This is a genomic window from Calothrix sp. PCC 6303, from assembly GCF_000317435.1.
Classification (GTDB): domain Bacteria; phylum Cyanobacteriota; class Cyanobacteriia; order Cyanobacteriales; family Nostocaceae; genus PCC-6303.
This window is the reverse complement of sequence record NC_019751.1, coordinates 3,056,589-3,287,274: the sequence shown is the minus strand read 5'-3', so window position 1 is coordinate 3,287,274 and position 230,686 is coordinate 3,056,589. Positions and strand designations below refer to the sequence as shown.

190 protein-coding genes and 4 pseudogenes (2 of these 194 only partly in view) are annotated in these 230,686 nt (G+C 39.2%); 83 read left to right on the top strand and 111 right to left on the bottom strand.

Annotation, left to right across the window (positions count from 1 at the left end; translation table 11 throughout):
• The 4 genes from CAL6303_RS13585 to CAL6303_RS28520 all read right to left on the bottom strand — a co-directional run.
• Window positions 1-159, bottom strand: partial view of an HdeD family acid-resistance protein gene (locus tag CAL6303_RS13585; RefSeq protein ID WP_203225951.1) — the 5' portion only. It extends 264 nt beyond the left edge of the window; 159 of the gene's 423 nt are visible here — the first part of the coding sequence; it begins with the start codon at window positions 157-159; its stop codon lies off the left edge, out of view.
• A gap of 142 nt (window positions 160-301) precedes the next feature.
• A complete protein-coding gene (locus tag CAL6303_RS13580) occupies window positions 302-718 on the bottom strand; it encodes a YggT family protein (RefSeq protein WP_015198380.1) in 417 nt (138 codons plus the stop codon).
• A 218-nt stretch (window positions 719-936) separates the two neighbouring features.
• Window positions 937-2,970: a pentapeptide repeat-containing protein gene (locus CAL6303_RS28525; RefSeq protein ID WP_015198379.1), complete on the bottom strand. Its 2,034-nt coding sequence runs from the start codon at window positions 2,968-2,970 to the stop codon at window positions 937-939.
• Window positions 2,971-3,092: 122 nt separating this feature from the next.
• Window positions 3,093-3,629 (bottom strand): hypothetical protein, encoded by a 537-nt coding sequence (locus tag CAL6303_RS28520; RefSeq protein WP_051036672.1) that lies wholly within the window; start codon window positions 3,627-3,629, stop codon window positions 3,093-3,095.
• A 90-nt stretch (window positions 3,630-3,719) separates the two neighbouring features.
• Between CAL6303_RS28520 and CAL6303_RS29280 the strand changes: the two are divergent.
• The 6 genes and pseudogenes from CAL6303_RS29280 (at window position 3,720) to CAL6303_RS29270 (ending at window position 10,930) form a co-directional block, all read left to right on the top strand.
• Window positions 3,720-4,774 (top strand): annotated as a pseudogene (locus CAL6303_RS29280) (IS630 family transposase).
• A 41-nt stretch (window positions 4,775-4,815) separates the two neighbouring features.
• Entirely contained in the window at window positions 4,816-5,034 is a 219-nt protein-coding gene (locus CAL6303_RS13555) for a hypothetical protein (protein ID WP_238993816.1), read from the top strand.
• On the top strand, window positions 5,027-6,133 hold the full coding sequence (locus CAL6303_RS13550; RefSeq protein ID WP_015198378.1) for a HigA family addiction module antitoxin: 1,107 nt from the start codon (window positions 5,027-5,029) through the stop codon (window positions 6,131-6,133). The genes CAL6303_RS13555 and CAL6303_RS13550 overlap by 8 nt, the downstream gene beginning before the upstream one ends.
• Before the next feature lie 7 nt (window positions 6,134-6,140).
• On the top strand, window positions 6,141-7,358 hold the full coding sequence (locus CAL6303_RS29275; protein WP_015198377.1) for a restriction endonuclease subunit S: 1,218 nt from the start codon (window positions 6,141-6,143) through the stop codon (window positions 7,356-7,358).
• Window positions 7,351-10,314 carry a type I restriction endonuclease subunit R gene (locus CAL6303_RS13535; protein WP_015198376.1) on the top strand — a complete coding sequence of 988 codons (2,964 nt, stop codon included), beginning with the start codon at window positions 7,351-7,353 and terminating at the stop codon, window positions 10,312-10,314. The genes CAL6303_RS29275 and CAL6303_RS13535 overlap by 8 nt, the downstream gene beginning before the upstream one ends.
• Before the next feature lie 385 nt (window positions 10,315-10,699).
• On the top strand, window positions 10,700-10,930 hold the full coding sequence (locus CAL6303_RS29270) for a hypothetical protein (RefSeq protein WP_203225950.1): 231 nt from the start codon (window positions 10,700-10,702) through the stop codon (window positions 10,928-10,930).
• Between the two features lie 283 nt (window positions 10,931-11,213).
• Here the strand turns inward: CAL6303_RS29270 and CAL6303_RS13530 are convergent, their stop codons facing one another.
• The 17 genes from CAL6303_RS13530 to CAL6303_RS13455 form a co-directional block, all read right to left on the bottom strand.
• On the bottom strand, window positions 11,214-12,590 hold the full coding sequence (locus CAL6303_RS13530; protein WP_015198375.1) for a DNA cytosine methyltransferase: 1,377 nt from the start codon (window positions 12,588-12,590) through the stop codon (window positions 11,214-11,216).
• 95 nt (window positions 12,591-12,685) lie between these two features.
• Window positions 12,686-13,459, bottom strand: a complete 774-nt coding sequence (locus CAL6303_RS13525) for a hypothetical protein (RefSeq protein WP_015198374.1) — start codon at window positions 13,457-13,459, stop codon at window positions 12,686-12,688.
• 6 nt (window positions 13,460-13,465) lie between these two features.
• A complete protein-coding gene (locus CAL6303_RS13520) occupies window positions 13,466-13,648 on the bottom strand; it encodes a hypothetical protein (RefSeq protein WP_015198373.1) in 183 nt (60 codons plus the stop codon).
• A gap of 74 nt (window positions 13,649-13,722) precedes the next feature.
• Window positions 13,723-14,088: a four helix bundle protein gene (locus CAL6303_RS13515; RefSeq protein ID WP_015198372.1), complete on the bottom strand. Its 366-nt coding sequence runs from the start codon at window positions 14,086-14,088 to the stop codon at window positions 13,723-13,725.
• A 39-nt stretch (window positions 14,089-14,127) separates the two neighbouring features.
• Window positions 14,128-14,985 carry a hypothetical protein gene (locus CAL6303_RS13510; protein ID WP_015198371.1) on the bottom strand — a complete coding sequence of 286 codons (858 nt, stop codon included), beginning with the start codon at window positions 14,983-14,985 and terminating at the stop codon, window positions 14,128-14,130.
• Window positions 14,943-15,359, bottom strand: a complete 417-nt coding sequence (locus tag CAL6303_RS29265; protein ID WP_015198370.1) for a hypothetical protein — start codon at window positions 15,357-15,359, stop codon at window positions 14,943-14,945. Before CAL6303_RS29265 ends, CAL6303_RS13510 begins: the two co-directional genes overlap by 43 nt.
• A 30-nt stretch (window positions 15,360-15,389) precedes the next feature.
• Complete coding sequence (locus tag CAL6303_RS13505; protein ID WP_015198369.1) at window positions 15,390-16,058, bottom strand: hypothetical protein; 669 nt, start codon at window positions 16,056-16,058, stop codon at window positions 15,390-15,392.
• Window positions 16,059-16,084: 26 nt separating this feature from the next.
• Window positions 16,085-17,470, bottom strand: a complete 1,386-nt coding sequence (locus tag CAL6303_RS13500) for a hypothetical protein (protein ID WP_015198368.1) — start codon at window positions 17,468-17,470, stop codon at window positions 16,085-16,087.
• A complete protein-coding gene (locus CAL6303_RS13495; protein ID WP_015198367.1) occupies window positions 17,460-18,422 on the bottom strand; it encodes a hypothetical protein in 963 nt (320 codons plus the stop codon). Before CAL6303_RS13495 ends, CAL6303_RS13500 begins: the two co-directional genes overlap by 11 nt.
• 166 nt (window positions 18,423-18,588) lie before the next feature.
• On the bottom strand, window positions 18,589-18,885 hold the full coding sequence (locus CAL6303_RS13490; protein WP_041739569.1) for a hypothetical protein: 297 nt from the start codon (window positions 18,883-18,885) through the stop codon (window positions 18,589-18,591).
• Between the two features lie 17 nt (window positions 18,886-18,902).
• A complete protein-coding gene (locus CAL6303_RS13485) occupies window positions 18,903-19,529 on the bottom strand; it encodes a hypothetical protein (protein ID WP_015198366.1) in 627 nt (208 codons plus the stop codon).
• On the bottom strand, window positions 19,498-19,887 hold the full coding sequence (locus tag CAL6303_RS13480) for a hypothetical protein (RefSeq protein ID WP_015198365.1): 390 nt from the start codon (window positions 19,885-19,887) through the stop codon (window positions 19,498-19,500). Before CAL6303_RS13480 ends, CAL6303_RS13485 begins: the two co-directional genes overlap by 32 nt.
• 363 nt (window positions 19,888-20,250) lie before the next feature.
• Window positions 20,251-21,000, bottom strand: coding sequence for a Uma2 family endonuclease (locus CAL6303_RS13475; protein WP_041739566.1), 750 nt, complete (start codon window positions 20,998-21,000; stop codon window positions 20,251-20,253).
• Window positions 21,001-21,381: 381 nt separating this feature from the next.
• Window positions 21,382-24,801 carry an AAA-like domain-containing protein gene (locus tag CAL6303_RS13470; protein WP_015198363.1) on the bottom strand — a complete coding sequence of 1,140 codons (3,420 nt, stop codon included), beginning with the start codon at window positions 24,799-24,801 and terminating at the stop codon, window positions 21,382-21,384.
• 216 nt (window positions 24,802-25,017) lie between these two features.
• A complete protein-coding gene (locus CAL6303_RS13465) occupies window positions 25,018-30,381 on the bottom strand; it encodes a serine protease (RefSeq protein WP_015198362.1) in 5,364 nt (1,787 codons plus the stop codon).
• A 173-nt stretch (window positions 30,382-30,554) separates the two neighbouring features.
• Window positions 30,555-31,088: a COP23 domain-containing protein gene (locus CAL6303_RS13460; protein WP_041740538.1), complete on the bottom strand. Its 534-nt coding sequence runs from the start codon at window positions 31,086-31,088 to the stop codon at window positions 30,555-30,557.
• A gap of 173 nt (window positions 31,089-31,261) precedes the next feature.
• Complete coding sequence (locus CAL6303_RS13455) at window positions 31,262-32,383, bottom strand: trypsin-like peptidase domain-containing protein (RefSeq protein ID WP_015198360.1); 1,122 nt, start codon at window positions 32,381-32,383, stop codon at window positions 31,262-31,264.
• Window positions 32,384-32,570: 187 nt separating this feature from the next.
• On the opposite strand from CAL6303_RS13455, the gene CAL6303_RS13450 reads away from it, so the two are divergent.
• Window positions 32,571-33,860, top strand: a complete 1,290-nt coding sequence (locus CAL6303_RS13450; protein ID WP_015198359.1) for an AAA-like domain-containing protein — start codon at window positions 32,571-32,573, stop codon at window positions 33,858-33,860.
• A 698-nt stretch (window positions 33,861-34,558) separates the two neighbouring features.
• Here the strand turns inward: CAL6303_RS13450 and CAL6303_RS13445 are convergent.
• The 3 genes from CAL6303_RS13445 to CAL6303_RS13435 form a co-directional block, all read right to left on the bottom strand.
• Window positions 34,559-34,930: a hypothetical protein gene (locus CAL6303_RS13445; protein WP_041740537.1), complete on the bottom strand. Its 372-nt coding sequence runs from the start codon at window positions 34,928-34,930 to the stop codon at window positions 34,559-34,561.
• Between the two features lie 96 nt (window positions 34,931-35,026).
• Entirely contained in the window at window positions 35,027-36,430 is a 1,404-nt protein-coding gene (locus CAL6303_RS13440; protein ID WP_015198357.1) for a hypothetical protein, read from the bottom strand.
• A gap of 114 nt (window positions 36,431-36,544) precedes the next feature.
• A complete protein-coding gene (locus CAL6303_RS13435; RefSeq protein WP_144051051.1) occupies window positions 36,545-36,796 on the bottom strand; it encodes a hypothetical protein in 252 nt (83 codons plus the stop codon).
• Window positions 36,797-37,128: 332 nt separating this feature from the next.
• Here CAL6303_RS13435 and CAL6303_RS13430 point away from each other — a divergent pair, with 332 nt between their 5' ends.
• The 8 genes from CAL6303_RS13430 (at window position 37,129) to CAL6303_RS13390 (ending at window position 40,779) form a co-directional block, all read left to right on the top strand.
• Window positions 37,129-37,479, top strand: coding sequence for a helix-turn-helix domain-containing protein (locus CAL6303_RS13430; protein WP_015198355.1), 351 nt, complete (start codon window positions 37,129-37,131; stop codon window positions 37,477-37,479).
• 120 nt (window positions 37,480-37,599) lie between these two features.
• Complete coding sequence (locus CAL6303_RS13425) at window positions 37,600-37,872, top strand: hypothetical protein (protein ID WP_041739563.1); 273 nt, start codon at window positions 37,600-37,602, stop codon at window positions 37,870-37,872.
• Window positions 37,873-38,007: 135 nt separating this feature from the next.
• Window positions 38,008-38,352, top strand: coding sequence for a DUF6876 family protein (locus tag CAL6303_RS13420; RefSeq protein ID WP_238993828.1), 345 nt, complete (start codon window positions 38,008-38,010; stop codon window positions 38,350-38,352).
• A gap of 27 nt (window positions 38,353-38,379) precedes the next feature.
• The gene (locus tag CAL6303_RS13415; RefSeq protein ID WP_015198354.1) at window positions 38,380-38,625 is read left to right on the top strand and encodes a hypothetical protein; all 246 of its coding nucleotides are present in this window, start codon (window positions 38,380-38,382) and stop codon (window positions 38,623-38,625) included.
• Between the two features lie 49 nt (window positions 38,626-38,674).
• Complete coding sequence (locus CAL6303_RS13410) at window positions 38,675-39,064, top strand: hypothetical protein (RefSeq protein ID WP_041739560.1); 390 nt, start codon at window positions 38,675-38,677, stop codon at window positions 39,062-39,064.
• A 163-nt stretch (window positions 39,065-39,227) separates the two neighbouring features.
• Window positions 39,228-39,953 (top strand): hypothetical protein, encoded by a 726-nt coding sequence (locus tag CAL6303_RS13405; RefSeq protein ID WP_015198352.1) that lies wholly within the window; start codon window positions 39,228-39,230, stop codon window positions 39,951-39,953.
• Between the two features lie 254 nt (window positions 39,954-40,207).
• Window positions 40,208-40,507 carry a hypothetical protein gene (locus CAL6303_RS13395; RefSeq protein WP_015198350.1) on the top strand — a complete coding sequence of 100 codons (300 nt, stop codon included), beginning with the start codon at window positions 40,208-40,210 and terminating at the stop codon, window positions 40,505-40,507.
• A complete protein-coding gene (locus CAL6303_RS13390) occupies window positions 40,507-40,779 on the top strand; it encodes a hypothetical protein (protein WP_015198349.1) in 273 nt (90 codons plus the stop codon). The genes CAL6303_RS13395 and CAL6303_RS13390 overlap by 1 nt, the downstream gene beginning before the upstream one ends.
• A 55-nt stretch (window positions 40,780-40,834) precedes the next feature.
• On the opposite strand, the gene CAL6303_RS13385 is transcribed toward CAL6303_RS13390, so the two are convergent.
• From CAL6303_RS13385 to CAL6303_RS13350, 10 genes are all read right to left on the bottom strand, one after another.
• Entirely contained in the window at window positions 40,835-41,785 is a 951-nt protein-coding gene (locus tag CAL6303_RS13385) for a M48 family metallopeptidase (RefSeq protein ID WP_015198348.1), read from the bottom strand.
• A gap of 147 nt (window positions 41,786-41,932) precedes the next feature.
• Complete coding sequence (locus tag CAL6303_RS13380) at window positions 41,933-42,496, bottom strand: hypothetical protein (protein ID WP_015198347.1); 564 nt, start codon at window positions 42,494-42,496, stop codon at window positions 41,933-41,935.
• 388 nt (window positions 42,497-42,884) lie between these two features.
• A complete protein-coding gene (locus tag CAL6303_RS13375) occupies window positions 42,885-43,337 on the bottom strand; it encodes an RDD family protein (RefSeq protein WP_015198346.1) in 453 nt (150 codons plus the stop codon).
• Between the two features lie 246 nt (window positions 43,338-43,583).
• The gene (locus CAL6303_RS31150) at window positions 43,584-43,748 is read right to left on the bottom strand and encodes a hypothetical protein (protein WP_015198345.1); all 165 of its coding nucleotides are present in this window, start codon (window positions 43,746-43,748) and stop codon (window positions 43,584-43,586) included.
• Between the two features lie 673 nt (window positions 43,749-44,421).
• Entirely contained in the window at window positions 44,422-49,209 is a 4,788-nt protein-coding gene (locus tag CAL6303_RS13370) for a CHAT domain-containing protein (protein ID WP_015198344.1), read from the bottom strand.
• A gap of 176 nt (window positions 49,210-49,385) precedes the next feature.
• Window positions 49,386-50,324 (bottom strand): DUF1822 family protein, encoded by a 939-nt coding sequence (locus tag CAL6303_RS13365; RefSeq protein ID WP_015198343.1) that lies wholly within the window; start codon window positions 50,322-50,324, stop codon window positions 49,386-49,388.
• 66 nt (window positions 50,325-50,390) lie between these two features.
• Window positions 50,391-51,122, bottom strand: a complete 732-nt coding sequence (locus CAL6303_RS13360; protein ID WP_238993815.1) for a hypothetical protein — start codon at window positions 51,120-51,122, stop codon at window positions 50,391-50,393.
• Between the two features lie 295 nt (window positions 51,123-51,417).
• Window positions 51,418-51,546, bottom strand: a complete 129-nt coding sequence (locus tag CAL6303_RS31470; protein WP_255348459.1) for a hypothetical protein — start codon at window positions 51,544-51,546, stop codon at window positions 51,418-51,420.
• A gap of 519 nt (window positions 51,547-52,065) precedes the next feature.
• Window positions 52,066-56,358 carry a CHAT domain-containing protein gene (locus tag CAL6303_RS13355; protein ID WP_015198341.1) on the bottom strand — a complete coding sequence of 1,431 codons (4,293 nt, stop codon included), beginning with the start codon at window positions 56,356-56,358 and terminating at the stop codon, window positions 52,066-52,068.
• Window positions 56,359-56,647: 289 nt separating this feature from the next.
• Window positions 56,648-57,505, bottom strand: a complete 858-nt coding sequence (locus tag CAL6303_RS13350; RefSeq protein ID WP_015198340.1) for a GNAT family N-acetyltransferase — start codon at window positions 57,503-57,505, stop codon at window positions 56,648-56,650.
• 472 nt (window positions 57,506-57,977) lie between these two features.
• Here CAL6303_RS13350 and CAL6303_RS29255 point away from each other — a divergent pair, with 472 nt between their 5' ends.
• Both CAL6303_RS29255 and CAL6303_RS13335 read left to right on the top strand, forming a co-directional pair.
• Window positions 57,978-58,958 carry a winged helix-turn-helix domain-containing protein gene (locus tag CAL6303_RS29255; RefSeq protein ID WP_015198339.1) on the top strand — a complete coding sequence of 327 codons (981 nt, stop codon included), beginning with the start codon at window positions 57,978-57,980 and terminating at the stop codon, window positions 58,956-58,958.
• Window positions 58,959-59,049: 91 nt separating this feature from the next.
• Window positions 59,050-59,490 carry a hypothetical protein gene (locus CAL6303_RS13335; protein ID WP_015198338.1) on the top strand — a complete coding sequence of 147 codons (441 nt, stop codon included), beginning with the start codon at window positions 59,050-59,052 and terminating at the stop codon, window positions 59,488-59,490.
• 147 nt (window positions 59,491-59,637) lie between these two features.
• Here CAL6303_RS13335 and CAL6303_RS13330 read toward each other — a convergent pair whose 3' ends face one another.
• Complete coding sequence (locus CAL6303_RS13330; RefSeq protein WP_015198337.1) at window positions 59,638-60,405, bottom strand: pentapeptide repeat-containing protein; 768 nt, start codon at window positions 60,403-60,405, stop codon at window positions 59,638-59,640.
• Between the two features lie 403 nt (window positions 60,406-60,808).
• On the bottom strand, window positions 60,809-64,564 hold the full coding sequence (locus CAL6303_RS13325; protein WP_015198336.1) for a hypothetical protein: 3,756 nt from the start codon (window positions 64,562-64,564) through the stop codon (window positions 60,809-60,811).
• A 169-nt stretch (window positions 64,565-64,733) separates the two neighbouring features.
• Between CAL6303_RS13325 and CAL6303_RS13320 the strand changes: the two genes are divergently transcribed.
• Complete coding sequence (locus CAL6303_RS13320; protein ID WP_015198335.1) at window positions 64,734-64,946, top strand: hypothetical protein; 213 nt, start codon at window positions 64,734-64,736, stop codon at window positions 64,944-64,946.
• A gap of 46 nt (window positions 64,947-64,992) precedes the next feature.
• On the opposite strand, the gene CAL6303_RS28515 is transcribed toward CAL6303_RS13320, so the two are convergent.
• Genes CAL6303_RS28515 through CAL6303_RS13295 form a run of 5 tightly spaced genes read right to left on the bottom strand, consistent with a single transcriptional unit; the run spans window position 64,993 to window position 69,453 of the window.
• Window positions 64,993-66,159 carry a hypothetical protein gene (locus CAL6303_RS28515; RefSeq protein ID WP_015198334.1) on the bottom strand — a complete coding sequence of 389 codons (1,167 nt, stop codon included), beginning with the start codon at window positions 66,157-66,159 and terminating at the stop codon, window positions 64,993-64,995.
• 21 nt (window positions 66,160-66,180) lie between these two features.
• Complete coding sequence (locus tag CAL6303_RS13310) at window positions 66,181-66,858, bottom strand: DUF6753 family protein (protein ID WP_015198333.1); 678 nt, start codon at window positions 66,856-66,858, stop codon at window positions 66,181-66,183.
• A complete protein-coding gene (locus CAL6303_RS29250; RefSeq protein WP_015198332.1) occupies window positions 66,855-67,910 on the bottom strand; it encodes a hypothetical protein in 1,056 nt (351 codons plus the stop codon). Before CAL6303_RS29250 ends, CAL6303_RS13310 begins: the two co-directional genes overlap by 4 nt.
• Before the next feature lie 42 nt (window positions 67,911-67,952).
• On the bottom strand, window positions 67,953-68,348 hold the full coding sequence (locus tag CAL6303_RS13300) for a hypothetical protein (protein ID WP_015198331.1): 396 nt from the start codon (window positions 68,346-68,348) through the stop codon (window positions 67,953-67,955).
• Window positions 68,332-69,453 (bottom strand): ParM/StbA family protein, encoded by a 1,122-nt coding sequence (locus CAL6303_RS13295; RefSeq protein ID WP_015198330.1) that lies wholly within the window; start codon window positions 69,451-69,453, stop codon window positions 68,332-68,334. Before CAL6303_RS13295 ends, CAL6303_RS13300 begins: the two co-directional genes overlap by 17 nt.
• Window positions 69,454-70,512: 1,059 nt before the next feature.
• On the opposite strand from CAL6303_RS13295, the gene mobV reads away from it, so the two are divergent.
• Window positions 70,513-72,120, top strand: a complete 1,608-nt coding sequence (mobV, locus tag CAL6303_RS13290) for a MobV family relaxase (RefSeq protein WP_015198329.1) — start codon at window positions 70,513-70,515, stop codon at window positions 72,118-72,120.
• Between the two features lie 736 nt (window positions 72,121-72,856).
• Window positions 72,857-73,666, top strand: coding sequence for a hypothetical protein (locus tag CAL6303_RS13285; protein ID WP_015198328.1), 810 nt, complete (start codon window positions 72,857-72,859; stop codon window positions 73,664-73,666).
• A 231-nt stretch (window positions 73,667-73,897) separates the two neighbouring features.
• Here CAL6303_RS13285 and CAL6303_RS31145 read toward each other — a convergent pair whose 3' ends face one another.
• From CAL6303_RS31145 to CAL6303_RS31465, 3 genes are all read right to left on the bottom strand, one after another.
• Entirely contained in the window at window positions 73,898-74,104 is a 207-nt protein-coding gene (locus tag CAL6303_RS31145) for a hypothetical protein (protein ID WP_015198327.1), read from the bottom strand.
• Window positions 74,104-74,568, bottom strand: coding sequence for a DUF4365 domain-containing protein (locus CAL6303_RS13275; protein ID WP_203225974.1), 465 nt, complete (start codon window positions 74,566-74,568; stop codon window positions 74,104-74,106). Before CAL6303_RS13275 ends, CAL6303_RS31145 begins: the two co-directional genes overlap by 1 nt.
• A gap of 448 nt (window positions 74,569-75,016) precedes the next feature.
• Window positions 75,017-75,145: a hypothetical protein gene (locus tag CAL6303_RS31465; protein ID WP_255348458.1), complete on the bottom strand. Its 129-nt coding sequence runs from the start codon at window positions 75,143-75,145 to the stop codon at window positions 75,017-75,019.
• Window positions 75,146-75,404: 259 nt separating this feature from the next.
• Here CAL6303_RS31465 and CAL6303_RS13270 point away from each other — a divergent pair, with 259 nt between their 5' ends.
• The 5 genes from CAL6303_RS13270 to CAL6303_RS13245 all read left to right on the top strand — a co-directional run bounded on the left by CAL6303_RS13270 (window position 75,405) and on the right by CAL6303_RS13245 (window position 79,193).
• Entirely contained in the window at window positions 75,405-75,818 is a 414-nt protein-coding gene (locus CAL6303_RS13270) for a hypothetical protein (protein WP_015198326.1), read from the top strand.
• A complete protein-coding gene (locus CAL6303_RS31640; protein ID WP_015198325.1) occupies window positions 75,805-77,919 on the top strand; it encodes a GTP-binding protein in 2,115 nt (704 codons plus the stop codon). The genes CAL6303_RS13270 and CAL6303_RS31640 overlap by 14 nt, the downstream gene beginning before the upstream one ends.
• A 248-nt stretch (window positions 77,920-78,167) precedes the next feature.
• Window positions 78,168-78,440 (top strand): hypothetical protein, encoded by a 273-nt coding sequence (locus CAL6303_RS13255; protein ID WP_015198324.1) that lies wholly within the window; start codon window positions 78,168-78,170, stop codon window positions 78,438-78,440.
• A gap of 70 nt (window positions 78,441-78,510) precedes the next feature.
• Window positions 78,511-78,744, top strand: a complete 234-nt coding sequence (locus CAL6303_RS13250) for a hypothetical protein (RefSeq protein ID WP_041740528.1) — start codon at window positions 78,511-78,513, stop codon at window positions 78,742-78,744.
• Window positions 78,741-79,193 carry an HNH endonuclease gene (locus CAL6303_RS13245; protein WP_015198322.1) on the top strand — a complete coding sequence of 151 codons (453 nt, stop codon included), beginning with the start codon at window positions 78,741-78,743 and terminating at the stop codon, window positions 79,191-79,193. Before CAL6303_RS13250 ends, CAL6303_RS13245 begins: the two co-directional genes overlap by 4 nt.
• Before the next feature lie 43 nt (window positions 79,194-79,236).
• Here the strand turns inward: CAL6303_RS13245 and CAL6303_RS13240 are convergent, their stop codons facing one another.
• From CAL6303_RS13240 to CAL6303_RS13175, 14 genes are all read right to left on the bottom strand, one after another.
• Window positions 79,237-80,808: an AAA family ATPase gene (locus CAL6303_RS13240; RefSeq protein ID WP_015198321.1), complete on the bottom strand. Its 1,572-nt coding sequence runs from the start codon at window positions 80,806-80,808 to the stop codon at window positions 79,237-79,239.
• A gap of 8 nt (window positions 80,809-80,816) precedes the next feature.
• Window positions 80,817-82,193: a hypothetical protein gene (locus CAL6303_RS13235; RefSeq protein WP_015198320.1), complete on the bottom strand. Its 1,377-nt coding sequence runs from the start codon at window positions 82,191-82,193 to the stop codon at window positions 80,817-80,819.
• On the bottom strand, window positions 82,193-82,522 hold the full coding sequence (locus tag CAL6303_RS13230) for a hypothetical protein (RefSeq protein ID WP_015198319.1): 330 nt from the start codon (window positions 82,520-82,522) through the stop codon (window positions 82,193-82,195). The genes CAL6303_RS13235 and CAL6303_RS13230 overlap by 1 nt, the downstream gene beginning before the upstream one ends.
• Window positions 82,523-82,532: 10 nt before the next feature.
• A complete protein-coding gene (locus CAL6303_RS13225; protein WP_015198318.1) occupies window positions 82,533-84,347 on the bottom strand; it encodes a type IV secretory system conjugative DNA transfer family protein in 1,815 nt (604 codons plus the stop codon).
• A 4-nt stretch (window positions 84,348-84,351) separates the two neighbouring features.
• Window positions 84,352-84,921: a hypothetical protein gene (locus CAL6303_RS13220; protein ID WP_015198317.1), complete on the bottom strand. Its 570-nt coding sequence runs from the start codon at window positions 84,919-84,921 to the stop codon at window positions 84,352-84,354.
• A gap of 19 nt (window positions 84,922-84,940) precedes the next feature.
• The gene (locus CAL6303_RS13215; protein WP_015198316.1) at window positions 84,941-86,785 is read right to left on the bottom strand and encodes a hypothetical protein; all 1,845 of its coding nucleotides are present in this window, start codon (window positions 86,783-86,785) and stop codon (window positions 84,941-84,943) included.
• 27 nt (window positions 86,786-86,812) lie between these two features.
• On the bottom strand, window positions 86,813-87,613 hold the full coding sequence (locus CAL6303_RS13210; protein WP_015198315.1) for a hypothetical protein: 801 nt from the start codon (window positions 87,611-87,613) through the stop codon (window positions 86,813-86,815).
• Between the two features lie 16 nt (window positions 87,614-87,629).
• Window positions 87,630-89,276 carry a TrbI/VirB10 family protein gene (locus CAL6303_RS13205; RefSeq protein ID WP_015198314.1) on the bottom strand — a complete coding sequence of 549 codons (1,647 nt, stop codon included), beginning with the start codon at window positions 89,274-89,276 and terminating at the stop codon, window positions 87,630-87,632.
• Window positions 89,276-90,064: a hypothetical protein gene (locus CAL6303_RS13200; protein WP_015198313.1), complete on the bottom strand. Its 789-nt coding sequence runs from the start codon at window positions 90,062-90,064 to the stop codon at window positions 89,276-89,278. Before CAL6303_RS13200 ends, CAL6303_RS13205 begins: the two co-directional genes overlap by 1 nt.
• A 124-nt stretch (window positions 90,065-90,188) precedes the next feature.
• On the bottom strand, window positions 90,189-91,211 hold the full coding sequence (locus tag CAL6303_RS13195) for a hypothetical protein (protein WP_015198312.1): 1,023 nt from the start codon (window positions 91,209-91,211) through the stop codon (window positions 90,189-90,191).
• Between the two features lie 16 nt (window positions 91,212-91,227).
• Window positions 91,228-91,941 carry a hypothetical protein gene (locus CAL6303_RS13190; protein WP_015198311.1) on the bottom strand — a complete coding sequence of 238 codons (714 nt, stop codon included), beginning with the start codon at window positions 91,939-91,941 and terminating at the stop codon, window positions 91,228-91,230.
• 7 nt (window positions 91,942-91,948) lie between these two features.
• Window positions 91,949-94,666, bottom strand: coding sequence for a hypothetical protein (locus tag CAL6303_RS13185; RefSeq protein ID WP_015198310.1), 2,718 nt, complete (start codon window positions 94,664-94,666; stop codon window positions 91,949-91,951).
• Between the two features lie 15 nt (window positions 94,667-94,681).
• Window positions 94,682-95,017 (bottom strand): hypothetical protein, encoded by a 336-nt coding sequence (locus tag CAL6303_RS13180; protein WP_015198309.1) that lies wholly within the window; start codon window positions 95,015-95,017, stop codon window positions 94,682-94,684.
• A 109-nt stretch (window positions 95,018-95,126) separates the two neighbouring features.
• Window positions 95,127-95,687 carry a hypothetical protein gene (locus CAL6303_RS13175; RefSeq protein ID WP_041740526.1) on the bottom strand — a complete coding sequence of 187 codons (561 nt, stop codon included), beginning with the start codon at window positions 95,685-95,687 and terminating at the stop codon, window positions 95,127-95,129.
• Window positions 95,688-96,506: 819 nt separating this feature from the next.
• Between CAL6303_RS13175 and CAL6303_RS13170 the strand changes: the two genes are divergently transcribed.
• Genes CAL6303_RS13170 through CAL6303_RS13160 form a run of 3 tightly spaced genes read left to right on the top strand, consistent with a single transcriptional unit; the run spans window position 96,507 to window position 98,862 of the window.
• Window positions 96,507-96,827, top strand: coding sequence for a hypothetical protein (locus CAL6303_RS13170; protein ID WP_015198307.1), 321 nt, complete (start codon window positions 96,507-96,509; stop codon window positions 96,825-96,827).
• 41 nt (window positions 96,828-96,868) lie between these two features.
• Window positions 96,869-97,045 carry a hypothetical protein gene (locus tag CAL6303_RS13165; RefSeq protein WP_158333151.1) on the top strand — a complete coding sequence of 59 codons (177 nt, stop codon included), beginning with the start codon at window positions 96,869-96,871 and terminating at the stop codon, window positions 97,043-97,045.
• Between the two features lie 41 nt (window positions 97,046-97,086).
• Window positions 97,087-98,862 (top strand): SWIM zinc finger family protein, encoded by a 1,776-nt coding sequence (locus CAL6303_RS13160; protein WP_015198305.1) that lies wholly within the window; start codon window positions 97,087-97,089, stop codon window positions 98,860-98,862.
• Between the two features lie 307 nt (window positions 98,863-99,169).
• Here CAL6303_RS13160 and CAL6303_RS13155 read toward each other — a convergent pair whose 3' ends face one another.
• The 3 genes from CAL6303_RS13155 to CAL6303_RS13145 form a co-directional block, all read right to left on the bottom strand.
• Window positions 99,170-99,709: a hypothetical protein gene (locus tag CAL6303_RS13155; RefSeq protein ID WP_015198304.1), complete on the bottom strand. Its 540-nt coding sequence runs from the start codon at window positions 99,707-99,709 to the stop codon at window positions 99,170-99,172.
• An 82-nt stretch (window positions 99,710-99,791) separates the two neighbouring features.
• On the bottom strand, window positions 99,792-100,424 hold the full coding sequence (locus CAL6303_RS13150) for a toxin-antitoxin system YwqK family antitoxin (RefSeq protein WP_015198303.1): 633 nt from the start codon (window positions 100,422-100,424) through the stop codon (window positions 99,792-99,794).
• 87 nt (window positions 100,425-100,511) lie between these two features.
• Window positions 100,512-101,204, bottom strand: a complete 693-nt coding sequence (locus CAL6303_RS13145; RefSeq protein WP_015198302.1) for a hypothetical protein — start codon at window positions 101,202-101,204, stop codon at window positions 100,512-100,514.
• 292 nt (window positions 101,205-101,496) lie between these two features.
• On the opposite strand from CAL6303_RS13145, the gene CAL6303_RS13140 reads away from it, so the two are divergent.
• Complete coding sequence (locus tag CAL6303_RS13140) at window positions 101,497-102,714, top strand: ISL3 family transposase (RefSeq protein ID WP_015196011.1); 1,218 nt, start codon at window positions 101,497-101,499, stop codon at window positions 102,712-102,714.
• Window positions 102,715-103,092: 378 nt separating this feature from the next.
• Here the strand turns inward: CAL6303_RS13140 and CAL6303_RS13135 are convergent, their stop codons facing one another.
• Genes CAL6303_RS13135 through CAL6303_RS13120 form a run of 4 tightly spaced genes read right to left on the bottom strand, consistent with a single transcriptional unit; the run spans window position 103,093 to window position 105,910 of the window.
• Entirely contained in the window at window positions 103,093-103,590 is a 498-nt protein-coding gene (locus CAL6303_RS13135) for a hypothetical protein (RefSeq protein ID WP_015198301.1), read from the bottom strand.
• A 36-nt stretch (window positions 103,591-103,626) separates the two neighbouring features.
• A complete protein-coding gene (locus CAL6303_RS30755; RefSeq protein WP_015198300.1) occupies window positions 103,627-104,685 on the bottom strand; it encodes a hypothetical protein in 1,059 nt (352 codons plus the stop codon).
• 5 nt (window positions 104,686-104,690) lie between these two features.
• A complete protein-coding gene (locus CAL6303_RS13125) occupies window positions 104,691-105,155 on the bottom strand; it encodes a hypothetical protein (RefSeq protein ID WP_015198299.1) in 465 nt (154 codons plus the stop codon).
• Window positions 105,156-105,160: 5 nt separating this feature from the next.
• Entirely contained in the window at window positions 105,161-105,910 is a 750-nt protein-coding gene (locus tag CAL6303_RS13120) for a hypothetical protein (protein ID WP_015198298.1), read from the bottom strand.
• Between the two features lie 388 nt (window positions 105,911-106,298).
• On the opposite strand from CAL6303_RS13120, the gene CAL6303_RS13115 reads away from it, so the two are divergent.
• Window positions 106,299-107,501, top strand: a complete 1,203-nt coding sequence (locus CAL6303_RS13115) for a lysozyme inhibitor LprI family protein (RefSeq protein ID WP_015198297.1) — start codon at window positions 106,299-106,301, stop codon at window positions 107,499-107,501.
• Window positions 107,502-107,520: 19 nt separating this feature from the next.
• Here CAL6303_RS13115 and CAL6303_RS13110 read toward each other — a convergent pair whose 3' ends face one another.
• The gene (locus CAL6303_RS13110; RefSeq protein ID WP_238993814.1) at window positions 107,521-107,916 is read right to left on the bottom strand and encodes a DUF2809 domain-containing protein; all 396 of its coding nucleotides are present in this window, start codon (window positions 107,914-107,916) and stop codon (window positions 107,521-107,523) included.
• 54 nt (window positions 107,917-107,970) lie between these two features.
• On the opposite strand from CAL6303_RS13110, the gene CAL6303_RS13105 reads away from it, so the two are divergent.
• Window positions 107,971-108,885, top strand: a complete 915-nt coding sequence (locus CAL6303_RS13105; RefSeq protein WP_015198295.1) for a hypothetical protein — start codon at window positions 107,971-107,973, stop codon at window positions 108,883-108,885.
• A gap of 29 nt (window positions 108,886-108,914) precedes the next feature.
• Here the strand turns inward: CAL6303_RS13105 and CAL6303_RS13100 are convergent, their stop codons facing one another.
• On the bottom strand, window positions 108,915-109,334 hold the full coding sequence (locus tag CAL6303_RS13100) for a hypothetical protein (RefSeq protein WP_015198294.1): 420 nt from the start codon (window positions 109,332-109,334) through the stop codon (window positions 108,915-108,917).
• 70 nt (window positions 109,335-109,404) lie between these two features.
• Between CAL6303_RS13100 and CAL6303_RS13095 the strand changes: the two genes are divergently transcribed.
• From CAL6303_RS13095 to CAL6303_RS13070, 6 genes are all read left to right on the top strand, one after another.
• Window positions 109,405-109,944, top strand: coding sequence for a hypothetical protein (locus tag CAL6303_RS13095; protein ID WP_015198293.1), 540 nt, complete (start codon window positions 109,405-109,407; stop codon window positions 109,942-109,944).
• A 97-nt stretch (window positions 109,945-110,041) separates the two neighbouring features.
• A complete protein-coding gene (locus CAL6303_RS13090; RefSeq protein WP_238993813.1) occupies window positions 110,042-111,040 on the top strand; it encodes a hypothetical protein in 999 nt (332 codons plus the stop codon).
• A 167-nt stretch (window positions 111,041-111,207) separates the two neighbouring features.
• The gene (locus CAL6303_RS13085) at window positions 111,208-111,927 is read left to right on the top strand and encodes a hypothetical protein (protein ID WP_015198291.1); all 720 of its coding nucleotides are present in this window, start codon (window positions 111,208-111,210) and stop codon (window positions 111,925-111,927) included.
• Between the two features lie 150 nt (window positions 111,928-112,077).
• On the top strand, window positions 112,078-112,827 hold the full coding sequence (locus CAL6303_RS13080; protein ID WP_041739542.1) for a hypothetical protein: 750 nt from the start codon (window positions 112,078-112,080) through the stop codon (window positions 112,825-112,827).
• Between the two features lie 284 nt (window positions 112,828-113,111).
• Complete coding sequence (locus CAL6303_RS13075) at window positions 113,112-114,557, top strand: hypothetical protein (RefSeq protein WP_015198290.1); 1,446 nt, start codon at window positions 113,112-113,114, stop codon at window positions 114,555-114,557.
• An 11-nt stretch (window positions 114,558-114,568) separates the two neighbouring features.
• Complete coding sequence (locus CAL6303_RS13070; RefSeq protein WP_015198289.1) at window positions 114,569-115,783, top strand: SMI1/KNR4 family protein; 1,215 nt, start codon at window positions 114,569-114,571, stop codon at window positions 115,781-115,783.
• A gap of 240 nt (window positions 115,784-116,023) precedes the next feature.
• Here the strand turns inward: CAL6303_RS13070 and CAL6303_RS13065 are convergent, their stop codons facing one another.
• The 8 genes from CAL6303_RS13065 to CAL6303_RS13030 all read right to left on the bottom strand — a co-directional run bounded on the left by CAL6303_RS13065 (window position 116,024) and on the right by CAL6303_RS13030 (window position 121,395).
• Window positions 116,024-116,440, bottom strand: a complete 417-nt coding sequence (locus tag CAL6303_RS13065; RefSeq protein ID WP_238993812.1) for a hypothetical protein — start codon at window positions 116,438-116,440, stop codon at window positions 116,024-116,026.
• Window positions 116,391-117,533, bottom strand: coding sequence for a WG repeat-containing protein (locus CAL6303_RS13060; RefSeq protein WP_015198287.1), 1,143 nt, complete (start codon window positions 117,531-117,533; stop codon window positions 116,391-116,393). The genes CAL6303_RS13065 and CAL6303_RS13060 overlap by 50 nt, the downstream gene beginning before the upstream one ends.
• Window positions 117,534-117,597: 64 nt before the next feature.
• Entirely contained in the window at window positions 117,598-118,224 is a 627-nt protein-coding gene (locus tag CAL6303_RS13055) for a hypothetical protein (protein WP_041739539.1), read from the bottom strand.
• On the bottom strand, window positions 118,211-118,690 hold the full coding sequence (locus CAL6303_RS13050; protein WP_015198285.1) for a hypothetical protein: 480 nt from the start codon (window positions 118,688-118,690) through the stop codon (window positions 118,211-118,213). The genes CAL6303_RS13055 and CAL6303_RS13050 overlap by 14 nt, the downstream gene beginning before the upstream one ends.
• A 375-nt stretch (window positions 118,691-119,065) precedes the next feature.
• Window positions 119,066-119,815 (bottom strand): hypothetical protein, encoded by a 750-nt coding sequence (locus CAL6303_RS13045; RefSeq protein WP_015198284.1) that lies wholly within the window; start codon window positions 119,813-119,815, stop codon window positions 119,066-119,068.
• Window positions 119,812-120,123, bottom strand: coding sequence for a hypothetical protein (locus CAL6303_RS31130; protein ID WP_238993811.1), 312 nt, complete (start codon window positions 120,121-120,123; stop codon window positions 119,812-119,814). Before CAL6303_RS31130 ends, CAL6303_RS13045 begins: the two co-directional genes overlap by 4 nt.
• Window positions 120,124-120,542: 419 nt before the next feature.
• The gene (locus tag CAL6303_RS13035; RefSeq protein WP_238993810.1) at window positions 120,543-120,863 is read right to left on the bottom strand and encodes a hypothetical protein; all 321 of its coding nucleotides are present in this window, start codon (window positions 120,861-120,863) and stop codon (window positions 120,543-120,545) included.
• A gap of 307 nt (window positions 120,864-121,170) precedes the next feature.
• Window positions 121,171-121,395: a hypothetical protein gene (locus CAL6303_RS13030; RefSeq protein ID WP_015198281.1), complete on the bottom strand. Its 225-nt coding sequence runs from the start codon at window positions 121,393-121,395 to the stop codon at window positions 121,171-121,173.
• A 174-nt stretch (window positions 121,396-121,569) separates the two neighbouring features.
• Between CAL6303_RS13030 and CAL6303_RS13025 the strand changes: the two genes are divergently transcribed.
• Complete coding sequence (locus CAL6303_RS13025) at window positions 121,570-121,938, top strand: hypothetical protein (RefSeq protein WP_238993809.1); 369 nt, start codon at window positions 121,570-121,572, stop codon at window positions 121,936-121,938.
• Window positions 121,939-122,054: 116 nt separating this feature from the next.
• On the opposite strand, the gene CAL6303_RS13020 is transcribed toward CAL6303_RS13025, so the two are convergent.
• Entirely contained in the window at window positions 122,055-122,456 is a 402-nt protein-coding gene (locus CAL6303_RS13020) for a hypothetical protein (protein WP_015198279.1), read from the bottom strand.
• Window positions 122,457-122,550: 94 nt separating this feature from the next.
• Here CAL6303_RS13020 and CAL6303_RS13015 point away from each other — a divergent pair, with 94 nt between their 5' ends.
• The gene (locus CAL6303_RS13015) at window positions 122,551-123,555 is read left to right on the top strand and encodes a metallophosphoesterase (RefSeq protein WP_015198278.1); all 1,005 of its coding nucleotides are present in this window, start codon (window positions 122,551-122,553) and stop codon (window positions 123,553-123,555) included.
• A gap of 265 nt (window positions 123,556-123,820) precedes the next feature.
• Window positions 123,821-124,681, top strand: a complete 861-nt coding sequence (locus CAL6303_RS13010; RefSeq protein WP_015198277.1) for a GNAT family N-acetyltransferase — start codon at window positions 123,821-123,823, stop codon at window positions 124,679-124,681.
• A gap of 260 nt (window positions 124,682-124,941) precedes the next feature.
• Here CAL6303_RS13010 and CAL6303_RS13005 read toward each other — a convergent pair whose 3' ends face one another.
• The 5 genes from CAL6303_RS13005 to CAL6303_RS12990 form a co-directional block, all read right to left on the bottom strand.
• Window positions 124,942-125,817, bottom strand: coding sequence for a hypothetical protein (locus tag CAL6303_RS13005; RefSeq protein WP_015198276.1), 876 nt, complete (start codon window positions 125,815-125,817; stop codon window positions 124,942-124,944).
• Window positions 125,818-125,819: 2 nt separating this feature from the next.
• The gene (locus CAL6303_RS13000) at window positions 125,820-126,230 is read right to left on the bottom strand and encodes a hypothetical protein (RefSeq protein ID WP_015198275.1); all 411 of its coding nucleotides are present in this window, start codon (window positions 126,228-126,230) and stop codon (window positions 125,820-125,822) included.
• Between the two features lie 763 nt (window positions 126,231-126,993).
• Entirely contained in the window at window positions 126,994-127,161 is a 168-nt protein-coding gene (locus CAL6303_RS30335; RefSeq protein WP_015198274.1) for a hypothetical protein, read from the bottom strand.
• Window positions 127,162-127,211: 50 nt separating this feature from the next.
• Window positions 127,212-127,970, bottom strand: a complete 759-nt coding sequence (locus CAL6303_RS31125; protein ID WP_015198273.1) for a hypothetical protein — start codon at window positions 127,968-127,970, stop codon at window positions 127,212-127,214.
• A 40-nt stretch (window positions 127,971-128,010) separates the two neighbouring features.
• On the bottom strand, window positions 128,011-128,514 hold the full coding sequence (locus CAL6303_RS12990; RefSeq protein WP_015198272.1) for a hypothetical protein: 504 nt from the start codon (window positions 128,512-128,514) through the stop codon (window positions 128,011-128,013).
• 68 nt (window positions 128,515-128,582) lie between these two features.
• Here CAL6303_RS12990 and CAL6303_RS12985 point away from each other — a divergent pair, with 68 nt between their 5' ends.
• Window positions 128,583-129,308 (top strand): hypothetical protein, encoded by a 726-nt coding sequence (locus CAL6303_RS12985; protein ID WP_015198271.1) that lies wholly within the window; start codon window positions 128,583-128,585, stop codon window positions 129,306-129,308.
• On the opposite strand, the gene CAL6303_RS12980 is transcribed toward CAL6303_RS12985, so the two are convergent.
• The 4 genes from CAL6303_RS12980 to CAL6303_RS30330 are packed head-to-tail and all read right to left on the bottom strand — an operon-like array spanning window position 129,305 to window position 132,762.
• On the bottom strand, window positions 129,305-130,363 hold the full coding sequence (locus tag CAL6303_RS12980; protein ID WP_015198270.1) for a hypothetical protein: 1,059 nt from the start codon (window positions 130,361-130,363) through the stop codon (window positions 129,305-129,307). The genes CAL6303_RS12985 and CAL6303_RS12980 overlap by 4 nt on opposite strands.
• 1 nt (window position 130,364) lies before the next feature.
• Window positions 130,365-130,691: a hypothetical protein gene (locus tag CAL6303_RS12975; RefSeq protein ID WP_015198269.1), complete on the bottom strand. Its 327-nt coding sequence runs from the start codon at window positions 130,689-130,691 to the stop codon at window positions 130,365-130,367.
• Entirely contained in the window at window positions 130,691-132,595 is a 1,905-nt protein-coding gene (locus CAL6303_RS12970; protein WP_015198268.1) for a hypothetical protein, read from the bottom strand. The genes CAL6303_RS12975 and CAL6303_RS12970 overlap by 1 nt, the downstream gene beginning before the upstream one ends.
• Window positions 132,589-132,762, bottom strand: a complete 174-nt coding sequence (locus tag CAL6303_RS30330; RefSeq protein WP_015198267.1) for a hypothetical protein — start codon at window positions 132,760-132,762, stop codon at window positions 132,589-132,591. Before CAL6303_RS30330 ends, CAL6303_RS12970 begins: the two co-directional genes overlap by 7 nt.
• A gap of 233 nt (window positions 132,763-132,995) precedes the next feature.
• Here CAL6303_RS30330 and CAL6303_RS12965 point away from each other — a divergent pair, with 233 nt between their 5' ends.
• The 8 genes from CAL6303_RS12965 to CAL6303_RS12930 all read left to right on the top strand — a co-directional run bounded on the left by CAL6303_RS12965 (window position 132,996) and on the right by CAL6303_RS12930 (window position 138,642).
• Complete coding sequence (locus CAL6303_RS12965) at window positions 132,996-133,679, top strand: hypothetical protein (protein ID WP_015198266.1); 684 nt, start codon at window positions 132,996-132,998, stop codon at window positions 133,677-133,679.
• Entirely contained in the window at window positions 133,680-133,934 is a 255-nt protein-coding gene (locus CAL6303_RS12960; RefSeq protein WP_015198265.1) for a hypothetical protein, read from the top strand.
• Between the two features lie 119 nt (window positions 133,935-134,053).
• Complete coding sequence (locus CAL6303_RS12955) at window positions 134,054-134,458, top strand: hypothetical protein (RefSeq protein ID WP_015198264.1); 405 nt, start codon at window positions 134,054-134,056, stop codon at window positions 134,456-134,458.
• A gap of 2 nt (window positions 134,459-134,460) precedes the next feature.
• Window positions 134,461-134,919 carry a hypothetical protein gene (locus tag CAL6303_RS12950; RefSeq protein WP_015198263.1) on the top strand — a complete coding sequence of 153 codons (459 nt, stop codon included), beginning with the start codon at window positions 134,461-134,463 and terminating at the stop codon, window positions 134,917-134,919.
• Window positions 134,919-136,421 (top strand): hypothetical protein, encoded by a 1,503-nt coding sequence (locus CAL6303_RS12945; RefSeq protein WP_015198262.1) that lies wholly within the window; start codon window positions 134,919-134,921, stop codon window positions 136,419-136,421. Before CAL6303_RS12950 ends, CAL6303_RS12945 begins: the two co-directional genes overlap by 1 nt.
• A gap of 2 nt (window positions 136,422-136,423) precedes the next feature.
• Window positions 136,424-137,548 (top strand): hypothetical protein, encoded by a 1,125-nt coding sequence (locus tag CAL6303_RS12940; RefSeq protein ID WP_015198261.1) that lies wholly within the window; start codon window positions 136,424-136,426, stop codon window positions 137,546-137,548.
• Window positions 137,545-138,078 carry an N-acetylmuramoyl-L-alanine amidase gene (locus CAL6303_RS12935; protein ID WP_015198260.1) on the top strand — a complete coding sequence of 178 codons (534 nt, stop codon included), beginning with the start codon at window positions 137,545-137,547 and terminating at the stop codon, window positions 138,076-138,078. The genes CAL6303_RS12940 and CAL6303_RS12935 overlap by 4 nt, the downstream gene beginning before the upstream one ends.
• A 243-nt stretch (window positions 138,079-138,321) precedes the next feature.
• Window positions 138,322-138,642 carry a hypothetical protein gene (locus tag CAL6303_RS12930; protein WP_158333150.1) on the top strand — a complete coding sequence of 107 codons (321 nt, stop codon included), beginning with the start codon at window positions 138,322-138,324 and terminating at the stop codon, window positions 138,640-138,642.
• 80 nt (window positions 138,643-138,722) lie between these two features.
• Here the strand turns inward: CAL6303_RS12930 and CAL6303_RS12925 are convergent, their stop codons facing one another.
• The 3 genes from CAL6303_RS12925 to CAL6303_RS12910 all read right to left on the bottom strand — a co-directional run bounded on the left by CAL6303_RS12925 (window position 138,723) and on the right by CAL6303_RS12910 (window position 142,129).
• The gene (locus CAL6303_RS12925; protein WP_158333149.1) at window positions 138,723-138,890 is read right to left on the bottom strand and encodes a hypothetical protein; all 168 of its coding nucleotides are present in this window, start codon (window positions 138,888-138,890) and stop codon (window positions 138,723-138,725) included.
• Between the two features lie 50 nt (window positions 138,891-138,940).
• On the bottom strand, window positions 138,941-141,424 hold the full coding sequence (locus CAL6303_RS28505) for a DnaB-like helicase N-terminal domain-containing protein (RefSeq protein WP_015198257.1): 2,484 nt from the start codon (window positions 141,422-141,424) through the stop codon (window positions 138,941-138,943).
• A 468-nt stretch (window positions 141,425-141,892) separates the two neighbouring features.
• A complete protein-coding gene (locus tag CAL6303_RS12910) occupies window positions 141,893-142,129 on the bottom strand; it encodes a hypothetical protein (protein WP_015198255.1) in 237 nt (78 codons plus the stop codon).
• Window positions 142,130-142,196: 67 nt separating this feature from the next.
• On the opposite strand from CAL6303_RS12910, the gene CAL6303_RS12905 reads away from it, so the two are divergent.
• Window positions 142,197-142,508 carry a hypothetical protein gene (locus tag CAL6303_RS12905; RefSeq protein ID WP_158333148.1) on the top strand — a complete coding sequence of 104 codons (312 nt, stop codon included), beginning with the start codon at window positions 142,197-142,199 and terminating at the stop codon, window positions 142,506-142,508.
• Window positions 142,509-142,565: 57 nt separating this feature from the next.
• Here the strand turns inward: CAL6303_RS12905 and CAL6303_RS28500 are convergent, their stop codons facing one another.
• Both CAL6303_RS28500 and CAL6303_RS31460 read right to left on the bottom strand, forming a co-directional pair.
• Window positions 142,566-142,916: a hypothetical protein gene (locus CAL6303_RS28500; protein ID WP_015198253.1), complete on the bottom strand. Its 351-nt coding sequence runs from the start codon at window positions 142,914-142,916 to the stop codon at window positions 142,566-142,568.
• A gap of 11 nt (window positions 142,917-142,927) precedes the next feature.
• A complete protein-coding gene (locus tag CAL6303_RS31460) occupies window positions 142,928-143,059 on the bottom strand; it encodes a hypothetical protein (protein ID WP_255348457.1) in 132 nt (43 codons plus the stop codon).
• A 157-nt stretch (window positions 143,060-143,216) separates the two neighbouring features.
• On the opposite strand from CAL6303_RS31460, the gene CAL6303_RS12895 reads away from it, so the two are divergent.
• From CAL6303_RS12895 to CAL6303_RS12850, 9 genes are all read left to right on the top strand, one after another.
• Window positions 143,217-143,555, top strand: coding sequence for a hypothetical protein (locus CAL6303_RS12895; protein WP_015198252.1), 339 nt, complete (start codon window positions 143,217-143,219; stop codon window positions 143,553-143,555).
• Window positions 143,556-143,645: 90 nt separating this feature from the next.
• Window positions 143,646-144,104, top strand: a complete 459-nt coding sequence (locus CAL6303_RS12890) for a helix-turn-helix domain-containing protein (protein ID WP_015198251.1) — start codon at window positions 143,646-143,648, stop codon at window positions 144,102-144,104.
• Complete coding sequence (locus CAL6303_RS12885; RefSeq protein WP_015198250.1) at window positions 144,101-144,364, top strand: hypothetical protein; 264 nt, start codon at window positions 144,101-144,103, stop codon at window positions 144,362-144,364. The genes CAL6303_RS12890 and CAL6303_RS12885 overlap by 4 nt, the downstream gene beginning before the upstream one ends.
• 4 nt (window positions 144,365-144,368) lie before the next feature.
• A complete protein-coding gene (locus CAL6303_RS12880) occupies window positions 144,369-144,887 on the top strand; it encodes a hypothetical protein (RefSeq protein ID WP_015198249.1) in 519 nt (172 codons plus the stop codon).
• Window positions 144,888-144,979: 92 nt separating this feature from the next.
• Entirely contained in the window at window positions 144,980-145,162 is a 183-nt protein-coding gene (locus CAL6303_RS12875) for a hypothetical protein (protein WP_158333147.1), read from the top strand.
• Window positions 145,144-145,713 carry a hypothetical protein gene (locus tag CAL6303_RS12870; RefSeq protein WP_015198247.1) on the top strand — a complete coding sequence of 190 codons (570 nt, stop codon included), beginning with the start codon at window positions 145,144-145,146 and terminating at the stop codon, window positions 145,711-145,713. The genes CAL6303_RS12875 and CAL6303_RS12870 overlap by 19 nt, the downstream gene beginning before the upstream one ends.
• Window positions 145,703-145,957: a hypothetical protein gene (locus CAL6303_RS12865; protein ID WP_015198246.1), complete on the top strand. Its 255-nt coding sequence runs from the start codon at window positions 145,703-145,705 to the stop codon at window positions 145,955-145,957. Before CAL6303_RS12870 ends, CAL6303_RS12865 begins: the two co-directional genes overlap by 11 nt.
• Window positions 145,935-147,053: a site-specific integrase gene (locus tag CAL6303_RS12860; RefSeq protein ID WP_238993808.1), complete on the top strand. Its 1,119-nt coding sequence runs from the start codon at window positions 145,935-145,937 to the stop codon at window positions 147,051-147,053. Before CAL6303_RS12865 ends, CAL6303_RS12860 begins: the two co-directional genes overlap by 23 nt.
• A 343-nt stretch (window positions 147,054-147,396) precedes the next feature.
• Window positions 147,397-148,557: a site-specific integrase gene (locus CAL6303_RS12850; RefSeq protein WP_041739522.1), complete on the top strand. Its 1,161-nt coding sequence runs from the start codon at window positions 147,397-147,399 to the stop codon at window positions 148,555-148,557.
• Between the two features lie 19 nt (window positions 148,558-148,576).
• Here the strand turns inward: CAL6303_RS12850 and CAL6303_RS12845 are convergent, their stop codons facing one another.
• The 3 genes from CAL6303_RS12845 to CAL6303_RS29230 all read right to left on the bottom strand — a co-directional run bounded on the left by CAL6303_RS12845 (window position 148,577) and on the right by CAL6303_RS29230 (window position 150,025).
• Window positions 148,577-148,948 carry a hypothetical protein gene (locus tag CAL6303_RS12845; protein WP_015198243.1) on the bottom strand — a complete coding sequence of 124 codons (372 nt, stop codon included), beginning with the start codon at window positions 148,946-148,948 and terminating at the stop codon, window positions 148,577-148,579.
• Window positions 148,949-149,014: 66 nt separating this feature from the next.
• Window positions 149,015-149,482, bottom strand: coding sequence for a GNAT family N-acetyltransferase (locus tag CAL6303_RS12840; protein ID WP_015198242.1), 468 nt, complete (start codon window positions 149,480-149,482; stop codon window positions 149,015-149,017).
• A 279-nt stretch (window positions 149,483-149,761) separates the two neighbouring features.
• A complete protein-coding gene (locus tag CAL6303_RS29230) occupies window positions 149,762-150,025 on the bottom strand; it encodes a hypothetical protein (protein ID WP_015198241.1) in 264 nt (87 codons plus the stop codon).
• Between the two features lie 1,509 nt (window positions 150,026-151,534).
• On the opposite strand from CAL6303_RS29230, the gene CAL6303_RS12830 reads away from it, so the two are divergent.
• The 10 genes from CAL6303_RS12830 to CAL6303_RS12785 all read left to right on the top strand — a co-directional run bounded on the left by CAL6303_RS12830 (window position 151,535) and on the right by CAL6303_RS12785 (window position 163,817).
• Complete coding sequence (locus CAL6303_RS12830; protein WP_015198240.1) at window positions 151,535-152,068, top strand: MarR family transcriptional regulator; 534 nt, start codon at window positions 151,535-151,537, stop codon at window positions 152,066-152,068.
• 416 nt (window positions 152,069-152,484) lie between these two features.
• Window positions 152,485-153,831 (top strand): replicative DNA helicase, encoded by a 1,347-nt coding sequence (gene dnaB, locus CAL6303_RS12825; RefSeq protein ID WP_015198239.1) that lies wholly within the window; start codon window positions 152,485-152,487, stop codon window positions 153,829-153,831.
• 539 nt (window positions 153,832-154,370) lie between these two features.
• Window positions 154,371-154,871 carry a hypothetical protein gene (locus tag CAL6303_RS12820; protein WP_321572303.1) on the top strand — a complete coding sequence of 167 codons (501 nt, stop codon included), beginning with the start codon at window positions 154,371-154,373 and terminating at the stop codon, window positions 154,869-154,871.
• A 116-nt stretch (window positions 154,872-154,987) separates the two neighbouring features.
• The gene (locus tag CAL6303_RS12815) at window positions 154,988-155,311 is read left to right on the top strand and encodes a hypothetical protein (protein WP_015198237.1); all 324 of its coding nucleotides are present in this window, start codon (window positions 154,988-154,990) and stop codon (window positions 155,309-155,311) included.
• Window positions 155,312-155,323: 12 nt separating this feature from the next.
• The gene (locus CAL6303_RS12810) at window positions 155,324-158,035 is read left to right on the top strand and encodes a hypothetical protein (protein WP_015198236.1); all 2,712 of its coding nucleotides are present in this window, start codon (window positions 155,324-155,326) and stop codon (window positions 158,033-158,035) included.
• A gap of 7 nt (window positions 158,036-158,042) precedes the next feature.
• Complete coding sequence (locus CAL6303_RS12805; RefSeq protein WP_015198235.1) at window positions 158,043-158,756, top strand: hypothetical protein; 714 nt, start codon at window positions 158,043-158,045, stop codon at window positions 158,754-158,756.
• Window positions 158,757-158,772: 16 nt separating this feature from the next.
• Window positions 158,773-159,795 carry a hypothetical protein gene (locus CAL6303_RS12800; protein WP_015198234.1) on the top strand — a complete coding sequence of 341 codons (1,023 nt, stop codon included), beginning with the start codon at window positions 158,773-158,775 and terminating at the stop codon, window positions 159,793-159,795.
• Window positions 159,796-159,941: 146 nt separating this feature from the next.
• Entirely contained in the window at window positions 159,942-160,730 is a 789-nt protein-coding gene (locus CAL6303_RS12795; protein ID WP_015198233.1) for a hypothetical protein, read from the top strand.
• Window positions 160,730-162,376, top strand: a complete 1,647-nt coding sequence (locus CAL6303_RS12790; protein ID WP_015198232.1) for a TrbI/VirB10 family protein — start codon at window positions 160,730-160,732, stop codon at window positions 162,374-162,376. Before CAL6303_RS12795 ends, CAL6303_RS12790 begins: the two co-directional genes overlap by 1 nt.
• 223 nt (window positions 162,377-162,599) lie before the next feature.
• Entirely contained in the window at window positions 162,600-163,817 is a 1,218-nt protein-coding gene (locus CAL6303_RS12785; protein ID WP_015196011.1) for an ISL3 family transposase, read from the top strand.
• 158 nt (window positions 163,818-163,975) lie between these two features.
• Here CAL6303_RS12785 and CAL6303_RS12780 read toward each other — a convergent pair whose 3' ends face one another.
• The 5 genes and pseudogenes from CAL6303_RS12780 to CAL6303_RS12760 form a co-directional block, all read right to left on the bottom strand.
• On the bottom strand, window positions 163,976-164,221 hold the full coding sequence (locus CAL6303_RS12780) for a hypothetical protein (RefSeq protein WP_015198231.1): 246 nt from the start codon (window positions 164,219-164,221) through the stop codon (window positions 163,976-163,978).
• A gap of 23 nt (window positions 164,222-164,244) precedes the next feature.
• A pseudogene (locus tag CAL6303_RS12775) lies at window positions 164,245-164,451 on the bottom strand (DUF6876 family protein); the annotation flags it as partial.
• Window positions 164,452-164,469: 18 nt separating this feature from the next.
• On the bottom strand, window positions 164,470-165,810 hold the full coding sequence (locus tag CAL6303_RS12770; protein ID WP_015198005.1) for an IS4 family transposase: 1,341 nt from the start codon (window positions 165,808-165,810) through the stop codon (window positions 164,470-164,472).
• A gap of 62 nt (window positions 165,811-165,872) precedes the next feature.
• Window positions 165,873-166,073 carry a DUF6876 family protein gene (locus tag CAL6303_RS12765; protein ID WP_015198230.1) on the bottom strand — a complete coding sequence of 67 codons (201 nt, stop codon included), beginning with the start codon at window positions 166,071-166,073 and terminating at the stop codon, window positions 165,873-165,875.
• Between the two features lie 123 nt (window positions 166,074-166,196).
• On the bottom strand, window positions 166,197-166,463 hold the full coding sequence (locus CAL6303_RS12760; protein WP_041739516.1) for a hypothetical protein: 267 nt from the start codon (window positions 166,461-166,463) through the stop codon (window positions 166,197-166,199).
• 123 nt (window positions 166,464-166,586) lie between these two features.
• Here CAL6303_RS12760 and CAL6303_RS30325 point away from each other — a divergent pair, with 123 nt between their 5' ends.
• From CAL6303_RS30325 to CAL6303_RS12725, 8 genes are all read left to right on the top strand, one after another.
• The gene (locus CAL6303_RS30325; protein WP_158333146.1) at window positions 166,587-166,730 is read left to right on the top strand and encodes a hypothetical protein; all 144 of its coding nucleotides are present in this window, start codon (window positions 166,587-166,589) and stop codon (window positions 166,728-166,730) included.
• 308 nt (window positions 166,731-167,038) lie between these two features.
• Window positions 167,039-168,067: a FecCD family ABC transporter permease gene (locus tag CAL6303_RS12755; protein ID WP_015198228.1), complete on the top strand. Its 1,029-nt coding sequence runs from the start codon at window positions 167,039-167,041 to the stop codon at window positions 168,065-168,067.
• 246 nt (window positions 168,068-168,313) lie between these two features.
• A complete protein-coding gene (locus CAL6303_RS12750) occupies window positions 168,314-169,360 on the top strand; it encodes a FecCD family ABC transporter permease (protein WP_015198227.1) in 1,047 nt (348 codons plus the stop codon).
• Window positions 169,361-169,472: 112 nt separating this feature from the next.
• Window positions 169,473-170,285, top strand: a complete 813-nt coding sequence (locus CAL6303_RS12745; protein ID WP_015198226.1) for an ABC transporter ATP-binding protein — start codon at window positions 169,473-169,475, stop codon at window positions 170,283-170,285.
• A 351-nt stretch (window positions 170,286-170,636) separates the two neighbouring features.
• The gene (locus CAL6303_RS12740) at window positions 170,637-171,068 is read left to right on the top strand and encodes an EamA family transporter (protein WP_015198225.1); all 432 of its coding nucleotides are present in this window, start codon (window positions 170,637-170,639) and stop codon (window positions 171,066-171,068) included.
• Window positions 171,069-171,143: 75 nt separating this feature from the next.
• Entirely contained in the window at window positions 171,144-171,572 is a 429-nt protein-coding gene (locus tag CAL6303_RS31120; protein ID WP_238993807.1) for a hypothetical protein, read from the top strand.
• 220 nt (window positions 171,573-171,792) lie between these two features.
• Window positions 171,793-172,416: a transposase gene (locus tag CAL6303_RS30750; protein ID WP_203225949.1), complete on the top strand. Its 624-nt coding sequence runs from the start codon at window positions 171,793-171,795 to the stop codon at window positions 172,414-172,416.
• Between the two features lie 479 nt (window positions 172,417-172,895).
• Window positions 172,896-175,055 (top strand): acylase, encoded by a 2,160-nt coding sequence (locus tag CAL6303_RS12725; protein ID WP_015198224.1) that lies wholly within the window; start codon window positions 172,896-172,898, stop codon window positions 175,053-175,055.
• 108 nt (window positions 175,056-175,163) lie between these two features.
• On the opposite strand, the gene CAL6303_RS12720 is transcribed toward CAL6303_RS12725, so the two are convergent.
• The 12 genes from CAL6303_RS12720 to CAL6303_RS12665 all read right to left on the bottom strand — a co-directional run bounded on the left by CAL6303_RS12720 (window position 175,164) and on the right by CAL6303_RS12665 (window position 221,364).
• Window positions 175,164-175,907, bottom strand: a complete 744-nt coding sequence (locus CAL6303_RS12720) for a thioesterase II family protein (RefSeq protein WP_015198223.1) — start codon at window positions 175,905-175,907, stop codon at window positions 175,164-175,166.
• Window positions 175,897-180,324, bottom strand: coding sequence for a non-ribosomal peptide synthetase (locus CAL6303_RS12715; RefSeq protein ID WP_015198222.1), 4,428 nt, complete (start codon window positions 180,322-180,324; stop codon window positions 175,897-175,899). The genes CAL6303_RS12720 and CAL6303_RS12715 overlap by 11 nt, the downstream gene beginning before the upstream one ends.
• A 13-nt stretch (window positions 180,325-180,337) precedes the next feature.
• Window positions 180,338-186,076, bottom strand: a complete 5,739-nt coding sequence (locus CAL6303_RS12710; RefSeq protein ID WP_015198221.1) for a non-ribosomal peptide synthetase — start codon at window positions 186,074-186,076, stop codon at window positions 180,338-180,340.
• A gap of 40 nt (window positions 186,077-186,116) precedes the next feature.
• Entirely contained in the window at window positions 186,117-189,314 is a 3,198-nt protein-coding gene (locus CAL6303_RS12705) for a non-ribosomal peptide synthetase (RefSeq protein ID WP_015198220.1), read from the bottom strand.
• Between the two features lie 19 nt (window positions 189,315-189,333).
• Window positions 189,334-190,386: a TauD/TfdA family dioxygenase gene (locus tag CAL6303_RS12700; RefSeq protein WP_015198219.1), complete on the bottom strand. Its 1,053-nt coding sequence runs from the start codon at window positions 190,384-190,386 to the stop codon at window positions 189,334-189,336.
• A complete protein-coding gene (locus CAL6303_RS12695; protein ID WP_015198218.1) occupies window positions 190,383-196,286 on the bottom strand; it encodes a non-ribosomal peptide synthetase in 5,904 nt (1,967 codons plus the stop codon). The genes CAL6303_RS12700 and CAL6303_RS12695 overlap by 4 nt, the downstream gene beginning before the upstream one ends.
• A gap of 5 nt (window positions 196,287-196,291) precedes the next feature.
• Window positions 196,292-202,174 (bottom strand): non-ribosomal peptide synthetase, encoded by a 5,883-nt coding sequence (locus CAL6303_RS12690; protein ID WP_015198217.1) that lies wholly within the window; start codon window positions 202,172-202,174, stop codon window positions 196,292-196,294.
• A 5-nt stretch (window positions 202,175-202,179) separates the two neighbouring features.
• Window positions 202,180-205,671 carry a non-ribosomal peptide synthetase gene (locus CAL6303_RS12685; RefSeq protein WP_015198216.1) on the bottom strand — a complete coding sequence of 1,164 codons (3,492 nt, stop codon included), beginning with the start codon at window positions 205,669-205,671 and terminating at the stop codon, window positions 202,180-202,182.
• A complete protein-coding gene (locus tag CAL6303_RS12680) occupies window positions 205,668-208,433 on the bottom strand; it encodes a non-ribosomal peptide synthetase (protein WP_015198215.1) in 2,766 nt (921 codons plus the stop codon). The genes CAL6303_RS12685 and CAL6303_RS12680 overlap by 4 nt, the downstream gene beginning before the upstream one ends.
• Window positions 208,434-208,480: 47 nt before the next feature.
• Window positions 208,481-209,731: a diaminobutyrate--2-oxoglutarate transaminase gene (gene ectB, locus CAL6303_RS12675; protein WP_015198214.1), complete on the bottom strand. Its 1,251-nt coding sequence runs from the start codon at window positions 209,729-209,731 to the stop codon at window positions 208,481-208,483.
• 16 nt (window positions 209,732-209,747) lie between these two features.
• Complete coding sequence (locus tag CAL6303_RS12670) at window positions 209,748-215,876, bottom strand: type I polyketide synthase (protein ID WP_015198213.1); 6,129 nt, start codon at window positions 215,874-215,876, stop codon at window positions 209,748-209,750.
• Between the two features lie 76 nt (window positions 215,877-215,952).
• Window positions 215,953-221,364, bottom strand: a complete 5,412-nt coding sequence (locus tag CAL6303_RS12665) for a non-ribosomal peptide synthetase (RefSeq protein WP_015198212.1) — start codon at window positions 221,362-221,364, stop codon at window positions 215,953-215,955.
• A gap of 960 nt (window positions 221,365-222,324) precedes the next feature.
• Between CAL6303_RS12665 and CAL6303_RS12655 the strand changes: the two genes are divergently transcribed.
• From CAL6303_RS12655 to CAL6303_RS29215, 6 genes and pseudogenes are all read left to right on the top strand, one after another.
• Window positions 222,325-225,171, top strand: coding sequence for a TonB-dependent receptor domain-containing protein (locus CAL6303_RS12655; protein ID WP_015198211.1), 2,847 nt, complete (start codon window positions 222,325-222,327; stop codon window positions 225,169-225,171).
• A gap of 38 nt (window positions 225,172-225,209) precedes the next feature.
• Window positions 225,210-226,505, top strand: a complete 1,296-nt coding sequence (locus tag CAL6303_RS12650) for an MFS transporter (protein WP_015198210.1) — start codon at window positions 225,210-225,212, stop codon at window positions 226,503-226,505.
• 35 nt (window positions 226,506-226,540) lie between these two features.
• A complete protein-coding gene (locus CAL6303_RS12645; RefSeq protein WP_041740509.1) occupies window positions 226,541-227,509 on the top strand; it encodes a sucrase ferredoxin in 969 nt (322 codons plus the stop codon).
• Between the two features lie 53 nt (window positions 227,510-227,562).
• Window positions 227,563-228,570: an iron-siderophore ABC transporter substrate-binding protein gene (locus tag CAL6303_RS12640; protein WP_015198208.1), complete on the top strand. Its 1,008-nt coding sequence runs from the start codon at window positions 227,563-227,565 to the stop codon at window positions 228,568-228,570.
• A 574-nt stretch (window positions 228,571-229,144) separates the two neighbouring features.
• Window positions 229,145-229,964: pseudogene (locus CAL6303_RS29220) on the top strand (IS5 family transposase).
• Between the two features lie 68 nt (window positions 229,965-230,032).
• Window positions 230,033-230,233 (top strand): annotated as a pseudogene (locus CAL6303_RS29215) (TolC family protein); the annotation flags it as partial.
• A gap of 97 nt (window positions 230,234-230,330) precedes the next feature.
• On the opposite strand, the gene CAL6303_RS31110 reads toward CAL6303_RS29215, so the two are convergent.
• Window positions 230,331-230,686 carry the 3' portion of a DNA cytosine methyltransferase gene (locus tag CAL6303_RS31110; RefSeq protein ID WP_238993805.1) on the bottom strand. The gene runs 100 nt beyond the window's last position, so 356 of the gene's 456 nt are visible here — the last part of the coding sequence; its start codon lies beyond the right edge, outside the window — the gene reads right to left on this strand; its stop codon occupies window positions 230,331-230,333.

The window sequence follows — 230,686 nt, the reverse complement described above, 5'->3', positions numbered from 1 at the left end:
CAGTAAGGTTGAAGCAACGCCAGCAAAGAAAGGAAATACAATTGCAATGATGCCCAACACGATCATGAGAATAGCGATGCCTACGGCTACCAAGGGTATCGCGGTTGTCCACCCAGAACTAACAACTTGCTCATCAATTTCAGGCTCAATAACTCTCATGCTGATCTCCTGTTAAATTAACCTTCTAGGCAAAACTCATTTAGACGCTTTAATTAAAGCCTCAAGCTGGGCTCGCATAAAATCATCTTTAAATCTAAAAAAGTATTTGATTGATAAACATTGTGAAAGTTGTGATATAAATTTACGTTCTGTGATAGAAAATAAATCTGACTAGCGAAACAACAAGATAGCTTAAAAGAGCATAAACTACGATTGCAATCACAATATTGACATCAAATATCTTTGCCCCACTATCTAAAGTAGGACTAATGAATAAGGTAGAAAATGGAGCAATAAAAGGTTCAGATAGATTATTAATTAATCTCGCAAATTCATTTTGGGTGTTAGCCCCAAACAAACGTAGCAAGAACCTGATCCCCAGTAGCATTTCTAGCATTCCTGCCAGCCAGAAAATGCTATTAACTATCCAACTAAAGGTACTACTTCGTCTGGCAGTTCCCAGGCGTTTCTCCTCTTGATGAAGTCGAAAAGCCTCTTCATCATGTTGCAAATCTTGTTGCCGCTCAAGATTGGTTTCATCATGCTGATTGTGATTCATTCTTAGACCATTGATTTTTTGAATCTGGGAACTATTTAACTGAGTCGAGTTAGGAACTCTGCTTCTAGGATTAGTGTGATAGACAGTTGTTTGATTTCCTGAATGAATTGATTGAATATGTTATGAAACGTAGTCAAAATACATGAGTCCAGCATTTACGCATAAACCAATCAACGCAGCGGTGTAGTGATACTGGCTGCATCGCTTGAGATTAATGACTAATTATTTATTAATACCCCTTGGTTTTCGAGTTCTTTCTGTATTTCCATAGAAAGACCAGAAACGTTCGTAAACTTCGCGTTCTCTACTTTTACGTCAACAAAGTTAGCATCCTCAAGCTTAACTTCGTCTAGAGTTGCTCTACTCAAATCAGCACCAAAAAGATCAGCACCGCGCATTGTGACATTTGTGAAAATAGCTCGGTGTAAATTAGCATTGTATAGATTCGACTCATCTAAATTGGTGTCGTTTTTCATCTTTGTAGCAATCAAAATAGCTCCATGAAAATCTGCACCCACCAATTTGGCACCGCTAAATTGAGCCTCTGTTAAGTTGGCATGTGTAAAGTTGGCGTTACACAAATCTGGCTCATCTCTAAAAAGGGCTAGGGTTAAATTTGCACCATTCAGGTTAGCATTGCACAAATCGACTCTATTCAATATAGCCTCAATGAGGATAGCACCAACTAAATTCACATTACTGAGATTGGCACCACTTAAATCTGCATGACTCAGGTTTGCACCCTCTAAATTCGCATTGCTCAAGTCCGCATTGATTAGGCTCGCTTTGTTAAGGTTTGCCTTACTCAAGTTAGCATTGCTAAAATTCCTCCCATTTAAGTTATTTCCACTAAAATCTTGACCGATGAGATTTTGTCCACTGAAATTGATCTCATTCCAATTGGTTTTACTAACATCTTGACCGATGGGATTAAGAGTAGCACGGTTAATAGGGACAGGATTCAGCCTAAGTGAGGGTGAATCCTTTACAGGCTGGATTCTTCTCCCTGTAAGTTGTCCCTCCGTAAGAAGTTGATACCCATTCGTAATACACCTGTTAAATAATTGGTCGGCATCTTTTGCTGGTTCGATGTGTGTCAGTTCTGTTTTGCCAGAACTGGGTTCGATGTCGAGGGGTTTGAAGGCTCTCACTACAAAGACCGAACAGGGAGCATGACGAGTAACGTAGTTGCAAACGCTGCCCAACACCAGCTTTTTCAGTTCCCATTCACGGCGGTAGCCCAACACAATCAGGTCTGCTCCCGACTCCGTAGCTATTTCACAGATTACCTGACCTGGCAGAGCATCAGGTTGCAGCATGGATTCGGTGAAGTGTTCCTGCATTTTTGGGGCGGGCTTTTGTACAGGTTGGACAAGGATATTACGCTGTTTTGCTAAAGTAGTAAAAGCTGTTAACATCTGGGGATAGCCATGCTCAAATGGCGATGTAACATGGAGTAGGAACAGGGTCGGTGTTGCATCTTTGTCGGTAATATTGGGGCTGAGAGACTGCTTTGCCGCACGAATTCGTTCAGCCAGGTTCATAGCTTGGAGGAAGATATCTAGACTAGTGGGGGAGTCGTCGAGGGCAACCAGGATTTTGCGAATTTTCTGCACTTCTTTCAAATGCCAATCCACCAAAGCAACTGAACAGGGCGTATGGTGTAACACATAGGTGCTGACGCTATCAAAGTAGAGGCTACGCCATTCAGATGCTTTACCACGTCCCATCACAATCAGATCCGCATCCCATTCCTGAGCAGATTCGCAAATGATCAGACTCTGACTATCCAGCATACTCATGGCGCGAGTCTGGATGCCTTCATCCCTAGCTCTGGCAAGCAGATCTTGAATCGGTTTTTGCAGTTGGTATGTCAGTGGCATAGCCCAGGCACGCAAAGCATACAAGGTATTCTTCGCCTCATCATGAAGTTCAAATTCATGTAAACGCCCCTCTTCCCAATCTTTGAGTTCAGCCCCCGTACCAGCACTAAGATCAAGTCTAGCTATATGCCCGATCTCTCTCAAGTCCTCTGGGCTATAGAAGCGATCGCTTCCCGCTTCATGGCTGGGACGAATAGACATCCCATCCTCAGAACTTGCGATGTGCAACAGCACAACTTCAGCATTGAGTGCCTCTGCCAGATTCATGCTTTCTTCAAAAACCAGTCTATAGTCGGGTGCGTCTTTATGGGCAGCATCGGGGATATCAGAAGCACCTAATGGGACTAAAATTTTAATTTTCTTTAACATGGTTTTGCCTTCCATATAGGAGGATTCATACAAAATTTGTCTGTAACGTATCAAAAAAGGTGAGATCGATCTAGAAACAACACTCCATGAGGAGAGGACTTTATCGCACTGCTAGTTCTTATTCAATTCACCGTACTCTGTTGACCGCTTGTCATGCCTACCGCAACTACCTCTCCGGCACCATTTTTAGAAGCTTCTTCTGGCGAATGACCATTGTGAGTGGAGTTATCAGACTCTTCAGGTGAAGGAAATAGATCTGCTAAGTTGCAGATGCTCTTCCCTGGCCATCGAATAGGGACATCTTGCTCAATAAGAAATCTTTCTAAAGCTTGCTCTAACTCCGTTGGTCGAGTAACAGTAACACCACTGTCGCCAAATAGACTTTTTGCCTCTTCATAGTCGATCGCAAAGCTATGAGAAGGATAGCCAGTAATAAGGTGTTCCAAACTTCTCAATTCGTACATCTGCGGGTTTAAGAGCGTGCCATAATATCTAGCAACTTGTATTAATCTTTCCATTTCTCCCATCCGCATAGGCTCCATCTTTGCGGCAATTGGCTCGAATAATTTAGTGACAATCGAAGAAGTAAGTTCCTCTGCCGTTTGTAGGGAAATATTAGCCCCCGCTGCATCCCGGCTTGCTTTAATAACTCCACTCAAACAACTCTTGTAAGTAGGTAGGCAAGAAAAAACCAAACTATGTAAAGATAAGTAAATACGGAGAATGCATCTACCGAGGTGACTTAATATATGGGCGCTCGTTTAAGGATATTCTTGACTCGTGAGCAAGACAAAACCCTGTTACAGCTAAGAACTGCGGAAGTACCACAGAAAGTAAAAGATCGAGCAGAAATAATTAGGCTAAATGCACATGGCTGGTATGTAGAAAAAATAGCTGCTCACTTTAATTTGACTCAACAAACGGTAAGAGAGGTTTTACACAGCTGGAAAAACAAAGGTCTAGAAGGACTTTGGGAACTACCTGGTTGAGGGGGAAAGTCAAAATGGCAAGAAGAAGACATCATATTTTTGGAAGAATGCCTGAAAAACGAACCGCGTACATACAATAGCCTTCAACTCGCACAAAAATTAGAACGCGATCGCTCAATTAAACTGAGTCCCGACAGATTAAGGCGGGTGCTCAAAAAAAGGGGGTCAATTGGAAGCGAGCAAGGAAGAGTCACAAAGGCAAGCAAAACCCGATAGCACGAGCAAACAAACAAGCAGACCTAGATATGTTGGAATTATCTGCTGCGTCTGGAGAAATAGACCTAAAGTATCTAGATGAATCAGGATTTTGTGTATGGAGCGAACCAGGTTACACTTATTACTTCAAAGGTGAGCAAAAACGTTTAGAGCAAACCCAGCGTCGTGGACGGAGATTAAGTATTATCGGCTTTCTTCAACCTTTAATCAGCTTTGTTTACGGTCTGGTGATTGGTGCTGTTAGTCGTAAATCTTACATCGAGATGATGGAAATAGAAGCAACTGAAGCTCAAAGAACGGGGCGCATTAGGGTAATTGTGCAGGATAACGGATCGATACACCGATGTAAAGAAGTGCAAAAGCTATGGTCCAAGTGGGAAAACATGGGTTTGTACATCTTTTTTCTGCCCGCATACTGCTCCGAGATGAACCCAATTGAATTAGAGTGGCAGCACCTAAAAAAAGACGAACTACGTGGGCAAACATTTGATGACGAGTTAGACCTCGCTTACGCCGTGATTGATGGCGTTAAAGCTAGAGGGGAAAAAAGTAACTACAGTACAAGACGTATTAAATTTGACTCTAGTCGCTCTGGTTAAATTTTCGTTACATAGTTATAAATTTTCTCGCCCACCTACTTATGATCGGTGTTGCTAGTTGTGTCACAGAATTAGTTATAGGTCATCCCCATCCTTTAAAAGGAGACAGAGCAGGTGAATTTGCAGTAAACCTAGAAGGTGGTAAACGACTTGTATTTAAGCCAGATAACGATCCCATTCCTCTTAGTGAGGATGGAAGCATTGATTGGTCAAAGGTTACTGCTGTTTGTATTGTTTTCATTGGAGATTACCATGACTAAGACCAGCCGTCCTTTTGCTCCCGATTGGGTATCTTCCCCTGGTGATGCGATCGCTGAGTTTTTGGAAGAGCGTGATTGGACACAAGCACAGTTAGCAGAGCGTTTAGGTTACAGCACCAAATATATTAGCCAGTTAATTAATGGCAAAGCACCTCTTAATGAAGAAACTGCCCTGAAGTTAGAACGGGTTTTAGGGAGTACAGCAGCATTTTGGCTCAGGTATGAAGCCCAATATCGTGCTGCTTTAGCCAGGAAAGAAGAAGAAAGCCGCTTACAGGGATGGACATCTTGGTTAGATAAGTTGCCAGTTAAGGATTTGATGAACCAAGGTGTCATTCCCAAGTGCCGTTTAATCGCCAAGAATAAAGCTGATTTGGTAAAAAAGTTACTGCAATTTTTCGGTGTTGCTTCCCCGGAAGATTGGGAGAAATGCTACGCAAGTATGGAAGTTGCCTTTCGTCGCACCCGCGAAGAACAAAGTGATGTTGGTGCTATTTCTGCATGGTTGCGGTTGGGTGAAATAGAAGCAGAAAAACTGGACTGTCCTAAGTACAGTAAATCAAAGTTTGAAAGAGCGGTGCGGGAAATTCGCACGTTGACGGTGTTACCACCAGAGGAATTTGAATCAAAAATCCAAAAGTTGTGCTGGGAAGCGGGGGTTGTGCTGGTGTTAGTACCATCAATTCCCAAAGCACACGTCAGTGGTGTAGCACGGTGGTTAAATCCCCATAAGGCACTGATTCAGCTTTCGCTTTATGGTAAAACTAATGACCGCTTCTGGTTTAATTTCTTCCATGAAGCCGCACATATTTTGCTACATGATAAAGAGAATATTTTTCTGGATGAATGGAATAGTGGAGAAAGTTTAGAATCTGAGCCAGAACGGGAAGCTGATGAATGGTCGCGGGATTTTTTAATACCACCTGAGTACGCAGAAGGGTTAACACAACTGAAATCTAAAAATGATGTTGCTGATTTTGCAGAACGTATTGGTATTCACCCTGGTATCGTTGTCGGAAGACTGCAACACGATCATATAATTGATCCCTCTTGGATGAATGGGTTTAAGGAGAGTTTTTGTTTGCAAGGGGTAGAATAAGTACAAGATGATACAAGCTGATACGTTAAAACCAGGGTGGAAATTGGTAAAGTTTGGGGATGTGGTGCGCCTCAGCAAAGAACGTGCTGCGAATCCAGAAGCGGAAGGTATTGAGCGATACGTGGGGCTTGAGCATATTGACCCTGATGATTTACGGATTCGGCGTTGGGGACTTGTAGCTGAGGGAATAACTTTTACTAGCAAATTTAAGCCAGGACAGGTTTTATTTGGTAAGCGTCGAGCATATCAGCGAAAGGTTGCTGTAGCTGATTTTGAGGGGGTTTGCTCTGGTGATATTTACGTATTTGAAAGTGCTAATCCGAAAGCTCTAATTCCTGAATTTTTACCGTTTATTTGTCAAACAGATCGTTTTTTTGAATACGCTGTAGGGACTTCAGCAGGGTCACTTTCACCGAGAACAAATTGGACAAGTCTTGCTAAATTTGAGTTTACTTTACCACCTCCAGAAGAACAGGAACAGTTAGCAAATGTATTAATAAATGCATCAAATACTTTGGAAAAATTATATCAACTGCATCATGATATCAAGATTCTTTTGCAATCATACATTGATTTTCAAACTAATGAGCAGTTAGCAAATATTGTAAAAATACAACAATTAATTGATGAAAAGATTATTGCTCCTCCGCAGGATGGTAATCATGGTGAAAAGCATCCCAAAGGTAAAGATTATGTGGAAATTGGCATTCCCTTTCTGATGGCTTCTGATGTTGTGGATGGAAAGATTAATTTTAATGAGTGTAAATATATATCAAAAGAGCTTGCTTTATCACTAAGAATTGGTTTTGCAAAAGAAGGAGATGTTTTACTGACGCATAAAGGAACAGTAGGAGAAACTGCGATTTTACATGGGATAAAAACTGAGTTTGTAATGCTCACACCGCAAGTTACTTACTACCGTATTCAAAAAGAGGAGCGGCTTTTAGCAAAGTATCTTTATCTTGTTTTTCGTTCTTCTTTCTTCCAAAGGCAGCTTGTATCATATAGCCGACAATCCACAAGATCATATATTGGAATCCAACGACAGCGAGAGCTTCAAATACCACTAACTCCATTTTCCATACAAGAAGTAGCTGTTGAGAAATTAGAACAATTAGAAAATACTTTATCTTCTGTGTCCCAAAGGATAGATGAAGCACAAGCTACTTTAAAGTATTTGCGAGAACTAATAACAAAAAGCAAGGGGATAGGTGTGAATGTTTAACGAAGCCAACACCGTCGAAGCCTTTATCCGTGATATCCTCTGCGGTAAAGTAACCCAAACTACACCACCTCAACCCGGTTTATCCCGCACAAACCGCAAAATCAACGGTGTCGGTTGGCACTACCTCCCCTCACAAAATATTCCCCGCCAACCTCAAGAAGTCTTCGTTGAAACCTTTGTCCGCGATGCCTTAATTCGCCTCAATCCCGAAATCGCCGCTAACCCCAACCGAGCCGAAGAAGTTCTCTACCGCTTACGGGCAATATTGCTGTCAGTCCGCAGTGATGGACTGATCCGCGCTAACGAAGAATTTACCACATGGTTACGGGGCGATCGCACTATGCCCTTTGGCACTAACTACGAACACACAACAGTCCGCCTCATCGACTTTGATAACCTAGAAAATAACCAATATATCCTCACCAGCCAATATACCTACCGCGCTGGTGCAGAATCACGCCGTGCAGATTTAGTTCTGTTGGTTAACGGCTTTCCCCTGGTGCTGATAGAAGCCAAAACCCCCGTGCGAAAAGCAGTAAGTTGGGTAGATGGAGCATTGCAGGTACATGACGATTATGAAAAATACGTCCCCGAATTATTTGCCTGTAACGTCTTCAGCGTCGCCACCGAAGGCAAAGAAATTCGCTACGGTTCCATCCGAATGCCGATGGAATTGTGGGGAACTTGGCGACTAGATGATGACACACCACCCAACAGCCTTGCTGGACTCAAACAAGCGATCGCATCCCTACATAACCCCTCTGTTGTTCTCGATATCCTCAATCACTTCACATTATTTGCCACCGACAAGAAAAAGCGCCGCATCAAAATCATCTGCCGCTATCAACAATACGAAGCTGTCAATAAGATTGTTGACCGTGTGTTGGCTGGTAGACCCAGAAAAGGGTTAATTTGGCATTTCCAAGGTTCGGGTAAATCGCTGTTAATGGTGTTTGCGGCTCAAAAAATGCGGTTACAAGCACGACTGCGTAACCCCACAGTCATCATTGTTGTCGATCGCCTGGATTTAGATGCCCAAATTAGTGCCACTTTCCACGCTTCCGATATACCCAACCTAGTTAAAGCCGAAACCCGCGCAGAATTAGAAAAGCTACTCAAACAGGACACCCGCAAAATTATCATTACCACCATCTTTAGATTTGGGGAAGCTGATGGTGTCCTCAACCCCCGTGAGAATATCATCGTGCTTGTAGATGAAGCCCACCGTACCCAAGAAGGTGACCTTGGTATTAAAATGCGGGCAGCATTACCAAATGCTTTTCTGTTTGGCTTTACAGGTACACCCATTAACCAAAGGGACAGAAACACCTTTTATGCTTTTGGTGCAGAAGAAGACGAACGCGGTTATATGAGTCGCTATGGTTTTGAAGAATCGCTCCGCGACAGGGCAACTTTACCCCTACACTTTGAACCACGTTTGCTGGAAATGCACATCGATCATGATGCGATCGACCAAGCGTATGCCGAGTTAACCGGGGGATTATCCGACCTCGATCGGGAAAACCTCGCCAAAGCAGCATCAAGAATGGCGGTACTGGTCAAAGCACCTGAGCGAATAGCAAATATTTGTGCCGACATTGCCCAACATTATCAAGAAAAAGTCGCTCCCAACGGCTTTAAAGCAATGGTTGTCACCTACGACCAAGAATGTTGCTTGTTGTACCAAGCCGAACTAGAAAAACACTTACCCAAGGAAGCGCTCGAAGTCATAATTTCCGCCACAGGTAAGGACGAACGCTTTAAACCCTATCAACGCACCCGCGATCAAGAAGAAAAACTCTTGGATCGATTCCGCGATCGCAGTGACCAGATGAAGATTTTGGTAGTCACAGCCAAGTTGCTGACGGGATTTGATGCACCCATCCTACAAGCGATGTATTTAGATAAACCCCTGAAAGCACACACCTTACTCCAAGCCATCTGTCGCACCAACCGCACCTACGGCAGCCAAAAAACCCACGGTTTAGTCGTAGATTATTTGGGTGTATTTGATGATGTTGCCCAAGCGCTAGAATTTGACGAGGAAGGTTTTCAACAAGTGGTATCTGGAATTGCCACCTTGAAAAACCAGCTACCAGGAGCAATACAAAAATGCCTTGTTTACTTTCTGGGAGTAGACCGTAGCTTAACAGGTTACGAAGGACTAATTGCAGCACAGGAATGTTTACCCAACAACGATACCCGCGATGCTTTTGCGGCAGATTACAGCCACCTCTCTAACCTGTGGGAAGCAATATCACCCGACCCGATTTTGCAACAGTACGAAGTTGATTACAAATGGCTGTCCCAAATATACGTCTCCGTACAACCGACAACAGGTATGGGTAGACTGATTTGGCACGCATTAGGAGCAAAAACCATCGAACTCATCCACGAAAATATTACCGTCGAAGCGGTACGCGATGATCTCGATGAAATAGTCCTCGATGCTGAACTATTAGAAGTAGTCCTCAATTCTCCCGATCCCCGCAAAAAATCCCAGGAAATCGAGATCAAAATTGCCAATCGTCTTCGCAAACATATCGGAAACCCCCGTTTTTTGGCATTATCCCAACGTTTAGAAGCAATCAAAGAACGTCACGAACAGGGGCAAATCTACAGCGTCACCTTTCTCAAAGAATTACTCGACCTTGCAAGAGATTTGCTGATAGCAGAGAAAGATACACCCGTCGAAAAAGACGAAGACAGAGGAAAAGCAGCACTAACCGAATTATTTACAGAAGTTCGCAACGACCAAACCCCGAAAATGGTGGAACGAATTGTCAATGATATCGATGAAATCGTGCGTTTGGTAAGGTTTCCTGGTTGGCAGCAAACTAGCGCAGGAGAAAGGGAAGTCAAACAAGCATTGCGGAAAACCCTGTTGAAATATGCCCTGCATCAGGATAAGGAGTTGTTTGGCAAGGCTTACGAGTATATAAGGCAGTATTACTAAATTGGCAGGGAGGGAAATAAGCGCGATCGCTTACCAGTAACCATGCTATATAATTAATAACTAGTTTTGTCGTTTAATCCGTATACTCACAGTTTGTAAAATTTGAACAAACTCTTCTTTTACAAAGATTCATGTAATTACTATACAGAAGTTCACAGTAATACTTTTTGCTTACAACCGACATTCCGCACCCTCAACTGTCACAATCGGTTTTTACCGATTTTCATAAGGGAATAAAGCCATGTAATATACCTAAGCTCCTTATATTAACGGATAAAGCGAACTTAAAAGGCATAATTTATAGCTTACAAAATAGAATAATCTAAGTGATTATGCTATGTGACACCCTAGGGTGCGGAATGTGGGTTACAAAAAATTAGCTGATATGGATAAAGCCGATAGAGTTCGAGCTTGTTACCAACATGCTTGCTTACGCCATGTCTCAAATGACCACATGACAAACTCATCATTACGAGAGCGTTTCTCGATAAAAGATGAAAATTATTCTATGGCTTCCCGTATTATTGCTGACACAATTAATGAAGACTTGATAAAACCTTACGATCCAGACAACACATCCAGAAAACACGCCAAGTATGTACCATTTTGGGCATGAGTACCTCCATCACCTGTGTATAATTCTTATGTGACTGTCATGTGACTGAGAAGGCGAAAATAGCAGTAGATTTCAAAATGTAAATATCTTAAAACCCTTACTAGAAAGGAGTTTATGCAGCTACTTCCCTTACGATTCTTATGTGACTGTTATGTTTACAGAGAAGCAGTACAGAAAAGTTAGATTGCCCAATTTAAAGTGTATTTGTACTAATACGCCGTGAAAAATACTGACGCAAGATTCATTGAGACATCTTTTTTCTTGGTTTAGTAGTTTGGTTGATTCAACCGAAATAAAACAAGCAGGATTCAGTAAAACAGTGAGCTAGGAAATCGCAGATTGATAAGCCGATATGAGATAACGGAGGCGATCGCTCGTTACCAACTTTGATATTTTCCCCATCAACCAAACCAAAAGCAAGGCAATTTAGTTTTCCTGGCTGTTGTCCCATTGAGTGAAAAATTGGCAAACCAACCGACGCTTCAAAGGTTTGTAAACCCAGCACATGGGTAAGCACAAAAGAATTTGTCCCCGTCGAACTTTGTTGCTGTTCTTCCAAATGCATCAACAGTTGAGATGCAATGGCATAAGCAAGCAAAGGAGGAACGCTATTCCCTATTGCCTTGTGAGCAGCCAGCTTACTTGCCCCGAAATCGAACCAATCAGGAAAACTATGTAATCTCGCGGCTTCACGAACCGTTATCACCCTCGCATGTTCATAGTGAATAGGACGCGCTGCCGTTCGATTACCACTCCCAGCACGCAATGTTGGGGAAAAACCATCGGACACTAATCGATAAGCCCAAGTAGTCGGTTCTTTCTCTCCGGGAACAGTATCACCATACTTCTTTTGAGTCGCTGCTGTGTGTGCTGTTGCTAGACATCCACTAATCAAATTTGAGGATTTTGAAAGTTCGGGGAAGATTTTGTCCAAATATTGGGCGTATTCACCCTTTTGGTTTAATTCCCAGGTGTCGGTTTGGGAATCGATAGGAAGGTGGGATAGGTCTGCGATAGCGTCAAAGACGCTGACCTTGCGGTTCGCATCCCCAATACTAAACCTCACTTCATTTTCAGTAGGTGCAGCAACCTCACCAAACCTCGACCCCACCCAGATAGCTCGTTGCCGTTTTTGGGGCACACCGAAATCGGATGCTGTGAGCAACCATTTGGATAGGATGTAGTGTTCTTCGATGAGAGCGATCGCATTCCCGGTAATCCCAGCAAACTTCTTCCACTCAATAGCTGGAACATTCTCCATCACGAACATTGACGGATTTAGTTCTATCACCAGATTGATAAATTTGAGGACTAATTGACTGCGATCGTCATCAAGTTTTTGCTTACCAGCAACCGAAAAGCCTTGACAGGGTGGACCGCCTATTACTGCGGCAATTTCTCCGTCCCAATCTTGATATTTATGTTGAATAATGTCCCTTATCTCAGTTGCTGTAATCTCCCCGATATCTTTACATAAAACTGTCGTATCAGGAAAATTATTTTGATATAATTCTAAAACTTTGGGGTTATTATCGATGGCGATCGCTATCTCAAAACCAGCACTTCGAGAAGCCTCAGTGACCACAGATTGGAACCCTAAATCAAGACCACCAATCCCACAAAATAAACTAACCACTAATTTCTTATTTTTTGACAACATAATTCAGTCAAATAAGTAAGATTTTCTTAACTTCCCTATATTATATAATCATTTCACTGCTGTGTTACTATTATTAGTTATTTTGATGAATAAATTCATTTAATATTTCTTGCCAAAACTTGATTAATAGCCTCTAATCTTCGTTTTTGATCTAAAGCAATACAATTCCATCGCCAACGTTCCGAGAACATCGAATATTGTTGTAATCTCGTCGCGTAGTAGGTATTTTTGGGATTAGCACAAATCGAAAATAAACCGACTCGTGAATTACCAGCTTCTAATTCTCCATCTCTTCGACGAAATGCTTCAACTCTAGCCCATAAAATAGCTTCTTTCCCTTTTAATCCTTTATTTTGAGCATCAGCATATTTCTTTGGAAAAGAATCAGAAACACGAGGAGATGCTTGATTCCACTGGTCTAAATTATTGATGAATGCTTCAGTATTCTGTTCTGGATTTATGCCAGAATTTTGAAGTTTTCTCACTAATCTAGGAATACGGCTTCTAGTTCTTGTTAAGCATCCAGCATCTGCATTTACTAAGTTTGTGCCACCCCGACCTTGGTCGCTACAGAATCCGCGATTGACCTTGCGATTTCCAGGGTCAACATGATAGTAATACAACGAAGTTTTTCGTCCGTCAATTTGACAATTCCCCTCTGCCGCACATATTGCTAGCACACCGACAGAGGAATTATTAGCGAACAAACTATTGAGATTTCCTGAATATGAAGTGCTGAATTCTGAGATATTGTCGATGCTATCTGTCACTAAACTAATCGCTGGTCTACTAATAGCGAAGGCAGAAATACTTATTAATAATAAAAAGTTAGATATATCCCAGTTTTTCCCCAATTTATTGAAATACATCACGACCTAATAGAATAATAAATAAAAAATTATTGCACCCATAATTAATGTTATATATATTGGGAAAGCAGAAGCGATCGCTAATCCCAATACAAGCAAAATTAACCGTTTAACTAAAAGAGGTAGGCTACACCACAAATGAAGAAATTTCTGGATTAAATTAGGTTGCCAAGGAGCTTTAGCTTTCATATTTCCACCATGAATTAGCCAATGAGCAAACGGGCATAATGGAAGTACATCTTTCCGTAAAAAGAATTCAGGAATCAGGAGTCAGAATTCAGAATAGAATTTACATAACTTGTTAACAATCTACTAACTTCTTCTATTTGAGGCATTAATTCAGATGTATCGCCATACCCAAGGTCGTGTGAAAGAATCAAATAATATCGGCACTCTTCCAGAGAGCCTTGTGCAATGTTCATAAATCTAGCTTTATCTAAAGTTCCTTTCTTCTTAAATCCTTCTGCGATATTTGCTGGTATTGAAACTGCTGCTCGCCTAAATTGAGAAGAAAGTCCGTATGTTTCTGATTTAGGAAAATTACTTGTAAATTGATAAACTGATAGTACAAACTGATGGGCTTTTTGCCAAACAATTAAATCTTGAAATGTTCTTGCAGGTTGCCTCATTTATTCTGACTCCTGAATTCTGGCTTCTGGATTCTTATCTTACAATTCCTTGGCTGGGATAAAACTTGTTGAAAATGTGAAACTTTTATTATTTTTGTAATCCACATCTTTTTGTAGAAAACTCATAAACTCTTGATGTCCTTTGGATGTGCGTCCCACGGGACATCCTGCGCTTGCACTATCAACTAACTTTTGGTCGCTGGCACTGTGCTGATTTGCTCCGATTTGGGAATGTTCTTTTTGATCCCCCTCATCCAGCTTGCCATTACGATTTTTGTCCCGAATAATATCGACTGGTGCAACTTGAACTAATGCCAATTCACGGTTTTTATGTTTGCCAATTCGCCACGCTTTGTAATGTCCCGGTACTTGTATTTGTGCGGTTCCCTGAGAATTCATCGGCTGCTTGGTGTAATGGCTTCCCGGTTCTATAGATGCTTCCCACGCTCCAACTAAACGCGGAGTGGGGTTAACTTCAACCAAAAACCTGGAATCGTTGAATCGGTTGGGTGCATTGTCGTTTTGTATACCATTTGGAAACATGCCTTGGACGTAGAAAATGTTGTACTTTCCTTGTCCTGTGCGAATTTCCCAGTTTTGCTTTTTGGCGTAATCTACGAGTACAGCAGCAATATTTGAACTGGATTGTGGTTTATTGGAATTTGCGAAGAAATTAATACCAGCAATGCGATTGAGTTGGAGCTTAGTTTCAACCCATTGGTTGATTCCAGGGTGTGCGATCGCAGCAGCCATCACAAAAGACAACCCAAAACACAACGCACGTCCCCTTGCTTGAGCGATAAGGTGAGAGTTTGCGCTTTCCTCCAATGCTTTCAATTCTTGGTATTGAACTTCTATCGAGAGGTGTTTGAGTAATTCGTCGGCTCGAAACGGCATTTTGCATCAGGGTTGTAACTATCTAACAAGGTTTGACATTTGTTGGATTCGTCTGCTTTTGAGCTTTTCTTAGTTGGTGTAGGCGAGGATTTAGAACGAGTCAAATTTTCCAAATCAGAGCGAATATCGGTAGTTATGGTTGAAATTTGAGGTCGTAAATCTGGGATAAACGCAAATGAACCGTATCCAGATCTGACCATATCTAGAACAAAAATAAGAAAAACAGCACTCGTTATTAAGAAACTGGGAACGGGAATACTTACCCAACTTGAGCGAGGTCGGGAAAAATGGAGAGAGTGAGGTAATGTATATCCATTTGATTTATCCTGCATTTGTGGTTTACCCGTTTGATGTCCTTGTTTTCTCCATCTCACTCCCTTCCTCTCTAGTTAATTGTGCATACTCTACTTTCTCCGCACAGATTGATACCCACCATCGCCCGTCCAATTAGTTAAAGGCAAAGTTGTCGTGGGTTGCTGAGGTTGGCGAACACTGGCAGGTGGTTGTTGCCAATTATCGGAATCAACGGTTTGCAAACGCACTGCCCTATCCAAACTATCCCCTGCACCGTTAGCAACTTGTCCAAATCCATTCCAAACTCCAGTTGTTACAGGTTTACCAGCATTTACAACCCCATGTCCAAATCTGACTGCGGTTGGTGCATTCTGGGGTAATTGTCGGGGATTGCGAGTGGCAATCACTCCACCCAGGAAAAATTGAGCTACCCATCCACCAACTACTAAAGTCCCAATGCCCATGCTCCAAAAAGCAAACGATCGCCAAGGACGGAATGGATTGGAGTGATTTGCGACTGTTCCCAGGGTTGCGATCGCAGCACTTGCACCATTCTCCATCGCCGGAGTAACCCCACGACTGTAATTTTTCCCCCAATCATAGGCATTTTGAGCATTTCGACCAACACGGTAAGCGCGATTGTGCCAACGATTGTTGTGCGAATGGTGATTGGTGTAGTCATCATCAACTTCTTCATAATTAGTATCGACAAAGTTTGTATCTAGATAATTCCTTGAGCTTACCTGTGGTAAATTTGTCCTTCTGATTTGTCTGCTCACAATAATTACTCCTTACTTTGATTTTGTTACTCTCCATCTAATCCCCAGATATCCTCTTGTTCAATCAATTTTTGGCGAAATTGCTCGGTATCAATTGGGGTATCCTCGGTCATATTTTGTTTAGATGGTGGTTGGTATAAAAATTGGGGACAATATTTTTGAACAAGTTCGATGTAGTTGTATTTGTCCTTCCCATCTAACCGAGTTGCGGGTGGTCCTTGCATCCAAGTCGGGATTTCGATTCGTAACTTTTGGCGATCGCCTCCATCTGGTCTAATCAAATATCCCCACCCTGCACAGCGTTTATTACCTTCCACATTTCTATCCGTTACTGCTTGGGCATACAACCAAACTATTGCATCTTTAATGGTTTCCGATTTCCCAGCCAAAGCCTTTGCACCACCGAGCATTGCTTGGGTATCACCGTGACTAGCGAAGGATACGGACATATTCGCTTGTCTTAAAAATTGCACAACGGCTTCCCAGAATTTGGGCATCACCGAGGAATCAATAGCATCAATTTCGCTGGAATAATTGGACATTTCATCCAGGGCAAGGTTCAAATGGTAGTCATCAAACGGTTCGTATTCTTTCGTTTCGTCACCAGCTTCAGCAATTCTCCAAAACGCAATACGAGTAAATTCGCGGATAGCGTTGGTTGCTTCGAGGAAATTGTAACCCCGTCCAAAAACCTTAATTCCCTTCCAATGCTGACCCTTTGCAAAGGGATTAACCATCCATACCAAATGCCCCAACTTGATATGCTCGGCAATTAAATAACCAAGTTTGGAGGTTTTACCGCTTCCCTTTTCCTTGCCAACAATACCCACTGTGTTCTCGTAAACCAAGGATTTGACTGGAGCATATTTATCTTCAGAATTGGCTTGTGGTTGAAATTGGCTGACAGAATCTATCCTCTCGTTAGGTAAATCCAAGGGGAATCCACCTGTTTGGTAGAAATTTGGAATTTGTTTTGGAGAAGAAGAATTATTTGGTGGTTTGCTTTCCTCATTGCTTTGGTTATATGGGATGCCATGATTGCGATCGCCTGAAGGTGAACGTTTCAAACCATCGCTCTGTATATCAGAGATGGGTTGAGAATTATTTGGGTAATAAGCTGGATTTGGTATTAAACTTTGACCAGAAGACAGCAAAAGCTGTGGTTTTTGACCAAGGTGTTTTTTACTGGCTAATTCCCAAAAGACTAAACTTGAGGTTCCGAATATAGCGATCGCACTCCCACCAAATCGTAAAAAAGACTTAGCAGGTTCTGGCATCTCAATCTCTACAGTTTGCTGTTGAGTAGAGTACGGCGTTACCGATTGCTGAATAGTGCTACTACTAAAGCTACTGGTAAACATCCAACCACCTAAAAACAAAGGAATAGGAGAAAATATCAATTTACTTATCATCTTGACCCCCTGTTGGTTTTGGCGAGGGTTTATCTTGAGTCTGTTTTGAAGTATTTGGATTAGCTGGTATTGGTTCGGGTTTATATTGTTGATAATCCGAAATTTCCGCCTCCGAAGGACTTGCTTTATTTCCAAACCAATCGGTTTTTTCTAATTCCGATGCAACTGGACTTAATCCCTTAACCCTCAGTGCTTCTAGTCTCGCAGCTTTGACTTCAGATAGAATTTTGCGGATATTTTGAGCCACTGTGACCAAATCAAATCTTTGTGTGGTTTCCCTTCTGCTGTTAGAGATGATATTCAATTTAGTCAAACCACTCGCAGCCAACTCGGCAGAATCAATGGGAATTGTCACCCACAAACCTGTGCTGGGGTCAACATATTTTAATTGAGCTTCTTTACCAGATGCACCAAGATTAATTCGTTTTAAAGCCTCAATTTCTGAGTTGTAATTAATTAGTTCTTCATGCTGGTTGTATGCGGGATTTTGAGGGTTATTAAGACTTGCGATAATACGATTGCGATATCTCGCACCCGCTTCTAAGGTAGCTGCTTGTAATAATCCGGGATTGCTAACCATGCCTGAGTTATTATCATCACGAGTCAAATACTCTCGGAAGTTGTTGTCAGTTTGCTCCAGATTTTGGGATTTTTGCAATAACGCTTGCTGTGCTTCCTGTTCAGGAGTAAGTTCTGTTGAACGTTGACCAGCTAATATTGTTGCGATCGCACCAATTAAAACCGATATTATCGTCGCCACAAATATCGATACCAACCAAGGATTAGTTAGCAAAGAATCCAAACTACCCGATTTGATGATGTCGATTAGTCCTGATGTTGCAGCAGGTCCTTGTGTTTGCCCAAGCGGATTCGGCACCCAGACTTCATCAAAATCATCGAGGTTTTGTTGATTGTTTTGATAGTTTGACGGTGGATGTTGGGATTGCATCATTCCTCAAAATCTCATAAAAAAGAATTCAGAAGGCAGAATCCAGAAATCAGAATCAATCAGGTGCGGATACTTAATGGAATTTTGCTAAAACCTAATCACAAAAGGTAGATTTTTCAAGCCATCTATTTACCCACTGATTGCACAGAATACCCAAGCTGTATTCTGACTACTGACTCCTGAGTTCTTTGGAGAGAATCTCCTTTCTGTAGTGCCGAAGAATTACTGCTGCGAAAATACTTCCTAAAATAACCCCACCAATCCCAGCAGCCATAATCTTGAGAAAAACAGGTTTGGGAGGGGATGCGATCGCAACTGTAATCGTCGCAACAGTACTTGTCGTTGTTATTGCCGCAATAATTGCAACTGCTCCCCCTTCGGTCATAAAGTTAGTGATGGTTTGGCGATCAGTGATTACAACTTGATTAATTGTTGGTGCTAATATTTGTACAGTCTGGGTTGCCAATTTTGGAGCAGCATCAACTATTTCTTCGATGACGGGGACTGTGATGTATTCGTTTTTTCCACCGATGGTAGGGATGCTTGCTTGGATGCTGCTAACATCGGGTGTTCCCCTTTTCCCCAATTCACCGAAGTTCCCAAAAAATTGCGTTCAAACTCCGCTTCAATATCTCCAAAAACATTATCAAAACCACCAACTGTTTGATTTTGATGAATTTCAGATTCTCCCACCCCATGCATGATTAAGTCCTGAGTCTGACGTAGAAAGGCTTCTCTAAATAGTGCATAGCCAACTTGAGAAATTGACTCCGATTTCAGAAGTAATTGGTACAAATCGAAATGGTAGCTACCAGGATTTAGTTGTCGTGGGTCAACACCAATCCGTTGTTGGAAAAACTCATTCAAATTGAACCTATCACCCATTACTTGCTGTTGGGTTTGGGCTTCACTTTTCACATTCAACAATTCTTGAATACCCTCGGCAATACTCATACTCTTTTCTTTACAAGCTGCAATGAATGCCTTTACCTTGAGGAAGCTTTCATTGCTAATTGAGTTATCGGCGATGGCAATATCTAAAACTTGACAAATCGCTTTGCAATCGGAAATTGAAATTTCAAGCTGCTGCACTGCTGTTGACAGATTCATTGCTTTGTTCCTCTTTTAATTTTTCAATTAGAATTTTGACGAAAAAATAGTCTTGCTCCTCTAGCGTTAAAAACTCAGTCAGAAATTTAGACAACTCAGTGCGCCTAACTTCTCGCACGTATAATTTCAAGCCTCCCCTACAGACTACTTCTTCTAGATAGTCTTCTTGGCTGACTCTCAAAAATTGATTTGCTACATAAAAATAAGCCAATAATTCTAAATCTAGGCAACTAAAAAAACTTCTTCGTTTGGGGATTGTAATATCAGCAAAACGACACCAGTTCCGAATTGTCGTGGTACTGACAGAAACTTCTTGAGCTAAGGATGATTGGGTATAAAGCCTTTGTACATATCTCATGAATGAAACTACAAGTTCTTTTAAATATGACCTTCTGTTGAAATGAACAGACTGTTCTATTGAGTTACAATCTGTGCTGGATTCACAACACTTTTATTAAACAATCAATTGTCATATTGAATGCAAATATTCTCGTAAATTTTCGGTAATCGGTAAGCAAAATAAAAGCACCAAAGCTAAAAACTTTGATGCTCTCCTTGCTTTTATGAAAAAGAACTCAGGAATCAGAAGGAATGATTATTACAACGACCTCCTAGAAGGATGTAAAACCCGCTCCTTCTAGAAGATATTTAATTGGGAGAGGTCAGAATACTCTTCCAATTTCTTATTCTGACTTCTGAATTCTTCTTTATTTATGAATTGCTAATTATTAGGTAAATTATCAGGGTCAACTCCGATAGAGCGTAAATATTGTGCTAACTGTTCAGCTCGTTGTTTTTCTTGCTCGGCTCGTTGTTGTTCGTTCTCTGCCCTTTGACTTTCTTGTTGGGCAATTTCATCTGCCATTAAATAGCGATCGCCTTGTCCGTTATACCAAGATAAAAATTCCTGTTGAATTCCACCAATAACACCTTGATGTCGTCCAATTCCTAAACCTACTTCTGGCATCCATAATGGTTCACCAATTTGTAGTCGATAATTCTCATCTATCAATTTGTAAATTTCAAATGGTTGATGTCTATCGCGCAACCAAAATTCTGGATTATAAATAATGTAGTAAAGTACGCCGAGTTTCCGATATATTTCTAATTTTTCGTCGTATTCGTCCCCTGGAGTGTGGGATACCATTTCTAAGGCTAATATCGGTACTACCTCGTTTTCTTCCCAAACAGCATAGCTTCTGCGGGATTTTCCACCTTTTTTGCGTTCCACTCCCAAACTCAAAAATCCATCTGGAACCACGGGTACTCTTGGATTAACCCCTGTCGTGTGGTAGATTGCCATGTCTACACCAAAGTACCAATCTGTGCGGTCAGCCCAAATCGAAGTTAGTAAGAATAGTAAAATGTTGGGTAGAAAATTTTGGTCCTCGTTATCCACTGGAATATCGTCCGAACAGGCTAATTCTTCGGTGCTTGGTAGTATTACCGTTTTTGATTTATCTGACAGCATAGCTGACACAGGTGGGTACTTTATCCTTACATTATAGATGACTGGTGATTCTGGCATATTAATTAATAAGTAAAAATCCAAATATACTTAACTTGATATTTAGAGCGATCGCTTGAGTTTAAATATTTTTCATATCGTGATTAACCAATAAAAAAGAAGAACTCAGAAAATCCCAACGTCTATACGTTGAAAGTTTTAAGTTGGAGTTTCAATCTCCATCTTAAAACTAAACTTCTTCCATCTTCCCTCTTCCTCCTTCCTTAATTGAATCTGGCTCCTGACTCCTGAATTCTATTGTGATAAATTGGGATTTAGTTGAACTGAAGTGACGAAGGAGATTATTGAAATGTGCCAAATAGCACGATAATAGACTAGTTTTATTTACATGATGCGATCGCCCTGGATCAAGGATGATTTGCAATTGAGGTCTACGACATTAACCTTGCTTCGGGTTAATGCTAAGTAATCTTTCAGCCAAGTGCAGCTTTTGGCTAGTAAATCATCTAAATTCAAACTCCATAAAATTAAGCTACCCTTGCTAGTAGCAGTTACTAAGGTTTGACCATCTGGACTGAAACTAATACTTGTTACTTCATCACCAGCATTAAGAGTAAACATGAGAGTGCCATCGTTTTTCCAGAGGTTAACTGTTCCGTTCCTACTACTAGAAGCAAGGGTTTTGCCATCTAGACTAAAAATAACGTTGGTAACATCGCTGTTATGTTCCGATAAAGATTTAATGAGAGTCCCATCATTTTTCCAAAGTTTGACTGTGCGATCGTCACTGCTAGAAGCAAATATTTTTCCATCTGGACTATAACTAATCTGCGTTACTGCCTTTGTATGTCCTGTGAAACTTTTGACCAGAATGCCATCAGTTTTCCCAAGTTTAATTTTGTAATCATCGCTACTGCCGAAGGCAAAACTTTTACCATCGGGGCTGAAACTAACGCTGGTAATTCCACTGTTATTTCTAGTGAGATTTTTCAGCAGTTTTCCATCAGTTCTCCAAAGTTTTAATGTGTAGTCACTACTACTAGAAATCAAAGTTTTACTATCAGGACTAAAACTGATGCTAGTTATCTCGCTTTTTGGATCTTTTATAATTTTAATAATTTTACCATTTTGCCACAGCTTAAGAGTGCCACTGTCATCAATAAAAGCAAGTATTTTTCCATCTGGACTAAAACTAACATTTGTAACTGGCTTATCGCCATTAATAATAATCTTGATAGGTGTGCCATCTGGTTGCCAAAGTTTAATTTTCCCGTCACCACTTCCAGAAGCAATTATTTTTCCATTTGGGCTAAAACTAACACTTTCTATCCAACTGTTATGTCCATTCACGCGAATGATGGGTTTAGGTTCTAGTTGCCATAGCTTGATAGTTTTATCTTCACTTCCAGAAGCGATCGCTTTCCCATCTCTGCTAAAACTTAAACTCAAAATTGAATCAGTATGACCATTAAGGGTGGTGATTAAATCACCATCACCATTTAACTTCCACAGTTTAATTGTTTTGTCGCCACTAGCAGAAGCAATTATTTTATCATTTGGGCTGAAAGCTATACTATTAACTGTCTCGCTATGTCCAGTCATAGTTTGAATCAGCGTTCCATTCAGTTCCCACAATTTTACATTATTTCCACTACCAGAAGCAATGTAATTACCATTGGGGCTAAAACTGACAGTATAAACTCGACTTTTATCCCCATTTATGGTTTTAATTAGTGTACCATCTAGGTTCCATAATTTTATTGTAGTGTCATCACTGCCAGAAGCAATTATTTTGCCATTTGGACTGAAATTAACTGTACGAACTGAAGCTTTATGCCCTATTAATGTTTTAATTAGTGTGCCATTTAGATTCCATAGTTTAATTGTATTGTCGTTACTGCCAGAAGCAATTATTTTACCATCTGGGCTAAAACTAATGCTAGAAACCGAACCATTATTAGTATGTTTGATAATTTTAACGAGTGTGCCATTAAGTCGCCAAAGTTTTATATTTCCGCCTTCATCTCCAGAAGCAATTATTTGTCCATCTGGACTAAAAGTTATGGTATTAACTGAACTGCCATGATTAATAGTTTTAATGAGTCTGCCATCTCGTTGCCATAGTTTTATAGTTCTGTCATCACTTCCAGAAGCAATTAACCTTCCATCTGGGCTAAAGCTAACTGTTCTAACTGGCTTTTGATGTCCTTCTAACTGATTTTTTTCACTAATATTACTCAAAATATTAACTAAAGCAGAAACTGGGCTAGTTGTAGGATAAGCAGCTAAAGAACTGTTATTTTTTATCAATGATTTTAAATTTACACTAGCTTGCATAGCTGAACGCAAGCCATCTATCTGATTAGAATTGAACTTTTTTAAAGCATTTTCACTAGCTTTATCTATGCGAATAGTTTCTTGGGTTGTTTCAAGTTGGTTTTGGGTGTAGATACTGACAACAATTGCTATGGTAATACTTATACTAAATACTATACCTCCTAACAAAGATATTCGTTTAGCTTTTTGGTAGGCTTGAGCTAAAATTTGATTAGTTTTTCGATCTTGTTCAGTTTGACTTGCACCTAAAAATTGATAATCTTCATCACTTAATCGTTTGCCATCTGCCCAAGCTAAAGCATCTGTTAATGTATTGCCTTGTAGTAAATAAGTAGAATGACGTTGAGATTTTAACCATTGGTTAAGGGCTGCGCTATAAGGGCGCAGATAATCTAATTTATACTTAACCCAATTGGGATTAAATATGGCTTTGTAAATCGGGTTATATACTTGTAAAAAGCCATTTTTTTTGACTACTAAACCAGAGAGTCTTAATTCGGTTTGTTCGTCACTTTCATCGGCGGTCAGGTCTACGGAGAGAAAAATTTGCTGATATAATCCTAAAAGGCGAATTGCTCTACTTTCATCAGCTAGAATGCGATCGCGTATTGTCCTGAGATGTTCTGGTTCGTCCTGAGATTCCCAGTTATTGATAATATACTGTTTGATTAATTGTTGAATATCGGGGTTATTTTCTGGGCATTGTACAATTAAGCTGCACACTTTTTGAGTTAAAAAAGGCTGTCCTTCTGTCCAATATAAAACTTGTTGTAAAATCTTTTCGGGATGGTTGACTTTTTCCTGTAAACCTCGGATTAAAGCATCTTTGGCTTCAGCAAAGGTAAATCCGGTTAATTCAATTGAACGTCCGATATTAAAGGGGGTGCGCCCTTTATCTTGAATTAAATCTGTAGGGCTAGCTACTCCTAATAAGCAAAAGCTTAAACGCTGATATTCTGGATTTTCAGAACGGAGATTATAACAAGCGCGAATAAAAGCAAAAATATCATCTTTAAAAGGAATTTTTATTAAGCTGTCAATTTCATCAATAAAAATAACAATATTTTGGGATATATTGACAAATAGTACAGATTCAATTATTTTCTTGAGGCGCTGGACTTCAGTTAAGTGTTCGTGCTGTTTCCACCAAGCATTAAAATCTAATTCTGAATCTAGTTCTAAACTATTTAATATCTCGTATGCTATGCCTTTATACCACTGTTCTAAGCTGATATGAGTGCCTAGTATAGTCATATCAATAAAGGCACATTTGATACCTTCTGAACGGAGTTTTTTTCCAGTTCTGATTCGCAGGCTAGATTTTCCCATTTGACGGGAGTTAAAGACGAAACAATATTCACCTGCTTTTAAGAATTCAAAAAGTTGGTTATCTGCTTGGCGAGTAACATAGGTGCGATCGCTATAATTTAAGCTCCCACCTACTTGATAATAATTTGCTGCTGGCATAGGTTGAGGTTATTGTTAAGTGTAGCAATCTTAATAGATTGCTATATCTAAGGCTGTAAGTGTGTAATCAATGATATTCCTACTACTCTGATTCTCTCCTAAGAAATAGTACCAAATTTTTCCATTAAAAAGGCTTTATCGACTGTAAAAACTGGAGAAATATTAACTACATACACTTAAAGGCATTTCAGGACAAGGAAATAGGGATTCGAGTAATCATAACTTTTGTAAGTTACTTAACACATTTTGAGCCTCTTGATACCCTTCTTGATTGTCTTGCTGCAAGTAGATTTGAACTGCTTTTTGAATATCTGTGATAGCTTTTTGATAGTCTTTAAGTTCTTTATAAGCTAAACCACGATTGTAGTAGGAATCAGCATAATCAGGCTGTAATTCCAAAGCTTTGTTGTAATCTAAAATTGATTGCTGATAATTTTGTGAGCGGAAATAAGCTAATCCTCGGCTATTATAGAAAATCGGATTATTAGGTTGAAGATTAATAACTTTAGTGTGATTATCAATAGCATTTTGATAATCTTTTATCCCTAAGTAAGCTTCAGCTTGTTTGATGTAAGCTGTAATCTTTATGAAGTAGGGAAAATGATTTCCCTCAAGGTTAGCTTTATTATAATCAGCAAAAGCTTTTTCATAATTCTTTATTTCTAAGTAAGCTTCGGCTCTAGCAAGATAATTGTAAAGTTCAAGCTGTATTGCATAGGGTTCAGGCTGTATCGCAATAGCTTTGTTGTCATCAGCAATAGCTTTATTATAATCAGCAAAAGCTTTTTCATAATCTTTTATTTCTAAGTAAGCTTTAGCTCTGGCAATATAATTATTGTCATCATCAGGCTCTAGCGCAATAGCTTTGTTATAATCAGCAAAAGCTTTTTCATAATTTTTCACTTTTAAGTAAGCTTTAGCTCTATCTATGTAATAAAAAGAAGATATAGAGCTAAATTTAGCAATATTTTTGGTATAAATTTCAATGGCTTTATTATAGTCAACAAAAGCTTTTTCATTGTCTTTCACTTTTAAGTAAGCTTCTGCTCTCTCTATGTAATACCAAGATTTTTCAGAATCAAATGCAATAGCTTTGTTATAGTCAACAAAAGCTTTTCGGTAGTTTTTTAGCAAAAAATAAACATTCGCCCGACCCATATAAAACTCAGACTCTTGAGGAGCAATTTCAATGGCTTTTGTATAATTAGCAAGCATATTTTTATAATCTCCACTTCTCTGAGAAGCTTCAACTTTTGTAAGATAAGGTTCAGGGTTTTTTGACGCTAATTCAATTAAGTATTTCTGGACACGCTTGTATTCTTCCTGATTGCTCCTATTATATTTTAAAATCTCGGCAGCTTTATTAAAATCTTTAATAGCTTTTAAGTAATCTTGTTGATTTTTGTAAGCTAACCCTCGATTTACATATAATGACCATTCCTTCACACATAGTAAGTCACTAAAGGTACATTTTACTGCAAATGATGATATATTCTTTTCCTTTTCCATAATTTCAATCGCCTTAGTTAAATCAGCGATCGCATTTTTGTTATCCTTCAACTCTAAAGAAGCAGATCCTCGGTGAAAGTAAAGGTCAAAAACATTGGGATTTTGTTGAATGATTTTTGTCAAATTGACAATTGCTTTTTGGTAGTCCTTATAATTTAAGGAAGTTTTAACTATTTTCAAGCGAGTTTCTTCGTATTTATACTTTTTTGTAGAATGCATGAGCCAAGCTTGTTGTGAATTAGGTAAAGCTGGCAAATTATCATAAATTTCAATAGCTTTGATATAATCAGCAAGTGCATTTTGGTAGTCTTTCAATTCCGAGTAAACATCACCTCTCTCTATGTAATAGGTAGGACTATCAGAAATATTGTTAAGAACTTTTAAATCAGTATAATAGGTAGGATTATCAGAAATAATGTTAATAGCTTTAGTGTAATCAGTGATGACTTTGTTGTAATCTTTTACTTCTAAGTAAGCTTTAGCTCTTTTGCGATAACGCTCAGGATTTTTGGGATCAACTTCGATAGCTTTTGTATAGTCAGCAAAAGCATTTTGATAATCTTTTAATGTCCAGTAAGCCTCTGCTCTTTTGAGATGAAGCTCAGGATTTTTGGGATCAACTTCGATAGCTTTTGTATAGTCAGCAAAAGCATTTTGATAATCTTTTAATGTCCAGTAAGCCTCTGCTCTTTTGAGGTAACGCTCAGGATTTTTGGAGTCAACTTCGATAGCTTTTGTATAATCAGCAAAAGCATTTTGATAATCTTTTAATGTCCAGTAAACCTCTGCTCTTTTAAGATAACGCTCAGGATTTTTGGAGTCAACTTCGATAGCTTTTGTATAATCAGCAAAAGCATTTTGATAATCTTTTAATGTCCAGTAAGCCTCTGCTCTTTCGAGGTAGTTTTCAGAATTATTCGGCTCTAATTCAATCATTTTTTGATAGTCAGCAAAAGCTTTTTTGTAGTCTTTTAATTCTAAGAAAAATTCAGCCCTAACATTGTAGCTATAAGGATCTATTGGCTCTATCTCAATAATTTTGTTATAATCAACAAGGGCTTTTTCATACTCTTTCATTTGTCGGTAACTAAAAGCTCTCCAAAAATAACAATCAAAACAGCTAGGAATAATATCAATAGCTTTAGTAGCATCATTTATCGCGTTTGGATAATCGAAAAAATTCATATAAACCCGACTCCTTATCATATATAGATTAGGATTTTTGGGATCTACTTCAATAGCTTTGTTAAGATCGGCGAAACCTTTAGATTTCAATTGATAATTTTTAGACTTGAAATAAACTTCAGCCCGGTTCAGGTAACGTTTAGGATTGTCAGAGTCAAGTTCAATTGCTTTAGTACAATCAGAAATTGCTTTTTGCTCATCATCTTCTTGATAAGCACTACATCTAGTGTTATATAAATCGGGATTTTTAGGGTCAATTTCAATAGCTTTGTTAAAATCATCAAGTGCATCTTGATATCTGAACATTCCTTGATAAGCATAACCTCTCCAAATGTAATTCCAAGGATCATGAGGTTCTATTTGAATAGCTTTCTTGTAGTCAGCCATTGCTTTTTCATTCTCTTCCAAATCTTGATAAGCTCTAGCCCGTGTGATATAACGCTCCGGGTTGTTTGGATCTAATTCAATGGCTTTCTTGTAGTCAGCCATTGCTCTTTCGGTATCTTTCAATTCTTGATAAGCTTCAGCCCGTGTGATATAACGTTCTGGATTTTTTGGCTCTAATTCAATAGCTTTCTTGTAGTCAGCCATTGCTCTTTCTGTATCTTTGACTTCTTGGTATGCTATGGCTCTGTTGATATAAAGTTCAGCATTGCTAGGCTGTAATGTAATCGCTTTTTTGAAATCAGCAAACGCTTTTTGATTCTCTTTTCTTTCTAAATAGGACGAACCTCTGATGAAATAATAATTAGGATTATTAGGCTTGAGTTCAATTGCTTTCTTGATATCATCAAAGGCTTTTTCATAATCTTTAAGTTTCCAATAAATTGCACCTCGAAGAATATATCCAATAGCATAAGAACTGGTATCAATAAATTTCTTACTTTCATCAAGAGCTTCCTGATAGCGTTCTAATTCTATAAGGATTGCAATCCGTAATGGATAAAATGTAAAACTTGACTTTATTTTACCTACCGGATCAGATTTAGACTTTGACTGTATTTCAATTGCTTTATCAATAGCTTTTAGTGCCTCTGGGTATTTTTTCAAATTAAATAGTAATGAACTTTTGATCCGCCAAGCTTGAGTAAAATTAGGCTTGAGTTCTGTAGCTTTGTTAAATTCAGCCAGAGCTTCTTTTGATTTTCCTTGAAATGATAAAATCGAGCCTCTAAGGTAATAAGCTTGATAAAGCTTAGGGTTAAGATTTATCGCTTGGTTAAGTGGAGTAAGTGAATCCTCAATTTTCCCTGAACGTAATAGTTGATTGCCATAATTGAGCCAATCTGCCTCACTTGCATCTTTTAGAGGATGTTTTAAAGTCAATAACTGATTGAAAATAGCCTTGACTTCTGTTTCAGAAATCTCATTGGGAACAAAGGTTTTTATATCTTCAGGCTTAATTTTAATTCTTACTTCTTTGACTCGACCTAAAAAGGTACTGATAGGAATTCCAAAACTGAAAATACCAACAGAAACCTCTTGATCTTGTATATACTCATTATCAGATGCAGCATTAATGCCGACTACACGACCTAGACGATCAAGAATGGGTCCGCCACTCATTCCCCGGTGAGATAGATTGGTGTAAAGCAGTTCATAGCCCCCAGTTAAAGTAGTAGGATCTTTCGTGAGTACAGATGTAAGTTCTTGACTGAATACTGCCCCAGCCGTCAATATTCGCTTAGGTGTTCCTGTGTTTACACCTGGAAAACCAGAGACAAAAATTAATTGTCCTTTATTTAAAATAATGTCATAGTCTCCCAATGTGGCGACTATGTAGTTTTTTTCCTGAGATTGAAACTTCACTACTGCTAAATCCACCCCTTCCAGAGGGGTAATCGCAGTAGGTTGTACCGGATATTGTTGCCCATCATGAGTGACAATAGTATATTGATCTGAATCTTTAAACACATGAGCCGCAGTTAAAACATAATAAGTCTGTCCTTCATTCGCAATAATTACCCCAGAACCATTACCATTTTCCTTCTTGCTAGCATCAATCCGCACGGTAATTTGTTGGGCAATCTTATTTACCTTATCTACATCTGCAACTTTCCCAGTGTAGGTTGTAAGATTGGCGGTAGTTTCCTGATTATCTGGTTTTGGTTTGGGTATAATCGCTATTAATTGCGGTGCAACTTTAGCTAAAGTGGCAATCGGTACAGCAAAACTTGACTCTCTCAATTCTGCTAATGCAGTTTCATTTGGTTTTGTGCCATCTTGATAAACATAAGCATCATTTAAAATTGCTGCCGCACCCATTCCAATCACACCAATTAATTTACCTTCTCGATTTAATACTGCACCTCCACTCATCCCTTGTACTGTTTCATTGGTGTAACCAATTTGATAGCCACCAACTAAAGGTTTATCTGCAATCAACGAAATTTTACCAGCCGTAAAACTTAAATTTTTTTGCTCAAACGGAAACCCAGCCGTATAAACTTCTTGATTTTCAGCTAATGCTGATGAGTCGCCTAAACTAGCAATCCTATAATTAACTGTTGCTTGAATTTGCAACACAGCTAAATCGTTACCTTTTAAAGAATCGCCCTGATTAATTAAACGTGCTTGATAAACTTTGCCATCAGGGGTTTGAATCCGAGAAGATTCACCACGATTGACAACATGAGCATTAGTTAAAACGGTGTAAGCTTGTCCATTTTTAGCGATTAAAATGCCCGAACCGCGACTATCTCCGGCATAGACTTTGACAGTAATTGCTTGTGCTATTTGACGTAAATTTTCTGAACTAACTTGGTCTGTAACTAAAGCAGAAGTTTGGCTTTTTGATTTAGAATTTGATAATTGAGCAGTAGCGATTGGGAGGAATAATAGAGTGCCGATGGTTGCAATTAGAGAGAGAATAAAAGGCTTTTTCATGTTTGTTTAACTGGTATGGTAAATGAATACAGGACTTACGCAACTGGCATATTATTTTTATCTCGTAATGAGGACTAAAGTACTCAAAATAAGGGATAGAGCCGCTTACTACAGATAAAAAACTTTCACTTTTTGTAACACTTGCGTAAGTCCTAGAATATTTTTTCGCAAGACTATTTTTCTACTGGAGCATTGCGTAAAAACTCCTCAATATCAATTTGATAGTAAACTTGAGGAATCCCAGAACTATGCTTGATCGGTCCTACTTGACGAGCGTCCAAAATATCCTTTAATTCGTTGAGTATTCTCAATGAATTTTCTTCTGGGCGCAAGGTCATCAGAACAGTTTCACAGGCACCGCCGTATTCTTTAGCGGTGCAAATCACTGGTTTACCCTTGACTTTACCATTGGTGATCAGGTTGAGAGTTTTATTATCAAAAGCTTGTTGAAAACGGGATGATACGTCTTGGCATCGGTCTTGAGGAGAGTAACCACCTAAGTTTTTTACCCATCGGATTACAGCCGTTTTCCCTCTTGATGTCCAAGCAAAGGTAGTGGGAAAACGGCGATCGCTCTGTAGTTCATAACTTTGATTGCAGATAAACTTAACTTGGCTTTGGGCTGTGCTTGGAGGAATAGCAGATATCAATCCAATAACAGTAATAGTTGCGACAACTAAAAGACCAGTGGGTGATTTCTTATTCATTACTTTATCTCCGTTAGGTTTAATCATTTTTGGTGCTGTTTTTATACTAATACCTGACATTAGAATCTCTGAAAATGTGCAGATAATTTCACCGATTTACTATTAAGTTAGTCTGGGTATGAAAATTCTTTCACAAGGTAGGATGCTTAGGAAGTACACCCTAAAAAATATATTTATTTAAGAGTTGCTCGGATGCTATATTTCCCTGATTCTCCGCGTTCAAAAGCATTAGCAACTACCAAATAAATTCCATCTTCCGGCAAAGTAGCTACCAATCGAGCATTAAAATTATTAGGTGAGATATCATCGTTTTGTTCAATGACCTTTTCTTGATTAGCTGATACCAAAAATAAAGACGGATCTATTTGGTTGCTATTCATTTCAATCGTCACCTGTTGACCTGCTCGACCTGCAAAGGTGTAAACCTGATAATAAGTATTATTCGGTAGCACACTATCACCACGTTTTAAAGTTGCTGTCACAGTTTCACCATCAACAGGTAAATTTCTATCGCTTGTCTTGTCACTGCTGCGAGGTTGTGGTTGTTGTGCGACTAAAGAACTGTCACTCTGCTGTAGTGCGACTAAAAAAGTTTGCACCTGATCGACTGCGATCGCTATGCCAATACCTGCGTTACTCTTACCACTAGGATTGATTAATAAAGTATTGATTCCCATTACTTCTGCTTTAGAATTAAGCAGTGGTCCCCCAGAATTACCAGGATTAATCGCTGCATCGTGTTGAATCCAGCCTCGTTTGCGATCAATCCGACTGACTATCCCACTGGTAAAACTATTCTCTAAACCAAAAGGCGACCCGATCGCATACACCGACTGTCCCACTTTCGCTATTCCAGGTGCAGCTAAACGTAGGGTGGGTAAACGGCGGCGATCACGAATTTTTAAAGCGGCTAAATCTAAACCTTCTCCCTGAAAACCAATCACATCAGCTACAACTTCTGTTTCATCTTTCAAAATCACCGTCACAGTAGCGGGAGCATTTTCGAGAACGTGAGCATTAGTTAAGACTAAACCATCAGGAGAAGCGATAAAGCCACTACCAACAACATCACCATGCTTGATAGTTACTACGGCGGGACTGGCTTTTTCATATACTGCTATGCGAGTTTGTTCTTCAGACCTTTGTGCGACAACAGAGGTCGATCTTTTCCCTTGTGCCATGACAGGTTTTAATTCTGCAATTCCTAAAGTGTGAGTAATAATCTGTGTTCCTCCACCAACTAGGAAACCCGTCAAACTTGCCGATGTGATAACCTGTAACAATTTTCTGTTCATGTTTTGATATTATTAAAATGACTTATGAGCGTTGAAATTATGTTAATTTATTACACACGCCTAACTAAAAAAATGAAGAAAATTTCACATGTCCGCCTAAATTGTTCTCTAATGTGAATAAAAATTCACGTTTATGTAAATTCAGATTTTTTGATATTATAAAGTATAATTGCTAAGTCATATAATTATGAATAAAAAAGATTTTGACAGGATTTATGCTAAAGTTTTAACTCCTACTCAAAAACAGGTACTAGAGCTATTTATACAAGGTCTAACAGATCAAGAAATAGTCAATAGCATCGGTGCTAATGATCGAACCCTTGCCATTAAGCATATTAAAAATATCTGTGAAAAATTCCAAATAAATAATCCTGGTAATTGGAAAGATAGTTTAGTAGAGTTATTTATTAAATATCAACCTGAATTAGTGCATCCAAAACTTTTAGAAAAGTACGGCTATAGTTCAAATCCTGATTTACCTCAAGGTTCAGAGCCGCTCAAATCACCGTATTATATAAAGCGGGATGATTGTGAATCTGTCTGTTATCAACAAATTCAGAAACCAGGAGCGATGATTCGGATTAAAGCTCCAAATAAAATGGGAAAAACGTCTCTGATTAAAAGAATAATTGAGCAAGCTAAAAATGAAAATTATTATGTTGTAGAATTAAATTTGAGCCAGATTGACAGATACCAATTAACTGATACATATACTTTATTGCGGGGATTTTATGCTTATTTTAGGTCAGAGTTTCCTGCTGCACCTAGCTTAGATGAATGGGATAAGGATCTACCCAGTAAAATACACTGTACTCGTCTGTTTCAAAATTTATTAAGAAAGTTAGAGCAAAATTTAGTTTTAGTTCTTGATGAAGTAGATATATTATTTGAATATCCAGAAATATATCGAGACTTTTTTCCCATGTTGCGATACTGGCATGAAAGAGGTAAAGAATCTGAAACTTGGGAAAAGTTGCGATTAGTAATCTCTCACTCGACACAATATTATGGACAATTAGATATCAATGAATCTCCTTTTGGTAATGTGGGTTTAGTGATTCAATTAGAAGAATTTAGCCCAGAACAAGTGAAAATTTTAGCACTTCGTCATTTAGTTACTGAAGAAGATACTATTTCCATTATGAAGATGGTAGGAGGGCATCCATATCTAGTGCGATTAGCTTTTTATCATCTATATTATCGCCATCTCACCGTCAAACAACTAATTGAAGAAGCACCTAATGATGGAGGAATATATCGACAACATTTAATGGAAATTTCAAAAATTCTCCAGCCTAATCGAGAATTATTATCAGTTTTTAAACAGATAATTAATCAACAAGTTGTAGATTTAGCTACAAAGACTATAGAAATTTATAAATTAGAGGGAATGGGATTAATTAAACAAGGGGGTAATGGGGTAAAAGTCAGATGTAAATTATATCAGCTATATTTCCGCGATCGCTTGTATGTATAACTACTACTAGTTTAGTCATTCTCAGTTCGCTACGACAATAGCAGAGGTGTACTAGAATTCTTCCTGAATTTATAAGGGTTTCAGCACCGCATCCATTAAAAATTGAAAGCAAAAAATAATGCTTGCGTTCAAAATTTAGGTTCTACGATTGGAGGTAGAACGTAAGAATGGGACTTCTGGCTAGTACATTGTTAGTACACCTTAACAGGGGTAGGTTTGAGTCTTGTATTGCAAGCGATCACTGTCAAGCGGCTGCTGCTCGGCATTTAATTTGAAATAGAAACCAGGACTATAAAAGCATTACAGACACTGAATTGTTTGATTTAGGTGCGTGATAGCTTACCCTACAGGAAGCTGACGCAACGGAGCATGGCAGCACATAAAAAAATTAGAAACTATTTTTATTAATTAAGTATAAAATATAACAACTATATACTTAATATAATCTATCCCATTTTCCTCACAATTTTTGAGAATATCTGAAAACTTGTATGATGAAGTAGTTTTTATATTTTTGATATGTAATTAAAATACTCACATACTTTTTTCGCAATATCGTGAAATTGTTACCAAGAGTATTGGGGGTTAATGATGGGAACATGGGTGTATGACCCATATCCAAAAGCCTTGCTATCAAAGGTTAATTCCGAATTGTAGTTGAAAGTCTAGGATAACGCCTACAGAAGATCCATAATTTATTAGTTTAAATATTGCTGCAATGTAAACACTAAATGAAAGCATCGCAGTAAAATTTCTACCGAATAATGGTAAGGCTTCCCATAAAACCATCCTTCCACGGTTCGCTCGTGATACCCGGTTAATGTTGATAAAGTCGTGAGACAAGCTTTCATATATCCTGTATGATTTCGTTCTCCATCACAGGGCAATTCGATTCCAGGATGGATAACTGGTATCCAAATTAAGCACCATTCTTGTGGTGTCATGGGTTCGAGAAGTGTGAAAACTATCTGTTGAATATTTGGGTTGTTTTGTGTTTGTCGTAATATAAACTTTGCAAACCACCGAGGAATTTTCTTGGTGTTAGTTTGTTGTTCAAGATGAAACTGCATTTCAATTTCTTTGTTTAACTGAATTTTCCCCATGTCAAATCCATCGCCATCTTTAATCAACAGCAAAATTCGACACAAATCTAATTTGATGAAAATCTAAAATGCGATTTCTTGCTGTTGGTAAGTGGGAGAAGATGATTTTAGGTCGGCAATAAATTGAGCGATCGCATTTATGCCCGTGCAAAACATCCCACTCGCAGCACGATACCCGCGACTGCTCCAACCTTGCCAACCAAATCTTTCCCCAATCTCGCCAAACTCTGCTAAAACTGCATCTGATTCTTGACCACTACTCATTTGAAGCCGAACAATTTCTTGCTCTTTCTGGGAAAGTACGTTGTTTAGGCGATCGACTTCGGACATCAACGGTTCGATAGTTTTCTCCAACTCCGAGTTAACCACCTTTGCAGCTTGATTGCTAAAGGTATTGCCCCAATTGTTCGCACTAGAGTTTTCAAGGGCTTTTTCTAATTCTGCGACTCGTTTTTCTAATTGTTGATTTTTGGTTTGTAATGCGTTGAGCGATCGCATTTCCAAATCTTTGCTTGCTAATTGTTCGAGCAAATCTTGGTTTTTCTGTGCGATATCTTCGATAAGCTTCGCTAACGCACGAGCATATTCCTGAGCAGCAAGGATTTCTCGTTTTGCAGCTTGCAATGCAGCATCCCGAATTTCTACAAACCGTCCCTGTTCAGACTCTGCTTTTTCGCGTTCCCTTTGTGCTAAAGCATCTGCGACTTTTTGTTCGACTTGGGCAGCAGTAAAAAGCTCTTGGGAAGTTGGTTTTTGAACTGGTTGTTGAGTTTCTAGTTCGATTTGGTATGGTTTGAGCAAGTGTTTTACCTCCATCCCCTGAGCGATCGTATGGTCAAGCAATACCCAGAAGTCATCCTGCCGCTTGGACATGATTATCCCACTGCTCCCATTCCAACCCGTATTCTCTTCCTTAACGACTATTCGCATTCCTGGGACTAATTCGGGGATTGGGGAAGAAATTTGATTAGCGTCCTCACTAGAAAATGCTTGCTTATTTCCTCCCTCTCTGGCTCTCTCACTCCCTCGCTGCTCCTTGACTTGTGCGGCTGTCTTTTTACCTGATCGTACAAGTTCTTTAACCAAATCGTGGCTGACTTTGGTTAACTGTCGTAGCGCAGAAACGCTCCAATTTTGGACATTTTGACGGATTAAACGCTGCGATCGCACTGGCAATTTATCGAACCAAGCGCTAATTTCCATCGCTGAGGAGGCAATATAGCGTGATGCACCAAAATCAGGTGAAGCAAGCCATTCAGAGAACACTTTCTTGCCATTGGGACAAAATGCAAGGCAGTCGAAGTAGAAATCTTGGAGCGATCGCCCAATCTCTAGAAGACCATCAAAAGTCTGACGAACAAAGCCCAGGAAGTTTGATAGTGTTGTTTGGGCTTTTAGTTCTAGTTCTGGTTTAGAAAAGTTACTGTAATCAAACGAGTAGGTGACTGGAAGCTCGATACAAGACATAATAGAGATAACTCCTGTTTACAGTGAGAACCATACCCTCCGGTTAGATTGCGAGTCGATGCGGGGGGTTTTGGTTTTGAGAAAATTTAATTTAATTATACGCTAATTACGTGTTTATTTCTCATCGATAAAATCAGATAAATCGTTTTGTTTGACAAGTTCTCGAATTTGAAGAATTGTATCCTCCTTTTTTAAAGTTATGAGAACATAATCTGGATGGTTGGAAAATTCTGCTCCCCAGCCCTCGACAGTGCGTTCCGACAATCCCGTAGCCTTTGCGAGAAACCTTACACAAACTTTGTAATAACCACGTTCTCCAGGTTGTGGTGATTTGACCCATTTTCGGCAAAATTCAAGCGGTTCCAATTTTAGTTTCCTGAGTTCATCGCCTCCATAATGCACAATTGTCTGGTTTTATTAAAGGCTTCTCAAATAATAAATACGTGATTTGCGTAGATTTAGGCAAGCCTATCACGTCACTAGCTAGTTATCTGTTGAAGGCGATCGCCCGTTCTGCCAAGAAAAGTTGCGATCGCTTTCTATTTATATTTAAATTTTAATACACCTCAGAGAAATATTTCTGTGCTTGTGAAAAATATTTATATGTTTTCAACTGGATTAAATATACTTCAGAGAGCAATTTGTTTAAATGGGCAGCTACAAGTACATTAAAGATGTTGAATCTATGTGTTTAGACATTGATTAGGTGGCGACTTAAAGAAATTATGGCTAGGCACAACATTAAGGGCGTAAGCCTAGCCAGCAGATTAGATGTAGGACCAAATGCTATTTCTGCTCTCAGAAACGCCAAAACGATGCCGCGCTTGGATGGTGTGGCATTAAATTCATTATGCAATGCTTTAAATGAGTTAGCTGAGGATTTAGATGAACCCATAACACCAAATGATTTGCTAGATTATTCGCAAGACCCGATTAACGTACAAGACACTGATAACGTCTCTAGTTCCGTTAAGCGTCACGGCAAAAAAACAGATTTAAATGCCACTTCAGGGCATTCTCTGGATGAGGATACTGCAAATGTCTCCTAAAATAGTATCGCTTAAAGCAGAGAAGCATTAATAAATATGAAGAGAACAATATTTCTGCAAGTATAAAAAATTACTGATGGCTCACGCCAAAAAAGTGAGTGAAGTCAATGGAATCAACCTGTGAACACCATCAACATCACATTCACTCACCCATTTGCGAAACCGCCCAAGTATATATTCGGCGAACAAGTCGCAATTAAAAGTAATTGTAATCCCAAAAAATGGATAACAGGTCAAGTTACGGGATTGCGATTAGATTACAACTGTGTAAATACCTGGAACTACACAGTGGTTTTTGATTATCCGCAAGGATTTTGCGAAGAATTTACCGAAGAAGATTTGGCAACAGTAGATGAATTAGTTTGCTCACAACTGTTGCTAAAGCAAAAATGACTACTATGAATTTCTAATAATAAAAACCTTTGCTGCTGGTATCTCTCGCCAGCAGCTTTGATTTTACGGCTCACACCTATGGAACTGTGATATCTGTAAAATCCAGAGATTTAAAACATGAAAACTCCATAACAAATAACAACCGAACTCAATCAATTTACTGGTTCAACAACTCTCTACAAACACTGGCTCGGTTTGAAATATACAGACGGAATCAAATACTTAGCTTCGGAAACAAGCAGCTATTGGTTATTGGATGCTATTTTCTCCCATCAAACAAAACAATTCCTCTCCAATCCTAATTTACGAGAATTTCAAATCTGGCATTTGCGAGTTGAAAATAATTCCGGCATTTTGATTTGTGAATGGGATAGTAACCAAGAAGTATTACGACAGGAAATCGAATATACGGATTTTCCAGTAAGTCACATCAAGCTTTATTTGATAGCAACAGTTCTCATGCTCCCCAGTGAATATTAAAAAAAATTAAATATTAGGAGAAACATGATGGTGCAAGCAATCAGCAACGAGCAAACATTCATTACCAATCTCGAACACTTCATGACCAAAGCTGACAAATTTATCAAAACCTACTATTCAGGTATTAGTGAGGAAAATCACGTTAGAGAAATCGTCCATGAACTACAAAATTTAATGTCCGATACAGATTTACGGCAATTAGAAATCGACTACCAAGATTATCGAGAACAAGTCGATTTATTGGGCGATTGTGACGAAAATGTATGGTTTTAACAAGGCTAACGCCAATAGGTAAATGAAAGATTTAAGAGGTATTTGAATCATAGCTGCACGTAAATCATCAGTGACTACTTTTCAGGCGATCGGTGATTCTGTATTAGGCGATTATGCCGTTAGCGATTACTCAGAAAGAGTATATACCAAAGTCTACTATTCCATCCGTTCTCTGTGTGGATTAGTAGCAAAGCGCACCCTAAAAGATACCTTTAGCTGGGATGAATTCAAAGAACGATTTGGCAATGATTTCGGCAAGGTGGAAGAAAAGCGATATTCCCTGGAACAATTGCTTGAATATGCCAATCGTAAATTTGGTAAAACCTTAGAAGATTTGCTTGCAGAACATGAAATTTCCTGGCAACGCAGACGGGAATATGTAGAGCGTAACCTCGTAGCAAGTCAAGCAGAAGTAATTGCAGAAAATACTCATTACTAATTCCAAATCAATCAAATTTACTAATCCTCTGGCATGTATCGATGCTGGGGGATTTTGATTAAAGGCATATTTTCACTTCAAAAAATACGCTTTTAATCCTTGGCTCTAAGCGTAGCTTAAGAGCGAACCCAACTACTGGCAAGATTATTCATTTACTATAAATATGCTACGAAATGGTTATGTAGTCTGGGAAGGTGCATCCTTAATTGATAGCTCTCCCATAGTTTTGATATTAACTGGTTTTGTGAACCCTACATCTAACCGCAAAACTGGAAGACAAATTCAATCGTGGATTCTTTCACAAAATTACGTTCCAACATACGCAGCAAAGCACGGTTTAGATAATTCGATTTGTGGTGATTGCCCGTTAAAGTTGAGTAAAACTGGTAGTTGTTACGTCAATCTTCTCACTCCTAATAACATTTATCGTTCTTATCTCACTGGTAATTACCCTCAATTTAGTGATAAAGAATTAGCACTTTTACAACATTATCGCTATCCAATTAGACTTGGTTCTTACGGCGACCCGATAGCAGTGCCATTAGAAGTGTGGGAGCCGCTTATTTTAGCATCGGGTAAGCATACGGGATACACACATAGACATAAAAATTGCGATCGCGCTTGGCAAAAATATCTCATGGCTTCTGTCGAAACCGAAACAGATGCGAAACAAGCACAAAAACAAGGATGGAGAACTTTTAAAATCATCGCTCCCGATGCACCATTAAGCGGAAACGAAATACTTTGCCGACACACAGAAGATGACCGGATTGATTGCAGTAAGTGTCTTTTATGTGATGGAAGCTCGTCTAAACCAAATATTGCTGACAAAGTTCATGGACTGAATTGGAAAGTATCGAACTTTCTCAAATACCTTGAATCGACATGAAATTAGTTCCGTAAAGGCAGGAATGAAAGTAAGTCAAATACTCTTTCTGCCTTTCCAAATTATTCGTCTTACGGCAGCGAAAAGTTTTTGGGAAAGGTCTCCTTCTTACAAAGTTTGGCGGAGAGCAGCGCTGTGCGGGGTTCCCCCCCGTTGTAGCTTGCGTCCCCGCAGTCGCCAACGCAGTGGCTCAACTTTGCGCTTCCACAAAACTTTTCAAGACAAGAGACGTAAAAAAACAATTTGAGACAAAAATTATGGCAGAAGTTTTGAGTACACCACAATTTAAAGTATTAACTCACTGTAATACAGGAGAGAAAACGGGAAGAATTTACTTTCCAGCTTTATTTTTGGCGGAGTTTCACGAATGTGTTACTCAATGGTTGCGACAACAGGAAGTTATTTTTGATGAGACGGATTTAAAACATTATGGAGATGGTTCGTTTCGATTGTATTTTCGGGTGAATAGTTTCTTGGAAGGGGAATATTTTCGACTGGTAAATACCCTCATGGAAAAAGTAGCAAGTTCAACTTTAGGAAGTGAGGAGAAATTTTGATGCAGTTAAAATATCGTTGTTTTGTCGGTGATATGGCTATTACCAACACCCAAACTCCTCAAATTGAACCCATTTCTCCGCAATTGCAAGAACCAGAGAAAATCAAACATATCCTCATCGGTTCACATAAAGCTGTAAGTAATACCATACAAGTTCTACAGCAGCTTGGATATGCAGATATCCAAGATTGGAGTCCGTTGTTAGCAACTGAGAATTCTGGGGAGGTTATGAGTGTGTTGATTCGGGATATAACAAATCATACCCCTGGATAGGGGTATTAGTGTTTGTGGTTATTAATGGTAAATTTCGCAAGAACTTTGAGCTTGTTTATCGCTGCACAAATCGGGAATTGATTCGTAGAGAAATCCCATCTTCAGATAAAGTAAATTTAAGAGGTTGAGAGTTATTTGTTAATCGTTGGTTCCCATCTATCCATAAATTTAACCAGGGGTGTTTGATTACCACTTGCTTTAATGCATTAATTCTTAGCTGTGTGGGTGGATGGGTGCTGTTTTCTGTATAGTCAGAAGGTAAACGAGAAAGCAAGCTAAAAACTCGAAAACCTCCGTCCATGTCATAGCCAGATTTCGCCATATAGGTGTAGCCAATTTCATCGGCTTCTAATTCATGTTGACGGCTTAATGCTTGTAGTGATTTGTCTAATTGCTGTTTTTTCTGAATAGCGATTCGCTGTTGAATTACTTCTTTTGTAATAACAGGAATAGGTTTAACAGATTTTGTTTTTTCTGCAACAAGCCAGTCTGTAAATTCGGTTTCTGCTTCTTTTTGTAATTGATTTTTTAGGCGTGTTTCGGTTTCTTCTTGTTGGGCAAGATGACGTTGGGTATGGTGGGCTAATTCATGACTAATGATAAAAGCTAAAGCGGCATCATCGCCGTGTATTTGGTCGAGTAAGCCTTTATAAATGACTATTTTATTTAATTCGCTGGCGTGGGCGTTGATGTCATATTCGTCGCTGATTTGAATCCGCCAGGGATGTTCATCGAGTCCATTCGCACGAATAACTTTTTCGGCAATGCTGGAAACCCATTGTAAATTACTTGTTCTCGGTTTTACTTGTAGATTTGATGCCGACGAATTGATAGTTGATAAATTAGATAATGGAGTAGAATTTTGTGCGATACTCTTGTTCCCCGTAAGGGTTCCCAGAGGGTAGGGAGTGGCTGCCGCCATCGCAGGTATATTCAAACTTAGTAAGATGCTGCTGCTCAATCCTAATGTGGTAGAGATGATTTTGCGAATGTGTGGAGTTTTCATAATCGTAATTGTTGCTATTTACTTGTTGAGTATTCTTGATAATATTTACGAGATAACAATAGTATTTTTACGCATTTTTATACTATGTTTTCTTCATGAAAAAGCGGGCAAGATGCCCGCACTACTTAAAACATAAGAAACTGAGTTCTACAAAATTTTAAAAGCATTAAAAAATGTACTTGCATCACCAACCGTAGGACTTTCAACGTAAAGCATATATATACGCTGATCAGCTATGAATATTCTGAGCTTGGTGATTCTTTTACCTTCTTTATATGTATATTCTTTGCCAGGATATCGACCGAGGAAAATATTACGGCTTTGGTGGAGCTTTCTAAATTTATCTTGAAACTCACCTCCAAATACATTTAACAATTCTTTGGGATCAACTTGACTAATATCTATCAAATACTGTCCAGAAATGATTGCATAGGTACTGTCATTTCCTTGTGAAAATTTTCCCTCCAGTGATACATATTCATCGCTGTATTGGGTTGTGGTAATTCCTGATTCTGTGGGTAAAATACCAGAAAAATTCCAGTTACTAGAAGAGATAGTTTTCCAAGCAGAGCTTTTATTTGCTTGGGCTAAAATTACTGGCGACTCGGATTGACTCGTCTGGTTTTTGGATATGCTAATGGCTTGTGCTTTGGGTAAGTAAACTGAAGTTCCAAATACTAGGATTGTAAGCGCCAATTTCCATGCCTTCATGATTATGTATTTCCTATGAATAATATTGAGGTATTGTTTTTTAGGTCAGTTATATTGTCTGAACCCCTTCATAGGAAGATACGAATTTATTTATGTAGAATTACGCAGTTTATAAAATATTTGTTTTGATTTTGTCGAAGAATAACATGATGTTTTTTTAGGGTTTGCGACGGCTACAATAAAAATCGTGAATAAATTAATCGATGTTCAGAACGACTTACGTCGCGCAAGCTTTACATACCAGCACCAACAGATAAAAACAGCAGATTCTTTGATATAATGCGAACCACTTACATCCCATAAGATTCGCACCGCACCGATAAAATCTGCCGCTACTATTTTGATATATCTGGATGGCAATGAAATTACTACAGACAGATAATATTCTTCAATTCTCATTTTTAACTTTTTGTACAACCAAAGTTCTAGACATTATGTCATGGAGAGATTGCTTTTTTTCTGTGAAAAACATTGTGACCGAGCTAATGTTCCAAATAAAAATTAGGATAAATTTGCAACAATTTCTCACACTTGCTCTTTTAAACGAGAGTCGATAGCCATTTAAGTCTGTAACAAAAATCCCCATTGCTTGTTTGCCAATAGTTGCCTGTCTGGGGGAAATTTCCATCAGCGTATAGTAAAGCCAAGAAATTACAAATAACAACCCATATGCGAGATATTCAAGAACCTTGTCAGGAATCTTGTCCGTTTCGAGAAATAAACTATAAATTACAACGAGAATCCCTCCTATGACAATAGTAATTATAGATAAAATTATGATGTCAAATAAGTGGGCAAAATATCGCTTCAATAAACCCGCAGGGATGTAATTACTTTGCATTTAAGAAATCCTCTTTTTCTCTAAAAGGTAGAGCGATGCTCCTTCGGAGCGGTCTTTGACCACCGCATTTTGCGATGACTTCTACTTATGAACCCTTTCACAAGAGATTACGAATTTCTTTCAATGTAATTACGCAGTTGGTAAAATTTTTTTGCGGTTGGGTAGTCGTGTTAGCACAATGCACCGTTTCAATATGATTAGTTGCAGCGATCGCAAGTTTTATGAGCAATGCAAAATTAAACGCTTTTACGTCTGACTCCAGTCTTCAATCTCTAAATCTTCGATTTTCTCGACATCTCTGTGATTGTTAGTCATAAGAACCAAATCGTTAGCGATCGCATTATGCTGATAGCTGGTTTTTTGAGATGCGATCGCACTACTCAACCAAGCTTTACTGTAAAGCGATCGCATTTCTCAACTAAGCCTTACTGCAAAGCGATCGCACTTCCCAACCAAACCATACTGTGAAAGCATCGCACTACTCAACCAAGCCTTACTGTACAAGCATCGCACTTGTAATTTAACCCGTACCATAAAGCGATCGCACTTGTAATTTAACCCTTACCATAAAGCGATCGCATTTCTAATTTAACCCTTACTGTAAAAGCGAACGACTTTCGTCGCGCAAGCTTCGCACTTTTCAACCAAGCCTTACTATACAAGCGATCGCACTTTGAATTTAACCCTTACCGTAAAGCGATCACGCTTCTAGTTTAACCCTTACTGTAAAAGCGATCGCACTTCTAATTTAACCCTTACCGTAAAGCGATCACGCTTCTAGTTTAACCCTTACGGAACAAGCGATCGCACTTCCCAACCAAGCTTTACTGTACAAGCGATCGCACTACTCAAGCAAGCCTTACAGTAAAAGCATCGCACTTTGAATTTAACCCTTACTGTACAAGTGATCGCGCTTCTAATTTAACCCTTACTGTAAAAGCGATCGCACTTCTAATTTAACCCTTACTGCAAAGCGATCGCACTTTGAATTTAACCCTTACTGCAAAGCCATCGTAGCAAACCGTCAAAGATAATCGTGAAAAAATTGCCTCCCATCGCGGTATTAGAAACTGCGAATTGCAAATCACGACTTGCGAATTGTTTTGATGTTGTCACACAAATGTTTATCTTCTCGGCTGACATCGGGGTTATTTTGCAGGTAGCCTTGTATTAAACCGCATCCTTTTACCAACAAGTCATCTAAATTGAGATTCCACAAAATTATCGTTTTGTTGTCCAGCGTTCTTGATGCGGAAGCAAGGGTTTTGCCATCCGGGCTAAAACTGATGCTACTAACAAATGGGGTATGCCCTTTGAAGGTTTTAATTTCCCTACCAGTTTTGATATCCCACAGTTTCACCGTACTGTCATCTGATGCGGAAGCAAGGGTTTTACCATCTGGGCTAAAACTGACGCTATTAACAGAGCCTGTATGTCCTTTGACGGTTTTAATTTCCTTGCCACTATTGATGTCCCATAGTTTCACCGTATTGTCCTGTGATGAGGAAGCAAGGGTTTTGCCATCCGGGCTAAAGCTGACGCTATGAACCATGCTTGTATGCCCTTTGAGGGTTTTAATTTCCTTGCCAGTGTTGATATCCCAAAGTTTCACCGTATTGTCATGTGATGCGGAAGCAAGGGTTTTGCCATCCGGGCTAAAGCTGACGCTTTTAACACGGTCTTTATGCCCTTTGAGGGTTTTAATTTCCCTACCAGTGTTGATATCCCACAGTTTCACTGTATTGTCATGTGATGCGGAAGCAAGGGTTTTGCCATCCGGGCTAAAACTGACGCTTGTAACTACATCTGTATGTCCTTTGAAGGTTTTAATTTCCTTGCCAGTGTTGATATCCCACAGTTTCACCGTACTGTCATCTGATGCGGAAGCAAGGGTTTTGCCATCGGGGCTAAAACTGACGCTTGTAAGTACACCTGTATGTCCGATGAGAGTTTTAATTTCCTTTCCACTATGAATGTCCCAAAGATTCACCGTACTTTCCCATGATGCGGAAGCAAGGGTTTTACCATCTGGGCTAAAACTGACGCTATTAACAGAGCCTGTATGTCCTTTGACGGTTTTAATTTCCTTGCCACTATTGATGTCCCAAAGTTTCACTGTATTGTCACCTGATGCAGAAGCAAGGGTTTTGCCATCCGGGCTAAAACTGACGCTATAAACCATGCTTGTATGCCCTTTAAGGGTTTTAATTTCCTTGCCAGTGTTGATATCCCACAGTTTCACCGTACTGTCATCTGATGCGGAAGCAAGGGTTTTGCCATCCGGGCTAAAGCTAACGCTACTAACTATGCTTGTATGCCCTTTGAGGGTTTTAATCTCCTTGCCACTATTGATGTCCCACAGTTTTAATGTACCTTCACTCACAGTTTCCGACGATGCAGAAGCAAGAGTTTTGCCATCGGGGCTAAAGCTGACGCTATTAACAATGTCTGTACGCCCTTTGAAGGTTTTAATTTCCTTGCCACTATTGATGTCCCACAGTTTCACCGTTTTATCCCAAGATGCGGAAGCAAGGGTTTTGCCATCCGGGCTAAAGCTGACGCTACTAACAGAGTTTGTATGCCCTTTGAAGGTTTTAATTTCCTTACCACTGTTGATATCCCAAAGTTTCACTGTATTGTCACCTGATCCAGAAGCAAGGGTTTTGCCATCGGGGCTAAAGCTAACGCTTCTAACACTGTCTGTATGCCCTGGAATGGTTTTAATTTCCTTACCACTGTTGATATCCCACAGTTTCACCGTTTTGTCGTCTGATGCAGAAGCAAGAGTTTTGCCATCTGGGCTAAAGCTAACGCTACTAACAGAGTTTGTATGCCCTTTGAAGGTTTTTATTTCCTGACCACTGTTGATATCCCACAGTTTCACTGTATTGTCGTCTGATGCCGAAGCAAGGGTTTTGCCATCTGGGCTAAAGCTGACGCTTCTAACACTGTCTGTATGCCCTTTGAGGGTTCTAATGTGAAACTCATCTACCACCTCACGCAATGTAGATATTGCTTGCATCTGGGTTTCCCCACCTATCCAAGGTTTCCAAATGCTTCCTCTGAGCATTTTTCCACCTTTAATAGCTTCCGCTACTGCTGCTTCCTGGTCATGAATTTCAAAGTATTTTTCTGCACTACTACTCAACCTACCAATAACAGCATCGGTTCGACTAAAATCACTCACCCCCGCAAATCCCGAAATCACCACCAAACCACAAACCAACCCAGCAATCACACTCCTCCGTAACCTCTCCTTCTGCTTCCGCTCCCGCTCCCGCAACTCCACACCCTTCTCAATAAACCATCGCTGCGGTTTACTCACCTCCCCACCCCGTTGCTTCAACCAATCCTCCGCAACAGCCAAAGTCACACCCCGCAACAAAGCCCCCTCATCCTTACCACTCTCCACCCATTGCTGCAACGCAACCATCAACCCCTGTTGCCAAATGCGAAACTTGCGGTTCTCCTGCATCCATCCCCGCAACCGTCCCCAATGGCGAATCAAAGCTTCGTGGACGACTTCCACCGTTTCCTCATGACTCAACTCATCCCGGTTCGTCACCACCAACCGCTTATCAGCCAACCGCGTCACCAAATCCCAATTCTCTCCCCCCACTTCCTCACTCGTCGCCAACCTGCGGGTATCTTCCGTACCTTCCCCCGGTTGCACCAACTGAATAAACACCCGTTGCGCTGTTTCCCGTTCCTCCGCGCTCAAGTCTGCATAAACCATATCTGCATAATTCGCCAGCGCTTGCTCCACCCCGCCAATTTTGTCATATGCTTGATGAGTCAACTTTCCTGCATATTGCTGCTTCCACAACTGAGTCAGGGTAAATTCCAACAACGGCAAACGCCCATCCCCATCTTCGATATCATCAATTATGGTATTATACAAACCCTCCTCAAACTCAAAACCCAATTGTCTCGCGGGGAGTGTAATGGCTGTTTCCAATTCCTCCCGATTCATCCGCACCACAGGTTCTAGTTGATACTGTTGTAACGCTCGACCAAAAGGCTCATAATCATCCAACGCCCTAGATAAAAAATCCGCCCGCAAGGTGAGTAATAAGTTAAAGAATGGTGCGTTATTAACCGCTTGTAGCAAACCATCCAAGAAAACTTTGCGTTCTTCCGCATTCGTACACAGAGTATAAATTTCCTCAAATTGGTCAATAATTATCAAGATACGTGGTGATAATGTAGAGACGCGATATATTGCGTCTCTGTCTCCGTATTGGTGTGTGAGGTTGGTAATAAACTGTTCCAAAGTAGTCGAATCGCGCTGCAAATTTACATCCAATTCCAACTCAGCCAAACGTCGCTCATTGTCTGGTAAATTTAACGCCGAAACTAACGCTACAGCCAAAGCAGCAAAAGGATTTTTACCGGGACGAAACGATAAAATCAACCAATTATTATCCTGACGCAATTGCGGAATTAACCCAGCAAACACCAGCGAAGATTTCCCACTACCCGAAGCACCAACCACAGCCACAAAAGGGTTACTATTCACAGCAGAAACTAGACTCGCGGTTGCTTTATCCCTACCAAAAAAATACTCGGCATTTTCTTCCTTAAACGCACTCAAACCTTGATAGGGACAAAACGAAATTATCCCCAAACTTTGCCAAGTTGGTGGTATTTCCGTTTGATTTTGAACAATTACCGGAAGCCAACTAGCACAGGGAAATTCTGACTCTAGTTGTTGTAATTCAACCCGCGCATTTCTCACCGAAATATACAGCGACTTTCCACCAGTAAACTCTTGCAGAAAATACTTCAAAAACTCCTGTGCAACTATATCCGGTACAGGTTCTCGCATCACAATTACCTGGGGAATATGCAATTGTTCCAACTCATAAGCAATCCCCAAACCATCGCAAGAATTAAAAAATGCGATTTGCAAACGTTTTTGAATAGCAACTTGTAAAGCATCCCGCAATTCTGCGATCGTCAAACTATCGTGATTATTTAAATAAATTCTCCCCTCCATCTGATTCTTAACCCCATCCTCACCATTAGAGAGGTTGCCATGCATCTGATTTTTAACCCCCTCCTCACCATTAGAGAGGTTGCCGTACATCTGATTCTTAGCCCCCTCCTCGCTAGCGGGGAGCGGGTTGGGGAGCCAGTGCGTTGCCGGGGTTCCCCCGGTTGTAGCAACTGGCGTGGTGGGGTTCTGCGTCTGCGAATGTCCAGAGAAAAATAAAATATCCCAACCCAAATCATCTTGCAAATAATTATTCAAATCCCCCCGTGATGGTTGATTTAATAAAACAATTTCCGCATCATCACCACAGAAATTATGCAACAGCTTTTTATCAGCTTCAACATCAATATTTGAACTATCCCCCAGAATAATTAAAATTCTAATCTTGTCTCGTAATACTCTTTCCCCTCTTTCAGCATTTGGCGAACTTAAAGCCACCTCTAGCAGTGGAAAATTAATTAAAATATGCCACAGATGCCAAGGTAGCTGACGTAATTCATGGCAAGAAGTCGTAATTATTACTCTGATTTCATCTTGAGGATTTAGTTCTTTGAGAGAATTGACAATAGAGGTAAAAGATTCTGCCTTCAACCATTGATTAAAACTAGCAAGTAAGTTTATAGATTCTCTCGTACATTCTTGATTTAAAGATTCCATATTAACCCGACGACTCCCGCCAGATTTAATCCTAAATTGACTATATCGACTGCAATATATCTCGTGCCAGTTATTTAATAATTGCGGAATACTAATATTTTCTGGTAAGTTGCCTGTAGTGGTTCTATAAGCCCGTTGCCCTTCATTTGCGATTTCTAAATTGACTTGAAACCCCAATTCAAAATTGCCATCAAATTTTAGAACAACTAGCTTTTTCATAGGTGATGCACTTTAATTTATTTGCCGAAGGGGTGACGATATTCCTCGTTCCCTGGCTCTGCCAGGGAATAACATTTTAGATGCTATGCCTCTTAATATTTCAGGAGGCAAAACCTCTTTTCTTATGTTCCCATGCAGAGCATAGGAACCAGAAATTGATTATAAATTTCTAATTATCATACAACAAATTCCTGGGTAACTTTTGACTCACCTAAAATTATCTCAACACAAAATTCCTCATTTAATTTTGCACTTAATTCAATCTCCACCCAATTATCATTCTGCCGAGAAGTAACAGCATCTACTTGTTTTCCATCTTCATCAATAACAGCTAACTTTAATCCAGGTGGTAAACAAAGACTTTTCTCCAAGTCGGGTTGAACTTGTACAATAATATCTATTTCACCGTGATTTTGATTTTTCATATCAATTATGTCTTTATTTTTGGAATTTAACTTGATAATCAGAATCACAGACTCACCATTAAACTGTAAACCTATATCAACTTTTTTACACCGTGTAATACTAAAATTCCTAGCACATCTTAGAGCCAGTTCTCGTGGATTAAATATCTCTTCCATACTGACCCAACCTTCTGTAATTACTCCTTCTAACCATTGTCTAATATTGACTTTTGCAGATTGTTCCTTCGCTGTTAAATAATCGAGTAAATCATCAACAGATTGCAACTGACTTAAAGGAACTTTCGCTAGTGTTTGAGTTGTAAACCCTAAAATTGTGGCTTCTTTTAAAGATTGATTAAACTGCACAGCAACATAAGCAACTCTATCTGCTCTTACTTCCGTGGGAATTTCCAAATATTCCGCATCTGGTAACACCGGACGACATTCGATTTTGCCAATATTTATTACTTCTAAATCAGCCAAATCAATTAAATTTAGCATCCACGGATTACTATTATCTGCATTTGAAACTAAGGTTTCAAAACCCATGCAATCAAGATAATAATTGACTGCATATACAGCTAAAGTATTGAGATATATTTTTTTTGCGTTTTCACTATTTGATATTCCCTGTCTGCGTTGATTTGCCTTTTCATGGGCTTCTATACTGAGAGGAATGCTGAAAGATGTTTGTTCGCGGTTAGTGTTCATAATTATCCTGAATATGTTTGTGCAAGAGTGAATGATTGAGAATTAATGTTCGATCTACTGCGGGATTTACTGTAAATATCTACGAAAATAATCGATAATTTTACGCTTCTTAATATTGCGTTGATATAGTTCTGAAAGTCTTGCGATTGGATGACCTAATTTTTGAGATATATCTTCCCATTTATCATTATCTAATCTCATTAATATGATTTTCTGTAAATTGGCATTTGTATCTTCGCCAATATAAGTATTTTGTAAAATTCCTTTCGGATCATTTTTCACAAACACTCTAGTTGCCGATAATTCTAATTCATTCTCACTTTCAGAAACTAATTTATCTTTGAGTTCCTTTTCAACTCTAGATAACTCTTTACTGGTAGATTTATCTAAGTCGCTATTACAACTATCTAACTCATCAAGGGATAATATTCTGGGTTGATTTCTGTATATTCTTAAAATATCTTGAAATCGCCATTTGAATATTTGATTTACCCAAGCCATCACCTTGTGTTCTGGATGATAATTATCAATATTGTTGCAAATATCCAGATAGGTTTTTGCTTCAGCTTCGTGATAAATATCTTCAAAATCGCGTAAATTTTGCCACTGTGTAAACCTTTTTAATTTCTTGGACTGCTGTATTTTGGTAATTAATCGATTCAATGCTTTTCGACGTTCTACACTTTTTGCGGGATATCCTTGTGCTTCGCCGACTAGCTGACGCAGATGCAAATCTAAATCATCATCCATCGAAATCTCCTGCTGCACCTCGAATGCTTGGTATTTTGTTGTCATCATAGATACATAGAATACTGTAGGGGTAAATGGTTATTTAAGCTTTGGAAATTTTGAGTGATCGCATAACAGGTAAAATATCCCAGGTATCGCGCTTTAACCGGGAATCTATAGACTTTCATCGATGCATGGTAATTCCTCCCCAATCTCTTTAAACCCTTCTACGAATAAGGTGGGGAGTTTTTACGCAGTTTTTAGGAAAATATTTGAAAATAATTTCTGTAGTATCAGGTTACAGGAGCAGGAGCGATCGCACTTTTAATCTAAGCTGTACCCTGAATGCGATCGCACTTCTGATCTAACCCATATTGTGAATGCGATCGCACTCCTGATCCAACCCTTGCTGTGAATGCGATCGCACTTCCAAATCAACCCGTACCATAAAGCGAACGACTTCCGTCGCGCAAGCTTCGCGCTTTAAATCCAACCTTTACCGTAAACGCGAACGACTTCCGTCGCGCAAGCTTCGCGCTTTAAATCCAACCCTTACCCTAAATGCGAACGACTTACGTCGCGCAAGCTTCGCACTCTTAATCCAACCCTTACCCTAAATGCGAACGACTTACGTCGCGCAAGCTTCGCACTTTTAATTCAACCCGCATCGTAAAGCGATCGCACCTCAAAAACTCTAGCAATCGCAGTTTTGATTCAAGCATTATCGTAAACGCGATCGCACCTCAAAAAACTTTACCAATCGCACTTCTCAAACCATACCGTAAAGCGATCGCACTTCCAAATCAACCCGTACTATAATGTGATCGCATCTCAAAAAAACATACCAATTGCACTTTTAATTTAACTCATACCGTAAAGCGATCGCACCTCAAAAAGCTATACCAATCGCACTTCCAAATCAACCCATACAGCAAAGCGATCGCACTTTTAATTCAACCTGCGTCATAATGCGCTCACATTTTTTTATTACGCTCATATATAGCTGTATTACTTAAGGTTTAATACCGTCACATAATCGCCTATCTTCCGCGCTAACATTCGGATTAGTTATTAGATATTCATGCAACCAGTCGCAACCTTTTATAAGTAAATCATCAAGGTCAAGATTTAATATAATTGCTGTTTCTCCAGAATATATAAGATTTTTACCATCAGGACTAAAGCCTAAACTGTTAATTCTAGAATCATAAGTATTATCTCTAATGGTTTGGAGTTCTTTTCCTTCTTTGCTCCAAAATTTAATAATTCCTTGATCGTCGCCAGATGAAATTACATTGCTTCTAGGGCTAAAGGAGATGCTCAGAATTGAACCTGGACTATTACCTTGACCGAGTAGTTTCCCTTCTTTGCTCCAAAATTTTATTGTTCGTCTATCAGTGGTCGTAATGATTTGACCATTAGGGCTGAAATTGATAGAACCAAAATCAATATTATCTTTGATACTTCGCAAAAGTTTACCATCTTGGTTCCAAAGTTTTATTCCCTGATCATCAATAGAAGCAATAATTTTACCATTAGGACTAAAAGATACATCATAAGGTTTTTTATCTTGTTTTATAGTTTTTTGTAATTTGCCATATTGATCCCATATTTGAATAGATCCATTATTAATAATGGCTACTTGAGCATCACTGTTAAAATCCATTGTAGGTGCAATCTGGCGGCTAGTTGTTGGAAATTCAAAAGCTTTAAAATTTCTTACAAGTTTACCTTCTTTGTCCCAAATATGGATTCCATATAAATCTCCAGAAATAATATTATTGTCATTTGAAATAAACCTGACTTTACCCGTGCGTGTGTTATCTGTGCCAAACTCTCGTAGTAATTTGCCATTTTTGTCCCATAACCTTAATGGATATAAAGAAGCACCAGTAATAAATTTATTACCATCATGACTAAAATCTATACTTTCAAAATCAAATAAATCATTTCCAAATTCTAGATTTTTTTGCTTTCTAGGCTCTATACTCCAAAACTGTGTTAGTCCATCATCATCAATAGATATTACAGTTTTGCCATCAGCACTAAATTCAACACTTTGCACAGCAGGAAGGTGATTTTTTATTATTTGTGGCTCTGATGTCTCTTTATTCCAAATTAAAATTTTTCCATCTCGTCCACTGGACACTATCATTTTGCTGTCAGGGCTAAAATTCACATCTGTAATTACGGGAAATTCCTCCCACGTTCTCCAACCATCAAAAGTATTGTAATTATATTTATGCCCACCAAGTTCACCAAAACTTTCAATTTCCTTACCATCTATACTCCAAAGTTTAATTATCACTGATTTATCAAAAGAGATGAAATTGCTGCCATTAGGACTTAATTTTATACCTTCTATACGGAAAGACGTTCTATTTATAGTTTTTACTATTTGACCATCTTTTTTTACGATTTGTATTTTCCCATCATCAAAACCATAGATATCAATCTCAGAATTTCCATCTTTAGCAGTGTAATCAAAAGGTTTACTAGGTATTGTCGTCAGTGGCGGTAGTTCAGATAATTTGCCTTCTGTAGCGTCATTACTTTCAACAGAAGGCGGTTTACGATTAAGCTCTCTTACTCCGTAAACTACTTTTTGTAGAGTAACTACAGTTCTAATTTTGGTGTCTTCCGGCACTCCTAATGGATTTTTTTGTAAGTCTTTACCTATTCTTACTGCTTCTATTAAGGCATCAAGGTCTTGTTTTGATGCCAATAAAGCTTCTATCGATAAGACACTACTATTCATTCCTCGAATTCGTGCCTCTTGCCATTGCCAAACTGCAAAACCAGCCAAACTCAAAGCCAAAACCAAACCAGCAGCCAAGCCACCAATAACCTGTCGTCGCAACTTCTCCTTCTGCTTCCTCTCTCTCTCCCGCAACTCCACACTCTTCTCAATAAACCATCGCTGCGGTTTACTAACCTCCTCCCCTCGCTTCTGCAACCAATACTCAGCCACAGCCAAAGTTGCACCCCGCAACAAACTCCCATCATCTTTATTACTATCCACCCATTGCTGCAAAGCCACCTTCAACCGTTCTTGCCAAACACGAAACTCCCGATTATCATCCATCCACCCCCGCAACCGTCCCCAATTCCGAATCAAAGCCTCATGCACCACCTCCACCGTATCCTCAACCAACTGATTCCGGTTTGTCACCAACAAACGCTCATTAGCCAACAACGTCACCAAATCCCAATAATCCCCCACCTCATCACGAGTCGCCAACCTCCGCGTATCCTCCGTACCTTCCCCTGGTTGCACCAACTGAATAAACACCCGTTGCGCTCTTTTTTGTTGCTCCTCACTCAACCCAGCATAAACAGCCTCCGCATGATTTGCTACAGCCTGCGTTACCCCACCAATTTCTGTATAAGCTTGATGCGTCAACAATCCTGGACGTTGTTTCCCCCACAACTGCGTCAAGGCAAACTGCTGTAACGGTAAACTACCCTCCCCCGCACCCACATCATCAATCAACTTATTAACCAAACCCTCCTCCAACTCCACAGAAAACCTTGCCGCAGGTTGAATAATTGCCCTTTCTAATTCTGCGCGACTCATCGGTACCAGCAAAGACGGGGGAAAATCCTGCAAAGCCTTACCCAAAGGTTGATAGGACATTGCCTTACCCAAAAAATCCGCCCGTAATGTCATCACCACCGTCACTGTAAGGGGAAACGGCTGTTTGCCCTCTTGTTTTTCTAGTTCACCTGTGCAAACATTCAACAACCCATCGATAAAAATTTGCCGCTCTTCCACCTTGGAACAAAGGGTGTAAATTTCCTCAAATTGGTCAACTACCAGGAGAACACGGGAACCATCCCCAGAAATATCTGCAATCATTCTTGCCAACGCAGATATATCCTGTTTTAACTCAACTTCCAACTCCAATTCTTGGCAACGACGATTTTCCCCGATTTCGCAACTCCCCATCAAAGCTACAGCCAAAGATTCAAAGGGATTTTTCCCCGGACGAAAGGAAATAATCCGCCATTGTCTATTATCATCTCGACGCAATTGAGGAATTAAGCCAGCAAACACCACCGAAGATTTCCCACTACCGGATGCACCAATTACCGCTACCAAAGGTTTGCGATTTACGTCAATTACCAACTGCTCAATAAACGCTTCCCGTCCAAAGAAATTATCAGCATCTTCTTCCCGAAACGCCATCAAACCCCGATAGGGACTGCGAGTAATACCCAAACTTTGCCATGTTGGCGGCATTTCCAACTGATTTTGGACAATTACAGGCAACCAACTAGCACAGGGAAAATCATCTTCCAACAAAGCTAATTGTCTGCGTGCATATCCCACGGAATTGCACAAAGAGCGACCATTTGTAAATGCTTCTAAAAAATACTTTAAAAACTCCTGTGCCACCAAATCAGGAACAGGTTCGCGCATCACAATTACTTGGGGAATTTGCAAACTTTCCAACTCCGCAGCAATCCCCAAACCATCGCATGAATTAAAAATAGCTAATTGTAATCTTTGTTGAATAGCTGTTTGCAAACTATCCCGCAATTGTGCCATCGTCAAACTATCATTTTTATTAACAAAAATTCGCCCTTGTACAGCCCCCTCCTCGCTTGTATCGGTAAAATTATGGGTTTGGGAATGCCCAGAGAAAAACAAAATATCCCAACCAATTTCATCCTGTAAATAGCTATTTAAATTCTCCCGCGAAGGCTCCACAAGAGTCACTATTTCCGCATCCCGACAATACTTTTGTAAAAGCATTTCATCAGCCTTCACATTTATACCCGTACTATCACCAAGAATAATTAAAATTCTAATATTTTCCCGTAATATTCTGACTCCCCGCGCTGCATCCGGTGCGCTCAAAGCAACTTCAGCCCCCGACCATAAATTCCACAAATGCCAAGGTAGCTTCCGTAATTCCAGGCGATCGCAACTTAAAATTATGCGTAATTCCTGTTCTTTATTTGTATTGAAATCAGATAAATAATTACTAATAGAATTAAAAGATTCCGATTTTAACCATGTATGGAAAAGAGATAATAGTTTCTCAGAATATTCTTCACATTGCTGTTTATACTCAACAGTCTGGAAATTTTTTACCGCATTTACCTTAATTCTAGATTGTCCATGCTTACTTCCATAAATATTGCGCCATTCTTGGAACGATCGCACCACATCTAGCGCGGGTGGTAATTCTCCCCGCTTCCGCACATCAGGACGTTCCCCATCATCTCCAACTTCTAAAGTTACCTTATACCCCGTCGAAAAATCACCATCAAATTGCAGGATCACTAACTTTTTCATATATAGTAGATGCCAAATAATAATTATTTATTTAAATTTATTTACAAAATATTCAATGGAGACCTTTAGGTATTGTAAAATACCCAGCGTACAATCTTGAACCTACTCCCTCGAAATCAGAATCAAAATTAGAGTATAGAATGTGATGCATAGCGTTTCCTTCTCATTTAGTACCTTATACGAACAGAGAAAGAAACTTTTACGCAGGTTTTGATATTTTCATGAAATTATTGCGTAGCCGAATGGCTTGCCGGAGATTAGCAAGGTTTGCGATAATCACCACTCAAACCTACAGCAAAAATAAACCATATTCTTCTCCCGTTGGCTGAAACCCAATGGCTCGATATGCAGATTGGGCTGGAATATTATTGGGACTAGTAAATAACACTGCTTGCGTCACACCTTGCAAACGAGCATACAGCAACGCTCCCGCAACCACAGATTTTGCGTAACCGTTACCTCGTAACTTCGGAGGTGTCCAAACTCCCCCAATCTGCACGATATCGGGTAATCGAGCGTTAAAAGTACAGTAAGCGACGGGAATTTCTCCACGAACCAAACAAAAATGAGACTTGTCAGCTTGCCGTTTCTCCACAGTTTGACGGGATTCGTCCCGTAATTTTTGACTTTCGATTTGTCCCAAAGCTTCCACCTGATACGCGACACTCCACTCAACCAGCAATTCCAATTCGCTAAGTATAGGGAAACGACATTCTATATGCCCAGTTACTAGCCCAATCGGTACTGTTAGATTACACAATTCCAAAGAAAACATGATTTCTCGTTCGGCAATCCGAAACTGTTGTCTCTCCAATCCCAAGATTTTACTTGCATCCTCAACCTGTTCCGCAGGACCAGTCATTCCAAAAATATCTCGTTTTTCCAACTCCAAGCAACTTGTCACAACACTTTCCAAATGTGTCGGTGCTTGTAGAATTATCATCCCATTCCAATAATGTGCCGCAACGGCAACGATTTGCCCATCTTCTATTGCCGCAGCATATTTTCCCTGAAATGTTTTACCTTGATTCTCCAACCCAACCGCACGCAAGTTCGATCGCAAAAACATCGAACTTGTCGCATATTTAACGAGAAAAGCTTCGAGAATGGCTTCGTCACAAGGTTGTAATATTTGAATTTTAGGCATTGGGATATGGTTTGATTTGAAACTATTCTGATTTTTTCATTCCGCCTCAAAGTTTGATTATAAAACGAATTAACGCATTATATCCTAAATAAATTTCCGTAAATTTAAGGGAATTTAGATTCAAAAATAGAATCATCTGTTAGGGTAGAGAAAGAATAGATTTACCTGGGATTTTAGCTACATTCAAAGTCGCATAAGTATCAAAAAATCAAAAAGCAATTAGTCACTTTATCAATTGATTTCAAGGTATTTCGACAAATTTCCAAATCAAATTTTATTGGAGTAATTGCGGATTTTCTAAAAAGTCAAATATCCGCAAGCTCGAACGACATTGTAAATCAGCCACAGTAATAATTTTGCGGTCATTTGTAAAAACTCGAACGTCATACTACCGTTTGGTCAACATCGTCCAAATGGCGCAATATCAATTGTTTGAAGCTGAAAATACTGAATAATTCAGGAAATTAGAGCAATGAGTAAACTTCTACATTATGGACGGCACTTACTCTACTCAACTGAAGTAGCAGCCAAAATAGGTCGAAACGAAGCTATTTGTTTGCAGCAGATACATTATTGGATGAGCATATCTGGAGGCAAAATGGTTGATGGAATTAAATGGTTCTGGAAAACCTACCAGCAGTGGTCGGAAGAATTGCAATTATCTGTAAGTACAGTTCGCAGAGTAATCAACAAGCTCAAACAGTTGGGATTAATAGCCATCGAAAGACTTTCTGCAAAGACCTATTACCAAGCAAATTGGTATACGCTCAAAATTGAGACATTCAAAGCTCTTTTTCAAAATGAACAAATCGATGCGATCGTCTTAAACAATTCGATCTGTTCAAAATCAACAGATGATATCAAAGACTACCCTTCAGAAGAAAACTCTCCTCAACAACACTTTGCTGATGTAGAAGAAAAAGAAGAAGTTAATTATAAGCCACCCCAGATTACTCACTGCGCTGTAGACGCGGCAGCGGCTTCTCGCAGAGTAGACATAAAAATTGTTGACTCGTTTAGCTCCGAAGATAGTAATGGGGATCAATTTTCCGGCGGCGAAATTGAGGAAGAAAACGAAGTTGATACGACTTTGGGTAAACCGAATAAATCAGAAATTAAAGAAATTTGTACTGAGTTGAAAAGATTACGCATCAACCCAGACCCTTGTTTGGGGTTGATTAAGAAACATTGGGAGAATGTAGAGAGTGCGATCGCTCGTGTCAAAGAAGCAGTAAACGAGGGATGGTGCAATAATCCGACGGGCTTGTTTATCAATAGTTGTAAAAGTGGCGAAAAGCCTAAAAATACAATAAATACAGACGTAAAAGCATGGTTTGAATGGGCTAGAAAAGAGCGTATCGTACTGGCAATGTCGGGAGGATTGGCATATACACCAGACGGCAAAGCTGTAAAAATTAGCGAAATCATGCAGGAATATCCAATCCCCAATTAGTAGTTAAATTGCGAATTGTTTTGCTCCCTTACGGGAAATAAATTATGAAATGCCAGCATTCGCTTCACGCTGGAAATTAGGAGTAATAAAAATGGAAAATATTCAGATTATTTTGAATACTCTTGTAGCTCTACTAATGGTTACTTTTGCACTACTAATCGTCGTCGATTTCTGTGCAGGTTTGATAAATCTGTGGGATTGCCAAAGTACATACTTTTCCCAACCAGAAACAGGAGAAAATCCCCAACTTCCTGACCTTACACCCGTGGTTAAACAAGTAAACGTACCGCAAGCTCGTTACACAGTTTCCAGTAAAAAAGATGAGATTAATACAGAATCGCTCGAACAATTGATACAGAAATTACCGCAGAGTCGGTTACGTACTGCGGCACGACGGTTAGGGATTGCTGTTCGGGTTGATGGGAAATATCAGAAGTTGGCTGTATTGAGGATGCACCTCCAAGCAAAACTCGAATCATACCCAATCGAAGTGGCTTTAGTATTAGGAGAACTTAGGAATGCAAAAACTTGAATTCCAATAAGTAGCTTTTCTAACACAGGGATAAGCGAAGCTTAACGCTAGACTTAATTGGTATTGGCTGTTTTTAGCTGTGCGATGGTCGTTGGCGTAGCCTGCATCTATGGACGATATTTCAATAGCAAACCTGTAACAAGCACTTTAATTTATTCTAACCATACCTCTTGATTCAGGTTTAAATCCCTCTAAAAAAACAGTTGGGCAAGGGTAACTCACTGATAAGCTCTTACATAACTCAGGTGAGGCGTTTTCACTAGTGTATTTAGCGTCTTTCAAATTAGCTCCATTTAATGTTGCTTTTTGGAGTTTTGCCCCAGCCAAATTAGAAGACTGTAGGTTGGCTTCAACTAAACCAGCATTCTGAAGATTTGCTCCTCGCAAGTTTGCAGATCGTAAATTTGCTCTAAACAAGTCGGCTTCTGCAAGATTAGCAATACGTAAACTAGAATTTTGAAGATCTGCCCCCGCAAGGGTAGATGATTGAAGATTTGCTCCCTCTAATCTAGAGTTCCGAAGGTTTGCCCCACGCAAGTTAGCATTTTTGAGATTTGCTTGCCAGAGATCCGCATTAGGCAACTCTATGTCCTGCAAAAAAGCATTAGGAGCTTCTAATCCTTGCAAACTCTCAGGGTTCCATGTCAACCAAAACCAAGGAAACCTGCGCCGTCCTGATATGCTTGGAGAGGCATTTAATAACTCAAGAGCTTGAATGCGTCCCCCACTCCCTCTTTGCTCGTAAGCAGCAGTGATCACTGTCCATGCTTGAGTAACTTCCGTGTTACGCTGCTTCTGTTCCCCATAAGTGAGATAAGTAATGGCTGCAATCAGAACAGCCAGATTGGATATTGGTTCTAACTGCTCCAGTAGATTGGAAATTTTCTGATACGCCTTCTTTAAGTGGTGAATCATCTATCGCTTTAAAGGTTTGAAATGCTATAACCAAAATTTAGCAGGCTAAAGCCTGAATTAAGCCGACCCGCTTTGCGCGTTCGGCTTGAATGAATTGTTAGGAGCGTACCTGTAGCGCCGGATTGACCACATTGACGATGACTCCATTTTCTGTATAACATCCTTTTTTGAGGTATTATACCGAATTTTTCACATATTTATTAGGTTGCCACGCCCCAAAAATTATGAGAGCAAATGCAAGATTTTATAAGGTTTTTTTGACGAATCTCGCTCTTTGATGAAAAAGTCCCCTCTATCCATTAAAGTACAGGAGTTAAAGCCAAAAGCTTATGGCAAAATCCCAAATCGTACAACTCCAGCAACAACTTGACCAAACCAGCGATGGGCAAAGCCTAATTTACGATTATCGCTCGTCCATTCCTGGGCAAAAACCACTGATTTTTTGCACCACGGGTAAATTCCGTCGATCGAACCTTCCCGTTTCAGGAATATAGGTAGCCATAGCTTTCCCCCGATTCGCCACAAAATCAATAACCCCAATCGTTTCGGCAGTTTTTATCCCCAGAACAATATCCGATGGTTGCGATAATAATCTCATTGCTTCTTTCGGTGACTTTGTACCAATAAATTCAATCTCAATATCCTTCCGTTCTCCTACAATCTGCTGTAAATTTTCCTGTAGTTGTGGTGCGGGTTGTGGAGAAATATCGACAAATTGCACTCTCTCAAAACCATTTTCAACAGCGCGAGCGATCGCACGTTTAATCATATTCCCCAAAACCTGCTCAGTTTTAGCCTGAAACTTTGGCTCAACTGTCCCATTGATAATCACCACAGTCGCAATATTCAAGGTTTCATGTTCAGGAAATTTAACACTACTGGGGTCAATGATAATATCCGCGTAACTGGGAGGAGCTTTATTCACAGTCCCCACAATAGTCAATCCTTGTATTGACCTCCCCTTACTGGCAAGCTGTTTTTGTAAAAAACCAACGGATTCTTTATTCAAAATACCCAAAACCTGATTTCCAAGTTTTGCAAAAACGATAGGTGCTTTTCTGGAATCAGTTCGCTGCATATCGAGAGTAATATTCGTTTGCTCACCCTGCCAGTTGCGATTAGCGAAAGCGTATCGATTAATTTGGTCAATTTGAATTTTATTTTCAGGATTTCTCAAACTGGTAACAATAACGCTGGTACTGGAAGGAGAGGTAATACTTGCAACAGCTTCACAGCCAGGAAGCAAATGAGGCGATCGCGCATCAATAATCCCCAACTTTTTCCCCTCCACCGTCACCCAACGTGCTGTTTTAGTCGGTTCACGGGGATTTACCCCATCCTCAAATTTCACTGCAACCTTGTCCCCGACAAAATCCCTACCAGCACACTCATTAAACTGAGTCCCAACTACCCGCATTTCCGTAAATTGCAGGTTTTGGAGTTGAGCGTTAACGAAGTTTACCGAAGGTATCGCTTCTTCTGGGAAAACAGCAAATGCAACCCCCGCTCTCTTCAAACCAGAATAGTTTTTACTCTCTCCAGTGTGGCTAACATCATGTATAGCAGCTGCGAGTTGTAGTTTATCTTCCAAGGGTGTTTCTTCGCTAATCGACTCAATGTATTCCCTAGTTTGTTGTTTTAAAGCATCAATCATCCCATCACTAATACCGAAATGAAACTCGACTTTTCCTTGTTTAATTGTCATTCCTGGGTTAACATTATGTTCCTTAACCGAGTCACTGCTAACTGTACCAATCGGAATATTTATCACTTTTGTGTTATTCGTAAACTTTGCAAATACAAGTAGGTTATGGGGCATTTGTGATGTTGGTTTTCTCGCTTCCACACGGATATCCAAGTATTGCGAACACCAAAAATCGGTATTTATCGCCGCAGGAAATTTTATTAAATTAGTGATTTTTAATTTATTTCCACTAATGGGAGAGGTAATAGTTAAATATGGTCCAGGTTCAACTTTTTGTTGTTCCTCCAGTTGAATGCGTTTCCGAATCTTGAAGTTATACTGGTGTTTGATTTGTTGGGCAATTTGTCTTTGCTCCGAGCTAAATTCAATTCCCGGATAAAGCTTTCTAAATTGTTCGATTGGTCTTGCCGTAATTTGATTTTGCTCAAATATTTCGTTCGTTTGCCGAATCATTAAATCAATGGGGCTGTAACCATTTATTTTCATCCCTCGATTGGTAAAAGCTTCGGGCTTTTTCTTATCAGTTAGCCATTCAACTTCTTTGTAACTGGTAATTGCTTGGCAATATTTAATAATTTCATCATTGGGACGCAGGGCACTTTTTGCTCCATCTGCCGCTACTTGTAGTTCGTTCCCAAGAGAGGCTACGCAATCTTTGAATATGGCTTTTACTTGGTGTAGTTTATGTTCTATTTCTGCTGTATTACTTGGATTTGTAGAGATAACTTGTTTAATTTCTCCCAATATCCTCTCTGAAATTTGTAATTTTCCTTGTTGCTGCTTCTGTAATATCCGAGCAAAATGTTGAGATATCTGTTTCAAATCATCCATTTTTTCCGATTGAGGCATCGCACAAAGTTCGCATTGCAGGGCTATATTCTTCTGGATTTCGTTGGCGATAATGCCAATTTTATTCTCCATTGCCGAGATGGCTATTTGCTCGAAACTACCTTGATATGCCACTTTATCCTTCTTGATAATGTTGGGATAGCGATTTTCTGGTAAATTCCGCTCTTTCACTTCCGCAGCAAGGTGGGGAAAATCTCGACTGGGTGCAAAAGCCAATAAATCACCATCAAAGTCGCACTGCATATTATCCATAGCAGTTTGAGGGTGAATATAAACACAGCCATCTAACATTTCTGGTAAATGCTTATTTTTCAAAGTAATTACCCCATTGGAATTAATCAACGGGGAACGAGTGACAATTATTTCTTCCCCTTCCCTCAAAAAAGGTATGCATATTTCATCATGCTGCAAATCCAAACTAGGTTGTGCTAGTCCGGAGGTAAACTTAATTGAACGTCCCGTAGCAATTTCAACCCATTGTTTTCTGGCAAAATCCTGGAGTTCGGCAACTATTTTTGGATGTTCTAGCAATTGACAATAATTAGCTAAATCGGTTTTGATTAAGGAATATAGCAGTAAATCTTTTTGAGATAGGGTTAGATTATCGCTTTCTCGAACGTCCTCAATTTCTCCGCCAGAATCTAAATTATCAAAGATAGTAAATTTATCAATATCTGCTTGTAAATTCGGCTCAATTTCCTGGTTTTTTGCTAGTACAGCTTTGCGTCGTTCGTAGGTTTCTATATATCGCTGGGCTAATTTTCTAATATCTTTTTGGTCGCCAGCTAATTGTTCGGCTTGCTGTTTAATTATGGGTAAGATTTCATTGTTTACGGATGAAGGGTAATTTACTAAAATCTGGGTTCCCAAACTATGTTCTCGATACAAAGCCAATGCTTTTACACCTAATCCAATTGAGAGCAAATATTCCCCAGGTTTTATTGCATCATCTCCCTTCCTGCCTTTGAACGAAGATGTTGCCAATATTAAATCGTAACCAAATTTCGTGCGTAAGGTGCCATCTCTAACATTCCCACCCATACGAAAACTTGATTCCCCAAGCCTTTCGAGTTGCGTGGGAGCAAGTGTACCCTTCGCAATCCGCATAACTCGACTTTCAACTTGGGGTTTAATACCAAGTCGGAACTGAAATGCACGCCTATCTATATTATTAGAAAGTGCGAAACTGCGATCGATTAATCCCTTGCAATCTCCAACTAATTTTCTCGCATCCGCATTGGCAATGATACCTCCATTCTCCCCAGTCACATCATCGACAACCAAAATCCTGACATTTTCTAGTTCGTGAAAACTACGACAAGGTGTAAAAGGTAAGGGATAGGCAGCACCATCAGATGGATTTGGATATAGTTGCTCTCGAATAGTGGAATCGCTGGCAAAAAACATTCTTTTCCCTGCACTAAATTGTAGGGTTTTGCCGTTATATTCATGTAAATCTTCGGGGATAGTTGCTTCTGGGTAAGCAGTACCAATACTAAACTCAACATCAGGAAAGAGATATTCAGCCAAGGTATTTTCGAGTTTTTCTTCTATTCCCGTTTCTTGTTTGGTTTTGGTATCGAAGTGATTCAGTCGTAATACCATGATAGAAAAAGGCAGTGGGCAGTAGGCAGTGGGTAGTAGTAAGAATTTTGATTTAGTTGCTTGAAAATATATGGGCTATTCTGACTTCTGGATTCTGAATGCTGACTACTTTCTCAATTAGTAAAAAAGAACTACAATAGAGGCTGTTATCAAACGCCAAGGTGAAATTATGTCATCTGAACCCATAACAAAACCTCAGCCAGCAACAAGCCGATACCAAATAGTTTCATCAATGACTGTTGATGAACTTCTCAGCGAAGGTTATGCTAATTACGATGATTTCTATGACCCTTCAGAAGAAGAATGGAAAATAGAACTTGCCCAAATTGAACAAATGATTCCGGATAATCCTGTTGATTATTCGGAAGGTATTCCTTTTTGATTTAGGTTGTTGACAGCAGACGATCGATAATCAGAATAGAAAACTTTTATCCTTTATCAATTTCTACATCTTCGTCTGGTGATTTGGTTAATTCATCAATCGGGATTAAGTAGCTAAGTAAATCTAATTTGACCATATTGCCTTCGATTTCTCGGATTTGGAATGGTTGCCAGCACTGATATTGAGGTGGGCATTTCTCCCAAATAACCATGTCATCAACGTTGAGCGCAATTTCCTTAATTTCATCCCCGTCTATTTGCAGATGTTGCTCTATTTTTCCCTGTTCCGATGTTGGCAATACATACTGATTTTCCAGGTTAATTAAATCATTTGCTGTTGGTAAGTCGGATATAACGGTGATATTTGAGATAAATTCTTGGGGATGATTAGCTTCTTCTGGGATAACATCAACTTTTGCTAAATTTTCAGGGTGTGAGCCATTGAGTGTCTGATTGTAATCTGCATATATTGTGGTCATCGCAGGATGATGATTTCCCAAAATATCCAATCCTTCCGAAGTGGAATTAGCTGCGATTAAAGTATTTGAATCACACATATTTTGAGCATTATCCCCATCGGTATTATCTCGCTCATAATTTTTATTTACATCATTATCACCCTCTTGCTTCACCTCATTCTCGACAATAGATAACTTTCCTTGTCTGACATCATTCCATAATGCGATCGCTTGCCGAATTACGGTTTGGGGAAAAGTGCCATTTGCATCCATTTCTTGTTGGATAATGCCACCAGTTTGCATATCTTCTTCCATGATGTCGGGAATTCGACAGACAGGTTCACCATCCTTACCTGTTTTCCAAATCGTTGGCTTATCTGGCTTTGGTTTCGTGGGGGTGCGGTGGGCTGAAATTAATTCGCGCACTTTCTCTTGGGTAATATGACTGTAATTTTTCAAGCTTTCGATAACTTGGCTATATTTTTTTGCATGTTTAGCCAATTCAAAAATTGTATGTGGTTCAACTTCTTTCAAATCATTGGCTGTAAAATTGGAAAACGCTGTAGCAACCTTCAAATAGATTTTACTTTCACGTAAACTCCAACCAATTGTACTCAGCAAACTCTTGTATTCTTGGTGAGAGAGTTCTTGCTTTTGGGATGCGATCGCAAATGCTTGTTCTAAAATTGAAGTTGTCGCATCCACCAAATTATCAAGATGAGTTTGAGGTGGTGGATAGATTGTAGTGGCAACCATATACAATTTACCTTTCGTATTTTATTTCCGTTTATCCGGTGGAGTCACCCAAACAAGACAAAATCCTGACTTTGCTTTGCGATTGTATTGGGATAAAACCACACCTAATCGTTGAACATCTTTGATGCATTCCCTGTTTTCCAAATACCCGCGATTCCAATTCATCAAGTCTCTGGCAAATTTCCCTTCACTGGATGCAGCCCATTTCATTGCTGATAATTCATCCCATGTCAGGGTATTGGCTTGAATTTTGGTATATCCCCCAGACAAGACCCCATTCAACCAAGGAGGAATCGACACACCCGCGATGAAACCGATCGCAAAGATGAAAAAGAAGACAACAGTAGCCGGAAAGACTGAGTTAATAATATTTCGACCTTCACGTAACAAGGATTCGTGAATTAGCTCTTGTGCCGCGCGATTAATAGCGACTTTTTGACGTGCGATCGCAACTTGTTCAACTTGCTCTAAATTATGGGCTAAATCTTGGTTCCATGTTTGAAACAGCAGTTGTAAAGTCTGCGGTGCATCTGACAACATCACTTCCAATTGTCCGGTAGCAACCAAAACTAAAAATAATGGGTCATCCTGAGACAGTCCAGTTTTTGAAACGAAATCTAAAACCCGACGTTTAAAATCTTCACTCTTTCCCCTCAATGCTTCAGCCAATAAATCATCAGGGGTTTGAGGTTTATTCATTCAATTAAACCCGTTTTTGCAAAAGCTTTGTAGGCAAACTGGAGGAAATTTTTGACTCTCTGCTTCGATACTATCTTGAGTTCTGGACGCAAAATTGCATCCGTAAATGTGATTTCTAAACGGTCGATGGTATTGCGCTCCCAAAAAGGGAATTTGGGAAAATCGATCGCATAAAAGTTATATTTCTGAGCCGCATCGACAAATTCAGGCATTGTCTCCACGTATTCCCAGTTATCGCACAAGCCATAATTCTTAACAAATACATGGGTAATATCATTGCCAAAATCATCTAAAGATTTGAGAAAGAAATTAACAGAATCGACACCACCAGTCGCAACAAACCATTTGATAAAATTGATGGAATTATCCTTACCTAAATTTACTAAATCATTGCGTTGTATCCAGTTTGTTACATTGCCATATACTTGAGCAGGTAAGTTAACTAGCACGGATTTATCAAAGGCAAAATCAAAAATTTTATCTGCCTCATAAGCTTGTTTCTCATCATCACTAAAGAAAGCCATCTCCACATTCGGGTAAATTTTCTCTATATCTCGGTTACTTATATCCGCATCGATAATCATCATGTCACGAGCCGTTGAATTACAGTATTCGATAAAAGCTCGACAAATAAAAGATTTACCGCATCCTCCTTTTTCCCCATCGATAATGTGGATTGTGGTTGGCTTTTTAGATTTATTCGTTTTGAAAACAGGGAAGTTATTTTCTAATCTTGGTTGCGAAAGTTGCTGATTTCCATTTATTTCACCTCCTTCTAATGCATCTTTTGGTAAAATATTTCCATCAATCTCTTGTTGCCAATCATCAATTGTTGGTTGTGTCATTGCTTTACTAGATACTGTACTATTTGCTAATTGAGAATTAATTGTATTTCTATCTATTTCTTGTTGCCAATTTGTTATTTCCGTATTTATTGGTAATTTGTCTTTTCCTATATCAAGTTTATTCCGATCATCAATAACAACATTCTGATTTACCTGTCTGCTATCTAATAAGGAGTTGTTGGTCTTTTTATCTCTTCTCTTTCTCATCTGATTTATCTCCCTCAATCCCTTGATATGTCAAATTGGAAATTACAAAAAATTACTCAATCCGCCATCATCGTAAACACAATTCTCCGAGAGTTCGCCTACTGATTTCCCTGATGTATTAGGCAATATTTCTAATATTGATTTACTTCCACCATGATGGGTTGTAAATATCCCGTAAGAATCTTCTAATCCTGCTAATTCTCCAATTTCTTGAGCCTGTCTCTTTAATACTTGTATACAACTTCTAGCTATAGATTGAATCTGTTTTTTATCACCTGAATTTGTGGTAATCGCATGGGGCAACCAAAAAGAACGAATTGCAACAAGTATAATTTCACTTTTTGCTCGAATCGGATTAGATTGGATATATTCCATCAACTTTATATCTGCTTCCTTACGTGGCTGATAACGCCAGCGAAAATCAATTTGTTCGCCCATAATTTACTTTTTCCCAAAAGTACAAAAATACACTGTAAACATCAGCCAATCGACTTCCTAGACCAAAGCAATCGAGCTGTAAGGGAATATCTGCACCAACTCCCCACAAACAAAGTATTCCGGGATAATGGGAATTTAATTCCCTTCTCATATAATCTGCCGTTCCACCACAAAATAGAATTTCCGTAATTTGATTGCGGGAAATTACTTGGTCTAACCAACTTGTGAGTACGGCAGCATATTCGTTTCTAGCAAGTTTGACAGCTTGTTGAATTTGGATTAATTCTTGCTGTTTGTTGATATTGCTCGTACTCCTGAGTAAGCGTAAAAATGGAGTACCAGAGATATCACTTCCAGCAGCAACCACCGCAGGAGCAAGTCGTGAAGCAGTTTGTCCCGAAGTTCTCGCTACAACTTTTTCTAACAGTCGAATCATTCCCAAATCAGAAGTTTTCCCATCTGCGGCAATGATTCCCCTTTCTGCAATCAACACCGATGCATTCCTGTAACCCAACATGACAAATGCAATTGCTTTTGTGGTGATGGTTTTTCCTTGCTGTTTCTGGTAAGCCAAATAAATTCCCGCACCTTCAGGTAAACAATTAAATTCGGATAATTCCACACACATTCTCCCCGTAGGTGTGGTGAAGTCTTTTAGTGCGGCTTTTAGTTGCTGGTGAAAACTCTCCTTGTTCTCGAATTCCCCCGGTGGTAACAAACAAACCAATGCAACTCGAAATTTTGCACCCAATTTCAGTTTTTGTGATGTCACCCAAATCGCAGCCAAGGTTTTGGCTACTGCACGCTCGTATTTGAGTTCCTTCAATCCTTCGTTGCCATAATACTTAGTTTTTGCCAAATACCCTACAGCTAAGGTTTGACCCATGTAGCTTATCCATGCAGCATTTTCTGGGTCTGTTGCTCCTAGAGTTTCAGCAATTGTTGAATCTGGAGAAATTTTCACCACCTCCGGTTCCATCAGCAACGATTTGGTAATCATCATATCGAGGGTGGAATAAACTCCTTTGGTTACACTTCCCCCAAAGTCCAAAGCTAAAATTAATTCTGGGGAAGATTTCTTTCTGCGTTGAGTCATTTTACCCATGATATTTATTTGATAAATGTGGAGAAAATGGAAGAGAATTAAAGTTAAATCCAGGAAACAGTAGGTTGGTTATCAGCAAAATTTATTGAAGTTTCAGTGATTTGATGTTGAATTTTCCTGGTAATTCCTTTTGTCGTTCGAGAGAGTGTAAATGCTTCTAATGCCTATGGTGATTTGGTTGTAAGAGTTGGAGTTAGTTTTAAATAGAAAAAGTTGCGTTAGCGAAGCTTAACAAAGTTATCGCTTCCTACAAATCTTCAACATCACCCAAAAAATCTCGCATAAAAATTTTAGGCTGTATGTTAATTCATCGGTGAAACACACTACACCTTTTTCCTGTATTCATGGCTGAAAATATAAAAATAGCCGAGGAATAATTTGAATTTAGAGATAGTTCTTGATTCTCGAACAATAGTTGTTGTATGGTTATTTTTCCGATAAGCATACTTGATGTGTGAAACATATTTCCTACTCCTTTTCATTCGATTTACTTCATGAGTTAAAACATTTACTCATTTATTAGCAAATAAGTAGGAGTAATTTCAATAGCTTAAACTTGAGTCAAAACCAGCTTGAACGATGGATGCAAACACCTGTATAAAAAATAGATTAATTCTATAGAATAACTAAGTATAAAATAATAGATAATAAGCTATATTATCACCAAGACAAGCATTTAAAGGCTAGACAAATAAAGTTGATTTAGTATAGCTAATTTACTGAGTAAGATTTTGAACTTGCAATTACTCGATACTTTCAGCCTTTATACACAAAGACATGATTCATCTAATACTTATCTGAACTTCAGTGAAAAGATAGATTTATTGGGTATTTTTGGGTATTTTTGGAAATCAACTTTTCCCACCGATAAAAATACATGATAGTAACGGATAAAATGAATTGTATTTTTCAATGGGAAATCTCTAAAAAAATTCTGTTTTGCCCAACATTTGCTCTTATTAGTAACAGAATGTAAACCAAAATAATAGAATGGGTAATTGGAAAGAGAAGATATAGCTATTTTTTAACTACTACCAACAGCTTCAAAAATCATCAATCATGGCTTTTGCAATTTGTCGCATCCAGAAAATAAAATCCTGGGGAACTCTGAGTCGTAGCCAAGCGCATACACTTCGACTGGTTGATACACCTAATGCCAACCCGGAAATAAAAAATTTAGAATTAATTGGAAATAATACAAATCTTGGCTTAGAAACTTTGGTGCGGGAAAAAATCGGCTCGCAAAAAATTCGCTCTGACGCAGTGTTAGCGGTGGAAATGTTGTTGAGTGCGAGTCCAGAATATTTCCGTCCCCATGCTCCGCACGAAGGTGGGATTTATGAGCAACAGCGTTTAGATAATTTCGTTGATGCGGCTGTAAAATGGCTGCATAAATCTTGGGGCGATCGCATTGTTCAAGCAGAGTTACATCTAGATGAAATTACACCCCATATCCACGCTTATCTCGTACCTTTGGATGAACGGGGAAAACTCAATTGCAAAGCTCTGTTTGGGACTAGAGTAAAAATGTACGAGTTGCAGGATAGCTTTGTTGCTGCTGTTGCACATTTGGGAATTGTCCGTGGTGTCAAGGGAAGTGTGGCAACCCACGAGAAAGTTAGAAAGTATTATTCTGCCGTTAACCAAAGTTCTCAGATTCTCGACTGGGGAAAGATTATTCCCCAACCAGAACCACAAGAAAGCAGTGAAAAGTATAGACAAAGGCTTATTGAGCTATTGAATCCCCAATTGGAGATAATAAATTGTCAACTTTCGGAGCGCGATCGCATTCTCCAACAAAGAGCGGAGTGGAAAGAAACAGCGTCCAGAAGTGAAGAGTTACGACAGAGACTAGAACGGGAGCTAGAGATATTAAAAGCCGTCGATGCAAAACAAGATTTATCATTGGAAGCGATCGCTTATGAACTTGGAATCAATCCCAGCAAGCAATTTCATGCTGATGCGCTTGATTTGGTCATGCAAACAAACGGTTGTAATTTTAATGATGCGGTGGTTTGGTTATGCGATCGCTTCGACGAAACCCCAGTTTTGCAAGCTGTTCATAATCATGCAATTAGCCAAGCTGTAAACATTATTGAGCAGAAGTTACCAAAACCATTCATTCCACCTTCCAGTTGTCCTTCCCATTGGCAAGAATTAGAAAATTATTTGAGGCAACAATATTTAATTCCATCTCAACTCTCACAGACCTTACGAAAAAGAGATTTGATATATGCAGATGATGCTGGGAACGGAGTATTTATCGCTCGCAACCTAGATGGAGAAAGAACAGGAGCTTATTTATTAGTCTCAAAAGACAAAAAGCAACTTCAGATGTACCCAGAAAGCAGACGTTCAAAGGGTTGGTTCCATTTGAGCGTCGGAGGTGGTAATACAAAATCACCACAAATCGCTATTTTAGTTTCTTCTCCCATCGATGCACTGCACGCAATCTCCCAAAACGCACCCCACCAGCAGCGAACAATCTATCTCGTCTGGGATGACGATCGCGCACCATTACCCTTACAACTACTCAAAACCATACCCAAAGTCATCGTCGCAATTCCATCCGAACAAAGTTTTACTAAAGCCAAACAACTTCTACCCCACGCAACCAAACAAGTTGTAGTATCTTCGCTCAATGCAAAGCAGTTTTCTGGAAGATGACAAAACGAATATGGCTTTTTTCAAGCTTAGATGTAGTTACTTGCTTGATAATTGCTGCCTTGTAATCAAAAACTTGGAAATTTAACAAAATTCAGTATGTAAAGTCAATAAATTGACCATCTACCGATTTCTATTCTCGGATGAAAAGCCTCTTAAAATTGGTGAAAAGTAGTGACTATAGGGAAATAAAGACAGTTAAGTTGGTTTTTGCCTAGCTTTTCACACTTCAAATAGGCGTTTTTAGGCAGCAACTAACAGCATATTTGCTGTAATAGAATCAATAACATCCAAATACTAGGCAATTTTTATCAGTATATACTTTTAAGTAATAGAAAAATTAATGTAAATAAAGCTTCTCGTATTTACCTCGATTTATTTTAATCTCCAGGAATAAATTAATCCTACTCCATAGCAGTTGCTACGTAAATTGATTTTTAAGCTAGGATGAACTAGCTTAAAGCAATTTTAATGTTTGTATAAAGTTTGTCTGCTGATTCGTTATCATTGCAGCGATTTTTGGGTGTCATCTATCACTTCATTTTTCTAGTGTCCGTTCCCTATTGTTGACCGGAAGAGGCAGGGAGAATTCATGAGCAGGCTTCCGCCGTGAGCGTCAGCGTTCGACTGAGCGCTCACGCCGAAGTCCGAACGGGAGCGGGGTGAGCAAGCCTTTCCCCTATGCTCCCTGCCCCTTTTCCTCTTCTTATTCTTGACCCAAGTTGTAAGTTGGTGCTTTATGAAGCAATCAAAAAACATAAAAACCGACCCAAAACCCATCAGATATCCCAAAGTTACCTATTCCCATTGGCAGTTTTCCGGCAAGATTTGGAGGACTTATCAATTACCAGAGGGACCAAAATTGATGAGCGATCGCCAAATGGCATTGTTGGTTGGTCGGTCGAAGAAAGCGGTGCAAAAATTTATTGAATCGCGTCGCTTGGAAACCCATATTGTTCGAGTTGGAAATGGGAGATTAGTGAAAGTTTATCCTCTCTCAGTCGCAGCAATTTACCTATCTACTCTTTTGAGAGAAGGTCATTTGCAGAAGCATCGCTTCAACATTTCTCGTGATGATTGGTATTGCATAATTAAAGCTTTATCCGATAATGAATCCGAACCAAATCCTATTCTCAACTGCTATTTTTTTACTGGTAATTATCTGGTCGAATCTGGCGAACCACTTCAGGTTAGATTTGATGCAAATATTAGTTTGCAGGTTTTAGTTTTGCATTCTGGAGAATATCGCATCGATTATCGGGAAGGACTCAGGTGTATCAACCGAAGTGCAGATTGGTTTATTCATGAATCACCGAAGAAGGCAAAATCTTTGGCAAATTTAAGACTTTCCAGGGATATCGTTGAGTGTAGAATCAGAATCCAGGAAGAATTTCAAAGTATGTATGCACTGTCACTACAAGATTGGTTGTCGATATGGGGATATTTTGCCAAAAAGGGAAATCGAAAAGCGATCGCGCTTCTCAATGCTTGTGCAAGGGAAGGTATTGAAACGTTGATTACTAAGGCTATAGAAGAGGGAGCAACCTAATTTATGGGCTAAATGGGCGATACTTTTTCAGAGGGGAGCAAAGCGATCGCCCTTGATTTTTAACGTAGCCTACAAAATACTCAATCAACTTGATTTAGCTGGTATTTGATTGATTATGTCGATAATTTCTTGTGGAGGTTTTTGTGCGTTCGCGTAGCGGCTCCCCTGGAGCATCGCTGCTAGTAAATTTATGGCTTTTTTAAGTATGCGTAGACGCGAAGCGGCTTGTCGTCAGACATCGCTATCTTCAAAGCTGTTTTGGCTGGGTAAAACAAGCTGGATGGGATTTCCTGTATCATCTTTCTCACCTTGAAAAACCAATAAACGCGGGTTGGGGTGGTTTACTGCTTGCCATCCTTGTTGGTGAAGGTAAGATACAACATCGGTTATTTTGAAAGGGTGGGTTTGTAATTCCTCTGTTGAAATTTGTTGCGTCATCACCACTCTCCTGTTTTTACCTTATCTATTAAACCTAACAACGATTCTGGAGTTAGCTGTTGCTGTCGAGGAATCCTAATTCTAACACTTTGGCGATTGGTGGTTGGTTTGCCGCTTATGTATTCCCAGTAACAACTTCCACGCAGACGCATTTCGTCTTCATCGTATATTAACCATTGGGATGAATCTGGAGGTAAGGTGAATAGAATGAGAATGCAAGGTACAGCCATCCGAAAATTGCGACGAATAACTAAATCGTTGTAAGTTTTGGCTTCTAAATCGTAGGTGATAGTATTTTCGTCTCGTTGCCATTGGGTTGAAGCTTTTAATTGGAAACTCAGGGAAAAGCCTGATTCTACCCGTCGATTGTTGCGGATAGCTATTTCATCAAAGTTGCCATCTACCCCATAATCGTATTCACGGATAGAAAGATTTAAGCCTGCTTTACCTGCTACTGCTCGGATATAGGCTCGACTTCATGATTCAAGAATATGGGGTTCGGTTAACACAAAATTACAAAAGCTCGATGTAATCCTACACTGTGCGTTCGCTTATTTTTAAACTTCAAATTGAATTAAAGCCTTAATTCAAAGGGAAAAGGGCATTTTTTAAGTAAGCAGGGAATATAAGGTAATAAATATTACCTTTTTATTAAGCCCCTAGAAGCATCTATTTAAGACGTAGAGGGGTATAAACCATAAAAATGGCTAAAACCTTGTTTGAACTCAAAATTCCGGAATTGCTTGTAGAGACTAGATTGTAACCCCTGTAACGGTTAATTAAATTTTCGGGTCAAAAATGAGCGAACGCTGAGCTACATGATACTTGAAGAAGGTATCTTAGCCTCTAAAGGAAGTAATAATGGGTACAAATTCAGAGGGATCGGTGCTGGATGCTGGTTGGTAAATATATTTAGCATGATTCCCGATCGCTGTATATTGCGATCGCCATAACACAATCATTAAATACAGCTTTATTCAACCAAGCGATCGCACTCCCAAAAAAATACTCAAAACTAAGTGTGATAGCACTTTCAAACAAACCCTCTCAAAATAAAGCGCGCTCGCATTCCCAAATAAACCCCTGAAACTAAAACGCGAGATCGCACTCCCAACCAAATCTAAGCAAATGCGTGATCGCATCCCTTATCAATATAGATATCTGCAAAAATTAATTATTCTTTGCCTGAAACCCTCGTAAAGTCCTAGCAATACTACATCCCTACACTCATTTTCAGAGATGTTTATTTAAGTGACTTAAGATTATAATTTAATTTAGTATTCTGTAGCAATAATTTATTATGAGCGAACAATCGAATATCGAAATTCTCCTAATTTTGCAGGATAGCGAGACAGACGAGGAAGAATTAGAACTTTTATTACAAAATATTACGGGCGAGATTCAAGGATTAGTAGAGGATGTCAATCGTCTTCCAATAGCAGAACTACCAGAAGCTAGTAGTCTAAAATCAAAGGGAGACAAGACAGAATCAGGTGTTTTAGACATAAAAATTAATTTAGATAGTATTAAAGGTATGACGAAATGGTTATGGGAACGCTTAGTTGGAACCTCAACAGAAGCAAAAATTAAATATAAAGACTTAGAATTTGAGTTTAAAGGTAAAAACCAAAAAGATTTAGCAGTAACAATGCAAAATATGGAAAAATTTATTGCTGCGATCGCAGCATTGCAATCTTTAGATGACAACAAATAGTAGGTATGCCCTTTTGATTGGCGTAAGTGAATACGGGGAAGGTTTTGAAAATCTTCCTGGAAGTTTAAGAGATGTTGAGGAGATGCAGCGTGTCTTAGAAGATTCAAGCAAGGGTAATTTTCAGGTAGATACCTTATTTAATCCTCAACGTTTACAAATGGAGGAGACAATAGAGGTTTTTTTTCGCGGACGCAGTAAAGATGATTTGTTGCTATTTTATTTCTCAGGTCATGGCGCGTTAGGTAACGATGTTAGCAGAGAACTACATCTTTCTACAAAGGGAACACGGAAAGAAAAAGAACGTTTAGTTGAAAGTAGTGCAGTTGCTGCCTCATTTTTACATCGCCAGATGAGCATAAGCAAATCAAAGCGAATAATCGTCATACTCGATTGTTGTTTTAGTGGTAAATTTGCTTTTCTTTTAAATAAAGGAGAAGAAACTGTTGATTTTGAAATTTTAAAAGCTCAAGGTAGAGTAGTTCTTGCATCTTCGAGTTCCACACAAGTTTCTTATCAGCTACCTGGTACTGATGAGCAACAACGTCCTCACCTTTCTATCTACACTCATTATTTGATAGAGGGTATGGAGGGTGCAGCCCAAAGAGAAAAGAATGAGTGGATTCTGGTGCAAGATTTGCATGATTATACTAGCCGCAAAATCGAAATTGAATCCCAAACGGCAACTCAACCCAAGATAATAATTTTTGATGAGCAGGGTTATAAACTCCCAATTACCAAAGCACCAAAAGCTGACCCTTATGTAGAATATTCTCAAGCAGTAGACCAATTTTTACAAGAACTGGATAAGGAGAAGGAATTTGAGGGAGAAATAGAAGCATATTCTTTTGAAAGAGAATGCTTAGATATCAAAATTGAAACACTTAATATTACACTACAAAAAGCACAAGAAATTGAATTGGAGATGCTATTACCCTATAAAATCAGGGCAGCAAAAAGTCAGAGATATATTCAAGCTTTTACAAAAGCCTTGAAGAAAGGATATCCTCTTGACGATCCTATCCGCAAACATTTGCGAACTATTCAGTATGACTTGAGTTTGAAAGATGATTATATACAGTTAGTTGAAGCTAGAGCGATCGCTAACTACATTAATTCTGATGAGTCGATTCAAAGCTATGATCTTAATATTAAAACAATCCTAAATAATTTTCCTAAAAGGTTAAAGGTAATTATTGTTTGTGGATTTTTAGGTAGTGGAAAATCCACGTTAATTAACAATATTATTAAGCAAGTCTCAAATTTAAAGTTTGCAATATCAGTCTTTGAATTTGGAGAGATAAATATTGATGAGGAGCCTAATAATGCAATTATGATGGAAGGTTTTCCTTATGATGAAGATAATAAATGTAAAGTTTGTGGTTTTCATTATGGTGGTAGTATTGACAATACTAATTCAGTTACTCAAATTTTAGAAAGCGAAGAATCCTATGATTATTTAATTATTGAAACTTCGGGACTTGCCGATCCATTACCAATAGCTTTAAAATTTCTTGGCACCGAATTGCGAGATTTAACTAGTCTAGAATCTATCATAACAGTAGTTGATGCGGATAATTATAGCTTAGACTTATTTAATTCGGAAGCCGCATATAGTCAGATTACTTATGCTGATATTGTTCTGCTAAATAAAACTGATTTAGTTGGTACAGTAAAGTTGGACTTACTAAAATCAGAAATCAATAATATAAAAGAAGGGTCAAGAATAATTCGCTGTAAAAATTCAGAAGTATTACTGCCATTTATCTCCAACTTACATCTGGATAACATTCATTTTTATATTCGTGAAATAAAAGATGCTTCTCTTTCTTTAGTTAATTTCCAAAGTTATCGTCCATTCTCTGTAAAGAAATTTCAAAATTTTTTAGATAATATATACCCAATTAATATATATCGATGCATTGGTATCATGTGGTTTGAGGAAAGTTCCAAAAAACATGTTTTGTTAGTCAGTGGGGGACGGTTTATGCTTGATGATTTGGATTGGCAAAATGAAAAAGAAAGACAAAATTTATTAGTATTTATTGGGCGAAACTTAGATACAGAATTTATTATATCAAAATTGCAAGAATGTTTCGCATAAACATTGAGTTCACTTCAGACAAATATATTTTGCACGATTATCGATCGCTTTATATTGCACGTATATAGCGGTTCTCAATCTAGTGAGGTATATTTTAAAGCTACTTGTTTTGATATAAAATGTTCGTGCGTACTTCAGTTGCCTGGAAAACGCCATATAACCCTTAAGTAGCACTCACCCGATTAAATTGCTTCTGTTTTACAATCGAGATAGAAACTTGCGGAATTTAAAGTGAGAATATTGGCTTTATGTCCAAACCCAAACTTAGCGACGAAGAAATAACCCAACGTGGTAAAGAACTCTACGAAAACAGTATTCGTCTAAGAGTAGAAACACCAGAAAATATTGACAAAATTATCTCGATTAATGTAGAAACGGGCGAATATGAAATAGGTGATGATTTACTTGTAACAAGCCTCAAGATGCGAACAAAACAAGCCGATGCAGCACTTTGGTCGGAAAGAATTGGATTTAATGCTGTCTATGCGGTTGATGGTACATTATTTAGGACAGCAGGGTAAAAATAGCAAGTCTACTTCGGTTCGAGCCAGTACAATAGAATTACATAATATAATTGCATCGCACTTTGCTATGACGACTGTAATTGCTAGACCTTCATCCTTGCTTTCCAGCATTCGAGTCGAAAAGCTGGAAAATTTCAACTTGTTTAAATTTAATGACAAACTGCAAGTACGAATGGAAGAATTACTAGAACGGAAAAAAGCTGATTTATTAACACCTGAAGAAATCATCGAGCTAGAGGAAATTGGAGAGCTAGACAGAATATTCACCCATATAAACGCGATGATAGTAGCTCAAAAATGACGATTGACGACGCTACCAAAGAAAGCGTGCGAAGACGGGCAAATTATTTGTGTGAATATTGCCACTCCCCCGAACGTATTTCCACAACAAGGTTTACAGTAGACCATTTGATACCCAAATCAATCGGTGGTAATGATGATATTGACAATTTAGCGCTAGCTTGTCGTCGCTGTAACGAACGCCGCTACAATTTTGTTGCAGGATTTGATGAAACAACAAAAACAATAGTACCTTTGTTCAATCCTCGCCAACAAATTTGGTCGGAACATTTTGTGTGGTCGGTAGATGGAAGGCAAATAATCGGCATAACTCCGACAGGTCGAGCTACTTGCAAACGTCTCGACATGAACGACGAACGTTATCCACAGGGAGATTCAATTCAAAGTGCGCGAGGTTTTTGGGTTCAAGCTGGTTTACATCCACCAGAAGAAGACATCCCAACTACCTAATTAATAAAAGCGATACTCCCTCCGGGAATGTCACCAACGCAGTTTATCTATCACCCCAAAAGGAAGTAATGACGGGTGCAAATTCCGATGTATCGGTACTGGATGCTGGTTGGCAAATATATTTTGCACGATTCTCGATCGCCAATATCCGATCCGTATCCCGCACATACAAAGGAACCATCATTTCTCGTTGCTCAAGTAATTCCTGCAACCCAATTTCCATCTCCCTACCCTGGTGAAACAAAACACGCGCTGCTTTCTCCACCATCCTCGCTAACTCTGCACCAGTGCAATTAACAGTTTTATTCAGAATAATCCGCCATTCCTTCTCTGTTAGCACATCATCATGTTTATACCGCTCATCAAATCTGGTAAGATGCAGCATCAAAATTTGCTTACGCTCGATCGCTTGGGGAAATCCCACGTAAAATATCTCATCAAACCTTCCCACCCTGGTTAATTCTGGTGGTAGCGCATCAAGTCGATTCAGAGTTGCAACAACAAACACCGCACTGGTTTTATCCTGTAACCAAGTCAACAGCGTCCCCAGAATTTGCCGAGAACTAATGTCTTCCCCCGATTCATTAGATGCAGTAAATAACTTATCGAACTCATCAAAATACAGTACCACAGGAGCGCAGGCTTTCACCCGTTCCAATAGCTGCTTGAGATAAATAGCACCACCTGCGATAACTGCTGCGGTATCAACAGTCACTAGTGGGAGAGTGAGGATTTGTGCGATCGCACTCGCAGCGAGAGTCTTTCCCGTTCCCGGTGGTCCCACAAGCAAACAACCTTTGGGGAGAGAAATATTAGCATCTCGCGCTTGGGGTAAAAAGTCGTATTTGACATTTTCGATATACTGTTTCAGCAAATCTAAACCACCAAAATCCGGAGAATTAGGTAAGCCAACAAAATTAAGATTGAAAGAACGAAAACGATTGATTTTATATTCGAGTAAATGTTTAGCTAGAACATCAATTGTAGGTCGATCGCAGGAGTGCAACGCTAGTTTTAATCCTAAACGGATTTCTTCTTGGGTCAAACCACTACTTGCATTAACTAATATCGAATTATCGGAATTATCAAAATCTGGATATAAAATTAAAACATCATCAACAATATCAGAAATCTCACCCTGACTGGGTAGTGGCATAGATATAGATGGAACTAAGCGATTTAAACTATCAGGTAGCTGAGTAGCATCATTTGAAATAATAATGAGATACTTACCAGTATGATTATTTTCTAATTCAAAATAGATATTGACAAGATGAGAACTTATCTTGCGAACATCTGGGCTATTTGCAGATAGTAAATTCTCAAATAAAAAAACTCCAGCTTCTCTAGAATCCAAGAGATAATCAAAGCTAGTAAATAGGGTTTGATATTGAGTATGTAGATTAACATAATCTATTTTATGATTCGACCTAAATCGAATTAGCTTCAAGCATCCCCATCCCGCAGTCCATAAATATAGAGGGATATTTTTACGAGCAGTGCATTCAACATAGATTTTTCTCAACAAATTCATTCTTTCTTGGATTTGAGTGTTTATACAGATCATTGGAACACCAGAATCCATTAGCAAGTTCAAATCAGATAAACTATTCATAGATTAAATTACCTCTCTTGATGATTAGTTGATTTGAGAGAATTTACGGCTTCTTTTTGAGAGCTTGCTTGTAATTTAGGTAAGATTTGCTCAAAATAAACTAAATCTCGCTCATTCATATTACTCTTTACCTTACCTCCAGCTTTTTCAAATAAATTGCCCCTTCCATCATTCGCTTCAATAATTGCATTTCCATCAGGATTAGCTTGCCATTTATAAGAAAATGCACCATCAATTACGACTTCCTTTTGTTGTATAACAGCATATTGTACAAGTGCATTTGTAATCCTCTCAACACGAGCAAAATATTCTGCTTCCTGTTTTCCTGCTGGAGCAAAGGATGCTGGAACAAATTCATTTCGTTGTAGTGAAGTTTGTAATGTTGTCAAATCCTTAATATGATTATTTTCAAGATTACTGCTCTCAACTCTCAACCCTAAAGGAGTCGAACTAAACTGCATTATTTGTCTGTTTGTTGCCAATTCTTTAATTTCATACAGCGAACCACTACGATAAATTTGATAATCACCAGCTTGATACTGGCTATCTCCTGTTTGCGTTTGGAGGTGAAATAAGCTTTTGATTGATGCTGCAAATTGATGCTGAGTTGAGTTATCTTGAAACTCACGTATTCCGACTTTCACAGCAGATGTGAAGCTAGTAATAACGATAGAAGCATTATTCTTGATTTGTTGCCACCATGATGTATTTTGTGGTTGCTGTAATCGTTGTTGGATTAACTCTTGATACAAACTTCTTTCCTGTTGTAATGCTTTAATTTCTGATTGTAATTGCTCCATTTCTGCACTTAATAAAGTTTTTAATGGGCTATCTTCTAAAGCTTTTAATGATTCGGTAACTCGTGTTGAGCCTGAAATCTGGGGTATGCTGTTATCAATTTCATTATTTTTTATTGATGTAGATTCTGGATAAATAATTTGATTACTACCATTCTTATTTTCTAAACTATTAATCTCTTCTATTTTTTCCTGGTTGATATCTCTAACAATTTCCGACTGCAATAATTGATTAATAATTACTTTTCCATCTTTATCTGACTGTAAGACTATTTCCCCATCTAACTCAACCCTCTTATTAATTGCACCCTCTACTACTTCTCCAACTGGCGTAGAACGTAATTGTTGTAATTGGGTAATGAGTTGAGGATTTAAAAGTTGTCCCGATAAACTTAAAAGATCATCACGAAACTGACTATCATCATGTCCATAAACTAATTTATCATTATCAAATATTTTCAATCCTTGTTTATCATTATTATCTTGTTTTGTATCTAATAATGCTCTGAGCAACACTTCAATTACTTGCTCATAATACTGCTGCATCGAATTAGCATCACCAGCATCCACAACAAATATATCTGGCATCACAATAATTCTCCAAATGCTATAGCTAATATTTGTAGTCGGTTGACTACTAACTCAGAACCAACATAAAGTACAGCTAATTCTCCATCTAATAACCAAGCTATAAACTCACTTTCTTGTTCGAGGTTGCGTGTAGATTCATAGGATAAAGAGCTATTAATCCTTCCTGTTAGTAATCCATATTGATCAAACACTTCTATAACTCTGGGAATATAATGTATTCCAAACTGTGGTTTATCTATAGCTTGGTTAACCATCGTCAACCATTCGGGATAAAGCGATAATACAGATAAAGTTTTGTTGTTAAGCCTTACTTTTAACGCTTCCATAATATGAAACCTAGAAAATATTTTTTAATTCTTCGACAGAAGGAACATTTTTATTATCTTCTGGCATTGGAAATAATTTTTCAGCTAATTCTCTCCGTTCTAAAAACTGTTGGGAACGTTCTTCATCGCTAATTTTAATTCCATTGCATTCAATCAATTTTTCTCTAACAAAATCCCACTTATTTTCTGACCAATTCATCTCTTCAATATCAGATTTTGGTACTTTCATCGCTTGCAGCAGAGGAACATAAGCCTCATTCCCACGGGTGTAAGCTGGGTTAATTACCACCGCTCTCCCCGTTCCCATCTTGGCGAATTGTGCGGGTTCCAATAAATGTCGTTTTTGGTGGTGTTCATTACTACTGCGGGAACCTCCCCCTTTCCCCGTACTGCGAGATTTAGAATTAAACTTAATTTCCATCTCTCCTAAATAATCACTGAAAAGCTTTGCTGATTCGGGATCTTGGGGATTAAAGATAAACTTGGTTGCAGTACCACCCAGAATTGCCCTTGCTAATTCCTTACCGTATACTTTCTCCAACTGAGCAATATTTTGATACCCCAAAATCCCTACAAAACCATCTTCACGTCCCTCATTCAGCCAATTAACGAGTGCTGGTAAATAGAATGTTGGTAACTCATCCAAAGCAACTATTAGAGGATCTCTACGCGGTACAGTCCGGGTGATATTCCGTGTCACAATCATGTGGAGGATTGCTGCAAGTAGGGGACTGACAATATCTCTGTTGTTTCTATCCAACCCAAAAATAATTAACTGTTTCCCATCTAAATCCAGTGGTAGCGTTGTTTTCCCACAGAATGCACCAACAAAATCACGTTTGAGAAATCTTTGAAACATTCTTTGTGCAGTTCCAATAATTGACGCAGCAGTCTTCTCCGAATCCTTAACACTGATTAACTGCGATAATGGTCGAGAAGTCCAAACTTTGAGCTTTTCTTTTGATGCTAATTCCAGCCTTGCTGCTAAATTAGGTAAAGATAGAATTGCCTGTGCCATCATTAAGTCACAGTATTTAGCCTCACCAGTTAAGGTTTTAATTGCTTTGGTGACAAGTAAAATCCCCTCAACTAAAGAATCCCCTGCTTCCTCAAAAAACTTGTCACTACTAGCATTTCCACCTCTATCGAAGTTGCGGGAGATAACTTGAGTAATTTGCCCAGAGGAAATCGCATCCTCTTCATCTCGTAGTAAATCCAAAGGGTTACAAGTTTCGCTTTCTGGAAAACCCGGTGCAAATATCTTCACGGTGTAACCCCGCTTCATCGCATAAGCAACAGCGCGTTTGGTTTGTGCTGGAAATTTGAAATCGTACAGTAGCATGGGGAATCCCTGGTCAAATGTGCTACGGATTAAAGGGTCGATTACGGAGAAAGTTTTACCAGAACCAGCTGCACCAATTACCGCTATTCCTCTTTGTGCGTCGGGAACATATAGAGTAGGGTTTGCAGAAGAGAAGGGAGGGAAATTATTTGGTTGGGTCTTGATAAAACCCGATCGATACCATTGTTTTTGGAGATTAATTTGCATATTACGAGGAGTTCCAATATACAAAGCAACCGAGTTACGAGTTGGTTTAGCTATTTGCTTTTTAGCCTTATATGTAGCTCTTGATTTTTCTTTACCACCACCCCAATAACTTGTTGCAACTTTGCTTTTATTATTGGTTTCTGAGACTAGCTTGGAAAGGGCGATCGCAACAAAACAAGCTAACAGCATCAAACCAGATTGCGATTTAACTAAATTGGGTAGTCTCTCGATTTGTAAGCTAGAATTAGCTGGCTGAGTTTGCGAGTAATTCGACATATAGTTAATCCTCTGTCTTCAAATCCTTACCGACTTCTGTTAAAGCTTGATTCAAACGTATATATTTATCTGTGTGATGACAATATCTAGTTCTAGAAACAATATTTGTTGTTGATGTTGCTTGTGTAATTATCAAACAGGGAAATCCAGAATTATCGATATCAGTTGTTTGAATTAAATTTTCCTTCTGTGGTAGGTAGGGATTAGCAATAAATTCTAAAAGTATATTTCCCGATTCGTTATAAACCGAGTATAAGCATCCAGCAGCACCACAAAGCTGGGAAGAGCGATAATCGAAAATATATAAATTTCCATCAGAGCGAGATGGGATTGTTAAAACTTTAACTGATGAAATATCAAAATTGCGAATTGATTTTTGAGATAATACTGTTTTTAATAAAGGCTTTGGTGCTAAATTCTCCGCATTCTGCCAACCTTTTGGCTTTTTATGTGGAGATAGATAGGTAATCAAAAATGAAGCAGCAAATGCGGCTACTGCAACAAATAAGATTAAAATATTAACTCGATAATTGCCAAGTTGAATATTTGAAGTTTTACCAATATTTCTCAGCATGGTAAATACATAGATAAAATTACAAACAATTCATGGATTGTAAATTCTGCGTGTATTTTATTTTTGCTTTTTCTCCGTACTCTTTAACTGTCTTTACATCACTAGGGTTAATAGCTTGGTAATCGATTACAATATTTGTACCTGCAAACTGCATTTGAGCCGCACGTTCAATTAATCTATCTCCAGTAAAGTTTTTACCTGTAGTCGGGTCAATTTGTTGCGATGTTATGGATAGTAAATCATTCGTCTTGGACTCAATTAAAGTTTGTTGTTCGGACGGTGAAAAATACTGTGTCATTTCCTCACCAGTAATTTGTTCTCCAGAATCTAACTTTGATAAAAATCCTTGACCACCAGCTTTATTCGCAATAATTTTCCGTACATCTGGATTTGACGACATCAACTGCATTGCACCAATAGCGCGTCCACAATTTCCAGAGGAATTACACCCATAATTACCAACAAAATTATAATTATTTTGCGTGCTTGATAAAGCCAAACTCAGAGCATCAATATTTGCACCAGATACATGCATATTTTTGCAATTCTCTTTTGATGCTGGGATTAAATTAGCGATAGCATCCTTATTTATATTGCTAGTAATGGGAGAATGATTAAATCTAAAACCACTACTTTTTAGTCCTGTGGGATTAGAAATCGAGTTGCGTTCGCTGTCGATTCTACCCAAAAATATCGGTTCTTTTTCTTTATAAGTCATAAACGGAACGGGACCGATAAAATAGGGGGTACATCCCAAATCGACGAAATTATTCCGCATACAGACTCGGAAAAATAATGACTGAGAAATCATACCATCAACTTCCGAAACATCCCAAACTGCTACTTTAAAAGCATCTCCAAAAGGGTTCCTACCTGTTGGTTCCTTTCCACCGTTAATAGAACCGAGAATACCCTTACCACCCTTAACTAGTTGATATTTACCGCTAATCCAAGCTTTTCCATTTACCGCAGGGGAACCCGATAATTCAGTATGAGCGCAATCTTTGTCACAGGGTACAGCGAAACCTTCTTTGTTACTTCCGGAGATAGTTCGTTCTCGTTTTTGTTCATCGGTTGCAAAGGCAACATCAACTATTCCAACTTCTGCACCAACTGGGTTGATGGGGTTAGGAAACTGGGAGAAAGGAACTTTATTTAGTCCGGGAATCTCCGAAATATACACACCTTGCCATTTATCAAAACTTGCGATCGCAGTTATTGATAAATTAGGAATTGAATCAAGATTATGGGGTTTTAAATTCAAGGATTTAAAACTTAACTTAGCTAAATGAGGTGATTGTTTGAGTAAATTGCCAATGGTTTGGTTAGTATCGAAAGATGTTGATAAATTTTGCGAAAGTAAATCTAAAACTGGTTTGACTTGGGAGATGGGAAAATCTTTTAACTCTGGAATAGCTTTGACCAAAGTATCTAAAGTTTGCAATTTAATTACACCAAAATCATCCAAGCTAATTTTCTCTAAATCCAGATTCGCAATTTGAGAAATATCAGTCAGTGATAATTTTTGCAACTTGAATGAATCTTGAAAATCGCCCAACATTGTAAGTGAATCTGGTTTTTGTCCAGCCTTCCAACTACGAGAGGGATCATATCCTAATTTATCTTTGACATTTGCAGGTGCTTGAAATGAGCCAGGTTCGCTAATTGCTGGCATATTTGAAAAAGTAATTTTATTCCAATCAGGTAGACGAGTTTTTTGCCAATTAATAGTGGGGATTTCTGTTTGTTTTGGTAGAGTGTTAGATATACTTTGTTGTTGCCATAAAATTAGAGTTATCCCAGAAACTACTAGTGATAAAGATAATCCTGTAATAGATGATAAATACTTATTTTTTAATTTCATTTTCTCAAACCTACCTTCTTTAATGGATTATCTTGCATGATTTATAAAAGTCTCAGTATTTCCTAATTCAATTAATCGATTCACTAACTGTATTGAAATTCCATTATTGTGAGCAGCAATATTTATTGATTCTCCCGCTCTCAGATTCGTTAAAAAGTTATCAATCCTGTTCCACAAAGCTGATTCAGGAATAATCAAGCGTTGTTTTTGGGCAATAATCAAACCACGGCTAATTTTCTGTAAATTCCTAATATTATTGATGCTTGAAAAATTTGTAGATTCTGGAATTGTATTTATAGTTGAGATAACTTCAATCGTGTGATAATTCGGTACTTTATTCCCTACTGCTACTCGAAATAAATATACTTTTCGTCCCGATTTACCTTTAGCGATCGCAGTTAGTAAACTTGTACTTGTGCTCGGTAACTGCGGCAGCTTTAACCGATTTATTTGCCGCAAGTGTATGACTGTCGCTCCTTGTTCTTGGCATTGCTGTGATAATCCAGTTAGACAACCATCAACATCCAGGGATACAAATGAAGGATTATCTAACCACACTTTTTCCACTATTTCACCACTTTTAATAAATGAAATATTCACCCCATATCCTGGTGATAATTCAATTTTTGGTATCCGTTGAGGGCTATTATTAGTAGCTATATCTGCTGAAACTTGCTTTACACCTTGTTTAATTTCAGCAGCAATTGTTGGTGATAAATTAAATAAAGGTAACGATACAAAGCAAGCAAATACTATATTTCCCCACTGCCTAATGCCCTGTTGGTGAGCGTTCAACTGAGCGCTCACACCTAAGTCTTGTCGAACCACTGCCTATTGCCTCCATTTAAAACTGAAATGTCTGATTGACAAACACTTGAACCTCAGTACCCGCTTTGACGAACCAAACATCCTCTCTCCGTTGAATTTCCTGTAATGCTTGTTGATTGCGCTGCAATATCTGTTGGGTTAAGGGTTCAAATCCTCCTTCCAAAACTGCTCCCAAAATATTGGAACGATTTCTTCTAATTGAAGAGAAAGAAGTTGTACCACCGAAACCGCTATTCGTTGAGGTTTGTTCTTCCTTGGGTTGATTGAGAACCTTACCAACTTTTGCTAACGAACCAACCGCAAAGGTTTCCGCATCCCGTGAAGCGATTTCTCCACCTTTATTACCCCAGGAAGAAGCTATTAAAGGTTGACCAGATTTACCCCGAATTGCGATCGCTCCTTCGGGTAATATATATTCATTCCCATCAATTACCGCTCCTGTCGCTTCCAGTTCAACAAATCCTGATTTCTGAATATCTTTGACTTGAACTATTATTTGTGTTGCTTTTGGCAAAATAACCAAACCTTCTTTGGTAGTTAAAGGTTTAGAAAGTTGAATGATAAATTTATCTTGTTGTGGTTGCTTGGCAGAGTTAACAGCAGCACTATTAGGCTGATTTTTAGTCCAAATTAAAGGTGTCACTAATTTTCCAGAACTAGATGAACCTACTGTTAATTGTTGTGTTTCTGGATTACCAATAATTAAAGCTTCTTCTTCATGAAGTGGTTCAATTTCCAAATCATTAGTTGTGGGAACTATTTGATTTGAATTTGATGTTACTGAAATTAAAGTAGCACTGGGAATACTTGGTGCTTGTTGTTCATTAAGTGTGGTATTAGTCGTATTATTTGGCAGAGATTCAGAATTAGATGCAATTTCAACATTTCCATAACTTCCCAAACTGCTAATTTCCCTCCATTGCTCCATTGGGTTAATATCTTTTTCCTGTTTGGTTAAAGATTTAGACACAGATGCTGGATTTACTTGATTTTTAACTGGTTGATTTCTCGATGTATAAGGAATATTACGAGGTTTGTAGCTAACTCTTTGAGGGATTGAACGCGGTATATAAGCAACTTGATTTCTTGGTACTTCTCTTGGAATAATCTGAGAAGATACAGTTTTGCTGCGCTGATTTATTGTTTGAGTATTGCGTCTGACAATCTGGGTTTTAGGACTTTTGGAACGCTCCACTGATTTGATTTTGTCAGCTTGGGTAGAGAGTGCTAATTCAGCTTTAAGTTTTCCTGTTTCTGTTGCTTGAGAATTATCAGCAATTTCTATCTTTGGCTTATCTACTTCCTGGTTAGCAATCGTAGGTGCAATCTTGGGTTTACCCGACATAATACTATTTAAAACCGTTGCAGCAGCACCGAAAACAACGAGCATTACTAAACCCACTGCACCAAATTTGGCGAAAGGATTACCGTAAAAAGTCGGCTGGGTTTTACCTACTTGGGGATCATCAAATAATTCATGAGTAGCAACTGGGTTAGAAGCTAAATTTTGACTATTTATTTCTACTTCCGGTGATTCTTCTGAAGCAACAGGTTTTGTTTGGTTTGATAATTGATTCTCATCATTTAAACCAAGTAATTTTGCAAAACTTGCTTCATCCCAATTACCATTCAATTCATGATTTTCCGTTTCCTGTTCTGGCATTATAAATTCTCCTGTGGTAAATCTCGAATTGCATAAATTTCCAATCCACTAGCACGAACTTGATAAATTACGGCGGCTAAACCATTAATATTTGCTGGAGATTCGGGAGCTTCGACTGCTCTAACAAATATCTCTTTATTAAAGGGTATTACTTCTCCTAAATTATTACCCTGATCAAATATAGTTAGATTGGCAATCATTTTTACTTTCCATTTACCCTCTTCAATTTTTATTGGTGACTGGATTGAAAGTGGGACTAAAACAACTTGGGTTTTACTTTTAAAAACTCCTGGTGGTGTCATGTCAGCTAGCATTTTTAAAAACTCTTTACGAAAATCTTCTGACAATGCGTAGGATGCTTGCCATGCTGCCGATGTCACTTTATTTCCCCTGAGTCCCCGCTCTCCAATACTGATTCCCTTATCAGGTTTCGGCTTTGTACTTTCTTCAACGTTGGTAGGTGGTAAATTTCCCGACCAATTCATCATTAAAGTCATGGTGTCGGAGACAAAATGTGATACTACTTGTGGAGTGCGATCGCTATTTCCCAATGGTGCTACTTTTATTGATTTTCCCGTTTCCAACTGCACCAAAGAGGGTGGTGGCTTTTTACTCAATTGTGAGTAGGAACCGTAGATTAATATCAGGAGAAAGAAGGTAATCAGATGTAATCCGAAAGTTCCAACTGTAAATAATGCTAGAGTATCGCCAGTTGAGAATCTTTTAGATGCACGATTTAAAAATCTAAGTCTTTTATGTTGAGTAGATTCTGAATTTAGATTGTTCATAACTATTATGGCCTATTAGCCGTTAGCCATTAGCCATTAGCTTGGGAAAATAATGTTGTTTTATCCTGAGAATCTGTTGATTAATTATCAAATAAATTGATTTATTAGCTAACCGCTAATAGCTTCATTTGCTAACCATTCTCGTGACAAAATTAGAAAGACCAAAACTCGCAATACTGGAAAAGCTTCTAAAAACTGCCATTCCTCCACCTGCGGCTAGAAGTACAGATAAAATTGGAGCTAGAACACCGATTGCAAATGCAAAAATCATCGGGTCATTATTATCGGCATTCAACACCATTGTGGCAACCAAACCAGAAATAATATTGAAACAAAGCTTTATCATTCCCACCGAAAAGAAACCTGTTAACCATGCAAAAATCGCTTTTTGACCAACTGGAAGTAGGGAACCTCCGACAGCTAATGGTCCCAATAGCGCGGTTAACAACATACAAACTTCGATTATCCATTGGAATGCGATCGCTAGGGCAAACAACCAACCTCTCACCGCTAACTGAAAAATGTTAGTGTTGAAAAAATCACTGATGCTTTTCACCCATTCAGGACGATTATCTTGGTCTAAATCAGCTTCAATCTCCTTTGCTTGTGCAGCAGCGTTTTGTAAGCATTCAGCTTGTTGTGTGGGGTCTGCGATCGCATTACATTGATTAACAAGTGATTGAATTGCATCTCCTTTTCCAGTTTTGAGCATTATTTGCTGATAAGCTTCTTGGAGTTGAATGGAGGCAGATGTGGAAGCCAAAAGGGTCTGATTTGTTTGATTAATGACTGTTCTCAATCCTTTTGTCGCAGTCGCTAATGGTTGACCATTATTTGCTAATAAAGCAATTACGACGATTGTCCAGATTAGTTCTGTAAATCCCTTGGAACTGTCCCCGTCAATCATTTCTTTTGTCCATTGGACGATGAAAATCAGGAGAGTACCAACTGCAAAGAAGATACCCAGATTTGCGATCGCACTGTATAATCCTCCTTGTAACACGTCATCCCACAACTTATCGATTGACTTAGCGACAGCTTCGCTAGCAGTAATACCATCTTCTGTAATAGTAGAAGCTGCTTCTCCGGGATTTGGTGCATTTGTTTGAGAAAAAATTAGTCCGTATCTCAAAAAATAGTAGAACATACGGGTGCATCTTCAATTAAAATAATCTAGCTTGTGACGCTGTGCGTAAATTATTAAATCCCTGTCCAACTACCTGTTTTTGTTGTGCTTGATTTTGTCCATCTAAAGAACGGGAAATGTTAGTCAAGTTGAGATTAGCTAAATCTTGAGATTGTTTCGATTTTAAACCATCAGTTCGCATCGCTCCCAACATTCCTGCTATTTGGGTGTTTTGTTGAGCAATACGTTTCATCACATTTTGCGTCACAACTTCATCCTGGGCAGCTTCTCCAGAGTTTTCAACTTGTTCGAGAGAAGTTTGAGTTTTTTCAACTTGTTCTTGAGTGCGTTTTTGACCTTCTTTGCTCAAAGTGCTATCGGAATCAGCACGAGTAATTTGACGGTCAACTTCATTTGTTGCTTTATCAACACTATTAACTGCGCTATCATTTGAAGCTACAATATCTTCAATTTTCCCCCTTACTTCTGTTGCATCAGGTAAACCCAATGCACCAACTGATTCATTCACTGCTGATTGTAAATCTCCCTGTAATGAATCAGACAAGTCTCCTAATTTTTGAGAAATAGTCGAGGAAACATATTTATTTATCGAACTTAACTGTTCTTGCCACTGGTCAAATACTTTTGTAAGTGGATTTGATATCTCTAACGCCGATGCACTGGAAATACTTACTGTCGAAATTACACCCATCCCAACTATAGCAATTCCTAATTTATTTGGCTTTTTCATATCTCAATCATTCGCTTTCTATTAATTGCTTAGAAAATTCTGCAATTGCCATAAATTTATCTGAATATTTGAGTAATGCTTGTGTTCTCCTTTCTTGTTCTGAGGGATTATTTGCCACTACTGCGAGTAAATTAAACGGCGGATAATAACGACAGAAAGTAAATACTCCATTATCATCCAGCAACCATTGCGAGTAAAAACCCTCCTTTTTAGGAAAAAAACTTTCTGTAGCATTGCGAGAAATAATCTCTTGAGGATATTTCAAAATATTCTCAAAGCTATCAATAGCAGTGGGTTGAATTCGCCCAATTAACCGAGTAGTTAAGTTTTGAAAAATCTTTGCTCCCGATGGAGATTTGGCAATCGTATCGGGGTCTTGGGCAGATAAAATAACCCTAATCCCTGCTTTTGCACCATTAGCACAAAGTCTACCAACTAAAGACGCGATCGCATCAAATTCAAACAAAATTGGGCTTTCATCGATGAAAAATATGCTTGCCGGAGATGCTAAAGCTCGTCGTAATGCTGCACTGTAAGCACTTAAACTCAAAATTGCTGCATCTTCATCGTTCGATAAATTGCGTAGTGCAAAGATGAGTAAACGAGCATCACTGCGGAATGTGGAAGGTTGTGCCAAAGCTTGTCCTACCCGTGATGAAAGCCAAAACCTTAACCTTAAGCGTATGGTTTCCAAAGCAGCTTTTGTATCCCCTGTGAGGGAATCTAACCGCAAGCGTTCGTGGGAGCAGAAACCCAAAAAGTCATGCAATGTAGGCATTACAGACCATTCGTCCGAACCAAAGCCGTTAGTATATGCAGCCGCATAGCGATCGCGTATTAATTCATCTCCAAAAAATGCTTTCAAAGCCAAAGCAATAAGCGAACGCACGTTATCTGTAAGCACATTCGATTCCTGACTACCTCGACGATTCCCCGAAACCATTGCCAAGATTGCATTTGCAAGAAAATCTTTGTAATCTTCAAACCTTTCAAGCTGCAACTTTGTTGGTAAATCCCGCAAGTTTGGTAACTCAAACAAGTTACTTGATTCCTTACCGATGTCAAAATACGCACCATCTACTCCCATGAATTGGGTATAGTCGGTAAAAGTGCTGGTTCCATCTGGTTTCGGGTAATCCATTGCTACCACTGGCATCCCATGTGCTAAGGCTTGAGTGAGGATTCCAGAAGCCAGAACACTCTTACCTGCGCGAGTTGTGGCAAACAACCCTAAATTCTTATGTTGGCTATATAAATCAAGAAATACTGGTGTTCCTCCTTCTTCTGCAATTAACTCGAAACCTCTACTATCCCCGGCTTTGGTTCGCACCAGTGGCATTAATCCCGGTACTTCACCACTCAAATACAGCAACCTTCGATTAAAAGGTGCAGTCATCAAGCGTTCCCAAACTACTGGTAAAGTTTGTAACCAAATGCGCCAGGGATATTCGGTTTCTCTAACAACCCAAGCTGGACGGAGAAAGCAGGATTGCAGGTAACGGCAGGCTTCCTCTAATTGTTCGCGGGTTTTGCGATATACCAAAAACACAGTCGCAACATGAATTGGAACAGCACCTTCATAGAGTTCTTCTTGAGCAGCAACAGATTTTTTGATATTAAGTAGAGATTTTACGTCAACTGAGTTCTTCTCTTGTGCGATCGCTGCTGATGTGTTTGCTTGTTTGGTCAAGCGTTGCATATTGGTTTTTACCAACGTCTCATTAGCCCGCATCAACTGACAGTAAATCTCGGTGTCGTAAATCCGCTCTCTCGACAAAACCTCCCACAAATAACGCATCTGTCGTTCTTTATCAACCCAACCACCCGGTTTGTCAGCAAAAGTCAAAGCAGCAATATATTTTTCCTGGAGATGCACCCAACGACGATCCGCAATAGGGATGGAAGATTCGGACTCCATGAGTAGGGATGCGGGAGAAACATCCGAGTAAATTTCCTCACGTAGTCCATCTTCATCGAGGGTGAGAAGTTGGGGGATTGAACGGGGTGGTGTGTCATTGAATCGCTGCCAAAGTTTTTCCCAAAGCTGTTCGGCAGTTAGGGGGTGGATATCTAGCCCCATTTTGTTTGATAGTAGTTGTTCCCATAGTTGGAATCCGTCGGTAAAGGATGCGTGTAATAGTCTTTCGATAGCGATGAATTGGAGTTCGTTGATTTCGCCTGTGAATGATTTCCAAGAACGCTCTAATTTCGAGAGAACTTTTTCAATAACATCACTTGTGCCAGTGCTATTGGTTTCAACGGTGTAGGTGCAATAAAGACGTAGGTTTTTCGGTTTGCGAACTCCTTGGTTTGTTAGTTGTTGAGTACGGCATCGTTCTCCCATCAAGAGATATTGCAGTTCTTTGTTAGGGGCAATATCGCTTAAATTGTGAAGTTGTTGCTGTCGTGATGTGTCGTTGGTAAACGAACTGAGATGGATGGTTAAATGTTCGCCATCGGGTAAATCTTTTAAACCTGATTCAATTGCATCAAACACGGGGTCAATTTGTTCGTTGCGTAATGTGGAATGAATACCTGGACATTCAAATCCAAATTGAATCAGGAAATTATCAACTCCTTTGCGTAGGAGATAAGCACCAACTGAACGTCCTTGGAGATTTATTTGCAGCATGGAAAAGGGCGCAAATGAATCTTCTAGAGGAGTGAGAGAAGTTTTGATTTCTCCACTTTCTACAACACGTTTACCAACTTTTTGATATGACACTCACATTACAACCTACTATTTTCTGATTTTGTTCACTAGTTTAGAGTTAGTGGTGCTTGTATCTAGAATTGGCTGATATTTACAACGAATTCTTGTCCAATTAGGGGTAGCAACAAATTTGGATAAAATACGCCAACTACCATTGGCTGTCAAAATCCACCATGTAGCTATTCCCCAAGCGGCTGTACTACAAGTCCAAACCCAATTAAGCCGAAATAAACCATGTATCAAGTAGTAAGAAAGTCCACAAATTATCGCCCAAGGAATTAATTGATCTGCGGGGAATGGTCCGATATTTGCCTGCTTCCCAAGAGTCACATTAACTTTACGGTACTTTAATTTTTCCTCCATATTTTTATTAGTGAGTGGCGAGTAGTGAGTAGTGCAGAGGCATAGCGGCTTGTGGTGAGTAGAATTAACCTCAAATCTTTCCCTCTATTCGCTACTCACTATTCACTACTCACCCTGCTCCCCCTCCTCCTCCAATAATCAAATTTGCTAGAATATCACCCATAGTCACCGCAATCAAAATAATCATTGGTGTTCTAGCTAAATTTTGCCAATCTTCATCCTGCCTTGCCGCTTGGACAACCCGTACTAAAGAAATTCCCAAGTACAGGATAAATAATCCTCGCAGTACATTAAACGACAAAGTAATTGCTGTATCTGCACCTGTGAATTGTGATGTCATCCAAGTTTCGGCATTTTGAAAAAACTGTGCTTGTACGGGACTGGCTAAGACATCTAATAGTAGAAATGTACCCCAAATAATCAAAATAGATGAGGTTATTTTGTAGCTGTGGGAAAATTTTGTGATGATTTTGAAGAAACCTTCTAACTCGCGTCGAAAGAAGATTGAACTCATTCCGAATGTGGAAACAGTCAACGTCGTAATTCCAACCAAACTTGGATTGATGACTACATCTATAACTGTTATAGAAATTGCAGCCAACATTAAGCCTGACAAACGAGCATGATTTCCTTGATGCGAGCCTGTATTTGGGGTTGGTTTCAAAAGCATAGAAATCACAACAAAATTTTCTATATCTACTAATACCGTTCTATTGCTTAAACTTACATCAACCATTTGTGTGATTATTTTTCGAGGCTTTTAGCTTGTAAAATAGCATCAAATAATTGTTTGATATATTACTTTTAGAATACGAATAAATACTTAAAAATGCTGAATCACTGTACTCTATCGCACCAAAATATTAATGTTCTATATTAATTTGAATTGATTCAGTTTTGAATATTACAATTTACATTTCCGTAGATACTGAGACAATACATGGAGAATTTATATCAAACCACTCATCGAGCTATTTGTAGCGTATACACACAACAATCACTGTAAAAACTCCCAGAACCTTATTTGTATTTTCTAGCTGAAAATAATTTCAGTATTCGGATATCGCTGGCATCATTAAATACGTATATTCTCAAGATTTGAATTGATATATTTTTTCGCTATAAGTCTCTTCAGAGTATATATAAACGGTATTATCTTCAAATATTTAATTTGAATATTCAGTCAATAAATACACAAGTGTATATTTATTATTAGTTCTCACCCGAAGGGGAAATGTCAAATTAGTTTCCAAGATGTATTCTCAAGAAAGATGATTTATTCATAATCCTTCATGGCTCCAAGTCTGATTGCACTCGCCAAATTTTGATGTCAAGTTTCATGTTTCATGACATCTGAGTTTTCATCACATAAATATTTTGTATCTTCCTTTCTTCAAAATCTAAATTTCAATGTGTGTGTGATCTGCGGATTCGATAACAGCACAAGTCCATATTTAGTAAATATTTGAAAATTAGAGGGATTTTGAGTGTGCAAAATTCTCCCAATAAAACCGCATCATATCCACAATATCCATTGGTGAATAAACAAATTGCAGCAAAAATGACTGGCTTATCTGCGGAAACCTTAAAAAGATATCGATTAGGAGGGTTACTGCAAAAAGATATTCACTGGGTCGCTATAAATTCCAGGGTTATTCGCTATAATATTGCCCTGGTTCTTGATTGGTTACAAAACAAAGATAGTAATCCCCAGGGACACATCAATGCGATTGAACGCTACTTAGAATGTCTTCCTTCTGGATGGAAAAAGCCCCGGATAAGAAGGTTGTCGAATCAAACCGAACCATGAATGCTATTTGTAAAGGGAAAGCCTGGGACAAGTTTGAGACAATGAGCGAACTGATAAAAGCCATTCTGGCATCCAAGAAACAGCGCTTTGCGATCGCCAATCGGGGAAAGCCTGATTTTAAACTTTGCAAAAAGCAGGATTATCGGCAAATTAAAGCTGAATCTTACCCTGTTTGCTTGTCAATGTATGAAGATTTATCGAGGGCAACTCCAAATTAGCCCTTATTTGCCGTAGGCTAACAATAAAACTCTTGGGTGCAATGTCAACTCTACCTATCTCGGAAGCCATCATTCGCCATAACTCGAACGCTTCATCCTACAGTCGTGGTGAAGATTATTACCGCCGGGGAGCGGTATATGATGTGAAAAAACGTGGCAACTTGCTCCAAGCATCAGTAGAAGGTAGCGAAATTAAGCCCTATCGAGTCAGTGTAAACTTTGATGCCGAGGGAATCACTTTAGCATGTTGCAGTTGTCCCTACGATTATGATGGCTGGTGTAAGCATATTGTCGCCACATTATTAACCTGTACCCGTGCATCCAATGCAATCACAGAACGTCCCACCCCCGAACAGCTATTAGATAATCTCGACCATTTACAAACTCAAAGTTTAGTTCAAGAATTATTGAGAAAAAACCCAGAATTAATCGATGACATCGATACCTTTGTCAGTTTGCTCAACTCCCCACCCAGCAACAAAAAATCTCCTCGTAGCAAACGCCGCAGTGAAATCGATGTGACACCGATTCGCTCCCAAGTACGGCGGATTTTGCGCGATGGGTTGAGAGAATTAGAATATGGCAGCGAAGATGACCCATTTACCGAAGAATTAACCGCAATTATCGAACAAGCCCAGGAATTTGCCCTGCAAAGTGATGGAACTAGCGCCATTGCCATCCTCGAAGCCATCACATCTACATACGCAGAAGAATGGGACGAATTAGCAGAATATGGTGGTGATTGTTATTCAATTGCCGAACCTCTCAATATTGCTTGGACAGAAGCAATTTTGTGCGAAGATATACCCGAAGCCCAGGCGAGCGATTTGCAAATTATGTTGGAATCCTGGCAAGATGAGATTGCCGCAGATTTCGGTATGAGTCTAGAAGCATTAAAGCAGGGTTGGAATTACGAACCATTACAACAAATCATGGCAGGTAATAATTCCGTACAACTTTGGGAAGAAGATATACGTCCAGATTTTGCTGATGATTTAATAGCGATTCGTTTAGATTTCCTGGAACGTCAAAATCGCTACCCAGAGTATTTGAACTTAGCGTTTGCCGAAGGAATGACGCAGCAATATTTAACCAGACTAGCAGCTTTAGGAAGAATTGAAGAAACCATGTCTGCGGCAAAAACCCAGATGGATACCGCCGAAACAGCCTTTGCTCTGGCTATGGTATTGCGGGACGATGGATATTTGTCGGAAGCGCTGGGAATTTCGCGATCGGGATTGCATTTACCAGGAAATTGTATCTACGAATTCGCCTCTTGGACGAGCGATTTTGCTGGAGGGATGGGAGATACTGCCACTGCGCTAAATGCTAGTATGGTTGCCTTTGAAGCCAAACCATCGTTTCGAGATTATCAAAAAGTCGAACACTTAGCGGCAGAAGCATGGTTACAAATTAAACCAGACTTATTGGAGATTCTGCGGGAGTCGGAAAACTGGTATGTAAAAAGTGCTAAAGTTGATATTTTTCTCCACGAAGAACTAATTGATGAGGCTATAGCAACTGTTAGCAGCGATGGTTATTATGCCTCGGAATCATTGGAGCGAGTTATGGATGTAGCCATACCCCACCGTCCCGATTGGGTAATTGCAAAAGCACGGCAACTGGCAGAAGAAATCATGAATCGGGGAAAAGCCGATCGCTATGATAGTGCGGTTCGGTGGTTGAAAAAAGTTAAAGCTGCTTACGTACAATTGGGTAAACAATCCGAATGGTCTGGCTATCGCGCAGAATTAGAAAACATTCACGGACGCAAACGTAAATTAATGGAATTATTCAAAGGGCTAAATAAAGTATAGGGCGATGGTCACAGACCGGGCATTGACATCCCAAATGCACTGTGAGATTGCTTTACTGCATCGATTCAGTGGGTAATTAGCTGATTAAGGTTAACCACACAAGTTTATCGCTTTAATAGCTGGAATTTCGTAATCAGAGGCATCCGGTAAAACTAAACTTTGCCAATGGAAAACTGCTATCCTTGCCTATGACTTCATTGCAAACTGAACTCCCACCCGAAGTATTAGTAGCAAACACTAGAATCACACCAGCAATCGGAGCCAAAATAGCTAAAAATTGAGTGACTTTTTTCATCATTAATTAACACTAATTCCAATCATGGGTTTCCTCGAATCGCTGCCAATCACCCCAGAAAGGATAGTATTGATAAGATTGTTTTGGTAAACCCATATTCCATTTTGGATCGGGTTTATAAGCAAATCCACTCGAACGAAAGAAGAAACTACTCGTCTGAAGATAGATTCCACCTTTGCCATCATCATAAACTTTCTCAAACTGATAAAAACCAACCTGACAATTTTTTACACAATTGGGGTCTAAGTGTTTTAATGCTGGTTGCGATAGGATAAAAGCGGTATATTGCACTAAATTAGTAGGTAGTAACAAAAGCGTCACCAAGACAGTCCATTTAGTAGCTTTAGTCAATCGCAGCAAATAGGGCTTAATCGGTGGCTGAGAACGATTTTTTCTGGCACAAACTTTTTGCCAAGCATACATTACTAGGAATCCAACAATCGCTAAACCAATCGGAATAAATAGCAAATCATCGATTGCGCCAGGATAACAACGCAGCCACAGTAACCATAGACAAATAGCATTTATTAATACACAAAATAATAGGCGCATGGTCGTGATATAAGTAATTTTATGGATATTAGCGATCGCATTTTACTCCTGATAGTTGGAATTTACACTCAAACAAAAGTCCTCAGCAACTATTGCAAATGGGTAATTCGCCATATTTCTCTATCATTTCCTCTTCTTTTTCTTTTCGCGTATGTATAATTCGATACTCTTGGCTGTCTTCGGTCAGTTGTTCTTCCATCAGAATTCTCCCATCCAGTGCCCATTGCAGATGCTCCGTACAAAGTCCGAACGACCACACTTTGCGCTCCTGGATCTGACCATCCTTATACCACCAAGTTTCAACACCGTGCTTCAAGGTTTGGTAAGTCGCTGGAGATTCATAATAATAGATGAGCCTTCCTTCCTCATTCCATAACTTTCGATAACCTGGTAAACATGTCCTACTGGGGTATGTCTCCTCAGAGGTCATCTGCCCATTCTCCGCCCATTGCCGAATAATCGGTTGACGTGCAACAGGGTTGTAATCCGCGTGACGGCTCATGATCTGGCCATTTTCATAGAATATTTCAAACAAGCCAGTATGGTAACCCCGTTCATAATGTATTCGAGTATAAAGTTGACCGTCCTCATAGTTTTCAAAAGCCCACCCAGTAAATGGCGAACCGTCCTGGAGCAGGCAGTCACCCGCCTCATCATAACTGGCGCGATCACTATCCAGGTCGAGCATTTCCAATCCATCTTCGTCGTACCGCATTCAGCCAAATAATCCCAATGGAATTCTCCCAAAAACACATCTTAGAAATTGAGTTCTGCAAAAAGCATTGCAGCATTGCCTATTGCCTTATCGCCGCTTCGCCAGCACTTCCAATCCTTGCTGGTACATCTGCGCCACATCCGAATCGTCCAAAATTTCCGCCAGATCCAAAACATTCGGATGCACCAAAATACTCGTGTCCGTCTGCAAAAAGATATTGTCTACCACCACTTCCTCGGCGTGTGGGTAAGGTTCCCAATCTGAAAGCGCTAATTGTAGCGTAATTAAGGTCGCTCTAAGACGCACCGCGTTGTGCGTCCACCTACCCCCTTGCAGGGCATAATCCATCTTCCCGATTGGTCTGAGCGGGACAAAGGGCCAAGGATTAAGCACAAAAGAAAAACGCTGAGACAAACCATCAAACTCCGTGACTTTCAGACAGTTTACCTTGGGTACAGATTCCCCTGTGTTGTCGGAAACTAGCATAGTCTTCCCTTCTATCTCCAGGATCGACTCCATGTATTCATCTGCCACGCTCATACGGAGATACTCCAGGATACGCTTTGACTCAACACTAAAGCGATCAGGAATTAGGATAGCACGCTCACCTTCGTCCATCCGACAGACCACACGATCGGGTATCAACATCTGCCTGAGCAGCAACGCACCCAGAATCTTTTGCAGGTCTTCCCAAAAACCTGGACGCAGTTGCTTTTGCGCCCGCCGTTGTTGCCAATCATCTCCTTCATCAGAACCCTGATATGACCATGCAAGGTACATATTGCTAACTCCATAAAAGTCTTTAAAATTGGGAGTCAATAATAAACTTAAAAAAGCTGTTTGGAATAATGATTATTGACTTTAAAGTATTAACCTACTAATTCAAGCAAAATTTGGTTCTACCGATCCCCTTATGAAAAAAAATATATTTAGATGGGAAAAAATGGCTATAACTTAACAAGAATGTATAGCTACAACTCAAGCTAGATAAAGGTTTATGGATTTTTAAATATACCAAATCTGTGAGAGAATACAAGTAAAATAGCCATAAATTAAATTTTCGGTGCTCGCTATGAAGTTTTCCGTAGAGCAAATTCTGAATTTACCAGGGATAAAAGTATTAAATTGTCAAGATATTGAAGGCTTAGGATTAATCATAGAAATACAAGTTGACTCCAAATCTTCTAAATGTCCAAGATGTGGTAAAGCTAGTCATAGTATACATCAGCATCATTGGCGTAATATTAAAGACTTGCCATGGAGTAATCAGCAAGTAATATTAAGAATTGATCGTCGTCAATTTAGGTGCAAAAATTGTCAAAAATTATTTAGTGAGGATTTAGATTTTGTCGATAAACAACGAGGATATACTAAAAGATTTGCAATAGAAATAGTGAAACAAGTGTTAGACAGTAACATTCGTAGTGTTGCAGAGAGAAATGATTTAAGTGAATCAGAAATTCAATCGATGCTAGATTCTTTAGAATCAGATATCAGTTTTGAGACAAGTGAAATAAAGCGTCTAGGTATAGATGAAATTTCTTTAATTAAAGGTCAAGGTAATTATTTAGGAGTATTGGTAGATTTAGACAGAAGAAAACCAATTGATATTGTTGAGTCACGTCGTCAATCAGAAATGACTCAAGCTTTGCAGAGTATGGGTAATGAGGTTTTAGAGCAAATTGAAGAAGTTAGTATAGACTTGTGGAAACCATATAAAAGTTTAGTCAAAGAGTTGATGCCAAATGCAGAAGTAACTATTGATAGATTTCATGTAATGAAACAGGTAAATGATGAATTAGATGCAGCGCGTAAACAGCAAAAAAAAGAAGCAAATTCTCTCAAGAATAAATTAGATAGAGATCGAATATTGGCGGGATTATTAAAAAGTAAATATAGCTTGTTGAAAAACGAAGATTCTTTAAATGAGACTCAAAAAGAAAAGCTAAAAGCAGTTCAAAATGTATCTCCAACTCTATCAAAAATGCACGAGTTAAAAGAGAAATTCAGAAATATATTTAACACTGCTGAATCATGGGGCGATGGGGTACTAAAATTATTAGATTGGATGTATGATTCGAGTTTATACTTTCCGAAAACTATTAGAACAATTTTTAGATGGTTTGGAGATATAGTTGGTTATTTTGAACAAAGAACAACTAGTGGCACTGTAGAAGGAATTAATAATAAGTTGAAGCTAGTCAAAAGATTAGGATATGGTTTCCGTAATTTCGCAAATTTTAGATTACGCTGCTTATTATCTTGGCACTTTAGTGTTAAATTTCCATAAGGGGATCGGTAGAACCCAAAATTTTAACCATCAGTTTTGTATACTATAGGAATCCGGTTTGGTTTTTGAATCTATCTGTTGGGGTGAGGGAGTAGTGAGTAGGGAGTAGTGAGTAGGGAGTAGTGAGTAGGGAGTAGTGAGTAGGGAGTAGTGAGTAGAAACTGTACTGAGTTTTGTTCAATATTCAAATAGGATTCCTATATATAATTATACTTCTACAATTTGTGCTATGAGTTTAGCTGTGAATACTTACATTTTTTCTAAATTACTGTTGGGCTGACACCAACTATTTCTGATTTTTTCACTACGATCTAAATCTCTGCTTTTTTATAGTTTGAAAAGCTTATTTTTCTTTTCCTCCTGGATTAACATCTCTCTTCATAATTTAGCCCTCAACTTGCCTAAGGTTTCCGCAGCAGTACGGCGAATCATTTCATCCGCATAGTAACTGTTGGGAATCGTCGTCGCCCTTTCCAAGGCATCTAGAACGGTTGGAGTCGGGTTATTTAATTGATTTAGGGCATCAATGACATTTAACGGGACACAGTATTCGGTACTGCAAATATGAGTTGCGATCGCATTTACCATTTCATTGTCCCCAAAGCCCAACGCACCACTCGCCGTTAGTACCTCATTCAGCACCCGAAAATCGAATGGTGCTTCAATATAGCGCAAAAAAGCATTGCGAGTGTCACAGCTACGATCACCCCAAGAACTGAGAATTTGAGGACACAAAGAACAAATCGAAGGTTCTGAATCGTGAAAAAGTGAATATCGAATAACTTCTGCATTCTCTGCTGTCCAAGGTTCATCCCACAAATCCGTGAGAAAAATATAGCGATCGCTCGGATCGATGGGTAAAGCGTTTACGTTCATATACTAAGCCAAAAATGCGAAGTAATTTTCTATAATTTAGGACATAAGCTCGATGGAGTTGAGCAGTTTAATTCGCCCTCCTTCCCATCCAGTAACCAGTTGATACTGCTTATCATATATTTCCAGAAGTAAGATTTCAGGTTGTTCAAGTTGAGCAGTTCTGAAGACGGCTAAAGCGCGATCGCGTAGCGACTCCTTTGGAGTATCGCGAAACTCAGCATAATCCATACCGTCTGGGTAAAGCGGATCAAAAATCATCCAGTCCAAGCTTAAATCAAATTCCTGAATTGGCATATCCCCTACTATCCAAAGAAATTCAGCCTCATCAATGCATCGTCTCAGATGAGGATAAGTACACCCCAGTTGGTAATAGACGCTATCAGGTATTTCGCAATTCAGCAATCCGACAGCATTAAGTTCCTCAAGCAATTTTGTGCGATAGGGTTCTACTAAACTGGGTTGATACAAGTGCCCTTGATTAGCAAAAAACTGTATGTAATCCGCAGCAATTGTTTCTAATTTTCGCAGAACGCTAGGGACAAACCCAGTTTCCTTAGCCCAGCCAAACCGTAAATCCCACTCATCTTCTGATAAAAGCTGTACACCTAAAGGAAAGTTTAACTCCCCTGCTTTAATCTGTTGAGTAACTTGAATAATTTTGTTAATGCTACTTTGCGGGATATAGTGACCGCAACCATCCCAACCTGCAAAGTTTGGACTTACATACCAGAAAGGTTCAGTTGGTGGATATCCTGTTCGTTGCTGATATCGCTCGATTTCTTGCTGGAATTCTGAACCATCGATTGCTACATCATATTCCAAAATTGACCTAAGCCGGAAATAAATAGCTCCATTACCAAATTCCTGCCCACTGACAAACGCTTGATGTAGTTGATTATGGATGCTCTCAACTCGTGTTGAGCCGGACTCATAGACAAAATCCTCACCTGGTTCTGCCAAGGGCAATAAAAATTGGATGATATTTTGGTAATGTCCTTCAGATATAAAGCGCAGATCATTGTCTTTTGCCAAAACCAAAAGTGGGTAATCATCAATTAACAATCCCAGATAGATTGTCCAGCCAGGGTATTCCATTTCTATCACGATTCACCTGCGGTTGCTTCCTTGTTTTCTAAAGGGGTAATTGCTTGTTGAAGCTGCCATTTTTTCTGCCACTTTCTTTCCACTTCTCCCCCTGGAAATCTCTCTCTTCCGCGCTCACCATCAAACATAACTGTTACATCAACACTCACAAACTCAATTCGCCTTGCTGGCGAGTAATCCCGCAGGTATATTTCGTCGCTAATGCGGTATAGCAAATCATCGAACCAGGCTTCATCCTGAAAGACAAAGCGATTTACCATACCAGAAACGACCCACACGCGATCAACTTCTCGAAACCAAAGAAATCCCAAGTCAGGAAATGGCGCAAATGCATCGGATACAGATCCCTTTGGCTGAGTGAGCGGATCGGTTAATCGACAGACCCAATCAGAATCTGCACCATAGCAGGCTACTTCAATTTCAGAATCATCCAAAAATTCTACCGCAATTTTTCTCATCATCTATTTCACCGTCTCAATTTTAGTAAAAAATAATATTGTTCTAGGCAATATTTGAGATATTCAGCACCGGGCAATGAAGGATCGGTGCTGAGATCTTCCAGTTCCTCTAGCAACCCCAGCGCACCCCAATCTACCAAAATATCCCAATTCATCGGCAAACTGTTGCAAGATGCCCTGGTCACTAACTCCAAGTAGGTTGGTGCATATTGATTTTGAGGCGTTGTTTCACGCATAAACGGATTGCGATCAACATTTAGTGGAACTGCTGTCATCAGCTTAATTTGCTCGTTATCCCAATCGGTAATTAAACGGTATTGTTGTCCTTGTAACTCAGCAAGTAATGTCCGAGGCTGGTTTAGTTTTGCGGCTCTGACTATTTCCAGACAGCGTTCGCGAATTTCATCATCAATTAGCCCAAACAAACTAAACATCATCCAATCCAAGCTCACATCGCTTTCCTGGATTGAAATGTCCGGATGAGCATACCACAAGAATTCAGCAGCATGAACACATTGACTCAGATGAGGATAATTTTGAGAAATTTGTTCAAAAATCAGTCGATCGATCTCACAATTGAGTAAATCAAGGGCATCTAATCCTTTTAGCAACTCATCACGCGACCAAATCACCACCATTGGTTGATAGTATCTTGCTTGATATGTAAAGTAATGAATGTAATCCTTAGCTATATTTTCCAGTTTCTGTAACACGCATCGCCGATCAATAGTCCAGTCAGGGTATTCTATTTCTTCCATTATTCTGTTACTACTCCCCTATGAACTGGCTCAAATAATACGCCTCATATTTAACACTTCAAGTTAAGTAAGTAGGTAGGTAGGAATAAACACAGCTATGTAACGTAATGTAAATTGGCTTCAAAGTCTTGCCCCTACTGCCTACTGCCTACTGCCTTGTCATAACGACAATTTTCAACACCCAGCCACTTAGCTACAAGTTCACTTCTAGGAATTACAGAAAAATCTCTAATATTTCCGAGAATATACTGATTTGAATTAATAATTAACGAAGTCAGTATATTTTTTATAGTAGGAGGTGCGATAGCGCAAGCGCTGTTTCTTGGATGCCAGAATGGCTTTTATCAGTTCGCGGCATTGATTGGATTAATTTGGGCGATTTACTTTGATGAAATTTAAGATTGCGATATTTGCGAGTATCATTTTATTTGGAACTCAGCTTGGTGTGGAACCGAGCAAAGCTCTCCCTGCGTCACATAAGGCAGGGACTCCTCTACCTTATCCAACCGTGATATTAGGATTTGGTGGAGTTTTGCAACCAGACTGTATTCGACAGGTTGAAGCGGGTGAATATCGCTGTGCAAAGCGTTGGGCAGAAGTAACCCATTTGCTCAAATCATTGCTTTATCAAGATGTTGAATCGCAGCTAATTGTACCCCTTCAGCGTCAACTAGCGATCGCAGATCAATCCTGGCATCAGTTTCAAACACAACACTGCCAACAGTTAACTCAACGCTTACGCAATACGCCAGATTTTCCAATTGCAACATCTGTTTGTTTAGCGCGATTAAATAACGATCGCATTCTAGAATTACAGAGAGGTGTTAAAATCATAACTTTCCAATCTCACGATCCTCGATTTGAATCCTTACTCGATCAACTCAAATTGAGAAATTCATCGGTGCAACGCCACTGGGAGCAATATCAAACTCAGTATTGCCAGATCGAAAAAGCTCTATTTTCCCTGAACACCCTGAGATTGGCGGAATGTCATCAGGGTCTGAGACAGGCTCGACTTCACCAACTGGAAGAACTTTTGGCAGCACCTGCTAGTGGTTTGGCTATCTTCAATAGTTCTGTGCTACCTGGAATTCCAGAGCTAAATTGTGTGGATAAGACGCAGATCGGGTTAAATCAATGCGCGGTCTATTGGTCGAAAACAACTCAGTTTTTGCAATCAAGCATTTATGGCGATTGGGCAGAAAGACTATCGAAGCAGTATCAGCCAACATTTGCGATCGCACAGAAATACTGGCAAGACTATCGTGAAGCACATTGTACTGAGTTGGTTGAGCCTTTTAAGGAAGGTTCCATGTCACCGATGCTCTATCATCGCTGTTTAGCTCGGCTAAATAACGATCGCATTGCCGATTTAAAAGGGATAGCTTTATATGATTCAGAAGACGAGCCTCAGCAAGCCCCAGTTACATCTGGGCAAGATCCCACTCAAGCTCTTTGGGAGCGTTATCAAACTCAGTACTGCAAGTTTGAGTCACTGTTTTTTGGTCGTCAAACCAGAAGTAAGCAATGCCCAAATCTTTTAAATCTGGGACGTTTACACCATATCAAAGCAATGATGGATACTCGATAAAGAGGAAAATTGTCCTGGTTTACGGCTTCAAACGATTGGCAGTAAGGAGAACGATCGCAATCCCCAGCGTATAAGCAACCAAATCTCGCCAGTCGAAAGTAGATCCAATTGTTAAATGAGCTAGTTGGGAATTTCGCCAGCCTAAAATATCAATGAGATTAAGAAACTGAAGAAACTCAATCAAGTAGGCAAAGATGAGTGTCCCAATAGCAACCTTCCGTAGTGGAACTGCAATAAAAGCATGAATAAAGTAAGCAATCACCATGACAATTAAAACGTCGCCCAGTAACGGTCTAATCCAATTATCTAGGAAGAAGAGGGCAATCATCACAACTATTGCAAATAGAATCGCAAACAGGGTGAAAGAGGTAGGATTAAATCTCAACCACTTGAGATTACGGAATTGTTTAGGCACGATTGATTTCCTGGGTTTGATTCGCCAGGATCGTAACATTGTTCTTTAAAATTGATGATGAATCCAATTAGTGAATTGGTTTGGCAAAGTGTGCTGAGTGGCAACATACAGCTAGCGAAAGATGCCATTCAAGCTTACACAGATGAGCATAGAATTACTCCTGCAATTTTTATAAATGTAAAAACTGACAACTTTCCCAAAGAGATCGAGCGATTGCAATATTTCGATCGCATCCTTGGTTTAGAGTTGACTTTGACTCAAGCCGATGAAATCCCTGATTTTGTGGGTGCTGTACCAAATTTAGAGTACATAACACTAACCTGTCCAAATGTCAAACAAGTTCATTTTTCGTTTCACAAATTAAAGCATCTCCAAACTTTGCATATCTCTCAACCTCAATTATTAGAAGATTTTGACGTTGATTTGAGCCAATGCCCTGCTTTGGTCGAGTTTTGGTGTGATGGTAGCAATTGGCAAAAAATGCCCCAAGGACTACATCTGCTTAGGCGAATTAGCTGTTGGAATCATCCACAAATGCAGATGGAGTGGGAACAAATTCCCTTTACCAAAGCTGAAGATATTCGCTTAGACTACATGGCTTTACGTTCCCTACCTGATAATCCTGGCTTCTTTCCGAAGCTAAAGGAACTTAGTATTGAAGGCAATCCGATCGCTGAACTACCTGAGACAATTTGCAATTGGGGAGAGCTTTCAGGAATAGAAATTGATGTGAGCAAGACTCAAATTGAGAGCTTACCTCACAGCTTACTTAGAACTGAGCGAAGTTTGACAATCAATCTGCAAGACACCCCGTTTGAACGACTGCTTTCTGAAGCTTTAGCTACTGATGCAACCGAATGCTCGCAGTCACAGTTAAAGGCAAAACAGATGTATCATCAACTACGCGATTGCGCGGAGCGCAGCGCCAAAGGCGATCGCGTGAAACTAATAGTCAGTAATAATGCTTGATTGTGTTTGCAATCTATATGCGATCGCAATTAGTGACAGTTGCGATTCCCTTTGATCAAAGCAGTTTTCGGGATGGCATTACACTTAACCCCTGGAGAACCAAATCCACTATATTGGTCGAAGTTTCCTTGAACCTGCAAATCTGGGGGGAGCTTGGCAATACTTGTTTTGTACAAAAAAAGATTTCCTTCAACCACCATTGCACTGGGCAGTTCTTCAATGTACGTGCCGCTAATAGTTAAGTTCCCTTTGATACTTAGTTGATTGGGCAGTCGTTTGAGATTACCTTCGAGGGTCACGTTACGATTGATGATACAGCGTTCTCCTTGTGCCATCGCGCCAAATTTTTTTAGGCTTTCGCAAGATACAGGGGGAGTCGGTTGCAAAAAATAAATTCCAACCACCACCAAGGGAAATATGAAAAGCAGCCATCTTTGTTTTGAGAACATTTAATAAGAGAAGGAAATTTATCGAACGCATATTCAGGTATAGTAATATACTATTCTCTTGGGTGGGCGTATGGAGTCAGTAGAAAATCCGAATCCTTTAGCGATCGCACTCACCCTGTGGAATATTGGTATTGTTTCCGAGCAGAGCCTAATTGCTTGGGTTGATGCTCAGATTCTGGCGATTGAGAAACCTGCTGATGATTTACTGGAAGTCTCGGCTAAAGGTGCGAAAATATGCCTCAAACAAGGGTTGATTGAAACGGTTCCAATTGTGCTTAGTTATTCAGAGGAATTTTTTATTCGAGCTTATTTGTTGAATCTCGAATGGGATACTCCACAGGAGTCGCTTTGCGATTGCGCGAAGCGCAGCGCCAAAGGCGATCGCGCAACAAAATCTTTCATCGCTTGGGTTGCTGACAACTGCTGTGGAAGTACGGAAACCCCCGAAGTTTTACTAGGGTATCATCTAGAACATTTATACTGTGATTGTGATGATATTGATGCTGCGATCGCACTACTACGGGTTGAACTCCCAAAAATCATGCCTCGTTGTGAGTCTTTTGCTACGATGTTTTTGGAGCCAGTCTCTGGGTTAGAGCTATGTATTTAATCGCCCATCAAACTTCAATCAATTGATGCCTATGGATTGCAAAGCACTAATTTACAATGGGGTAAAGAAACAGGCGATTCTCCATAGGAGACACTTCGTGAACGCACCAATATACCCTCATTCTTTGGTGAAATGGGATATTTCCCAACAACCCCGGATAATTGGACAAATCGAGTTACCCTATGATTTTGAATCAGTACCAAGTATTGTTTTGTTACCTGATAAAGACAGGTTTGTGATCACCCCCAGTAATGTTTCCTTAGAGCATGGGATTGAGATTCGTCGCTGGGATGATTTGTCCGTTTTGCAACGAGTTGACTTACCCCATGCACCCTATGAGGAGACTTCCGAGGAGGATGAGTGTTATGGACATGATAAATGTACCCATATTTCCTGGTTAGGAGTTACACCTTGCCAGCGATATTTAATGATTGCTGAGGCTTGGGGGGATATTTATCTAGTTAATTTAGAAAGCGGTGAGCAGATTCGTTGGTTGCGTCGTTGGCGAGATTATAATGCTGCTTTTGCCATCGATCCACAAATGCAGTTTCTCATTGTTAATTCTGTAGATATGGATGAGTCCCATCAATTTTACAGAATTGACAGTATCCTTGAGGGTAAATTGACCTATTTGGGTGAATATTCAGGTGGTGCGCGTTGTCATCGTGGCGGCTTGAGTTTTAGCCCAGATGGTCAGCGTCTGGCTTACACCGCATATCGATATCAAGGTGTTGATTTGTTAAGTTTTCGGCTTGAACGCTCGATATTAAGCACTTTATCCCCGCAAACGCAGAAACTACTCGATCAAAACTGGGACAAATCCGAACAATATCGGGCGAAAATGTGGGGTCAATTCTTTCGGTTATACCATGACCATGATGAATTAAATCCTTGGCAAAGTAATATCGTTTGGTTAGATAACAACAGGCTATTGTGTGGTGTAGGGCAAATTCTGGCAGTGCTGGATGCTCAGACAGGGGAAATAGTAAAAACCTATGACGTGGATACAGTGGTTAATACTTTGGTGTTTGACTACACATCTTCCCAAGCTATTGTTGCCACCAAGCAAGGGATAAAGGTGGTTGCGATCGCCTAATCTAAATTAATGCTGCAATTTCCCTGTTACGGGCTGAACTCCCAAAAATCATGCCTCGTTGTGAGTCCTTTGCTACGATATTTTTGGAGCCAGTCTCTGGGTTAGAGCTATGTATTTAATCACCCATCAAATAGCAAGCAAACGTTCGGTTTTGGATTGTTTTTAGGATGACAATAATTGAAGTTGCGAGGGAGATTCGTTTAGCATTATATCGATTAAAATACCTCGATCCGGATGGAATATGTGTGAATATAGATTTGAATCCACCCCTTGGCTCAATCACGCATCCCAAAGCATTGGAAATTCAGCTACCATTCGCCTATGCTGCTTTTTTGCTAGAGGTGGGAAATGGAGGGTGTTGGGATTGTGCAGAGCGAGACTGCTTGATGACAATTGATGAAATCATGCAGCATAATTGTGCTGAGTTATGGCATCAGTCACCGCCTGATTTCGTTCGCCAATTTCTGTCAACAGGAAAGCAATCTGATGCAGTCGAGTTACCCTATCTCTTAAATCTTAATGCCCTCCCTGGACTATTACGAATTGGGTTGTATCCTCCAGAACAAGAGACTTACGGGTTGTTTCTGACACAAGAAGGACATGAAGTGAAAATTCAACTCTGCTTTCAACCGTTGTTGACCTATGTTGTGATGGAACGCTATACACCGAAGCAATGGTTACAAATGCATCTCAATTTTTTAAATAAAGAGATTTACGAAATTGAAAAATCGATCTCAATTTTGAATTCTCAACAAAGTCCGTATCTTATTTTCCAAGGATATTTAATGGGTTTGTCAGAGGCTAGGTTGAAGCAGTTTATTGAAAATTGTCCCGCAATTCCTTTAGAAAGAAAACGAGATTTGCTAGATGAGATATGGTGGACATAGTGCAAACGTTTGTTATGCAATAAAACTTAATTTTTAACTAATATTATAGATTACTTGATGAGTGCATTTACCTATATTTAGGTCATAGACATAAAATAGTACTTTCTGTATGATATATCTAACAATTATTATTAGAAACAATTTGATTATATGAACCGCAAACAATTATACTGGGCAATAGACTATACTTATGAAGCTAGACAAAAAAAGATTGGTTGGCTAAATAAAATAATTGAGTCACTACATGAGCAACCAGAACTAGGAAAATATGAATACGATGAAGACTCAGAAGAGCTATTTACCCAGGAAACTATCACAGTTGCTCAACGTTTAATGAAATTAGTTATCCAAGAGGAGCCGAATAAACAGGATATTCGTGAGTTATATATATTGCTGAAAATTTATAAACATATTCGTAACTCCGCTTGGGACGATATTTGTAAATATGTGGAAAATTTGCATTGGGTAGTAAATATTTGGGAAACATTTGAGAATGTAATTGAATTAGATATCTGGCATGATTGTGAGTATCAACGTTATTCAATTAAAGAACCATTAATTACTGAGGGTAAATTTATCAGAGGTAGCTCTTCTATCGACCATCACGGTCATATTGTATTCAAATTAGAACAGAATTTAGAAGACAATCAGATTAAAATTATTTGGCAAATTCCAAATGAGACAGTTATTCCTGACGAATATATTCCAGAGTCAATCGAAGGAATTATCGATGGGTTGCTTAAATATTCTCGTCTAGAAAAAAAAGCTTTTTCATCCCTCAAAATTACTGTCTTTAATGGCAGTTATCACGAATATCATTCTAGGGAGTCTGATTATCGTCTAGCTGCTTGTATCGCTTGGAGGAATGCTTTAGAAAATGCTGAATTCATACCTCTTTAATGGTTAAGGTTAGAGAAATTCAAGCATTTAATTTTTTTCTCGTAGGGTGTGTGACACTTAAGATCAAATTAAAACGAAAAATAAGTCTTTTGGTGTCACGCACCAACTTACCATTGTGACAATCGCGTAAGTCCTGATAACAAAAACCCATGATAAAAAGATACAAGATAGTAAAGACATAACTGGCGGTGATTGAGATGCATGTTTTCCAGGTGAGTGCATTGGGGAATATGTTATTGAAAATTGTCCTGTAATTCCTTTAGAGAGAAACCGAAAGTTGCTGGATGAGAGATAAGCAGGGAAAAACCTTTGTTCTAATTGATGGGTATACACTAGCGATCGCACAAAGCGATTCCGGTGTGTTATTCTCTGGTTGCCACAGTCGCAAAGCCATAAGCCGATATGACGATTCGCTCCTGATTCAGTTTTTGGCACGTCATGCCGATAATAATACGTTTTGGCAGTGCTTTCAGGCGCGTGAAATGTATGAGAATGAGGATAATCGCTTCTTTGTCAGGGATTGTCAACAGCTTATTGGTGAGAGCAGTTGGAAACTACCGCAAGGTTATCAAAATTGGGCGATTTGGGAACTGATCGATCAGCTGTTTCAAATTCATGGCGAGTCTTACAATGAACCGATTTGTTTGTGGCATCCGGGAAGTTACTATCCGATGTATGGTATTCCCTATGACACTGCATTCAAGGTAATACAGGTTGCGCGGAATTGGAGGAATCTGCAAGAAATCGAGGGAATTGAACTGCTTAATGAAACCCAATGGAATTTACGCTTTGCGTCTGCTGCGAGTCCTAATCAACCCTTACTAATTCCGCAGATTTTATCTGAGATTGAGGAAGCTGCTAGTATATATTTACTATTTTTTGCAGAAAAAGCCCAGTTATATACACCCAATCAGGTTGCGGCAATTCGATCTGAACTGTTGCATCAGATGGCGATAGCAAACCTACTCAACCGTGAAATCTCGCCAGAAATTCTTGCTCGTCTAGTTGCTTATCCAAATCTGCAACGCTGCGTCATTCAAGCGGAAAAGCTATGGCGTTATTTAGATGGTGCTTCTGTGAGCCAAGAAAAAAATAGTTTGTGTTTAGATTGGATGTTTTTTGATCCACCACTACCGGAACCAGATTTTTATCGGCTTTGCTTAGAACATTTTCAAAAAGCAAAATTGCAGTACCCGTATACGATTCTGTTTGAAGCCGATGGGAAGCAGTATCGACTGGTGACGGGAAATCTGTATCCTAATGCGATCGCCTTATTGACGGTTTTAGAAATTACGATGCCAATAAATCCGAATACCTTATTTACCAACGTGAATCAGCCGACGTACCTAGAGTTAGTTGTTTGGGCTTCGCAGACATCCTGCTTACCTCCCGTGGAAGATTGGGAAATGTCTGTTGATTGGAGAGGAAGAGAAGATGAGTTGGTAACTTTAGGAACAGATCCATCCTTGCCTCAAGCTGAATTTTTCTTAAACTGTTTAGCATCTCACTTAGCAAGACTCTGGCAAAATGGCGTTCGCGAAGCGACTCCTGGGGAGTATCGAGCGGCTTTGAAAAAAGGATTGCTCCCTTTGCACAGTTATTTCCCTAAAGAAACCTACTTTCTTTACTGTCGGGGTCAAATGCTACTATCGGGGGAATTGCGGTTTAACTATGGGGAATGGTTTGATGGGGGTTTTCTCCGGCTTTTTCGAGCAGAACAAGCGAAGTAAGAGGTGAGTGGATGTGGGATGTTGAATATTTGAATGCAGAGTTACTCGATCTCAAACTTTGGGGAGAAGGTTGTAGGCTGTATCAAATTTGCCAAATGGGTGATGATGAGATTTGCTTGATTCAAACGCAGGAACATTGGCAAGTTGTATATGCAGAACGTGGTGCAGTTCAACAAATACTGTTTGAATTTACGGATGAGGCTGAAGCTTGTGAGTTTATGTATCGGGAGATTAAGAGAATCAAGCATCCCCATTGTGTGGGGCAATTTTCGACAGATGCAGAAGCAGATCAATTCTGTCAGGTGCTAACTCAGTTACAAATTCAGTTCTCTCACGACCCGCAAGGAAGGGTGAGGGTGTACGATGGAGACATTTATAAAGTGCAGCGTCATTTCGGTTGCCAATTACCCCTGCAAAAATGGTTGACTGTTCCTGAGCGAATTCACGTCACCCTTGCTCGATTGCGAAAATTCGATCCATGCGATCGCTATGCAGAAATCACAACTAATCCGCCAATTGGTTCTGAAGCAAAGTTGAGCGCGTTAGAAGCACAACATGGAATTAGACTACCTGAAGTTTACAGAACGTTTTTATTAGAAGTCTGCAATGGTGGCAATTGGGAACGGCTAGGAAATTACTGGTCAGCTGAGGAAGTTATGGTAAATAATTCTGCACAACTATGGAATCAACCTTTACCTGAGTTTCTCGCAAAGTTGAAAGCAGCAAAATCGAAGGATTGGCTCAAAAATCCAGGACATCGGCAATATCCAGGGTTATTACGAATTGTTGATGGGGATAATCCTGTGCGCGATTTGTTTCTCACCCAGGAAGGATACGAGATTGAAATTCAGGGGGATTGGATTCGTTTTTGTGAGTTTTCCCCAGAACAATGGCTCAAGGATTTCCTGGATGATATTCAAGAAGGGTTATCAACAATTGAAGGATTACTGGATTTTCTCCGCTCTGGGGAATTAATTCGATATTATCCATACTTTCATTCGGTGAATGTTGCCAGACTCCTTGCAGAAACCATCGGACTCGATATCAATCCGGAACTCACGAATGAGCAAGTGAAGATGAGCGATGAAATTGATTATAAAATCAACCAATGGCGAATTGAGAATATGGGTAAGATGCGGTACAACTTTGGGTTTCATTCGGAGCAAGCTGAGATACGAACACAAAGAATTTTAGAAAGGTTAGAGTACCTAAAAAATATTATTTAGCTTTGCTTCTATCTTGAGAGAAACAGTTAGTAAATAATAATTAAAACTAATAACTAGAACTTACAGATTGACAGAAAATATTAAATATGAATTATTTAATAACACGCCTTTCGTAGGGGTTTAGCAGTAGGGGTTTAGCAGTGCTAAACCCCTACAGTGTCGCGACAAATTACCGTTAGATTCACGCCGATCAAGCCAACAATTGTAATATTTGCTTTACCTAATCATCTAATCATCTAATTATCCAAAATCATACTCATAGAATGTAGAATCTGTTGTTTGAAATACCTGGATTATACGCTCTATTCTCTCGCTCATAAAAGCTAAATTTTCTTGTGCTAAAGTATAAGAATGTAAACAAATTAGTTCTTCTAAAATTTTCGGAACATCTTCTGCTGAGACGACATTTAAAGATCCATCATGAAAATGACTGATAAATTGTAATCCAAGAGACTTACAAGCAGGTAACCAAAATTGATAAAATATTTCGCTAGTTGCAACAGGAATCACTTCATAATTCCCGGTATGAATGTGGAGAATTCCCATCTCTATTGTCATCTCATTATCTCGTAATATTTCAAACTTCAATTTGTCGAGAATTAGATAATTACTGGGTTGGTTGCCAAATATATTTACCAGTGCGGTCGATATACCCAAATGCTTCTCCAACTTGCACTTCTGCTAACCCATTAGAGAAGGAATAAGCCCTATCAAACTGTGGTGCGATCGCGCTTTTTCCAGAACGGTCAATATATCCCCATTTACCTCCAATTTGTACATCTGCTAATCCCTCGGAGAAATAACCAATCTTATCAAACTGTGGTGCGATCGCGCTTTTCCCTGTACGGTCAATATATCCCGATTTTCCGCCAACTATTACTTGCGCTAACCCATTTTCAAAACTCCAAGTCATATCAAACTGGGGTTTAATTACTAATTTACCAGTGCGGTCAATAAATCCCCATTTTTTCCCAATCATGACTGCTGCTAAATCTTCAAAAAATGACCAAGCGCTGTCAAATTGAGGTTTAATGATTAATTTGCCTTTTGGATTAATAAATCCCCATTTTTTCCCAACTTGGACTACTGCTAAACCCTTAGAAAATGACCAAGCAGTATCAAACTGAGGTTGAATTACTAATTTACCCTGATTATTAATAAATCCCCATTTTTTTCCAATTTTAACTGCTGCTAAACCCTCAAAAAATGACCAAGCGTCGTCAAATTTAGGTTTGATAACTAACTTACCCTTATTATCAACAAATCCCCATTTTTTATCAATAGCAACTAAAGCAAAACCATTGACAAAATATTCAAGCATATCAAACTGTGGTTGAGCCACAAACTTACTACTACTGTCGATAATTCCCCACTTTTTACCAACTTTGACTCTAGCAAAACCATTCAAGAAGCGATCGCAATTATCAAACTGTGGCTTGATGACCAATTTACCTGTGTGGTTGATATATCCCCATTTCTCACCTACTTGAACTTGAGCTAATCCCTCATAAAACGAAGAAGCATAAACAAACTGGGGTTTAACCACTAATTTTCCAGTGCGATCGATATATCCAGATTTACCGTTAATTTTCACCTTCCATAACTGGGGGAATGAATTCTCTTTTGTAGACTTAACTGTGATGGGAGATATTGATTGATGAATATCACTAGATATAGATGGAATTGAAAAAAATGTTGTCCCAGCGATCGCAACTAGCAAAATCAAGGGATGGCGAATATAAAATTGCATTTTTATACGTTAATAAGTAGTCATGTCACTTATCCATAGCTCAAAACTAGCTTAATTGTCATCCCTAAAAATCATCGGATACACGAAACCAATACCAATCACCGTATAGGTAAAATACTTGGTACTCAGCAGCACCAAATGGACTTCCCTTACTGTTCGGTTGATGGACAAAACCATAGGATATGGTATCGGGACTTAGACCATCACCACCCGAAAATACACGAAAATATGCACCACCACGAGAATCTATAGCGTATTCATCGACTTCATATAAACCAAGTTTGCGGTTTAATGTGATTTTTTCTTTTGCAGAAATAGGAAGTTGTACCCGAACTTGTTCAAACGCCGATTGCGATACCATAAATGCTAAACGACGGGGAATGTAGAACTTGAGCATGACATAACAAACTAAAACTATCCCTGCAATGATAGTAACTTCTCTCCAGGGTATAAAAGTTTGCCAGGGAAGCCTAATACTTTGCAAATTCTGCCTTCCTAATGTTCTCAATCCCCAGTAAATAATTACCGATACTGCAAATATTGGTACACAAACAATTGACACCAGTATAACTGGAAAAAAGAAACTATTTAATGCACCAGGATAAATGCTAATAATTAGAATTGCGACACAAATAAATAAGGTTATACATATTGCTATTTTGCCAAGTCTTTTCACATTAAGATTGTCCATATCGTTTTGGTTTGGGTTCCCAGTTAAAATCATGAGGACAATCGCATTTTTGAGCTTGGTTGCAGTTAATTACCATCTTACTAAAGCAAAAGTTTAGGAGAGTCCCGTTATCAAATTTTACTTGTAAACTACCTGGACTACGTAAACCAGCACCATGATAACCAATAATTTGATACTTAGAGCTTAAGTTTGAGGCATTAAAGAAATATGATTTAGGGCTGAAGCTATTGTCACCCTTGAAATCATTTAAACAAAATGCTTTCGTGATATATCTTTGGGCGATAATTTCTGCTTCTTTTGGAGATGGGTCGCCAATTGCACTGAGAAAGGTATCGGATATTTTGGCGATTTTATAAGCTTGATTACAGTCAACTATATGAGTTTTTAAAAAGTTTACTGGGAAGGCAAAACGTAATAAAAAATAAATTAAACCTAGTGTTATAACAAGTGTTAGAATTCTAATCATTGAGATTGGAGTAAGTTTGTTCATTAACTACAAGAGATAACGCTGTTCTAACTTTGTGTTGCTGATAAGAAAATTGCGATCGCCAAGTGCTACAGATGAAAGCATAACACCCCATTACGGGTAGCAGCAATTACTCGCTGATGTGCAGTATCTATTGCGATCGCCTGGATAATTGCGTCTGTTGGGTACTCTGCTTTCACAGTTCCATCTTGAATATTTAGCAAAGCCAGGGTTTTTCCTGCTCCTAATACTAGGGTTTGGTCATTGAGAAAAGCAATATCACTTTGCCAAAGATTTTCCTCATCATGCTGATGTTCGATGTAGGGTAGAGATACTTCCCAAACGGTATAGAGGACAGAACTTGGTGTAGGGTTGTTATTGATTCCCCCAATAACTGCGATGCTCCGTAGGAGCCGCTACGCGATCGCTAAATAGCTGGGAACGATTAAATCGACGATATGTCACCAATAATTTCCGTTCAAAATGATAGCAAATATGGATAAAAGCGTCTTCGTTGGGACTAAAAATAATGGTATCGTTATGGCAGCGCATATCCCCAAAAAAAGCTCCTCGAAGGGAAAACTGCCCCATTGCTAAATCATCAATCCAATGAAGTTCAAAATAGCTGAATTGGTCAATTGATGAGTTGATAAAAAACTGCATCTTGGGGTCAAATACCAAGTTGTAATTATATTCTGTCTCAAAAGCAAAACACTGAACTATACCCGATTGCAATTCTATTAAATACAGCGAAGCATAGGATTCGACAACGACGATGTACTGTTGACAGGGAGTAACCGTGACACAACCAGGTATATCGGTGCATTCAGGTAACTCTATTTCCTGGATACAGCGAAAATCTTCCCAGCGACGAATTTCTAAGATGGCATTGACTGGCTGGTAGGGAAGTTGGTAAATATTATTACACTGAATAACAGCGATTTCATTTGCTTGGGGTATTTTGGCAAGTAAGCTTAATTTTGTATATCGTTCCAAAGAAGACTCTAACAACATCTGGGGTGTATCGGAAACATCCCAACGTACCAATTTATAACGCTTTTTATCGACAGTTAAAGTAATTGCTTCTTGCTGATTCGCATCGTAAATTAAAGTTTTGCAGTTCATTTTGTCAGAAACTCGCCAGTTTTTAGGTTAATTTTCATCGCAGATACTGTTGGATTTCGGTTGGCTTCCAAGGGAATCGTTACCCACTCACCAACGCGATTAGGTGTACCAAAAAGACAATCACAATTAAACTTTGTAATTACAAAAGGAGTAAAACCAATTCTAAATTTTAATTCTCCGTAGTATGTGCCGCATTCCGTAGAGTTATCTGGTGGAGAACATGTATAATTATATAAATATACCGTTGTCGGATAATCTTTAGATGCTACAGTTTCAATGCTTGGAGTATCAAATGCAGACGATAACACAACGTTAAGTAAGATAAACAAGAATAGCACACTCGATAATAATAAATATAGAAAAATAAAAGTTCGCTTTTTTCTAAATGGTAAATTTCGAGGCTTTTTAAATAATAAAAACCCGAAAATGAAACTTAGTAGCCAGATAATTATAGAGAATATAAATTGAACACCATCCAAAGTTGGAATAATCGGGAAAAATAGAATTACGACAGCAACAAATGGGGCAATTACAAACAGTAGAAAATTAAAATTTCGATAATACATTGTATTGCATTGACTAAAATTATTAACATAACAGCCACCACCATCATGTCCACTTTCAAGTCTGGCTATTACAATTCGGCGGAAATGAAGTAACAATTTGATCAGGCTAGAAAGTCCAGAATATTGGCTTTCTTTTGCCTTTTACCTTGATATACTAAGTGCTAACTGCTATGTTTTTTCGACTTACTCACCATGAAAACTAAGCCAGAGGCAAAAATTTGATAGGGGATGAGCAAAACAGCCCCAATCATAGCTTTAAAAGTCCACCCAATGCCCATAATCGATCGATAAAGTTTTATGGCTTCGTCTTTGAATTCTGGGGCAATCTTTCTGAGTCGGTCTTCGTCTGACCAGCCATCAAAATCAAAACCCAGATAATCAAGCCGCATTTCGGCATATAAATCTGGCAAATATGCCAACAAAGAAACTAGAAATACGCACGTCATCAAAGATAGAAAACTACCTAATAGCAAACTAGTCACATAACCCTTCCGCCTTAACAGAAAAGGTATTACAAATGGCGTTATTACTATCATTGCCAGAATCAAAAAATAAACTGCCGAAACTATGTACTGCATTTTCACCTAACTATTTATTACACAGGCGACAATCACATCATTAATCTTACCCACCAATACAAAATAACCACACTTAAACAATCTATAGGACTCATATTTGATTTCTGAAAAACCAAATTGGCTAGAAGCCTACCATACAAAGGTTTGTTTCTCAGTATACTTAGTAAGATTCAAGTACGATTCCTATATGCTAATAAGTAATATTTTTAACTTAATAAGCATCCTCAGTTCCACTGAAATAATAAAACGGCAAGTTTGTCCGAATCACTAACTCTACTAGCATTACACCCAGTGGTTCATATTCGTAGTAATATCTAGCTCGACTATTGGTTCCAGGTAATGGTGGTTGAGCGCAGGCTGCATCAGGAGAACCGCAAGTTACTTTTACAGGTATAAGTAAAATTCCTATTCCTAATACAAGTATAAATTGTTTCATTGCGACCGTTTGCTCGTTATGTTAAGGTAGTTGTTCTTTCCTATTGCATTCACCATAACTTTAAAGAATAAAAGTGAGCATAACAAAAAACTTCAAATCTTAGTATCTACGATTATGTGCGACTTTGACAAAGGCTTTATTTTATGCACTTGCAAGGATAAAGAAAAACCCATTGTGCATAACAAAAATTCGAGGCGATACAAACAGGAACAAGCAGCAACTCCCAAGGTGTATCGATGGTATTTATCTACATTTAAAGAATATAGAAGTGACGACGAACCACTGATGGAAGGTGAGTACCAGCTTCCTGTGACGGATATAGGAAAGGGACTAACGGACGAATGGGTTTTACTCAATCTCAATGACAGAAATTGCTTTGATGTTGACTATACACCCCAAGAGGGCGATAACCTTGTCATCCGAGATGCTTATCAGGAATGGGATTATCTATCTTTTATTTTCAAAAATGGAGGTTGGGAAAGAGGACATTACAGTCGATTTTCAACTATCACAACTTTAACCATGAACGGAGAAGTAAAATAAGTAGGGTCACATTCAATTGTTTTCCCTAGCGAGTAATCTCCAAAACCGAGAATACTGATATTGAATGATTAATTGTGGCGAATTGCGAATTGTTGTAATTATGTTATCCTTCCGAACTATCCAAGCAAACTTCTGCGATTGCAATTTGCTTGTGTACCCGATTTCTCTCTTCCAGGTCTTACCCAAGCTATATCTCGGTCAGAATCCAACGTCATTTGTGTATCTCGCTCTACATCACTTTGAAATCCACCACGGGTTGAAAATCCGGGATTATTGCGAGGACTGGTAAACATATGATAGACAACTACTGCCTCTGTTCGTCCCCAAAGATATTGTTGTGCTAGGGTGTCTGCACCCCTCGCATCTCCAACAACAAAATATTCGTTTTGAGCGATACTCCTGGAAGGAGTGGCTGCCGCCATCGCGCGATCAATCGAAGGACGGTAATGCATATCAAATTCTGCTTGAGTTATATCAAGGTGTCCACTAATAAAATTAACAACCTTTTTACTTCTCATCTGCAAAATTTCCATACATTTGCAACTTTTCCATTATTACTACAAAAAGTAATACAAATATGCTACATTAAAATTATTCGATTGAACTTGAGCTATGCGAACAATTGTAGTTGGCGATATTCATGGTTGCTATGCAGAACTGCTTCAACTATTAGCCAAAGTAGAAATTACAGAGAAAGATTGTTTAGTCTCCTTGGGAGATATTGTGGATCGCGGGGCTGATTCAGTCAAGGTGTATGATTTTCTCAAAAATCGCCCTAATACCATCGTATTGATGGGTAATCACGAACGCAAACATCTTAGGAAAACTCTTTCCTACTCCCAGGAAATTGTCAAATTACAATTTGGCGACAGCTATGACGAATTTTTAGAATGGATTAGCCATCTACCCTATTATCACGAAACCGAATCGGCAATTTTAGTTCATGCTGCGGTGGAAGATGGTATACCCATCGAGGAACAAAGGGAAGAAGTTTTATGTGGTTGCACTGCGGGTGAAAAGCACCTAACAAAACACTATGGAGATACCTCTTGGAGTCAGTTATATACTGGTGTTAAGCCAGTAATTTTTGGTCATCGCGTTGTTGGGGATAATCCCCTAATAATTCCCCAAAAAGCCTACGGTATTGATACTGGAGCCTGTCATGGTGGTACATTGACTGCCCTAATTTTACCTAGTTTTGAGATTGTTCAAGTACAAGCAGCTAAAGACTATTGGCAAGAAGAGATAGTTAAATGGCAGTTGCCAGTGATGATGGCTAAACCCTGGGGTAGTTATAAGTGGGAAAAAATTCAGGCAATTTGTGATGAGTTTAGAAATTCTGCGAATCCAGAATTATCGGCTTTTATTGTCCAGAAGGAACAGTGGATGCACGATTTACTTGCTCTTGCCCCCAAAATAATCCTGAAAGTGGAGGAAAAACTGGCAGAATTAATTTCTGTTTATGGTAACGATGGCTTTAAAAAACCAGCTCGTTGTTTTAGCTATGCCACCCTACTATATCAAGCTAATGCCAACAATCTGACGAGTAAATTTCTCCAACAAACCCTGCCAACACCAGATAAATGGTTGCAGGTAATGGAGGAATTGGGAATTTAGCTTCTAAATACCGATAACCCAAATCATCGATCACCAATTTTCAACTTTTCAGCAATGTTATTGTTATTTGTCCATTACCTCTGAATTTAACTACAGTTTGATTATTTCAAATACCACAGGGAATGATATATATATATATATTTAATTTTGTATTCTTAGTCACCAATTTGAACAAATAATGCGACAGTATATATGCTTGTAGAGACATGGCACTGCTATGTCTTTAGCATTGGATGTGTTGCAATTATTGATTTAAATTACACATATGAATGCGATAAAAATACGTCAAATGCAGCTTCCCGATCTACAACTCGCACTGAATTGGGCTGCTTTAGAAGGATGGAATCCTGGTATAAATGATGCCGAAAGCTTTTATGCTACTGATAGTAGTGGATTTTTTGTTGGCGAATTGGATGGAGAACCTATAGGCTGTATCTCTATAGTTTGTTACGATGCAACTTTTGCCTTTATTGGACTGTATATTGTCAAACCAGAACATCGGGGACAAGGATACGGAACGCAGATTTGGCAAAATGCTTGGCAACAAATGACTCAAAAACTCGATTTAAATCGATGCAGTGTAGGCTTGGATGGAGTTGTTGAAAGAGAAGAAACTTATCGTCGTCTTGGTTTTATTCCAGCGTATCGTCATATTCGTCATGTTTATGAGCTAAAAGATTGTGGTGTCATATCAAGTTCCGTAGTCCCGCTAGCAAATGTACCATTTGCAGAAATTCTTCGCTATGATGCAGAATTATTTCCTGCTAGTCGTCCTCAGTTCCTCCAATCTTGGATTAATGTCAAAGGTGGGTATGCTTACGGAGTAATGGAATCTGGTAATTTAATAGGCTATGGAGTTATGCGTCCTTGCCATCAGGGTTTTAGAATTGGTCCGTTATTTGCTGAGTCTATGGAAATTGCCGATTGTCTTTTCCAAGCATTAACATCTCATGCAGGGAAACAGCCTGTATTTATCGACATACCTGATGTTAGTTCTGCTATTTCTGGGTTGAGACAGCGCTATCAATTGCAACCAACATTTATCTGCATTCGTATGTATTGTTATCAAACACCCGTGATTGATAGCGATCGCATTTTTGGAGTAACAACTTTGGAGTTAGGCTAAAACCCATAGTTTAAGTTAACAGTCGCTTTCATTTCTCCTCCGAATGTATCGATTTTACCAGACGTTCAAACCGCGCCGATATTCATATAGAACTGCTTACCCACCGTAGATTCTCCGCGCGATCGCATTAACGAACTTTGAGGGTTTAATTCCCCTACCTATAGAGGTAGCACGTTTTGTGTCGGGGTCTAAATCCCCGTCACAAAACGGAATTGCGTAGCTTGCTTCCCGCCCTTCCTTGGCGAGTATTGCGAATTGTTTTAATCCTGTTCCAAGTTGATTATTAATGGATTCATAACTACTTGGTTCTCCGAGGGATGTTTGTAGTGAGGTTGCTTAATTGCTGGACACAAGTAATCAAAGGAATTATCAGTGTGTTCCAATCGGAAATTACGAGGTGCATTTAAAGCGATAACTACATCTCCAATTTTGTCGCAGCGCTTGCAGTCACAAGCTATTGCACCTGCAACTAATATTTCTTTGAGATTCTTCGCAATATTTAGAAATCCCCTTGTATTGGTATTTCTAGGTAGTTGGGAAGCAACTTCGACTAATTGCTCAACTTCGGAATGGTATTTTACCAAAAGAAAGTCTTCAATTTGGCACTTGCTTCGACAGTTTTTTGTATCTCCAAATTCCAGAACAAACTTTTTCAGGTCGGGAACTGGATTTTTTAAATCTATAATCAGTGGGACAAGGGCACGAGTACAGGCTGTAGAATCGTTGCAGTTAGCATATTTCCTTCTGATTATCAGTTCAAAACGTTTGATGTAAATTACTAGCAGAGATAGAGCTTTTTCTTTATCTTTGGCGCTAGAAAAATTGAGTTGACGGGTACTAAAAAGCTGAGGTATAACTTGCAATATTGCTTTGAGTTCACTTCCTTTAAACTTATTGCTCCATAATGCAATTGCATCACCTATAGTATTAATTGCATCCAAACGCAGAACAAAATAAAAAGAGATAATATTGATTAAATAACTACGTTTTATTTCCATTTGGACGTAGTTGGATATATAAAGTGGTTCCGAACTCAATTGAGATTCTAAATACTGCCGATAAGCTTGTGTTGCAAGTAGTAATGACCTCATTACCGAGGTATCTAAAAAATGTTCTTGGACTGATGACCCTGACATATTTATAGCGTTATCTCTTCTTCTGGAAAATCGTTCTCAAGTTTGACTCCAAAAGGTAAAGTGTCAAAGCCTATTTGTTCTAGAGTTATAATTGCGTTTTCTACTTCAATATTAGTAATTTTTTCTCGCTCAACTAGGGATAGAAATAGATTATATACATCCTGGTACTGTTCGTTACCATATTCAATCCAATTATTTTGATAAGCAAGTGCATCATGGAGTGCCATGACTATTTCTGTATAGGGGTCGTCCATATACATATCATGTAAAGAGCGCATTTTTCGTAATAAACTATCGGCAAAAACCGCAGCTACTGGTTCTCCTGCATACCTGGAGAGTTGTTTTAAATCTGATAATAAAGACTTAGTAGTTTCAACTGCACTTATTTCCAAGACAGCTTGTTCGTTATCCATCCAGATTCTCCCTTGATTATTTTGGTTGTTTTGCGATTAGAAATGGGTATTATTTTGAGATAGATTTACTAGTTTAATTTTACATCTTGTTATTGGCTTATTGTGCTTGACAACGCAATAAGCTTGAAAGATAGAAAATCGCTTTTTCTCCGAAATGCTTCCCGCAAGGTAGAAGTCTCGAATGATGTTTACCTGTAAGCAAACTGAAAAAAGCTCTCTGGACATCCAAGACTAGCTTCTACCCTAAGCCCTTTGGGTAAACTAAGGCTTCGCTTACGTGAACGGAACTGGTAAGCTAACCTGCGGCAACACTGCGCGTACACCAACGCAATAAAATTGTGTCAATACTGTCAGTACAAAAATAGATGGTGTGTTTATATTTACCCTGTTTTTAGTGATGAAATTTACGTGAGATGAGAACTTTGTATGTGATTCTGGCAAAAGCCTCTCCAATCAAAGAACACAGCTTCAAATTCAGCTTCTGAAGCAGTCAAAAACTAAATGGTGTAAAGATGGTGTAGCTTTAAAAATCAAGACTGAAATGCTTGCTATATAAGGCGTGTTCTCGGACTGAAAATCCTCGTGTCACGAGTTCAAGTCTCGTTCCTGGCATAACACCCAAACCCCTGAAACACATAGCTTTCAGGGGTTTTTAATTTCAACCAAAACCCCATTCCAGCCACTACCTAAAATCACCCTGACTAAATTCTGACTAAACAAGCTTGAGTTCTGCTCCAAAATAGTTGGTAAATATAAGCATTGATTATTGAGGATCTAACCGCCCAGATTCTAGTTCCTTTTTCAGGCTTTTAGTAATTCGGGTATTCTCAGTAATCAACCTTGTTCGCAGTTTTCCGGCTGCAAGGCTCACAATCTGCAAACACACCAGGACTATTTGCAGAATGACTAACACTTCCTCGTGAAACTTCATGTTTTTTAAAATAGCTACCCTTTAGTATTCCCGTACTAACGGTATTTCTATCAAGTGAATTCCCTAATTTCAGCATTCCCTTCTGGGTCTGCACTTTCCCAGACTCCAGTAATCACCCCCGTGTACCCAAAAGGCAACTCATAATAAGCCCTGGAACTAATAGGGACGGCTCTAGGAGTGCCGATAGATTCATCAAAGTCAATTTGTAAATCAATGATGGAAGCATTAAAAATCGTTGCTCCCACACGGTCGGGATTAGCTGGGAGCAGAATAGAGGGACTAGTTGTTGCTAAAACCGCGCTTGTAGTTACTAATGTTGATGTTTGGGTCTCAGAAGCGGAATTGTTTAAAACATACTCTTGAGCGTAGCTACCGTGAATTGTGACGGTATCCGCTCCACTTAAAAACCCATAGCCCACATCTGCGACAGCGACTCCAACTTTCCCATCTTCCCCAATTTCAGCGGCTAAACCATCGGTGAAAAAATCTAGAAGGTTGTAAGTCCTGTAAGGATAACCGGACGGATTCAATAGGCTCACGCTTCCTATTTGACTCCAGTCTGTACCCGTTCCAATGTAAACATCAAGCTGTTTTCGTGGGCTATTAAATTCCACATCCAGGGTTTTATAGAGTTTTTGGCTTTCAGTATCTTCTAATAAGAATACGGGAAGATTTATCGGGTCTAAACTGGAAATTTTTGAGAAAGCTTTTAAGTTTTTTACAAATCCATTAAGTGATATCCGATTAGGAATAGCCACACTAGAATTGTCAAACAAAGTAATAATGTTCCCAGCGTCACTACTTGTCATTTTCCTGTTAATGGTTTTAACAATATTGAAAGATTGCATATTAATCTAAAAGGTATTCATCAGCGATTGTCTTAATACTTCCGTCAAGTTGTAGGGATACTTCTATAGGTAGCGTTGCAGTCCCATCAAAAAGCTGCTCATCACTGTCATAAACAGCGCTCACGTTATTGGCTAACGCTGGATTTTTCGCCGCGTTCGCTTCATTTATTTGTAAAGCGGTAACAAGTTCCATGAAGTAAGCTTCGGGATTCACACTTAAAAAAGTACCACCACTACCAGGGGTAAATCCGGTATTTTGTAGATAAGGTGTTGCGGTGGTCAATAATTGCCCGGAAGAATTAACACCAGGGCTAGCTGGAAGAGAAAAGGTAATGCTTGCAATTAACGTTGATAAATTAAACGTAATACCAATAAAGTTTCGGGAATTAGGATTTTTAGACGGGGACTGTTCAGCGATTTTTAAAAATACAGCAAGCTCTAATAATTGACCTTCTAAAGTAGCAGCGCTGATACTTGCGCCACTACCGGGGGTAATTGCAGTCATAAAAAACCTCAAGGACTGCCAATATAATAAACCTAGAATAAGCTTTATTTGGAAATTAGAATAAAACTATGGAAGAAATTATTGTCAGCGGTAGTGAAGAAACTGTAAAACCCATCATTACCATGTTGATGGGCATTAGTCAGATGTTGAATAACCGCGACATCGGGCAATTTGTGGGGGAACCGTTGGAGGAAAATATTAAGGCAGTTCCTAGCCTTTTAACCATGAAGATAGTTTGGTATTCAGCTAAAGAGCCACCTTTTCAAGCCCCCGTTGGAAAGCGTTTTATTAAAGCGGAATGTAATATTCCAGATGTTTATAAAAGTAAACTTAAGTGGGAAACCATTAAACAGTTAGCTGGTGGCGCGAACGGGTACGAATGGGGGGAATATTTAGCGTTAGCCAAATTAGACAATAATCGTCAGATGCATGTTAGAGGGGCAACTAAAGCCATCGCATCAAAACAGCTTGATAACATGCTGGAATTGACAAAAGCGAAAGTAACCTCCATTTCAGTCATCCAGCTAACAAAAGCAGGTAGAAGGGCATCTGGTCAAACCTTAGAAATTAAACCAGCGCGAATTTATCCTGCTAATTTTATCATCGTCAATTCCAAGAAAATTGACGCGACTCAACAGCGAATTTACCGCGATGAAATCGCCACCAGGAAACTATCAACATTAAGGGGAGACTACGCTAAAAGAGGTAGCCAGAGAATTCCTTTGTGGACGGATAAACCGCCCAAGGATTATAAACAGATACTTAATAACGCCTTCAATATTGATGTGGTTTAATTTCTTCGTCTTGGAGTTGGGGGTTGGGGTGCATTTAATTGGATTGAGACCTCCACAGGTTTACCAATTATTTGACGTTGAGCAAGGACGTTAGCAGCAATTGCACTATCTAAATTCTGAGCAATTAAGAACCCAGATTCAATACAAGCCTCTGTAAAATTCTCTAATAATTCCTCTGTAAATTGTTTTAATCCCTTGTCCTTAATATTGTCATCAATTGATTTATTGATGACATTTTCACTAATAGTAAAACTAGGCTGGTTAGACTTTCCCCAATTTTCAAAAGTCTTTTTACCCATAATATTTTTAAGGATTTTTGTAACTGGGTGGTTGGGGTCACGTTTAAGGTAACGTCGAGCGTTCATAAATTGCCTAGTTAACTCTGCGTTGACTAAAGTCTGAAAACTTAACCGCCCAATTGCTCCAGCTTGGGCATATATATCGCTTCTCGCTTCTTCATCTAAGTCACGCATAATCAAAGCTCCTACAGCAGGATTAAAAGCAAATGCAACCGTCCCCGGCAACGCGCCACACATCAAATAGCCTAAAGAACTGCCGACCGCTGCACCAAACAACCCGTAAAAACTGTTGATGCGTGCTTCAATTTGCTTGAGTAATTCCTCATCGGAAGCGTTGATATTAAAGTTAACTATAAAATTAGTGGTGTTGATGGTAGCGCTCAATATCCCTACAAATATTCCCGCTTGAACTAAATGATTCCGTAGAACTCTCCGCGTTAAACCTCCCACTAATCGCCCAACTCTTCCTAACCCACGAAAAGGCAACTTGATCAACCCGGTAACGGCTTGCCCGAAAAAGTTTTTCGTAATGGCACGGCTGACAGTGGGCTGTTTTACCACTAATTTTGTAATACCCTTTTTACCCGCTTTCCCTAGCGCTCCACCCCCTACTAAATAGCAGGCAAGCCCCACAGGGTTGTTCTCTTGTCCTGTAGCTTTGTCTACAGCTTTTTCGCAAGCATAGCTAACAGCAAGCCCCACGGCTGCTTTAGCCCCCCACATTGCGGCTTTCCCTAATACTAAAGGTAATGGCATTTTATAAAAGTCTCCCGTCTTTGGTAGTGGCAACTAATCTAGTGATTTTGACGTAGGGGACTTCATCCCCCGCACCTTGGCGAGAATTATTAATCAGTTCTTGACGGTCCAGCCAGTCGTCAAACTCTTTAAACTTTTTATTTCTTGCCGCTGCACCTTTTTTGGTATCTCTTTCTAGTTCCCTTTGTCTGCGGAGTTTCTCTCCAATCTTCCCTTCTGGAAGTTGTTTATCGGTTAATACGTCGCTAATTTTCTCCAGCTTGTCAACTTTAGCCTTCATCCTTCTGCTGATTTTTTCAGCTTGGGGATTTGGTTTCGGATCTGCCATTATTCTTGCTCCGTCCTTTGATAAAGGATTGCGCGTAACATAGTAGCCATCTGCATTAAATCCAGCATGTTGTCATGGAGTGAATTAGTACCGTCCCAGTCTTCATAAGTAATTTTCCCCTTTGACTCTTTGAAGAAATCAACAAAATCTTGGGTCTCTTTGTCTAGGGTTAAATCAACAGCCAAGGGAACTTCTACGGTTTTTGTTAGTGTTGGATAATCCAAGTAATCCTGAATATCAACAACTGTATTCATGGTTTTAAATAAATTAGCTTTAATATTGCTAATTTCAATCAGGATTTTAGCTAGCGCGTGAACTTTTGTCCCCTCGTTGTTAGCGAGTTGGACTAACAATAAAATAACTTCTTTCAATGTTTCCGCAACGTTGGGTAAGACGACGGTTTCCTTTTGAATATTCCCGTCGCCATCAAAATCCTGCTCGAATTCCACCACTTGATGAAATTGTCCTAATACTGCACTGTCTTGTTCTGCCATCCAGGCTATAAGCTCTGTAACGCTTTTGAGTGAGCGCTCTTTCTCCCCTTCGAAAAACCCAAATATATTTTCAAATATCCCCTCTTTAAAAGGCTCAATCATCGTATCGGGAACCTTAACGGGGAAATTTTCAATACCTATTAGACGGTTTGATATCTCAGTTCGTTCTACTGCTAACTTACTTGCTTTAAACAAAGTTTCAGGAGTCTTTGTTGCTTGTTGACTTCCTTCCCTCTCTAAATTTTCGTCGAAAATCTGTACACTAACCGGGGTGCCGATGCGCTTTAGAATCAAGCGCAATAGTTCATCATTCTGCTGAATATTGGGACAACAATTACAACTCATATCAGGGGGTGGTGGTGGTGACTTGACGCATAATTCTCTAGCTCTAACCCTTTCGGCATCGAAGGATAATTCATAACAAGAATAAACAAAAAAACGAGTTCCAAAAACCGTGGTTCCTTGCTCTACGAGCTCTGGTTTTCTTGGGGCGTAATCACTAATAATCGTTTCGGTGAAAGGCTTATCATATTGGATAAATGTCTGATCTTGTTTCGTGCTTGATTGTCTGTTAGCTGTTGCAAAATTAGCCCTGAAATCATCTAGCCTGAAATCATCTAGATTTTCGTTGACAATTAAGGGAGTGTAGCTACTATCTGTCTCTATACCCCCAGCGCCACCAATAAAACGCCCCCCGGCTCTAAAAAAATAAGTAACATTTCCCTGTTGTTCCTTGCTCCAAATACTGTTAAGCTCGTTGGGGTTTCCAGGAATTCCCCCGGATGCAGCCCAATCCTCCACTGTGATGTTATTATCTCTCGCGTTTGACGTGTTGAATTTTACAAAGGTGCGAACATTTAAGGTCGCGGCGATGTGATAGCCTTCTCCATTAAATTCCCCAATCTCCACAAAATCGTTGTTGATGTCTCGCCTAAAATTAAGCTCAACTAAATCTCTAAAAACTTCCCCTCGCACATAACGAGTAAACGCCGCATTCCTTTCTAAGCCTCCATCCCCGTATGACAGGCGATAATTTTCATAAACGAAATACATCCCAACCCCGCACCCTTCATCCATTTCCCCCGGTTCTTCTTTGTCATCGGGGATTGGGAGTTGTACGGGCGGGTACTGTCTCTCTCTGCAATAAGGATTTCTATGGACGATTTGAACAGGTGGGAACCTCACTGACAAATACCTAGGGGCAACACTAATTGCTGTATTACAGTTATCTGCAACGATATCCACTTTATAACCAACGACCCCGGCATCAAAAATACCCTGACGAATATTGTCAGGTGTGGGCAACCTAACCCCGTAAATCCCCATACCAGGGAAAGACGGGGGAGACGTGGGAGGTCTTTGGAAGGGGAAGGGAAGCTGGAAAGGAAGTGTAAATCGTTGTTTTACCATTGCCAGTGCTGATATCTCGTTTCTAAGTAATGCGTTGGCTTGTTAGAAAGCTTTTTATATTTCTCTAGTAAGTTTTCCCGGTCGATGCTGCCAAAGACTGAGTAAGGCATCGCAAAGTCTTCTAAAAGATTCTCGTACTGCACCATGCGGGAAAAAGGACTAAGCATCTAATTTTATCTCCGTGTTTTTAGCTTTTAATTTTGCTTGCTAAATGGTAGGGTTGCTTAATAGGGGTTTGTTTCTAATAGGGGGTAGCTGGAAACAAAGCCCGTGGATACTGGGTAAAGCGCCACGAAACCGCCCAACGCGAAAAAAATAAAACCCTAGGGTTTGTGGAAGATCTGATTTTACCCTAAATGGTATATTTGTGTAGACTTTTATACTAATCAAATAAATCTAAATGGCTGTTTATACTAGAGGCAAAAAGCGCGACATTTTAACCTATGTAGCGGTTTACCCGACCTTACTCTATGGGTTCAAAACCAAGGACTTTAACAATCTTGCAGGGATTACAACTGCTAACCTCGTAGCGCAATTGGGACATTTGTTGGGTGATTTTACTCCCCCTGCTGGCTCTATCCGTGTGATTGGGGCAAATACGCCAAAGCCAAACCGCGTTACTAAAAGAATAGCCAATGCCGGAGTTGGCTCTCAACAATCGGTTAGCACCTTCTGTTCTTCGGAAACCCTTACTAATGCGATGTCTGGTGGCTGGAATGTAACCAAGCAGAGAAGGGGTGTTAATTTAAGACCCGAAACCTCAAGTAAAAATACTTTAACCGCGATTGCGACCCTTTCTGACGGGTCACTCTACTGCTACCCAATGAATAAAGCAGATTACACCACCTATGCAGAACCATTAGGGTTAACAAATTCTGCTGGACTAGGGTCAATTAGTCCGGCGGAAAGGGGAAAATTAGTATCAGGTTCCACTATTCCCCGTCCTGGTAAAGCAGCAATAGAAGTTAGTGGAGGTGGAATTTTTAGCACCTTCTACTCAACCGCTAATAAAGACGCTCTAGCAACCGCTGGTTTTTCGATCCTGACTGATGAATCTGTATTCGCGCTTGCTGTAACCCCATAGATGCTGATAGAAACCGAAGAAGGGCTGATTCTTCCCGGTCATCCCGACTTTAATTACTACTTGCAATCTAAACTCCCTCCAGACTGGAGGGAGTTTGCAAATAAACACTCTGATTTTGCTTTCGTAGTGCGGGCTGATGGTAGTGGGCTGCTGGAAATCGTCAACGAAGATGAGTTAGAGGAATATTGCGAGGACGGGGAACTGGATGCGAGAGAGGCGGAAATGGAAGACGATGATTTAATTTTCGTTCCCTAAGCTGTTGCGGCGATGATTTAGGGTGGTTCAATGTGCATCATCCCAGTTATTTAAAATTTTGGAAAATTTCCAAAAAATATATAAATTTTCTCAAAAATATCTAGGACAGAGTACAAACGATGCAAATAGTTATCCCTGCTAAACCAAATTTAGATGTATTGGTTGATTCTGCTTATTCTGACTGGAAAAGCAAGCATTCGTCGGTGGTTGCGGCTAGAGAGGAAGCAGATAGCCAAGCAATGGCAATTCTACAAGCTGACTTCCAAAAAAGCTTAAATGAAGTCTTAGCGCTAGACATTCAAGCATTATTAAATATTCAGTTTAATCAGTCCTTGAATAAAGGCGTATTTGCTATTTTTAGCTTTTTAAATAAGCAATGGTCGATTTATCGTTTCGTCCATGATGACGGGACACACTGGAATTTAATTAATGATGAAATCGATTTAGTGTGTTTCCCTGATTGCTTTCAAAAGCAATTATTAATAGAGCTAGGAAAGGTCAAGGCTCGCACCATTAGCCCTTAACTATGTCGCTTAATTCTTCCCTGTGGCAACAGAATTATCAACAGAATTTCACTGTTGCCACCAATGGTATTAGATTTGTTCCATTGCCTGCAATTGATATCCCTGTCACTTTTGATAAATCTTTGGTGGCTATTTCCACCAGTAGCTTTAATTCTCCCCCTAAGTGGGTAACAGGGGGGTGGGTAAGTCAAAAAATATATACTGGGCTAACTATTGAAAATAATAATGATGCGACACTTACTAATCAAAGAGTGTTCTTAAATAAGCTAAATTTGTTTAAATTCAGCTTAGATTTAGCCAGTAGTTACACGTTAAATTATGCTTTCCCGCGTTGGATCAAGGATATCTCAATTGCAATTTGGGAGTATCAAGGGGATATCAGCAGTTATGACCCTAACGACATCCCCGCGACGCTACAAAGACTTGAGGACAAAATTGACGATTTAGCAGGTGGCTTTTGATGTTGTTTTGGCGCGAAATTGGGGCTATTACTTTAGCTCAGAATTGGGCATATACAGAATTAACTAATTCAAATTTGTTTAGAATTACCCATCAAATAGATAATCAACCTCCTGATGCTTTGCGGGCTGTAATTGGGCAAGAGACCGAAGATATAGTTTTTGACCGTCGGTTGATGGGCTATAAGTTGGGCGCGGTGGAAGGGCAACTTATAGTCATGCCAGAGGGAGTAAGTGAGCGAAGGTTAGCAGTGCAACGGCTAGATAGAGTTGTCGGTACTAATTGGACTATTAAAATTGAGGAGTTGATTGACTTGGCTATAAATTTACCCTTGCCTATATCTGAGGTCGAAGGGCTGGAAGCGGAGTTGGCTGAAAAAGCGATCGCATCCGAAGTAGAAAGTGCTTTAGAGCAAAAGGCTCCAACGATTCATAATCACGATATTTCTAGTATTAATGGGCTTGAAAGTGCTTTAGAGCAAAAAGCGATCACATCCGAAGTCGAATCGGCACTATTAGATAAAGCTCCAACAGTTCACGGGCATCAAATATCAGATGTGACCGGACTGGAAGTGGAGTTGTCAGAGAAAGCGATTGCCTCCGAAGTGGAAGCCGCGCTAGCTGGTAAAGCTCCCACTGTTCACGGGCATCAAATATCAGATGTGACCGGGCTGGAAGCGGAGTTAGCTGAAAAAGCGATCGCCTCCGAAGTGGAAGCCGCATTATTAGCTAAAGCCCCAACTGTTCACGGGCACGGTATTAGTGATGTGACCGGACTAGGAGCGGAGTTAGCTGAAAAAGCGATCGCCTCCGAAGTTGTAATTGCGCTAGCTGGTAAAGCTGCCACGGTTCACGGGCACGCAATTGGAGACGTGACCGGGCTACAAACTGCTTTGAATGAAAAAGCGATCGCATCCGAAGTTATAACCGCGTTAGCTGGTAAAGCTGCAATAGTTCACGGTCATGAACCCGCTGAAATTACCGGGCTAACTGAATTAATTGAATCTTTGCAACCAAGAAGCAACGTTGTTACTTCTTCAACCATGCCACTAGACCCCTTTCCCGGTCTTATTTGGCATGAAATGAACACAAATAATTTAGTTGAAAGTTGGGTTTTTCTAAATAACGAATGGCTGTCAATTACTAAACATTCTGTTCCCTTAGCGGCTCCAAATAGCACTATAGGAGCAACTGCTAATTATGTCATCCCTATTGATTTTAGATATGATTACTTGTTTTCAGAGGTGATTTTGCATTGCGATTACAACACTTCTACTATGAATGCAACCAACAATTGGCAGTTGATTTTATCAACACAAAGCGCTGGAAGTGTGATTTTTAATTCTGAAGCTATTTTAGAGGACAACATTTCTAAAATATTTGAAATAAATAGCTTGCATTCTTTCAATGCCGGAGAGAGAATAAATATTCTTTTTCAGAAGAACGGAACCGCACCAAATATAAGGATGGGCGTTTTGCTTAATTATCGTCTTGTGAGGAAATAAGAATGCCTTTATTTGTAGATTGGGCGAGGGATGTATTAGAAAACATTCTGCAAGCAATTCCTAGCTCTGAAAATCCTGCCTTAATCAAGGGCATTAGATCAAAATTTCGGGACGATTTTTCTGGTGGTACTTTAAATGCTGATAATTGGGAAGTAATTCAACTTGGCAGTGGTCAAGCAATTACTGTCAGCAATTCAGAATTACAGATCAACACTGGAACCAGTACTGGTTCTACCATAATCAGATCAAAAAAAAGCTTTTCAATTCCTGTAAGACTTAGCTTCGTTTTTTACTTGTCTCAAAGAATTGCAAATCAAAATTTCATCATCGAAATAGTTGATAGCGCTGGAGAAAATTATGCAAGATGGAGTTTTAACGGCACAAATCCGAATAACTCGATTCCATCTGTCGCTAACTTTGGCATAGCTGGAAGCGCAATTGCTGTTAATACAGCGAATGCTACATCTACATACGCACTTTACGAGATTGACATAGGACTTAATGAGGTAATATTCGCGACACGAAATCTTGAGGCAGGAAATGCAAGGGCTTCTAGTTATTCTAGGAATAGAAAAATTCCCGATCCAAATCTTGAATATTTTATTCAAGTTCGAGTTGAAAACAGTGGGGTTGTCAGCAATACTACTGTTTTTGTCGATAGTTTTTCTTATCAAATACCGGAATTATTATCGGCTGAAATAACTGGAGGTCGTGGGAGTACTGTCGGTAGCGAGGCAATCCCAGTAATTGGGGTTGGCGGGAACTTTTCAATTAATGGGGCTATTGCAGTAAGTACAATCGGGACAATTACAGCACTTGACAACGTTGTATATTCAACAGAAACAATAGCGACTTTGTTAGCTAATGCAACTTTTACAGGGGCAAGTAAGGATACCGCCGGAAGAAAAAATTTAACTGTGTTTGTAAACAGCGACCAAACAGGGACACTTTTTGTTGATTGGTCAGCAGATGCCCTTACTTTCTTTCCGTTCCCCGGTCAAGCTTGCGCGGCTAACACTTCGGTGGTGTATCAGCAAGAAACACCTCTGCGCTATTACAGAATCAGGTTTGTAAATGGAGCTACTGCCGCAACGCCCAAAATTTACACCTTATTAAGATTTTTATGAAAATAGCAATTGACCCCGGTCACAAATGCCCTCCAGATACAGGCGCTGAGGGTTTTTTGATTGAACAGGATTTAAATCAAGACATATACAATGAGTTAAGTTGGTTGTTAATTGATGCGGGGGTGGAGGTTGTTAACTGCCGTCCAACAACGCGAGTTAAATCAGTGACAGAATCGCTTTCGAGAAGATGCGCGATCGCGAATGCTGCAAAAGCTGATTATTTCATCAGCATTCACCACAACGCTGGTGGTGGAACTGGTTCCGAGATTTTCGCTATTAGTCCAGAAGGGAAGAAATTAGCCGCGTCTGTTCTTGCACCTTTGTGTGCTTTGGGCTTTCGCAATCGTGGGGTAAAGGAGCGCGGGTTTCTGGTACTGCGAAAAACTAATATGCCCGCGATTTTGATAGAGGTGTGCTTTATTGACAATGCAGCAGACTGCCAGCTTTGGGAGAAGTTGAAAGCTAAACAGATTGCTAGCGCTATTTTCAAGGGTTTAGATGACTGCCTACAAATCACTAGCCAGTCGTAGAATTACTGGGTATACTTGTACCAGTTGCACAAAGATAGCCAGTATACCCGGTTTCTCTGGTTTGACGGGTATCCCTCATATGTAAGATTTTTCCACTTAAGCGATCGTATAGCCCTGTAGCGATCGCTTTTATTTTGGGGAATAAAGATGGTTAGTGAAAGCATAATCCAATTCCTAGCCGCTGGTTTCGAGCTAGCTTTTAGGAATTTAGAATCAAAAATTATTACTTTATTGGAGACAACGATGGCTACTTTATTAGAAAAGATTCAAGAGTTACAAGCAGGTCAAGCAGTCAGCAATGAGAAGATTCAAGCTTTAGTGGCTGCATCGACTGAAGAACGTGAACAAGTAGGCGGGCTTGTAACTTTGTCGGTTGCACAGCAAGAAACTATCACCCAACTCAACGAGAAGGTGGAAGAATTGACCGCGCTCCTTGATGGCAGTAATCAGGAGACAACAGCCGCCATTGAAGCTGTAGAAAGTTTACTGGAAAGCACTATGCAGCAATCGGAGAATATCTCAGGTGCAATTGAGGAAATCAAGGCGATCTATAATCCTGAATAGGAATAGAGTTTGACCCCTCATAAATTAACGACACCATCTAAGCGATCGCTTTCTCTAGGCGATCGCTTTTTTGTTCGGAGTTAATGTTCGGAGTTGATGTTCGGAGTCTTATCTGTTGGCTCTATAACAGGTGTCCCATCTTCGTAATGGTCATGAAAATCTGGATCATTAATGTCTAGATCAACTTCTGGAATGTACCCCACATAACCACATTCCTCGCAGAAGAAAGAATCTCCATTCTCAATCACGAGTTTTTCCCCTCCACAATCAGGGCAACTTGAAGGGGGAAACATTAAAATCATGACATCACCCGGATGCGATCGCATCCGAACCCAAACGCATCAATCAGGGTTCCATCGGGGGTAATGAACTTATGGCGTTTTTGCATAGCGTTGTGGTGGTCGATTGATTCCACCCACTTACAGCCAGACACCCACTGAGTAGGGGAACAATCAGTTTTGATAACCTCAAAGGTTAACGATTTCAGCCAATTGTCTAAGACATTTTTCAGCTTATTGTCTGGTTTGTAAGCCCCTAATTTTTCAGTTTTCTCTACTGCTTTAATTCCATCTGGGGTAATGATAGTAAATCTCCAATTCTTGGGGTCTATTTCTTCCGCCATCGCTTTAACTTGCCCTAAACAAGTGTTATATATTTTGCGTATTTGTTCTAACTGTTTAGTTTGTACCTGTGTCTCTTGCCCTGGAAATAGTGGTTGTTGAATTGGTTCTGATAACTCTGTAGTAGCAGTTTTCTCTAAAGTTGATGGCTTTGCCTCTACATGTATTAATTCTGACTTTAAAGGGGCATTTGAGGGGTGATCGGAGGTGATCGGGTGATCGGTTAGGGGGTCAGGCACCCGATCACCCCTAGAGCCTATATTTTGCAAGTCTTCTAGCCGATGGTGATCGGGTGATCGGTTTTGATCGCCATCATTTTTTGGGGTACCTTTTTTTTCAGGGTCATTTTTGCCGATCACCCGATCACCGTCGCCGCTATCGCTTATCCCATCTAGTTTCAAGGGGTGATCGGCAGGGTGATCGGCAGGGTGATCGGGGTACTTAGTATGATCATCGATCAGTGGTACGCTTAATGGCTGTAACCCTTGATTTTCCGTTGAATATATGATTTGACTGCCATTGAGATTGTAACCGTTTGTAAACTCTAAGTAGTAGCAATTAGTTTTACCTGGCTTCCTCTCAACACTAAGTAATCCATCGGAGGTAATTTCGTTTAATGTCCGTCTACAGTTGCCGCTAGAGATATTAGCAAACTGGCTGATTTCTTCGGCTGTAAACCTGGTATTCGGATGCTGACGGAAATATTCAAGTATTTTGCCTCTGGTACCTCTACTCGATACGTCAGCGTTTGGCGCGACTTCTTCACCTAAGAATTTAAACGCTAAAGTATCGGGGTCAAAATACAGTTTGTAGCGCTTTCCAGATGAACGGGAACGTGATTTATCTATTTCTAATACGCGGTCGTATTGGGTATCTTCTGGCTGATTACTTTTAGTTAGTCGCCACACTTCCGAAACTGCGTTTCTAATTGCGGTGGTACCTCTGACTTCTCCCCCTTTGTTGGCGTGGTGGATAAATAGGAAAGTACAGTTGTGTTGTGCAGCTAGCCCGGATGCTTCTAGGAGCGGTCGCGCAAATTCTGAGTCACTTTCGCGGACGGTCGAGAACCTTGAACCAAAGCTGAGTGAGTCAAAAACCACAAAGTCGGGTTTGAACTCGTTTAAGTCTTGGGTCAAGGTTGCCATATTCTCAAATGACCAACCAAAGCGAATTCTGATGTATTTGGTTAAGTCCCCTTGCTCATAGCCGAGCATCTGGAGAGATTGGAGCATATCCCCTTCTTGCTCATCCCCTTGATAAAAAAGGATGCGACGCTTTTCACCAGTGGCGAGAAAGTCCCCAAATTGGGTTCCTTCAATTAAATTTTTAGCAAGGGAGTAAACAAGTTTAGTTTTCCCAATACCCCCATCAGCTGCTAGCAATATTGTGGTGGCAAGTGGGACTAATCCTTGTTGTAGCCAACGACGAACTGATGACCCAGCGGCTTGTTTCAAGTCTTCGTAGTCCATCAATTTAGTGCAGGTGCCGACTAACGATTTTAGGTAAAGACTCTCTAAAAAGCCGATAGATGTCCTGGTGTCATCTGCTAGAGCCTTTAACCGCATGTGTTTCAGGGATGGTTCAGCAACTGTGGTGTAAATTCTCTTGAGTTTGTCGATTAAGCGATCGTGTCTGGACTTAATTAATTCTTCCTCTGTTTTGACTGTTTCTAATTCCACAACAGTCTCAACTCGACGCTTGAAGCTTTCTAATACTTCCTCAATATCTACTTGGGTATCGTACCCTAAGCGAATTGTTTCGTTCCCTAACTTGATTAAGTCCTTTCTGACTGCTTTTTCAATAACTAATGCTGCTAGTTCGTCAATATTGACGGCTGATACTGTCCCCTCAACTAAATTCGCTAGCTTATTTCTTCCGCCAATTTCTGCAAGTAGCTTTTTATCGTTTAGGTAGCTGCTAAGAGAAAGTAAATCAGTTGGTTTATTTTGACGGGCTAATTTACAGCAAGCCTTGTATATTTCTCTATTCGCAGTTACTTGGAAATGTTCCGGTTTTAGTCGTCCCCAAATTCGGAATATCGCAGTTGGGTCAAGTAATATTCCTCCTAAAATCGCATCTTCAGCCTGTTCATTTCTTGGGGGAAGTTCGTTAGGTGTGGGGGTAAAGTCTAATACATCAGCTTTGTAAGGAATAGCAACCATTAGTATGCACCTCCATTGTTAAAGGCGATTACTAATAGTTTTTGTTGTAGAATATTGATAGAAAAAGATATTAATATCAGTATTCGATTTATTTTTTGTTGGTGGAATGAGTTGTCCCTCATTCCTTTTTTCTGCGATTTATTCATGATTGTGCTCGTTGTTACTTAATAAGAGAGGTGGATAATTGTTAAAACGGGGCAGTCAATGATAGCCATTCAGCGTTTTCATACTGCGGAAAGCAGCTTATAAAGTCGCTTTCGGCTCTCCAATCAACGTATACTTGTATCCTAGGACGTGAAAAATATACGTGTAATCCTCCAAAATCATCGCCATTTTCCATCGGGTAAAAGTCGCTTGTGGTTTGTATAATTCGTGTAATACGTATCTGGAAGCTAGGAAAATACTGAGAGTGCATTGCACTCCATGACCAGAGTTTAATGATGTGGCGTAGTTGCTTGATGTTCATCTTTAATTATTGAGGGAATGTTTTTGATTTTTGATTTCTCCGGCAATTTCTGAAAGTCCACGATGAGATTCTGGATTTGCTTTAATTGCACAAGTCAGGTTGTGGATGATGCCTGCTGACATCCATCGAGCTTCATCAAATGAGAGGTTGAACTCTCTTTCAAGGTAGACGGTCAATTCGGCAAGGGCTTCTGCTTGTGCAACACCACTAGGGGTTAAGTTGATTTGTTGTTTGTTCATGGTGGTTGTTTGGGAACGATTTAATTAACCAGGTGCAACTGGTTGTTAAATCATGAGGGTTATAAAAGTGGAAAATCGAATTGTTCTTGAAGATGGGGACGTTGTGAACGTTAGCCCTAATCAAAACCCCACTGGGTCTGCGACTGCCAAGGTTGGAGATATAAAGAAGTCAATAGGTAGTAAGCTAGGGAATGATCAAATGAGTTGGGGATTTAATGGTGTACATGGGGAAGCACTAATACAAATCGGTGGCGGTGGATGGATGAAAGGAAGAATGGTGCTTCAAATAATGTTTTATCCTAGTCAATCATTACCCTCCCAACAAAAAACTCAGGTATCTTCCCCACTTGATGACTTGAGAAAGGAATTAAATATTTAGGACTCGCCGAAATAAGCACAAAAATAACCGTCTCACCTTATATAGGGTGAGACGGTTTTATTCTGGCGAAGCTGTTTCTAGCTCTATTCTTAGAGATTCAAGCTCTTTGATTTTGGTCTCAAGCTTAATCTTCTCTTCTAATGCAACCTGAATTTCTAGATCTTTTTGTGCCACTTGTTCACGGTAGTTGCTGATTAAGTGGCGTAGCATTCCCCCAGCAGTTGAGTCTCCGCCGAAGTTTTTTGTGCGCGAGTCATCCTTTCTACTAACTCGCTTCTGCTTATGCCCAGTGTTACAGCTTGAGCGTCTAAATAATCCAGACTGTCTGGAGTCAGCATTATTGAGACTTCTTTTTTCTTCTGCCCGTGTGCAGCTGTTTTTGTTTTCCGACCCATTCACATTACCCATGTAAACCATTCCTATTTTACCCGTGTAATAGCTTGTTGCTTTACCGATGTAATGCTAACATCTTTTATATTACCCTGGTAAAGTAAATCTTGGGTAATAAAAAAGCGATCGCATAATCCAACCAGACTTAGAGAGGCTGACAAATACAACTAGACGTAGCAGCCCGTCCTTGAGAATTTATGCTTTCAAGCTCAACAAAACTTTAAGTAACGGTAATGTGACTGATGACCAAGGTCACTCTGCGGAGACAAGTCAAAAACCGTAACTTTAACATCCAGGAACAAACAATTAGAAACAACCATGACCCAACAACTAATAAACTTAGTCACCGACATTGAGCCAATTATGGACTATCTAGACTTTCAACCAGGGGAAGATCCGTTTATTGATGGGTTGGTGGAGCGACACGGGAACCATCTACAAACACTCACACAAAGAGAAAAGTTATATATGGTGGCTTTTCTCGCTAATAGCCTCAGCCTTGAAGCAGACGGGGATATAGGGAATCGGATTATTCAACTCTCTCAAGATTGCTTCTCTCAGTTGGGAGGCACTGATCTACTGGCATTAATTGCCGCACTTTCAGATCAGTTGAGGGGTGGCTATTATGCAGAATCAAACAACAAAACCGGGCAATAGTGTCACCTATCACCCGGTCAAGAACTGATACACCTTTCAGTAATAAGAAAATTATGCCAGAAATTAACCCAAAAATAGGGGGTGCAGTAAATGGCTGCTAAACAAACCCCAAAATCAACCAAAACCACACCAGAAGTTGCTCAAGAAATAGGAGTTGCCGAAAGTACCGTTCGTAGTTGGTTATCCCGCTACACCTGTTTTGTAGAAGGACATCACTACATCAAAGAGGAAAGCGGTAGAACTTTATGGCTAGAGGCTGGAGTGGAATTCCTCAAAACTAAATCAGGGGAATTCTCCACCGCGACCGAAACAGTAACCATTAATCCTGGTGAGGAAATTATTGAACCGATTCTAGAAGCGACAGCCCAACAACTCGCCTATATTTATTTTGAGAAACTTCCTCAGCGAGTTGTGGAGCGGATTCAACAAATGCTCAGTAATCCCTCACCACAGGATGCTGAAGTGTTGCAACGGGCAATGCAACGGTCAATTGCAGCAGGTGCAACACATCTAATTGCCAACTCCACCACACGGAGGTTGCAGGGATGAAAAATAGTAGTTCACAAACAGAATTAAAAGTGGTTCCCTTTCGTGGCGAGATGTACCAGGAAACCACGCCCCCAGTTGTTGCAACAGCTAAATCTAATAGTTCATTTCTGCTACTTGCTTGTGTGTGCCTAGTGGGTGTTGGTGTTGCATTGGGGGCAACAGTCACATACAACTCCACAGAACAGGAGCAACTACGACACATGCAACAGCAGCTGCAACAGTTTGAACAAATCAAAAAACAATTATGCCTAGGAGGCTGAAATCATGGGAATCATGGGAACTGTAATGGGCAAGGTGGGAACAGGTGGGAATGACGATAATTCCCACAAACGCACCTACCAAGGAGACCACAACCTGTCCGTAGAAACAGCGTTGCAGCCGACTGATGATAATGTCATCAACCCGTTAAACCAAAATAATTGGGACAGCATTCGCACCCAATCGGTGGTAGCAAGTCCCACTTACTTTACGAAGGAACAAGCCGACAACCTCAAAAAGCTAGCCAGACTAAAAAAACAAGAAGCAACACAGACGAAACGAGCGTATAAATCACTGAAAACCCTAGAAAAAACAGATTCGACCGTACACGTCGAACACCGTAACTATCAAAAAACCGTTGCAACATCTGAAACCACTAAGCAACGCTCTAATGCTAGCCTAGCCAGGAAGTTACACCGCTTACGTCCTGAATATGTGCAGATGGGTAAAAGCATCGAGCGTGCTGAAAGCAAGGCAGATAAGCGCATTTTAGAACTCAAAGCCAAGATTGAAGCCGTAACCTAATGATTAGTAAAGCGCTGTATTTAATCGGGTTATTCCTGGTTGGGTGCAGTGCTTCCAGCCTGTTATCCTGGCTGGGAACACTGCACCCTAATATGTTTCGTGTCGTTGGTGCGGCTTATGGTTTGATCAGTGCTGCATGGTGTGTGTGCTGGTTGTGTGATGATGCGATCGCCCCCTATTTCAAGGCTAAAGATCTCAACTTCTACGCCTGCTTGATTAGTTTCGCTGTTGCGCTGGTTTTAGGAGGCGTGACAACATGGCTAACCAGCAACTAACCCTCAATAATTGGCATAAAAGCTATATATATGCAGGTTGTGCATTGACAATGTGGCTAGCGGCTCAGTCTCCAGTGGGGAAAGTCGGTAAGGGTGTTTTCTTATCCCTGTCGCTGTTGCATGGTGTTGCACTGGTGCGAGTCTCTAAATCGCTCATCGAGGAGGAAGCTAATTCCATTGCCCTGAACACCATGAATAAGGAACTACGAAACACTGAGTTAGTGTTGCAGACTCAACAACTTGAGGGTGAATTAGCCCAACTATATGCAACGGAACCTAGTTCCGGTGATGGTTCCACCCCGGAACTAATTAATGAGTTAAAAGAATCGCTAGAAGCCTTGTGGTTAACGGTTGCTGAGGACGCTAGTTCCGAAGTTCCCAGTTCCGGGAACCGGAGAAGCTTGTATTTAGCGGTTGTAAATTTACTGGAAACTGGTAAATCTGAAAGTTTTGTAATTAAGGAGGTGTTGGGTTTTCAGGGAAGAAATTACCAAACTGGTAAAGAAATTTTAGAAGGACTTTTAAAGGAGGGTACAGAAAATGAGTGGTAATGAGCTTGAGGGCTTGATAATTCAAGCCCTTAAGGAAAACAGCCCTTTAACAGCCAAGCAGATAATCAAATATGCGAACGACAGAAGCAAGCGCAACGTGAATAAATATAATTCCGGTAGTTTTAACCAGGCATTTATCTCTCTGAAAGCAGACGGGAAAGTTGCTTATACCCCTTCCCCATACGGGTTTATTGCGCCTGGTACTTACTCTTTGAATATATTTGAGCAAGGCAATGGAAATTAGCGATCGCATTCAGCAAGCGAACGCAAGGTTAAAAGCAGCCAAAGTGGGAGTAACTATTGAGCAGGACGGAAGCAAGTTAAGATTGCGCGCCACACTTCCCCCACGGATGGGAGACGGGGAACCTAAACAACAGCGCATATCATTAAACATCAACGCCACCCCGGACGGCATTAAACAAGCCGAAAGTGAAGCCCACACCATCCGGTTAAAATTAAACACCGGAAAATTTAATTGGGGAGAATATATTAAAGCGGAAATAGTGGAAGAAGTCCCAAAACTAATTAGTGAGTGGCTCCAAGCTTTTGAAGATGATTACTTCAACCGCAGACAAAAAAACTCAAAATCTCTCACCACTTGGCACGGGGATTACTTCCAGGTATTTAAGCGACTTCCCCAAAATGAGTTATTAACTCCGGAAAATCTCCGACGTTTAATTTTAACCACACCACCCGACACCAAAAACCGTAAACGTTACTGTAATATTTTGGGTGCGTTAGCTAAGTTTGCCTGTATCGACTTTGATGCACGCAACTTATCTGGGAATTACAGCCCTAGACGGGTAGCTCCTAGAGATATCCCAATTGATGCAGACATTGCCAACTGGCATAAAAAATTAGTAAATCCGGCTTGGAGGTGGTTGTATGGGATGCTTGCTACCTACGGACTTCGTAATCATGAAGTTTTCAGGCTTGATTTTGAGGAAATTAAACGCGGTAATCGAATTGTTCACGTATTAGACGGTAAAACGGGTTCCCGTCGTGTTTGGGCTTGCTTCCCTGAGTGGTTTGAAATATTCCACCTGTCAGAAGTGAAATTACCAGAAGCTAATTTAGAGAGAACTAACGCCCAACTAGGGAACAATGTTACTCACTACTTTGCAAGGCACAAATTACCATTCTCCCCTTACGATTTACGCCATGCTTGGGCAATCCGAACTTTAGAGTTTGGGCTTGATATTACACTTGCGGCTCAACAGATGGGGCATTCGTTAGCGGTTCATAGCGAAACCTACCACCACTGGATTAGTGAACGTCATCACCAGCGTGCTTATGATCTGTTGATGACCAGAAGCGATCGCCCAAAACCACCTGACTAAATTCTGACTAAATCCACAACCCTTGCATAGCCTCAGCTTATAACTCAATATTCCCTCAAATGCTTACCCTGGTTAGATTGTCTATCGCAATACCAGGGTTTTCACTACCCTACGTAGTGTCTGAAAATCCTCGTGTCACGAGTTCAAGTCTCGTTCCTGGCATAACAACCCAAACCCCTGAAACATATAGCTTTCAGGGGTTTTTAATTTCAACCAAAACCCCATTCCAGCCATTGATGGTGGATTTATTGTTGTGAAAATAGATTCCACGTTGGACATATTTGGGCATGTTTGGAAAAATTTTGGGGGTAAATTGGGGGTAAATTTGAGCGTACTTTTTTCCATGTCTAAGCCAACCCCTCAAAAATCTTCTAAAGGAACTGTCCAAATTAAAATCTCAAATGACCGTCTGCAACTCGTTTTTCGCATTGCAGGGAAGCGCTATTACCTTTCGACGGGTTTTACCGACAGCGTTGCCAATCGTAAGGTGGCTGAAATGAAAGCTAGACAAATTGAGTTGGATATTATGTCGGGGAATTTCGACCCCACTTTAACCAAATATAAGCCGGAAGCTTTGCTGGCTAAGGTTACACCATCAATTACACCAATTGTGGCTACATCTTTGGCGGATTTATGGGAAAGTTATGTCGAATTTAAGCGCAGTAGTTTATCCCCCAGCACCTTGGCTAAGGATATTAAGAGAATCTCACGCTGTCTCGATATCGAACTCCCGGTGAAATCGGTAAACGATGCAATCGTAATCAGAGATTGGTTAATAGCCAACAAAACCCCGAATACCTGCAAGCGGATTTTGACTCAAATTTCGGCTTGCTGCGATTGGGGTGTTAAATCTAACTTAATCGAAAAAAATCCGTTTGAGGATATGGCAGGGGATATCAAAATACCCAAGGGTGAAAAGGAAGAGACGGACATTAATGCGTTTACTCAGGAAGAACGCGATCGCATTATCAAAGCATTCAAACAAAACCGTTATTACAAAGACTATGCATCGTTGATTGAGTTTTTGTTCATGACTGGTTGTAGACCATCTGAAGCTATAGCTTTACAGTGGCAGCATATCTCTAAGGATTTTCGCTTTATTCGGTTCGAGCAAGCGGTGGTGGTATCAGAGTCAGGGTTAGTTTGTAAGAGGGGTTTGAAGACTCAGAAAAAGCGGAGTTTTCCCATCAATAAGAGTCTGGGAGAATTATTGAAATCGATAAAACTCGCAGGTATAGAGGATGAGGATAAAGTGTTTCCCTCCAAGGAAGGAATGTGGATCGATGTTCACAATTTGACCAACCGAGGCTGGAAAGCGATTTTAGAAAACTTGGATGGGATTGAATATCGCAAGCTATATCAGACACGGCATACATTTATTACCCTGGCTTTGAGGAATGGAATGGATGTAAAGGATGTGGCGAAATTGGTGGGGAACTCACCGGAGGTTATTTATCGGCATTATGTGGGGTATAGCCGAGAGATTGTTGTGCCGGATTTTTGAGTTTGGGAAAGCCGAAAGTCTACGGTTGTCTTGTCGCTGGTAAATTTTCATCAACCCGATCAACATTAATTACTGTGAGTTCAGTAATAAAATGACCTTTCTCAAGTTTCACAGACTTGAGTTGTCCGCTTACCTGAACCTGTTTCCCAACCGTATCGTTCATGATTTTGTCATCTGTAAACCGCAGATACACCCGTCCATCTGGCGCTCCTGGGTTCTCGATAAACATAGCATTGTTCAAACGGATATCTTTATATGATGCAGTATCCAACTGCACTTTACCAATAAAAGCAATCGCTGGCGCAGGTTCGCTAATCCTAATGTATGAAATCGCCCCAATACAGCCAAGTACGACTCCAAATGTAAACACGATGAACAGTCGCACTTTCATAAGTTAATCCGCAATGAAAAGGAAAGGACAACAGTTTTGATGAGAAGCCTAACTATTTTATACAAATCAAACCAAGACTTTACGGAAAACAATCTTGTCATCACCCGGTTTGTAAAACTCCCGAATTCGTGCTTCCTCCTCATAACCGTTCTGGCGATAAAAATCTCGAACGTACTCAAAACTCTCCAACCCGGAGGTTTCCACAAGCAACATCCGCTCACCCCGCTCCGCCAACCTGAGTTCAATGTGAGCTAGCAGTGCCGCACCTCTTCCCTGTCTCTGATAATTGGGATGGACGGCAATCAGGTAAAGATTCCACGTCCCAAGTGTCATCCGTTCCGGTGCAAAATACGCAACCCCCACCAGACCGTTATCATCATCGGTAAGCCAAATTCCAGAACTATCGGTTGCATCATCGAAGTGAGCAGCCAGCATGTGAGCTAGTTCCCCAATTTCCTCTGGTTGAAATAAGCCAGTTACCTCGGCTAAAGCCAGCAATGCATTAATATCATCGGGTGCGATTGCTCTAATCATACCAACTCCCTATAGAATCAAATTTTTGTATCTTGGGTTTAATCCATTACCAAGATAGCGCCACTGCACCCCCGAACTTCCGCATCTCCGCAAAAAACTTACCCTGTGAGTCACCATCTGGAAGTGTTGCCAGATATAGAGCAGTTTCGGCTCCTTCGAGCCGCCGATATCAGTTTGCATCCAGCCAGGAGAGTATGCATTTACCAAAATAGCAGAACCCTTAAGCGTCATCAATTACGACTATTTACTGATTATAAAATCGCAAATTGCTGCATTTACCTAAGTTCTAATCCGATTATTACGCTTCTGATTACTCACCAAATTAGCGTGATATGTATCAATCGCCCGGTGATGAGCAACTGGATCATGACGATTGTGCAACCAATCCTGAATCAAGTCGAGATTGTAAAGAATACAGCGATTATTGACTCGTACCCAATGGGTTCCCTCAATCCATGTTCCATCAAGCCGATATTTCTTGAGCGTAGAATGGCTAAGGTTTAGGCTCTTTGAAGCCAGATACTTACTTGCAAACTGAAACATTTTGGAAAATTCCTAAATACAACAAACAGGTAGTTTGCATTAGATATCTCATATTGAATTTCTGGCATTTGTGCAATGCCAGATTAACTGACGGCTAAAAGCTAGATAAGCTCGTTCCAAATAGGAGCAAAGTTATCCCATAATATGGCTATAGCTTGCGTGACCGAAGAGGCAGGGGGAATTCATGAGCTTTCTAGCGGGGGGAGCAAGCCCTTTCCCCTAACGCGAGTGCGGAGTGGAACATGGGTACAAGCCCCGCCCTTACAGAGCGTTCTTGCGCTTGTCGGATGGCATACGCTCCGTTCCAGTTTTCCCCCTTGCTCCCAGCAAGAACTGCCCCTTTTCCTCTTCTTGACGACATAGGACTCATACGCCAAGCTACGCTTTTCTTGGATGCCATCAAGCTATACAGTAACGCCGAATTTATCAAATACTTTTGAGCGAAACTTGCATTCACTATGATTTTGTGTAATTTTCAAAGCCTAAAATCTTCCAGTTTTAACACCACAAAAACTAGAAAAATACGACTCTAAATACAACTGATTACTGATTTGCCCCAATTTCCCCAACAGTGCAAATAAAACATTTGTATTCCCTTGAACTACTTATACTCTTGTTAGATATTTTTGGCAATTTTTATTCTACCAAATAAAATACATCTAAAATCAAGCTGTATTTTATTTGATAGATATTCTGTGATTTTATACGTAGCCAACATGAACACTAATATTTCTGATAAATAGTTCAGTCAAGGAATACATCAATAGCACATTATTCTACACTGAATAACTCAGGTATCTAAAGGCATAGCTAATATCTAAACACTGAATTTTAGCTGGATTTATAAATCCTTCTCATGCCATAGTTATAAATAGTTGACAAATATTTATTCCTTTAGGATGATTTGTTTTGAATGGGATGCAGTCAATATTTTTGGATGAGTATCAAGAGTGACAGAAAGAATCGCTAAAAACTCAATATCTATTCCTGCGCCAAGACTAGCAAACTAAGAAGCTAACTTACCCGTATTAGCACTACTTGCCTTGCCCATCGCTCAATTAAGAAGAATGAGAATTTTTCCAACATCGCTGTGACTTGCGGAAAATACTTTTCTTCTCCATGAGGGTTCTTCATTGCGAATTTTGAGCCAAAAATTATCCTGAAAATCCTTCGGGATTTGAGATAGCCAACTAAAGAACTCACCAACCTCCAAATCCAGTTCACCAAGAAATTAGTGGGCTAACTTTCTAGTTCCTAGTACATGAAGGCAGTAGTGAGTAGGCAGTAGGCAGTAGGCAGTAGGGGAAAGCTGATTATTACTGAGCTTTTCAGGGTTTAATAATGGTCTGCTTCTCTTACAAAGTTTGGCGAAGAGCAGCCCCGTGCGGGGGGAACCCCCGCAACGCAGTGGCTCAACTTTGCGCTATTTACGCCGTCTTGTACTAGTCAAAAATATCCGTATCACATCACTTTTGAAATTTTCCACCTCACTTAGAAGAAGTCCTAAGAATGACTCAAATAAAAGCCGAAAAACCTTCGCTGTTTTACCAATTAACCCACAGCGAGTGGTTAAAAACCGTGAAAGATTTAACAGGTTCAGAAATCAAAGTTCTGTATTACATTCGCTCACTCGATCCATTTCAAAACTGCAAACACGAATATAGCGTGACTCAGATGGCATCCGATTTGAGATTATCCAAAGGTGCAGTATCCAAAGCACTCAAAAAGTTAGAACAAGTGGGTGAGATAGATCTTGAACTTGTGCGGGTAAAAATTAAAATTAGACCAACTAAAAATAGTGAGGAACAATTGCCAAATAGAAATATAGTTTCTGATGAGAAACATGAGTGGACTATAGGAAACTCAGATTTCCTGGAGGAAACTTCGGTTTCCTCTAGGAAACACCAGTTTCTTATAGGAAACATTCAGTCGTCAGAAGGCTTGCTAGATAAAGATTTCAGCCCCTCTAAGATCTATATAGATTTTATAAATACTCTCTCAGATAACGAGCGCGGGAATTTTTTGAATTATTGCCAAGAATAGACGAAGAATCTTCGGCAAGAAATAAATGACCTAGAAGCATGGCTAGCTCACAAAAACAAAGCTGGACAAAATCGCTGGGAAGTCTACTATCAAAGCTTTGTAGACAGCAGAGCAAAACAACCCAAGCAAAGCGAATATCACAACGCATTTGAACAATGGCAAGAAGAACTGCGAACCAAAGAAAGACTTGCAGAAGAAATAATTGAAGGAGGCAGGAGGGAATGAATCCCCATAGATAAATTTAGACGTTTCGTGAGCGGAGCGCTCACGCCGAAATCAGAACGGGACTTTAAACCATTTTGGCAGAGCGGCACGTTTGCCGAGTCATCTGACCCCGCAAAGCTGCCTGGAAGAATTATTTTCTAAAACCTTCTGCCTCCTGCCTTTCTTCTTGTAACAGAAACTAATTGAGCAACATGATAGACAAATTACCCCCAGCAAACATTGAAGCCGAAGAAGCAATACTCGGAGGGATTTTACTAGATCCCATCGCCATCAGTCGGGTGTGCGAATATCTCGTACCCGATGCATTTTACGCTTCTTCCCACAAAGAAATTTACCAAATCCTACTACGACTACACCATCAAGGAAAACCAACCGATTTACTCACAGTCATTGATTGGCTTCACGATGCCAACTTACTCATCAAAATTGGTGGCAGAAATAAACTGGTATCATTGCTCCATCACACAGTATCTGCCATAAATATTGATGCACTAGCAGAATTGGTAATGGATAAATACATTCGACGCAGATTAATTGGAGTTAGCAGCGAAATCAACCAATTAGCTTACCAAATAGAAACAGATTTACCTGAAATTATTGAAGCTTCCCAGCAAAAACTATACCAAGTCTCAAATCAAGAATTTCGTCCAAACACCGAACACAATAGCCTCATCGCTTCTGAAGCTTACACCAACTTAGCATCCAACAAACCGATTTATCCAACGGGATTTCAAGAACTCGACAAACTCATCATTGGATTTGAACCAGGTACACTGACAATTATTGCAGGTCGCCCATCAATGGGGAAGTCGATGATTGCCATGAATCTAGCATTGGGGATGATACAGAATCACAACTTGCCAGTAGCTATTTTCTCTCTCGAAATGACGAAAATGCAGCTAGAATATCGATTGTGGAGCGCAATTAGCATCAACAAAGAATACGAACCAATCCAAATTAGACCATTGAAAAGCGACAGAATTCGTCGCCACCGTTCAGGTTACAATCCACTGTCTGAATGTGAATTTACCAGCATTGTCAAAATTGCCAATATTTCCAGCGAATTACCACTATATATCAACGACAGTCGGGGAATAACAGTTACCGGAATTGCTTCAGAATGTCGTCAAATTCAAGCCAGAGAAGGGAAATTAGGACTGGTGATAGTTGATTATCTGCAAATGATGGCTCCCGACACTAAGGGAAATCGTAGTTACGAACTCGGTGATGTGGCACGAGGATTGTACAAACTGGCAGGCGACTTGGAGGTTCCAATATTAGCACTGTCCCAGATTTCCAGGGGAGTGGAAGGAAGAAACAACAAACGTCCCATGATGAGCGACTTATCGCAATCGGGGATTTTGGAGATGGTTGCAGACAATATCATTCTTGCCTACCGCGATGAATATTATGACCGGGAGACAGTCGATAAGGGAATTTTAGAACTCATCGTCGCTAAAGCACGCCACGGTAAAACAGGAACCGCATCAGTTTTGTTTGATTCTGCTTACGGAATTATTAGAAATGCCCAACGTTGAAAAAGAAGCAGGGGAGCAGGGAGCAGAGAAATCTGTTTTCTGCTGCCTTTTCTAATGGCAAATATTTGTATGTATACTACACAAAATGCATTGTGATATTTTTACTGATGAATTACTAAAAAATACATAAGTTATGGAATATTTTCTATTTATCAACACTTCCATAACTGAAAATGCAGTGTTTACACACATATATTTAGTAATGAATCAAACCTGTTTTTAAAATACTTTCATTAGAGAAAAATAAGAGTTAGATATCTAACAATTGGTTGATGAAAGTTCAATAGCTTGGGGGTTAATTTGGGAGGCAAGAAAACTTTGTTTTGATTCCTATGCACTCGAAACCGTCTTTATATTCCCACTCGCGCCAAGAAGAGGAAAAGGGGCAGGGGGCAGGGAGCAAGGGGGAAAACTGGAACGGAGCTTGTACTCTGACCCAGCAAGAACACCCTGTAAGGGCAGGGCTTGCTCCCCCCGCTCCCTGCTCCTTTTCCCCCTGCCTCTTCGGTCAAGGAAATAACCCCCGTTCATCTCAATTAATGCTGATAGCAACTACCACAACAATCCTAGATGTAGTTATTAACCCCAGTTTGATTGGAATCACAACATTGGCTATTTCAACATTGGGAGTGAACGCAATATTTTTTCGACGCGAGTTGGACGGTTTCTTCAACACCATCGCTAACTTTTCACAAAGGTACAAAATAACTTCATCGGCATTCACACTTTTCGGCACATTCCTACTCTTAGATGCTCTTTCCACTCCAGTACAAGCACAATTTTTTCAAAATGCAGAAACTTGGATGACATCACAATTTACAGGTGCAGATACAGCAATTACTTTATCGTTTAATGTACTAAGAGGATTATTCATATTGTACTTGGGAATTTCTTTAGTACGGGTTGTTCAAGCGGCAAGGCAGGATGAAGATTGGCAAAATTTAGCCCGAACACCAATGATTATTTTGATTGCAGTAACGATGGGTGATATTCTGGCAAATTTGATTATTGGAGGAGGAGGAGGGGGAGGAGGAGGGTGAATAGTGAATAGTGAGTAGCGAGTAGAGGGAAATATTTGAGGTTAATTCTACTCACCACAAGCCGCTATGCCTCTGCACTACTCACTACTCGCCACTCGCTACTCACTAATAAAAATATGGAGGAAAAATCAAAGTACCGTAAAGTTAATGCGACTCTTGGGAAACAAGCAAACATCGGACCATTCCCCGCAGATCAATTAATTCCTTGGGCAATAATTTGTGGACTTTCTTACTACTTGATACATGGTTTATTTAGGCTTAATTGGGTTTGGACTTGTGCAGTCGCAGCTTGGGGAATAGCAACATGGTGGATTCTTACAGCTAATGGTAGTTGGCGTATTTTATCTAAATTTGTTGCTACCCCTAGTTGGACACGTATTCGATGTTTGTACCAGCCAGTTATAGATTCAAAAAAAGGAAGCAAAGTCAAAAAAATGTAGGTTGTTGTGTGAGTGTCAAATCAAAAAGTTGGTAAACGAATTATTGATAATGGTGGGAATAAAGTTTCCCTAATACCTATTGAAGATGCATTTGCTCCTTTTACAATGCTGCAAATAAATCTCCAAGGACGTTCAGTTGGTGCTTATCTCCTACGCAAAGGAGTTGATAATTTCCTGATTCAATTTGGATTTGAATCTCCAGGTATTCATTCCACATTACGCAACGAACAAATTGACCCTGTGTTTGATGCAATTGAATCAGGTTTAAAAGATTTACCCGACGGCGAACGTTTAACAATCCATCTTAGTTCGTTTACCAACGACACATCACGACAGCAACAACTTCAGAATTTAAGCGATATTGCCCCTAACAAAGAACTGCAATATCTCTTAATGGGAGAACGCTGTAGAACACAACAACTCACAAACCAAGGAGTTCGCAAACCAAAAAAACTACGTCTTTATTGCACTTATACCGTTGAAACCAATAGCACTGGCACAAGTGATGCTATTGAAAAAATCCTCTCGAAATTAGAACGTTCGTGGAAATCATTCACAGGAGAAATCAACGAACTCCAATTCATCGCTATCGAAAGACTATTACACGCATCCTTTACCGATGGATTCCAACTATGGGAACAACTTTTATCAAACAAAATGGGGCTAGATATCCGCCCAATAAATGCAGATACGCTCTGGGAACAACTATGGCAGCGATTTAACAACACACCACCCCGTCCAATTCCCCAACTCTTAATTCTCGACGACAACGGACTACGAGAGGAAATTTATTCAGATGTTGCCCCCACATCTTTTCTCATGGAATCCGAGTCTTCCATCCCCATCGCAGATAGACGATGGGTGCATCTCCAAGAAAAATACATTGCAGCCCTCACCTTCGTGGAGAAACCCGGTGGTTGGGCAGATAAAGAACGACAAATGCATTATTTATGGGAGGTTTTATCAAGAGAAAGGGTTTACGACACCGAGATTTACTGTCAGTTGATGCGAGCTTCGGAAACGTTGGTAAAAACTAATATGCAGCGTTTGACCAAACAAGCAAACACATCAGCTACACTTGCACAGAATAAAAACTCAGTTGACGTAAAATCACTACTCAACATCAAAAAGTCTGTTGCCGCACAAGAAGAACTTTATGAAGGTGCTGTTCCAATTCATGTTGCAACGGTGTTTTTGGTATACCGCAAAACCCGCGAACAATTAGACGAAGCTTGCCGTTACTTACAATCCTGCTTTCTGCGTCCAGCTTGGGTTGTTAGAGAAACCGAATATCCCTGGCGCATTTGGTTACAAACTTTACCAATAGTTTGGGAACGCTTGATGACTGCACCTTTTAATCGAAGGTTGCTGTATTTGAGCGGTGAAGTTCCAGGATTAATGCCCTTGGTAAGAACTAAAGCTGGGGATAGTAACGGTTTCGAGTTAATTGCAGAAGAAGGAGGAACACCAGTATTTCTCGATTTGTACAAGGAGCATAAAAACCTCGGACTATTTGCCACAACTCGCGCAGGTAAAAGTGTTCTGGCATCTGGAATTCTTACTCAGGCATTAGCTCATGGGATGCCAGTGGTAGCAATGGATTACCCAAAACCCGATGGAACTAGCACTTTTACTGACTACACCCAATTCATGGGAGCAGATGGTGCGTATTTTGACATCGGTAAGGAGTCTAGCAATTTGTTTGAGTTACCAAATTTACGGGATTTACCACCAAAGTTGCAGCAGGAAAGGTTTGAAGATTACAAAGATTTTCTTGCAAATGCAATTCTCGCAATGGTTTCGGGGAATCGTCGGGGTGAATCTCAGGTGCTGACAGATAACGTGCGTTCGCTTATTGCTTTGGCTTTGAAAGCATTTTTTGGAGATGAATTAATACGCGATCGCTATGCGGCTGCATATATTAACGGCTTTGGCTCAGACGAATGGTCTGTAATGCCGACATTGCATGACTTTCTAGGTTTTTGCTCCCACGAACGTTTGCGGTTGGATTCCCTCACTGGAGATACTAAAGCTGCTTTAGAAACTATTCGGTTAAGGTTAAGATTCTGGCTTTCTAGTCGGGTTGGACAAGCCTTAGCACAACCTTCTACCTTCCGCAGCGATGCCCAACTTTTAATCTTTGCACTGCGTAACCTGTCCAACGATGAAGATGCAGCAATTTTGAGTTTGAGTGCTTACAGCGCGGCATTACGACGAGCATTAGCATCTCCAGCAAGCATCTTTTTTATTGATGAAAGCCCAATTTTGTTTGAATTTGATGCGATCGCGTCTTTGGTTGGTAGGCTTTGTGCTAATGGTGCAAAAGCTGGTATCAGGGTAATTCTATCCGCCCAAGACCCCGATACAATCGCAAAATCTCCATCTGGTTCTAAGATCTTCCAGAATTTAACCACTCGGTTAATTGGGCGAATTCAACCCACTGCTATTGATAGCTTTGAGAATATTTTGAAATATCCTCAAGAGATTATTTCTCGCAATGCTACAGAAAGTTTCTTTCCTAAAAAGGAGGGCTTTTACTCACAATGGTTGTTGGATGATAACGGAGTATTTACTTTCTGTCGTTACTATCCGCCGTTTAATTTACTCGCAGTAGTGGCAAATAATCCGTCAGAGCAAGAAAGGAGAACACAAGCATTACTCAAATATTCAGATAAATTTATGGCGATTGCAGAATTTTCTAAGCAATTAATAGGAAGCGAATGATTGAGATATGAAGAAACCAAACAAATTAGTAGTTGCTATAGTTGGTATGGGTGTAATCTCGACAGTAAGTATTTCCAGCGCATCGGCATTAGAGATATCAAATCCCATTACAAAAGTATTTGACCAGTGGCAAGAGCAATTAGGCTCGATAAACAAATATATTTCCTCAACAATCTCTCGTAAATTAGGAGATTTGTCTGATTCATTGCAGGGAGATTTACAAGCAGCAGTGAATGAGTCAGTTGGTGCATTGGGTTTACCTGATGCAACAGAAGTAAGGGGAAAAATTGAGGAGATTGTAGCTTCAAATAATAGTGCAATTAATAGTGTTGATAAAGCAACAAATGAAGTTGACCGTCAAATTACCCGTGCTTATTCTGATAGCACTTTGAGTAAACAAGGTCAACAAATTACGAAACAGCAAGTTGAAAAAACCCAAACTTCTATCGAACAAGTTGAAAACTCTGGAGAAGCCGCCCAGGATGAAGTTGTGACGCAGAACGTGATGAAACGTATGGCTCAACAAAACACTCAAATAGCAGGGATTCTAGGAGCGATGAGAACTGATGGTTTGAAATCAAAGCAATCTCAGGACTTAGCTAACTTGAATTTAACTAATATTTCTCGCTCTTTAGATGGACAAAATCAAGCACAACAAAAACAAGTAGTCGGACAAGGATTTAATAATTTGAGAACGGCATCTCAAGCACGATTATTTTAGTTGAAGATGCACTCGTATGTTCTACTATTTTTTGAGATACGGACTAGTTCTTTCCCAAGCTCAAGTGCCGAACCCTGGACAAGCTGCTTCGACAATTACAGAAGATGGTATTGCTGCTAGTGAAGCTGTTGCTAAATCAATCGATAAATTGTGGAATGATGTTTTAAGCGGGGGATTATATAGTGCGATCGCAAATCTTGGTATCTTCTTTGCAGTTGGGACTCTCCTAATTTTCATAGTCCAATGGACGAAAGAAATGATTGATGGGGACAGTTCCAAGGGATTCACAGAACTAATCTGGACAATCGTTGTAATAGCCCTACTTGCTAATAATGGTCAGCCATTAGCGATTGCGACAAAAGGATTGAGAACAGTGATTAACCAAACAAATCAGACCCTTTTGGCTTCCACATCTGCCTCCATCCAACTCCAAGAAGCCTATCAGCAAATAATGCTCAAAACAGGTAAGGGAGATGCAATTCAGTCACTCGTTAATCAATGTAATGCGATCGCAGACCCTACACAACAAGCCGAATGCTTACAAAATGCTGCCACACAAGCAAAGGAGATTGAAGCTGATTTAGACCAAGATAATCGTCCTGAATGGGTGAAAAGCATCAGCGATTTTTTCAACACCAACATTTTTCAGTTAGCGGTGAGAGGTTGGTTGTTTGCACTTGCGATCGCATTCCAGTGGATAATCGAAGTCTGCATGTTATTAACCGCTTTGCTTGGTCCTTTGGCTGTCGGAGGTTCCCTACTTCCCGTTGGTTCAAAAGCGATTTTTGCATGGTTAACAGGTTTCTTTTCAGTGGGAATGATAAAGCTTTGTTTCAATATTATTTCTGGCTTGGTAGCTACGATGGTTTTAAATGCTGATAACAACGACCCGATGATTTTTGCATTTGCAATCGGTGTTCTAGCTCCAATTTTATCTGTACTTCTAGCCGCAGGTGGAGGAATGGCAGTTTTTAGAAGCTTTTCCAATATTGCGAGCTTTGGTGTTTCTAACTTTGTGACGAAAATGGTTAATAAATGAGGCTATTAGTGGTTAGCGTTTAGCGATTAGCTAATAAGTCATTTGGTTAGATAGGAATCATAATTTTATACAGATAATAGAGTATTAAGTTTTTTGCTAATTGCTAAGGGCTAATAACTAATAGCATTTATATAAACTCAAACAGCATGAATGACCTAAATTCAGAATCTACTCAAAATAAACGATTAAAATTTTTAAATCGTGCATCTAAAAGATTCTCAACTGGCGATACTTTAGCATTATTCACAGTTGGTACTTTTGGATTACATCTTATTACCTTTTTCCTTCTTGTATTAATCTACGGTTCCTACTCACAATTGAATAAAAAGCCACCACCTTCCTTGGTTCAATTGGAAACGGGAAAATCAATAAAAGTAGCACCATTGGGAAATAGCGATCGCACTCCACAAGTAGTATCACATTTTGTCTCCAACACCATGACTTTAATGATGAATTGGTCGGGAAATTTACCACCTACCAACGTTGAAGAAAGTGCAAAACCCAAACCTGATGAGGGAATCAGTATTGGAGAGCCGGGATTGAGAGGAAATAAAGTGACATCGGGAGCTTGGCAAGCATCTTACGCATTATCAGAAGATTTTCGTAAAGAGTTTTTAAAAATGCTGACTGACATGACACCACCAGGAGTTTTTAAAGGTAAAACCCAAGTTGTTTTAGTCCCACTTTCAATTCAGTCACCAATAAAAATTGAAGAGGGTAAATGGAAAGTCAACATGATTGCCAATCTAACTATATTTGACCAGGGTAATAATTTAGGGGAAGTAATACCCTTTAATAAAGAGATATTTGTTCGAGCAGTAGAAGCTCCTGAATCTCCAGCAAATGTGAGTGGATTAGCAGCAGTAATTTATCAAGTTCGTGCTAGTGGGTTAGAGATTTATGCAATTCGAGATTTACCACAGGAGAATTTATAATGCAAGAGCAGAAAACTGAAAGTCACGAGTTGAATGATAATTGGGATGAATCAAGTTTTGCAAAATTACTTGGTTTAAACAATGGGAATCAATTACAGAATCCAACAAAACCTTTTGCTACAGAGGAATCACCAGAAGTAGAAATAAATAGTCAAAATTTAGCTTCTAACCCAGTTGCTACTCATGAATTATTTGATGATCCTCAACTAGGTAAAACCCAGCCAACTTTTTATGGTAATCCCTTCGCCAAATTTGGTGCAGTGGGTTTAGTAATGCTTGTTGTTTTCGGTGCTGCTGCAACGGTTTTAAATAGTATTATGTCGGGTAAACCCAAGATTGCACCTACGATTGCTAACCAGGAAGTAGATAAGCCAAAGCTAGAGATTGCTGATAACTCTCAAGCAACAGAAACAGGAAAGCTCAAAGCTGAATTAGCACTCTCTACCCAAGCTGACAAAATCAAATCAGTGGAGCGTTCTAAAAGTCCTAAAACCCAGATTGTCAGACGTAGTGTTCAAAGTAGAAATGAGCGTATTAAACCAGTATCTTCTCAAATTACTCCCAGAGAAGTGCCAAGAAATCAAGTTGCTCATATACCACGTTCAATCCCTCAAAGAGTTAGCTACAACCCTCGTAATATTCCTTATACATCGAGAAATCAACCAGTTAAAAATCAAGTAAATCCAGCATCTGTGTCTAAATCTTTAACCAAACAGGAAAAAGATATTAACCCAATGGAGCAATGGAGGGAAATTAGCAGTTTGGGAAGTTATGGAAATGTTGAAATTGCATCTAATTCTGAATCTCTGCCAAATAATACGACTAATACCACACTTAATGAACAACAAGCACCAAGTATTCCCAGTGCTACTTTAATTTCAGTAACATCAAATTCAAATCAAATAGTTCCCACAACTAATGATTTGGAAATTGAACCACTTCATGAAGAAGAAGCTTTAATTATTGGTAATCCAGAAACACAACAATTAACAGTAGGTTCATCTAGTTCTGGAAAATTAGTGACACCTTTAATTTGGACTAAAAATCAGCCCAATAGTGCTGCTGTTAACTCTACTAAGCAAGCACAACAAGATAAATTTATCATTCAGCTTTCTCAACCTTTAACTACCAAGACAGCTTTGGTTATTTTGCCAAAAGCAACACAAATAATAGTTCAAGTCAAAGATATTCAGAAATCAGGATTTGTTGAACTGGAAGCGACAGGAGCGGTAATTGATGGGAATGAATATATATTACCCGAAGGAGCGATCGCAATTCGGGGTAAATCTGGTCAACCTTTAATAGCTTCTTCCTGGGGTAATAAAGGTGGGGAAATCGCTTCACGGGATGCGGAAACCTTTGCGGTTGGTTCGTTAGCAAAAGTTGGTAAGGTTCTCAATCAACCCAAGGAAGAACAAACCTCAACGAATAGCGGTTTCGGTGGTACAACTTCTTTCTCTTCAATTAGAAGAAATCGTTCCAATATTTTGGGAGCAGTTTTGGAAGGAGGTTTTGAACCCTTAACCCAACAGATATTGCAGCGCAATCAACAAGCATTACAGGAGATTCAACGGAGAGAGGATGTTTGGTTCGTCAAAGCGGGTACTGAGGTTCATGTATTTGTCAATAAAACTTTCCAGTTTTAGGTGAGGTAGTAATGGGCATTAGGCAGTGGAAAAGTATAGCTATTATGGTTCTACCGATCCCCTTATGAAAAAAAATATATTTAGATGTGAAAAAATGGCTATAACTTAACAAGAATGTATAGCTACAACTCAAGCTAGATAAAGGTTTATGGATTTTTAAATATACCAAATCTGTGAGAGAATACAAGTAAAATAGCCATAAATTAAATTTTCGGTGCTCGCTATGAAGTTTTCCGTAGAGCAAATTCTGAATTTACCAGGGATAAAAGTATTAAATTGTCAAGATATTGAAGGCTTAGGATTAATCATAGAAATACAAGTTGACTCCAAATCTTCTAAATGTCCAAGATGTGGTAAAGCTAGTCATAGTATACATCAGCATCATTGGCGTAATATTAAAGACTTGCCATGGAGTAATCAGCAAGTAATATTAAGAATTGATCGTCGTCAATTTAGGTGCAAAAATTGTCAAAAATTATTTAGTGAGGATTTAGATTTTGTCGATAAACAACGAGGATATACTAAAAGATTTGCAATAGAAATAGTGAAACAAGTGTTAGACAGTAACATTCGTAGTGTTGCAGAGAGAAATGATTTAAGTGAATCAGAAATTCAATCGATGCTAGATTCTTTAGAATCAGATATCAGTTTTGAGACAAGTGAAATAAAGCGTCTAGGTATAGATGAAATTTCTTTAATTAAAGGTCAAGGTAATTATTTAGGAGTATTGGTAGATTTAGACAGAAGAAAACCAATTGATATTGTTGAGTCACGTCGTCAATCAGAAATGACTCAAGCTTTGCAGAGTATGGGCAATGAGGTTTTAGAGCAAATTGAAGAAGTTAGTATAGACTTGTGGAAACCATATAAAAGTTTAGTCAAAGAGTTGATGCCAAATGCAGAAGTAACTATTGATAGATTTCATGTAATGAAACAGGTAAATGATGAATTAGATGCAGCGCGTAAACAGCAAAAAAAAGAAGCAAATTCCCTCAAGAATAAATTAGATAGAGATCGAATATTGGCGGGATTATTAAAAAGTAAATATAGCTTGTTGAAAAACGAAGATTCTTTAAATGAGACTCAAAAAGAAAAGCTAAAAGCAGTTCAAAATGTATCTCCAACTCTATCAAAAATGCACGAGTTAAAAGAGAAATTCAGAAATATATTTAACACTGCTGAATCATGGGGCGATGGGGTACTAAAATTATTAGATTGGATGTATGATTCGAGTTTATACTTTCCGAAAACTATTAGAACAATTTTTAGATGGTTTGGAGATATAGTTGGTTATTTTGAACAAAGAACAACTAGTGGCACTGTAGAAGGAATTAATAATAAGTTGAAGCTAGTCAAAAGATTAGGATATGGTTTCCGTAATTTCGCAAATTTTAGATTACGCTGCTTATTATCTTGGCACTTTAGTGTTAAATTTCCATAAGGGGATCGGTAGAACCTTTAATTCTTCATTTCTCTATTGGCGTTAGCCAGAATAAATTAGATTTGAAAAGCAGATAGTAGAAGGGAATAAGTCTAAAATTTAAGCTATTTAGGTAGGAGAAATACCCTGTTTGCATTTCCCCTACTGCTACCTTCTTTTTAAAACCATGCAGAATCGTCACAATCAGATATAAAGTCTTTGATTTCGCAGTAGTTATGATAATCTATCTCTAATTGTTGCAAGTCAGTATCCGATATCAAATTTTGTAGTTCTTGCACAATCTCTCTAACTTTGTTTTCTTCGCTGATTCCTGAGTAGTAGATTTTGATAAATTTGTCAGCTTTGGTCATAAATTGTTCGAGATTTGTGACAAATGTTTGCTCATTGCTAATTGCTTGTACCATGATTATCTCTCACTATTTACAAACTAATATTCGCTGGGGAGCATGAGAGCTGTTTCTACCAAGTAAACCTTGATATGGCTGAGTGGAAAATCTGTATATTCAATTTCTTGGCGTAATAATTCTTGGTTTGTATCCCATTCACAAACTAGAATGCCGGAATTATTTTCAACTCTCAAATGCCATATTTGAAATTCTCGCAAATTTTGATTAGAGAGAAAGGTTTTAGTTTGATCAATACCTCTGCCAAATTAAGAGGATTCAACGCCCGTAGAAACGTGATGAATACGCCCTAAAGAAGTAAGCTTGGCAAAAATCCGGGTTAATAAAATAGGCTCAGGGATTTCTGGAAGCATTTTTAAGATCTCATGGACATATCGAAAGCCACGATAATGAGCCTTAAGATCAATAATGCCGGAGTCAGGATTCAGGATGCGGAAATCAGCGAGAAGATGATGAGATAAATTAACCATAAAGAATGCTAGATTAGCAGCATTAGTCACCGCAGTTTGACCGATGTTCATAAAGTCTTCCAATCCCCAAAATTGCTTGGCATCACGGAAGTTAAACTCGATCTGAAAGCGTAGTTTGTAGTAGTCAATTATTTTCTCAGATGACAACTTTAGGTCACTAGAAAACAGAATTACGTGACTGCGAGCATTAGTTTTCAGATTTGTTTTCACCAAAATAACTACATTCAGGGACTGGGCAAATTCTTTGTGCAGTAAAGTAGCTTGGTAACTATCGGTTTGGATATCCTCTTCGATACTACTTTGACGCAAATATTCATCAGAAATATTACGCCAGTCTAGTTTATCTCCGTATTTACGGCGTGAACGATGATTAGGGTCAGGATTTTGGTAAGGTATGTATAATGCTGAATCGTGGCGTAACTTGGAAATTATATGTAAGTTGACCTGTCGAGCCATCTGCAAAGCATTATTGTTTCCAAAATGACCATCTAAGACTAAGTAAGTCAGTGGGATAAAGTTAGCTACCAGCTTGACTAGCTCATTAATCATCTTCTTAATTCTGAGTAATTCAGATGTGAGAATTACTTCGGTCTTGTTTTTATTTTTACTCCCTTTTGGTCGTCCACGTCCACGTTTTTCTTTGGCTTTTATTTCTGGTCTTGGCGATACACTACTTTTTTCTATATCGTTCTTTATTACCTGTTCTATTTGAATCGGAAATGAGTGCCTTTGTTCAACACTTACTAATGATAATGTAAAGAAAGATAGCCCTGATATTGGCTTACTTACTAGGCTGGAAAAGAATCTATCCAACCCATAAGTTTTTTTCCCAGATTTACTTACTACAACTTCATCTCCTGCAAGCAAATAAACCTCATTTGCACGGAACAAATGCTTGCGGAAAAATAGCCAAAACAATGTCGCCCAAGGGATTACCGTATGAAAAAATCTCAACATCGTCCGATAACTACCACCACTACCTGTCCAACGAGAAATTCCCAACATAGTGACTCGCCCGCTCATCGCTAACATTGCCAAGATTATTTGGTTCAATTGCTTCATCGTTGTAGCATTTATCTGCGGCAGGAAGCACTGTAACAATGATAAAATGTCAAACATGGGCGCACATAGTGGTTTTTGAGTTGTCGTTGTGAGAGACAATAACTCTACTACGAAACGCCCTACCTCTTCCTCTTCATCCTCTTACTTTGGCGAAGGTATTGTTGATGAGAGAAAATTGCATCCAAGAGCCAATAGCAGCTTGCTTCGTCGGCTAAGTATTTGATTCCGTCTGTATATTTCAAGCCTAGCCAGTGTTTGTAGAGAGTAGTTGAACCAGTAAATTGATTGAGTTGCGCTATTATTTGTTGTGCCGTTTTCATGTTTTAAAATCCTTGGTTTTACAAGCTTCATTACCCGTAAAGGCGTTAGCCGCAAAATTAAAGCTGCTGGCAAAATTACCAACAGCAAAGGTTTTTATTATGAGAAATTCATAGTAGTAATTTTTACTTGAACAACAGTTGTGAGCAAACTAATTCATCTACTGCTGCCAAATCCTCTTCGGTAAATTCTTCGCAAAAGCCTTGTGGATAATCAAAAACCACTGTGTAGTTCCAGGTATTTACAGAGTCGTAATCTAATCGCAATCCCGTAATTTGACCTGTCGCCCATTTTTTAGAATTACAGTTACTTTTAATTGCGACTTGTTCGCCAAAAGTATATTTGGGAGTTTTGGCAAATGGGTGAGTGAATACGATGTTTATGGTAGTCATGACTGATTCCGTTGACTTCACCCACATGCTTGGCATTAGCTATCAATAATTTACGTTGATTAATGTTCAGTGGTTCGGTTTTTATTGATTTGCATGGTTAATCTGATTATTCTTCGTAATATTATGCAATTACCTCAAATGCGATCGCTATCCTGCCAAATGATGTTAACTGCGGATATTCCTGTTGGAAGTCGATGCCTTCAACGGCATTTGAGTTGCGATGAGGTGGTATCAATTTTGAAGAAGACTGCTAGCTATGATAAGTAGTATCCGGTCGAGTATTTTGTTCTTCATCTTCTATTAATTGTTCTCGACAGAGATCATATCCGCAATGATGAAATCTGAAATTGTAGCTTGTGCGACCAAGATGATTGCAATTATTTCTCAATTATGTAAATCTATAGTGTAGATAATTTAGTCTTAATTAGGTAATTCGGGATTAGATTATGAAAATCTTTATATTCTAGATGTTTGGCAATTCCACCTCTTTGAATATTTCGTCTTGACGAACTAGTCAATATAACTGAGTAAACAGTCTGAAACTTGTCGCTTTATTACTTATCACCAATTGAAAAATGCTAAATGGGACTTCGCCACTACCGAAAGACTCTAAACAGGTAAGATTATTTATAATCGGTTTAGTTGTAGCCTTGCTTATACTACTTACTAGCCTAATTTTTAGTGTTACTCTGGGTGCTGCAAAAATTCCTCTAGACGCGATTTTGCAATCATTTCTGTCTTTTGATGCTTCCAGAGAACATTTAATCATTCGTACCGTCAGATTACCGCGATCGCTACTTGCAATGGTAGTAGGTGCATCAATATCGGTTGCAGGTGCGTTAATGCAAGGTGTAACTCGCAATCCATTAGCTGACCCCGGTATATTAGGAGTAAGTTCCGGTGCAGCTTTTTCCGTCGTCATGGCTATTTTTCTCCTCGGTGCATCCACCCAGGGCGTTTACATTTGGTATGCGTTTCTGGGTGCTGGAATCACAGCTTTCAGCGTTTATTTTCTTGCCTCTTTAGGACGTGGTGGCGCTACACCGTTAAATCTCACCATTGCAGGCGCAGCAATTAGCAGCTTGCTTGCTTCATTGACTTCTGGAGTATTAATCGTCAGTCAACGCACTTTAGAAGAAATTAAGTTTTGGTTAGCTGGTTCTTTAGCAGGTACAGATACAAGTATTATTCTCCAAGTTTTACCCTATGTTTGTATCGGCATGATTTTGGCTTTAGCAATCTCCCGACAAGTAACTATCTTGAGTTTGGGTGAAGATATTGCTAAAGGTTTGGGACAACAAACCACATGGGTGAAAATTGCGGCGGTGATATGTGTTTTGCTGTTAGATGGTAGTGCAGTAGCAGTTGCTGGCGCGATCGGATTTCTTGGTTTAGTGGTTCCCCATATTGTTAGATTTGTGGTGGGGGTCGATTACCGTTGGATTATTCCCTATAGTGCATTATTTGGAGCCATATTACTCTTAGTTGCGGATATTTTAGGTCGATTAGTAATTCAACCCCAAGAAGTTCCTGTGGGGATTATGACAGCTTTAATCGGTGCGCCTTTCTTCGTTTATTTAGCTAAAACCAAGGTGAAAAAGTAAGCATAAATTTTTATCGATTGGAAAATCCTGGCGGATTACTTGATTTTACCAGTCTGGCTGATTTATAGAAAGTAATTGGTTATACCATAGTCAAGTATACCTGTAGATAAGAATATGGACAGATAAGAGATGAGCGATCGCAACTGAGCAAATTATACTATACTGTCAATTATTCTCAATAAATGTTAGCTGATAGACTTAGCTAAGACATCTTTCTGCGTTGATTTAGGAAAACCCAGGTACAAAGTGAAGAATAATACTATTATTTTCCGCTCTAAATTTTTGCCCATATCTTTTCGTCTTCACCGACGAATTCCATCAGTTTTACTGGTAATTTTAATTATTACCTTTACAACATTTATAATCAGTACCTCCATTGGTGAATATCCCACTCCACCGCTTATTGTTTTACAAACATTATTAGGAATCGATAAGGGAAATCCTGATTATAATTTTGTGATTAATACCCTCAGATTACCAAGAACTTTAACAGCTTGTTTGGTGGGTATTGCTATGGGAATTTCCGGTGTAATTATGCAAGGTTTAACTATAAATCCTCTCGCAGACCCTGGAATTATTGGGATTAATGCGGGTGCAAGTTTAGCCGCAGTTAGCGTAATTATCTTACTTCCTAATCTACCCGCCGGAATTTTACCACTATCAGCTTTTCTTGGTGCTTTAATAGCTTCTTTATTAATTTATATTTTTGCCTGGGATAGTGGAACCCACCCCGTGAGATTAATTTTAATTGGTGTGGGAATTTCCGCCGTTGCTGGTGCTTGTATTAGCTTTTTGATAACGTTTGGACAAATTTATGAAGTGAATCAAGCATTAGTTTGGTTAGCGGGAAGTGTGTATGGAAGGACTTGGGAACAACTTTTTGCTTTTCTACCTTGGTTGATTGTATTTGTTCCCTTAGCTTTAATCAAAGCTAGCGAATTAAATACTTTAAATTTAGGAGATGAAATCGCCCAAGGATTAGGTAGTAGGATTGAATGGCAACGCGGTTTATTATTAGTAATTAGTGCTGCATTGTCGGGTGCGGCAGTTGCAACTGCGGGAACAATTGGTTTTGTGGGGTTAATTGCACCTCATATTGCCCGTCAATTAGTCGGAGGAAATCATCAAGGTTTGATACCAGTCGCAGGGATTATAGGAGCAATGATGGTGGCTATTTCGGATTTATTAGGAAGGGTTATATTTGCACCTATAGAGATTCCCTGTGGAATTGTTACTGCTGTGATTGGTGCGCCATATTTTCTATATTTACTAGTTCAAACTAGGAAAAAATAACCTCATGATATACAAGAATTTAGTAAGGGTAAAGCGCAATATTAAATTCCTACCATACAAAAATAGTCAAATTTAGATTTCCATTATATTCACCAATTAAATATCTCAAAAAATGCAATTAAATACTCAACAACACTCTCAAATCGAAACCCGTAATCTCACTTTAGGATATGATAATACAACGATAGTTAAAAATTTAGATTTAACTATTCAAAAAGGAAAAATTACTGTTTTAGTTGGTGCGAATGGTTGTGGAAAATCAACTTTGTTGCGAGGGTTAGCAAGGTTACTTAAACCCAGCAAAGGAACTGTTTATTTAAATGCTAAAGATGTATTCAAACTATCGACAAAGGATGTCGCTCAAAAATTAGGAATCCTCACCCAGGGACCTGTTCCCCCAGAAGGATTAACTGTCAGAGATTTAGTCGTTTGTGGACGTTTTCCTTATCAAAGTTGGTTGCAACAGTGGACAAAAGAAGATGAAAGATTGGTCGATGTTGCATTAGAAATTACTCGGATGAAAGAACTTGCAGAAAGAGAATTAGACACTCTTTCTGGTGGACAGCGACAACGTGCTTGGATTGCGATGTCCTTAGCGCAGGATACTGAGATTTTACTACTAGATGAACCCACAACTTTTTTAGATTTAGCACATCAAATTGAGGTGTTAGATTTATTGTGGGAATTAAATCAAAATCAGGGACGAACCTTGGTGATGGTGTTGCATGATTTAAACCAAGCTTGTCGCTATGCTGACTATTTAGTTGCAGTCAAAGAAGGTCAAGTTTTTGCGACTGGGGAACCTGAATTGGTGATGACGGAAGAAATGGTAAAAGAAGTTTTTGGGTTGGAATGTCGAGTTTTCCCCGATCCAGTTTCTGGGACACCGATGTGTGTTCCTATTGGTAGGAAGGGAAGAGCTTGATAAGTAGATGAGCAGAAATATTTACAGTCATTGCTATACTGTGAACGGCTTAAAATTCAATTTATAACTTTGGATCATATCTTGTTCTACCTGGTTATGAAGTATACCGTGACCATTTGGACAAATGTATGGTTCAAATCACAGTGATGCTTTCACATCTAAATCAGAAAAACCCCTTGCGGTTGCTATACAAAAATTACAGTTACCAATATTGATACGAATACCTTGTGGGTGACGGTAGCAGGTGAGAAGGCTTTACCTGCCGTTGAGTTATTCTGAATATGTAGATTTAACCACAGGGAAATAGTGATATTATTTCTCAACAAATACTTATCTGTTCGGGGACATTAAATGTTGAATAGTGAAAGCAATAGTATCTTTTATGCTCTATTATCGGCATTTTTTGCCGCCTTGACAACTATTTTTGCCAAAATTGGAGTCGAAGCAATCAACCCCAATTTAGCAACCGCAATCCGTACTCTAGTTATTTTAGTGATGGTTTGGAGTTGGGTTTTAGTTAGAGGACAATTCGACACAATTTTAACAATAACTCCCAAAATCTTATTGTTTCTCGTCTTCTCTGGGTTGTCAACGGGTTTATCTTGGTTGTTTTACTTTCGCGCTTTACAAGTGGGAAAGGCTTCTTTAGTTGCACCTTTGGACAAATTAAGTTTGGTTTTGGTACTCATTTTTTCGTTACTTTTTCTCAAGGAACCCCTAACGCTAAAAGTATTCTTGGGAACTGGTTTGATTTTAATGGGTACGGTTATTTTGATTCGTTAACAAAAAAGATTCTTATCTAGTTTTATCCTGTTGGGTGAACTGTCACAGCAAGCAGATCGCACAATTATATACACAATGCTATCAAGACAAATTCATTACATGACTCTGGCGACAATATTTGTTGGTATTAGTTGTTTGGGGATGTGCGATACTCCTGCGGAGTCACTAGCCTCCGGCAATGCTAAAAGCATACGTGAACGCACTCTGCAATCCGTCAATGCATCAGAACAGAATCTTCATCCAACTAAAGTTCTGGAACCATTGCAAACCCAGATTAGCCAACGGGATATGAAAATTATTGAGCAGTTAGTTGCGATCGCTCAAGGTAATTCAGCCCAAGTTCGGGAGACAAAAGCTGGGATGGGATTAAATGCTTTTACTGATGTTGTCACTATTGAAATATCACCTTCTCTAACGAATCGCAAGTATATATCATCTAGTCCTTCATCTGAAAACGAAAATAGTTTATCTGCAACTATCACTATCGACCCCATCAAATTATAACAAGCTTAACGCTATGGAGACTAATGTCAGTAACGAATTAGTCAGGGAAACAGGAGCTTCAATGGAAGCGATTATCCGACATTTAAAAGGAAACTAACCTGATTGGCTACCTGCTTATCGAGTTAAAATTTTAGATAGTAATGCAATAGCTGCTAGTGAACATCGTTTAAAACCTCTCCGCACTTGTAATAGCGCACCTTTGCCAGGACAATCCTTGGTAGTGCTAGACCCCTCTTTGATGCTAGCTATTGATGTTTTTTCTTGTGAGGATGGTCATGCTCAAGAACGTTCTTTACTACCTCAAGTTTTAGCTACAGTCGAATCTGATGATGTGTGGATAGCTGACCGAAATTTCTGCACCTTAAAATTCTTGAGTGGAATTGTAGCTAATCAGGGATATTTCATTATCAGAGAACATAAATGTTTACCTTGGCATAATGCTGATGAGTTTCGACCTATTGGCTCAGTCGAAGGAGAAGAAGTTTTTGAACAATCTATTATTATTAATGATGATGCGGGATATCTTTGTGGAGTACGTCGTATCAAGGTTGTTTTAGAGTCAGCTACTCGTGATGGTGATTCAGAAATATTTATTCTGACTAATCTTCCTCTGAAAGTCGCTACTGCTTTAGTTATTGCTCAAATCTACCGTCAACGTTGGACGATCGAAACCTTATTTCAGATATTAACTGATATCTTCAATTGTGAAATTAAGACTCTTGGTTATCCGAAAGCTGCTTTCTTCGCTTTCTGTGTTGCCTTAGTTTCCTACAATATCCTTTCTGTTGTCCTAGCTGCTTTGAGAAGTATTTACGGTATTAATAAAGTCTCTCAAGAGGTTTAGAGCTATTATCTAGTGGATGAAATTCGCGGAACTTATCGTGGCATGATGATTGCTATTCCTCCCAAAGAATGGAAAATTTTTGAACATATGAATTTGATTGAATTGACTAATGTCCTTCAGAAATTGGCAACTTTAGTTAATTTAAACGTTTTTTTGTCTCATCTCCGCTCCATCAAAAAGACTAGGAGGCTGTTAAAACGCACTCGTCCTACTAAGAAACCTCATGTTTCTACAGCTCAAATTCTATCCCAAAATAAGACCCAGAAACAGACACCTTGAAAGGGCTGGTCCTAGATTTATATTTTTATTGAGAGAAATTAAAATTAATTGATATAAATTACTGTTAGTATCTATTGAGAGTAAATAAAAGTGTTGCTTAACGCAAGGCTTTCAACTCATAAATTTTGTGTGCCTTATTATAGATGTGCAACATAGCACATCTGTAGCTTTTTGAAAGTGTCATAAATCAACCAAAACCAATGTTTATTAGCTCTTCGCAGTTAATTACTATCATTCGTATTTTGCCTGATTTCAACAAACTCAACATAATCAGGGTTTTCAAAAAAAATCAAAATCGAATTTTACCATTTACACTCAGTGTGTTACTGGCATTAATTCTAGGATGCCAAACTCTAGGTTCTCCAGCAATAAGAAGTACGGAAATATTGTGGGATACCTATGGCATACCCCATATTTACGCCAAGGATACCGCAAGTGCCTTCCGTGCCTTTGGATGGGCACAAATGCAAAGTCATGGCAACTTACTTTTGCGTCTTTACGGACAGGCAAGAGGACGTGCTGCTGAATATTGGGGAGAGAAATATATAGATTCAGACCGTTGGGTATTGACAATGGGAGTACCGGAACGCGCTCGCTCTTGGTATCAGGCACAGAATTCATCTTTTCGCAGCTATTTGGATGCTTTTGCAGAAGGTATCAATACTTACGTTAAAGAAAATCCGCAAGGGATTGATGATGCTGTTGAAATTGTCTTACCAGTCACAGGAGAAGATATACTCGCTCATCTGCAAAGAGTACTCAATTTTACATTCGTAGTCAGTCCACAACAAGTTGCGGGTATCAGTACACCAGAGTCAAAAGCAGGTTCTAATGGATGGGCGATCGCACCAAAACTTTCAGAGTCTGGGAATGCTATGTTGTTGGCAAATCCCCACCTTCCTTGGTCAGATTTGTACTTGTGGTATGAAGCGCAAATTACTGCACCAGGAATAGATGCTTATGGTGCATCACTGGTGGGTGTACCAGTTTTAGCGATAGCTTTCAACGATAATTTGGGCTGGACTCATACCGTTAATACACACGATGGGTGGGATGCTTATCAACTAGAATTAGCTGGTGATGGCTATCGTTTTGATGGTAAAGTTCGTCCCTGGGAAACTAAAACTGTTTCTTTGAAGATAAAACAAAAGGATGGGACACTCAGTGAACAACCATTAGTAATCAAAAGTTCCATACATGGACCCATTGTCTCAGAGAAAAACGGCGAAGCGATCGCATTGCGTGTTGTAGGTCTTAACCAACCAGGGGTGTTACAGCAATGGTGGGATATGGCGCGATCGCGCAATTTGGCAGAGTTTGAAAAAGTACTTCAACGCTTGCAGTTGCCAATGTTTACAGTTATGTATGCTGATGGAAAAGGGAATATTATGCACCTGTTTAACGGAAATGTTCCAGTGCGTCAGCAAGGGGATTTTCAGTATTGGCAAGGTATCATTCCTGGAAATACATCTAAAACCCTATGGACTAAAAATCACCTTTATCAAGATTTACCGCGTGTGGTTAACCCTCCTAGTGGTTGGTTACAAAATACCAATGACCCACCTTGGACTACGACTTTCCCATCAGCGATCAAAGCAGATAAATATCCGGCTTACATAGCACCACGTTTTATGGATTTTCGATCCCAACGTTCCGCACGAATGCTAGATGAAGATAAAAAAATTACTCTGGATGAGATGATCCAATATAAACATTCAACTAGGATGGAATTTGCTGACCGGATTCTAGATGATTTAATTCCATCCGCCAAAAAGTATGGTGGTGAATTGGGACAAAGAGCAGCTATTGTCTTACAAAAATGGGATAGACAAGCGAATGCAGGCAGCAAAGGAGCGGTATTATTTGCTGCTTGGGCAGAAGAATTGGACTTTGATAATGCTTTTAGTAAAACTTGGAGTGAAGATTCACCTCGCAGTACACCCGATGGGTTAGCCAATCCTCAAGATGCAGTGAAATTACTGGAAACAGTTGCAAGAAAACTAGAGAAAGACTATGGCAAATTAGATGTTCCTTGGGGAGAGGTTTTCCGCTTGAAATATGGGAACATGGATTTACCAGGGAATGGTGGGGACGGTAATTTAGGAATTTTCCGCGTTGTTGATTTTGTTCCTTCTGAAAATGGTAAATATCAGCCCATAGGAGGCGATTCTTATGTTGCTGCCATTGAGTTTTCTCGCCCAGTTAAAGCAATGGCACTGATGAGTTATGGTAATTCTTCTCAACCTGGCTCTCGGTATACTGATAAACAGTTAGAATTGTTTGCTCAGAAAAAGTTGCGTCCTGTTTGGCGCAAACGAAAAGAAATTTTAGCGCATCTAGATCAGCGTAAAGCTTTTTAAGTTGAAATCCCCAGACTATTTTGGTTTGGTCTGGGGATAATTTTGGCTTTGAATAATAATTTGAAAAAAGGATGTAGTCTCTGAGATTGCGATCGCTAGAATTCTCAACTAGACAAAATAGACTTTCTCAAGTAAACGAGATTGGCATGGATGAATAAAAAAGTGGTCTCCAGAAAACATCTCTAATTGGAACGAATTTTGGGTTTGCGATCGCCACCCCTCTAACTCTTGGATAGTGACTTCTTGGTCTTGTAGTCCACCAAAAGCAGTGATGGAGCATTCAAGTGGTGGTTGTGGAGTGTAGACATAAGTTTCTAACACCGCAAAATCAGCCCGAAGTAGTGGAATAAGCAGTTGCATCAATTCGGTATTTTCTAACACCGAATCAGGTGTTCCATTGAGACGGCGAAGTTCTTGGTGAAACTCAGTTTCTGGAAGTGCATGTATCGGTGGTTTGGGTGATGGAATTTGGGGAGCGCGACTAGCAGAAACAAACAGATGAGATGCTTGTTTACTATATTCTTGACGAAGATAGCGAGCAAGTTCAAAACTGAGTAAACCACCCATACTATGACCGAAAAAAGCAAATGGCTTGTCTAAATATGGGAGGATAATGGGAGCGATCGCACTAACAAGGGGTTCAATTCGCGTAAATGGAGTTAATTTGATCTGCGTTCCCCTTCCAGGAAGTTCTACAAGACAGATTTCTATTTTTTGAGATAATCTGGAAACCCATGGACGAAACATTGCCGAGCTACCACCTGCGTAGGGAAAGCAAAATAATCTTGAGTCAGCTTCAGGATTTGGCTGAGGTCGTATTACCCATGAGTTAAATTGATGTTTAGTTATCATCAGTTTCTCCAGTTGATTTTTCCAGGTTAGATTCATCCAAATGAGGAGCATCTAATCTACCAGTTTGAATTAGATAGGATAAAAATCTATCAAATAAGTTCTTATTTACAGGTGGACATTTAATATTAGTTTCCTTCAAACTATTAAGGGTATTTTCACAGTCAAATTGAAGAGTTAAAGATGTAGCATCTGGGTCTGGTTCTTTCGACCAAAAAGGAACAAGGGGGTGCAAAGCGTTATCTGGAGATTGGCTAACAATAATCCGTAATTCTTCTCGCCACTCTGTACCAGGAATTTCTCGCAATTGATAACCACATGAACGTACCCAATTAATAATTTCATTCAAAGGGGCAGGATTCAAATTAATTAAGTGAAAAGCTTTGCCTAAAGATTCTTTTTGTTGAGATAAATGCACAATTGCCTTAGTCACAAAATCTACAGGAATTAAATTGATCATTTCCTCCCCTTGAGGAACACTTCCTAATTGAATGCAACCTTTGAGCATTCTAAAGGTGTTATCGCTAACATTCCCAACTCCAGTTTCACTATGCCAAATAATCCGTCCTGGTCTGTAAATACAAATAGGCAACCCGCGATCGCGTGCGGCATTTATCAGCTTTTCTGCAACCCATTTACTCTGAGCATAACCTGTATCTATAATTTCTTCGGGATTAATGACATCACTTTCTCTAACTATCTTGGCTCCCGAACCGACGTTTGGAGAAATCGCGTTAGTAGTGGAAATAAAATTTACTGGCTTAATTTTAATTTGACTAGCTAAACGCAAAATTTCTTGTGTTCCCAAAACATTAGTCGGTTTCAAAACAGAATAGGGGTACACAAAGTTAACCATTGCCCCGTTATGATAAATTATATCGATCTCACTTGCTAGGGTTGTAAATTCTGCTGCGGTTAGTCCTAACAGCGGTTGCGATAATTCTCCCACTACAGGTACAATTCGAGAACTGAAGGATTCCTGCCATAAAGAATAAGTTGTTAAACAACTGTAGATTTTTTGTTTTGCTGTTTCTGAATTAACTGCCCGTACTAAACAGTAGATATCTGCCTGAGTTTTTTGCAAAAGTTCAGCTAATAAAAATGAACCCAAAAAGCCTGTAGCACCAGTTAATAAAATCGCTTTTGGTTTTGCGGTTGACCAAATAAATGGTGTTTTTGGTAAAATCGTTGGGTCTAAAACTGCTTCCGCATTTAGATCGATGCGGGAAGAAATCGCTTTGACATCACCCGTCTTGAGGGCAATTTCGATTCGTTCCGCAAGTCCGGCAACGGTAGGTGTTTCAAACAACATACTCAAAGGCAAGTTAATTTGAAAAGCCTCGCGGACTCGAACTACAAGTTGAGTTAGTAGTAAAGAATGTCCTCCTAATTCAAAAAAATTATCTACAACACTGACGCGTGCTAAATTCAAAAGTTCTGCCCAAATTCCGGCTAATACTTTTTCTACAGCAGTGCGAGGAGCAATAAATTTTTGTTTGAGTTCCCCTACAACTGGTATTGGCAAAGCTTGGCGGTCTATCTTCCCATTAGCCGTCAGTGGCAAAGATTTAAGTAGAACAAATGCAGAAGGGAGTATGTATTCAGGTAATTTTCCTTGTAAGAAGCTACGTAATTCGCTTGTATGATGATTAAGCGATCGCTTACTTTGAGCAACAACGTAAGCTACTAAGCGCTGATCTCCCGGTGTATCTTCTCTCTGTATGACTACAGTCTGGGCAATATCTGGGTGCTGGTGTAATACTGCTTCAATTTCTTCTAATTCAATTCGGTAGCCTCTAATTTTGACTTGATGATCAATTCTGCCCAAAAACTCGATATTCCCATCTGGTAAGTAACGGGCTAAATCTCCTGTTTTATACAGCCGTGTTTGAGGGTTTAGACTAAAAGGATTAGGAATAAACTTTATTTGTGTTAGTTCAGGATGATGTAAGTAACCCCGTGTCACTGGAGCACCCCCGATATACAGTTCACCCTTGACTCCAATTGGAACTGGTTGCAGATAGCAATCTAACAAGTAAGTCTGCGTATTGGCAATGGGGCGACCTAGTGGTACTGTTGCTGATTTATATTGATAGCCATCTGGTTGCAATTGATAGGTTAGCACACCGACTGTTGCTTCTGTCGGTCCATAGTGGTTGATGATTGTGCATTCGGGGTCTAATTGCTGAATTTTTTTGATTAAATTCCAACTGGCTGCTTCTCCTCCTAAAATTAATCTTTGTTGAGGTAAAATTGACCGACTAGGAACAGATGTAAGTATGGCTTCTAGATGGGAGGGTACTATTTTTAAACAGTCGATGGAATGACTGCTGAAATAGTCAATCAGTGCTTCGGGGTCGGTAGCGCGTTCTTTGCTAATTATATGTAGACAACCACCCGTGGAAAGGGCAGGAAAGATTGCTGTGTTGCCTAAATCAGCAGCTAGAGTTGAAACCATCGCAAAACTGGCAGCTGATGGTAAATTTAGACGTTCAATAATACCATCAAGATAATTTAGTAACTGCCGATGCTCAACTGCGACACCCTTGGGTTGACCTGTAGAACCAGAAGTGTAAATGACATAAGCTAAGTTGGCAATGGTAATATCTGTATGGGGACTTTGTTCGCTTTCAGACGCGATCGCATCTTGGATTTGATCTAAGCAAACTACTTGAATTGCTTCTAGTGCAAGTTCTGTTGCTAAATCCTGTTGAGTTAAGAGAATTTGTGCTTGTGCATCCTGCAAGCGCAATGATAAATTCTCCACTGGTAAATCTGGATCTAGGGGTACGTAAGCACCACCAGCTTTGAGAATCGCCATTAGGGCAACCATTATATTAAGCGATCGCTCCATATAGATTCCCACTAATACTTCTGCTTGAACCCCCATTTTTTGCAGGTAATGTGCTAACTGATTCGAGCGAGCATTTAATTCTGCATAAGTTAGTTTTTGTTCTTCACATCTAACGGCAATATTATTAGGTGTGCGTAATACTTGTTCGGCAAATAGCTGATGGAAACATTTATTTGCCACAATTTCCGATAAGTCTACTTGGGGATGATTGAATGCGGCTAATAATTGCTGGCGATCGCTTTCATTTAATATTTCTAATTGCTCTATACTCTTATCAGGATTATTAACTGCACTTCTGACTAAATTCTGAAAATATCTCGCTAAAAGTTCAACATTTTCTGTACTAAACAAATTTACATCATAATGAAATGTTGCTGTCAAATAATTAGGTTGGTGATAGCAGGAAAGGTTAATTTTGAACCGCTCATTACAAGCAAAGCATTTATTAATGAAAAATCTAATTTCTTGCGCTTGATAATTGGTTTTTCCCGTCTGAAAATCGAAGCAAAATGGCAAGTAAACATTATCGGTATTACTATCTAATGATTCTACCCCATTTTCCCAGGTAAAATAATCTTCCCATTCTTCTGCAAGTTCTACCGATTGGTCAACTAATGATAATAATTGTGAAAATGATCGGGTTTTTTCTAAATTTGTGGAAATGGGTAAATATTTAGTCATTAGTCCGATGACAGTTTTTAACTCTTCGTATTTACGACCATCCGCAGCAATACCAATAATTATACTGGTATCATCTATAAATCTTCCTAATAAAATTTGCCAACAACTAAGTAGGAAACAAGAAACTGATGATTTATATTTGGAAACTACTGTTTCTATTTGGGCTAGTAAATCAGAATCAATTTTCCATTCATAGCAATCGACTTCAAATTGCTGATTACCATTGGATTGATTCTCAAAAGGTATTGAAACTCTAGATAATTTAGATAAATCATATTTTTGCCAATATTCTTTGCCTTCCTCTGTATCTTGTAGTAGTTCATTCTGCCATTCAGAAAATTGCACATATTGAATAATTTCATCATCCTGAGTTAAGAATTTAACTTTTAAGCAAGTATCGTAACACTGACTAATTTCTTGAACTAGATTTTTGATAGAATAGCTATCCGCAAAAATCGCTGGCAGAGTTATCAGCAATATACACTCATTGACTGATAACCTAATTAAACAGGAGCGTAGCGGCGAACCTGAATCTAAATTTGCACAATTTAACTTTTCTTGTTCACGCAAAGATGCAACTTGATGTGCTTGTTGTGAAGATACGCGATCGCTTAAATCAATTTCTTGCCAAATTAGGCATCCTTGAGTAGAAATTTTCTGTACTGGGGTTTTGATTCCAGGTATTTTAATAAAATTAGTCCGGAGAATTTCCTGTCGTTCAATAACTAATTCTAAAGCAGATTTTAAGATATTTGCATATAGATTACCGGTGATAGATATATCAGCTTGAACATAGTAAGCTTGGCTATTTTTTTGCAAATACCACACCCGTTTTTGTTGCGGTGAAAGACGAAAAGCATTAATAACTTGATCTTGTAATTGCATTTTGTTCAATCTCCTAAATTGTTATATCTTTACTATTGACAATTTCACCCATCGCCACAACAATTTTTCGCTTACCCATATATGGATTCCGTGCATGAGCCGTTAGCATATTATCCAGCATCAAAATATCTCCTTTTTGCCAAGTAAAAGTAACCTCAGCTTGCTTATATACTGCGCTTACTTTCTCAATTACAGATTCTTCAATTTGGGAACCATCCCCGTAATAAACATTACGGGGAAGATGATCTTCTGCAAATAACGACAACAGAGATGCCCGTACTGATTTATCTAAATAAGAGATATGATGTAACTGAATTTGATTAAAAAACACCCATTCACCCGTCTGAGGATGTTTAGCGATCGCTTGGCGAATTTCTCTCGTTTTTAGACCTCCATCTGGTTGCCATTCCCATTCAATTCCATTTTCATAACAGAATTTTTCCACTAATGATTTATCACTAGTGTGAAAAAAGTTTTGCCAACTCACATCTAACCCATCTGTGTAATTGCGGACATACATTAATCCTTTCTTGGCAAATTTTTCTTTTATTTCCTCATCCAGTAATTGATAAACTTGGCGACAATCAACCATTGGTGTCTCTCCCCCTGCCTCTGCTGGTTGTACACAGTAAAACCAGATTTTCATGGGATATCTATGCATGTGAGAGCTTTCATTATGGAATAAGATTCCTTGATCTGCTGGATAAGGAGTGGAACCGTAGATCTTTCCACCTAAACCTTCACGGGGTAAATCACCATATTCACCGAATAATTCCGGACAAATCGCTTGTGCAATATTTTCAAAATCAGATACAGAATTTATGTTAAATCCTCGAAACAGAATTGCACCATGTTTAGATAAATTATTTTGAATAAATTCTCGGTTATTTTTAGCCCAATCGACGACATCGAGGTCAGATACATTGGGTTGGCAAACCAAAGGTAAAGTTTCCCCCGACTGAAGATAATCAGTTTTGACTAATTCTGCTGGAGTTAAGCTAATAGCTTTGGGTTTAAGTGTTTTGAATTTTTGGAAATTACTAGACTGACGTTTTGTTTTTTCACGAATTTGTTGGTTGATCTCTTCTGGGGTCAGCATTTCTAAAGTACTAATTGTTGTATCGGGTTGGTTAACAATACTAGTAAGAAGAGTTTCAAAATGTGCAGAAAAACGTGCGATCGCGCTTTCATCAAACAAATCTGTTTTGTATTTCCAACTCAGAGAAATCTGGTCTTCTATTTCAACTGCAAATAAAACTAAATCAAACTTTGACTGCTCATCTTCAATTTCTAGAGGCTGTAATTTGATATCAGTAAGGATGATTTCTGTAGTTGGTGTATTCTGTAAAACAAATAAGACTTGAAATAAAGGTGTTTGCTGTAAATCTCGCTCAGTTGTTAACTCTTCAACCAGCTTTTCAAAAGGTAAATCTTGGTGAGCATAAGCTTGCAGTGTGACTTCGCGCACTCGCTGCAACAACTCCCGAAAACTGGGATTACCTCGCATATCTGTCCGTAAAACCAACAGGTTAATAAAAAAACCAATTAGTAGTTCTGTTTGGCTTTGTGTCCGATTAGCAATATCTGTACCGACAACAATATCATCTTGATGAGTATAGCGATAAAGTAAAGTTTGTAAACCAGCCAGTAAAGTCATAAACAAAGTCACATTTTCCTGGCGACTCAGTGCTTGAATTTTTTGTGATAAATCAACAGATAATTCAAAGTTGTAACTTGCACCCTGATAAGTAGTAGAATTTGATAGCGATCGCTGAATCGGTAAATTTAATATTGGTAAATTACCACCTAATAATTGCTCTTTCCAATAGGTGAGTTGAGTTTCTAACACTTCTCCCTCTAACCATTGTCTTTGCCACACAGCAAAGTCAGCATACTGAATTGGTAAATCTGGTAATGGATTACTTTTACCAGTACAAAAAGCCTCGTACAAAACAGTGAGTTCCTTAACTAAAACTCCCATCGACCAGGCATCAGATATAATGTGATGTATTGTCAGTAGTAAAACGAATTCTGTTTGACTTAATTTTATTAATTTGACCCTTAATAATGGACAACAAGTTAAGTCAAAAGCCTCCAGTTTTTCTGATAGTGCAATTTGTTTAACTCGCTCTAATTGCTCTGTATCTGTGAGTGACTCTATATCTATGATTGTTAATGGCAGATTCACAGCAGGAACAATAATTTGAATTGGTTGTCCTTCGATTTCCCCAAAACTAGTTCGCAAAATTTCGTGTCTTTGGATAACCTCATTTAAACTCTTTTCCAGTGCAGCTATATTAACCAATCCGCTTAAACTTACAGGAACAGAAATATTATAGAGAGGACTATTGGGTATTAATTGACTCAGAAACCACAACCTTTGCTGTGCAAAAGATAAAGGTAGTTTTTGCTCACGGGAAACAACTTCAATCGGTGGGTATACGGAATCACTATTTGCATACTGCTTATAAATAATATCCGCCAATCCTGCTATAGTGGGTGATTCAAACAAAGCGCGTAATGGAACCGTAAACTTAAGTTCATCCCGCACCCGTGACATAACTTGAGTCGCTAACAGCGAGTGTCCACCTAAATTAAAGAAATTATCTTCGATTCTGATCCCTTTAACATTTAGAATTTGTGACCAAATGACCTCTAGCTTTTCCTCAATCTGGTTACGTGGTTTGGTATATTTAGTTAATGTCTCTAATTGATTGGTATCCGGTACAGGAAGCGATTTTCTATCTACTTTTCCATTGGGAGTTAGTGGTAAATTATCCAACAGCATAAAGGCTGAGGGAATCATATAGTTGGGTAATTTTGATTGTAAAAATTGACGCAGGTTAAAAATTAATTCAGAAGTATCAACAGCATCTTTATAAATAATATAAGCTACTAAAATTCTATTTTCTGCGATATCTCCCCTTGCAATTACTACAGCTTCTTCCACTCCACTAAAATTTCGGATAGTTGCTTCAATTTCTCCCAACTCAATCCGGAAACCCCGTAATTTAACTTGATGATCAATTCGCTCAATATACTCAATTGTCCCATCGGCTAAGTAACGAGCTAAATCACCTGTTTTATACAAAGTTTTAGATGATTCATCAGCTAAATTAGTAGAAATAAATTTTATTTGAGTTAATTCTGGTTGGTTTAAATAACCGCGTGCTAATCCAGCACCACCAATATGTAACTCACCTACAACCCCAATTGGAACTGGTTGTAAATATTGGTCTAAAATATAGATTTGTGTGTTCGCAATGGGGCAACCAATCGACACTAAAGATTTAGTAGATAAATTATCAGCTTTGACTTGATAAATAGTTGACCAAATAGTTGTTTCTGTCGGACCATATAGATTCCATAGTGAATTACCTTTTGCTAGTAACTGCTTTGCCAAATCAGAAGCTAAACCCTCCCCACCACAGAGAATTTTTAATTGGGAACTACCCATCCACCGTGATGCTAATAGCATCCGCCAAGTTGCTGGTGTTGCCTGCATGAGAGTTGCACCTGTATGGGTGAGATACTGACTCAATAGTTCACCGTCCATTGTGATTTCTCGGCTAGCCAATATCAGACGTGCGCCGCAAATTAAGGGTAAATATAACTCTAATGCGGCAATATCAAAAGAAATGGAGGTGACAGCCAAAACTGTATCAGATGCAGTTAATCCCGGCTGATGTCGCATTGATTGTAAAAAATTGACAACACTAGCGTGAGTAATTTCCACAGCTTTAGGTTTGCCAGTGGAGCCGGAAGTATAGATTACATAGGCAATATGAGAAGAATTGAGAGGTAATATTTTGCAGGTACTAGTATTATTAACAACTTTATGCCAATCCGTATCTAGGCAAACAACTTGAGTAACATCGACACAGATGTGATGAAGTAGATGATTTTGAGTCAACAAAACCTGAACTTGAGCATCTTCGATCATCAATGCTAAGCGCTCTTGGGGATAAGTTGGATCTAGGGGTATATATGCACCACCAGCTTTGAGAATACCCAAAAGTCCCACCAGCATTTCTAAAGAACGCTCCACACAAATTCCGACTAAAGTATTTGCTGTCACTCCCAATGAATGCAGATATTGTGCTAATTGGTCAGCCTTTTGATTGAGTTCGCCGTAGGTTAGCTGTTGCTGTGGTTTCTCAGTAGTCGAACCTGAAGCCTCTACAAAAACAACGGCAACTGTATCGGGTGTTTTTGCTGCTTGCAACTCAATTAGTTGATGAATGCACAAATTATGTTGCCAATCTATTTGGGTGTGATTCCATGCAAATAGTAATTGCTGTTGTTCTGCCGCACTCAACAATGGCAACTCAGACAGTTTAGCTTGGGGATTAGCAACAATAGCATCAAGTAGAGTTTGGAAATGTTTCACCATGCGTGCAATCGTTGCTGACTCAAACAAGTCAGTACTGTATTCTAAATGTCCGATTAATCCGGTATCGGTTTCCGCTACAGATAAATCTAGGTCAAATTTCGCTGTGCGATCGCTATTTGCCTCTAAACTACTTAAAGTCACTCCTGGTAGTTCCAATATATGGGTAGGGGTATTTTGTAGTTGAAAGGCAACTTGAAATAATGGATGATGGTTGAGATGACGCTCTGGTTGCAATTCTTCCACTAACTTTTCAAAAGGGAAATCCTGATGACTATAAGCTTCCACAGTCACTTCCCGTACACGGGCTAATAATTCCAAAAAACTAGGATTACCTGATAAATCAGTCCGCAATACCAAGGAATTTACAAAAAAACCAATTAGCTTTTCAATCTCACCTCGGTTACGGTTGGCAATTGGTGAGCCAATACAAATATCATCTTGACCTGTATAGCGATGCAACAACACCTTAAAAGCCGCTAATAGGGTCATAAACAAAGTTACACCCTGATCACGACTGAGAGATTTTAAAGCTTGAGTTAAATCTTTGCCTACAATAAACGTCTCAGTTGCACCTCGAAAACTAGAAATAGCTGGTCTAGGTTTATCTAGGGGTAGGGACAATATAGGAATATGATTAAGTTGCTGTTTCCAGTAACTCAGCTGCTTTTCCCAAACCTCACCCTGCAACCAATTTTGTTGCCAAACGGCAAAGTCAGCGTACTGAATTGGTAATTTTGGTAAAGATGATAATTCCTCATCTGCACAAAAAACTGGATAAAGGGTAGCCAATTCATCTACAAGTAACCCCATTGACCAACCATCAGCGATAATGTGGTGTAAGGTAAATAACATCACGTATTCTTCTGGACTCAGTTGCAGTAAGTGTACCCGTAGTAATGGTCCAGATTCTAAATCAAACCCACAGGCTGACTCATGGTTAATCAATTTTTCTACTTCCTGCTGTGGAAGTGCTAACCCACTTAAATCCACTACTGGTATTGTTAAATGCAGAGATGAGGCGATTACCTGAATTGGTTGCCCTTGTTTACTTTTAAATGTAGTTCGCAAAATCTCGTGACGCTGAATAATTAAGTTCAGACTCTGCTCTATGGCTGTTATATTCAACCTACCTTGTAGTCTCACAGCCCCAGGAATATTATATAGGGGATTGCCTGGTTCTAATTGCTCGATAAACCATAGCCGTTGTTGAGCAAAGGATAAAGGAAAACAGTTAGTTTCCCGACTTTGAGGTTCAATCAAGTTCGTCGATTTTGTTTGCGCTTGTTGATTGAGTCGTTGCAGCAGCAGCTCGCGTTTTTCAGGGGAAAGGGCAGCAATTCGTTTGTTAATATCACTCATTTGTTATACCTAATTAGCTGTTTAACTGTATTTCTGCTTCTTATGCATCCTCTAGTTCTGCCAACATTTGCTCTAATAGTTTTTCATCCGTTTGATCGATTTTTTCTTGAGCAACCAAGGTCGCTAATTCGGCAATAGTCGGTGTAGCAAACAACTGACGTAAAGATAATTCCACTCCCAACGCGCTATACAACCGTGAAGTGACTTGCGTTAACAGCAGAGAATGTCCCCCCAAGTCGAAAAAATTATCATGTATCCCAACTTGCTCTAATCCCAATACTTCAGCCCAAATTTCTGCTAAGGCTTTTTCCACTACAGTTTCAGGTGGTACAAATGTTGCTTCTAACTCTGGTCTAAGTTGTTCTGGTGCAGGTAATGCTTGACGGTCAACTTTACCATTAGCAGTCAATGGTAATACTTTCAAAATTACAACCGCTGATGGCACCATGTACTCAGGTAGCATCTGTGCAACAAAATCACGTAAGTCGCTAGATTTTAGCTGTGTGTGGGAATAGGGTACAACATACCCCACTAAGCATTGATTGCTAACGCCGTCTGCACGGAGTAGAACTACAGCTTTTTGCACCTCTGGATGTTGAGTTAGCACTGCTTCAATTTCTCCTAACTCAACGCGAAAGCCTCTAATTTTTACTTGCTGATCGGTGCGTCCTAAATACTCAATGTTTCCATCGGACAAGTACTTAACAATATCTCCAGTTTTATACAATTTTGCTGATGGCTGTTGGCTAAAAGGATGATTAATAAACTTTTCGGCTGTCAATTCTGGACTATTTAGATAACCTCTAGCTAAACAAGCGCCACCAATATATAACTCCCCCGGTACACCGCAGGGTACAAGCTGTAGCTGTGAATCTAAAACATAAACCTGGATATTTGCTAACGCTTTTCCTAAAGGTACAGTTGCAGAGTTTGAATCAATCTGTTTAACTTGATAAGTTAGTACCCCGACAGTTGTTTCGGTAGGTCCATAATGATTAAAAATCTGGCAATTTGGAGCCAAGTTTTGAATATTTTTAATTAACTCCCAAGTACAAGCTTCTCCCCCTAAAATTAATCGTGTTTTTGGTAATAAATCTTGAGCGGATGAAGAAGTTAATAATGCTTCCAAATGCGACGGTACAATTTTGAGGCAGTCGATTGGATGCTCACGGCAATAATTAGCTAAGGCTTGTCCATTGGTAGCCTGTTCTGTCGAGATTAGGTGCAAGCAACCACCACTGCACAAAGATGGAAAAATAGCTGTGTTACCTAAATCAGCTGCCAAGGTGGAGACTAATGCGAAGCTAGAATAATTTGGCAATTCTAATTTTTGTTGAACACTGTGCAGATAATTGAGAATTTGCCGATGCTCTATGGCTACACCTTTGGCTTTACCAGTAGAACCAGAAGTATATATGACGTAAGCTAAATTTTCTGTGGTGACGTTGCTGTGGGGATTTTCTGAACTTTGGCTAATAATATTGTCACCGACTGTATCTAAACAAACCACAATGGGGGCGCTAAGTGTAGAGTGCTGCTGACAAATAATAACGTTGTTTGTTAACAATATCTCTGCTTGAGCATCTGCCAATCGTTCCTGTATGTTGCCTGTGGGGAAACTGGGGTCTAATGGTAGATACGCAGCACCTGCTTTGAGAATCGCCAGAATCGCTATGATGGCATCCATTGAGCGCTCTAAGCAGATGGCAACGATGGTTTCTGGCTTGACTCCTAATTTTTGCAGGTAATGAGCAAGTTGATTGGCACGGGTGTTGAGTTCGGCGTAGGTGAGTCGTTGATTGTTGTAGACAAGGGCGATGTTGTTTGGTGTCGATTGTGCTTGTGTGGCAAAGAGTTGGTGGATTAGCTGATCTTGGGGAAAATCTGTGTGGGTGTTGTTAAACTCGTGTAGTAATTGCAAGCGATCGCATTCTGTGAGAATGTGTAAATGACTGATATTGGCTTCGGGATGAGTAACAGCACTTGTAATTAGTTGTTCAAACTGGGCTGCTAAATTTTGAATGTTTTCAGCCACAAATAAATCGCCATGATAATAAAAATCTAGTTGAAGATTACCTTGCTTATACAGACAAGATAGCCTCAACTTAAATTTATCTAAGCATGTGTTGATTCCCTCGATATACCAGTTATTTATTGGTAGATTTATATCTTGGAAATCATAACCTAATAAATACTCTTGATGATTATTTTCCCAGTTGTAATATTCTTGCCATTGGTACGCCTGCTGACTATTCTCTGCAATCTGCTTTAAAACATCATTAAATGTCTGGTTTATTTCTAAGGCTACTTGACAAGGTAAGTATTTAGCTAGTAGTCCGACTGCACATTCTAATTCTTGATACTTTCTACCATCGAAACAGGTGCTAACGATTAGTTGACGATGACCAGTTATTTTCCAAAGTAGAATTTGCCAACAAGCAAGTAGAAAGTTATCAAGTGAGGTGGAATTTTTTTGTAAGAAAATGTTGATATTTTCTTGGAGATGGGGATTTAGAGTTAAAGTGATAGATTGCTGATTATAGCTTTTAATTTCGTGACTTTGTTTTTCTCCAGGTAGTTGAATATGAATATTTTTATCTAGATTTTTTTGTTGCCAATAAGTTTGAGTTTTTTCTGCATCGGCTGTAGTCAATAATTCATTTTGCCATGTTGCAATATCTACATATTGCAAAGGCTCCTCGGTAATTTCTTGGCTGTGTAAATAGTTGCTGTAAGTAAGATTAATTTCGCTGATGATATTTTTTTCAGAAACAACATCCCCACATAGCGCAGATAACTTTATCAACATTATGTGTTCTGATGGAGAAAGCATTAATAAATATATATATAAATAAGAATCTGATTCTAAATCAAAGGTTATTTTTTCTAACTCTTGAAAAATGTCTGCATGTTTTAGTTTTTTTGCTGGCGAATCTAAGTTACTTAAATTAAATTCCTTGTAAAATAAGAGATTTTCAGAATTAATAACTTGCAAAGGTTCTGTTAGTCCAGGTAGATTTTGAAAACTTGTGCGGAGTATCTCATGACGATTAACAACTTGAGTAGCGGCTGATTTGAAAAGATCCCGATTTAAATCTCCGGTTATCTTGACGGATAATTGAACATGATAATGTTGATGAGGATCGCTTTCCTGTAATTTACATATATATCTTTGTTGAGGTGATAATTGATAACCTTCAATGGATGTGAGGGAATTTTCGAGATTAAGTTCTTGCATGTTATTTATCTGAATATAGTTATTTTAATTCGCTATAGCTACAGGGTTCAGCCATACCAACAATGACCTGACGATTACCCTGAAATGGTTTGCGTCCGTGGGCTACTAAAATATTATCTAATAGTAAAATATCACCGGAATGCCAAGGAAATATGATTGTTTCTTGGTTATAAGCAGCCCGGATTTCTGCAAGTGTTTCTGGTTGAATGGAAGAACCATCACCGTAATAAGTATTATGCGGTAAATCTGCTTCCAAAAATTCTGATAATAATGCTTTGCGAATGGTAGGTTCTAAAGTGGTGACATGAAAAAAAGCAGCATGATTAAACCAAACTGTTGCACCTGTAATTGGGTGTTGAATTATTGCTGGTCTAACTTGACGGGTTCTCAGCCTATCTCCTTGTTTCCATTCATATTCAATCTCATTATTTAAGCAATAATCTTCGACAACAGCTTTATCTGTGGTTTGAAAGACGTTTTGCCAAGATAATCCGAATCCGTCATTATAATTGCGAACATATAAAACTTTTTTGTGAATAAACCGTTCGCGTGTTGGTAAGGAAATACTCTCCAAAATCCTTTGACAATCTGCAATTGGTGTTTCTCCTCCCTCTAAGGCAACTGTTAAGCAGCAAAAGTAAATTTTTTTGGGAAAAATCTGACAATAGGTACTTTCACTATGAAGAAAAATACTTTGTTCTGCTGGATAATCTGTTGAAGTATATATTTTTTCAGCCACCTCATGACGAGGGGAAGAACGGTCATAATAACTGATTGGTTTTGTTTTTGATGTAACTTGAATGAATTGCTCTAATTGATGGGCAGAAATAATATTAAAGTCACGGAAGAGTAGGGCTTTATGTTTAATTAGCATTTCTTGGATTATTTCTTGATTCTGACTAACCCAATCAATTAGATTAACGTTGGCTACAGCAGGTTGAACTATCAAAGGGATATGTTGTCCATTTGGAAAATAGCTCGTCTTAATTAATCCTGCTGAGGACAATTTCAAAGATTTACGGTTGATTCCTAAACTTTTGAAACTCAATTTTTGGGTTTCTTGATTATTCATGGTTGTAAACGGTGAAAGGACTGACGTTTAATGTTTTTCAATTTCTGAAGATTGGCAACTTCTAATTCCTTCGCTTCTAAGTGTTTCTGAGTTTTTATTACTTGAGCAAAGTTAGCTGATATGGCATCTATTTTAATATCAGGTGTAGCTATAACCTGACTTATTAGTGTTTTGAAATTAGCAATCATGGAAGTAATTGTATCGGCAAAAAACAAATCAGTACTATATTCAAAACAACCACTGATTCCCATTGATGTCTCTTCTAGGAATACTCCCAGATCATATCTAGTTGTGTTTTCATGAAGATCCAAAGCTTCTAAAGTTAAATTTGGTAATTCTAAGGCTCCTAATGGATAATTTTGCAGAACAAACCAGACTTGAAATAAGGGTAGATGATTTTGATAACGCTCTGGTTGAAGTTCCTCAATAATTTTTTCAAATGGTAAATCTTGGTGTGTGTAAGCACCTAAAGTAACTTCTCGTACCCGCGCTAAGATTTCTCGGAAACTGGGATTATTAGATAAGTCTGTGCGTAAAACTAGGGTGTTGATAAAACAGCCAATTAGTTTTTCTAGCTGAGGACGATTGCGGTTAGCAATGGGAGAACCAACTCGGATATCAACTTGCCCCGAATAGCAGTAGAGTAAAGTTTGAAAAGCTGCTAATAGAGTCATAAACAAAGTTACACCCTCTTGTTGGCTAAGTATTTGCAACTGTTGAGTTAAATTTAGGGGTAGTAAAAAGTTTTCTTTTTGACCTTGATGGCTAAGTTGAGCAGGACGAGGTTTATCTGTGGGCAACTGTAAAAGTGGTAAATTTTGTCCTAGTTGCTTACGCCAATAATCTAATTGTCTGTGTAATTCTTTCCCTTGTAACCATTGATGTTGCCATGCAGCAAAATCAACGTATTGTATTGGTAAATCTGGTAATGGTGAGGCTTTACCTGCACAATAAGCCCCATATAATGCTGTCATTTCCTCTAGCCACACACCCATCGACCAACCATCAGAGACAATATGATGTTGGTTAAGCTGGAGTATATATTCTGTGGTATCTAGGCATATTAAGGTGACTCGTAGCAATGATCCTTGAGCTAAATCGAAAGGTTGTTTAGCTGCTTGGGTGGCAATTGCGATCGCTTGTGCTTCTCGTTGCTGTTGATTAGGTTCCCGTAGGTTGATTACTGCTAGATCGACATTCACCGAAGAAGCGATCGCAATTCGAGGTTGTCCTTGGAATACAGGGAATGTAGTGCGTAAAACTTCGTGACGACGAACAATTTCGTTGATGCTTTGTTCTAATGCGGGGATGTTCAATTCACCACTAATTTTCAGGGTGACTGCATCGTTATAAAGTGCATCGTTTCCAGCTAATTGAGATAAAAGCCACAACCTTTGTTGAGCAAAGGAAAGGGGCATTTCTCCATCCCGTTTGACTGGTTGGAGTGGTGGTGTTTGGAAACCTTGCTGTGTCTTGATTTCTGCCTCAATCGAGGTGGATAAGTCGGCAATTGTGGGTGATTCAAATAAACAGCGTAAGGGTAACTCAATCTTAAATGTTTCGCGGATACGGGATATTGCTTGAGTCGCTAGGAGTGAATGTCCCCCCAAATCAAAAAAGTTATCCTCAAGGCTAATGTGTGCGATACCCAGTACTTGACTCCAGATTCCTGTCAGAATCTCTTGGATCGGGGTACGTACTGATGTCTCTTTTGTTATAGAATCAAATTTGCCAAAGTCGGCTTTTGGTAGGCTTTTTCGGTCTAGTTTGCCGTTTGCTGTCAGAGGTAAAGTATCTAATAGTACAAATGCCGACGGTACCATATATTCAGGTAATTTCGACTTGAGGTACTGACGCATTTGTGGAATGACTTCACGCGCTACCCTTTCTTGGAGGGGATTATTAGCATAGTTATGTAACGGACGTTCAGGATTCAAAAATGCAGAAGAACCGAATCCAATTTTTTCGTCAGTTCGTCGTCGCTGCAATAGCACATCATAACTGCCGTCTTCATAAGCCGCAGACCAACTGATGTCAACAAGGTAATTTAGCTTGATCCCCAATGTCCATAATTCCTCAGGATCAATTCCCCCTGAAGCAACCATTTTCAAATGAGAACGAATTTCTCCTACTGTTGCCAACTGAGGTTCTTGGTGCAGTAACTGTATAGCCTTAACCGTCGTTGTCAAGCGTGAGTTGGGTATGCGACGTAACGCGATCGCTTGCGGCTGGGTTGACTGTAGCCACTGAGTGAGAGTTTCCAGTGTAAATTCCTGCTGTTGCCAATCTAGCCAATCAATTTCAGGTGCATTAATTTCTTGGGGCTGAAGATGAAGAATTACGTCATAACGAAACTGAGTTAATTCATTATGGTCACGTCCCCGCTTTGGTTGAACTTCGACGTGGGCAATTTGGGGTAAATACTTGGGTAGAGCCAGGAAAAAGTCAGGAGCGATCGCTAATTCTTCTTCTTGAGCAATCCGTTTTTGCACTTGCTGTTGTAATGTCGCAGATGGCAAAGAATCGGGTGCAGAATGTAGTACAACTGCGGTATGAAATGCTGCTAACAAGGGTAAGCTACGCACATCACCAATGAAGATACTTCCCCCCGGTTTTACTAAATCCACAGCACCCCTGATAACACTCAATAGGTAATCAATACTGGGGAAATACTGAATCACAGAATTAATAATTACCGTGTCATAACTTGCTGCTTCTAAACCAGCAAAATCATCAGCCATTCTCTGACTCAAAGACACTTGTGGAAGATGATGCTCTGGAATTTGCAGTACATTCTGGATGTACTTGAGAGCACCTTGAGAAAAGTCTGTACCTTGGTAGTGAGAACAGTGGGGAGCAATTTTAAATAGAAGCAAACCTGTACCACAGCCAACTTCTAATACTCGCTGTGGTTTGAGGGAGAGAATACGCTCCACTGTGTGATCTACCCAATTACGCATTTGCTGGGCTGGGATGGGCAAATCTGTGTAGCTGCTGTTCCAACCAATAATATTAAATTTCGGGTCTGGAAGGGTTGCAATTTGTAGGTAATTATCGGCTTCAGATTCATAGACTATCTGCCATTGAGATATTTGCTCAATTTCTAGTTGCATTTCAGTCCCTTGATATTGGGGATTTTGAACAACATAAGCAATTAAGCGTTTTTCTCCCTGGGAATCTGCTTGAGCTAAAACGGCAGTGGTTGCCACCCCTGGGTGTTGATTTAAGGTTGCTTCAATTTCTCCTAACTCAATGCGATAACCTCTGATTTTGGCTTGGTAGTCTAGCCGACCGAGAAATTGAATATTGCCATCCTCTAACCAACAAGCTAAGTCTCCAGTTTTATATAGGCGTAGTTTTCCACCGTAGGTATCGCTTGGACAATTAGTAAAGGGGTGGAGAATAAATTTTTCGGCTGTTAATTCGGGACGGTTGAGGTAACTTACTGCTAATCCAGCACCACCTATATATAATTCACCTGGCACACCAATGGGTACGGGTTGTAAATGGGAATCTAAAATATAAAGCTGGGTGTTGGCAAAGGGACGACCAATAGGTACTAGACGTTGGCTGGGCAAATCTTCTGTTGTTTCAAAGTAGCAGCTATCAATTGTGGCTTCTGTGACTCCAAAGGAGTTAATTAGGCGAGTTTTGGCACCACAAAAACTGCGAAATTTCATGTATTCTGAGCCGTACCAACTGTCAGAACCACAAATTAGTAATCGCATAAAGTCGAGACTTTTTCCGGTTTGTTCTAGATATTGGACTAAGTTTCGCAAAACTGCTGGTACAAATTCGCCACAATCTACTTTTTCTTGCAGCATCAGTTCATAGAGTTTTTGTGGTTCTAGGAGGAATTCACGGGGACAAAGAACCAGTTTCCCCCCCGAACACAAAGCCCGGATTAAATCTCCTGAACAGACATCAAAGGCAAAACTAGCCATTTGTAGGTGAGTGCTGGTGGAAGAACTGAGTTGATAAGCAGCTTCCCAAGCATAGAAGGCGTTGATTAAGCTACTATGTTGCACCATTACACCCTTGGATTTGCCAGTAGAACCAGAGGTGTAGATCACGTAAGCCAAGTCTTGAGGATGGATAGGGGTAATTTTGTTGGCAGTAGCTTGCCAATCGACATCCAAACACAACACTTGCAGATTTTGGATCTCAGAAATCTTCTCTGAAACTTGCGTTTGAATCAACAATATTTGTGCTTGAGCATCTTCTAGCATAAACACCAAACGCTCAGTTGGATAAGCTGGGTCTAACGGTAGATAAGCTCCCCCCGCTTGGAGAACTGCTAAGGGTGCAATTACCATATCCAGAGAGCGCTCAACACAAATTCCCACTAAAACCCCAGATGTAACTCCTACCGTTGCTAATTTTTGGGCAAGCTGATTGACTTTTTTCTGTAATTGTGCATAATTAAGTTGCTGGTCGCCAAAAACAATAGCGATCGCGTCTGGTGTCCGTAGTGCCTGTTGAGCAAATAAATCGTGAATAGATGACTGATTTGGGATGGTAGATGGATTTTGACTAAACTCGAATAATATTTGATGTTGTTCGGATGGTGTGAGTAAAGATAACTGGGATAATTGGGTGCTGGGATTTGCCACCATACCCGTGAGTAAGGTTTGTAGATGTCCTAGCATCCGCGTGATAGTTGACTTCTCAAATCGGCGCGTATCGTACCACAGATCTAACCTCAAATCTTCATCAGGTATGACTAACAGACTCAAAGCCTCGTTAGTTTTTTCAAAAGACTGCCCACTTTGTATATTTAGGCTATCCACTCCTTGCGCGATCGCGTTATCAATCGGATAGTTTTCTAAGACATAACCAATCTCAAATAAAGGTTGTCCTCTGTCTATTTCACTCCATCGCTGTACTTCTACTAGGGGACTATATTCGTACTGGATAACTTCGATTTGGTGTGATTGTAACTTTTGCAACCAAGGTATCAGTGGCGCATCTGGTGTGACTTCAATTCGCAGCGGTAAGGTATTGACAAATAGCCCTACCATAGTCTCAACTCCTGTCAATGATGGAGGACGACCAGAGGAGGTACTACCAAAAACAATATCTGATTCCCCACTATAACGACTTAAAAGTAATGCCCAAGCCCCTTGCACAAAGGTGTTGAGGGTCAGTTGATATTTTCGTCCTAACGATTGTAGAGTTGCGGTTATGTCTGCTGATAGCTTGATTCCCTGCCAATCATAATCTTCCTCTAAACTAGGTAAAATACCAGGAGCGCGGTCAATTAATACAGTTGTTGGTTTACTAAAACCTTTAAGAGTTTCGCGCCAAAAAGTCTCAGCTTGTGACAAGTCTTGTTGTTGTAGCCAAGTAATATAATCTCGATAAGGACGCGATGGTTTTAAGTCTAAATCTTGACCTAGACAAAAGGCTTGATAAAAAGCATAAACTTCTTTAAAAACCAAAGATTCAGACCAACCATCTAATAATAGATGGTGACTACTCCAAACAAATTCGTAGGTATTTTCATTCAGACGAAATAGATTTAAGCGAATCAAAGGAGCCTGGGAAAGCTCAAATCCACGTTGACGATCAGCTTGCAAAAAAGCTTTTAACTTTTGCTGTTGTTCTACAGTCGAAAAATCTCGCCAATCTTCTAAAACCCAAGGCAATTCTACTTCTTTATAAACAACTTGGTAAGGTTTTTCTAAGTCTTGCCAATAAAATCCAGTACGTAAAATTGGGTGTCTATCAACTACCTGTTGCCAAGCTTGTTTAAATGCCTCAACGCGAAAATCACCTTGTAAAGTCCAAGTAAATTGCTCAAAATATACCCCTGATTGGGGAGCATAAATGGTATGGAACAGTAGACCCTGCTGTAAGGGTGATAGTTCATAAATATCTTCTAAATTAGTTGTATTCATAAAGTTTAGTTCCCACTATTAGGCTTAAGTTTTGCGAGTAATTTATTGAAATCTTTTTGACCGATTTTTGCAGATGAAAAATCTGAAGGGATATAGCTACCGACATCGGCAGATTGACGGTGATTAATCAGCGATCGCAGTGCTTCTACAAATCCTTGAGCCAGATTTTGAATCGTATTTGAATGATATAGTTCTTGGCTGTAATTCCACTCAATTTGTAGTTTATTATTCACCACAAAACAATTGATTTCTAACAGGTGAGAACGAGTTGCTTGGGAACTTTGCTCAGAACCAATAGACTCAGGTGCTAGTGTTAAAAATTCTGGTTGCTGAGAAATTTGGTTAAATTGACCTAAGTAGTTAAAAATAACTTGTGGTCGTGGTAATTTCGCCAATTTTTGGGCAATTTCTTCTCGTCCCAGATAACGTAGTAACCCATATCCTATTCCTTGGTTGGGAATCTGACGCAATTGTTCTTTAACTACTTTAAGTTCCTGAATAATGTCATTAGTTTCACCAAAATTTAGACATACGGGAAAGATAGAAGTAAACCAGCCCACAGTACGAGATAAATCAATATCTGCAAAGATCGGCTCCCGTCCGTGACCTTCTAAATCGATTAATAGTGTATTATTTCCTGTCCAGTTAGTAAATGTTTGGGCTAAAGCAGTTAGCAATATTTCATTAATCTGAGTACGATAAGCTGAAGGCAGATCATGTAGTAAATTTTGGGTTTCAGCTTCATCTAAACTATTACATATTTGAGCAGATGATTTGACACTATTAATTCCCTGGGGAAAATCTACTGGTAAACAAGTATTTTTTTCAGGAAACTGTCTTAACCAATAGTCTAATTCTGACTCAAGTTGTGATGATTGAGCATAAGTTAATAAGGATTTTGCCCAATGTTGATAAGAAGTAGTTTTGGCAGGTAATTGAATTGTTAGTTTGTGACTAAGCTGATTGTAAGCTGTTTGAAAATCTTCTAATAAAATACGCCAAGAAACACCATCTACTAATAGATGATGAATCACAAATAGTAGACGACTGGACTGATTTTTGCCTAAATTAAACAAGGCAACTTTGACCAATGAACCTGTAGTAAGATTAAGGCTTGATTGTAATTTTTCTGCAATTAATGTAATTTCTGATTGTTGCTCTTTCGTTGAGAATGTGGATAAATCGATTTGGATGAACGGAATTTCGGTATTAGGTTGGGTGTTTACCTGTTGCCAGCCAGAATCTGTATTTGTAAACTGCGATCGCAAAACATCGTGGTGTATAAGTAACTCGTGGATAACTTGTGGTAATAATTCAGAATTAATATTTGCTGGAACTATTAATAAATTTGGTTGGTTATAGTGTTCTGGTTGAGAAAAGTTTTGTGCAAAAAACCAATGTTGAATTGGTGTCAACGGTACATTACCTGTGACTAAACCTTGTTCTGCTTCTATAGCTTCATTACTACCAACAACTGTTGCTAATTCGGCAATAGTTTGATGCTGAAATATCTGTTTAGGTGTGAGTTGTAAACCTTGCTGATTAGCTTGAGCTACAACTTGAATACTCAGAATGGAATCACCACCTAATTCAAAAAAATTGTCATAAATACCAACTGCTTCTAAACCTAAAACTTGAGTCCAAATTTGCGCTAATATTTCTTCGTTAGAACTACGGGGAGAGGTAAACTTATTTTCCCCTTTGATAGCTGTGCGCTCTGGTTTTGGGAGTGCTTTACGATCTATTTTACCATTTACAGTTAATGGTAAAGATGGCAAGATGACAAAGAATTGTGGAAGCATATACTCAGGAAATTTAGTTTGAGCAAAATTCCGTAGTTGGGAAATCAATTGTAATTCTTGTTTTTGCTGCAATGGTTGATTTGCAAAAATGCTCCAAGATTCAGGGGAAAGGGAAGTATCTGAGGCTATTTGCTGATGTTTTTCTTCTTGATGATTTGTGGAAATATTCTTTTCAAAAACAACATCATAGTTACCCTCTTGACTATTTTCTGACCAACTAATTTTGGCTGTATATCCAAATAAATCGGCGATTTGCCAAAATTCATGGGGGTCAATTCCAGTGGTTGAGATATTTGCTAATGTTGCTTTTAACTGCTCAATAGTTGTGGATTCATCTGCTGTCTTCAGTAAATCTAAAGTTTTGAGTTCTTTCGATATACGAGCATTAGAAATGTTGCTAATTTTCAGCGTCTGGGGTTGATTTTGCAGTAAATTTTGGATATCTGCAACCAAAAATTTTTCTTGCTGCCAATCTAAGTAAATTTGCGATTCTGGTTGATAATTTCGCTGTCCTAAATTGAGAATGACATCGTACTTAAATTGTGTGAGTTCGTTATGATGACAACCTCCTTTTAATTGTATTTGAACATCACTAATTTGAGGAAGATCCTGCTGCAAATTCGAGAAAAATTTTGGCGAAATTACCAACTCATTCTCTGCTTGTAAGGACTCTTGAATTCGTTTTTTAAAATCAATTAAATTCAAATCAGATGGAGCTTGATATAGCTGCACTCCCGCGTGAAAAGCTTCTAAAAGTTGCAAGCTACGTACACCACCCAGAAAAATACGACCCCCTGGTTTTAAGATACTAACTGCATGTTCTAGGACAGTGACTAAATAATCGATACTGGGGAAATTCTGAATAATTTCATTCAGGATAATAACATCAAAGTCTTTTTGTTGTATCTCTGTTAAGTTATGAGCTATCCCTTGAATTAAAGAGACTTTTGATAATAATTCTGGTTGACGTTGGCTCAATAATTGTTGTAAATACTCTAAAGCAGTTGCAGAAATATCTACACCACAGTAATGTTGACAGTGAGGGGCAACCCTAGACAAAATTAAACCTGTACCACAACCAATTTCTAAAACATGCTGTGGTTGCAGTGCAAGAATACGTTCAACTGTATTTTCTACACATTCAATAATTTCTGCTGCTGGTAAAGGTTGATTTGTATAGCGACTTGTCCAAACTCTTAAGTTAATTGAAGGGTCTTGTTCCGAAAATTGCCAACTGTAAAATTGATCATAAAGTATTTCTAAATCGGAGATGTACTCAGTTTCAAAATGATGATTATTTGGCGATTTTGGCACGACGTAAGCAACTATTTTTTTGTCATTAGTTAGATCCTCTCGTGTGATCACAACCGTATCTTGTACTGATGGATGTTGCTGTAGTACCGACTCGATTTCGCCTAATTCAATGCGAAAGCCGCGAATCTTGACTTGATAATCACTGCGTCCAATAAATTCCAGATTTCCATCTGCTAAATACCTAGCAATATCTCCGGTTTTATATAAGCAAGTTGATTTTAATGTTTCAAAAGGGTTAAGAATAAATTTTTCATTAGTCAATTCTGGACGGTTTAAATAGCCTTGGGCTAAATTAATTCCACCAATATAAATTTCACCAGGAATACCAATTGGTACAGGTTGGAGATGAGAATCTAAAAGATAGATTTGGCTGTTATTTATAGGTTTACCAATCGGTGTATAACGTTGCTGTTTTTGCTGGGATGGTAAAGAATATAGCGTTGTACAAATAGTTGCTTCTGTTGGACCATAACCGTTAATAATGTGTAAATCAGGAATGCGATCGCTTATTGCTGTTAAGGTCTGTTCCAGAATCGGTTCCACACCCACAAGTAATCTTCTTAGTGGTAAATTTGTTGCTGATTGTTCTAAGTAATTAGCCAAAACAGGCAGCATAAAGGGTGGAATATAAGCACTGGTAATTTGATGAGTACGTAACCACAGAAAAAACCCTTGACTATCAGACCGAATTTCCTCCGGTACTATATACAGTGTTGCGCCAAATAATAAGGCTGAGAAGATTTCATAGACGGAAACGTCAAAACTGAAGCTTGTCCACAAACTACACAGATCCCCTGCCTTCAGGGGTTGTCTACGGTCAATATCTGCAAGCAGGTTGAGAACTCCCAAATGCTGACAACAAACTCCTTTGGGTTCCCCCGTAGAACCAGAGGTATAAATTATGTAAGCTAAGGATGAAGAATAATGAATATAGTCGCTACTGCCAGATGCGATCGCTTCCCAGTTTGTATCTAAGCAAATAACTTCAGCATCATGTGCTGGCAATTGATCAACTAAGGACTGTTGAGTTAATAAAATAGGTAGTTGTGCATCCTTGAGGATCAAAGCTACACGCTCCACCGGATAGGTGGGATCGATGGGGATATAAGCCCCCCCAGCTTTGAGAATCCCGAAAATACCTATAATCATTTCTAGGGATTTTTCTAGGGAAATTCCGACTAACGTACCGGAACTGACTCCCAATTTTTGCAGATAGTTGGCGAGTTGGTTAGCTTTGTGGTTGAGTTGTTGATAAGTTAATGACTCACCTCCAACAATAATAGCGATCGCATCGGGTGTTTTTTCTACCTGTTGCGTAAATACTTCATGCAAGCTTTGGGATTCAACTATTGCTGTTTGAGTCTGATTCCATTCAATTAATAATTGCTGTTTTTCCGTAGCAGTTAATAACGGAACTTCAGATAGCTTGGTTTGGGAATTGACGACAATACCATTCAGCAAAGTCTGAAAATGTTCCACCATTCGCGCAATGGTAGCTGCTTCAAACAACTCACTACTATATTCGATGGCTCCCGTTAGTCCTTGTTCACCAATATATATATCTAAGCTTAAATCAAACTGGGCTGTACCAGTTTCCACTTCTATTGGTGTTAAAGTTAAATCTCCTAGCTGTAAGGTTGGTATGGGGAGATTGTGGAGAGCAAACCAAACTTGAAATAATGGATTGCGGCTTAAATCCCGTTCTGGTTGCAGTTCTTCGACTAATTTTTCAAAAGGTAAATCTTGATGGGCATAAGCTGCTAAAGTCATGTCACGGACTTGGGTTAGCAATTCACTAAAACTGGGATTGTCATCGATTTGGGTACGTAGCGCCAAAGTATTGACAAATAACCCAATAATGCCCTCGCTTTCAGCCCAATTTCGATTAGCGATCGCAGAACCAACTACGATATCATCCTGACCTGTATAGCGGTACAGTAAGGTGTTAAAGGCTGTCAGCAAGGTCATAAACAAAGTTACGCCTGATTTTTGGCTGAATCTTTCTAATGCTGTGGTTAAATCTGGAGAAATTTGCCAGGTATAGGTTTTACCCTCAAATGTTTGTAGTGCTGAACGGGGTCTGTCGGTGGGTAACTGTAAAGTAGAGATGCCGTTAAGTTGTTGTTTCCAGTAAGCTAACTGCTTTTTCAAGACTTCTTTGTGCAACCACTCTTGTTGCCATACGCTATAGTCGGCATATTGCAGCGGTAAATCTGGTAACGAAGCAGGTTGACCATCACAAAGATTGGTATAGATTGCTGCTAATTCTTTCAGTAATATCCCAATTGACCAACCATCAAAAATCGCGTGATGGATAGTCAGTAATAATATATGTTCTTGTTCCCCCAGACGAATTAGCTTGAGTCGCAATAAAGGGAACTCCGACAAGACAAAAGGACATCTAGCTTCCTCTGTGGCTAATTTTTGCGCCTGAATTTCCCTTTTATCCTCTGGTAGATTTTGCAAATTGACCACTGATATAGTTAATTTGAGATGCGGCGCGATCGCTTGTACAGGTTCTCCCTCTACTGTGGTCAATATGCTTCTTAATGCTTCGTGCCGTTCGATAATGATTTGAAAACTTTGCTCCAAAACAGCCAGGTTTAAGTCACCACTCAAACGGATCGCAAAGGGTAAATTATAAAAGGGGCTACCAGGTTCGAGTTGGTCTAAAAACCACAACCGCTTTTGTCCAAAAGATGCCGGAAAAATATAAACTTCTGTTTCCGTGCTGTTGAGAAAATCTGGTTCTTGAAAAACTTCTAATGTCATAATTGTCAGGCATCCTTTGATTCAGATTGCAAATTTCTTGACACTTGCTGAAGGGAGGAAAGTTTAACTCGACGCGTCTGTCGGTCTAAACGCTGAGGAGTAATCAAAGACTGTTCAACTTTTTGCTCCAAGATTCTAGTAATTTCTTGAGCAAATTCAGCAATAGTCGGCATCTCAAATAAACGATGGATGGATAATTCCACTTGAAAAGCTTGACGAGTTTGAGAGATTACTTGTGTAGCTAGCAGTGAGTGACCACCCAACTCAAAAAAGTTGTCGTAAATGCCAATAATTTTTGGCAAATCAAGGACTTGCATCCAAATTTTGACTAATTTCTCTTCAACTGGGGTACGTGGTAATACGTCTTGCTTCTCTGCCTCTAAAGTAATTTCTGGCATAGGTAAAGCACGGCGATCCAACTTTCCGTTAGGAGTGAGGGGGAGTGTATCTAGCAATACATAGTCGTAAGGAATCATGTACTGCGGTAACTTCTGTAGTAGGAAATCTCGTAGTTCTTGGGTTTGGGGATGTGCAGAATCAGAACGGGGAACAATATAAGCTACCAGCCGTTGATTACCTGGTGTGTCTTCTCGAACTACGACCACAGCTTGTTGTATCTTGGGAAACTGTTGAAGAATAGCCGCAATTTCTCCTAACTCAATCCGTAGACCCCGAAGCTTGACTTGATCGTCTATGCGTCCGAGGTATTCAATATTACCGTCTTCGCGGTAACGAGCTAAATCACCTGTTTTGTAAAGCCGTCCATCAGATGTTAAATCAAAAGGATTGGGAATAAACTTCTCGTTAGTAAGTTGAGGACGATGGAGATAACCACACGCTAAACCGACACCAGCAATATGTAATTCACCAGGTACACCAATAGGTACAGGCTGTAAATGTGGATCTAAAATATAAATTTCTGTATTAGCGATCGCACGTCCAATAGGAACAACTTTTTCTTGATTATGCCGTTGACACTGCCAATAAGTTACATCAATTGCGGCTTCGGTGGGACCATAAAGATTATGCAATTCTACGTCAAGGAAGCGCCCAAAGAATTTTTCTTGCAACTCCCAGGGTAAAGCTTCCCCACTACAAATTACCCGCTTGAGGTGTTGACAATTTTCTAATGCCACCTCATCTAGAAATACTTGCAGCATTGAGGGGACAAAATGTACTGTTGTGATTTGCTGCTGTTGAATAAGTTGGACTAAATAAGCACTATCCTGATGTCCCCCTGGTTCAGCAATGACTAAACAAGCTCCTGAAATTAGTGTCCAGAAAAATTCCCAAACAGAAACATCAAAACCAAAGGGTGTTTTTTGTAATACTTTATCAGTCGCAGTTAACTTATAGGTGTCCTGCATCCACAGTAAGCGATTAGTAATACCTTGATGGGTGTTCATGGCTCCTTTGGGTTTACCTGTGGAACCAGAAGTATAAATCACATAGGCAAGGTGATGGGGATGTAGATGATAGTTGAGATTTTCGGTACTTTGTGTGGCTATTGTTTGCCAATCACTATCTAAACAGATGACTTGAACTGCATCATTTGCAAGTTTTTCCACCAAGTGCTGTTGAGATAATAGGATTGACGTTTGTGAATCCTCTAACATATAAGTCAAGCGTTCCCCAGGATAGCTGGGATCGAGGGGAATGTATGCACCACCAGCTTTGAGAATTGCCAATAGTCCAATTATCATCTCTAGCGATCGCTCTACACAAATTCCCACTAAAGTATCTGCTTTTACTCCCAATTTTTGCAGGTGATGGGCTAGTTGATTAGCTTTTTGGTTGAGTTGATTATATGTTAGTTGTTGATTTGTAAACTCTACTGCTACTGTATCTGGAATCCGTTGTACTTGCTCTTCAAATAACTGATGAATGCATTTTTCGAGGGGATAATCAACCTTGGTATCATTCCATTCACGTAGTAATTGATGCTGCTCAAATTTAGACAAAATTGCTAAATCTGACAAACAATGCTGTGGATTCGTCACAATTGCTTCGAGCAAAGTTTGTAAATGATTAGCCATTCTTTGGATCGAACTTTCTGCAAACAAATCAGTATTGTATTCAAAATTAGCAGTTAGTCCTGATTCTGTTTCGGCAATCGATAGGGTTAAATCAAACTGAGCATTACCTGTATCTGTTTTTAGTGGAGTTAAAGTCAAACCAGGTAATTCTAAAGTAGACATGAATGCATTTTGGAGGATAAACATCACTTGAAATAGTGGTGTATGGCTCAAATCCCGTTGTGGCTGGAGTTTTTCCACTAATAGCTCAAAAGGTAAATCCTGGTGTGCAAAGGCTTCTAGGGCTACTTCTCGTACTCGCTTTAAAAGTTCTTCAAAGCTGGGGTTTCCAGTGAAATTACTTCGCAATACTAAAGTGTTGACAAAAAAACCAATTAACCCTTCTATTTCTGCGCGATTGCGGTTAGCAATTGGGGAACCAACTACGATATCCTCACTACCTGTATAACGCCATAATAGTGTTTGGAAAGCTGCCAACAGGGTCATAAATAAAGTACTTCCCTGTTGTTGACTGAATTTATTTAAGGCTGTAGATAACTCTTTAGATATGTCAAATGAATAAGTTGCACCCTGAAATCTCTGAATTGCTGGTCTGGGATAATCTGTAGGTAATTCTAATAATTTTGGTGTGTTTTCTAGCTGCTTGAGCCAATAAGATATCTGAGTTTCCAGTATTTCCCCCTGTAACCATTGTCTTTGCCAAGCTGCAAAGTCTACATACTGTATTGGCAGGGGTAATAATGGGGATGGCTTTCCATTACTGAAAGCTTGATATAATTTTGCTAATTCTTCCACAAATACGCCAATTGACCAGCCATCAGAGATAATGTGATGCATTGTCAGCAGTACAATATGCTCTTGCTGACTCAGACGTAATAGCTTTATTCTGAGTAAGCGATCGCTACTAATGTCAAAGGGTTGTTCTGCTGCTTGTGCTAATTGTTGTTTAATTTCGGCTTGCTGTTGATTTTCCCCTAAGTGACTAATATCTAATATTGGTAATGATAAATTTACAGGCTGTTCTTCTAAAATAACGGCTACTGGTTGCCCTTCCCTTGTCGGAAAATTAGTCCGCAGAATTTCATGACGACTGATAATTTCATTAAAGCTTTGTTGGAGTGCTTCTACATTTAACTGTCCCTCCAAGCGGACAGCAGCAGGCGCGTTGTAAAATGCGCTACCTGGTTCTAATTGAGCCAAAAACCATAGCCGCTGCTGTGCAAAGGATAAATCTAGATTTTCCTGCCGTTTTACTGGCTCGATAGTCTGTTGCTTCCCAATTATATCTGCACTGTGATTACGTAAAAAAACCAGGATTTCTGCTTTACGTTCACTTAGTTGCTCTTTGATAATTGGTGTGAGTACATTTTGAGGAGCGCTACAGCGTAAGCGATCCTCTTCAAGCCACAGCTTAACATCTAAACTGCACAGGTAAGATAGAAACTCTTCAATGGTTTTCATAATTCTATCTCCTCACGGTTATTGTCTCCCCCATGGCTGGATACAAGCTGTAATTGCTTTACTGTCAGCATCTTCTCGATACGTTCCACCAGTTGAACTATGGTGGGTGCTTCAAATATGTTCCGCAAAGGAAACTCAATTGCAAATGCTTCCTTTAACCGAGAAATAGCTTGAGTTGCAAGTAAAGAATGTCCACCTAAATCAAAGAAGTTATCGTAGATACCAATCTGTTCTTGCTTTAATACCTGACCCCAGATACCAGCAACTATTTGTTCAGATGGGGTACGTGGTGCCACAAAACCCAATTCTGATTCATTCTGAAAGTTTGGTACAGGTAATGCACGACGGTCAATTTTACCACTAGGAGATAAGGGTAATGCTTCCAGTAGCACTATCCCATGGGGTCTCATATGTCCTGGTAACTGTTCTTCGAGTAAATCACGCAACTGTTGAATGAGTTCATGACTTTTTGATTCCTCCAAAGTAAAATCCGCTTGAGGAACCACATAACCCACCAAAATTTTCTGATCAGATTTCTCTTCTCTAACTACAACTACAGCTTCCCTAACGTCTTGGTGCTGATATAAAAGTGCTTCAATTTCTCCTAGTTCCACTCGGAAACCACGAATTTTCACTTGATGATCAATACGTCCAAGAAATTCTATATTTCCATCGGGAAGCCACCTTCCTAAATCTCCTGTTTTATAAATTAAATTTCTCCGATTTGCTGGTAAATTTTTCTGGGTATCAGGAAATGGATTATCAACAAAACTTAATTGGGTTCTTTCAGGATTTTTCCAATATCCAGCACCCACACCAATACCCGACACACAAATTTCTCCTGGCGCACCTATTGGTAATAACTGCATTTGTTGATCAAGAATATAAAGATTCAAGTTTGCTAATGGTTTACCGATGGGGATAGTGCGCTGATTTTCTGGTAAAGCCTTGTCAACGACAAATTGGGTGATATCGTCAGCTGCTTCTGTCGGACCATAAGCATTAAAAATGTTAATTTTGGGGTATATTTCCAGCCATTTATTTACCAATTGAATTGACACGGATTCACCCGAAAGCATCATCACTTTTAAATCTGGTAATTCCCTTTCTTCAGGTGGTAATTGGTAAGCATATTCCAGCAATCCCCCAAATAAGACTGGGACTAATTCAACCACTGTAATTTTTGCTGATTTCAAGACTTGAAATAGTTGTTGAGGAATCGCAACGGTTTCGATATCAACTATGACTGTCTTCCCACCAATTAAAATTGGGGACAAAAATTGCCAGACAGAAATATCTGTAGAAGAAGGGGCACTTTGGAGGAAACTAAATTCTGAACTTAATTCCAATTCATCAAATTGGGCATAAATATGATTAATCGCACCATCATGTCTTACCAAAGTCCCTTTCGGTAATCCAGTAGATCCCGATGTATAAATCATGTAAGCTGGGGTGTCTGCATCGTTGATTGCTGGGATATTTTCTGGAGAAAGCTGGCTAAAACTCAGTCGATCGTATATGGCTAATTCTTGGGGTAGATTTAGCTGTATACTTTTATCGGTAACTTCATCTACACAGATAATCGACTTTAATTGAGAACAGCGATCGCTTACATCAGCCAATAGATTCAATAGCGTGGAATCAGTTAACAAAAATCTGACTTCGCTATTGGATAACATATATTCAATGCGCTGGGCTGGGTAAGTAGTATCAATTGGCACGTAAGCCCCACCAGCTTTGTATATAGCCAGAATTGCCACCAAAAAATTTATATCGCGGTCTTTCAATATACCAATCAATTCTCCTTTACAGACTCCCAGTTGACGTAGTATTGCAGCCAATTGATTAGCTGTTTCATTTAGTTGCTGATAGGTTAGTTGATTGTTTTGGTCAATAACTGCTATCTGATTTGGAGTATGATTTACCTGCTTTTCAAACAAATAATTAATGGTTTTATCAACTGGATAATAGCTTGTTTTATAATTAAATTCTTCCAGGATCTTGTGTTGATCATAGCTATTTAAAATATTGATTTCTGATATCTGAATATGAGGATTTAAAACAATACTCTTGATAACGTTTATATAGTAATAACTGACTAGCTGAATATTTTCTCTTTTAAAGATTTCTGGAACATAAGCAATTTCCCCCTTAATCACTCCATTCTCAATCCTAAAACTAACCGTAATATCATTATGATATTTGATAATCTGTGACTGATCATGAATATTTTCTAGCAAAATCACCACATCAAATAGTGGATAACGATTTTCACTTAGAGGTAAATTGAGCAATTCAATCAATTCATCAAAGCAGTAATCTTGGTGACTGTAAGCTTGAATTACAGATTCCTTAACATCAATTAAGTATTTTTTAAATGTTAGCTCTTTCTGTAAATAAGTACGCAATGGCACGATTTGATGCTTATTTAAAGAAGTAACACCTAAATTATCTTTGTTTCTATTTTGATAAGCTGGTATGCCAACAATTAAATCAGGGGAACGGGTATATTTTTCCAGCAATATATTGAATGCGGATAACAAGATTAAATATATTAAAAAATCAGACCCTTTTGTTAACTTAATAATAGCTTGAGATAAATCATGGGGAACATCAAAGATATGAGTTTCTTTTTCCCCATGAGACTGCGATGGTCTCATATAATCCGGTAGCAAATTGGTTTCTGGTAGTTCTCCAGAAAGTCTATTTAGCCAATATATTTTTTGAGAAAATATTTCCGGTGATGCGAATATTGTCGTCATGATCTTCCCCAATAATTAATTTTATCAATATAAATTGCAGCCCAAATCTACAAACACTCACTGAAAGCTGCTTCTATAATTGAACAACCTGCTTTCAAACTCGGCATATCAATTGTTAATGGAGGTAATAACTTAATCACAGTATCATTTCTTCCAGATCTTTCGATAATTAACCCTTTTTCAAAACAACGTGTAGTAATGTCTTTTGCTAAACCACTACCGCCGAAATTTGCCAAATCAATACCCCAGATCATCCCAATTCCTCGGATCAGTATTTTGTCACTAATTGACGCTATTTTTTGATAAAGAAAATTTTCTAAAAACAACTCTTTGATTTTCACATCCTGCTCAAGATTGCTAGTTTCTCTATATTCTAGAGCCGCAGTTGCAGCGATAAATGCTAATTGATTACCTCTAAAAGTGCCGTTATGCTCACCAGGTTCCCAAATATCTAATTCTGGCTTAATTAATAATAGTGACATGGGAAAACCATAGCCACTAATTGATTTAGATAATATGACTATATCGGGAACAATACCTGCTCTCTCAAAAGAAAAGAAAGAGCCTGTTCTCCCACAACCAACTTGAATATCATCACAAATTAATAAAATATCATGTTCATCGCATAATTTTCTTAACCTTTGCATCCATTCAATTGGAGCAACGATAACTCCCCCCTCTGCTTGAACCGTTTCAAAAATGATTGCGGCTGGTTTTTCAATACCCGAACTAATATCATTCAATACTGACTCCATGTATTGAATCGTGTCAAAACTATCCATAAATCCATAGGGATAGGGCATAAATGTGACATTACTTAATGTTCCAATTCCTCCGGCTCGGATATTCGTATTTGCAGTAACTGATAAGCTACCTAAAGTCATGCCATGATATGCTCCCATAAACGAGAATATACCCGGTCTTTTCTTCACTTTTCTCGCTAGTTTTAAAGCAGCTTCAACTGCATTTGTACCAGTTGGTCCACAAAATTGAAGACGATAATCTAACTGTTTTTTATTTAGCAATACCTCATTAAATTTCACGATAAACATCTCCTTCGCAGAAGTATACATATCTAAGCCGTGGGCAATACCATCGGCATCTAAATATGCCAGAACTTTCTGTTTGATGTATTCATGATTATGTCCATAATTTAATGCTCCTGCTCCTGCAAAAAAATCTAGATATTCTCCACCAGATTCTGAGTAAATAATCGCCCCTTTTGCACGATGAAATACAACCGGAAAACTACGACAGTAGCTTCTAATGTTTGATTCACACTGTTCAAATATGTTCATATAATATGAGTTGAATTTAGATAAATTCTAGGGCTGACAATTCTTGCTCTAAAGTTAGGGTAATATTCTGTTGTCTTTGTGTCGAAAATGAGAGGCTTTTGATTTGCTTGTCGTTATTAACCACCAAGTCATTTAAAAAGATTTCCACATCTTTGAGAATGGCGATAATAGTATCAGTTGCAAATCTTCGGGAATCGTAAGAAATAGCAATCAATAACTCTTTATTTGGATAAACAACCAAATTGAGTGGGTAATTATTTCTGTAATATACTTCTTGGTGTTGAAATTCTATATTTCCCTGCCAATCTTTAATAAATTCACTAACTGGGAAATTTTCAATTACTACAATAGTTTCAAACAGAGGTAAATTACGGGGAATTTCACTCCATTTGTGGGCTTCTGTTAATGGGGTATATTCATAGTTACGAGCTTCAACCAGTTGAAGTTGAAAACGCTGTAGCCATGATAGTAAAGACTGTTCACCATCTACATCGACATGAATGGGTAGGGTATTAACAAACATACCCACCATTGACTCGACTCCATCCATCTGCGGGGGTCGTCCAGTTACCGTGCAGCCATATAATACTTGATCACAACAAGAATAGCGGCTAAGAAGAATCGCCCAAACACCATTAATTATAGTTGCTAAGGTGAGATGATGTTGAGTGGCAAAAGCATTTAATGCTTGAGTATTTTTTAGGGATAGCTGAATGATTTCCTCGCTGTATCTAATTTCTGGGGTGGGGGATAGATCATTGTTAATATTTTCGATATATGTGAGGGGGGTTGGTGCTTCAATTCCCGCTAATGTTTGTCGCCAAAAAACTTCTGCTTTAGATATATCTTGTTGCTGTAACCAATTAATATAGTCGCGGAATGGACGAGTTGGTGTTAAGCAAATTTCCTGATTTTGACAAAGCGCTCCATAAATTTCGACAAACTCTTGGAATACCAGAGAACCTCCCCAACCATCTATAATAATATGATTCATGCTCCAAACATATTGGTAAGAATCATGACTGAGACGAATCACAGTATGGCGCATCAAACATGGTTGAGCAAAATCAAAATTATTTTGGCGATCGCTCAGAATTAAGGATGTAAATTGGCTTTTTTGGGTAGCTGGATCTATGTCACACCAGTCATAGTAATCTAGCGGTACTTGGACTTGATTGTAGACAATTTGTAATGGATTTTCAATTTCGTGCCAATAAAAACCAGTCCGTAAAATTGGATGCCTATCTATCACTAACTGCCAAGCTTTTGTAAATGCCTCTAGATCAAGATTACCCTGGATATTAAAGATATGTTGGAAAAAATACAAAGACAATTCGCTTTCATACAAACAATGGAATAGCATTCCTTTTTGTACAGGTGTGAGTTCATATATATCTTCCGCCTGTTTTTCTTGCATTAAACTAGATTTTATGCTGTTTGAATGCAAATCAGATACTTCTTGAATTTCCAAATTTTCTTGAGTCTTGACAATTGACTCCAATGCTAAGTTTGTGGCTAACTCAGCAATTGTTTGATGTTGAAAAAACTGTTGAGTTGTTAATTTTAAACCAGCTTTATTCGCATTAGAAGCAATCTGAATTGTGTTGATTGAGTTTCCCCCTAACTCGAAGAAATTATCATGAATCCCGATTTGATCAATTCCGAGAATTTCCTGCCAAATATCAGTCAATATGCATTCGACCTTTGTTTGTGGCGTAACATAGGTATTACCTAAATTTGGACGAGAATGTTTAGCTTTAGATAGATTAACTGAAGATAATTTTCCTGCTTGTAAAGCATCTTCTAAATATTTATCAGCATTACTTTGCTGGATTAAACTAGGCAAATCCTGTGTTGAAATCACAACATGAGGCAAATTGCTCCCCATAACACGATTAAAAACCTCTATCCCTTCTTCAGGTAATATGCCTTTTTTAATCATTTCCTCCCGCTTTTGTTTGAGTCCATCTGGCAGTACAGTTTCTACAGCTAGTCCCACCTCTTGCCAAGTATCCCAACTGATTGATATTGTTAGACCCGATGAAGCAGTTCGACTAGTAGCAAAAGCATCAAGAAAAGCATTAGCAGCACAGTAATCAATCTGTCCAAATTCACCCAAAATCGCAGTTTTAGACGAACAGACCACAAAGAAATCCAGATTTAGCTGTTGACAAATATCGTCTAAAATTAACGTGCCATCGACTTTTGCCGCTAACACATTCCTAACCATTTCTTGAGTTTTGAGTTGAGTCACACCACCACCAGCAACACCCGCTGCATGGATCACACCATTAATTTGACCAAATTTTTGCAATGCTTGATTAACAACGGCTTGCATTTGTTGGGAATCAGTCACATCGGCACTTGTCACCATAAACTGCATACCCGATTCTTCAAGCGATCGCATTTTCTGAATTTTCCTGCTTATTCGATCTTCAGAACCGTGAGTTAGTTGGTATTGCTCCCATTGGCAACGCTCAGGTAGTCCTCCCCGTCCGATTAAAATTAACTTAGCTTGGACTGTTTTGGCTAAATGTTCGGCTAATACTAAACCAATACCACCAAGTCCACCCGTAATTAAGTAAACTCCACCTTGTTTAAATTTAGCTTTGCTGCCAAAGTTATCATCTAAGGCTACAGGTTCAAAGCTTTGCAACCAACGGTAAGAACCCCGGTAAGCTACTATTTGATTGTTTTGTATTTTTCCAATTTCTGCTAATAAATTGTTTAGAACTTTTAGTGATATAGAACTATCAACCGACTCTATAACTAAATCCACAAGGCTACAGTTAATATTACCATATTCTTTCGGAATTACTTTACATGCTCCCAAAATTGTTGCTTTCTGTGGGCATAATTTTTCCTCCCCAATCACACTATATAGATTATTGGTGACAACCAACAATTTGCAAGGATTGAAACTATCTTGCTTGCCAATTGCTTGTGCTAAGTATAGTAGGCTATAAAACCCAAAATACTGATAATTCTCGGTTAACTGTGATTCCTCTTTAAGTAAAATATCATTGGGTGCAATACTCCAATAATGACAAATAGTATTAGGTTGAAAATCTCGTTTTTGTAGGTCTTTTAGTAATACCTCATAGTCTTCCGGTCTTTGAGGATTAATTACATATCTGTGGCGATCAAGTTGGCAAAATTCATCCCCTATTTCTACGGTGATGACATCTTCACCTTGTTGTGTAAGCAGTTGTTTAAATTGGTCTGCAAACTCATATTTATCAGCAAAAACTAAACAAGCTAATTTTTGTTGAGTTTCTTTTTGTTGATGGCTAATCTCAAGCGGTATCGATTGTTTCCAAACTGGAAGATAAAACCAGTCAGTAATATTTGGTCGTTTTGATAACGATGGCTGTAAAGGTTTTTCTAACTCAGATGAAGTGTCTAAGTCAATTGAATAACGCCGATTTTGTACAATATATTGGGCTGAATTAACTTCTAATAATCTTGGGGAAACTGTTGGCTCTAGCCAGTAACGCTGACGCTCAAATGGGTAGGTTGGTAAAGGTAGACGATGACGCTGTTCACGAATATAAAAACCCGACCGATTAATCTGAATACCTGACATCCACAATCGACCTAAATTACTGAGTATAAATGCTACCTCTGATTGTTGCTCTTGGGGATGGGGAAGCGATGTCAGCACCGTCAATTCTTGTTGTCGCTGTTGTCTGGCAAAAGTACTCAGTGTCCTCCCTGCTCCGACTTCCAGCAACACAGAACCCGGCGTTTTGAGTAGTTCAGTTAGTCCTTGGCAAAAATGTACGGGTTGTCTGAGGTGATTAGCCCAGTAATTAGGATTCGTTGCCTCGGATGCACTAATCCAAGTCCCACTCACATTTGAGATAAACGGTATTTGCGGAGGATTGAGTGTGACTGTTTGTACCAATTCCCTAAAAGTTTCTAGGATTGGTTCCATCATCGGTGAATGGAAGGCATGGGAAGTATGTAATCTTCGACAGGAGACCCCAATTTCCTGTAAATGCCGCTGTAATTCCTCAATGGCTTCAGTTGCACCCGACACAGTGCAGTAGGAAGTTGTATTCACAGCAGCCAAAGATATATTTTCTGTGAGTAGGGGTTTTATTTCCAGTTCCGAAAGTTGAACTGAGAGCATTGTCCCTCCAGGCAATTGCTGCATCAGTTTTCCCCTATTTGCCACCAAAAAAAGGGCATCTGCTAGGGAAAAAACTCCCGCCACAGTTGCAGCTACATATTCACCGATGCTGTGTCCAATCATGGCTTGAGGTACAATTCCCCACGATATCCACAATTGAGCTAAAGCATACTCAATCACAAATATTGCTGGTTGAGCAAAACAGGTTTGTTTGAGTTTTTCAGCTGCTAGATTTTTTTCTGACTCCGATGGATAAATTAGTGATTGCAAATCTAACCCTAAATGAGGCATCAAGATTGAGCAGCAATGTTCAACATGATGCCGAAATAATGGTTCTGTTGTGTAGAGTTCCTTCCCCATGTCTACGTATTGAGAACCCTGCCCAGGAAACATAAAAGCGAGGGAAGGATTTTCCCTAGACTCTTGCGACTGATTGAAAATACGCTGCGAGACTGGTGTACTTAATTCCTGTATGGCATCCTCAGTATCACTACAAACTAGTATTCTGCGATGAGCGAAATCTCTCCGTCCTAGTTGCAATGTATATGCCACGTCTGCCAGATTTGCATGGGGATTTAATTTCAGATACTGGGTAAGATTTTTTGTGGCAGCCTCTAAAGCAGAAGCACTTTTTGCAGACAGTAGCAGTAATTGCCAACCACGAGAAGGACTGGAATCGGTAAATATGGGAGCCTCTTCTAAGACTACATGGGCATTGGTTCCTCCCATCCCTAAAGAACTCACACCAGCACGACGGGGTGTAAAAGTGGGTTTCCAGTCTTTTAGTTGTGTATTTACAAAGAATGGGCTGTTAGCAAAATCAATTTGGGGGTTAGGCTGCCGAAAATTTAAACTTGGTGGAATTAGTTGATGCTTGAGAGCAAGAGATGTCTTAATTAATCCGGCGATTCCTGCTGCTGCATCTAGATGACCAATATTAGTTTTGACTGAGCCGATGGCACAAAAACCGCTTTTTTCTGTACTAGCGCGGAAAACCTTAGTTAGGGCTGCAATTTCAATCGGATCGCCTAAAGAAGTACCAGTACCATGAGCTTCGATATATTGAATTGTTTCCGGCTCTATTTCGGCTAATGCGATCGCTTCGGCAATTGCTTCTGCTTGTCCATCTACACTAGGTGCAGTAAAGCCAACTTTGCCAGAACCATCATTATTGATTGCCGTACCTTTAATGACTGCATAGATGTAATCCCGATCTGCGATCGCGTCACTTAATCGCTTCAGAACCACAACTCCTACCCCACTACCAATAGTTGTTCCCTGAGCATTGGCATCAAAAGCACGACAATGACCATCAGGAGATAATGTCCCCCCTTGCTGATGTAAAAAACCTGTCTTTTGTGGGACTCGAATCGAAACCCCTCCCGCCAAAGCCATATCGCACTGGTAACTTTGTAAACTTTGAGATGCCAGAATAGTCGCAACCAAGGATGTTGAACAAGCGGTTTGAACTGTGATACTGGGTCCTTTAAGGTTTAATTTATAAGCAACCCGAGTAGAGAGGAAATCTTTATCATTACCAATTAACTTTTGATACGATTCTGCTGAACCCAATCCATCCTGATGTACGTCAAAAGATAAATAGTTATTTAAGCTAGCTCCAGCATAAACGCCAATTCTAGCATCGCATTTCGTTGAGTCATAGCCAGCATTTTCTAAAGCTTGCCAAGCAGATTCTAAAAACAGACGCTGCTGAGGGTCAGTAACTTCAGCTTCCTTTGGATTAATATCAAAAAACCCTGCATCAAATAAATCAATATCTTCTAAAATCCCCCCGGCTTTGACATAATTGGGGTTATCCAACAAACTTGCGGGTACTCCAGCCTCAACTAATTCTGCGTGAGAAAAAAATGATAATGACTCAACACCATTACATAAGTTTTGCCAAAAAGATTCTACATTGTTTGCTCCAGGAAAACGCCCTGACATGCCGATGATGGCTATTCCTTCGATTGATTCATTGATATTTTCAATATTGCTTTCTATACTCATATGATCCAACCTTCTTTGTTGATTTGATTTTAAATTTAATTTTCTAAAAAAATCCGGGTTTCATCATAGATGAGGTTTATCTCTTTTTCCTTTGATTTTTCAATAATTGTTTTTTCTTTTCTACACGTTGATCAATTTCTTGAAACAGAGGTTTCTTTTCCTGTTTTTGACTGAAATATTCTGCCAAAGAGTCAATGGTTGGATTTTGGAACATTGTCACTACTGATATCTCACGTTGGAAAGTCTCACATAGTTGACGATTGACTTGCAATATTAATAGTGAATGTCCACCCAGATCGAAAAAATTATCATGGATACCTACTTTGTCTACACCTAAAACCTCTTGCCAAATTTGGGCGATTTGTTGTTGGATGACGGACTGGGGTGGCTGAAAAGGTGCAGTTAATTCTGGACGTAAATTATCTGGTGTTGGTAAGCTACGACGATCGACTTTTCCATTGAGTGTTAAGGGTAAAGCCTCCAATATCACAAAGGCACTAGGAATCATATAATCGGGTAATTTTTGTTTAAGAAAACCTCGCAATTCATCGATAGATAGTGTTGCATCCCCAGAAGTAACTAAATAGGCAACCAAACGAAGGTCATTTGCGATGTCTTGTCTCGCTACTACTACCGTTTCTTGTACCTGTGGATGCTGTTCTAATAAGGCTTCAATTTCTCCTAATTCCAGACGATTTCCGCGAATTTTAACTTGATAGTCAATTCTGCCTAAAAACTCGATATTTCCATCGGGACGATACCGAGCTAAATCTCCGGTTTTGTAGAGACGGGTACTTACACCATCTAGTTGGAGATTTTGGAGATTGGTGAATGGATGAGGAATAAACTTTTCTTGAGTTAATTGTGGTTGATTTAAATAACCCCGTGCTAACCCCAAGCCACCAATATATAATTCACCTTTCACACCCAATGGGACGGGTTTTAAATGTCGGTCTAAGATAAATATTTGAGTATTGGCAATTGGACGACCAATAGGAACAATATTTTCGTGATTACTTTCTTGATTCCCCGGTTTACAACACCATGCTGTGACATCGATGGATACTTCTGTTGGACCATAAAGGTTATGTAATTTTGCCTCAAAGCTTTGAAAAAATCGCTGCTGTAAGTCCCAGGATAAAGCTTCACCGCTACAAATTACATGTTTGATAGTCTTACATTGTTGATGTTGTGTCTCTCCTAAGAAAATTTGCAACATTGAAGGTACAAAGTGAAGTACGCTGATTTGCTGCTGGGATATTAGTTCGCTTAAATAACGTGGTTCTTGATGACCACCTGGTTTAGCAACTACTAGCACTGCACCCGTTAGTAATGTCCAGAAGAATTCCCAAACGGAGACATCGAAACTAAAGGGAGTCTTTTGTAAAACTCGATCGGCTGATGTTAGTTGATAAGTATCTTGCATCCACAACAGACGATTACACAAACCATGGTGGGTATTCATGACTCCTTTGGGTTTTCCTGTGGAGCCAGATGTATAAATTACATAGGCGAGGTTTTCAGGTTGTACATCACTAATGAGATTTTGAATACCACAATTTGCGTATACCAGATCTTCAATTTTTACAAATTGCAACTGCTCTTGATAAGGTAATTCTTTCCCTAGTTGGGATTGGGTTAAGACCACTTGTACTTGAGCATCTGCTAGCATGAACGCTAGTCTTTCGTGGGGGTATGATGGGTCAAGTGGCAAATATGCTCCACCAGCTTTGAGGACGGCAATTAGCGCTACCACCATTGAAAGCGATCGCTCCATGTAAATACCCACGACGGTATCTGGTTTAACCCCTTGTTGCTGTAAATAATTCCCTAGCTGATTCGCTTGGGTATTTAACTCTTGGTATGTTAATTTTTGGTTTTCAAAGATGACGGCAACCGCATCTGGTGTTTTCTCTACCTGCTCCTCAAACAACTGATGAATACATTTTGCATGGGGATAGTCTTTTTTCGTATTATTCCAGTCTATTAATAATTGCTGTACCTCCGGCTGGGTTAGTATTTGTAATTGGGAAATATTTTGCTCTGGTTGACTAACTATACTTTCCAGTAATGTCTGGTAATGTCCCAGCATTCTGGTAATAGTATCTGTATTGAATAAATCTGTGTTGTACTCGCAAGTTGCCACTAACCCTTGTTCTGAATCTTCCTCCATAAACAATGTCAAATCGAATTTTGATGTACCGTTATGTCCTTCTCCATAACTGAGTGATCGATTTGATAAGCTCAAATTTGGTTTGGGAACACTTTGGAGTACAAACATTACTTGAAATAGAGGGTGATAGCTGAGATCCCGGTTCGGCTTTAGATCCTCCACTAGTTTTTCTAAAGGTAAATCTTGGTGAACATATGCTTCTAAAGCAGTTGACTTGACCTGTGCTAACAAATCCTGAAAACTTGGGTCTCCAGATAAGTCTGTCCGCAATACCAAAATATTGATAAATAATCCTATTAATGCCTTAACTTCTGCTCGGTTCCGACCCGCGATGGGTGAACCAACAAGAATATCTGTCTGATCCGTATATTTATGCAGCAGGATTTTAAAGGCAGTGAGCAGGGTCATAAATAAAGTGACTCCTTGCTGACGGCTCAAACGATTTAGTTGTTTTACCAGGTTTGGATCAAGAAGCAATTTTGCTTGAGCACCTTTAAATGTCTGAACTGCTTGACGGGGACGATCTGTGGGTAAGTCGAGTACAGGTAAATCTCCCTGTAATTTCTCTCGCCAATAGCTCAATAGGGGTTGAATACACTCGTTATCCAAGGATTGTTGTTGCCAATTGACGAAATCTCGATACTGATTTGGTAGTTCCGGTAATAATGGCTGTTGACCACTAGAAAACGCATCATAAAGCGTTGCTAGTTCTTTTAGTAAAACTCCAATTGACCAACCATCTGCAATTATATGATGTAGAGTTACAATTAAATAATAATTTTTATCATTTATTTGGCAAATTTTAGTACGCAACGGCAATGAAACAGATAAATCAAAGGGTTGCTGTGCAAATTCACTGGTTAAATGCTGTATTAGAGAATCCGGTTGTTGCTGTGCTAATGTCTGTACTTTTTCAACATTTAGGGTCAGAGGTACAGGTTGATTGATTACCTGAACAGGTTGCTGATTGATGACTGTAAAGCTAGTACGCAATACTTCATGTCGGCGAATAATTTCGTTCAGACTCTCCTGTAGGGCTGGTAAATTGAGGTTCCCCTTAAGGTTGATAATAATGGGGATATTGTATGTAGGGGCATTGGGAGTTAGCTGATGGATAAACCATAATCCCTGTTGAGTAAAAGATAAAGGATAAGTAAGTGTAGGGGGGTTGTTGCGGTGGTGGGTTACGGGTGGTGACGGTAATTCCTTGGTCGCCACTTGATCAAGTATCTTGGTGACAAGCGATCGCGTACTCATCCCAGAAAACAAATCTGTAACGGATATTTCTACTTCTAAATCAGTCTCTATCTGGTTTTTGAGGTCAAATACTTTTAAAGAATCAAGACCGAGACTCGTTAATGGTTCTTCTGGGTGGATATCGCTGGATGCGATCGCTAAAACTCTTCCTTGCTGTTCAATTAAATATGATTCTAAAAGCGCTTGACATTCCTTTGGAGAAAGCGACAAAAGCTGAGAACCCTGTAATTGTGTTGATTTGCTGGTAGTATTCTTATTTTTAAGAATATTGCTGCTAACTATATTTAGTTCGCCATTCTCAAACTGAGTACAAGTTGTACATCGTTGAATCTTGCCACTAGATGTTTTGGGGATACTACCTGGTTTGATTAAAACAACTGCATAAACTAGCACCTCATGTTCTTCAGTCACAGCCTGACGAATTGCGTTAACGACTTCTTCAATATTCGGTCGAGCGCGAAACTCTAATTCCTGGACAATTACGAGCTTTTCTTCATCACTAACTTCGACTGTAAACGCTGCACTAGCACCGGGACGCAAAGATGAATGACTGCGTTCAGCAGTTAATTCTATATCCTGGGGGTAAAGATTGCGACCCCGAATGATAATCAAGTCTTTGGCTCTACCCGTAATAAAAAGTTCTTCATCCTGCAAAAAACCCAAATCTCCTGTCCGCAGAAATGGTCCTTCTCTCGTATCTGATACATAAGCATCGAAGGTGTCTGCTGTTTCTTCTTGACGATTCCAATAACCTTGACCAACACTCAAGCCAGATACCCAAATTTCCCCAATTTCATCAGCTTCACAACTCTTAAGTGTTTCCGGATTGATGATGATTACCTTCTGTCCTGGGATGATTCGACCACAACTAACAAAATGATGAGGATCTTCATTTCCCCCTGTAACAGATGATTTCACAACTCGGTTTGATTCTAATGCAGATCTAAGAACTGATTTCACCTGTGGTGAAGTAGCTTTCTGCACACCGGAAATCATCAGGGTAGTTTCAGCCATTCCATAACAAGGATAGAAAGCCTCTCTACGGAAACCACACTGTGAAAAAGCTTCTGCAAAACGCTCTAAGGTATCATGACGAATCGGTTCGGCACCATTAAATGCCACACTCCAGCTACTCAAGTCGAGAGTTGCTTTTTGCTCTGGAGTGATTTTTTGCACACATAAATCGTAGGCAAAATTAGGTCCCCCACTTGTTGTCCCTTGGTAACGGGAAATTGCCTGCAACCAACGATAGGGACGCTGGAGAAAAGAAGCTGGTGGCATGATAAGGCAAGGAAAACCACCGTATAAAGGTTGTAAAATACCACCAATAAGACCCATATCATGGTACATTGGCAGCCACGTCACAAACTTGCTTTCCGGGGAATGTTCCATAAATTGGTAAGTTGTCTGGGCATTATGCAGCAAATTACCATGGCTAATCATCACACCCTTGGGTATTCCCGTGGAACCAGAGGTATATTGCAGGAAAGCTAAGGTATTTGTATTAATATTAGGTTTCTGCCAACAATCTTCTAACCCTTCTGTCAAATTATCAGTAGTCAACCACTGCAAGGATTGCAATTCGGTCTTTTCGGTCATTAAAGACTGGACTGTAGATAAAATTTCCGTGGTAGTGAGTGCAATGGCAGCTTGTGCATCTGCGGAAATCGCCTGAATTCTCGGCGTATTGCGCTGATTTCTGGGAGGATACGCAGTTACAGCTACAACTCCTGCATATAAACAGCCGAAAAAGGCAATTAAAAAATCTAGCCCTGCGGGATACAGCAACAAAGCACGCTGTCCCGTTAAATCCAATTCTTGTAACTTTGCTGCAACTCTTCTTGCAAGTCGATCTAATTCCTGATAGGTAAGCTTGAGTTGTTCTGTTTCTCCATCCAGTAGATAGGTGAAAGCAGTTTGATTTGGTTGGGTAAAACTTCTGAAACTTAGCAGTTCAACAACCGTAGAATAATCCTGTACGTCAAGCCCGTTGTTTGTGTACCCTCTGACGGAAAAGGCATCACTTGCTTGTTTGAAGCTATGAGAATATTGATTCATTTTCGGTAGCTAGATGCAGCTGATGCACCAATGACTTTATTTTTTCTAATTAAAGGATATTCAACCCAAAAATAACTGGTGGAGGCAAGTAGACGAGTAAGGGAGTAAACAAGCGGGCGGGGAGAAAACAGTAATACAGCACTAATCCAGCAAATTCTTCTTGCCACACCATTAGCTGCTACTTCCAAGCTTAAAGCTTTCGCTTCAATCCATCACTAACAACACTCTCAGTACAAGTAGCGAAAATTATTCTTCAGATACCTTTCAAGACTATTGAAAGTTAATTTTATTTATTCCTTATGAGCTTAACGAGAATTAGTTGCTTTAGCAAGTGCCTGAATATATTAATAAGTTAACAACATCAATAATTCTATGATGAAAACTTATTTATCACTTCTTTGATGTGCTTCGTCCCAAGTTTTCTCCCTTGCCCCCTGCTAGAAAGCCCCTTTTCATTCTTTTGACACCAATGAGGGGGAGTATCTGTTGAGTACAAAGCAAACTCTAGATTTTTCGTTTTACTGAAAACAGTATTTTTATTTGTTCGACAAGTTCAAAATAGTAATGCAAGATGCTGTCATGCATATACCAGAGACAAATAAGATAATTGTCATATTTCTTAAATATGTCTCAATTTGTCAACTATAACTGATATTTTATTTCCTCAATGAAAATAATGTGTACACCCAGAGTAGCTTCTACATTACGAATGATTTTTGATGTAATTTGCTTGAATGGCAGGCTTTTGCCGGATTCAGTGGTGACCAAAATCTGTGGGATAACTCATGATTTACGTTTATATTCATTAATTTTTAGTTGAAATATATTCTCTACTATCTTGTGCCTAAGCTTAGTTCATATTATGATGACACTAAATTTACAGTTAATTGAGAATAAGTTGCTCTAAAAGCTGTTTACTTTAGTAACGGGTAAGTGACATTACGAGGTATGGGGAGATAAATGAAAAAAGACAAATTGTTTCAAAGCCTTCTATTGACAAGTGCATTTGTTCTTTTTGTTGGTACTTCTGCTCAAGGGAAGGAAGTACAAAAGGATAGAAGAGTCAAGACTTCTAGTCCAATGCTAGAGCAACTGATAGAGAATAAACTTCCGACCGTAGATGTCCAAAGTAACCCCCAAAAGTTTCAAAATTTTGAATCACGAATTAGAAATTCTTTAAATCAGACTAAGGGGAATCCAGTAGCTAAGAGTATTCCCCAACTGAGTGAAGTTCAATTTCCTGCAACTAACGCTGAAACTTTGCTACAAAGACCAGCAACTATCCTCACACAGGGAGGAACCCAGGAAAGTGCTGTATCAATTACGGGCGTGAAAGCAAATCCCACTGATAAAGGTGTGGAAATAATTTTAGAGACGAATTTGGGAGATAAGCTACAAGTCGCTAATCGGAGTACAGGTAATAGTTTTATTGCAGATATTACTGGTACACAGTTGCAATTAGCAAATGGGGATGCTTTTACATATCGCTCAGAAAAACCTCTTGCAGGAATTACAGAAATAACGGTTGTAAATCTTGATGCGAACACTGTGCAGGTGACAGTGGTAGGAGAGAATGCTTTACCTGTGGTTGAGTTATTTGATGATGATACAGGTTTAATTTTTGCAGTAGCTTCGACAGTGCAAACACAACCAGAATCAGATAAACCCACGAGTGAGACCCCACCAGAATCGAAACCAGAGCAACCAACGGCAGACAATAATGAACCAATCGAATTGGTGGTGACAGCAACTCGGACTGAAGAGGATATCCAAAATGTACCGCGTTCGGTAACTGTGATTAATCGGGAACAGATTGAGCAACAGGCAAAATTAAGCAGTAACTTGGCTGATATTCTGGCGAGAACGGTTCCTGGTTTTGGTTCACCTACCAATCGTACTGACATCTTTGGGCAAACTTTACGGGGTCGCAACATCTCGGTTTTGATTGATGGTGTTCCCCAGAATAACAATTTACAATCGATTTCAGCAGTCCTAACCACTATTGATCCCAGTGCAATTGAAAAGATTGAGGTGGTACGCGGACCAAATGCAATATACGGTGGTCAAGCCACTGGTGGTGTTGTCAATATTATTACGAAAAAACCCAATGGTCAGAGACTAATTTCCACGACAAATATTGGTTTAAATAGTTCTTTGACTCGTTCGGAGGATAGTTTTGGTTATAACCTTTCCCATCAAATTGCCGGAACGGAAGGTAAATTTGATTATACTTTTGGATTTTCTTTAAATACGACAGCAGGTTTTTATGACGCAGAAGGCGATCGCATTGCTAATTTTGCGGGTGATGACGATAGCACAAAAATCAATGCTTTAGCTAAGGTTGGAGTAGAATTGTCTCCTGATCAACGCTTACAGTTCACCTTCAATCACTTTAATCAGCAACAAGATACTAATTTTATTTCCGATCCATCTATCGACGATATTGATGGCATTGAGAAAGCTCGTGCATTGAAACTAGCGGAGGGAACAAATGTAATTGGTGCTGATGATGGGGCATTTCTGAATAATACTTTGCTCAGTCTCAATTACAATAATGAGAATATTTTTGGCAGTAAGCTTCAAGCTCAAGTTTATTATCGCAATTATGGTTTTGGGGGAGGAATTCCCGAAGACTTCTTGGGTGGAAGGCTAGATGCGATCGCTAAATCAGAAGGAGGGTCGGAACAATTAGGAGGTAGGTTACAAGTTGAGACCCCATTCAATTCTCGAAATACGGTTAGCGTACTTTGGGGTGTTGATTATCAAAATGAGCGTAGTTCTCAAAAATTCAATATTTTCGATCCCGTAGAATTTGAAGAATCAGGAGGTCTGACTTACCGCAAAATCGAAGAGCGGGTTTTTGTTCCGGAATACGATTTCAGTGAATTGGGTGTATTCGGTCAATTGCAATGGGATGTAAGTGATAGTTTCCGTTTGAGTGGTGGTTTACGTTATGTCAATATTGGCGTAAGTTTGGATGACTACATCACCGCAGAACTTCCCCGTCGGAACATTCAAGGGGGCGATCGCAGTTTTGATTCCACCGTATTTAATGCAGGCGCTGTCTACAAATTTACACCAGAAGTGAGCGTCTTTGCTAATTTTGCTCAAGGTTTCTCTGTTCCTGATTTAGGTCGTGTTTTCCGCAGACCTCCCGCAGGAGTTACGAATATTTTGAACTCTTTACAGCTAACTGAACCACAGAAAGTAGACAACTATGAAATAGGAATTCGTGGTCAGTGGGATAATTTCCAAGCATCCCTTTCTGGATTCTACAACTATTCTGCTCTAGGTTCAGCCTTTGACTTTAACCCAGATGCTGATGCTCTGGAGACAGTTCGCGCTCCCCAGCGAGTTTATGGTATTGAAGCTGCTGTTGATGTGCAACCATCTCCAGATTGGAAGGTGGGTGGTACGCTCACTTGGACAGAAGGTGAAAATGACGAGGACAATGATGGTAAATACTTAGCCTTGAATAGCATTATCGTTGCACCTCTAAAACTGACAGCTTACGTGGAAAATCAGACTCTCAAGGGTTGGAGAAACAGACTACAATTGCTTTACTCAGGAGATCGCGATCGCGCTTTTAATGATGCTGTAGAAGATGGCAAAATCAGTAATTACATCACAGTTGATTACATTAGTGGTATCAAAATAGGAAAGGGAGAATTGCAAATAGGAGTTCAAAATCTATTTAATAATCAGTATTTTCCAGTTTACTCTCAATATTTTGCGCCTTTCTTTGATAGTTCTAACTATCCTGGTCAAGGTAGAACTCTCAGCGTTGGATATCAAATCTCTTGGTAATTTTACGGAGGGATGCACAAATTTGGCGATTGTAATTAATGCGTACATTTATCATTATTTGGCTTGGTCAGCTAGCCTCAAATATTGGCAGTTATATGACCCACTTTGCAATTAAGATTTGGGCATGGGAACTGACTAATCAGGTGACTACAATCGCTTTATTCAGTGTTTTTGAAATCATTCCTAGTATTTTAATTACTTTAATATCAGGATCGATTGTAGACCGAGTAAATCGAAAATTTTTGTTGATAATTTCTGATTCTATTTCAGCAATATCAACTTTAATTATTGGTTATTTGTACTTTACTAACCAATTACAAATTTGGCATATTTATGCAACTGGTGCCTTGAATGGAACTTTTGCAGAAGTTCAATCCTTAGCATATTCCTCTTCAATTTCCATGCTAGTACCCAAACAAGATTATATGAAGGCTACTAGCATGAATTCTGCGATTCATTATAGTTCAGTAATCATTGCTCCAGCTTTAGCAGGTCTACTTTACTATTTAGTTGGTCTTGGAGGTATTTTATGTATTGATTTTGTGAGTTTTATCATTGGGATCGTCACCGTTTTTCAAGTACATATTCCCCAGCCGAAACCAACAGTTAATTCTCAAGAAAACGTCAGAATTTGGGAAGATATTATCTTTGGTTTTCGCTATTTGATGGCACGTCCTAGTCTTTTCGCTATGATTATCGTAGATTCTTTATTTTGGTTTGTTCATGATATTGGTGCAACCTTATATTCGCCGATGATTTTGACTCGCACAAAAAATGATACTAAAGTGTTAGGTACAATTTCTTCCGCTGCTGGACTAGGGGGGTTAATAGGGACTTTACTTTTAAGTATTTGGGGTCGTTCTAAAGGACGTGTTCATGGTTTTCTGCTAGGAATGATTGGTGCTGGAGTAAGTAAAAGCATATTTGGTTTCGGAAGAGGACTAGTTGTTTGGCTGCCTGCTCAATTTTGCTCCTCTCTGAATTTTCCTATGCTAACTAGTTCCAGTACAGCTATTTTGCTTAGTAAAGTTAGACCCGATATACAGGGACGGATATTTGCTACCCAATCTAGTATGCAACAGATTGCTTCAGCGATCGCTGTTTTTGCTGCTGCTTGGTTAAGCGATGGGGTATTTGAACCAGGAATGACACAAGGAGGTAATCTTTCCTATTTTTTTGGTAGTATATTCGGTACAGATAAGGGTTCAGGAATGGCACTTTTATATGTGATATCTTCGCTAGGTTTATTGCTAGTCGGTTTATTTGGGTATGCTTTTCCCAGCTTGCGAAATGTCGAAAAAATTGTACCCGACTATGATGCTGAATACAAATAAGCGTTGTATTTATAATGTATGGGAATTATGGAATTATGGAAAACTTTTTCTGTGCAGAAGAATCTCGTCAACTACAGGAAGATGTTATTGGTTGTGCATTAAATCGTCGATACTATATCTTAGTTGAACTTCCACCCCCTTGGACACCCCACCCTTTAGATTCTAAATCTCTCTCTCATAAATTCCAAGCTTTAAAAGCACAGATTAATTTGGAAATTGAGTTATCCATCAGACTAGTTTTTATTTATAATTCTGGATATTACGAAGCAGGATATAACCGTCTCATTATATATTTTCAACGGCAAGAGAGTGATTTATTTTACACAAAAAAAGAATTTTTATTATCAGATATTGAGAATGCAATCCCAATCGTGGAAAAGTGTATTAGAGGAGAACCCATAACGTCTGAATACCCCAATATCCCAGCTAGAGATATTTTAATTTGTACTCACGGCAGTCATGATAAATGTTGCGCTAAATATGGTAATCCGTTTTATCATCAAGCCTTGAAAACTTTAGAGGGTTTATCCATACCCAATGTCAGAATCTGGCAAAGCAGTCATTTTGGTGGACATCGTTTTGCACCGACTATGATAGACCTACCTGAGGCAAGATATTACGGTAGACTCGATCAAAAATCTTTTACTAATATTTTAACGAAAACTGGTGATATTCAAGTTTTTAAAAATGTTTACCGAGGTTGGGGTGTTTTGCCTTGGCAAGTTCAAATTCTCGAAAGAGAACTAATCTTAAAATATGACTGGGAATGGTTTAGTTATCAAGTCAAAGGTCAAGTAATTCAAAAAAATGAAGATGAAACTTCTAGTATAGTAGAAATATCCTTAGAAATATCAAATGGTATAGTTGAAACTTACAGATGCAACATTATTGAAGATGAAAGTAAAAACATCTTTTCACGGGGAGAGTGTAGCAATAGGGAAATAGAAAAAGTGCTGCAATTTAAGATTAATGAATTAGTAGGAGTTAAGTCACGTATTTTCTAGAAATTGATTAAAGACTGATAAAAAACAAGTAGTGAGTATGCTTTTCAACATTTATGAAAGTAATTATTTTAACTTTAAAAAATCTATTGTTTAATCCTTTTTGCAAATTTATAATTGCCTGTAAAGATAACTCTACAAATTTACCCATAGTAGCTATAATTTTATCTCTAATTCTTATTAGTTGTCGAACGAATATTTCAAATGACTCGGTATCAAGTTCTTCTGATCTAACTAGTCAAACAAGAGTTATTAAACATGCTTTGGGCGAAACAAAAGTACCCTTACATCCTCAGCGTGTCGTTGTTATAGGTGGCTTAGATAATGTATTAGCGTTGGGAGTAAAACCAATAGGTTCCACAACCATGGAGGGGAATAATTTTCCTAATTATCTGAAATATAAAACGGTAGGAATAAAAAAAATTGGTATGAATGGTCAACCTAATTTAGAGCAAATTTTATATTTAAAACCAGATTTAATTCTCGGTATATATTGGGATGCTGAATTATACAAACAACTATCTTATATAGCACCCACTGTTTTAGTCGATGGAGATATTGACTGGAAACGATGGTTAACACAATTTGCTGAGGCATTAGGTCAAACGCAAAAAGCTGAGACGCTACTGCGAGAGTATGAGCAAAGAATAGAAAACTTACGCACTAAAATAGATGAAAAATTTTTCCAAGATAAAGTGTCTGTAGTGAGTTTTTGGGCTAATTATACTCGTCTTTATATGAACTATTCATTTTGTGGTTCGATTCTTAAAGAAATAGGTTTATCCCGTCCTTCCTATCAAGACAAAGATAAAATTAACGAAAATATCTCATTAGAATTAATTCCTCAACTTGATGGCGATATTATTTTCTTAATCCTGGGGGGGGATAATCCATTAAAATTGAAACAATTCACTCATCATCCTCTGTGGTCACGCTTGCAAGCGGTTAAAGAAAGTCGAGTTTATTCAGTTACGGGAGAAACTTGGATTTCCGCATGGGGGATTATCGGTGCTAATCAAATTTTAGGCGATCTATTAAAGTATTTACCGTTACGTAGCATTTAGAGTGGATAAAATACATCTGACTGCTTAACAGAAACATAAAACGTTATGGTTCCATCCAAATATATCTAGTATAAGAATTCAAGGTGTTAAGTTTAAACTAAGAAAATAGAGTTAGATATAGTCAAACTTGGTTATCCCAGTTTGCTGTTTCTCGTATAAATCAGATCTCTGTACAGGACAAAAAATAGAGAAAAAGCTTGCAAAGATTACAGAGAAAGGGCTTCATCGAAAGTTACCACACAATCAAAGAAACCCCCATGAACCAGATTAACTTATTACGAGACACACTAAAACCATACTTAGGATGGCATGGAGCGCGTTTAAGCTTTTTAGCGTTATTTTTAATCTCCTTATTAAGAGTAAAGACAGTAAACTTGGTAGAATTAGCAACTGGTTTTCGCAACTGTGCCAAAAATGAATCGAATTATAAGCGAATGATTAAGGTTTTTCCGAGATTTTGATGTAGATTATGCACTCATCGCCAAAATGATTGTAAAAATCATAAACATTGGACCTCTTGCACAAATGTTTTATGGTGGGATAAGGGGTTTGCCAAGACGCATCTTGACGAAATATGCAATACGAACAAAGCAAAATCTTGACGGACAGAGAATTTAAACGCTCGTTTGGAGTAAGAAGAAAGACTTTTAATGAAATGGTAGGTGTGATGGGGCGGTACATCAAACTCAAGAAAACTTCAGGTAGCCCAAAATTAAGTAGAGAAGATCAGATTCTGCCGGCTCTACAGTATTGGCGAGAATATCGCACTTACTTTCATATAGCAAGTGATTGGGGTGTGTCGGAATCGACAGTCTGCCGAACTGTTCATAAAGTCGAAAATACCTTAATTCGTTCGTGAAGGTTCACTCTTCCAGGAAAAAAGTCTCTTCTACAAGAGAAGAATCCGGAAACTGTAGCCTTTGATGTGACTGAATCACCAATTGAACGTCCCAAATATGGGCAGAAGCGATTTTACAGTGGAAAAAAGAAACAGCACACTTTGAAATCACAAATCATCGTTGATGTAAGTACAGGTGTAATTATTTGCACTGCTCATGGTCAGGGTAAACATCATGATTTTCGTTTATTCAAAAATAGTCAAGTGCGCTTTCATCCGAAAACTTTAGGATTGGCAGATCTTGGTTATCAAGGGATCACTAAACTTCATCCCAAAAGCAAAATTCCTAAAAAGAAACCGAAAGCTGCCGAACATAGAAGACAAGGGTTTTAATCGTCAGTTAGCTCAACATCGAGTCATTAGTGAGCATATCAATCGTTCCTTAAAAATTTTTAAGATTCTTCGTGAGCGTTATCGTAATCGTCGTCGGCGATTTGGGCTGCGTTGTAATCTGATTGCTGCACTCTACAATTACGAGCTTCAGCTTACCGGATGAGCTTTCAACAATTCTGGTTTTATCAAACCCCCTAGCTTACCATAAAATATTTCTGCAAGAGTTCTAATGAAGCTAAAGAGGCTTTAACTTTAGCAAGGCTGAGATTTAACGCGGGTGTGGGTACTCAGACAGACGTTATTGCATCTGAAACTGAGCTTACCAGGTCTGAGGGTAATCGGATTAGGGCTATATTGGATTACAATCGCGCTTTAGGCGGTTTGCAAAGGGCTGTTAGTGGTGGTTCCTTACTTCTACCGAGGCGTAGATAAGCTGCTACGCAGCTAAATCATATAAATTCAAAAATCATAACCTTTGTGGTGCGGGCATCTTGCCCGCTTTAAATATACAAAGTAGCTGCTTAACAGCTTATGGGGGTGATAAACCGAAGGCTTTACGCAGAACATATCGCTCTTGGCTGATTTTGCTTAATCTATCTGACAATAGGATTTCACTGACCCTAAAGAATAAATGATTGTAATTCCAATAAATCGTTACAACCAAGTAATTTCCAGGATATGGGTATTGAATGCGATGTCTCCTAAGAAGCCCAACTTCCAGAAGCCACTTCCTGTCTACTTCTAGGGTAGGAGTATGACATTCCAAATGCTCCCTAATTTGCATCCCTACAGCATATCCCAGCAATGGAGGCACAGAATTACCTATTTCCCGATGAGCATGAAGTATTCCCTCGCTGAAATTAAACCAATCGGGGTAACTATGCA

Coding starts and splice junctions, on each gene's coding strand:
- CAL6303_RS12685 (WP_015198216.1), bottom strand. CDS start 205,671: ATGAAAACCATTGAAGAGTTTCTATCTTACCTGTGCAGTTTAGATGTT.
- CAL6303_RS12820 (WP_321572303.1), top strand. CDS start 154,371: ATGCTGATAGCAACTACCACAACAATCCTAGATGTAGTTATTAACCCC.
- CAL6303_RS12695 (WP_015198218.1), bottom strand. CDS start 196,286: ATGAATACAACTAATTTAGAAGATATTTATGAACTATCACCCTTACAG.
- CAL6303_RS12890 (WP_015198251.1), top strand. CDS start 143,646: ATGGCTGCTAAACAAACCCCAAAATCAACCAAAACCACACCAGAAGTT.
- CAL6303_RS13165 (WP_158333151.1), top strand. CDS start 96,869: ATGAGCGAACTGATAAAAGCCATTCTGGCATCCAAGAAACAGCGCTTT.
- CAL6303_RS13010 (WP_015198277.1), top strand. CDS start 123,821: ATGAATGCGATAAAAATACGTCAAATGCAGCTTCCCGATCTACAACTC.
- CAL6303_RS31150 (WP_015198345.1), bottom strand. CDS start 43,748: ATGCGATCGCTTTACAGTAAAGCTTGGTTGAGTAGTGCGATCGCATCT.
- CAL6303_RS13465 (WP_015198362.1), bottom strand. CDS start 30,381: ATGAAAAAGCCTTTTATTCTCTCTCTAATTGCAACCATCGGCACTCTA.
- CAL6303_RS13310 (WP_015198333.1), bottom strand. CDS start 66,858: ATGAATAAACCTCAAACCCCTGATGATTTATTGGCTGAAGCATTGAGG.
- CAL6303_RS12740 (WP_015198225.1), top strand. CDS start 170,637: ATGTTGAATAGTGAAAGCAATAGTATCTTTTATGCTCTATTATCGGCA.
- CAL6303_RS13285 (WP_015198328.1), top strand. CDS start 72,857: ATGAAGCAATCAAAAAACATAAAAACCGACCCAAAACCCATCAGATAT.
- CAL6303_RS12970 (WP_015198268.1), bottom strand. CDS start 132,595: ATGGTAAAACAACGATTTACACTTCCTTTCCAGCTTCCCTTCCCCTTC.
- CAL6303_RS13240 (WP_015198321.1), bottom strand. CDS start 80,808: ATGAATAGTTTATCTGATTTGAACTTGCTAATGGATTCTGGTGTTCCA.
- CAL6303_RS12875 (WP_158333147.1), top strand. CDS start 144,980: ATGTTTCGTGTCGTTGGTGCGGCTTATGGTTTGATCAGTGCTGCATGG.
- CAL6303_RS31120 (WP_238993807.1), top strand. CDS start 171,144: ATGCTATCAAGACAAATTCATTACATGACTCTGGCGACAATATTTGTT.
- CAL6303_RS12930 (WP_158333150.1), top strand. CDS start 138,322: ATGGCTACTTTATTAGAAAAGATTCAAGAGTTACAAGCAGGTCAAGCA.
- CAL6303_RS13510 (WP_015198371.1), bottom strand. CDS start 14,985: ATGCCGTTTCGAGCCGACGAATTACTCAAACACCTCTCGATAGAAGTT.
- CAL6303_RS12895 (WP_015198252.1), top strand. CDS start 143,217: ATGACCCAACAACTAATAAACTTAGTCACCGACATTGAGCCAATTATG.
- CAL6303_RS13530 (WP_015198375.1), bottom strand. CDS start 12,590: ATGTTGTCAAAAAATAAGAAATTAGTGGTTAGTTTATTTTGTGGGATT.
- CAL6303_RS13460 (WP_041740538.1), bottom strand. CDS start 31,088: ATGAATAAGAAATCACCCACTGGTCTTTTAGTTGTCGCAACTATTACT.
- CAL6303_RS12945 (WP_015198262.1), top strand. CDS start 134,919: ATGTTGTTTTGGCGCGAAATTGGGGCTATTACTTTAGCTCAGAATTGG.
- CAL6303_RS12665 (WP_015198212.1), bottom strand. CDS start 221,364: ATGAATCAATATTCTCATAGCTTCAAACAAGCAAGTGATGCCTTTTCC.
- CAL6303_RS13495 (WP_015198367.1), bottom strand. CDS start 18,422: ATGATGCAATCCCAACATCCACCGTCAAACTATCAAAACAATCAACAA.
- CAL6303_RS12780 (WP_015198231.1), bottom strand. CDS start 164,221: ATGGTACAAGCAATTAGCAATGAGCAAACATTTGTCACAAATCTCGAA.
- CAL6303_RS12960 (WP_015198265.1), top strand. CDS start 133,680: ATGCTGATAGAAACCGAAGAAGGGCTGATTCTTCCCGGTCATCCCGAC.
- CAL6303_RS13140 (WP_015196011.1), top strand. CDS start 101,497: ATGAAGTTTTCCGTAGAGCAAATTCTGAATTTACCAGGGATAAAAGTA.
- CAL6303_RS13120 (WP_015198298.1), bottom strand. CDS start 105,910: ATGGAAGAAATAGAATACCCTGACTGGACTATTGATCGGCGATGCGTG.
- CAL6303_RS13475 (WP_041739566.1), bottom strand. CDS start 21,000: ATGCTGTCAGATAAATCAAAAACGGTAATACTACCAAGCACCGAAGAA.
- CAL6303_RS12940 (WP_015198261.1), top strand. CDS start 136,424: ATGCCTTTATTTGTAGATTGGGCGAGGGATGTATTAGAAAACATTCTG.
- CAL6303_RS12910 (WP_015198255.1), bottom strand. CDS start 142,129: ATGAACAAACAACAAATCAACTTAACCCCTAGTGGTGTTGCACAAGCA.
- CAL6303_RS12830 (WP_015198240.1), top strand. CDS start 151,535: ATGACTCAAATAAAAGCCGAAAAACCTTCGCTGTTTTACCAATTAACC.
- CAL6303_RS13080 (WP_041739542.1), top strand. CDS start 112,078: ATGAACCGCAAACAATTATACTGGGCAATAGACTATACTTATGAAGCT.
- CAL6303_RS12975 (WP_015198269.1), bottom strand. CDS start 130,691: ATGGCAGATCCGAAACCAAATCCCCAAGCTGAAAAAATCAGCAGAAGG.
- CAL6303_RS30755 (WP_015198300.1), bottom strand. CDS start 104,685: ATGGAATACCCTGGCTGGACAATCTATCTGGGATTGTTAATTGATGAT.
- CAL6303_RS28500 (WP_015198253.1), bottom strand. CDS start 142,916: ATGGGTAATGTGAATGGGTCGGAAAACAAAAACAGCTGCACACGGGCA.
- CAL6303_RS28505 (WP_015198257.1), bottom strand. CDS start 141,424: ATGGTTGCTATTCCTTACAAAGCTGATGTATTAGACTTTACCCCCACA.
- CAL6303_RS13440 (WP_015198357.1), bottom strand. CDS start 36,430: ATGTCTTGTATCGAGCTTCCAGTCACCTACTCGTTTGATTACAGTAAC.
- CAL6303_RS13255 (WP_015198324.1), top strand. CDS start 78,168: ATGTCCAAACCCAAACTTAGCGACGAAGAAATAACCCAACGTGGTAAA.
- CAL6303_RS13160 (WP_015198305.1), top strand. CDS start 97,087: ATGTCAACTCTACCTATCTCGGAAGCCATCATTCGCCATAACTCGAAC.
- CAL6303_RS12765 (WP_015198230.1), bottom strand. CDS start 166,073: ATGAAAACGGCACAACAAATAATAGCGCAACTCAATCAATTTACTGGT.
- CAL6303_RS12955 (WP_015198264.1), top strand. CDS start 134,054: ATGCAAATAGTTATCCCTGCTAAACCAAATTTAGATGTATTGGTTGAT.
- CAL6303_RS13350 (WP_015198340.1), bottom strand. CDS start 57,505: ATGCCTAAAATTCAAATATTACAACCTTGTGACGAAGCCATTCTCGAA.
- CAL6303_RS12800 (WP_015198234.1), top strand. CDS start 158,773: ATGTTCTACTATTTTTTGAGATACGGACTAGTTCTTTCCCAAGCTCAA.
- CAL6303_RS12950 (WP_015198263.1), top strand. CDS start 134,461: ATGTCGCTTAATTCTTCCCTGTGGCAACAGAATTATCAACAGAATTTC.
- CAL6303_RS13060 (WP_015198287.1), bottom strand. CDS start 117,533: ATGCAATTTTATATTCGCCATCCCTTGATTTTGCTAGTTGCGATCGCT.
- CAL6303_RS12715 (WP_015198222.1), bottom strand. CDS start 180,324: ATGCAATTACAAGATCAAGTTATTAATGCTTTTCGTCTTTCACCGCAA.
- dnaB (WP_015198239.1), top strand. CDS start 152,485: ATGATAGACAAATTACCCCCAGCAAACATTGAAGCCGAAGAAGCAATA.
- CAL6303_RS29230 (WP_015198241.1), bottom strand. CDS start 150,025: ATGTTTCAGTTTGCAAGTAAGTATCTGGCTTCAAAGAGCCTAAACCTT.
- CAL6303_RS13125 (WP_015198299.1), bottom strand. CDS start 105,155: ATGATGAGAAAAATTGCGGTAGAATTTTTGGATGATTCTGAAATTGAA.
- CAL6303_RS13360 (WP_238993815.1), bottom strand. CDS start 51,122: ATGATGACAACAAAATACCAAGCATTCGAGGTGCAGCAGGAGATTTCG.
- mobV (WP_015198329.1), top strand. CDS start 70,513: ATGGCTTTTGCAATTTGTCGCATCCAGAAAATAAAATCCTGGGGAACT.
- CAL6303_RS12700 (WP_015198219.1), bottom strand. CDS start 190,386: ATGAATAATCAAGAAACCCAAAAATTGAGTTTCAAAAGTTTAGGAATC.
- CAL6303_RS13365 (WP_015198343.1), bottom strand. CDS start 50,324: ATGAACACTAACCGCGAACAAACATCTTTCAGCATTCCTCTCAGTATA.
- CAL6303_RS12770 (WP_015198005.1), bottom strand. CDS start 165,810: ATGTTTGACATTTTATCATTGTTACAGTGCTTCCTGCCGCAGATAAAT.
- CAL6303_RS12805 (WP_015198235.1), top strand. CDS start 158,043: ATGAAGAAACCAAACAAATTAGTAGTTGCTATAGTTGGTATGGGTGTA.
- CAL6303_RS12760 (WP_041739516.1), bottom strand. CDS start 166,463: ATGACTACCATAAACATCGTATTCACTCACCCATTTGCCAAAACTCCC.
- CAL6303_RS13220 (WP_015198317.1), bottom strand. CDS start 84,921: ATGCTGAGAAATATTGGTAAAACTTCAAATATTCAACTTGGCAATTAT.
- CAL6303_RS13295 (WP_015198330.1), bottom strand. CDS start 69,453: ATGGGTAAAATGACTCAACGCAGAAAGAAATCTTCCCCAGAATTAATT.
- CAL6303_RS13370 (WP_015198344.1), bottom strand. CDS start 49,209: ATGAAAAAGCTAGTTGTTCTAAAATTTGATGGCAATTTTGAATTGGGG.
- CAL6303_RS12745 (WP_015198226.1), top strand. CDS start 169,473: ATGCAATTAAATACTCAACAACACTCTCAAATCGAAACCCGTAATCTC.
- CAL6303_RS13445 (WP_041740537.1), bottom strand. CDS start 34,930: ATGCAGTTTCATCTTGAACAACAAACTAACACCAAGAAAATTCCTCGG.
- CAL6303_RS13195 (WP_015198312.1), bottom strand. CDS start 91,211: ATGTTCTACTATTTTTTGAGATACGGACTAATTTTTTCTCAAACAAAT.
- CAL6303_RS28525 (WP_015198379.1), bottom strand. CDS start 2,970: ATGTTAAAGAAAATTAAAATTTTAGTCCCATTAGGTGCTTCTGATATC.
- CAL6303_RS13330 (WP_015198337.1), bottom strand. CDS start 60,405: ATGATTCACCACTTAAAGAAGGCGTATCAGAAAATTTCCAATCTACTG.
- CAL6303_RS12935 (WP_015198260.1), top strand. CDS start 137,545: ATGAAAATAGCAATTGACCCCGGTCACAAATGCCCTCCAGATACAGGC.
- CAL6303_RS13005 (WP_015198276.1), bottom strand. CDS start 125,817: ATGTCAGGGTCATCAGTCCAAGAACATTTTTTAGATACCTCGGTAATG.
- CAL6303_RS13455 (WP_015198360.1), bottom strand. CDS start 32,383: ATGAACAGAAAATTGTTACAGGTTATCACATCGGCAAGTTTGACGGGT.
- CAL6303_RS13215 (WP_015198316.1), bottom strand. CDS start 86,785: ATGAAATTAAAAAATAAGTATTTATCATCTATTACAGGATTATCTTTA.
- CAL6303_RS13200 (WP_015198313.1), bottom strand. CDS start 90,064: ATGAACAATCTAAATTCAGAATCTACTCAACATAAAAGACTTAGATTT.
- CAL6303_RS13380 (WP_015198347.1), bottom strand. CDS start 42,496: ATGAAGGCATGGAAATTGGCGCTTACAATCCTAGTATTTGGAACTTCA.
- CAL6303_RS12785 (WP_015196011.1), top strand. CDS start 162,600: ATGAAGTTTTCCGTAGAGCAAATTCTGAATTTACCAGGGATAAAAGTA.
- CAL6303_RS13175 (WP_041740526.1), bottom strand. CDS start 95,687: ATGCTTTTGAAACCAACCCCAAATACAGGCTCGCATCAAGGAAATCAT.
- CAL6303_RS12815 (WP_015198237.1), top strand. CDS start 154,988: ATGGAGGAAAAATCAAAGTACCGTAAAGTTAATGCGACTCTTGGGAAA.
- CAL6303_RS13550 (WP_015198378.1), top strand. CDS start 5,027: ATGACTAAGACCAGCCGTCCTTTTGCTCCCGATTGGGTATCTTCCCCT.
- CAL6303_RS12710 (WP_015198221.1), bottom strand. CDS start 186,076: ATGAGTGATATTAACAAACGAATTGCTGCCCTTTCCCCTGAAAAACGC.
- CAL6303_RS12705 (WP_015198220.1), bottom strand. CDS start 189,314: ATGCAAGAACTTAATCTCGAAAATTCCCTCACATCCATTGAAGGTTAT.
- CAL6303_RS13335 (WP_015198338.1), top strand. CDS start 59,050: ATGGAAAATATTCAGATTATTTTGAATACTCTTGTAGCTCTACTAATG.
- CAL6303_RS13135 (WP_015198301.1), bottom strand. CDS start 103,590: ATGAACGTAAACGCTTTACCCATCGATCCGAGCGATCGCTATATTTTT.
- CAL6303_RS13235 (WP_015198320.1), bottom strand. CDS start 82,193: ATGCCAGATATATTTGTTGTGGATGCTGGTGATGCTAATTCGATGCAG.
- CAL6303_RS12850 (WP_041739522.1), top strand. CDS start 147,397: ATGTCTAAGCCAACCCCTCAAAAATCTTCTAAAGGAACTGTCCAAATT.
- CAL6303_RS13485 (WP_015198366.1), bottom strand. CDS start 19,529: ATGAATCTGTCAACAGCAGTGCAGCAGCTTGAAATTTCAATTTCCGAT.
- CAL6303_RS13115 (WP_015198297.1), top strand. CDS start 106,299: ATGAAATTTAAGATTGCGATATTTGCGAGTATCATTTTATTTGGAACT.
- CAL6303_RS13045 (WP_015198284.1), bottom strand. CDS start 119,815: ATGAACTGCAAAACTTTAATTTACGATGCGAATCAGCAAGAAGCAATT.
- CAL6303_RS13075 (WP_015198290.1), top strand. CDS start 113,112: ATGAGAGATAAGCAGGGAAAAACCTTTGTTCTAATTGATGGGTATACA.
- CAL6303_RS13095 (WP_015198293.1), top strand. CDS start 109,405: ATGGAGTCAGTAGAAAATCCGAATCCTTTAGCGATCGCACTCACCCTG.
- CAL6303_RS13535 (WP_015198376.1), top strand. CDS start 7,351: ATGTTTAACGAAGCCAACACCGTCGAAGCCTTTATCCGTGATATCCTC.
- CAL6303_RS12650 (WP_015198210.1), top strand. CDS start 225,210: ATGCGTACATTTATCATTATTTGGCTTGGTCAGCTAGCCTCAAATATT.
- CAL6303_RS13100 (WP_015198294.1), bottom strand. CDS start 109,334: ATGTTCTCAAAACAAAGATGGCTGCTTTTCATATTTCCCTTGGTGGTG.
- CAL6303_RS31125 (WP_015198273.1), bottom strand. CDS start 127,970: ATGACAAGTAGTGACGCTGGGAACATTATTACTTTGTTTGACAATTCT.
- CAL6303_RS13190 (WP_015198311.1), bottom strand. CDS start 91,941: ATGAAAAAGCCAAATAAATTAGGAATTGCTATAGTTGGGATGGGTGTA.
- CAL6303_RS13515 (WP_015198372.1), bottom strand. CDS start 14,088: ATGAGGCAACCTGCAAGAACATTTCAAGATTTAATTGTTTGGCAAAAA.
- CAL6303_RS13030 (WP_015198281.1), bottom strand. CDS start 121,395: ATGAAACAATTTATACTTGTATTAGGAATAGGAATTTTACTTATACCT.
- CAL6303_RS13450 (WP_015198359.1), top strand. CDS start 32,571: ATGAATAAAAAAGATTTTGACAGGATTTATGCTAAAGTTTTAACTCCT.
- CAL6303_RS12990 (WP_015198272.1), bottom strand. CDS start 128,514: ATGACTGCAATTACCCCCGGTAGTGGCGCAAGTATCAGCGCTGCTACT.
- CAL6303_RS13395 (WP_015198350.1), top strand. CDS start 40,208: ATGGCAGAAGTTTTGAGTACACCACAATTTAAAGTATTAACTCACTGT.
- CAL6303_RS13205 (WP_015198314.1), bottom strand. CDS start 89,276: ATGCCAGAACAGGAAACGGAAAATCATGAATTGAATGGTAATTGGGAT.
- ectB (WP_015198214.1), bottom strand. CDS start 209,731: ATGAACATATTTGAACAGTGTGAATCAAACATTAGAAGCTACTGTCGT.
- CAL6303_RS12680 (WP_015198215.1), bottom strand. CDS start 208,433: ATGACGACAATATTCGCATCACCGGAAATATTTTCTCAAAAAATATAT.
- CAL6303_RS13555 (WP_238993816.1), top strand. CDS start 4,816: ATGATCGGTGTTGCTAGTTGTGTCACAGAATTAGTTATAGGTCATCCC.
- CAL6303_RS13225 (WP_015198318.1), bottom strand. CDS start 84,347: ATGTCGAATTACTCGCAAACTCAGCCAGCTAATTCTAGCTTACAAATC.
- CAL6303_RS13085 (WP_015198291.1), top strand. CDS start 111,208: ATGACAATAATTGAAGTTGCGAGGGAGATTCGTTTAGCATTATATCGA.
- CAL6303_RS13415 (WP_015198354.1), top strand. CDS start 38,380: ATGGTGCAAGCAATCAGCAACGAGCAAACATTCATTACCAATCTCGAA.
- CAL6303_RS12880 (WP_015198249.1), top strand. CDS start 144,369: ATGGGAATCATGGGAACTGTAATGGGCAAGGTGGGAACAGGTGGGAAT.
- CAL6303_RS12840 (WP_015198242.1), bottom strand. CDS start 149,482: ATGATTAGAGCAATCGCACCCGATGATATTAATGCATTGCTGGCTTTA.
- CAL6303_RS12980 (WP_015198270.1), bottom strand. CDS start 130,363: ATGCCATTACCTTTAGTATTAGGGAAAGCCGCAATGTGGGGGGCTAAA.
- CAL6303_RS12965 (WP_015198266.1), top strand. CDS start 132,996: ATGGCTGTTTATACTAGAGGCAAAAAGCGCGACATTTTAACCTATGTA.
- CAL6303_RS13015 (WP_015198278.1), top strand. CDS start 122,551: ATGCGAACAATTGTAGTTGGCGATATTCATGGTTGCTATGCAGAACTG.
- CAL6303_RS12870 (WP_015198247.1), top strand. CDS start 145,144: ATGGCTAACCAGCAACTAACCCTCAATAATTGGCATAAAAGCTATATA.
- CAL6303_RS13520 (WP_015198373.1), bottom strand. CDS start 13,648: ATGAAAGCTAAAGCTCCTTGGCAACCTAATTTAATCCAGAAATTTCTT.
- CAL6303_RS12755 (WP_015198228.1), top strand. CDS start 167,039: ATGCTAAATGGGACTTCGCCACTACCGAAAGACTCTAAACAGGTAAGA.
- CAL6303_RS13050 (WP_015198285.1), bottom strand. CDS start 118,690: ATGATTAGAATTCTAACACTTGTTATAACACTAGGTTTAATTTATTTT.
- CAL6303_RS12645 (WP_041740509.1), top strand. CDS start 226,541: ATGGAAAACTTTTTCTGTGCAGAAGAATCTCGTCAACTACAGGAAGAT.
- CAL6303_RS13070 (WP_015198289.1), top strand. CDS start 114,569: ATGTGGGATGTTGAATATTTGAATGCAGAGTTACTCGATCTCAAACTT.
- CAL6303_RS13375 (WP_015198346.1), bottom strand. CDS start 43,337: ATGCAAAGTAATTACATCCCTGCGGGTTTATTGAAGCGATATTTTGCC.
- CAL6303_RS13020 (WP_015198279.1), bottom strand. CDS start 122,456: ATGAGAAGTAAAAAGGTTGTTAATTTTATTAGTGGACACCTTGATATA.
- CAL6303_RS30330 (WP_015198267.1), bottom strand. CDS start 132,762: ATGCTTAGTCCTTTTTCCCGCATGGTGCAGTACGAGAATCTTTTAGAA.
- CAL6303_RS29250 (WP_015198332.1), bottom strand. CDS start 67,910: ATGAGAAAGAGAAGAGATAAAAAGACCAACAACTCCTTATTAGATAGC.
- CAL6303_RS12690 (WP_015198217.1), bottom strand. CDS start 202,174: ATGACATTAGAAGTTTTTCAAGAACCAGATTTTCTCAACAGCACGGAA.
- CAL6303_RS13385 (WP_015198348.1), bottom strand. CDS start 41,785: ATGAAAACTCCACACATTCGCAAAATCATCTCTACCACATTAGGATTG.
- CAL6303_RS13580 (WP_015198380.1), bottom strand. CDS start 718: ATGAATCACAATCAGCATGATGAAACCAATCTTGAGCGGCAACAAGAT.
- CAL6303_RS12670 (WP_015198213.1), bottom strand. CDS start 215,876: ATGAGTATAGAAAGCAATATTGAAAATATCAATGAATCAATCGAAGGA.
- CAL6303_RS12790 (WP_015198232.1), top strand. CDS start 160,730: ATGCAAGAGCAGAAAACTGAAAGTCACGAGTTGAATGATAATTGGGAT.
- CAL6303_RS13390 (WP_015198349.1), top strand. CDS start 40,507: ATGCAGTTAAAATATCGTTGTTTTGTCGGTGATATGGCTATTACCAAC.
- CAL6303_RS13180 (WP_015198309.1), bottom strand. CDS start 95,017: ATGGAGGAAAAATTAAAGTACCGTAAAGTTAATGTGACTCTTGGGAAG.
- CAL6303_RS13000 (WP_015198275.1), bottom strand. CDS start 126,230: ATGGATAACGAACAAGCTGTCTTGGAAATAAGTGCAGTTGAAACTACT.
- CAL6303_RS13105 (WP_015198295.1), top strand. CDS start 107,971: ATGATGAATCCAATTAGTGAATTGGTTTGGCAAAGTGTGCTGAGTGGC.
- CAL6303_RS30335 (WP_015198274.1), bottom strand. CDS start 127,161: ATGAAGTTTCACGAGGAAGTGTTAGTCATTCTGCAAATAGTCCTGGTG.
- CAL6303_RS13525 (WP_015198374.1), bottom strand. CDS start 13,459: ATGTATTTCAATAAATTGGGGAAAAACTGGGATATATCTAACTTTTTA.
- CAL6303_RS12845 (WP_015198243.1), bottom strand. CDS start 148,948: ATGAAAGTGCGACTGTTCATCGTGTTTACATTTGGAGTCGTACTTGGC.
- CAL6303_RS13145 (WP_015198302.1), bottom strand. CDS start 101,204: ATGTACCTTGCATGGTCATATCAGGGTTCTGATGAAGGAGATGATTGG.
- CAL6303_RS13405 (WP_015198352.1), top strand. CDS start 39,228: ATGCTACGAAATGGTTATGTAGTCTGGGAAGGTGCATCCTTAATTGAT.
- CAL6303_RS13470 (WP_015198363.1), bottom strand. CDS start 24,801: ATGCCAGCAGCAAATTATTATCAAGTAGGTGGGAGCTTAAATTATAGC.
- CAL6303_RS29255 (WP_015198339.1), top strand. CDS start 57,978: ATGAGTAAACTTCTACATTATGGACGGCACTTACTCTACTCAACTGAA.
- CAL6303_RS29270 (WP_203225950.1), top strand. CDS start 10,700: ATGGATAAAGCCGATAGAGTTCGAGCTTGTTACCAACATGCTTGCTTA.
- CAL6303_RS12985 (WP_015198271.1), top strand. CDS start 128,583: ATGGAAGAAATTATTGTCAGCGGTAGTGAAGAAACTGTAAAACCCATC.
- CAL6303_RS13355 (WP_015198341.1), bottom strand. CDS start 56,358: ATGAAAAAGTTAGTGATCCTGCAATTTGATGGTGATTTTTCGACGGGG.
- CAL6303_RS29275 (WP_015198377.1), top strand. CDS start 6,141: ATGATACAAGCTGATACGTTAAAACCAGGGTGGAAATTGGTAAAGTTT.
- CAL6303_RS12655 (WP_015198211.1), top strand. CDS start 222,325: ATGAAAAAAGACAAATTGTTTCAAAGCCTTCTATTGACAAGTGCATTT.
- CAL6303_RS30325 (WP_158333146.1), top strand. CDS start 166,587: ATGCAATTACCTCAAATGCGATCGCTATCCTGCCAAATGATGTTAACT.
- CAL6303_RS13300 (WP_015198331.1), bottom strand. CDS start 68,348: ATGGGCGAACAAATTGATTTTCGCTGGCGTTATCAGCCACGTAAGGAA.
- CAL6303_RS31145 (WP_015198327.1), bottom strand. CDS start 74,104: ATGACGCAACAAATTTCAACAGAGGAATTACAAACCCACCCTTTCAAA.
- CAL6303_RS12865 (WP_015198246.1), top strand. CDS start 145,703: ATGAGTGGTAATGAGCTTGAGGGCTTGATAATTCAAGCCCTTAAGGAA.
- CAL6303_RS12720 (WP_015198223.1), bottom strand. CDS start 175,907: ATGATAACTAAACATCAATTTAACTCATGGGTAATACGACCTCAGCCA.
- CAL6303_RS13270 (WP_015198326.1), top strand. CDS start 75,405: ATGAGCGAACAATCGAATATCGAAATTCTCCTAATTTTGCAGGATAGC.
- CAL6303_RS13480 (WP_015198365.1), bottom strand. CDS start 19,887: ATGAGATATGTACAAAGGCTTTATACCCAATCATCCTTAGCTCAAGAA.
- CAL6303_RS13155 (WP_015198304.1), bottom strand. CDS start 99,709: ATGCGCCTATTATTTTGTGTATTAATAAATGCTATTTGTCTATGGTTA.
- CAL6303_RS13325 (WP_015198336.1), bottom strand. CDS start 64,564: ATGGTATTACGACTGAATCACTTCGATACCAAAACCAAACAAGAAACG.
- CAL6303_RS13245 (WP_015198322.1), top strand. CDS start 78,741: ATGACGATTGACGACGCTACCAAAGAAAGCGTGCGAAGACGGGCAAAT.
- CAL6303_RS12885 (WP_015198250.1), top strand. CDS start 144,101: ATGAAAAATAGTAGTTCACAAACAGAATTAAAAGTGGTTCCCTTTCGT.
- CAL6303_RS12795 (WP_015198233.1), top strand. CDS start 159,942: ATGAATGACCTAAATTCAGAATCTACTCAAAATAAACGATTAAAATTT.
- CAL6303_RS13250 (WP_041740528.1), top strand. CDS start 78,511: ATGACGACTGTAATTGCTAGACCTTCATCCTTGCTTTCCAGCATTCGA.
- CAL6303_RS13230 (WP_015198319.1), bottom strand. CDS start 82,522: ATGGAAGCGTTAAAAGTAAGGCTTAACAACAAAACTTTATCTGTATTA.
- CAL6303_RS13150 (WP_015198303.1), bottom strand. CDS start 100,424: ATGCGGTACGACGAAGATGGATTGGAAATGCTCGACCTGGATAGTGAT.
- CAL6303_RS12640 (WP_015198208.1), top strand. CDS start 227,563: ATGAAAGTAATTATTTTAACTTTAAAAAATCTATTGTTTAATCCTTTT.
- CAL6303_RS31640 (WP_015198325.1), top strand. CDS start 75,805: ATGACAACAAATAGTAGGTATGCCCTTTTGATTGGCGTAAGTGAATAC.
- CAL6303_RS13320 (WP_015198335.1), top strand. CDS start 64,734: ATGTCATCTGAACCCATAACAAAACCTCAGCCAGCAACAAGCCGATAC.
- CAL6303_RS13500 (WP_015198368.1), bottom strand. CDS start 17,470: ATGATAAGTAAATTGATATTTTCTCCTATTCCTTTGTTTTTAGGTGGT.
- CAL6303_RS13055 (WP_041739539.1), bottom strand. CDS start 118,224: ATGGACAATCTTAATGTGAAAAGACTTGGCAAAATAGCAATATGTATA.
- CAL6303_RS12725 (WP_015198224.1), top strand. CDS start 172,896: ATGTTTATTAGCTCTTCGCAGTTAATTACTATCATTCGTATTTTGCCT.
- CAL6303_RS28515 (WP_015198334.1), bottom strand. CDS start 66,159: ATGGTTGCCACTACAATCTATCCACCACCTCAAACTCATCTTGATAAT.